This is a genomic window from Geobacillus sp. FJAT-46040, from assembly GCF_002335725.1.
Lineage (GTDB): Bacteria > Bacillota > Bacilli > Bacillales > Anoxybacillaceae > Geobacillus > Geobacillus thermoleovorans.
Window position 1 is genome coordinate 1,745,574 of the sequence record NZ_NISS01000001.1, and the last position, 230,686, is coordinate 1,976,259.

General features: G+C 54.3%; 233 protein-coding genes, 7 pseudogenes and 1 other annotated feature (2 of these 241 only partly in view). Of the genes and pseudogenes, 27 read left to right on the top strand and 213 right to left on the bottom strand.

Annotated features, from left to right (window positions below; all coding sequences use genetic code 11):
- The 81 genes and pseudogenes from rimP to CD000_RS09600 form a co-directional block, all read right to left on the bottom strand.
- Positions 1-436, bottom strand: partial view of a ribosome maturation factor RimP gene (gene rimP, locus CD000_RS09190; RefSeq protein ID WP_011230759.1) — the 5' portion only. The gene continues 38 nt to the left of window position 1, outside the view; 436 of the gene's 474 nt are visible here — the first part of the coding sequence; its start codon is at positions 434-436; the stop codon falls past the left edge of the window.
- 244 nt (positions 437-680) lie between these two features.
- The gene (locus CD000_RS09195) at positions 681-4,985 is read right to left on the bottom strand and encodes a PolC-type DNA polymerase III (protein WP_096226269.1); all 4,305 of its coding nucleotides are present in this window, start codon (positions 4,983-4,985) and stop codon (positions 681-683) included.
- 102 nt (positions 4,986-5,087) lie between these two features.
- On the bottom strand, positions 5,088-6,791 hold the full coding sequence (locus CD000_RS09200) for a proline--tRNA ligase (RefSeq protein ID WP_062898532.1): 1,704 nt from the start codon (positions 6,789-6,791) through the stop codon (positions 5,088-5,090).
- 23 nt (positions 6,792-6,814) lie between these two features.
- The gene (gene rseP / locus CD000_RS09205) at positions 6,815-8,080 is read right to left on the bottom strand and encodes an RIP metalloprotease RseP (protein ID WP_023634150.1); all 1,266 of its coding nucleotides are present in this window, start codon (positions 8,078-8,080) and stop codon (positions 6,815-6,817) included.
- 2 nt (positions 8,081-8,082) lie between these two features.
- Complete coding sequence (gene dxr, locus CD000_RS09210; protein WP_020278203.1) at positions 8,083-9,231, bottom strand: 1-deoxy-D-xylulose-5-phosphate reductoisomerase; 1,149 nt, start codon at positions 9,229-9,231, stop codon at positions 8,083-8,085.
- A 20-nt stretch (positions 9,232-9,251) separates the two neighbouring features.
- Positions 9,252-10,046: a phosphatidate cytidylyltransferase gene (locus tag CD000_RS09215; protein WP_014195473.1), complete on the bottom strand. Its 795-nt coding sequence runs from the start codon at positions 10,044-10,046 to the stop codon at positions 9,252-9,254.
- Complete coding sequence (locus CD000_RS09220) at positions 10,043-10,816, bottom strand: undecaprenyl pyrophosphate synthase (RefSeq protein WP_014195472.1); 774 nt, start codon at positions 10,814-10,816, stop codon at positions 10,043-10,045. The genes CD000_RS09215 and CD000_RS09220 overlap by 4 nt, the downstream gene beginning before the upstream one ends.
- A gap of 82 nt (positions 10,817-10,898) precedes the next feature.
- Entirely contained in the window at positions 10,899-11,456 is a 558-nt protein-coding gene (gene frr, locus CD000_RS09225; protein ID WP_011230752.1) for a ribosome recycling factor, read from the bottom strand.
- A 2-nt stretch (positions 11,457-11,458) separates the two neighbouring features.
- Complete coding sequence (gene pyrH / locus CD000_RS09230; RefSeq protein ID WP_011230751.1) at positions 11,459-12,181, bottom strand: UMP kinase; 723 nt, start codon at positions 12,179-12,181, stop codon at positions 11,459-11,461.
- A 68-nt stretch (positions 12,182-12,249) separates the two neighbouring features.
- Positions 12,250-13,134, bottom strand: coding sequence for a translation elongation factor Ts (gene tsf / locus CD000_RS09235; RefSeq protein ID WP_011230750.1), 885 nt, complete (start codon positions 13,132-13,134; stop codon positions 12,250-12,252).
- 157 nt (positions 13,135-13,291) lie between these two features.
- A complete protein-coding gene (rpsB, locus tag CD000_RS09240) occupies positions 13,292-13,999 on the bottom strand; it encodes a 30S ribosomal protein S2 (RefSeq protein ID WP_013145737.1) in 708 nt (235 codons plus the stop codon).
- 162 nt (positions 14,000-14,161) lie between these two features.
- On the bottom strand, positions 14,162-14,779 hold the full coding sequence (locus CD000_RS09245; protein ID WP_033008174.1) for a hypothetical protein: 618 nt from the start codon (positions 14,777-14,779) through the stop codon (positions 14,162-14,164).
- Positions 14,780-14,787: 8 nt separating this feature from the next.
- Complete coding sequence (locus CD000_RS09250) at positions 14,788-15,033, bottom strand: hypothetical protein (protein ID WP_011230747.1); 246 nt, start codon at positions 15,031-15,033, stop codon at positions 14,788-14,790.
- A gap of 16 nt (positions 15,034-15,049) precedes the next feature.
- Positions 15,050-15,805, bottom strand: a complete 756-nt coding sequence (locus CD000_RS09255) for a FliA/WhiG family RNA polymerase sigma factor (protein WP_096225508.1) — start codon at positions 15,803-15,805, stop codon at positions 15,050-15,052.
- Between the two features lie 38 nt (positions 15,806-15,843).
- The gene (locus CD000_RS09260) at positions 15,844-16,341 is read right to left on the bottom strand and encodes a chemotaxis protein CheD (protein ID WP_050368510.1); all 498 of its coding nucleotides are present in this window, start codon (positions 16,339-16,341) and stop codon (positions 15,844-15,846) included.
- Entirely contained in the window at positions 16,338-16,970 is a 633-nt protein-coding gene (locus tag CD000_RS09265) for a chemotaxis protein CheC (RefSeq protein ID WP_096225509.1), read from the bottom strand. Before CD000_RS09265 ends, CD000_RS09260 begins: the two co-directional genes overlap by 4 nt.
- 22 nt (positions 16,971-16,992) lie before the next feature.
- A complete protein-coding gene (locus CD000_RS09270; RefSeq protein WP_096226270.1) occupies positions 16,993-17,430 on the bottom strand; it encodes a chemotaxis protein CheW in 438 nt (145 codons plus the stop codon).
- 83 nt (positions 17,431-17,513) lie between these two features.
- Positions 17,514-19,514 carry a chemotaxis protein CheA gene (locus CD000_RS09275; RefSeq protein WP_096225510.1) on the bottom strand — a complete coding sequence of 667 codons (2,001 nt, stop codon included), beginning with the start codon at positions 19,512-19,514 and terminating at the stop codon, positions 17,514-17,516.
- Between the two features lie 12 nt (positions 19,515-19,526).
- Positions 19,527-20,576 carry a protein-glutamate methylesterase/protein-glutamine glutaminase gene (locus CD000_RS09280; RefSeq protein ID WP_096225511.1) on the bottom strand — a complete coding sequence of 350 codons (1,050 nt, stop codon included), beginning with the start codon at positions 20,574-20,576 and terminating at the stop codon, positions 19,527-19,529.
- A gap of 9 nt (positions 20,577-20,585) precedes the next feature.
- Positions 20,586-20,999: pseudogene (locus tag CD000_RS09285) on the bottom strand (P-loop NTPase family protein); the annotation flags it as partial.
- A gap of 21 nt (positions 21,000-21,020) precedes the next feature.
- A complete protein-coding gene (locus tag CD000_RS09290; protein WP_014195983.1) occupies positions 21,021-21,899 on the bottom strand; it encodes an IS982-like element ISGsp1 family transposase in 879 nt (292 codons plus the stop codon).
- Positions 21,900-21,996: 97 nt separating this feature from the next.
- Positions 21,997-22,464 (bottom strand): annotated as a pseudogene (locus CD000_RS09295) (P-loop NTPase); the annotation flags it as partial.
- Complete coding sequence (flhF, locus tag CD000_RS09300) at positions 22,458-23,627, bottom strand: flagellar biosynthesis GTPase FlhF (RefSeq protein WP_096225512.1); 1,170 nt, start codon at positions 23,625-23,627, stop codon at positions 22,458-22,460. The gene flhF and the pseudogene CD000_RS09295, both read right to left, overlap by 7 nt.
- A complete protein-coding gene (flhA, locus tag CD000_RS09305) occupies positions 23,624-25,669 on the bottom strand; it encodes a flagellar biosynthesis protein FlhA (protein ID WP_096225513.1) in 2,046 nt (681 codons plus the stop codon). The genes flhF and flhA overlap by 4 nt, the downstream gene beginning before the upstream one ends.
- 18 nt (positions 25,670-25,687) lie before the next feature.
- A complete protein-coding gene (gene flhB / locus CD000_RS09310) occupies positions 25,688-26,770 on the bottom strand; it encodes a flagellar biosynthesis protein FlhB (RefSeq protein WP_096225514.1) in 1,083 nt (360 codons plus the stop codon).
- Position 26,771: 1 nt separating this feature from the next.
- The gene (gene fliR / locus CD000_RS09315) at positions 26,772-27,545 is read right to left on the bottom strand and encodes a flagellar biosynthetic protein FliR (protein WP_096225515.1); all 774 of its coding nucleotides are present in this window, start codon (positions 27,543-27,545) and stop codon (positions 26,772-26,774) included.
- Between the two features lie 6 nt (positions 27,546-27,551).
- Complete coding sequence (fliQ, locus tag CD000_RS09320) at positions 27,552-27,821, bottom strand: flagellar biosynthesis protein FliQ (protein ID WP_096225516.1); 270 nt, start codon at positions 27,819-27,821, stop codon at positions 27,552-27,554.
- Positions 27,822-27,836: 15 nt separating this feature from the next.
- Positions 27,837-28,505, bottom strand: a complete 669-nt coding sequence (fliP, locus tag CD000_RS09325) for a flagellar type III secretion system pore protein FliP (protein ID WP_096225517.1) — start codon at positions 28,503-28,505, stop codon at positions 27,837-27,839.
- Positions 28,498-29,154 carry a flagella biosynthesis regulatory protein FliZ gene (gene fliZ, locus CD000_RS09330; RefSeq protein ID WP_096225518.1) on the bottom strand — a complete coding sequence of 219 codons (657 nt, stop codon included), beginning with the start codon at positions 29,152-29,154 and terminating at the stop codon, positions 28,498-28,500. Before fliZ ends, fliP begins: the two co-directional genes overlap by 8 nt.
- A 19-nt stretch (positions 29,155-29,173) precedes the next feature.
- Positions 29,174-29,533 (bottom strand): response regulator, encoded by a 360-nt coding sequence (locus CD000_RS09335; RefSeq protein WP_096225519.1) that lies wholly within the window; start codon positions 29,531-29,533, stop codon positions 29,174-29,176.
- A 25-nt stretch (positions 29,534-29,558) separates the two neighbouring features.
- A complete protein-coding gene (fliY, locus tag CD000_RS09340) occupies positions 29,559-30,740 on the bottom strand; it encodes a flagellar motor switch phosphatase FliY (protein WP_096225520.1) in 1,182 nt (393 codons plus the stop codon).
- Positions 30,730-31,734 (bottom strand): flagellar motor switch protein FliM, encoded by a 1,005-nt coding sequence (gene fliM, locus CD000_RS09345; protein WP_011230730.1) that lies wholly within the window; start codon positions 31,732-31,734, stop codon positions 30,730-30,732. The genes fliY and fliM overlap by 11 nt, the downstream gene beginning before the upstream one ends.
- Positions 31,735-31,762: 28 nt before the next feature.
- Positions 31,763-32,191, bottom strand: a complete 429-nt coding sequence (fliL, locus tag CD000_RS09350) for a flagellar basal body-associated protein FliL (protein WP_096225521.1) — start codon at positions 32,189-32,191, stop codon at positions 31,763-31,765.
- Positions 32,178-32,402, bottom strand: coding sequence for a flagellar FlbD family protein (locus tag CD000_RS09355; protein ID WP_011230728.1), 225 nt, complete (start codon positions 32,400-32,402; stop codon positions 32,178-32,180). The genes fliL and CD000_RS09355 overlap by 14 nt, the downstream gene beginning before the upstream one ends.
- A gap of 43 nt (positions 32,403-32,445) precedes the next feature.
- The gene (gene flgG, locus CD000_RS09360) at positions 32,446-33,237 is read right to left on the bottom strand and encodes a flagellar basal body rod protein FlgG (RefSeq protein WP_096225522.1); all 792 of its coding nucleotides are present in this window, start codon (positions 33,235-33,237) and stop codon (positions 32,446-32,448) included.
- 17 nt (positions 33,238-33,254) lie between these two features.
- Positions 33,255-33,683, bottom strand: a complete 429-nt coding sequence (gene flgD, locus CD000_RS09365) for a flagellar hook assembly protein FlgD (protein WP_096225523.1) — start codon at positions 33,681-33,683, stop codon at positions 33,255-33,257.
- Positions 33,684-33,700: 17 nt separating this feature from the next.
- Complete coding sequence (locus tag CD000_RS09370; protein WP_096225524.1) at positions 33,701-34,891, bottom strand: flagellar hook-length control protein FliK; 1,191 nt, start codon at positions 34,889-34,891, stop codon at positions 33,701-33,703.
- The gene (locus tag CD000_RS09375; protein WP_011230724.1) at positions 34,888-35,499 is read right to left on the bottom strand and encodes a MotE family protein; all 612 of its coding nucleotides are present in this window, start codon (positions 35,497-35,499) and stop codon (positions 34,888-34,890) included. The genes CD000_RS09370 and CD000_RS09375 overlap by 4 nt, the downstream gene beginning before the upstream one ends.
- The gene (gene fliJ, locus CD000_RS09380; protein ID WP_011230723.1) at positions 35,500-35,946 is read right to left on the bottom strand and encodes a flagellar export protein FliJ; all 447 of its coding nucleotides are present in this window, start codon (positions 35,944-35,946) and stop codon (positions 35,500-35,502) included. It lies immediately after the preceding gene.
- Between the two features lie 42 nt (positions 35,947-35,988).
- Entirely contained in the window at positions 35,989-37,299 is a 1,311-nt protein-coding gene (gene fliI / locus CD000_RS09385) for a flagellar protein export ATPase FliI (RefSeq protein WP_096225525.1), read from the bottom strand.
- The gene (gene fliH / locus CD000_RS09390; protein ID WP_020278189.1) at positions 37,277-38,056 is read right to left on the bottom strand and encodes a flagellar assembly protein FliH; all 780 of its coding nucleotides are present in this window, start codon (positions 38,054-38,056) and stop codon (positions 37,277-37,279) included. Before fliH ends, fliI begins: the two co-directional genes overlap by 23 nt.
- Complete coding sequence (gene fliG, locus CD000_RS09395; protein ID WP_096225526.1) at positions 38,040-39,059, bottom strand: flagellar motor switch protein FliG; 1,020 nt, start codon at positions 39,057-39,059, stop codon at positions 38,040-38,042. The genes fliH and fliG overlap by 17 nt, the downstream gene beginning before the upstream one ends.
- Before the next feature lie 12 nt (positions 39,060-39,071).
- Complete coding sequence (gene fliF / locus CD000_RS09400; RefSeq protein WP_096225527.1) at positions 39,072-40,658, bottom strand: flagellar basal-body MS-ring/collar protein FliF; 1,587 nt, start codon at positions 40,656-40,658, stop codon at positions 39,072-39,074.
- A gap of 90 nt (positions 40,659-40,748) precedes the next feature.
- Entirely contained in the window at positions 40,749-41,045 is a 297-nt protein-coding gene (gene fliE, locus CD000_RS09405; RefSeq protein WP_011230718.1) for a flagellar hook-basal body complex protein FliE, read from the bottom strand.
- Between the two features lie 19 nt (positions 41,046-41,064).
- Positions 41,065-41,517, bottom strand: a complete 453-nt coding sequence (flgC, locus tag CD000_RS09410) for a flagellar basal body rod protein FlgC (protein WP_011230717.1) — start codon at positions 41,515-41,517, stop codon at positions 41,065-41,067.
- A gap of 3 nt (positions 41,518-41,520) precedes the next feature.
- On the bottom strand, positions 41,521-41,910 hold the full coding sequence (gene flgB, locus CD000_RS09415) for a flagellar basal body rod protein FlgB (protein ID WP_096225528.1): 390 nt from the start codon (positions 41,908-41,910) through the stop codon (positions 41,521-41,523).
- Positions 41,906-42,181: pseudogene (locus CD000_RS09420) on the bottom strand (transposase); the annotation flags it as partial. The pseudogene CD000_RS09420 and the gene flgB, both read right to left, overlap by 5 nt.
- Before the next feature lie 300 nt (positions 42,182-42,481).
- The gene (codY, locus tag CD000_RS09425) at positions 42,482-43,261 is read right to left on the bottom strand and encodes a GTP-sensing pleiotropic transcriptional regulator CodY (protein ID WP_033008156.1); all 780 of its coding nucleotides are present in this window, start codon (positions 43,259-43,261) and stop codon (positions 42,482-42,484) included.
- A gap of 16 nt (positions 43,262-43,277) precedes the next feature.
- The gene (gene hslU / locus CD000_RS09430; protein ID WP_096226271.1) at positions 43,278-44,672 is read right to left on the bottom strand and encodes an ATP-dependent protease ATPase subunit HslU; all 1,395 of its coding nucleotides are present in this window, start codon (positions 44,670-44,672) and stop codon (positions 43,278-43,280) included.
- A gap of 17 nt (positions 44,673-44,689) precedes the next feature.
- Positions 44,690-45,232: an ATP-dependent protease subunit HslV gene (hslV, locus tag CD000_RS09435; RefSeq protein WP_011230713.1), complete on the bottom strand. Its 543-nt coding sequence runs from the start codon at positions 45,230-45,232 to the stop codon at positions 44,690-44,692.
- Between the two features lie 23 nt (positions 45,233-45,255).
- Positions 45,256-46,158, bottom strand: a complete 903-nt coding sequence (gene xerC, locus CD000_RS09440; protein ID WP_096225529.1) for a tyrosine recombinase XerC — start codon at positions 46,156-46,158, stop codon at positions 45,256-45,258.
- A gap of 95 nt (positions 46,159-46,253) precedes the next feature.
- On the bottom strand, positions 46,254-48,329 hold the full coding sequence (gene topA, locus CD000_RS09445; protein ID WP_011230711.1) for a type I DNA topoisomerase: 2,076 nt from the start codon (positions 48,327-48,329) through the stop codon (positions 46,254-46,256).
- 78 nt (positions 48,330-48,407) lie between these two features.
- Positions 48,408-49,289, bottom strand: a complete 882-nt coding sequence (gene dprA / locus CD000_RS09450) for a DNA-processing protein DprA (RefSeq protein WP_014195444.1) — start codon at positions 49,287-49,289, stop codon at positions 48,408-48,410.
- Positions 49,290-49,610: 321 nt separating this feature from the next.
- On the bottom strand, positions 49,611-50,513 hold the full coding sequence (sucD, locus tag CD000_RS09455) for a succinate--CoA ligase subunit alpha (protein ID WP_011230709.1): 903 nt from the start codon (positions 50,511-50,513) through the stop codon (positions 49,611-49,613).
- Positions 50,514-50,530: 17 nt separating this feature from the next.
- Positions 50,531-51,691, bottom strand: a complete 1,161-nt coding sequence (gene sucC / locus CD000_RS09460) for an ADP-forming succinate--CoA ligase subunit beta (RefSeq protein WP_011230708.1) — start codon at positions 51,689-51,691, stop codon at positions 50,531-50,533.
- A 99-nt stretch (positions 51,692-51,790) separates the two neighbouring features.
- On the bottom strand, positions 51,791-52,096 hold the full coding sequence (locus CD000_RS09465) for an EscU/YscU/HrcU family type III secretion system export apparatus switch protein (protein WP_096225530.1): 306 nt from the start codon (positions 52,094-52,096) through the stop codon (positions 51,791-51,793).
- Positions 52,093-53,646, bottom strand: a complete 1,554-nt coding sequence (locus tag CD000_RS09470; protein WP_096225531.1) for a cytosolic protein — start codon at positions 53,644-53,646, stop codon at positions 52,093-52,095. The genes CD000_RS09465 and CD000_RS09470 overlap by 4 nt, the downstream gene beginning before the upstream one ends.
- Before the next feature lie 48 nt (positions 53,647-53,694).
- On the bottom strand, positions 53,695-54,471 hold the full coding sequence (locus CD000_RS09475) for a ribonuclease HII (RefSeq protein ID WP_096225532.1): 777 nt from the start codon (positions 54,469-54,471) through the stop codon (positions 53,695-53,697).
- Between the two features lie 85 nt (positions 54,472-54,556).
- Positions 54,557-55,423: a ribosome biogenesis GTPase YlqF gene (gene ylqF / locus CD000_RS09480; RefSeq protein WP_013145770.1), complete on the bottom strand. Its 867-nt coding sequence runs from the start codon at positions 55,421-55,423 to the stop codon at positions 54,557-54,559.
- A 12-nt stretch (positions 55,424-55,435) separates the two neighbouring features.
- Positions 55,436-55,990, bottom strand: coding sequence for a signal peptidase I (gene lepB / locus CD000_RS09485; RefSeq protein ID WP_013145771.1), 555 nt, complete (start codon positions 55,988-55,990; stop codon positions 55,436-55,438).
- 119 nt (positions 55,991-56,109) lie between these two features.
- Positions 56,110-56,466 carry a 50S ribosomal protein L19 gene (gene rplS, locus CD000_RS09490; protein ID WP_013145772.1) on the bottom strand — a complete coding sequence of 119 codons (357 nt, stop codon included), beginning with the start codon at positions 56,464-56,466 and terminating at the stop codon, positions 56,110-56,112.
- 135 nt (positions 56,467-56,601) lie between these two features.
- Complete coding sequence (gene trmD / locus CD000_RS09495; protein WP_011230701.1) at positions 56,602-57,336, bottom strand: tRNA (guanosine(37)-N1)-methyltransferase TrmD; 735 nt, start codon at positions 57,334-57,336, stop codon at positions 56,602-56,604.
- Entirely contained in the window at positions 57,336-57,854 is a 519-nt protein-coding gene (rimM, locus tag CD000_RS09500; protein ID WP_015374399.1) for a ribosome maturation factor RimM, read from the bottom strand. The genes trmD and rimM overlap by 1 nt, the downstream gene beginning before the upstream one ends.
- A gap of 15 nt (positions 57,855-57,869) precedes the next feature.
- Positions 57,870-58,256, bottom strand: a complete 387-nt coding sequence (locus tag CD000_RS09505; RefSeq protein ID WP_011230699.1) for a YlqD family protein — start codon at positions 58,254-58,256, stop codon at positions 57,870-57,872.
- Positions 58,257-58,344: 88 nt separating this feature from the next.
- Positions 58,345-58,581 (bottom strand): KH domain-containing protein, encoded by a 237-nt coding sequence (locus CD000_RS09510; protein ID WP_011230698.1) that lies wholly within the window; start codon positions 58,579-58,581, stop codon positions 58,345-58,347.
- An 11-nt stretch (positions 58,582-58,592) separates the two neighbouring features.
- Positions 58,593-58,865 (bottom strand): 30S ribosomal protein S16, encoded by a 273-nt coding sequence (gene rpsP / locus CD000_RS09515; protein WP_011230697.1) that lies wholly within the window; start codon positions 58,863-58,865, stop codon positions 58,593-58,595.
- 94 nt (positions 58,866-58,959) lie between these two features.
- A complete protein-coding gene (gene ffh, locus CD000_RS09520; protein WP_011230696.1) occupies positions 58,960-60,300 on the bottom strand; it encodes a signal recognition particle protein in 1,341 nt (446 codons plus the stop codon).
- 17 nt (positions 60,301-60,317) lie between these two features.
- Positions 60,318-60,650 carry a putative DNA-binding protein gene (locus CD000_RS09525; RefSeq protein WP_013523384.1) on the bottom strand — a complete coding sequence of 111 codons (333 nt, stop codon included), beginning with the start codon at positions 60,648-60,650 and terminating at the stop codon, positions 60,318-60,320.
- 172 nt (positions 60,651-60,822) lie between these two features.
- Entirely contained in the window at positions 60,823-61,809 is a 987-nt protein-coding gene (gene ftsY / locus CD000_RS09530; protein ID WP_013523383.1) for a signal recognition particle-docking protein FtsY, read from the bottom strand.
- Positions 61,810-61,828: 19 nt separating this feature from the next.
- On the bottom strand, positions 61,829-65,392 hold the full coding sequence (gene smc / locus CD000_RS09535) for a chromosome segregation protein SMC (RefSeq protein ID WP_096225533.1): 3,564 nt from the start codon (positions 65,390-65,392) through the stop codon (positions 61,829-61,831).
- Between the two features lie 228 nt (positions 65,393-65,620).
- Entirely contained in the window at positions 65,621-66,361 is a 741-nt protein-coding gene (gene rnc, locus CD000_RS09545; RefSeq protein ID WP_011230692.1) for a ribonuclease III, read from the bottom strand.
- Between the two features lie 179 nt (positions 66,362-66,540).
- Positions 66,541-66,774 (bottom strand): acyl carrier protein, encoded by a 234-nt coding sequence (locus CD000_RS09550; RefSeq protein WP_011230691.1) that lies wholly within the window; start codon positions 66,772-66,774, stop codon positions 66,541-66,543.
- A gap of 61 nt (positions 66,775-66,835) precedes the next feature.
- Positions 66,836-67,579, bottom strand: a complete 744-nt coding sequence (gene fabG / locus CD000_RS09555) for a 3-oxoacyl-[acyl-carrier-protein] reductase (RefSeq protein WP_011230690.1) — start codon at positions 67,577-67,579, stop codon at positions 66,836-66,838.
- Positions 67,580-67,583: 4 nt separating this feature from the next.
- Positions 67,584-68,525, bottom strand: coding sequence for an ACP S-malonyltransferase (fabD, locus tag CD000_RS09560; protein ID WP_011230689.1), 942 nt, complete (start codon positions 68,523-68,525; stop codon positions 67,584-67,586).
- Positions 68,526-68,546: 21 nt separating this feature from the next.
- Complete coding sequence (plsX, locus tag CD000_RS09565; RefSeq protein ID WP_096225534.1) at positions 68,547-69,530, bottom strand: phosphate acyltransferase PlsX; 984 nt, start codon at positions 69,528-69,530, stop codon at positions 68,547-68,549.
- A 381-nt stretch (positions 69,531-69,911) separates the two neighbouring features.
- Positions 69,912-70,514 carry a transcription factor FapR gene (gene fapR, locus CD000_RS09575; protein WP_096225535.1) on the bottom strand — a complete coding sequence of 201 codons (603 nt, stop codon included), beginning with the start codon at positions 70,512-70,514 and terminating at the stop codon, positions 69,912-69,914.
- 299 nt (positions 70,515-70,813) lie between these two features.
- Complete coding sequence (gene recG / locus CD000_RS09580) at positions 70,814-72,862, bottom strand: ATP-dependent DNA helicase RecG (RefSeq protein WP_096225536.1); 2,049 nt, start codon at positions 72,860-72,862, stop codon at positions 70,814-70,816.
- Positions 72,859-73,743: an L-serine ammonia-lyase, iron-sulfur-dependent, subunit alpha gene (sdaAA, locus tag CD000_RS09585; RefSeq protein WP_011230685.1), complete on the bottom strand. Its 885-nt coding sequence runs from the start codon at positions 73,741-73,743 to the stop codon at positions 72,859-72,861. The genes recG and sdaAA overlap by 4 nt, the downstream gene beginning before the upstream one ends.
- A gap of 73 nt (positions 73,744-73,816) precedes the next feature.
- Entirely contained in the window at positions 73,817-74,479 is a 663-nt protein-coding gene (gene sdaAB / locus CD000_RS09590; protein WP_096225537.1) for an L-serine ammonia-lyase, iron-sulfur-dependent subunit beta, read from the bottom strand.
- 73 nt (positions 74,480-74,552) lie between these two features.
- Positions 74,553-76,223: a DAK2 domain-containing protein gene (locus CD000_RS09595; RefSeq protein ID WP_096225538.1), complete on the bottom strand. Its 1,671-nt coding sequence runs from the start codon at positions 76,221-76,223 to the stop codon at positions 74,553-74,555.
- Positions 76,224-76,240: 17 nt separating this feature from the next.
- The gene (locus CD000_RS09600; protein WP_011230682.1) at positions 76,241-76,603 is read right to left on the bottom strand and encodes an Asp23/Gls24 family envelope stress response protein; all 363 of its coding nucleotides are present in this window, start codon (positions 76,601-76,603) and stop codon (positions 76,241-76,243) included.
- Positions 76,604-76,831: 228 nt separating this feature from the next.
- On the opposite strand from CD000_RS09600, the gene rpmB reads away from it, so the two are divergent.
- Positions 76,832-77,017 carry a 50S ribosomal protein L28 gene (rpmB, locus tag CD000_RS09605; protein ID WP_011230681.1) on the top strand — a complete coding sequence of 62 codons (186 nt, stop codon included), beginning with the start codon at positions 76,832-76,834 and terminating at the stop codon, positions 77,015-77,017.
- An 88-nt stretch (positions 77,018-77,105) separates the two neighbouring features.
- Here the strand turns inward: rpmB and spoVM are convergent, their stop codons facing one another.
- The 17 genes from spoVM to CD000_RS09690 form a co-directional block, all read right to left on the bottom strand.
- Positions 77,106-77,186: a stage V sporulation protein SpoVM gene (gene spoVM, locus CD000_RS09610; protein WP_011230680.1), complete on the bottom strand. Its 81-nt coding sequence runs from the start codon at positions 77,184-77,186 to the stop codon at positions 77,106-77,108.
- An 81-nt stretch (positions 77,187-77,267) separates the two neighbouring features.
- Complete coding sequence (locus CD000_RS09615; protein WP_096225539.1) at positions 77,268-77,918, bottom strand: thiamine diphosphokinase; 651 nt, start codon at positions 77,916-77,918, stop codon at positions 77,268-77,270.
- Between the two features lie 109 nt (positions 77,919-78,027).
- A complete protein-coding gene (gene rpe, locus CD000_RS09620; RefSeq protein WP_068895298.1) occupies positions 78,028-78,684 on the bottom strand; it encodes a ribulose-phosphate 3-epimerase in 657 nt (218 codons plus the stop codon).
- 2 nt (positions 78,685-78,686) lie between these two features.
- On the bottom strand, positions 78,687-79,568 hold the full coding sequence (gene rsgA, locus CD000_RS09625; RefSeq protein WP_014195416.1) for a ribosome small subunit-dependent GTPase A: 882 nt from the start codon (positions 79,566-79,568) through the stop codon (positions 78,687-78,689).
- Positions 79,569-79,572: 4 nt separating this feature from the next.
- Positions 79,573-81,543, bottom strand: a complete 1,971-nt coding sequence (pknB, locus tag CD000_RS09630) for a Stk1 family PASTA domain-containing Ser/Thr kinase (protein WP_096226272.1) — start codon at positions 81,541-81,543, stop codon at positions 79,573-79,575.
- A gap of 5 nt (positions 81,544-81,548) precedes the next feature.
- On the bottom strand, positions 81,549-82,298 hold the full coding sequence (locus CD000_RS09635) for a Stp1/IreP family PP2C-type Ser/Thr phosphatase (RefSeq protein WP_011230675.1): 750 nt from the start codon (positions 82,296-82,298) through the stop codon (positions 81,549-81,551).
- Between the two features lie 5 nt (positions 82,299-82,303).
- Positions 82,304-83,401 carry a dual-specificity RNA methyltransferase RlmN gene (rlmN, locus tag CD000_RS09640; protein WP_020278167.1) on the bottom strand — a complete coding sequence of 366 codons (1,098 nt, stop codon included), beginning with the start codon at positions 83,399-83,401 and terminating at the stop codon, positions 82,304-82,306.
- 4 nt (positions 83,402-83,405) lie between these two features.
- Positions 83,406-84,740 carry a 16S rRNA (cytosine(967)-C(5))-methyltransferase RsmB gene (gene rsmB / locus CD000_RS09645; RefSeq protein ID WP_011230673.1) on the bottom strand — a complete coding sequence of 445 codons (1,335 nt, stop codon included), beginning with the start codon at positions 84,738-84,740 and terminating at the stop codon, positions 83,406-83,408.
- Positions 84,727-85,686, bottom strand: a complete 960-nt coding sequence (gene fmt, locus CD000_RS09650) for a methionyl-tRNA formyltransferase (protein WP_014195414.1) — start codon at positions 85,684-85,686, stop codon at positions 84,727-84,729. The genes rsmB and fmt overlap by 14 nt, the downstream gene beginning before the upstream one ends.
- 6 nt (positions 85,687-85,692) lie before the next feature.
- Positions 85,693-86,166 (bottom strand): peptide deformylase, encoded by a 474-nt coding sequence (gene def, locus CD000_RS09655; RefSeq protein WP_096225540.1) that lies wholly within the window; start codon positions 86,164-86,166, stop codon positions 85,693-85,695.
- 16 nt (positions 86,167-86,182) lie between these two features.
- Positions 86,183-88,588 (bottom strand): primosomal protein N', encoded by a 2,406-nt coding sequence (gene priA, locus CD000_RS09660; RefSeq protein WP_096225541.1) that lies wholly within the window; start codon positions 88,586-88,588, stop codon positions 86,183-86,185.
- On the bottom strand, positions 88,585-89,790 hold the full coding sequence (gene coaBC, locus CD000_RS09665; RefSeq protein ID WP_096225542.1) for a bifunctional phosphopantothenoylcysteine decarboxylase/phosphopantothenate--cysteine ligase CoaBC: 1,206 nt from the start codon (positions 89,788-89,790) through the stop codon (positions 88,585-88,587). Before coaBC ends, priA begins: the two co-directional genes overlap by 4 nt.
- A 49-nt stretch (positions 89,791-89,839) precedes the next feature.
- Positions 89,840-90,040, bottom strand: coding sequence for a DNA-directed RNA polymerase subunit omega (rpoZ, locus tag CD000_RS09670; RefSeq protein WP_011230668.1), 201 nt, complete (start codon positions 90,038-90,040; stop codon positions 89,840-89,842).
- 2 nt (positions 90,041-90,042) lie between these two features.
- Complete coding sequence (gene gmk / locus CD000_RS09675; RefSeq protein ID WP_011230667.1) at positions 90,043-90,660, bottom strand: guanylate kinase; 618 nt, start codon at positions 90,658-90,660, stop codon at positions 90,043-90,045.
- Between the two features lie 11 nt (positions 90,661-90,671).
- Positions 90,672-90,935 carry an extracellular matrix/biofilm regulator RemA gene (gene remA, locus CD000_RS09680; protein WP_096225543.1) on the bottom strand — a complete coding sequence of 88 codons (264 nt, stop codon included), beginning with the start codon at positions 90,933-90,935 and terminating at the stop codon, positions 90,672-90,674.
- A gap of 56 nt (positions 90,936-90,991) precedes the next feature.
- Positions 90,992-91,867: a YicC/YloC family endoribonuclease gene (locus CD000_RS09685; RefSeq protein WP_020278162.1), complete on the bottom strand. Its 876-nt coding sequence runs from the start codon at positions 91,865-91,867 to the stop codon at positions 90,992-90,994.
- An 88-nt stretch (positions 91,868-91,955) separates the two neighbouring features.
- Positions 91,956-94,628: a cation-translocating P-type ATPase gene (locus CD000_RS09690; protein ID WP_096225544.1), complete on the bottom strand. Its 2,673-nt coding sequence runs from the start codon at positions 94,626-94,628 to the stop codon at positions 91,956-91,958.
- Between the two features lie 315 nt (positions 94,629-94,943).
- Here CD000_RS09690 and CD000_RS09695 point away from each other — a divergent pair, with 315 nt between their 5' ends.
- Complete coding sequence (locus CD000_RS09695; protein ID WP_096225545.1) at positions 94,944-96,683, top strand: Rqc2 family fibronectin-binding protein; 1,740 nt, start codon at positions 94,944-94,946, stop codon at positions 96,681-96,683.
- Between the two features lie 205 nt (positions 96,684-96,888).
- Here CD000_RS09695 and CD000_RS09700 read toward each other — a convergent pair whose 3' ends face one another.
- From CD000_RS09700 to CD000_RS09715, 4 genes and pseudogenes are all read right to left on the bottom strand, one after another.
- Positions 96,889-97,452, bottom strand: coding sequence for a Uma2 family endonuclease (locus CD000_RS09700; protein ID WP_096225546.1), 564 nt, complete (start codon positions 97,450-97,452; stop codon positions 96,889-96,891).
- A gap of 65 nt (positions 97,453-97,517) precedes the next feature.
- Complete coding sequence (locus tag CD000_RS09705; protein WP_033012322.1) at positions 97,518-97,886, bottom strand: type II toxin-antitoxin system VapC family toxin; 369 nt, start codon at positions 97,884-97,886, stop codon at positions 97,518-97,520.
- Positions 97,873-98,115: a hypothetical protein gene (locus CD000_RS09710; RefSeq protein WP_011230660.1), complete on the bottom strand. Its 243-nt coding sequence runs from the start codon at positions 98,113-98,115 to the stop codon at positions 97,873-97,875. The genes CD000_RS09705 and CD000_RS09710 overlap by 14 nt, the downstream gene beginning before the upstream one ends.
- 445 nt (positions 98,116-98,560) lie before the next feature.
- A pseudogene (locus CD000_RS09715) lies at positions 98,561-98,800 on the bottom strand (RHS repeat domain-containing protein); the annotation flags it as partial.
- 230 nt (positions 98,801-99,030) lie between these two features.
- On the opposite strand from CD000_RS09715, the pseudogene CD000_RS09720 reads away from it, so the two are divergent.
- A pseudogene (locus tag CD000_RS09720) lies at positions 99,031-99,350 on the top strand (IS1634 family transposase); the annotation flags it as partial.
- Positions 99,351-99,534: 184 nt separating this feature from the next.
- Here the strand turns inward: CD000_RS09720 and pyrE are convergent.
- The 45 genes from pyrE to CD000_RS09950 form a co-directional block, all read right to left on the bottom strand.
- The gene (gene pyrE / locus CD000_RS09725; protein ID WP_033016098.1) at positions 99,535-100,158 is read right to left on the bottom strand and encodes an orotate phosphoribosyltransferase; all 624 of its coding nucleotides are present in this window, start codon (positions 100,156-100,158) and stop codon (positions 99,535-99,537) included.
- 385 nt (positions 100,159-100,543) lie between these two features.
- Positions 100,544-101,278, bottom strand: a complete 735-nt coding sequence (gene pyrF / locus CD000_RS09735) for an orotidine-5'-phosphate decarboxylase (RefSeq protein ID WP_096225547.1) — start codon at positions 101,276-101,278, stop codon at positions 100,544-100,546.
- Entirely contained in the window at positions 101,250-102,191 is a 942-nt protein-coding gene (locus CD000_RS09740; RefSeq protein ID WP_033016100.1) for a dihydroorotate dehydrogenase, read from the bottom strand. The genes pyrF and CD000_RS09740 overlap by 29 nt, the downstream gene beginning before the upstream one ends.
- Complete coding sequence (locus tag CD000_RS09745) at positions 102,188-102,961, bottom strand: dihydroorotate dehydrogenase electron transfer subunit (RefSeq protein WP_096225548.1); 774 nt, start codon at positions 102,959-102,961, stop codon at positions 102,188-102,190. The genes CD000_RS09740 and CD000_RS09745 overlap by 4 nt, the downstream gene beginning before the upstream one ends.
- Entirely contained in the window at positions 102,958-106,155 is a 3,198-nt protein-coding gene (carB, locus tag CD000_RS09750; RefSeq protein ID WP_096225549.1) for a carbamoyl-phosphate synthase large subunit, read from the bottom strand. Before carB ends, CD000_RS09745 begins: the two co-directional genes overlap by 4 nt.
- Positions 106,148-107,242: a carbamoyl phosphate synthase small subunit gene (locus CD000_RS09755; RefSeq protein ID WP_096225550.1), complete on the bottom strand. Its 1,095-nt coding sequence runs from the start codon at positions 107,240-107,242 to the stop codon at positions 106,148-106,150. Before CD000_RS09755 ends, carB begins: the two co-directional genes overlap by 8 nt.
- A gap of 1 nt (position 107,243) precedes the next feature.
- Positions 107,244-108,530 carry a dihydroorotase gene (locus tag CD000_RS09760; protein ID WP_020278155.1) on the bottom strand — a complete coding sequence of 429 codons (1,287 nt, stop codon included), beginning with the start codon at positions 108,528-108,530 and terminating at the stop codon, positions 107,244-107,246.
- Complete coding sequence (locus CD000_RS09765; protein ID WP_096225551.1) at positions 108,493-109,419, bottom strand: aspartate carbamoyltransferase catalytic subunit; 927 nt, start codon at positions 109,417-109,419, stop codon at positions 108,493-108,495. Before CD000_RS09765 ends, CD000_RS09760 begins: the two co-directional genes overlap by 38 nt.
- A 187-nt stretch (positions 109,420-109,606) precedes the next feature.
- Positions 109,607-110,887, bottom strand: coding sequence for a solute carrier family 23 protein (locus CD000_RS09770; protein ID WP_096225552.1), 1,281 nt, complete (start codon positions 110,885-110,887; stop codon positions 109,607-109,609).
- A gap of 158 nt (positions 110,888-111,045) precedes the next feature.
- Complete coding sequence (pyrR, locus tag CD000_RS09775; protein ID WP_011230647.1) at positions 111,046-111,585, bottom strand: bifunctional pyr operon transcriptional regulator/uracil phosphoribosyltransferase PyrR; 540 nt, start codon at positions 111,583-111,585, stop codon at positions 111,046-111,048.
- Between the two features lie 184 nt (positions 111,586-111,769).
- Positions 111,770-112,684, bottom strand: coding sequence for an RluA family pseudouridine synthase (locus CD000_RS09780; RefSeq protein ID WP_096225553.1), 915 nt, complete (start codon positions 112,682-112,684; stop codon positions 111,770-111,772).
- Positions 112,685-113,176: a signal peptidase II gene (gene lspA / locus CD000_RS09785; protein WP_096225554.1), complete on the bottom strand. Its 492-nt coding sequence runs from the start codon at positions 113,174-113,176 to the stop codon at positions 112,685-112,687.
- Positions 113,177-113,259: 83 nt separating this feature from the next.
- Positions 113,260-116,034: an isoleucine--tRNA ligase gene (ileS, locus tag CD000_RS09790; protein WP_096225555.1), complete on the bottom strand. Its 2,775-nt coding sequence runs from the start codon at positions 116,032-116,034 to the stop codon at positions 113,260-113,262.
- A gap of 51 nt (positions 116,035-116,085) precedes the next feature.
- Positions 116,086-116,306, bottom strand: a binding site (T-box leader).
- Positions 116,307-116,403: 97 nt separating this feature from the next.
- Entirely contained in the window at positions 116,404-116,916 is a 513-nt protein-coding gene (locus tag CD000_RS09795; protein ID WP_011230635.1) for a DivIVA domain-containing protein, read from the bottom strand.
- Positions 116,917-116,994: 78 nt separating this feature from the next.
- Complete coding sequence (locus CD000_RS09800) at positions 116,995-117,768, bottom strand: YlmH family RNA-binding protein (RefSeq protein WP_021321516.1); 774 nt, start codon at positions 117,766-117,768, stop codon at positions 116,995-116,997.
- 122 nt (positions 117,769-117,890) lie between these two features.
- Complete coding sequence (locus tag CD000_RS09805) at positions 117,891-118,163, bottom strand: YggT family protein (protein ID WP_011230633.1); 273 nt, start codon at positions 118,161-118,163, stop codon at positions 117,891-117,893.
- A 3-nt stretch (positions 118,164-118,166) separates the two neighbouring features.
- On the bottom strand, positions 118,167-118,595 hold the full coding sequence (locus tag CD000_RS09810; protein WP_011230632.1) for a cell division protein SepF: 429 nt from the start codon (positions 118,593-118,595) through the stop codon (positions 118,167-118,169).
- 13 nt (positions 118,596-118,608) lie between these two features.
- Positions 118,609-119,283, bottom strand: a complete 675-nt coding sequence (locus CD000_RS09815) for a YggS family pyridoxal phosphate-dependent enzyme (RefSeq protein ID WP_096225556.1) — start codon at positions 119,281-119,283, stop codon at positions 118,609-118,611.
- Positions 119,280-120,104, bottom strand: a complete 825-nt coding sequence (gene pgeF / locus CD000_RS09820) for a peptidoglycan editing factor PgeF (protein ID WP_062898514.1) — start codon at positions 120,102-120,104, stop codon at positions 119,280-119,282. Before pgeF ends, CD000_RS09815 begins: the two co-directional genes overlap by 4 nt.
- Before the next feature lie 247 nt (positions 120,105-120,351).
- On the bottom strand, positions 120,352-120,594 hold the full coding sequence (locus CD000_RS09825) for a YlmC/YmxH family sporulation protein (RefSeq protein ID WP_096225557.1): 243 nt from the start codon (positions 120,592-120,594) through the stop codon (positions 120,352-120,354).
- A gap of 97 nt (positions 120,595-120,691) precedes the next feature.
- On the bottom strand, positions 120,692-121,471 hold the full coding sequence (gene sigG, locus CD000_RS09830) for an RNA polymerase sporulation sigma factor SigG (RefSeq protein ID WP_011230628.1): 780 nt from the start codon (positions 121,469-121,471) through the stop codon (positions 120,692-120,694).
- Positions 121,472-121,590: 119 nt separating this feature from the next.
- Complete coding sequence (gene sigE, locus CD000_RS09835; RefSeq protein ID WP_011230627.1) at positions 121,591-122,310, bottom strand: RNA polymerase sporulation sigma factor SigE; 720 nt, start codon at positions 122,308-122,310, stop codon at positions 121,591-121,593.
- Positions 122,311-122,362: 52 nt separating this feature from the next.
- The gene (gene spoIIGA / locus CD000_RS09840) at positions 122,363-123,277 is read right to left on the bottom strand and encodes a sigma-E processing peptidase SpoIIGA (RefSeq protein WP_096225558.1); all 915 of its coding nucleotides are present in this window, start codon (positions 123,275-123,277) and stop codon (positions 122,363-122,365) included.
- 377 nt (positions 123,278-123,654) lie between these two features.
- On the bottom strand, positions 123,655-124,788 hold the full coding sequence (ftsZ, locus tag CD000_RS09845) for a cell division protein FtsZ (RefSeq protein ID WP_011230625.1): 1,134 nt from the start codon (positions 124,786-124,788) through the stop codon (positions 123,655-123,657).
- Between the two features lie 27 nt (positions 124,789-124,815).
- Positions 124,816-126,084, bottom strand: a complete 1,269-nt coding sequence (gene ftsA / locus CD000_RS09850; protein WP_096226273.1) for a cell division protein FtsA — start codon at positions 126,082-126,084, stop codon at positions 124,816-124,818.
- A 195-nt stretch (positions 126,085-126,279) separates the two neighbouring features.
- On the bottom strand, positions 126,280-126,642 hold the full coding sequence (locus CD000_RS09855; protein ID WP_011230623.1) for a small basic family protein: 363 nt from the start codon (positions 126,640-126,642) through the stop codon (positions 126,280-126,282).
- A gap of 1 nt (position 126,643) precedes the next feature.
- Positions 126,644-127,360, bottom strand: coding sequence for a DUF881 domain-containing protein (locus CD000_RS09860; protein WP_096225559.1), 717 nt, complete (start codon positions 127,358-127,360; stop codon positions 126,644-126,646).
- Between the two features lie 28 nt (positions 127,361-127,388).
- Positions 127,389-128,093: a DUF881 domain-containing protein gene (locus tag CD000_RS09865; RefSeq protein ID WP_096225560.1), complete on the bottom strand. Its 705-nt coding sequence runs from the start codon at positions 128,091-128,093 to the stop codon at positions 127,389-127,391.
- Positions 128,074-128,859 (bottom strand): cell division protein DivIB, encoded by a 786-nt coding sequence (gene divIB / locus CD000_RS09870; protein ID WP_198962501.1) that lies wholly within the window; start codon positions 128,857-128,859, stop codon positions 128,074-128,076. The genes CD000_RS09865 and divIB overlap by 20 nt, the downstream gene beginning before the upstream one ends.
- Before the next feature lie 212 nt (positions 128,860-129,071).
- Positions 129,072-130,172: a stage V sporulation protein E gene (gene spoVE / locus CD000_RS09875; RefSeq protein ID WP_011230619.1), complete on the bottom strand. Its 1,101-nt coding sequence runs from the start codon at positions 130,170-130,172 to the stop codon at positions 129,072-129,074.
- Between the two features lie 53 nt (positions 130,173-130,225).
- The gene (gene murD / locus CD000_RS09880; RefSeq protein ID WP_096225562.1) at positions 130,226-131,581 is read right to left on the bottom strand and encodes a UDP-N-acetylmuramoyl-L-alanine--D-glutamate ligase; all 1,356 of its coding nucleotides are present in this window, start codon (positions 131,579-131,581) and stop codon (positions 130,226-130,228) included.
- Positions 131,582-132,556 (bottom strand): phospho-N-acetylmuramoyl-pentapeptide-transferase, encoded by a 975-nt coding sequence (gene mraY / locus CD000_RS09885; protein ID WP_096225563.1) that lies wholly within the window; start codon positions 132,554-132,556, stop codon positions 131,582-131,584.
- Positions 132,541-132,996: a hypothetical protein gene (locus CD000_RS09890; protein ID WP_096225564.1), complete on the bottom strand. Its 456-nt coding sequence runs from the start codon at positions 132,994-132,996 to the stop codon at positions 132,541-132,543. Before CD000_RS09890 ends, mraY begins: the two co-directional genes overlap by 16 nt.
- Entirely contained in the window at positions 132,993-134,462 is a 1,470-nt protein-coding gene (locus CD000_RS09895) for a UDP-N-acetylmuramoyl-L-alanyl-D-glutamate--2,6-diaminopimelate ligase (protein WP_096225565.1), read from the bottom strand. The genes CD000_RS09890 and CD000_RS09895 overlap by 4 nt, the downstream gene beginning before the upstream one ends.
- Positions 134,463-134,585: 123 nt before the next feature.
- Entirely contained in the window at positions 134,586-136,520 is a 1,935-nt protein-coding gene (locus CD000_RS09900) for a stage V sporulation protein D (protein ID WP_015374355.1), read from the bottom strand.
- A gap of 71 nt (positions 136,521-136,591) precedes the next feature.
- Entirely contained in the window at positions 136,592-138,802 is a 2,211-nt protein-coding gene (locus CD000_RS09905) for a penicillin-binding protein (protein ID WP_096225566.1), read from the bottom strand.
- A gap of 6 nt (positions 138,803-138,808) precedes the next feature.
- Positions 138,809-139,165: a cell division protein FtsL gene (gene ftsL, locus CD000_RS09910; RefSeq protein WP_096226274.1), complete on the bottom strand. Its 357-nt coding sequence runs from the start codon at positions 139,163-139,165 to the stop codon at positions 138,809-138,811.
- A gap of 95 nt (positions 139,166-139,260) precedes the next feature.
- Positions 139,261-140,193: a 16S rRNA (cytosine(1402)-N(4))-methyltransferase RsmH gene (gene rsmH / locus CD000_RS09915; RefSeq protein ID WP_011230611.1), complete on the bottom strand. Its 933-nt coding sequence runs from the start codon at positions 140,191-140,193 to the stop codon at positions 139,261-139,263.
- Positions 140,194-140,623: 430 nt separating this feature from the next.
- Positions 140,624-142,252, bottom strand: a complete 1,629-nt coding sequence (bshC, locus tag CD000_RS09920; RefSeq protein WP_096225567.1) for a bacillithiol biosynthesis cysteine-adding enzyme BshC — start codon at positions 142,250-142,252, stop codon at positions 140,624-140,626.
- Between the two features lie 82 nt (positions 142,253-142,334).
- The gene (locus tag CD000_RS09925) at positions 142,335-142,721 is read right to left on the bottom strand and encodes a DUF3397 domain-containing protein (protein WP_011230609.1); all 387 of its coding nucleotides are present in this window, start codon (positions 142,719-142,721) and stop codon (positions 142,335-142,337) included.
- Positions 142,714-143,634 carry a 2-dehydropantoate 2-reductase gene (locus CD000_RS09930; RefSeq protein WP_096225568.1) on the bottom strand — a complete coding sequence of 307 codons (921 nt, stop codon included), beginning with the start codon at positions 143,632-143,634 and terminating at the stop codon, positions 142,714-142,716. Before CD000_RS09930 ends, CD000_RS09925 begins: the two co-directional genes overlap by 8 nt.
- A gap of 69 nt (positions 143,635-143,703) precedes the next feature.
- Entirely contained in the window at positions 143,704-144,282 is a 579-nt protein-coding gene (locus tag CD000_RS09935) for an RsfA family transcriptional regulator (RefSeq protein WP_096225569.1), read from the bottom strand.
- A gap of 69 nt (positions 144,283-144,351) precedes the next feature.
- Positions 144,352-145,107 (bottom strand): enoyl-CoA hydratase/isomerase family protein, encoded by a 756-nt coding sequence (locus CD000_RS09940; RefSeq protein ID WP_011230606.1) that lies wholly within the window; start codon positions 145,105-145,107, stop codon positions 144,352-144,354.
- Positions 145,108-145,273: 166 nt separating this feature from the next.
- The gene (gene rpmF / locus CD000_RS09945; RefSeq protein ID WP_011230605.1) at positions 145,274-145,447 is read right to left on the bottom strand and encodes a 50S ribosomal protein L32; all 174 of its coding nucleotides are present in this window, start codon (positions 145,445-145,447) and stop codon (positions 145,274-145,276) included.
- A gap of 145 nt (positions 145,448-145,592) precedes the next feature.
- Positions 145,593-146,132: a YceD family protein gene (locus CD000_RS09950; RefSeq protein WP_013523329.1), complete on the bottom strand. Its 540-nt coding sequence runs from the start codon at positions 146,130-146,132 to the stop codon at positions 145,593-145,595.
- A 309-nt stretch (positions 146,133-146,441) separates the two neighbouring features.
- Here CD000_RS09950 and CD000_RS09955 point away from each other — a divergent pair, with 309 nt between their 5' ends.
- Complete coding sequence (locus CD000_RS09955) at positions 146,442-147,662, top strand: nucleotidyltransferase (protein ID WP_014195366.1); 1,221 nt, start codon at positions 146,442-146,444, stop codon at positions 147,660-147,662.
- Here CD000_RS09955 and CD000_RS09960 read toward each other — a convergent pair.
- Positions 147,635-148,654, bottom strand: coding sequence for a SepM family pheromone-processing serine protease (locus tag CD000_RS09960; RefSeq protein WP_011230602.1), 1,020 nt, complete (start codon positions 148,652-148,654; stop codon positions 147,635-147,637). The genes CD000_RS09955 and CD000_RS09960 overlap by 28 nt on opposite strands.
- Positions 148,651-149,439, bottom strand: a complete 789-nt coding sequence (locus CD000_RS09965) for a patatin-like phospholipase family protein (protein ID WP_011230601.1) — start codon at positions 149,437-149,439, stop codon at positions 148,651-148,653. Before CD000_RS09965 ends, CD000_RS09960 begins: the two co-directional genes overlap by 4 nt.
- Positions 149,440-149,571: 132 nt before the next feature.
- Between CD000_RS09965 and ylbJ the strand changes: the two genes are divergently transcribed.
- On the top strand, positions 149,572-150,807 hold the full coding sequence (gene ylbJ, locus CD000_RS09970) for a sporulation integral membrane protein YlbJ (RefSeq protein WP_096225570.1): 1,236 nt from the start codon (positions 149,572-149,574) through the stop codon (positions 150,805-150,807).
- Between the two features lie 139 nt (positions 150,808-150,946).
- Here the strand turns inward: ylbJ and coaD are convergent, their stop codons facing one another.
- Together coaD and rsmD are read right to left on the bottom strand one after the other, a co-directional pair.
- Positions 150,947-151,441 (bottom strand): pantetheine-phosphate adenylyltransferase, encoded by a 495-nt coding sequence (coaD, locus tag CD000_RS09975; protein ID WP_011230599.1) that lies wholly within the window; start codon positions 151,439-151,441, stop codon positions 150,947-150,949.
- A complete protein-coding gene (gene rsmD / locus CD000_RS09980; protein ID WP_011230598.1) occupies positions 151,407-152,003 on the bottom strand; it encodes a 16S rRNA (guanine(966)-N(2))-methyltransferase RsmD in 597 nt (198 codons plus the stop codon). Before rsmD ends, coaD begins: the two co-directional genes overlap by 35 nt.
- Positions 152,004-152,398: 395 nt before the next feature.
- Between rsmD and CD000_RS09985 the strand changes: the two genes are divergently transcribed.
- Positions 152,399-152,788 carry a DUF7147 family protein gene (locus CD000_RS09985; RefSeq protein WP_011230597.1) on the top strand — a complete coding sequence of 130 codons (390 nt, stop codon included), beginning with the start codon at positions 152,399-152,401 and terminating at the stop codon, positions 152,786-152,788.
- A gap of 59 nt (positions 152,789-152,847) precedes the next feature.
- Here the strand turns inward: CD000_RS09985 and CD000_RS09990 are convergent, their stop codons facing one another.
- The 7 genes from CD000_RS09990 to CD000_RS10020 all read right to left on the bottom strand — a co-directional run bounded on the left by CD000_RS09990 (position 152,848) and on the right by CD000_RS10020 (position 156,397).
- Entirely contained in the window at positions 152,848-153,117 is a 270-nt protein-coding gene (locus CD000_RS09990) for a YlbG family protein (protein WP_011230596.1), read from the bottom strand.
- A 16-nt stretch (positions 153,118-153,133) separates the two neighbouring features.
- The gene (locus tag CD000_RS09995; protein WP_011230595.1) at positions 153,134-153,580 is read right to left on the bottom strand and encodes a YlbF/YmcA family competence regulator; all 447 of its coding nucleotides are present in this window, start codon (positions 153,578-153,580) and stop codon (positions 153,134-153,136) included.
- Between the two features lie 141 nt (positions 153,581-153,721).
- Positions 153,722-154,090 carry a hypothetical protein gene (locus tag CD000_RS10000; protein ID WP_096225571.1) on the bottom strand — a complete coding sequence of 123 codons (369 nt, stop codon included), beginning with the start codon at positions 154,088-154,090 and terminating at the stop codon, positions 153,722-153,724.
- Positions 154,091-154,130: 40 nt separating this feature from the next.
- Positions 154,131-154,364 carry a YlbE-like family protein gene (locus CD000_RS10005; protein WP_011230593.1) on the bottom strand — a complete coding sequence of 78 codons (234 nt, stop codon included), beginning with the start codon at positions 154,362-154,364 and terminating at the stop codon, positions 154,131-154,133.
- Positions 154,365-154,376: 12 nt separating this feature from the next.
- On the bottom strand, positions 154,377-154,760 hold the full coding sequence (locus CD000_RS10010; RefSeq protein ID WP_014195361.1) for a YlbD family protein: 384 nt from the start codon (positions 154,758-154,760) through the stop codon (positions 154,377-154,379).
- Between the two features lie 80 nt (positions 154,761-154,840).
- On the bottom strand, positions 154,841-155,848 hold the full coding sequence (locus CD000_RS10015) for a CAP domain-containing protein (RefSeq protein WP_096225572.1): 1,008 nt from the start codon (positions 155,846-155,848) through the stop codon (positions 154,841-154,843).
- 123 nt (positions 155,849-155,971) lie between these two features.
- On the bottom strand, positions 155,972-156,397 hold the full coding sequence (locus CD000_RS10020) for a CBS domain-containing protein (protein ID WP_014195359.1): 426 nt from the start codon (positions 156,395-156,397) through the stop codon (positions 155,972-155,974).
- A 174-nt stretch (positions 156,398-156,571) separates the two neighbouring features.
- Here CD000_RS10020 and CD000_RS10025 point away from each other — a divergent pair, with 174 nt between their 5' ends.
- Entirely contained in the window at positions 156,572-156,931 is a 360-nt protein-coding gene (locus tag CD000_RS10025; protein WP_011230589.1) for a YugN family protein, read from the top strand.
- A gap of 26 nt (positions 156,932-156,957) precedes the next feature.
- Here the strand turns inward: CD000_RS10025 and CD000_RS10030 are convergent, their stop codons facing one another.
- The 8 genes from CD000_RS10030 to cyoE all read right to left on the bottom strand — a co-directional run bounded on the left by CD000_RS10030 (position 156,958) and on the right by cyoE (position 163,779).
- Positions 156,958-157,263, bottom strand: coding sequence for an Asp23/Gls24 family envelope stress response protein (locus tag CD000_RS10030; protein ID WP_011230588.1), 306 nt, complete (start codon positions 157,261-157,263; stop codon positions 156,958-156,960).
- A 92-nt stretch (positions 157,264-157,355) separates the two neighbouring features.
- Positions 157,356-157,811: a DUF420 domain-containing protein gene (locus CD000_RS10035; protein WP_096225573.1), complete on the bottom strand. Its 456-nt coding sequence runs from the start codon at positions 157,809-157,811 to the stop codon at positions 157,356-157,358.
- A 50-nt stretch (positions 157,812-157,861) separates the two neighbouring features.
- Positions 157,862-158,764: a cytochrome c oxidase assembly factor CtaG gene (gene ctaG / locus CD000_RS10040; RefSeq protein WP_063330102.1), complete on the bottom strand. Its 903-nt coding sequence runs from the start codon at positions 158,762-158,764 to the stop codon at positions 157,862-157,864.
- A 109-nt stretch (positions 158,765-158,873) separates the two neighbouring features.
- On the bottom strand, positions 158,874-159,206 hold the full coding sequence (gene ctaF / locus CD000_RS10045; protein WP_096225574.1) for a cytochrome c oxidase subunit IVB: 333 nt from the start codon (positions 159,204-159,206) through the stop codon (positions 158,874-158,876).
- A 4-nt stretch (positions 159,207-159,210) separates the two neighbouring features.
- Positions 159,211-159,831 (bottom strand): cytochrome c oxidase subunit III, encoded by a 621-nt coding sequence (gene ctaE, locus CD000_RS10050; RefSeq protein ID WP_096225575.1) that lies wholly within the window; start codon positions 159,829-159,831, stop codon positions 159,211-159,213.
- Positions 159,831-161,702: a cytochrome c oxidase subunit I gene (gene ctaD, locus CD000_RS10055; RefSeq protein WP_096225576.1), complete on the bottom strand. Its 1,872-nt coding sequence runs from the start codon at positions 161,700-161,702 to the stop codon at positions 159,831-159,833. The genes ctaE and ctaD overlap by 1 nt, the downstream gene beginning before the upstream one ends.
- Positions 161,703-161,724: 22 nt before the next feature.
- The gene (gene coxB, locus CD000_RS10060; protein WP_096225577.1) at positions 161,725-162,795 is read right to left on the bottom strand and encodes a cytochrome c oxidase subunit II; all 1,071 of its coding nucleotides are present in this window, start codon (positions 162,793-162,795) and stop codon (positions 161,725-161,727) included.
- Between the two features lie 75 nt (positions 162,796-162,870).
- Complete coding sequence (gene cyoE / locus CD000_RS10065) at positions 162,871-163,779, bottom strand: heme o synthase (protein WP_096225578.1); 909 nt, start codon at positions 163,777-163,779, stop codon at positions 162,871-162,873.
- A gap of 396 nt (positions 163,780-164,175) precedes the next feature.
- On the opposite strand from cyoE, the gene CD000_RS10070 reads away from it, so the two are divergent.
- On the top strand, positions 164,176-165,129 hold the full coding sequence (locus CD000_RS10070) for a COX15/CtaA family protein (RefSeq protein ID WP_096225579.1): 954 nt from the start codon (positions 164,176-164,178) through the stop codon (positions 165,127-165,129).
- Between the two features lie 165 nt (positions 165,130-165,294).
- Here CD000_RS10070 and pyc read toward each other — a convergent pair whose 3' ends face one another.
- From pyc to CD000_RS10085, 3 genes are all read right to left on the bottom strand, one after another.
- Positions 165,295-168,738 carry a pyruvate carboxylase gene (gene pyc, locus CD000_RS10075; RefSeq protein WP_096225580.1) on the bottom strand — a complete coding sequence of 1,148 codons (3,444 nt, stop codon included), beginning with the start codon at positions 168,736-168,738 and terminating at the stop codon, positions 165,295-165,297.
- Positions 168,739-168,797: 59 nt separating this feature from the next.
- A complete protein-coding gene (gene ftsW / locus CD000_RS10080; RefSeq protein ID WP_011230578.1) occupies positions 168,798-170,009 on the bottom strand; it encodes a putative lipid II flippase FtsW in 1,212 nt (403 codons plus the stop codon).
- Between the two features lie 125 nt (positions 170,010-170,134).
- Positions 170,135-170,422, bottom strand: a complete 288-nt coding sequence (locus CD000_RS10085; protein ID WP_011230577.1) for an Fpa/YlaN family protein — start codon at positions 170,420-170,422, stop codon at positions 170,135-170,137.
- Positions 170,423-170,584: 162 nt separating this feature from the next.
- Between CD000_RS10085 and CD000_RS10090 the strand changes: the two genes are divergently transcribed.
- Positions 170,585-171,091 (top strand): molybdopterin-binding protein, encoded by a 507-nt coding sequence (locus CD000_RS10090; protein ID WP_011230576.1) that lies wholly within the window; start codon positions 170,585-170,587, stop codon positions 171,089-171,091.
- A gap of 185 nt (positions 171,092-171,276) precedes the next feature.
- Here CD000_RS10090 and CD000_RS10095 read toward each other — a convergent pair whose 3' ends face one another.
- The gene (locus tag CD000_RS10095) at positions 171,277-172,608 is read right to left on the bottom strand and encodes a PhoH family protein (protein ID WP_011230575.1); all 1,332 of its coding nucleotides are present in this window, start codon (positions 172,606-172,608) and stop codon (positions 171,277-171,279) included.
- 133 nt (positions 172,609-172,741) lie between these two features.
- Here CD000_RS10095 and CD000_RS10100 point away from each other — a divergent pair, with 133 nt between their 5' ends.
- The gene (locus tag CD000_RS10100) at positions 172,742-173,341 is read left to right on the top strand and encodes a YhcN/YlaJ family sporulation lipoprotein (RefSeq protein ID WP_096225581.1); all 600 of its coding nucleotides are present in this window, start codon (positions 172,742-172,744) and stop codon (positions 173,339-173,341) included.
- 161 nt (positions 173,342-173,502) lie between these two features.
- The gene (locus tag CD000_RS10105) at positions 173,503-173,703 is read left to right on the top strand and encodes a YlaI family protein (RefSeq protein ID WP_021321494.1); all 201 of its coding nucleotides are present in this window, start codon (positions 173,503-173,505) and stop codon (positions 173,701-173,703) included.
- 58 nt (positions 173,704-173,761) lie between these two features.
- On the opposite strand, the gene CD000_RS10110 is transcribed toward CD000_RS10105, so the two are convergent.
- The 3 genes from CD000_RS10110 to typA form a co-directional block, all read right to left on the bottom strand.
- Positions 173,762-174,043, bottom strand: a complete 282-nt coding sequence (locus tag CD000_RS10110) for a hypothetical protein (protein ID WP_011230572.1) — start codon at positions 174,041-174,043, stop codon at positions 173,762-173,764.
- A complete protein-coding gene (locus CD000_RS10115; RefSeq protein WP_011230571.1) occupies positions 174,040-174,348 on the bottom strand; it encodes a YlaH-like family protein in 309 nt (102 codons plus the stop codon). The genes CD000_RS10110 and CD000_RS10115 overlap by 4 nt, the downstream gene beginning before the upstream one ends.
- 90 nt (positions 174,349-174,438) lie before the next feature.
- A complete protein-coding gene (gene typA, locus CD000_RS10120; protein ID WP_096225582.1) occupies positions 174,439-176,283 on the bottom strand; it encodes a translational GTPase TypA in 1,845 nt (614 codons plus the stop codon).
- 118 nt (positions 176,284-176,401) lie between these two features.
- Between typA and CD000_RS18450 the strand changes: the two genes are divergently transcribed.
- Positions 176,402-176,572 carry a DUF5325 family protein gene (locus CD000_RS18450; RefSeq protein WP_158225548.1) on the top strand — a complete coding sequence of 57 codons (171 nt, stop codon included), beginning with the start codon at positions 176,402-176,404 and terminating at the stop codon, positions 176,570-176,572.
- A gap of 50 nt (positions 176,573-176,622) precedes the next feature.
- Here CD000_RS18450 and CD000_RS10125 read toward each other — a convergent pair whose 3' ends face one another.
- The 3 genes from CD000_RS10125 to CD000_RS10135 all read right to left on the bottom strand — a co-directional run bounded on the left by CD000_RS10125 (position 176,623) and on the right by CD000_RS10135 (position 178,930).
- A complete protein-coding gene (locus tag CD000_RS10125; RefSeq protein ID WP_011230568.1) occupies positions 176,623-177,417 on the bottom strand; it encodes an inositol monophosphatase family protein in 795 nt (264 codons plus the stop codon).
- Between the two features lie 105 nt (positions 177,418-177,522).
- Entirely contained in the window at positions 177,523-177,711 is a 189-nt protein-coding gene (locus CD000_RS10130; protein WP_011230567.1) for a hypothetical protein, read from the bottom strand.
- A 259-nt stretch (positions 177,712-177,970) separates the two neighbouring features.
- Positions 177,971-178,930: an NAD(P)H-dependent flavin oxidoreductase gene (locus CD000_RS10135; protein WP_096225583.1), complete on the bottom strand. Its 960-nt coding sequence runs from the start codon at positions 178,928-178,930 to the stop codon at positions 177,971-177,973.
- A gap of 157 nt (positions 178,931-179,087) precedes the next feature.
- Here CD000_RS10135 and CD000_RS10140 point away from each other — a divergent pair, with 157 nt between their 5' ends.
- Positions 179,088-180,560: an aminotransferase class I/II-fold pyridoxal phosphate-dependent enzyme gene (locus CD000_RS10140; protein ID WP_096225584.1), complete on the top strand. Its 1,473-nt coding sequence runs from the start codon at positions 179,088-179,090 to the stop codon at positions 180,558-180,560.
- 114 nt (positions 180,561-180,674) lie between these two features.
- On the opposite strand, the gene CD000_RS10145 is transcribed toward CD000_RS10140, so the two are convergent.
- Positions 180,675-180,800 carry a GapA-binding peptide SR1P gene (locus CD000_RS10145; RefSeq protein WP_011230564.1) on the bottom strand — a complete coding sequence of 42 codons (126 nt, stop codon included), beginning with the start codon at positions 180,798-180,800 and terminating at the stop codon, positions 180,675-180,677.
- Between the two features lie 197 nt (positions 180,801-180,997).
- Here CD000_RS10145 and CD000_RS10150 point away from each other — a divergent pair, with 197 nt between their 5' ends.
- A complete protein-coding gene (locus CD000_RS10150; RefSeq protein ID WP_013145895.1) occupies positions 180,998-181,378 on the top strand; it encodes a DUF1885 family protein in 381 nt (126 codons plus the stop codon).
- 25 nt (positions 181,379-181,403) lie between these two features.
- Here the strand turns inward: CD000_RS10150 and CD000_RS10155 are convergent, their stop codons facing one another.
- From CD000_RS10155 to pdhA, 5 genes are all read right to left on the bottom strand, one after another.
- Positions 181,404-181,646 (bottom strand): hypothetical protein, encoded by a 243-nt coding sequence (locus CD000_RS10155; protein ID WP_011230562.1) that lies wholly within the window; start codon positions 181,644-181,646, stop codon positions 181,404-181,406.
- Positions 181,647-181,908: 262 nt separating this feature from the next.
- On the bottom strand, positions 181,909-183,321 hold the full coding sequence (lpdA, locus tag CD000_RS10160; RefSeq protein ID WP_096225585.1) for a dihydrolipoyl dehydrogenase: 1,413 nt from the start codon (positions 183,319-183,321) through the stop codon (positions 181,909-181,911).
- A gap of 4 nt (positions 183,322-183,325) precedes the next feature.
- On the bottom strand, positions 183,326-184,630 hold the full coding sequence (locus CD000_RS10165) for a dihydrolipoamide acetyltransferase family protein (protein WP_096225586.1): 1,305 nt from the start codon (positions 184,628-184,630) through the stop codon (positions 183,326-183,328).
- A 72-nt stretch (positions 184,631-184,702) separates the two neighbouring features.
- Entirely contained in the window at positions 184,703-185,680 is a 978-nt protein-coding gene (pdhB, locus tag CD000_RS10170; RefSeq protein WP_011230559.1) for a pyruvate dehydrogenase complex E1 component subunit beta, read from the bottom strand.
- 3 nt (positions 185,681-185,683) lie between these two features.
- Positions 185,684-186,793 carry a pyruvate dehydrogenase (acetyl-transferring) E1 component subunit alpha gene (gene pdhA, locus CD000_RS10175; RefSeq protein WP_014195342.1) on the bottom strand — a complete coding sequence of 370 codons (1,110 nt, stop codon included), beginning with the start codon at positions 186,791-186,793 and terminating at the stop codon, positions 185,684-185,686.
- Positions 186,794-187,320: 527 nt separating this feature from the next.
- Between pdhA and def (CD000_RS10180) the strand changes: the two genes are divergently transcribed.
- The gene (gene def, locus CD000_RS10180; protein ID WP_014195340.1) at positions 187,321-187,875 is read left to right on the top strand and encodes a peptide deformylase; all 555 of its coding nucleotides are present in this window, start codon (positions 187,321-187,323) and stop codon (positions 187,873-187,875) included.
- Positions 187,876-187,927: 52 nt separating this feature from the next.
- On the opposite strand, the gene CD000_RS10185 is transcribed toward def (CD000_RS10180), so the two are convergent.
- Positions 187,928-188,710, bottom strand: coding sequence for a Cof-type HAD-IIB family hydrolase (locus tag CD000_RS10185; protein ID WP_020278630.1), 783 nt, complete (start codon positions 188,708-188,710; stop codon positions 187,928-187,930).
- A 176-nt stretch (positions 188,711-188,886) separates the two neighbouring features.
- Between CD000_RS10185 and CD000_RS19425 the strand changes: the two genes are divergently transcribed.
- The 3 genes from CD000_RS19425 (at position 188,887) to rnjA (ending at position 191,047) form a co-directional block, all read left to right on the top strand.
- Positions 188,887-189,021 (top strand): hypothetical protein, encoded by a 135-nt coding sequence (locus tag CD000_RS19425; RefSeq protein ID WP_014195339.1) that lies wholly within the window; start codon positions 188,887-188,889, stop codon positions 189,019-189,021.
- A 146-nt stretch (positions 189,022-189,167) separates the two neighbouring features.
- On the top strand, positions 189,168-189,383 hold the full coding sequence (locus tag CD000_RS10190) for a DNA-dependent RNA polymerase subunit epsilon (RefSeq protein WP_011230554.1): 216 nt from the start codon (positions 189,168-189,170) through the stop codon (positions 189,381-189,383).
- A complete protein-coding gene (rnjA, locus tag CD000_RS10195; RefSeq protein WP_096225587.1) occupies positions 189,380-191,047 on the top strand; it encodes a ribonuclease J1 in 1,668 nt (555 codons plus the stop codon). Before CD000_RS10190 ends, rnjA begins: the two co-directional genes overlap by 4 nt.
- A 71-nt stretch (positions 191,048-191,118) precedes the next feature.
- On the opposite strand, the gene CD000_RS10200 is transcribed toward rnjA, so the two are convergent.
- From CD000_RS10200 to fadH, 9 genes are all read right to left on the bottom strand, one after another.
- Positions 191,119-191,781 carry a potassium channel family protein gene (locus CD000_RS10200; protein WP_096225588.1) on the bottom strand — a complete coding sequence of 221 codons (663 nt, stop codon included), beginning with the start codon at positions 191,779-191,781 and terminating at the stop codon, positions 191,119-191,121.
- Between the two features lie 168 nt (positions 191,782-191,949).
- Positions 191,950-192,192: a YkuS family protein gene (locus tag CD000_RS10205; RefSeq protein ID WP_011230551.1), complete on the bottom strand. Its 243-nt coding sequence runs from the start codon at positions 192,190-192,192 to the stop codon at positions 191,950-191,952.
- 55 nt (positions 192,193-192,247) lie between these two features.
- A complete protein-coding gene (locus tag CD000_RS10210; protein ID WP_011230550.1) occupies positions 192,248-193,381 on the bottom strand; it encodes an N-acetyldiaminopimelate deacetylase in 1,134 nt (377 codons plus the stop codon).
- Positions 193,382-193,440: 59 nt separating this feature from the next.
- Complete coding sequence (gene dapD / locus CD000_RS10215; RefSeq protein WP_011230549.1) at positions 193,441-194,151, bottom strand: 2,3,4,5-tetrahydropyridine-2,6-dicarboxylate N-acetyltransferase; 711 nt, start codon at positions 194,149-194,151, stop codon at positions 193,441-193,443.
- A 196-nt stretch (positions 194,152-194,347) separates the two neighbouring features.
- Positions 194,348-194,821 (bottom strand): cyclic-di-AMP-binding protein CbpB, encoded by a 474-nt coding sequence (gene cbpB / locus CD000_RS10220; protein ID WP_011230548.1) that lies wholly within the window; start codon positions 194,819-194,821, stop codon positions 194,348-194,350.
- A 102-nt stretch (positions 194,822-194,923) separates the two neighbouring features.
- A complete protein-coding gene (gene abbA / locus CD000_RS10225) occupies positions 194,924-195,127 on the bottom strand; it encodes an antirepressor AbbA (protein ID WP_013145903.1) in 204 nt (67 codons plus the stop codon).
- Between the two features lie 125 nt (positions 195,128-195,252).
- Positions 195,253-195,486 carry a hypothetical protein gene (locus CD000_RS10230; RefSeq protein ID WP_011230546.1) on the bottom strand — a complete coding sequence of 78 codons (234 nt, stop codon included), beginning with the start codon at positions 195,484-195,486 and terminating at the stop codon, positions 195,253-195,255.
- A gap of 48 nt (positions 195,487-195,534) precedes the next feature.
- Positions 195,535-196,752, bottom strand: coding sequence for an EAL domain-containing protein (locus CD000_RS10235; RefSeq protein ID WP_044743258.1), 1,218 nt, complete (start codon positions 196,750-196,752; stop codon positions 195,535-195,537).
- Between the two features lie 216 nt (positions 196,753-196,968).
- Positions 196,969-197,736 carry a 2,4-dienoyl-CoA reductase gene (gene fadH, locus CD000_RS10240; protein WP_011230544.1) on the bottom strand — a complete coding sequence of 256 codons (768 nt, stop codon included), beginning with the start codon at positions 197,734-197,736 and terminating at the stop codon, positions 196,969-196,971.
- Positions 197,737-197,879: 143 nt separating this feature from the next.
- Between fadH and CD000_RS10245 the strand changes: the two genes are divergently transcribed.
- Positions 197,880-198,749, top strand: coding sequence for a metallophosphoesterase (locus CD000_RS10245; RefSeq protein WP_020278634.1), 870 nt, complete (start codon positions 197,880-197,882; stop codon positions 198,747-198,749).
- Positions 198,750-198,817: 68 nt separating this feature from the next.
- Positions 198,818-199,252 carry a YkyB family protein gene (locus tag CD000_RS10250; RefSeq protein WP_014195334.1) on the top strand — a complete coding sequence of 145 codons (435 nt, stop codon included), beginning with the start codon at positions 198,818-198,820 and terminating at the stop codon, positions 199,250-199,252.
- Between the two features lie 151 nt (positions 199,253-199,403).
- On the opposite strand, the gene CD000_RS10255 is transcribed toward CD000_RS10250, so the two are convergent.
- The 5 genes and pseudogenes from CD000_RS10255 to CD000_RS10275 form a co-directional block, all read right to left on the bottom strand.
- The gene (locus tag CD000_RS10255) at positions 199,404-200,810 is read right to left on the bottom strand and encodes a glycosyltransferase family 2 protein (RefSeq protein ID WP_096225589.1); all 1,407 of its coding nucleotides are present in this window, start codon (positions 200,808-200,810) and stop codon (positions 199,404-199,406) included.
- Positions 200,810-201,835 (bottom strand): HEAT repeat domain-containing protein, encoded by a 1,026-nt coding sequence (locus CD000_RS10260; RefSeq protein WP_014195332.1) that lies wholly within the window; start codon positions 201,833-201,835, stop codon positions 200,810-200,812. Before CD000_RS10260 ends, CD000_RS10255 begins: the two co-directional genes overlap by 1 nt.
- A complete protein-coding gene (locus CD000_RS10265; RefSeq protein WP_096225590.1) occupies positions 201,832-203,463 on the bottom strand; it encodes a diguanylate cyclase in 1,632 nt (543 codons plus the stop codon). The genes CD000_RS10260 and CD000_RS10265 overlap by 4 nt, the downstream gene beginning before the upstream one ends.
- Positions 203,464-204,165: 702 nt before the next feature.
- Complete coding sequence (locus CD000_RS10270) at positions 204,166-205,560, bottom strand: IS4 family transposase (protein WP_233130424.1); 1,395 nt, start codon at positions 205,558-205,560, stop codon at positions 204,166-204,168.
- Positions 205,561-205,879: 319 nt separating this feature from the next.
- Positions 205,880-206,290, bottom strand: a pseudogene (locus CD000_RS10275) (zinc ribbon domain-containing protein); the annotation flags it as partial.
- Between the two features lie 275 nt (positions 206,291-206,565).
- Between CD000_RS10275 and CD000_RS18800 the strand changes: the two are divergent.
- The gene (locus CD000_RS18800; protein ID WP_198962502.1) at positions 206,566-207,096 is read left to right on the top strand and encodes a helix-turn-helix domain-containing protein; all 531 of its coding nucleotides are present in this window, start codon (positions 206,566-206,568) and stop codon (positions 207,094-207,096) included.
- Entirely contained in the window at positions 207,093-207,632 is a 540-nt protein-coding gene (locus CD000_RS18805) for an IS630 family transposase (RefSeq protein WP_233130425.1), read from the top strand. Before CD000_RS18800 ends, CD000_RS18805 begins: the two co-directional genes overlap by 4 nt.
- Before the next feature lie 135 nt (positions 207,633-207,767).
- Here CD000_RS18805 and CD000_RS10285 read toward each other — a convergent pair whose 3' ends face one another.
- Together CD000_RS10285 and corA are read right to left on the bottom strand one after the other, a co-directional pair.
- Positions 207,768-208,418 carry a glycoside hydrolase domain-containing protein gene (locus CD000_RS10285; RefSeq protein WP_096225592.1) on the bottom strand — a complete coding sequence of 217 codons (651 nt, stop codon included), beginning with the start codon at positions 208,416-208,418 and terminating at the stop codon, positions 207,768-207,770.
- Between the two features lie 71 nt (positions 208,419-208,489).
- Positions 208,490-209,485: a magnesium/cobalt transporter CorA gene (gene corA / locus CD000_RS10290; RefSeq protein WP_096225593.1), complete on the bottom strand. Its 996-nt coding sequence runs from the start codon at positions 209,483-209,485 to the stop codon at positions 208,490-208,492.
- A gap of 189 nt (positions 209,486-209,674) precedes the next feature.
- On the opposite strand from corA, the gene CD000_RS10295 reads away from it, so the two are divergent.
- The gene (locus tag CD000_RS10295) at positions 209,675-209,902 is read left to right on the top strand and encodes an IDEAL domain-containing protein (RefSeq protein ID WP_011230536.1); all 228 of its coding nucleotides are present in this window, start codon (positions 209,675-209,677) and stop codon (positions 209,900-209,902) included.
- A 153-nt stretch (positions 209,903-210,055) separates the two neighbouring features.
- On the top strand, positions 210,056-211,213 hold the full coding sequence (locus CD000_RS10300; RefSeq protein WP_031212926.1) for an aminotransferase A: 1,158 nt from the start codon (positions 210,056-210,058) through the stop codon (positions 211,211-211,213).
- A 300-nt stretch (positions 211,214-211,513) separates the two neighbouring features.
- Here CD000_RS10300 and CD000_RS10305 read toward each other — a convergent pair whose 3' ends face one another.
- The 13 genes and pseudogenes from CD000_RS10305 to CD000_RS10370 all read right to left on the bottom strand — a co-directional run bounded on the left by CD000_RS10305 (position 211,514) and on the right by CD000_RS10370 (position 227,789).
- A complete protein-coding gene (locus CD000_RS10305) occupies positions 211,514-212,488 on the bottom strand; it encodes a quinone oxidoreductase family protein (protein ID WP_014195329.1) in 975 nt (324 codons plus the stop codon).
- Positions 212,485-213,267, bottom strand: a complete 783-nt coding sequence (locus CD000_RS10310; RefSeq protein WP_096225594.1) for a 2-phosphosulfolactate phosphatase — start codon at positions 213,265-213,267, stop codon at positions 212,485-212,487. Before CD000_RS10310 ends, CD000_RS10305 begins: the two co-directional genes overlap by 4 nt.
- A 9-nt stretch (positions 213,268-213,276) precedes the next feature.
- A complete protein-coding gene (locus tag CD000_RS10315; protein WP_096225595.1) occupies positions 213,277-214,335 on the bottom strand; it encodes a phosphotransferase family protein in 1,059 nt (352 codons plus the stop codon).
- A gap of 98 nt (positions 214,336-214,433) precedes the next feature.
- On the bottom strand, positions 214,434-215,018 hold the full coding sequence (locus CD000_RS10320) for a TetR/AcrR family transcriptional regulator (RefSeq protein WP_096225596.1): 585 nt from the start codon (positions 215,016-215,018) through the stop codon (positions 214,434-214,436).
- Positions 215,019-215,110: 92 nt separating this feature from the next.
- Entirely contained in the window at positions 215,111-216,730 is a 1,620-nt protein-coding gene (locus CD000_RS10325; protein WP_096225597.1) for a long-chain-fatty-acid--CoA ligase, read from the bottom strand.
- 21 nt (positions 216,731-216,751) lie between these two features.
- The gene (locus CD000_RS10330) at positions 216,752-217,534 is read right to left on the bottom strand and encodes an SDR family oxidoreductase (RefSeq protein ID WP_096225598.1); all 783 of its coding nucleotides are present in this window, start codon (positions 217,532-217,534) and stop codon (positions 216,752-216,754) included.
- An 18-nt stretch (positions 217,535-217,552) separates the two neighbouring features.
- On the bottom strand, positions 217,553-218,764 hold the full coding sequence (locus tag CD000_RS10335; protein ID WP_033025004.1) for an acyl-CoA dehydrogenase: 1,212 nt from the start codon (positions 218,762-218,764) through the stop codon (positions 217,553-217,555).
- A gap of 175 nt (positions 218,765-218,939) precedes the next feature.
- Positions 218,940-219,812, bottom strand: a pseudogene (locus CD000_RS10340) (NAD(P)-dependent oxidoreductase); the annotation flags it as partial.
- Positions 219,813-219,832: 20 nt separating this feature from the next.
- Positions 219,833-220,618: an SDR family oxidoreductase gene (locus CD000_RS10345; protein WP_033025003.1), complete on the bottom strand. Its 786-nt coding sequence runs from the start codon at positions 220,616-220,618 to the stop codon at positions 219,833-219,835.
- Positions 220,619-220,720: 102 nt separating this feature from the next.
- A complete protein-coding gene (locus CD000_RS10350) occupies positions 220,721-220,939 on the bottom strand; it encodes a hypothetical protein (protein ID WP_033008438.1) in 219 nt (72 codons plus the stop codon).
- A 119-nt stretch (positions 220,940-221,058) separates the two neighbouring features.
- Positions 221,059-222,327 carry a 2-oxoglutarate dehydrogenase complex dihydrolipoyllysine-residue succinyltransferase gene (odhB, locus tag CD000_RS10355; RefSeq protein ID WP_096226275.1) on the bottom strand — a complete coding sequence of 423 codons (1,269 nt, stop codon included), beginning with the start codon at positions 222,325-222,327 and terminating at the stop codon, positions 221,059-221,061.
- Between the two features lie 31 nt (positions 222,328-222,358).
- Positions 222,359-225,211, bottom strand: a complete 2,853-nt coding sequence (locus CD000_RS10360) for a 2-oxoglutarate dehydrogenase E1 component (RefSeq protein ID WP_096225599.1) — start codon at positions 225,209-225,211, stop codon at positions 222,359-222,361.
- Positions 225,212-225,812: 601 nt separating this feature from the next.
- Positions 225,813-227,789, bottom strand: coding sequence for a methyl-accepting chemotaxis protein (locus tag CD000_RS10370; RefSeq protein ID WP_096225600.1), 1,977 nt, complete (start codon positions 227,787-227,789; stop codon positions 225,813-225,815).
- Positions 227,790-227,940: 151 nt separating this feature from the next.
- Between CD000_RS10370 and CD000_RS10375 the strand changes: the two genes are divergently transcribed.
- The 3 genes from CD000_RS10375 (at position 227,941) to yyaC (ending at position 229,528) form a co-directional block, all read left to right on the top strand.
- Complete coding sequence (locus CD000_RS10375) at positions 227,941-228,138, top strand: YbxH family protein (protein ID WP_096225601.1); 198 nt, start codon at positions 227,941-227,943, stop codon at positions 228,136-228,138.
- 77 nt (positions 228,139-228,215) lie between these two features.
- Positions 228,216-228,896, top strand: a complete 681-nt coding sequence (locus tag CD000_RS10380) for a GNAT family N-acetyltransferase (RefSeq protein ID WP_096225602.1) — start codon at positions 228,216-228,218, stop codon at positions 228,894-228,896.
- 80 nt (positions 228,897-228,976) lie between these two features.
- On the top strand, positions 228,977-229,528 hold the full coding sequence (gene yyaC, locus CD000_RS10385; RefSeq protein WP_020754921.1) for a spore protease YyaC: 552 nt from the start codon (positions 228,977-228,979) through the stop codon (positions 229,526-229,528).
- A 48-nt stretch (positions 229,529-229,576) separates the two neighbouring features.
- Here the strand turns inward: yyaC and ptsP are convergent, their stop codons facing one another.
- Positions 229,577-230,686: the 3' portion of a phosphoenolpyruvate--protein phosphotransferase gene (gene ptsP / locus CD000_RS10390; protein WP_096225603.1), read on the bottom strand. It continues 612 nt past the right edge of the window; 1,110 of the gene's 1,722 nt are visible here — the last part of the coding sequence; its start codon lies beyond the right edge, outside the window; the stop codon is at positions 229,577-229,579.

The window sequence follows — 230,686 nt, forward strand, 5'->3', positions numbered from 1 at the left end:
TTTCATACGGAATGGCGACCGTTTTTTGCCGTCCGCGGTCTTTGACCAACAGCGTCACGGTCGTTCCGTCAAAAGCGGTTAGTTCGCCTTCAAACTGCTTTTCTCCTTCAATGGGCTCATACGTTTTGATATATACATTTTTCCCAATGGCCTTGGCAAAATCTTTTGCCTTTTTCAGCGGCCGCTCTGCTCCGGGCGATGATACTTCCAAAAAATAGTTATGCGGAATCGGATCGACTTCATCCAGCTTTTCGCTCAATTTTTCGCTGACAGCACCGCATTGTTCAATATCGACGCCATCGTCAGAGTCAATGAAGACGCGCAAAAACCAATTTTTCCCTTCCTTCACATATTCAATATCGACGAGTTCAAGCCCCATTTCGTCCAAAATCGGTGTGACGAGTTGTTCGACCGTTTCTGTCACCTTTTTGCTCATTGTGTTCCTCCTTACCGAGCAAACGTGCATGCGTGGCATAATGAGAAAATCCCCTGCACAAGGCAGGGAATGAACGAGAGACGGGTGCCCATTCAAGACGAAAGAGTGGGTTTCCCCACTCTCTGCTTGCCATTATCTTTGCCAATTCCACTAAAACTATAACACATTGGGAAATATATTGCAACGGGAAACTGCCGCTCGGGCGAAAGAGCGCTGTCCGCTTCCTTCAGCGGCGGCGTTTCCACTAAAACAGCGACAGCTGGTTATGGTCTGGAAGCGAGTCAAGGCAGCCGCGGCTTTCTAGATACTCGAGCAGCGTTTTCGACAATTTGCCGCGCTGTTGCAAATCCTCCTTCGACAAAAACTCACCTTCCTCGCGAGCGCGCACGATCGCCTGCGCCACGTTCGTCCCAAGCCCCGGAATGGCGTTGAACGGCGGAATGAGAGAATTGCCGTCAATGACGAATTCCGTCGCCTGCGAGCGGTACAAATCGATATTTTTAAAGGAAAAGCCGCGCTCGCACATCTCTAAGGCCACCTCAAGAACCGTGAGCAAGCTTTTTTCTTTCGCCGTCGCCTGAATGCCTTTGGCGTTGATTTCCTCAATCCGCTTGCGAATGGCGGCTGATCCTTTGATCATGGCGTCAAGGTCAAAGTCCTCCGCCCGCACCGTAAAGTACGACGCGTAATACAAAAGCGGATGGTGCACCTTAAAGTAGGCGATGCGCACCGCCATTAACACGTAGGCGGCGGCGTGCGCTTTCGGGAACATGTACTTGATTTTTTTGCATGAATCGATGTACCACTCCGGCACGTCATGTTTGCGCATTTCTGCTTCAAACTCCGGCGTTAAGCCTTTTCCTTTGCGCACGGATTCCATGATTTTAAAAGCGAGCGACGGCTCGAGCCCGCGGTAAATCAAATAGACCATAATGTCGTCGCGGCAGCCGATGACTTCCGATAACGTACACGTGCCGTTTTGAATGAGCTCTTGCGCGTTGCCGAGCCACACATCGGTGCCGTGCGACAAGCCGGAAATTTGCACGAGTTCGGAAAACGTTTTTGGCCTTGTCTCTTCCAACATTTGTCGAACGAAGCGCGTGCCAAACTCCGGAATGCCGATCGTGCCGACATTGCACATGATTTGCTCCGGCGTAACGCCAAGCGGCTCGGTGCTGCTGAAAATGCCCATCACATCCGGGTCGTCGGTCGGGATCGTTTTCGGATCGATGCCGCTTAAATCTTGCAGCATGCGAATGACCGTCGGATCGTCGTGCCCGAGAATATCGAGCTTCAACAAATTGTCGTGGATCGAATGGAAGTCGAAATGGGTCGTCCGCCATTCAGAGGACGTGTCATCGGCCGGATATTGAATCGGCGTAAAATCGTAAATTTCCATATAATCAGGGACGACGATGATGCCGCCCGGATGCTGTCCGGTCGTCCGCTTCACCCCGGTGCAGCCAGCCGCGAGCCGGTCGATTTCCGCGCCGCGCAGCTCTAAGTTATGGTCGCTCGCATACGCTTTGACAAATCCGTACGCCGTTTTGTCAGCGACCGTGCCAATCGTCCCGGCGCGGTAGACGTTGTCTTCGCCAAACAGCACTTTCGTATAGTTGTGGGCGCGCGGCTGGTATTCGCCGGAAAAGTTCAAGTCGATATCCGGCACTTTGTCGCCTTTAAAGCCGAGAAACGTCTCAAACGGGATGTCGTGCCCGTCTTTCTTGTATTTCGTTCCACATCGCGGGCAGTTTTGATCCGGCAAATCAAACCCTGAGCCGACTGAACCGTCGTTAAAGAACTCCGAATGCTTGCAGTTTGGGCAAACGTAATGCGGCGGCAGCGGATTGACCTCGGTGATTTCCGTCATCGTCGCGACAAACGACGAGCCGACCGATCCGCGCGACCCGACAAGGTAGCCGTCATCGAGCGATTTTTTCACAAGCTTGTGCGAGATCAAATAAATGACGGCAAAGCCATGGCCGATGATGCTTTTTAGCTCCTTCTCAAGCCGCTCTTCAACAAGTTTCGGCAACGGGTCGCCGTAAATTTCCTTCGCCCGCCGGTAGCTCATTTCCCTGATTTCCTCGTCCGCCCCTTCGATGCGCGGCGTATACAGCTCATCTTTGATCGGCTTGACATCGCCGATTAACGAAGCGATTTTTTGCGTGTTGTCAACGACGATTTCCTTCGCTTTTTCCGGCCCTAAAAACGAGAAGCAGTCAAGCATTTCATTCGTCGTACGGAAATATACATCCGGCAGTTCATGGCGGTTGAGCGGATCCGCCCCGCCTTGCGAATGGATTAAGATTTTCCGGTAAATTTTATCTTCTGGGTTCAAGTAATGGACGTTGCCAGTGGCGACAACCGGGATGTCAAGCTTCTCACCAAGGGCGACGATGCTGCGGATGATGTTTTTGATCATCTCTTCGTCTTTCACATAATCCATCTCGATGAGCGGCTTGTACACGTCCGGCGGATGCACTTCAAGAAAATCGTAAAAACGGGCGATGTCTTCGACTTCTTCCGGCGCCTTTTGGATCAAGTTGTCAAACAGCTCTCCTTTGTCGCAGCCCGAGCCGACAAGCAGGCCGTCGCGGTGCTTGACGAGCACGGAGCGCGGGATGCGCGGCACACGGTGAAAATATTGAATGTGCGACAATGACACAAGCTTGAACAAATTTTTCAATCCAGTCTCGTTTTGCGCCAACAGCGTCACATGGAACGGGCGCGCAAGCCGATAGGACGCTTCGCTGTGCGTGCGGCTGTTTAATTCGTCATGAAACAGTATGCCGCGCTCTTCCGCTTCCTTCAACAGCCGCATAAGCAAATGCCCGGTCGCCTCCGCGTCGTAGATGGCGCGGTGATGCTGCGTCAATTCAATGTCAAATTTTTTGCACAATGTATTGAGCCGATGGTTTTTCAAATCCGGGTATAAAAAACGGGCCAGCTCGAGCGTATCGATGACTGGATTCGCGATTTTGCCGCGCCCCATGCGAGCGAAGCCCGCGTTTAAAAAACCGATGTCAAAGCTGGCGTTGTGGGCAACAAGCGTCGCATCGCCGGCCCAGTCAACAAAACGGGCTAGCACCTCGTCCGGCTTCGGGGCGTCTTTCACCATCTCATCGGTGATCCCAGTCAGCTCCATCGTTGTCACTGACAACGGATGTCCAGGGTTGGCAAACGACATGAACCGGTCGATGATCTCGCCGTCTTTCACTTTCACCGCCGTCAGCTCAATGATCGTATTGTACACAGCCGACAGGCCCGTCGTCTCGACGTCAAAGACGACGTACGTTTCCTCCGAAAGACGGCGGTGCGTTTCATTGTAGGCGATCGGCACGCCATCGTCGACGATGTTCGCCTCAAGGCCGTAAATGACCTTCATGCCGTGTTTTTTCGCCGCGCTGTAGGCCTCCGGAAACGACTGAACAACGGCATGGTCGGTGACGGCGATCGCCGGATGCCCCCATTTTTTCGCTTGCTCAATGAGTTTTGTCACCGAGGTGACCGCGTCCATTTGGCTCATCGGGGTATGCAAATGGAGCTCGACCCTCTTTTCCCCTTCAGGCGCCGTATCTTGCCGTTCGTTTGCGGCGATTTCGTTCAAATCGTTGGCGATGATGACCAAATCACGGACGAACGTATCGTTTTGCACGCTGCCGCGCACTTTCACCCACATGCCTTTTTTGACGCCGCTCATGAGCTCGGCGTCCTCTTTGTCGCGCGAGAACATTTTGACTAAAATCGAGTTCGTGTAATCTGTGATTTTCATGGTCAACAGCGTGCGGCCGCTTTTTAATTCGCTCACTTCGGCGTCAAATACATAGCCTTGCACAACGACGCGCCGCTCTTCTTCGACGATCGTTTCAAGCCGCCGCACCGGCTCCTCGTCGCGGATCGGATAGCCGATGACAAGCGGACCGGACGGCGGCGCAGACGCGGCCTTTTCTTCTTCCCTCGCTAAATCGGTCAGTACAGCAAGCGCTCGCTCTTCGTCCTCTTGCTGTTTTTGCGCCAAAAACTGTTCCATTTCTTGCTTGGACGGCTCGACGCTGACGTCAAGCTGAAGGGGGGGGAACCCAAACGAAGCGTACACATCAGCGATTTTTTTGGCGAACCGCCGTTTGATCGCCAGCGCTTCCGCTTCATGGCGGGCAACGACAAGCAGCTTGTTTCCTTTCAGCTCGGGCGTCTGCCGGCTGAGCCAATCGACAAGCGGCGACATGCCTTCTTGCAGCTCGGCAAGGCAAAGCGGCCAATACGCCTGCACATCCGCCTCAGTTACGCGCGGCGCTTCGACCTCCATCGTATGGCGGACGGCGGCGATATGGCGGAACGCCGTCTGCAGTCGATCGGCAAACGTTTTGTATACATGAACCGGCAGCACGTTGTCGAACTGAAAATAAAAATGCCAGCTTTTCTCCTCTTTATCGATCACGACTTTGCGAATGGCTGCCTCACGAAAATGCGGCATCCATTCGTCCGACGTCATCTTCAACTGCTCAAGCAGGATGAGAAACCGCTCTTTTTGCTCTTTTGTCACCATGACGTCCGTTTGTTCCCCTCTCAACATCATTCTCTTTCTATATCATACCATAACAAAAGCGCCGGCGAAAAAGACAGAATTCTTTTTCGCCAGCGCCGGCACTCATGATTGAAGGAGACGGCGCGCAGTGTCGACAAGCTCGCTGACCGGCACATCGAACGTCTCGCCTGTTTTCCGCACTTTTACTTCCACAACGCCTTCGCCCGCTCGCTTGCCGACGGTGACGCGGAGCGGAATGCCGATCAAATCGCTGTCGGCAAACTTCACTCCGGCCCGTTCGGGGCGGTCGTCATACAACACTTCAAACCCAGCCTGTCCGAGCTTTTCATACCACTCTTCCGCCAACGCGCGCTGTTCATCGCTTTTTGCGTTCGCTGTAAGCAAATGGATGTGAAACGGTGCGACCGAAGCCGGCCACACAAGCCCGTGTTCGTCAGCAAACTGTTCGGCGATTGCGGCCACCAATCTTGATACGCCGATGCCGTAGCAACCCATGATCATCGTCTGCGTTTGGCCGTTTTCATCCAAATAGACGGCGTTCATCGCTTCGCTGTATTTTGTCCCCAGCTTAAACACATGCCCGACTTCAATGCCGCGGGCAAAGCGGATCGTCCCTTTGCCATCTGGAGACGGGTCGCCTTCTTTTACGAAGCGCAAATCGGCGTATTGACTGACGGCAAAATCGCGGCCCGGGTTGACTCCGATGTAATGGTATCCTTCCTCGTTCGCGCCGCAAACGCCGTTGACGATGGCGGCGACAGCATGGTCCGCGATCACAGTGACGTCTTCGCTGACGCCGATCGGGCCGAGCGAACCGATTGGAGCGTTCATCACCCGCTCCGTTTCTTCCGGCGTCGCCAATTCGACGACCGTCGCGTCGAGCACGTTTTTCACCTTCACCTCGTTCGCTTCATGATCGCCGCGGACGAGAACGAGCACATAGCGGCCGTCCACATTGAACAAAAGCGATTTGATGCAGCGCTCCGGCGATATTTGTAAGTGCGAAGCGACTTCAGCGATCGTTTTTTGCCCCGGCGTCGCCACTTTTTTCAATTCGGCTGGCGGCTCATCGCTTTTTTCGTACGTCGCCACGACTGGCGCCATCTCGATGTTGGCGGCATAGTCAGACGCATCGGAGTAGGCGATCGTATCTTCGCCGATGTCCGAGAGCACCATAAACTCATGCGTATCTTTGCCGCCAATCGCCCCCGAGTCGGCGATGACGGCGCGGAAGTTCAATCCGCAGCGGCGGAAAATGTTCGCATACGCCTCATACATGTTGTTGTACGTTTCATCCAAGCTTTCTTTCGACGTATGGAACGAGTAGGCGTCTTTCATCATGAACTCGCGGCCGCGCAACAGCCCAAAACGCGGACGCTTTTCATCGCGGAATTTCGTTTGAATTTGATACAAGACAAGCGGCAGCCGCTTGTACGTTTTCACCTCGTCGCGGACGATCGCCGTGATCATTTCCTCATGCGTCGGCCCGAGGGCGAAATCGCGCTCGTGCCGGTCTTTTAAGCGCATCAGCTCCGGCCCGTACGAGTACCAGCGGCCGGACTGCTGCCAAAGCTCAGCTGGCTGCAAGGCCGGCATGAGAAGCTCCATCGCCCCGATACGATTCATCTCCTCACGGATGATCGCTTCCACTTTTTGCAAAACACGCTGCCCGAGCGGCAAAAACGTATAGACGCCGCTTGCGCTTTGACGAATGAAGCCGGCCCGGAGCAGGAGCTGATGGCTTTTCACTTCCGCATCCGCCGGCACTTCACGCAACGTCGGAATAAACGCTTGACTTTGTCTCATCCATTAGCCACCTCGTTTTCTCTCTATAGGAAAAATTTTTGAATGTCATTCCATGTCACCACAAGCATAAGCAACATAAGCAAGGCAAAGCCGATAAAATGGACCATTCCTTCTTTTTGCCGGTCGACCGGCTTGCCGCGCACCGCTTCAATGGCGAAAAAGAGGAGCCGCCCGCCGTCTAGCGCCGGCAATGGCAACAAGTTGACAATCCCCAGGTTGATGCTTAAAATCGCGCCCCATTTCATCAAGTAGTAGATCCCAGACTCAGCCACTTTGCCGGTCGATACGGCGATGCCGACCGGTCCGGACAGCATGTCAAGCTGAAACTGGCCGGTGATCAATTGGCCGAGCCCCGTTACAATTTCCCGCGTCCAGTAATACGTCTCAACCAGCCCTTGCTTGATCGAGCCCAACACCGATTTTTCCATCGGCTGATAGACGCCGATCAAGCCGATCGTCTCCCCTTGCACCGTTTTCGCCTCCGGAGTGACCGTCACACTCCGTTTTTTCCCATTCCGCTCAATTTGAAACTGAAGCGGTTCTCCCGGATGGGCGCGAATCGTGTTGACGATTTCCGTCCATGTTTCCATCCGTTCGCCGTTAATGGCGATCACTTCATCCCCTTGCTTCAAGCCGGCGGCGCGCGCCGCTCCCTCCGGCGTCAGCTCGCCGATCACCGGCTTGTCGACCGGATAGCCTTGCAAAAGACCGATGATGATAAAGACAACGAGCGACAAGAGAAAGTTGGCGAGCGGTCCGGCCAAAATCGTCATCGTTCGCTGCCCGAGCGTTTTTGCCGCAAATTGGCGATGGTACGGAGCAATTTGAATCTCTTGGCGGTCGACGACGAAAAACGCCGGCTCCTTGACCGTAAACCGCTCGAACCGCTCGCCGTCCGTATAGCCGGTCACATACATGCCATGCTCTAAATCGGCCTCTTCAACTTCCACTACGCGGATATTCGGATAATCGTCCTTATGGTTGAGGACGATTTTTTCCACTTGGCCGCTCTCATCAAGCAAAAGACCGACGACTTGCCCACGCTTCAATTCAATCGTCTCCGGGTCTTCACCGGCCATGCGGACGAAGCCGCCAAGCGGGAGCAGGCGGATCGTGTACACCGTTTCGTTTTTCTTGAACGAAAACACTTTCGGTCCGAAGCCGATGGCAAATTCGCGGCACAAAATGCCGGCCCGTTTTGCTAGCAGCAAGTGGCCGAGCTCGTGAAAAAAGACGAGGGCACCAAAGACGACGATAAATGAAATGATCGATTCCAACGTTTCAACCACCTTTATGTTAGTAGTGAGCGGACGTAGGCGCGCGCGTCCGCATCGATTTCACGAATGTCCTCAAGCTGCGGATCGCTCACTGGCCGATGGCGCTCGAGCGCGCGTTCAATCCACTCCTCGATGGCCAAAAATGGAATGCGCCCGGCTAAAAACGCCGCCACCGCCTCCTCATTGGCCGCATTCAACACCGTCGGCAGCGAGCCGCCGCGCTTGCCAGCCTCATAGGCGAGACGCAAACAGCGATAGCGGTCGAAATCAACCGGGGCGAAATGGAGCGCCCCAAGCGAGATTAAATCAAGCGGCTTGGCGGATGGGAGCGGCAACCGCTTTGGATACGCAAGCGCATATTGGATCGGAACGCGCATATCCGGCGTTCCAAGCTGCGCCAATACACTTGTGTCACGGAACTGAACGAGCGAATGGATGATGCTTTCTCGATGCAAAACAACCTCAATCCGCTCATACGGCAGCCCGAACAGCCAATGAGCCTCAATGACCTCAAATCCTTTATTCATCATGGTCGCTGAATCAATCGTAATTTTTGCCCCCATCGACCAGTTCGGATGGCGAAGCGCCTCCTCAACCGTCACATGAGCGAGCTCTCGGCGCGTCTTGTCGCGGAAGCTGCCGCCGGATGCGGTCAGAATGAGTTTGTCGACTTGCTCCATCCTTTCCCCTTGCAGACATTGAAAAATGGCGGAATGTTCACTGTCAACTGGCAACAGCGGCACGCCGCGCCGCTTGGCTGCAGCCATGACGAGATGTCCGGCGACAACGAGCGTCTCTTTGTTGGCGAGGGCGATCGCTTTTCCCGCTTCAATCGCCTTCAGCGTCGGCACAAGGCCGACGCTGCCGACGACAGCGGTGACGACAACATCGGCTTGTGGGCAAACGGCTGCTTCAATCAATCCTTCCTCTCCGTACACGATCGTCGTCCGCCCGCGGTACTCGCGATAAAGAACTTCATACGCATCACGGTCAGCGACGGCGACAAGACTTGGGGAAAATTCAGCGATCAGCCGCCTCGCCGCCTCGATATTTTTCCCGACCGATGCGGCGGCCAAGCGGAATTCGTCCGGATGGGCGCGGATGACATCGAGCGTCTGTGTGCCGATCGATCCGCTCGCCCCTAATATACTAATATATTTCAATCGTTTCACTCCTCACCCGCTTATCGTGCGATTTCAAGCAATATGTACAATATCGGCAGCACGAACAGCAAGCTGTCAAACCGATCTAAAATGCCGCCATGTCCCGGCAAAATCGCCCCGGAATCTTTGACGCCGTAATGGCGCTTAAATGCCGATTCGATCAAATCGCCGAGCTGACCGAACGCCGACAGCAGCAACGCGACGCCAAGCGCGGCCGCCAAACTGCCAAACGGCGCCGCCGCCCACTCGTAAATCGCGGCGACAACAGCCGCTGAAGCGATGCCGCCGATGGCGCCTTCCACCGTTTTTTTTGGGCTGATCTCCGGCCATAGCTTGCGCCGGCCAAACGCGCGGCCAAAGAAATACGCCCCAATGTCAGTCGCCCAAATGACAAACAAGGCATAAACGAAGTACACGAACCCAACCAAACGAACAGCGCCGAAACAGAAAAACCCTACGCCGACATAGACGACCGCCAAAACGACAAACGCCGCCTCATCGAACGAGAGCGCATTTTTCGTCACGACTGTGCCGACAAGCAGCAAAAAAGCCAAAGCGGCGAGCACGCCAAATTTGGCGGTCCCAGACGCCAACCACTCGCCGCCGTAACGGGCGGGAACGAGCAACAGCCAAAGGGCGATCAATCCAGCCGCCCCGACAAACGACAACGGGTGCATCCCTTTCATCCGCAACAATTCAAACAGCCCAATCGTGGCCAATATATATGTTACTATTATAAACGGAAATCCGCCAAAAATAACAATCGGCAAAAAGAGCGCCGCCGCTATGACTCCGGTGATGATTCGCTGCTTCATCGCGCTGACACTCCTCCAAATCGGCGGTCGCGCCGCTGGTAAGCGGCAATCGCCTCTAAGAAATGTTGTTCCGTAAAATCCGGCCATAAGACATCCGTAAACCAAAGTTCCGTATACGCCAACTGCCAAAGCATGAAATTGCTCAAGCGAATCTCCCCGCTCGTACGGATGAGCAAGTCAGGGTCAGCGAGCCCGCTCGTCATCAAGTACGAGGAAATGAGCGGCTCGGTGATGTCTTCCGGCGCGAGCATCCCGCGTTCAACGTCTTTGGCGATCTGCTTTACGGCGGCAGTGATTTCCGCCCGGCTTCCATAATTAAGGGCAAAGTTTAACACAAGGCCGGTGTTGCCGCTTGTTTCCTTCACGGCTTTCTCGACCGCCCGGCGCGTATGATCAGGCAGCGCCTCCGCATGACCGATCACTTGGACTTTGACATTTTCGGCGACGAGCTCGGGAAGAAACGTCGTCAAAAACTGTTCCGGCAGCTTCATCAAATAATCGACTTCACTTTTCGGACGTTTCCAGTTTTCTGTCGAAAACGCGTAAAGCGACAAAATCTGAATCCCCAGCTCATTCGCAAAACGAGTGATTTTGCGCACAACTTGCATGCCTTCGTAATGGCCGGCCGCCCTTGGCAGCGCCCGCTTTTTCGCCCATCTCCCGTTTCCGTCCATAATGATGGCGACGTGGTTCGGCATCGGATGCCTGAGCACCTCTTCTTTCGTCACCGGGACGTCTTTCTCTTTTGTTTTTCGCATTTTATTGAACATACGAGTCCTCCGGGATCGTGTTTTGCCTTTCCATTATAGCAAAAAAACCCTCCATCAACATAGAGGGTTTGCATGGTTTTGCCTATACTTCCATCACTTCTTTTTCTTTTTCTTTTGTGATGGCGTCAATTTTGGCGATGTGGTCATCGGTCAGCTTTTGCACTTCGTCCGTGTAGCTGCGGAGCTCATCTTCCGTAATCTCGCCGTTTTTCTCGAGTTTTTTCAATTCATCGTTCGCATCGCGGCGGATGTTGCGCACCGCGACTTTCGCGTCTTCTGAATACTTTTTGACAAGCTTCGCGAGCTCGCGGCGCCGTTCCTCAGTGAGCGGCGGAATGACAAGACGAATGACCGATCCATCATTCGATGGCGTCAGCCCTAAATCCGATGCTAAAATCGCTTTTTCCATTTCTTTAATGGCCGATTTGTCGTACGGCTGAATGACAAGCAGCCGCGCTTCCGGCACGCTGATGGAGGCCAGTTGGTTGATTGGCGTCGGCACGCCGTAATAGTCAACGGTTACTTTCTCAAGCAGCCCTGCGTTCGCCCGTCCGGCGCGAATGCTTGCCAGCTCGCGGGTGAACGCTTGCACCGCTTTATCCATCTTTTCTTTCGCCTGTTGGATCACTTGCTTTGCCATCGTTATTTCCCCCTTACGATCGTTCCGATGTTTTCACCTAACACAGCGCGTTTAATATTGCCTTCTTCCATAATCGAGAAGACGATGAGCGGAATGTTGTTGTCCATGCAAAGCGAGGAAGCAGTCGAATCCATGACGCCGAGCCCTTGCTTGATGACGTCCAAGTACGACAGCTCATCGTATTTGACCGCATTGGCGTCGACGTTCGGGTCGGCGCTGTAAACGCCATCGACGTTGTTTTTCGCCATTAAAATGACGTCCGCCTCGATTTCCGCCGCCCTGAGCGCCGCGGTCGTATCGGTCGAAAAGTACGGGTTGCCTGTGCCGGCGGCGAAAATGACAACTCGTTTTTTCTCAAGATGGCGAATCGCCCGGCGGCGAATGTACGGTTCGGCCACTTGCCGCATTTCAATCGATGTTTGCACCCGCGTTTCCACACCGAGCTGCTCAAGGCTGTCCTGCAAGGCGAGGGCATTCATCACCGTCGCCAACATGCCCATGTAATCAGCCGTCGCCCGGTCCATGCCCATTTCGCTTCCCGTTTTTCCACGCCAAATGTTGCCGCCGCCGACGACGATGGCGACCTCGACGCCCAGTTCAACAACTTCTTTCACTTGTTTGGCGATCGACTGAATGACCGCCGGTTGAATGCCAAACCCTTGCTTTCCGGCGAGCGCTTCCCCGCTCAACTTTAACACGACGCGTTTGTATTTTGGCTGTTCCATGTCCAACCTCCATGATGCGAATCACTTTGAAAAACAGGGAACACGCGCGTGTTCCCTGTTGCGGTCCGTCATTGTTTTCTGACTTGGCTCATGACTTCTTCTGCAAAATTGTCTTGGCGTTTTTCGAGCCCTTCGCCGACTTCGTAACGGATGAACTGCTTGACTGTTGCTCCGTTCGATTCGACGTATTGGCGCACCGTCACATCCGGGTTTTTCACGAACGCTTGCTCGAGCAGGCAGACGTCTTCGTAAAACTTGTTCAGCCGGCCTTCGACCATTTTTTCAACGATTTTCTCCGGCTTGCCTTCGTTTAAGGCTTGCTGCTTCAACACTTCACGCTCATGCGCAATCTCTTCCTGCGGCACGTCGTCGCGCGAGACGTATTTCGGATGAAGTGCGGCAATGTGCATGGCCACATCTTTGGCGACGTCTTCGCTCGCATTGCCGGCTAATAACGTTAATACGCCGATGCGCCCGCCCATGTGCAAGTACGCACCGAACGTTTCGCCGTCCGCTTTATTGACGACGGCAAAGCGGCGAAGCGTAATTTTTTCACCAATTTTAGCGATCGCTTCGTTGATGTAGTCTTGGACGGTCGAGCCGTTGTCCATCGTTTGACCGAGCGCTTCATCAAGCGAAGCCGGCTTTTGTTTCAGCAAGTGGGCGGCCAGCTCTTTGACAAGCGTTTGGAATGCTTCGTTTTTCGCAACGAAGTCCGTTTCCGAGTTCACTTCCAAAATGACGGCGGTATTGCCTTCCACCGCAATGTACGCCATCCCTTCGGCCGCGATGCGGTCCGCTTTTTTCGCCGCTTTGGCAATTCCTTTTTCGCGCAGCCAGTCGATCGCTTTCTCCATGTCACCGTTTGTTTCGGTGAGCGCCTTTTTGCAGTCCATCATGCCTGCGCCTGTTTTTTCGCGCAGTTCTTTCACCATTTGTGCTGTAATCGCCATAAAAAAATCCTCCTTCTCATTGTCCCGTATATGTATCGGTGCCGGCAGCGGCTTCCCGTTTTGCCCTTATTCGTTAGTATAGCCAAAAGTTGCTCATTTCTGTCTCAAAAAAAGGTGATAAAAGGCTTTCCCCTCTTATCACCTTTCTTGTGCATCGTTACTCTGCTGCGACGGCCGCTTCTTCGCCTTGTTTCGCCTCAAGCACGGCGTCGGCGATTTTCGAAGTCAACAGCTTAACAGCGCGGATGGCGTCGTCGTTGGCCGGAATGACATAGTCAATTTCATCCGGATCGCAGTTCGTGTCGACGATGCCGATGATCGGGATGTTCAGCTTGCGCGCTTCCGCCACCGCGATCCGCTCTTTGCGCGGGTCAATGACAAACAACGCATCCGGCAGCTCTTTCATGTCTTTGATGCCGCCCAAAAACTTCTCAAGACGCTCTTTTTCTTTTTTCAAGCGAATGACTTCTTTTTTCGGCAGAACGTCAAATATCCCATCTTCTTCCATTTTTTCAATTTCACGCAGCCGTTTGATCCGCTTTTGGATCGTAGCGAAGTTCGTCAGCGTGCCGCCGAGCCAGCGTTGGTTGACATAAAACATGCCGCAGCGTTCCGCTTCTTCCTTCACCGACTCTTGCGCTTGTTTTTTCGTGCCGACGAACAAAATTTTGCCGCCATTCGCCGCCAATTCGCGGACGAAGTTGTATGCTTCCTCGACTTTTTTCACCGTTTTTTGCAAGTCGATGATATAGATGCCGTTGCGCTCCGTGAAAATGTATTTTTTCATCTTCGGATTCCAACGGCGCGTCTGATGTCCAAAGTGGACGCCAGCTTCAAGCAGTTGTTTCATCGAAATAACCGACATGTATGCTCCTCCTGTTTCCTTAGTGGTTTTTGGTCCTCCGCCTGCCTCATCTTTCAGCAAGACTGGCGTTGCCAGCACCGTTGCTGAAATCATCAGGCGTGTGTATTCACACCATGAAAAAATATATCACAACTGCAAGCAGCAAATCAAGCTGTTATTCGCCTATTGATTCGTTTTTTGCGCAAATTTGAGCCATAGCTCGACTTCTGTTTTCCCTTTGCCAAGCTGTTTGGCAATTTCCTCGACCGTCGCCCCTTCCGCATATAGGCGGCGAGCAAGCTCACTCGCGTCCGCTGGTCGGGTGAGTGAAAGTTCGAGCACATCCTTGACCGTTCCGATGTCTGGGAAATAGCCCGGAGCGGCGCTTGGGCGGCTTGTTTCTGTGCGTTTTTCGGTTTCTCCCCGCTCCGCCGGCTCGTTTTCCTCCTTTTTTGCTTCCGCTGTTCGCTTTTCGAACCCCCCTCCGATTTCACCGCCTCCTGCCCCCAGCATGGACGCCGTCTCTTTCCCGTTTGCGCCCCGTTGCACACTGGGCGCATCGTTCGTTTCCGGTGCAGAAACGAATGGAGCCGCTCCGCTGCCAAGCAACGAGTCAAGTTCAGCCAAAAAGCGCTTGTTTTCTTCCTTCCAAGCAGCGAGATAAGCGGTCATGGCTTCCTCGAGCTCCTCGGCCCGCCTCTCCGCCTCGCCAAGCCGCGACAGGCGAAGGAAAAGTACAATGATCAACCAAAACGACAAGGCGTGCAGCAGCAAACTGATCGTTAGCCAAAATGCCATCATGATGTTCACTATCCTTGAATGTCGATCGTTTTTCCTTTATAAGGGTGTCCTCCAAAACGGGACGCCTCCTGCTCAAGACGGGCGCTCGTTCGTTTATCCGTCACCCGACGGCGCGCACGCTCCGCCCGCTTTTGGCCGGCAGTTGCCATTTGCGCCTGCACTGCATAGGAGTGTTGTTGCGTCGAGGCTTGAAGCCTTTCCGCGTCGGGCGCTTTCGGCATGACGCTTTGCAACGCTGGAAGCTGGATGTCCATCGCGTTTTCTCTCCCCTCATGGCTCTTTTTCAAAAAAGCGGCGCAGTTTCCAAAGCGCTTTCGCATGAATTTGCGAAATTCTTGATGTCGACAAATGCAAAAGGCTCCCGATTTCTGTAAACGTCAGCTCCTCTTTATAAAACAAACTGATGACGAGCTGCTCTTTTTCATTCAGCTGTCCGATGGCTTCAGCCAGCTTTTCGATCATTTCCTGCTTAACGATTTGCTCCTCGGGAAGCGGAGCGCGGTCGTCGCGAACCGCCAACAGTCCTTCATCTTCGTCGACGGTCGTCTGCCCGAGCAGCAGCCAATGGGAAAAAAACGTTTCACTCGCCGCCGCCTGCACTTCCTCTTCCGTCATCCCGAGCTCAGCGGCGATCTCTTTCGCCGTCACCGATCGCATGTGCCGCTGTTCAAGCCGCTCGATCGCTTCCTCAATTTTTTTTGCCTTATCGCGCATGCTGCGCGGCAGCCAGTCTTCTTTGCGCAAACCGTCTAAGATGGCGCCGCGGATGCGGAACGAGGCGTACGTGTCGAACTTCAAATCACGCGATGGGTCAAATTTCTCCAACGCATCGTATAAGCCGACGAGTCCAAGGCTGACGAGCTCATCCTTCGGCACGGAGCTCGGCAGCGTCGCCGAAAGCCGCTGCACGTGGTAGAAAACAAGCGGCATATAGCGCTGCACCAGCTCCTCGGCCGCGTGACGGTCGCGGCCATTGATCCATTCATCCCAGTATTTCCGTTCTTCTCCTTTTAGCGCGCTTCCCATTATTCTCCCCCTTGCCTTGCGGAAACGGCGCATCCCGGTCATATTTCCTTTATTTCTTGAGCGGCGGTGCGGATGGAGAGCACGCCCGTCTGCGGATTAAATTCGATCGTGCGGCCGCTATGGCCCCCGACATCTTCGGCGACGACCGGAATGTGAAGCCGCTCGAGCTGCTTTTTCACTTCCTCCACATTGCGCGCGCCAATGCGCATCATATCGCCGCCAACTGTCGAAAACGAAAACATTTGCGCCCCGCCGGCCAGCTTCGCTTTCAGCATCCCTTTCCGCCCGCCAGCGGCAATGACAAGCTGAACGAGCGCCTCGACCGCCGTATCAGCGTATTTGGCCGCATTGATGACTCCGCCGCGCGCCATCGAGGAATGCGGAAGCATGACATGCGCCATGCCGGCAACCGCCTTGCCTACATCGTAAATGACGACACCGACGCACGACCCAAGCCCGCACGTGCGGATGACATTCGGCGCTATGACGACCTCCATTTCCGCAATGCCGATTTTGACAGCCTGCGCTGTGCTCATAGACCATCCACACCTAACGCTCGAAAGATGGTGGAAAACGACTCGGGGTCAGGTAGAAGAAAGAAATGGCCGTTGATGCTTTCGTCCGAGCGCCGTTCATCGTAAATGGCTGTGTCAATCAAAATGGCGTAATCGCCAACACGCGACAGCTCAAGCAATCCGAACGACAGCACAGCTCCAATCATGTCGATAGCCAATGCCGGCACGGACGGGTGCAAGTTGAGCCGCGTAAAGTCAGCCAATGCCGACAAATACGAGCCGGCTAAAATATTGCCGAGCTCCTGAAGCGCCGAGCAGCCAAGCTCATGGGCTTCTCCTTGAAACGAAAACGAGCCATCGCCAATCATCCGACGGACAAACCGCTCAGCCTGTTCCGGCGGCAACACGAAAAACATGTTTCCCGGCGCTTCTCCTTCGATGCGCAAATAGACGCACGCCACTACTTGTTCCGGTCCACCGATTGATTCCATCATTTCGGCAAACGTCGCAATTTGAACGCGCGGCACCGCCATTTCAATTTTTTTGTTTAGCAACGTCGACAAAGCCGTCGCCGCGTTGCCGGCGCCAATGTTGCCGATTTCGCGCAAAATGTCAATATGCATCCCCGTCAAGTTGCGAATATCGTCCAATGTCAACGCTCCTCTCCACGGATTATCGGTCGAGCACTTTCGCCAAATCGAGCAAAATGAGGAGCCGATTCTCCACTTTCGCCACGCCGTCGATGTAACTTGCCTCAACGGAGCCAATTGCCTTTGGCGGCGGTTCGATGCTTTCCGCCGGCAGATCAAGGACATCATTCGCGGCATCGACGATGAGCCCAACTTCCATATCCTCAAGAGCAACGATAATGATCCGCGTCTGTTCCCCATATGGTTCGGGGGCAAACCCGAACCGCTCGCGCAAACCGATGATCGGCGTCACAACACCGCGCAAGTTGATGACCCCTTTTACATAATGGGCCGTCCCCGGCACGCGCGTGATCGGCTGCATTTTCTCGATGGAACGGACATGCTGCACCGGCAGAGCATATTCTTCTTCTTTCAGGCGAAACGCAATCACTTTCCAGTCTGCTTGCACGCTGGCCGTCATCCAATCCTCCCCCTTTTTTTCGACATGCCACTGAAAACGGCAGATCAACGCCATAGGCGCCCCCGCACCGACACGGCCATCTCCTACTTCACGAGCGCGTTGCAGTCGATAATCAGCGCCACTCGGCCGTCTCCCAAAATCGTCGCCCCCGAGATGGCGAAAACCGAAGATAAATAGTTTCCTAGCGATTTCAACACGACTTCTTGCTGCCCGATAAACGAGTCGACCGCCAGCGCCGCCAGTTTTTCCCCTTTCCGGACGATCACGACCGCCACCGCATCTCCGTCATCGGCCGCTCCAGGAACAGCGAAGACGTCTTTCAGGCGGACGAGCGGCACGATTTTGCCGCGAAAATCGATGACCGGCTGGTTGTGGGCGGAAAAAATCTCTTCCCTTTTCACCAGCGCCGTCTCAATGATCGATGACAGCGGAATCGCGTACGTTTCCTCGGCGATTTGAACGAGCAACACAGAAATGATCGACAATGTGAGCGGCAGCTGAATCGAAAAGAGCGACCCTTTTCCAGGCTGCGAATCGACCGAAACGGTGCCGCCGAGCGACTCAATCGTGCTTTTGACGACATCCAAACCGACGCCGCGGCCGGAAATGTCAGAAACTTGCTCAGCGGTCGAAAAGCCGGGAGCGAAAATAAGCTCGTAAATTTGCTGATCGTTCAAATGCTCCGCCGCCTGCGGCGAGACAATGCCGCGGCTTTTCGCCTTTTGCAGCACCTTCTCCCGGGAAATGCCGGCGCCGTCATCCTCGATTTCAATAAAGACATGGTTGCCGCTATGGTACGCTCGCAATTGAACGGTCCCTTCTTCCGGCTTTCCGCGCGCCGCCCGGACGTCCGGCGCTTCGATGCCGTGGTCGAGCGCATTGCGGATCAAATGGACAAGCGGGTCGCCGATTTCATCGATCACCGTCCGGTCAAGCTCGGTATCCGCGCCGATGATGTCAAGGCGCACCTTTTTGCCGAGCTCGCGGGCGAGCTGGCGCACCATGCGCGGGAAGCGGTTGAACACCGTTTCGACCGGCACCATGCGCATATTTAAAATGATCGTCTGCAAATCGCTCGAGATGCGAGACATCCGCTCGACCGTTTCCGTCAATTCGGCATGGTTCAGCTCGCGGGAAATTTGCTCAAGCCGACCGCGGTCGACAACCAATTCTTCAAATAAGTTCATCAACCGATCGAGCCGTTCAATGTTGACGCGAATCGTTTTCGTCGCCTGTTTCGCTGTTTGTTTTTCCGGCGCCTCCGCTTCGGCCTGAACGGCCGCCGCCTGCTCCATAGCGGCCGGTTGTTGGGGCGCAGCCGCTTTCTCGCTTTCTGCCGACGGTTCATCGCTCGATAGCATAGACACCTTGACGTCATCAATTTCCGAAATGCCCATCAGCCGCTTTTGCAACTCATCGGCTGGCGCTTTGGATACAACCGTAACGAGAAACTCCCGGTCAAACTGTTCTTCCTCCAGCATCTCGACCGGCGGCGTTGCTTTCACAATTTCTCCGACTTCATTCAGCTGTTCAAACACCATATAGACGCGCGCTGCTTTCAACAAGCAATCATCGCGAAGCCGAACGCGGATTTCGTAGACGGAAAATCCCTGCTCCTTCGCCTGCTCGAGCACATGGTATTCAAATTCCCCATACGCATGTTCAAGGGGCGGTTCTTCTCTTGCTGCCTGCTTGTTCGGCATCTCCCCTTGCTCGATTCGTTTCAGCTGTTCGACTGTTCTCCTTACATCGCGCGTTCCGTCGCCGCCTGCAGCGATGGAACTGATCATCGCCTCCAAATGGTCGACGGCCTCAAAAATGACGTCAAGCAATTCCGGGGTAACGGAAAGCCGCCGATTGCGGATGCCATCGAGCACGTTTTCCATTTGGTGCGTCAAATTGGCCAAATCTTCAAACCCCATCGTGGCGGACATGCCTTTCAACGTATGGGCCGAACGGAAAATATCATTCACCACAGACATGTCCTCCGGAGTTTTTTCAAGTTCCAACAGCCGCTCGTTGATCGCCTGCAAATGCTCTTTGCTTTCATCAATAAATAAATCCAAATATTGGCTCATGTCCATGCCGTTTCCCCCTCACTCCCCGATCAATTGGACGATGGCAGCGGCGATGCTGTCAAGCGGAATGATGACATCAACGACGCCAGCCTCGATCGCCGCTCTTGGCATCCCAAAGACAACGGCTGTCTCGCGCGCTTCCGCGATCGCTTTTGTGTTCCCGCTTTCCTTCAGCTTTTTCAACCCCGCTGTTCCGTCGCTTCCCATCCCGGTCATGATCACCGCGATTTTCCGACAGAGGCGAATGGCAGCGAGCGACTCGAACAACACGTCAACAGCCGGACGATGGCCGGCGCGCGGCGGCGATTCGTCGAAACGGGCTTTAAGCGCGCCGCCTTCTTCGCGAACGATGAGATGGACGCCGCCTGGCGCGATATAGGCGGTGCCATTTTGCAGCACTTCCCCGTCTTCCGCCTCCTTGACCGTGATCGCGGCAAGCGCATCAAGCCGGTTGGCGAGCGATGTCGTAAATCCTTTGGGCATATGCTGGACAGCGACGACCGGAGCGGCTAGATCGGGCGGAAGCTGCGTCAGCACCGTCTCGAGCGCGCGCGGGCCGCCGGTGGAAGTGCCGATCGCGACGATGGCCTGTTGCGGCCGCGCCGCCGCTTTGAACGATGGGCGCCAAGACGGACGTTGGCGGCGCGGGGCAGTCAAGGCAGCCACGTTCGCTTCGCTCGCGTGCAGCACTTTGCCAATCAGCTCGTCTTTCACTTTGTACAAATCGAGCGAAATCGGTCCGGACGGCTTAGCGACAAAGTCGACCGCCCCGTACTGCATGGCGGCGATCGTGTTTTCCGCCCCTTCGGTCGTCGAGCTTGACACCATGACGACCGGCACGGGATGGTCCCGCATGATGCGCTGCAACGTTTCGAGTCCGTTCATGACCGGCATTTCCACATCAAGCGTCACGACATCCGGCCTTAGGGCGGCGATTTTCTCGAGCGCCTCCCGGCCGTTGCGAGCTGTTCCGATGACTTCGAGGTGCGGATGTTCGGACAAAAAATCACTGATCCATTTGCGCATAAACGCCGAGTCATCGACGACAAGCACCTTGATCGTCTTCATGTTCCGTCTCTACCTTTCTAGCAAAAGTTGACGCAGCTTCGCAAAAAAGCGGGGAGCCCGCTCCGGCTCTTTTTCTCCTCCCGCCGCATAGCGGCATGCCATTTGACGCACTGCCCGGCTCGCCTTCGCCGCTGGATCAAAGAGAACAAACGGCGTTTGCCGGACGACACAGCGCGCGACCATCCGGTCTTCAGGAACGACGCCAAGCAAGGCGATGTCTTTATGGAAAAACCGACTGGCGGCATGCTGCAGGCGCGAAAAGACGCCATATCCTTCCCGCTCGCTGCCGGCGCGGTTGACGATGACGGAAAACGGAGCCTCGCTGCCGGCGGTGTGCATATATTTCATCATGGCGTACGCATCCGTCATCGCGGTCGGCTCCGGCGTCGTGACAATAAACACATCGTCGACGGACTTTAAAAAACCCGTGGTGCTAGTTGAGCGTCAGCGCTCAACCAGCCCTAGTGTGACCAAGGAATAAGCCAACAAGATGCCATCGAGTGCCACTTCAAACCCGGCCATGGAATTCGCTCGAATGTCGGTGATCCGGTATTGGTCTACGAGAATCGAAAACACCGTCTCGATGACTTTGCGTTTTTTTTGGATCCATTCTTCCCATGCCTTGGATGGGCCGTGCTTTTGATTGTGTCGAGACGGTGTCCAGAACGCGACTTGGTGTTCTTCGTACAGCTTTTCTCGAAGAGCGTGGCTGATGTACCCTTTGTCCCCAAAGTTGTAGGGATGAGGGATTTGAGTCATCACCGTTTCAGCGGCTTTGACGTCGTGGCAGGACGCTTCCGTCACGACATAGCCCATGGCCAGCCCTTGATTGGTCACTTGAAGATGCAGCTTGAAACCGTAGTACCATTGCTTTTTGGAAGCACAATACCCCATATCCGCGATCCCTCGAAATCGCTTGACGCGCTGCATTCTCACGGGATGGCACAACGGAAGAGGCAAGCTGTCGACGACCGCATAAGCATGGTGTTGGCCACGTTTCGCCAGCTCATGACGGATCCATTTGATGGCGAAACCAAGCGCCCGGCAGCGGCGGTTGTATCGGGAGCGTTCAAGAAACGAGCCGTTTGTGAACAAATTTCCCGTGACAAAACGATGCCAGGCTCGTTCGGAAGAAAAGCCCAGCAGCTTCCCCAAAAGGTGAACCGCCATGACCACTTCGTCTTCTTGCTTGACCAAGTGACGGTTGCGGCGATGAAGATACATTTGAATCAACGACAGTTGGGCAGAAACAAAACAGAAAATAGCGGCATATTGTTTTTGAAGTTTGGCTGGATCTGTAGTAAAATGAAAGTGCTCTTGCATGGGGGATCTCTCCTTTCGAATGTTGGGTGACACTTTCATTCTACTGGAGATCCGCCAGCAAGGGCTATTTTTATGCTTGATCAAGTTTATCTAGCACCACGGGTTTTAAAAAATACAATCGTTCTTCTGAGGCACCCGCCCCCATATCGAAAATGAGATAATCATATCGCGACGCCACCGTCTGCAGCTCGGCCAACAAATAGTCGATAGCGGATCGATCGACACTCAACCATTGCGCGGCGCCCGTCCCCCCAGCAATATACGATAGATGCTCCGGTCCGCTTTTTACCAGCTCGGAAAGCGGCAACCGCGCGGAAAACCAATCCGAAAGCGTCAATGGCGACGACTGGCCGAGCAAAATGTCGATGTTGCCCATGCCGATGTCCATATCAAGCAGCAAGACGCGAAACCCGAGCTTCGAGAGCGACAGCGAAAAATTGAGCGAAAGGTTTGACTTGCCGACTCCGCCTTTCCCGCTCGTCACCGCGATGGTCCGCGGCCCCGCCGCCGGCTGGCGCCGGCGGCCCAGCTCATAGCGCAGCCGTTCTGCTTGATCGCTCACCATCGCTCCGCCCCAAACAGCAGATGAACGAGCCGGTCTGCGGACGCTTCCACCATGTCGTCCGGCACATTTTGCCCGTTCGTGAAATAGGCGGCGGCAAGCCGGCTGTCAAGCAACACATTGACGATCGTTCCAAACGAGTCCGTCTCATCGAGCTTCGTCACGATCAGCCGATCGATCGGCAGGCGGGAAAAGTGGTTGTAAATCGTTTTCATATCGTCATACTTTCCCGTGGCGGCGAATACAAGAAACGTTTCCGTTTCGCTGTCAAACTCGAGCGTTTGCTGCAGTTCATCCACGTATTGCGGGTTGCGGAAGTTGCGGCCAGCCGTATCGACGAACACGAGATCGCAACCGGCCAATTTCCGCTTCGCCGTCCGAAAATCGTCGGCATTGTAGCATACTTCCAACGGAGCGTGCAAAATGTCGGCATACGTCTTCAGTTGGTCGATGGCGGCGATCCGGTACGTGTCGGCCGTGATGAACCCGACTTTTTTCCCTTGCTCGAGGACGGCGCGCCCTGCCATTTTGGCGAGCGTCGTCGTTTTTCCAACCCCGGTCGGACCAAGCAAAATCATATACTTTTTTTGCTCCGCCGTTTTGACAAACGGAAGCGTCGACAATAGATCGCGCACCGCTTCTTTCGTCCAGGCGGAGACCGCAGCGGGCGACCGGCTGTCTTTGTCGGCATACCACCGTTCAAGCAGGCGATCCATCACTTGGCGGACGTACACATCCGCCATCCCTTGCCGAACGAGGCGCCGTTCCGCTTCCGCAAGCGGCGGAGGATACAAAAGCGAAGACGAGCGGGCGTTGAACTGACGGATGAGCGCCTTGACTTCCTCGATCTCACGGGCAAGCGAGCCGTCTTCCTCCCGCTCGGCCGCCGGCAAAGGGGCAAAGGACGCAGCACTCGGCTGACGCGTCAAAGACGCGGCGGCATCCGGCTGACGCGTCAAAGACGCGGCGGCATCCGGCTGACGCGGCGGCAGTGGATCCGGATCAACGCCGGCCAACACTTCGATCTTTTTTTTCGCAAACAGACCGAAAAATCCGCCGGTCTGCACGACTTTCGAGTGCAAAATGACGGCGTCGCGGCCAAGTTCGGCGCGAACCATTTTCATCGCTTCGTTCATGGACGGGGCGACAAATTTTTTCACTTTCATTCGATTTCCACCATCCCCACGCTTTGAACTTCGACATCCGCTTCAAGCTCGTTGTACGACAGCACCGGAACAGTCGGAAAATGGCGCTCGGTCAGCTGGCGGACGTACATGCGCACCGCCGGGGAGCAGAGCAAAATCGGCGTCTGGCCGGCGAACGGATAGCGTTCAAGCGCCGCGGCGACCGCTTCCACAAACGCCTGCGCCCGCGCCGGCTCGAGCGCCAAATAGCGGCCATGCTCTGTTTGCTGTACGGCGTCGGCGATCGTTTTTTCCGCTCTGCCCGACAGCGTAATGACGCGCAGCGGCTCGCCCGGCACGGCGTACTGCGAAGTGATTTGCCGCGCCAACGCTTGGCGGACGTATTCCGTCAACAAATCGGTGTCGCTGGTCAGGCGGGCAAAATCGGCAAGCGCCTCAAAAATGAGCGGCAAGTTGCGGATCGACACTTTCTCTTTCAATAGCTTGGCGAGCACTTTTTGCACGTCGCCGACAGACAACGGATTCGGCGTCACATCGTCGACAAGCACCGGATACGATTCTTTTAAATGATCGATCAGCTGTTTTGTTTCCTGGCGCCCCAGCAGTTCGTGGGCATGGGCTTTCAGCACCTCCGTTAAGTGTGTCGAGACGACCGATGGCGGGTCGACGACCGTATAGCCAAGCATTTCCGCCCGGTCTTTTACGGTCTCGGAAATCCATTTCGCTGGCAGACCAAACGCCGGCTCGATGGTGTCAATGCCATCAATCGAATCGTCGTCAACCCCGGGGCTCATCGCCAAATAATGGTCAAGCAGCAACTCGCCGCGCGCCACTTCCTCGCCTTTCACTTTGATCCGGTATTCATTCGGCTGCAACTGGATGTTGTCGCGAATGCGCACAACCGGGATGACAATGCCAAGCTCGAGCGCGAGCTGCCGACGGATCATGACGATCCGGTCAAGCAAATCCCCGCCTTGATTGGCATCAGCGAGCGGAATGAGCGCATAGCCGAACTCAAATTCAATAGGATCGATATGCAACAGTTGGATGACGCTTTCCGGGCTTTTCAATTCGTCGGCGGCCGCCGCCTCCTCTTCCGGAGCGGCCAATGCCGCTTCTTCTTGCTTTTGCCGCTCGATAAATCGGTAGCCGCCAAGCGCCAGCAACCCGGCAATCGGCATCGTCAACAAGTCGTTGATCGGCGTAAACAAGCCGAGCAGGAAAATCGTTCCTGCCGTGACGTACAACATTTTCGGAAACGCGAACAGCTGGCGCATAATATCGCCGCTCAAGTTGCTGTCCGACGCCGCCCGGGTGACGATGATGCCGGTCGCCGTGGAAATCAACAGCGCCGGAATTTGGCTGACGATTCCGTCGCCGACCGTCAAAAGCGTGTAGCGCTTCGCCGCCTCCGCCATCTCCATCCCTTGTTCAACGACGCCGATCACCATGCCAAACAACATGTTGATGACGACGATAATGATGCCGGCGATGGCGTCGCCTTTCACGAACTTGCTCGCCCCGTCCATTGCTCCGTAAAAGTCGGCTTCTTGCGCCACTTTTTCCCGCCGCTTTCGGGCTTCTTGCTCCGAAATCATGCCGGCATTTAAATCGGCGTCAATGCTCATCTGTTTGCCGGGCATCGCATCGAGCGTAAAGCGGGCCGCCACTTCAGAGACGCGCTCCGCCCCTTTGGTGATGACAACAAACTGGATGATGACCAAAATCAAAAACACAACAAACCCAACGACGACATCGCCGCCAACGACGAACGTTCCGAACGTTTCAACGACGCCGCCCGCCTCCCCTTTGCTTAAAATCGAGCGGGTGGTTGACACATTCAGCCCGAGCCGAAACAGCGTCAGCACTAAAAGCAATGACGGAAAAATGGAAAACTCAAGCGGCTCTTTCGTGTTCATCGCCGTCAGCAATACAAGCAAGGCAAGGGAAATATTGATGATGATCAATACGCTCAACAGCCATGTCGGCAGCGGGATGACGAGCATGGCGACGATGAGCACAACCATAATTAACACGGATAAATCTTTGAGCTGCGCTTGCATGGTTTTCTCCCCTTGCTGTTACCCTTTTCGTTTGAGCCGGTAGACGTACGCCAAAATTTCCGCCACTGCCTTAAAAAACGTCTCTGGAATCATGTCGCCGACGTCCGTCTGCCGGTAAAGCGCCTGCGCCAACGGACGATTTTCAACCGTCACGACGCCGTTCGCCTTGGCAATTTCCTTTATTTTCAACGCCACATAGTCAGCCCCTTTCGCCACGACAACCGGCGCCTCCATTTTTCCATCTTCATACTTCAGCGCTACCGCATAATGGGTGGGATTGGTGATGACAACATCGGCATTCGGCACCTCCTGCATCATCCGCCTCATCGCCATCTCCCGCTGTCTTTGCTTAATGCGCGATTTAATGAGCGGGTCGCCTTCCGTCTTTTTGAATTCATCTTTAATGTCTTGCTTCGACATGCGAATGTTTTTCTCAAATTCAAACCGCTGGTACAAATAATCAAACAACGCTAAAAATAAGAGCGCCGCCGCGGCATACAGCCCCATTTTCACCGTCAAACCGCCAATGACCGCGAGCATGGCACCCGGCGGTTTGGAGGCAAGCGCCATGAGTTCGTTTCGTCCGGAAAGCAGCAGCGCAAAGACAATTGCGCCGATGATGCCGGCTTTGAGCACTGATTTCAACAATTCGACAATGGCGCGCAGCGAAAAAAGCCGCTTCATTCCTTGCACCGGATTGAGCCGGTTCCAGTCCATTTTCAGCGGTTCAACAGTAAAAAGAGCGCCGATTTGCAAAAAGTTGGCCAGCCCGGCCGCCAGCACGGCAGCGGCAAAAAACGGAGCCAAAAGGAGCGCCGCATGGCGGAGCCAGTCAAGAAACAGCAGGTGAAGCGAATCGATCGTCAACGGAACGGACGCATAATCGGACAGCGCGCGGGCGAACAGGCGCAGCAAGCCATCGCGTTCGTACTCCCCCGCCAAAGACAAGGTGAGAAACGTTGCAAGCAAGACGGCGGCGGCAACTGCGTCACCGCTTTTCGCCACCTGCCCTTTTTCCCGTACTTCTTGCCGTTTGCGCGGCGTCGCCTTTTCCGTTTTTTCTCCCGCAAAAAATTGCAAATCAAGTCGCCAGCGGCCCATCTTACGCGCCTCCCAACAACCGCATAAACTCGCGCAGCGACGCAAACATGAGCTGAAACAGTTCACGGGCGGAAAGCAAAATTCCGCCGATCGCTGCAAACAGGAGCAAAAACGCCGCCGCCGTCTTCAGGGAAAAGCCGACCGCGAAAATGTTCATTTGCGGCACCGCGCGGGCGATGATGCCAAGCGCCACGTCGACTAAAAAGAGCGATCCGACAAGCGGGGCGGCCATTTGCACAGCGGCGGCAAACATGGCAGCGAACACCCGCACGACGTACTCCACCGCCGGCCCATCGGCAATGTGCGGCAAGCGGTCAAGCGGCAGCCAATGATAGCTGTAAAACATGCCGTCAAGCAGCAAATGGTGCCCGTCAAGCATAAGCAAAAGCAAAAGCGCCAGCAAATGAAGATACTCGCCAAGCAGCGAGCTTTGCGCTCCAGTTTGCGGGTCGATGACGTTGGCGATGGCAAACCCGATTTGAAAATCGATCAAGCCGCCGGCGACTTGCACCGCCGCCATGAGGATCGCTGCCAGCAGCCCAAGCGCCAGTCCGACGAGCGCTTCTTTTACGACAAGCAATACATACACGCCGTCAAGCGCCAACACCGGTTTGGGCATCGCCCAAAACAACAGCCAGCTGAACAAAAACGCCAATCCGGCTTTATACGAAGCCGGCACGGTCCGGTAGGAAAACAACGGCATCGCCGCGAAAAACGAAGCAGCGCGGACAAAGACGAGCAAAAACGCCGGAAAATAAGTCCATACTTGTTCCATCGCCGATCAGCCTATAAACGAAGCAAGATTGTTGAAAATATCGTGCGCGTACGACACCATTTTCGAGAGCATCCACGGCCCAAAGAACACAAGTCCAAGCAAGACGGCGACGATTTTCGGCACAAACGCAAGCGTCTGCTCTTGAATTTGCGTCGCCGCCTGAAAAATGCTGACGACAAGCCCGACGACAAGGGTCAACAACAAGAGCGGCCCGCAGACGACAAGCACGATATACACGCCTTGTTCAGCAAGGCGGATGATGAAATCGGCACTCATAAACGCCACCTATCTTTATTGAAAACTTTGCAACAATGATTTGACGACCAAATGCCAGCCATCAACAAGGACAAACAATAAAATTTTAAACGGCAGCGAAATCATCACAGGCGGCAGCATCATCATCCCCATCGACATTAAGACGCTGGCGACGATCATGTCGATGACTAAAAACGGAATAAAAATCATAAAGCCCATTTGAAACGCCGTTTTCAACTCACTGATGGCAAACGCCGGCACGAGCGCGGTCATCGGGATGTCGTTGATCGTTTTCGGCTGTTTGGCGCCGCTGTATGATAAAAACAGCGCCAAATCTTCCTGCCTTGTGTATTGGCTCATAAACTGCTTCAGCGGAACAGCCGCCCGTTCATACGCCTCCTCCAAATCAATTTTGTCGGCAAACAGCGGCTGCAATGCCTGGTCGTTGATTTCTTTCCAGGTTGGCGCCATAATGAAAAATGTTAAAAACAGCGCGAGCCCGACGAGCACTTGGTTCGGCGGCATCTGCTGCGTGCCGAGCGCCGTGCGCACAAACGACAAAACGATGACGATGCGCGTAAAACATGTCATCATAATGAGAATGCCGGGAGCGATCGACAAAACGGTGAGCAGCAGAAGAAGCTTCACCGCTGTCGACACGTGATCGGGAGCCATCGAATCAAACATATGGACAAATTCACTCATCGCCCGCCGTCCCTTTCTTCTTCAACCGATTGAGCCACTCGTTTCGCTTTTCGGCCATTTGCTTCATCTCCTCAGCCAACAGCGCCGAAAACGATGACAGCGAACCGCTTTTCCGCTTTGATTTCGCCGTCCACTCACCGCGAAGGAGGGAGCCAAGCCGGCCGAACTCCGCCATCCGTTCCAACCGTTCGCGATGCTGCGCTAACAGCTCATGGATTTCATCTTCGTCTTCAATTTCCTTAAGCAGCTGAATCGAATCGCCGACGCCGATGACGAGCAGCCGGCGGCCGACTTTAATCAGCTGCACAGAGCGGTTCGCCCCGACGCTTGTTCCCCCAAGGTGCTCAATGGCGCCTTTTTGGCTGGAAACGAACAACTGACGGCGGGAAAGCCATTGAAACAGCGCATAAAGAAGGAAGAGAACAAAGGCGGTCGCGCCGATGAGCCGAAGCACATCGAAAGCGGAAACCGCATCAGCGGCTTGATTCGCTGTCTGTTTTGTCTGTTGCCCGGAAGGAGCTGACTTCCCGCATGAATCGGGATGTTGCAGGCAGTCGGCGACCGTCGGGCTTTGGGCGGCCAATGCCGGCACCGGCCCCAAAGCGATGGCTGCTGCCAGCAAAACGGCCGCCCAGCGCCAAATTGCCATAGTTTCCACCTCTGATCGCTCACCCGATCGTTTTGTTGATCGCTTCGATGACGCGGTCCGCTTGGAACGGCTTGACCACAAAATCTTTCGCCCCGGCTTGAATGGCATCAATCACCATTGCCTGCTGCCCCATCGCGGAGCACATAATGACTTTGGCGTTGCTGTCGATTTTTTTAATTTCCTTGAGCGCCGTAATCCCATCCATCTCCGGCATCGTAATATCCATTGTCACTACATCGGGCTGCGTTTCCTTGTATTTCTCGATCGCCTCCCGCCCATCGGCCGCTTCGGCGACGACTTCATGTCCGTTTTTTGTCAAAATGTCTTTAATCATCATGCGCATAAATGCCGCATCATCAACGACAAGCACTCTTGCCATGTCCCCTTACCTCCCAAACGCTTGTTTATTTTAGCCGTGTTAGCCGATCGCTTTGGCTGATGATGTCCGTGATGCGGACGCCGAAATTTTCATCGATGACGACAACCTCTCCTTTCGCGATCAGCTTGTTGTTGACAAACACGTCGACCGGTTCGCCGGCCAGCTTATCGAGCTCAATGATCGATCCAGTCGACAGCTGCAAAATTTCCTGCACCGATCGCTTCGTCCGTCCGAGTTCAACCGTCACCTGCAGCGGCACATCAAACAGCAGCTCCAAATTGCGCGCCTCCGTTGCCGCAAGCGGCGGGGCATCGAACTCGACGAAATCGGCGGTTTGAATATGCCGAGCGGTTGCACCATCCCTATCCTTGTCCGCGCGCCCAGCCGACGGTTCATCCGTCGAGCGGCTCGCCGCTTCTGAAACGGCCGCACCGCCGTTCGCCTGAGCGTAAGTCGGAACAGGCTGCGGCTCGCTAAACGGCCGCGCGTCCGCCGACGACTTGAGGTTAACTTCCGCAGCCCCCGGCTCCTCAAGCGGCGAGCCGAGCAATTGGGCAGCCAATTCTTTCGCGAAATCGACCGGCAGCAGCTGCATAATGCTTGAGTCGATCAACTCGCCGATTTTCAGCCGAAATGACACTTTAATGAGAAAATCTTCGTCCGGCAAATATTCCATCCCTTTTCCTTCCGCCAAATCAAGCAGGTGGAGCGTCGGCGGGGAAATATCAACCCGCTTGCCAAAGACGGTCGACATCGACGTCGCCGCTGAGCCCATCATTTGGTTCATCGCTTCTTGAACAGCGCTCAGCTGAATCTCTCCGAGCGGACCATCGGCCGCCGTTCCGTCGCCGCCAAGCATTAAATCAGCGATAATCGCCGCGTCTTTCTGTTTAATGACCAACAAATTTGTCCCGAGCAGCCCTTCCGTATAGTTGACTTGGATGGCGACATATGGCTGCGGAAATTCATCAGCGACGCTTGTGCGCTCGATCATGGACACGCTTGGCGTCGTAATTTCCACCTTTTGGTTCAATAACATCGACAGTGCAGTGGCCGAACTGCCGAATGAAATATTGCCAATTTCCCCAAGGGCATCTTGCTCGAGCGGGGTGAAAATATCGTGGAGCGCCGGAACGTGATCGCTATTGTCCATTCCGCGCAGTAAAGCATCGATTTCATCTTGCGACAACATCCCATCATTCATCATGGTCGTCTTCGTCCCCCTCGATCATCGCTAAAATTTGCACCGCCAGCTTTTTGTTCCGCTTCCCCGGCTGGCCGATAAACTTTGGAATATGGCCGATTTTGACCACGAGCGGCTCATGAATCGACTGCTCGAGCTGAATGACGTCGCCGGCCTCGAGTTGAAGAAATTCATTGACCGTGATGACCGCCGTTCCCAGTTCAGCGATAATCGGCAATTTTGCCGCGCGGATGCGCTGTTCGATCCGTTTCGCTTCCTCGGGGGAACGCTCCTTTTTTTGCGCCTGCATCCAGTAATGCACCGACAGCCGCGGCATAATCGGCTCCAAGACGACATGCGGAATGCACACATTCATCATGCCGCGCGCTTCGCCGATTTGCGTGTTGAGCGAAATGACGACGACGGTGTCGTTCGGCGCAATCATGCGCAAAAACTGCGGATTGACTTCAAAATCGACAAAGAGCGGGTCGACTTCCGCCACCGATTCCCAAGCGTCGCGCCAATGGACAAATGCCTTGTCAAACAAATTGGACATGATGCGTGTTTCAATCTCAGTCAAATGCTCCACTTTATCCATGCCGACGCCGCGCCCGCCCATCACCCGGTCAAGCATGGCGTAAGCGATGTTCGGGTTGACTTCCAAAAGGACATGCCCGCCAAGCGGCGGCACCTCAAAGACATTGATGATCGTCATTTTTGGGATGGAGCGGACAAATTCTTCGTATGGAATTTGGTCGGCCGATGCGACCGAAATTTGCACATATGTGCGCAACTGGGCGGAAAAAAACGTTGTCAGCAGACGGGCGAAATTCTCATGAATGCGCGTCAGGCTGCGGATTTGATCTTTGGAAAACCGGAGCGCCCGCCGGAAATCATACGTTTTGACGCGTCGGCCTTCCTCCTCTTTTTTCAGCTCCTCCGCGCTCATCTCCCCTGCAGAAAGCGCAGCGAGCAACGCGTCAATTTCGCTTTGCGACAATACTTCCCCGGCCGTCATTTCATCTTCCCCCCTTCCAATGACAGGGCTACTGGAGGATAAAAGAGGTAATGTAGACGTTCTCCACTCTCCCTTCTTGCATCAATCCGTTGATCTCGCGCTTCAGCCGCTCTTTCAGCGCCGTCAGCCCTTCTTTTCCTTTAAAGTCGGCCGCTTTCATCTGCGAAAGTTGCTCGATGATCACGTCTTTCATCTGAAAATCGCGTTTCTCCGCCTCTTCTTTTCCTTGATCGCTGTCTGTTTCAATTTTAAATGAGATTTTAATATAACGCCCGTCCGCTAAATTGGTGGTCATTTCCGGAATGTCGATCGATCGTTCCGCTAGTTCATCGGCGCTTGGCGCCCCTTGTTTTTCCGCATTCCCCATCTTCATCACCGCGACAAGCGCCGCCGTTCCGGCCAAGGCGATGACCGCCAGCACAATGATCATCGTTTTGATTGCTTTATTCCCTTTCACTGTCCAATCCTCCTGCTTTCGGTAAGCGAAACACACCAAGCTGCCGGTAAAATTCGCTCGCTCGTGCAGCCACTTGCTCGACCGTTTCGCGCACGACGAATTTTTTTCCGTTCGTCAGCGTCACGGTCGTATCAGGAAACGCTTCAATTTGTTCGATGTACAACGCATTGAGCACAAACCGTTTCCCGTTGAGCTTCGTTAACGAAATCATCGGCCAGCAGGCGCAAGACGCCGCTCACGCCCTACCTCCTATTCTATTTTTTCAAGTTGACAAGCTCTTGCAAAATTTCATCCGATGTCGTAATGATGCGCGTATTCGCCTGGAAGCCGCGCTGGGCGACGATCATCTCCGTGAATTCCTCGGCAAGGTCGACGTTGGACATCTCAAGCGCGCCGGAGACGATGGTTCCTGTTCCGTTCGCTCCCGGCGCCCCTGTCGTTGGCGCGCCGGAGTTGGTCGTTTCGCGGAACAAGTTGTTGCCGGCTTTTTCTAATCCGTCATTGTTTGCAAATTTGGCCAGCTGAATTGTGCCGATCGTACGTAAAGTCCCAGAAGCATCCACAATGGTCACTTTGCCGTCCGCCCCGATGCTCAAGCTTTTCGCATATGTCGGAATTTGAAGGCGGCTATTTCCAACACCGAGCAAATATTGGCCATCGGCATTGACAATATAGCCTTGCGAATCGAGATAAAAATTCCCGGCTCTCGTATACATGCTGCCGGAAGCGTCGCCGACGACGAAAAACCCGTCGCCGGAAATGGCCAAATCAAGCACACGGCCGGTCGTTTGCAAGCTGCCTTGCGTATGGACGGTGTCGATCGCCGCCAGCTGCGAACCGAGCCCGACCTGCTTTGGATTCGTCCCGCCGCGGCCGGCATTGGGTCCGCTTGCTCCAGAAATCGTCTGGCTCATCAAATCTTTGAAAATCGTTCGTCCTTTTTTAAACCCGTACGTATTGACATTGGCAATGTTGTTGCCGATGACATCCAACTTCGTTTGAAAGTTGCGCATGGCGCCGATTCCGGAATACATGGAACGAAGCATCGGTTCCCTCTCCCCTTTTATCCTTTTTGTTCGACTTTCACGACCGCATCCGCGGCAATCGTTGTCCCGTTATCAAGCCCAAGAGTCACTTGGCCGTCTTTTTGCATGACCGATTGAACGACGGCGCTCATCATCGTCTCGCCGTCTTGCCAGTGCACCGTTTTGCCGATCCATTCGCTGTAGCGCAAAAGCGCATCGCGGCTTGACGCTTGCATCCATTGCTGCATCAAATTGGCGATGCTCATCATTTGCTCAAGCGAGGAGAAGCTCGCCATTTGCGCGATAAAGTCTTTATCTTTCATCGGATTGAGCGGGTCTTGGTTTTCTAGCTGAGCGAGCAAAATTTTGAGAAAGTCGTCTTTTCCTAAAATTTGATTGCCCGTTTTCCGTTCCGGCTGAACCGCGTTTGCCAGCCATAAGCTTCCATCAATCGCATTCGTTGTCATCCTCGTTCTTTTCCCCCTTATGCGTCAGCTTCGATCCCGTCTAGCGCAAACGGGAAGGAAGATGATGGCTCCCGCTTTTGTTTTTGCCGCGATTCGCCCTGCTGCTGTCCTCCTTGGCGGTTCCCGGAATACGGCGGCATAGCGGAGCGGTCATAATCCGACCAAACGGTCCATTTTTCGACCGTGATGGAACTCGCATCAAGCTGCTGAGCAAGCTGCGGCAAATGAGCGTAGAGCAACTCTTTCACCGCGTCGTTCGCCACGAGCAGCTTGGCGGCGAGCTTTCCACCTTCCTCTGTCATTTTCACCGTCACCGTCCCGAGATGTTCCGGATGCAGACGGATGACAAGCTGCATGACACCGTTTGGCAACTTCATCCACCGCGCCGACCTTAGCGCGTGGGCGACTTGATCAGCGACGCTTCCGCCAGCTGACGCCGGCATCTCGCCGATCAGCCCGACAGATGAAGAGGAGGGTGATAAAAGCGCAGGGGGAGTGGTGAATGAAGGAGCGGCCTCGCCGCCATGCCCCTTGTCCCCCCTTTTTGGCAGCGAAATGTCTTTTTCGCCAGCCGGACGGACGGAAGAAGCTCCGTTAGGCAGCGCGACAACCGGCCTGTTGCCCCCCTGCTCATGGAATGGACGCTGGTCGCCGTCGCTCAGGAGCGGTGGAAACATCCCTGTTTTTCCGCTGGAAGGCGAAAAAGATTCAGCATCGATATGACCACTTTTCCGTCCGTCGGTTATGAACGCACGTTCAAATCCCGCTTCATCAGCCGCCGGCTGAGCGGCAATCGTTTCTTCACCATTCATCGCACCGACAAACGGAAATGCCCAATGATCACTCGTTTTCCCTTCCGCCTGCTGATCCGCCGCCAAAAGCGGCGCGCCTGCAGCTGCCGAAATTGGAGCAACAGCCCAAGCAGCCACGATGGAAGGGGCAAGCCACAATGATTCGATTTGCGCCGGCTTCTTTTCCGCTGAAGATGGTTGTCCGGCTGCGCCCGTTTCCATTCCGCCATTTTGCCAATCTGGCTCTTTGTTTTTGTTCGACTCCTCTTGAAACAAGCTAGTCTCTGCCCCAGCGGGCCATAACTCTTGTTGCTTGTGCGCAAGCAACGCCGCAAACACGTTTGCGTTTTCCGCCTCTTTTTTCACCGCCATAGCGCCTGCCGATAGCGGCGCGTTTGCTGTGATCGTTACTTTCATTCGGCCGCCTCCTTCCCCATCGCCCTTTTGCTTAACGATGCCAACAGTTTTGCCGCCTGCCCAGCCGGCATTTGTTCCAAAATGGCTGCCGCTTTGTCGCCGTCAATCTGGCTCAGTACACGGAGCGCTTCGCTCTCAGGCAGTTCCGCTAAAATAGCCGCCGCCTGTTTTTCCGACATGGCGTCATACATGCCGGCGACATCTTCTTCCGTCAAGGCCGGCTCGTCAACAGGCTCAGCCTGAGCGTCCGTTTTCCCGCTTGGCGCAGACAGCTGGGCGATTTCCTTTTCCTTTGCCGCCAATTCGTTTTTCAACTGCTTGATTTGCTTTTGTTGGTCGGCGATCGTTCGTTTTTGCTGGTTGATTGTCTGCTGCTGAGCTTCAATCGTTTTTTGCAAAGCTTTCTCCCTTTTGCTCCAGTTGATCCACTCGGAGACAAACGGCGCCTTTATTGTCCACTGCTTTGCCGCCTTGGCCACATCAACGCCGGCAATGTTTAAAATCAACAACAGAAAGGAGGCAGCAAACGCACTCGGAATGACAATGACAAACAACAGCCATTGCCACCAACTCGCCTGCATTTCCTGTTCAACTTTGCTCTCCGCCATCTATACCTCCCCTTGCCTTGCAAAACGTTGAACCGCCATTTCATCGAGCAGGCGGCGTTCCGCTTCCCTCTCAAGCTGCTCGGCCCACCGCTTAATGCGCTCACGCATTTTTTCGTATTTTTTCACTTCGATATTCAATTCCATCAAACGCTGCTGCCGGCGCTGCATCTGCTCGCGCGCCTGCATGACGACGAGCTGATAATGGTCGATCATCCGCTCTAAATTCGCCATATATTGCAGCCTAAGGCGAATGTCTCCAACGGACAGGCCGGCTTGAAGCTGTTCATCCCGAGCCGCCGCGCATTCTTCTTTTTCCTTGAGCAGGCGGTAAAGCGTTTCGGCTGCCTGCTCAAACCGGCGGACCGCCTCCTCGTATTCGCCAAGCGCCTTTTCTTTTTCTTTTTCTTTCATCGCCAGCACTTTTTGCAGCCGAAACGTCGGCGTCACATTTGTTCACCCTTTCATCGTCTGAAAATGGCGCGCGATTTCTCACCGAACCGACAACAAGCGCAACAGGGCATCAATGCTTTCGGCGCGCGTCGTTTTTTCATCGATGTTTTGGCGGCAAAACGCCATCATTTGCGGATAAAATTCGATCGCCTCATCAATTTCTTGGGACGACCCCCGTTTGTACGCCCCGATTTGAATCAAATCCTCCGAATCGATATAAGTGGACAGAAGGCGGCGGAACCGGTTTGCCGCTTCGCGGTGCTCTGCGCTGATCATGTGGGGCATGACGCGGCTGACGCTTTTGAGCACGTTAATCGCCGGGTAATGCCCTTTGTTCGCCAGCTGGCGTTCCAACACAAAATGGCCATCCAAAATGCCGCGCACCGCATCAGCGATCGGCTCATTCATGTCATCGCCGTCAACAAGCACCGTATAAAACGCGGTGATCGTGCCGGAAGCGTTCGTTCCAGCCCGTTCAAGCAGCTTTGGCAGGAGGGCGAAGACCGATGGCGTATAGCCTTTCGTCGTCGGCGGCTCACCGACGGCAAGGCCAATCTCCCGTTGCGCCATAGCGACGCGGGTGACCGAGTCCATCATGAGCATAACATCCGCCCCTTGGTCGCGGAAATATTCGGCGATCGCCGTTGCCGTATAGGCGCCTTTGACGCGCATCAGCGCCGGCTGGTCGGACGTGGCGACGACAACGACCGAGCGGGCCAAGCCGTCCGGGCCAAGGTCGCGCTCTAAAAACTCGCGCACTTCGCGGCCACGCTCGCCGATTAAGGCGATGACGTTCACATCAGCCGACGTATGGCGGGCGATCATTCCCATAAGCGTGCTTTTGCCGACGCCCGAGCCGGCAAAAATGCCGACGCGTTGCCCCTTGCCGACGGCAAGCAGGCTGTCGATGACGCGGATGCCAACTTCAAGCGGTTCGACAATCGGCGGCCGAACGAGCGGATTGGGCGGATCGCGTTCGACCGACACCGGCTTCAGCCCGGGCGGCAACGGGCTCCCGTCAAGCGGTTGGCCGAGCGGATCAAGAACCATGCCAATGAGCGCATCGCCGACGTGCACTTCAAGCGGCCGGCCGGTCGCTTCGACAAGGCAGCCGGGAGCGATATGGGTCGTGGCGGAAAACGGCATAAGCAAGACGTGCTGTTCATGAAAGCCGACGACTTCGGCGGGAATTTTCCGGCATCCGCTCTGTTCATGGATGTAACAAAGATCGCCAATCGAGCTTTTCGGTCCTTTCGATTCCATCATCAAGCCGATGACGCGCGACACTTTGCCAAACCGTTTATACAAGTCGATAGCGTCTATTTCATCAAGAAGCGCCTGCCAGTTCAGAAAACGCTCCCTCCTTCAATCGCCGGTAGAGCGCCTCGCGCAGCCGCTCAAGCTGTACATCGACGCTCGCCTCGATGCGCCCAAACGGCGTCTCCACGACACATCCATATTCAGGAAGCGCATCGTCCGGGTAGATGAATAGATCAACGCGATGCGGAAACAGAGATTTCAACAGCTCCTTTTGCTCTGCCACTATTTCGTAGCCGTGCGGATGCACATAAACGGCCACTTCCGTTTGCCGGCGCACTTCCTGCAACGCTTGGTGCACGAGCGGCAAAAAAGCGTTTCGATCGCCCTCAAGCGCGGCGCCGATAATGCGTTCGGCCGCTTTTAACGCCACCTCCAGCATCGCCTCAGCCGTCGATTCGATGCGAGCGTAAAATTCGGTGTTCGCTCGCTCCGCCAAGCGGCGGGCTTGCTCGATCAACGCGCGGTGCTCGCTCAAAGCCTCCTCGCGCCCAGCCGCATAGCCGTCTTCATACCCGCGGGCGCGCGCTTCCTGCATGAGACGCTCTTTCTCCCGCTGCCATTCCTCTTTTTCGCGGGCCAACTGCTCGCGCACCGATTCGTAATATTGCTCTGCCTGGCGGCGAAGCTTGGCTGCTTCTTCCTTGGCGGCGGCGACCGCTTCCATCTCCCTCTGCCGATCGTCGACGGACGATGGAAGATCGGAAACATGGCGCTGCACGACGATCGTCTTTTTCCCAGCGCGCGCCGCCAATTTCGGCGCTTTAATGACGTTAGACAATAATATCATCTCCTCCCCCGCGCGCGATGACGATTTCTCCGGCCTCTTCGAGACGACGGATCACGGCGACGATGCGCGATTGCGCCTCCTCGACATCACGCAGCCGAATCGGCCCCATATATTCCATTTCTTCTTTGAACGTCTCGGCCATTCTTGTCGACATGTTGCGGAAAATAATGTTTTTCACTTCGTCGCTCGCTACTTTCAGCGCCAACATGAGATCGTTGTTGTCCACCTCGCGGATGACGCGCTGAATGGCGCGGTGATCGAGCGTCACGATATCTTCAAAGACAAACATCCGTCTTTTAATTTCCTCAGCCAGTTCCGGGTCTTGAATTTCCAAGGCATCCAAAATCGTCCGCTCCGTGCTCCGGTCGACTTGGTTCAGCACTTCCACGACCGCCTCAATTCCGCCGGCTTGCGTGTAATCTTGCACGACGGTCGCGGACAGCCGCCGCTCCAAAATTTGCTCGACTTCGTTGATAATCTCCGGCGATGTGCTGTCCATCAGCGCGATGCGCCGGGCGACATCCGCCTGCATTTCCTGCGGCAGCGCCGATAAAATTTGCCCTGCCTGTGCCGGCTCCAAATACGAAAGAATCAGAGCGATCGTTTGCGGATGTTCATTTTGAATGAAGTTTAACAGCTGCATCGGGTCGGCTTTGCGGGCGAAATCAAACGGCCGCACCATCAGCGTTGATGTCAGGCGGTTGATGATCTGCATCGCCTTATCCGGGCCGAGCGCTTTTTCAAGCACTTCTTTCGCATAGGCGATGCCGCCTTGGGCAATGTAATCTTGCGCCAAGGCGAGCTGTCGAAACTCTTCAAGCACTTCCTCTTTTTGTTCGGCCGTCACTTGACGGACGTTGGAAATTTCTAGCGTCAGCTTCTCAATCTCTTCCTCGGATAAATGTTTATAGACAGAGGCCGACACATCCGGGCCGAGGGAAATAAGCAAGATGGCTGCTTTTTGCCTGCCCGACAGCCCGCCTTTTCGTTCGCGCTTTGCCATACGCCGTTCCCCCTACTCTTCCGATAGCCACGTTTTTAATAATTTTGCAAACTCATCCGGCTTTTCTTTCGCCAGCCGCTCAAGCTGTCGACGGCGCAACGCTGCCTCCGTCTCCGGCGGCTCCGGCAAATCCGGCTCCGTCGAAAGCGGCGGAGTGAACAAGTGTTCTTCTTCCTCTTCCTCGTCTTCACGGCGGCGGCGCAGCCAGAGGAACAACAGCAAGGCAACGAGCAACAGCGCTCCTGCACCGGCCGCATACCACCACCACGCCGGCCGGTCCGGCGTTGATTCGGTGAATGTCGGCTTGCCGTTGAATTTTTGCACCGAAACGACGATGCGGTTGTTGATGTCTTGATCAGTGAGCGTTTGCGCCTCGCTTTTGTCAATTGACGTCCGAACGATCGTTCCTAGCAGTTTTTGAATATCATTGACCGTCTCGGGCGGCAGCGAGTTCGGATCATTAGGGTCAGGCGGCTCGACCATCACTTGGATGCCTAGGTCGCGGATTTTATATGGACTTTCGACGATTTGCTTTTTGATTTTGTTTACCTCATTGTTGATCGTCTCTTCGGTTCGTTCATAGTTGCCGTTTGTTGCGCCGTTTGCGTTTTGGTAGCCCGGCACTTCGTTCGCGCCCGTTCCAGCGGCGCCTCCGGGCGGCACACCGCTCCCGGAGTACGTCTCTTTAATGCGCTGAACGCTGACGGCAATACCTTGCTTCGTTTTCTCGTCCACTGGAGAAACCAAATTTTCTTCTCGTTTCTCCTGCGTAAAGTCGACATCCGCCGTCACGGAAACGACGACTTTATCCTGCCCCATCATCGTGCCGAGCAGTTGCTGCACTTGGCGTTGAATGTCGCGCTCGATCTGCTTTTTGATTTGCTGCTGCGAGGCGAATGTCGTTCCTGTCGAATTTTCGCCGTCGTTTTTTAAATCGTAATACTCAAAAAACTGATTCATAATGACGATATTATCTGTAGAGAGATTCGGAACACTTTTGGCGACGAGATGATAGAGCGCTTTGATTTGCTCGTCGCTGAATTGATAGCCCGGCTTCGTCTTCAGCACGATCGAAGCCGAGGCTTCCCCTTTCTCATCGGAAACGAATACGCTCGGCTGCGGAAGGTTGATCATGACTTTGGCGTCCTCGACGCCGTCGATCGTCTTGATCAAGTTGGCGAGCTCCGTTTGCATCGCCTTCAGCTTCACCATATTGAACTCGTTATCCGTCATGCCAAAGCTCGCGTTTTGGCTGAAAAATGAATAGTCAATGACTCCACTGTTCGGGATGCCTTCAGCAGCGAGCTCGACTTTCAGCGCGTCCACTTGCTCTTTCGGCACTTTAATCGTCGTCCCGCCGTCCGCCACTTCGGCCGGAACGCCGCGCTGGTCAAGCGTTGCTTTAATTTGCCCCGCTTCTTGCGGCGACAAATTGCTGTAGAGGGGCACCATTTCCGTCCTTGTGGCGAAAAAGACGCCGACGCCAACGGCCAAAAGCACGGCCGCTGCCGCAGTGAGCACGAGCCATTTCTGTTTTTTTGTCCGTTCCTGCCAAAACGCGCGAGTGCGGCTCCACCACTCTTTCCATTTCCTTCTCATACAATTCCCCCGATGATCCAATACCTGCCGCCATAGCGCAACAATGGCGGCGGCTTCCGTATGTATCGTATGTATTGCGATTCATTGCTGCTACAATGGCATGCGCATCATTTCTTGATACGCCTCGATCGCTTTGTTGCGGATCTCCAGCGTCAGCTGCAACGTGATGCTCGCTTTTTGCGCGGCGATCATCACATCATGCAACTGAACGTTCTCCCCGCGAACGAGCTTTTCCGTCAGCGCATCGGCTTGAATTTGCGCTTCGTTCACGCGGTTGAGCGCCTCTTTGAAAAATGCGGCGAATTGCTTTTGCGCCTCAGCCGGCTTCGCTGGGGGCGAAACGGCGGAAGACATCGTCAGCCCAATGCGGCTTGCTCCATCAATCATCGTTTATCCCCCTCGCATGCTATTTCCCGATCTCGAGCGCCTTCATGAGCATTCCTTTTGAAGCATTCAACACCGTAACGTTCGCCTCATACGAACGCGTCGCCCCGATCAAGTCCACCATTTCTTTCAGCGGGTCGACGTTTGGCAGACGCACATAGCCGTCGGCGCCCGCATCCGGGTGATTCGGGTCGTAGACGAGTTTAAACGGCGCCGGATCATCGACAATTTCGCGCACCCGCACTCCGCCGTCCACCGCGTCGGCACGGCCGAGCGCAGCCTGCAAATAGCCCGAAAACGACCCGCTGCGCGGTTCGATGATGACCATTTTGCGGCGGTACGGCTCCCATTCGCCGTTGACAAGGCGGGCGCGCGTCGTATCGACGTTAGCGATGTTGGAGGCAATCACGTCCATGCGCAACCGTTGGGCGGTCAACGCCGAAGCCGAAATGTTTAGACTTTGAAACAAAGACACCCGTTATTTCCCTCCTTTAATCACTGTTTTCAACGTTGTAAATTTGCCGTTGAGCCGCTCGATTAAGGCATTGTAATAAATTTGGTTTTCTGCTAGTTTTGACATTTCTTGATCGATATCGACACTGTTTCCATTATGATTGTAACTGATGCTGGCATTGGTCGTCACGACAATTTTTCCATTCTGTTCGTTTCGAAACGGAAAATGGCGCGGATCCGTCCGTTTGGCCTCAAGGGCAAGCGCCCGGTCAAGCTCCGCCTGAAAGCGCACATCTTTCGCCTTATAGCCCGGCGTATCGGCGTTGGCGATGTTGTCGGCGATCGCCTGTTGGCGAAGCGCAGCGTAGCGAAGCCCTTGTTCAAGCCAACCGATCGTCGCTGAAAAGAGCGCCAATGGAATCCCCTCCTTTGCCCAAATATTTGCGACAACGTTCTAACGCATCGGTAAACAGCTGAATGACATGGAAATAGTCGACGACATGTGTCGCCTCTGGGCAAACCCGTTGAATCGCTTTTTTCATCGCTGGAGCCAAGTCACTCACGACATACTGAACGGAACGAGACACATGAGCCAATGCACGCCCAATGGCTTCCTCGTTCTTTCCTGCTTCCATGGCATACACTTCTCCCGTTTCGGCATCCATGATCGCCACTCCATAGTCGTATAAACTGAGAGTACATGCGAATTTTCCTCCATGGTTTGGTTTGGTCACCTTTACCATACAGGAAAATTCGCATTTTTTGTACCCTCTATGCACACCTACCTTAAATGATCAAGTACAACTTGTGGTGAAGGGCCCTAATTTTCCTAATTTTCATTTTACGGGAAAGAAAACCTAATGTATAGACGGAACTTGGTACCATTTTTCGACGATGCCATGACAGAAAAACGATGCCAAGGATGTTTGTCAAAACAAAAAACCCGCCGGGCCAGAATACCCAGCGGGCTTAGGCGGCTGCGCCGTTCAGCTTGATTTCAATTTTTCAAGTTCGCTTAAAAACTTGTCGTTCAATACTTTAATGTACGTTCCTTTCATGCCGAGCGAGCGCGATTCGATCACGCCGGCGCTTTCTAGTTTGCGCAGAGCATTGACAATGACCGAGCGGGTGATGCCGACGCGGTCGGCGATTTTGCTCGCGACAAGCAGTCCTTCCGTTCCGTCAAGCTCCTCAAAAATGTGTTCGATCGCCTCAAGCTCGCTGTAAGAAAGGGAGCTGATCGCCATTTGCACGACCGCCTTGCTGCGCGCTTCCTCTTCAATTTCTTCCGCCTTTTCACGCAGAATTTCCATGCCGACGACCGTCGCACCGTATTCAGCCAAAATGAGATCGTCATTGTCAAACTCGCGGTCAAGGCGCGATAAAATGAGCGTGCCGAGCCGCTCGCCTCCGCCGTTGATCGGAACAATCGTCGTCAAGCCGGTTTTGAACAAGTCACGATTTTCCACTGGAAACGCCGTATATTCGCTATTAATATCAATATTAGGAGACGTTTCCGTAATGTTGAACAAGTTTTTCGTGTATTCTTCCGGAAACTGGCGCTCCTCCAGCATCCGCTTCATCCGTTCGTTTTCAATCGATTGTTTAATGGCGAAGCCAAGCAGTTTGCCGCGGCGGCTGACGACGAACACGTTCGCTTCAATGACATCGCAAAGCGTTTCCGCCATCTCTTTGAAATTGACCGGCCGCCCGGCCGCCTTCTGCAGCATGGCGTTGATTTTCCGCGTTTTCTCTAGCAAGTTCATTGATTTCATCTCCTCCTCATAAAATAAACTCGCTTAAATCTTTGTTTTTGACGATGCTGCCGAGTTTTTGCTCGACATATTGCGGTGTGATGACGACCTTGTCGATTCCGATGTCCGGCGCCTCAAACAGCAAGTCTTCCAGCAGTTTTTCCAAAATCGTGTACAACCGGCGCGCACCGATGTTGTCGGTCGTCTGGTTTACTTCAAACGCCACCTCGGCAATCTTACGAATAGCATCGTCAGAAAATTCAAGACTTATACCTTCTGTTGCCAAAAGAGCTTGATATTGTTTAATGAGCGCGTTATTCGGCTCGACTAATATTCTTACGAAATCGTCGACCGAAAGTTTCGCAAGTTCGACGCGGATCGGGAAACGGCCTTGCAGCTCAGGGATCAAATCCGACGGTTTCGCCATATGGAACGCGCCGGCGGCGATGAATAAAATATGGTCTGTTTTCACCGGTCCGTACTTCGTCATGACGGTCGACCCTTCGACAATTGGCAAAATGTCGCGCTGCACCCCTTCGCGCGAGACGTCGGCCGAGCCGGACACCGCTCCGCTGCGGGCGATTTTGTCGATTTCATCGATAAAAATGATGCCGGACTGTTCAGCCAGGCGGACGGCCTCTTGCGTCACTTCATCCATGTCGATCAGCTTTTGCGCTTCCTCGTTGATGAGCACTTTGCGCGCTTCACTCACTTTGAGACGCCGCTTTTTGCGCCGCTTCGGCATGAGGCTGCTCAAGGCGTCCTGCATGTTCATCCCCATCTGCTCAATGCCTGCCCCTTGCAAAAAGTCAAACCATAACGGCGTCTGTTCCTCGATTTCAATCGTCACCATCTCGTTCTCCAACTGCCCGTTTGCCAACTGCCAAGCAACTTGGCGCCGCTTTTGTTCCACCTGTTCATCCTCATGGCTGTAGCTGTTGTCCGCTTGGGCTCCTTGGCCGCCAAACAGCAGCTCAAGCGGATTTTTGATTGTCTGCTTTGGCTTGCCCGGAACAAGCAGTTCAACAAGCCGCTTGTTCGCCTGCTGTTCAGCCCTGTCTTTCACTTCGTTCATTTTTCGTTCTTTCACGATCCGAACTGACGTTTCCACCAAATCGCGCACCATCGATTCGACGTCGCGCCCGACATAACCGACTTCGGTGAATTTCGTCGCTTCGACTTTGATGAACGGGGCGCCGACGAGTTTGGCGAGCCGGCGGGCGATCTCGGTCTTCCCGACCCCGGTCGGGCCGATCATTAAAATGTTTTTCGGCATCACTTCATCGCGCAATTTTTCATCGAGCAAACTGCGGCGGTACCGGTTGCGAAGCGCGATCGCCACCGCCTTTTTTGCCTCTTTTTGCCCGACGATGAACTGATCGAGCTTTTCGACAATCTGCCGTGGAGTCAACGTTTCCGCCATCATCGGCCTCCTCCTTTTTACAGCTCTTCGACAATAATATGGCCGTTCGTATAAACGCAAATGTCAGCAGCGATCTCGAGCGCCGCCTTGGCAATCTCTTTCGCGGTCATCGAGCCGCCGGCGTACTTCTTCAACGCACGCCCAGCAGCCAACGCATACTGACCGCCCGAGCCGATGGCAAGCATGCCATCATCCGGCTCAATCACTTCGCCCGTGCCGGAGACAAGCAACAAATGCTGTTTGTCCATAACAATGAGCATCGCCTCGAGGCGGCGCAACACTTTATCGCTCCGCCACTCTTTCGCCAGCTCAACCGCCGCGCGCGGCAAGTTGCCATTCCATTGTTCGAGCTTGCCTTCAAACATTTCAAACAGCGTAAACGCGTCAGCGACGGAGCCGGCAAAACCGGCGAGCACGTTTCCTTGGAACAGCCGCCGCACTTTTTTCGCTGTATGCTTCATGACGACCGCATTGCCGAACGTCACTTGGCCGTCTCCAGCCATGGCGGATGCGCCGTTATGGCGGATGGCAAAAATTGTCGTCGCATGAAAGGCTCCCATCATTTCCCCTCCTTGCCTGCGGGTTACGCCCGCGGATGCGCCTGCAAATAAATATGCCGCAGCCGGTCTTTCGTTACATGTGTATACACTTGCGTCGATGACAAATGCGCATGACCGAGCAGTTCCTGCACTGAACGGAGATCGGCCCCTTCGTTGAGCAAATGAGTCGCAAACGTATGCCGAAGCACGTGCGGGCTGATGTTTTGCGTCAGCGCAGCGGCTTCGACAATCCGATCCAAAATATGGCGCACTCCCCGAGGCGTGAGCGGATTGCCTCGGGCGTTGACAAATAAATAGCGGTGGTCCGCCGGCAGCTTTCTTGTCAGTTCGCGTCGGCCCCTATGGATATACCGTTCAAGCGCTTCGCGGGCCGGACGGCCGAACGGAGCGTAGCGCTGCTTGTTTCCTTTGCCGTGAATGAGCACGGTTTCCGCAACAAAATCGACATCAGACAGCTGTATGTGACAACATTCACTAACCCGAGCGCCAGTCGCGTACAACAACTCAAGCAGCGCCGCATTGCGCTGGCCTAGGGCCGTATTTTCATCATTGACAAGAAACAATGCTTCTAATTCTTTTGGGTATAAAAAATTAGGAATTTTTTGCTCTTTTTTCGGCAGTGTCGCGAGCGCAAACGGGTTTTCGGCCGCCCGCCCTTCGCGCAACAAAAACTTGTAAAAGCTGCGCAGACTCGAAATTTTGCGGGCGACCGAACGGCTGGCCAACTGTTGCTCGTATAGTTTCGTCAAATATAAACGAACGTCGCTGTAGGACACTTCATTGAGTGCGCCGATTCCTTCCTCATCCATAAACCGGAAAAACTGCTCAATGTCACGCCGGTAACACACAATAGTATATTGTGAATAATTTTTCTCGATTTGTAAATATTCCATGAATAATTGTAACACAAGTTTCGAATTCTCCATCGCCTCACCCCGCAACGGCTACTACATCGTACCATATTCATCCGCATGAATGCAACTGTTTTTTTATAAAATTCTGAATTGTATCCGATGCCTATTCAAGCTTCTAGCCGCTCTTCATAGTCGCACGCCGTGCATTGCACTTGCACACCTTTTTTCAGCACTTTCTCCACAAGCAGCCCCGCGCATTTCGGACACGGGCGGGCGAGCGGTTTATCCCACGAGACGAAGTCGCAATCCGGGAAACGGTCGCAGCCGTAAAACACCCGCTTTCTTTTCGTGCTGCGCTCGACGATGTTGCCCTCGCGGCATTTCGGGCACTTGACGCCGATTTCTTTGACAATCGGCTTCGTATGGCGGCATTCCGGAAAATTCGAGCAGGCGATAAACTTGCCGAAACGGCCCATTTTGTACACCATCGGACTGCCGCACACCTCGCAGTCAATGCCGGCCGGCTCATCCTTAATCTCAACTGCGCGCATTTCTTTTTCCGCCACTTTCAACCGTTTTTCAAATTCGCGGTAAAACTCGTCGACGACTTTGATCCATTCCACTTTCCCTTCTTCAATTTCGTCCAATTCTTTTTCCATTTTCGCCGTAAACTCGACATCGATAATTTCCGGGAAAAATTCGAGCATCAGCTCTACAACGATTTCGCCGAGCTCGGTCGGGACAAACCGCTTGTTCTCAAGGACGACATAGTTGCGTTTTTGGATCGTATCAAGCGTCGGGGCATACGTCGACGGGCGGCCGATGCCGAGTTCCTCCAACGTTTTGACGAGGCGGGCTTCCGTGTAGCGCGGCGGCGGCTGAGTAAAGTGCTGCTTCGATTCGATCGTTTCGCTCTCAACCGTTTCCTCTTCTTCCAAATCCGGGAGGATACGGTCCTGCTCTTCCGTTTGATCGTCCGTTCCTTCAATATACACTTTCATAAACCCTGGAAATTTCACCTTCGAGCCGCTGGCGCGGAACACGACACCGTTGTTTTCCAACTCGACGCTCATGGTGTCAAGCACGGCGGCCGCCATTTGACTGGCGATGAACCGTTCCCAAATGAGTTTATACAACCGAAACTGGTCGCGCGTCAAATACGGTTTCACTTTGTCCGGATCGCGAAATGCCGATGTCGGGCGAATCGCTTCGTGGGCGTCTTGGGCGTTCGTGCTTTTCTTCTCTTTCCGCTTTTCCTGGTTGACATACATAGCGCCGAACGTCGCCTCGATATATGCCGCCGCCTCTTGCTGCGCCGTCTCGGCGACGCGCGTTGAATCGGTGCGCATATACGTGATCAAACCGACCGTCCCTTCGCTGCCAAGATCGATTCCTTCGTACAGCTGCTGGGCGATCATCATCGTCTTTTTCGTCCGGAAATTCAGTTTGCGCGCCGCTTCCTGCTGAAGCGACGACGTCGTAAACGGCGGCACGGGGCTGCGCTTGCGCTCTCGTTTTGTCACCGTTTTCACCGCAAATGCCGTTCCGTTTAAGCGGTCCAGCACGGCTTTCACATCCGCCTCCGTCTTTAAATCGCGCTTTTGTCCGTCAATACTGTAAAACGAGGCGGCAAACGTCTCTCCTTCTTTTTGAAACGTCGCTTGAATCGTCCAATATTCTTCCGGCTGAAACTCGCGAATTTCTCGTTCCCGATCGATGATGAGGCGCAGCGCCACCGATTGGACGCGGCCGGCGCTTAATCCTTTTTTCACCTTTTTCCATAAGAGCGGGCTGATGTTATAGCCGACGAGGCGGTCGAGCACGCGCCGCGCCTGCTGGGCGTCAACAAGATTCATATTGATCGCGCGCGGCTGCTGAAACGATTGCTGAATAGCATCCTTCGTGATCTCATGAAAGACAACGCGGCAATCAGAGTGAATGTCCAGATCGAGCATGTGGGCCAAATGCCAGGCGATCGCCTCTCCTTCGCGATCGGGGTCGGCGGCAAGAAACACTTTTTTCGCTTTTTTCGCCGCCGTTTTCAACTCTTTGATCACCTGGCCTTTGCCGCGGATCGTAATGTATTTCGGCTCGTAGCCGTGGTCTATATCAACGCCCATTTGGCTTTTTGGCAAATCGCGGACGTGGCCCATCGACGCTTTGACTGTATATTTTTTTCCCAAGTATCGTTCGATCGTCTTCGCTTTCGTTGGCGATTCGACGATAACTAAGTAGTCTGACATCCATCTTCCACCCCTAGGAGGTAAATTGAAATCTTCATTATTATTAATGATTATTGCCGCATTTGTCAAACATGTGCATTACACGTACGGGAATTCATCCAAAATGTCCGCCGCTTCTTGCACTAGTTTTGCCCCGTGCTGAATGAGCGTATTCGGCCCGGCGGATTCCGCCAAACCGATCGGGCCGGGGACGGCGAACACTTCCCGCCCTTGCTCAAGCGCATACGCGGCGGTAATGAGCGAACCGCTTTTTCGCTTCGCCTGCACGACAAGCGTGCCGAGCGACAGCCCGCTGATGATGCGATTGCGTGCGGGAAACTGCCATGCCTGTGGGCGCGTTGCCGGCGGATGCTCAGCGATGACCAACTGTTCGTTCATCAGCCGGGTGGCGAACGGTCGATGTTCTTTCGGATAAATGTGGTCCAGCCCACCGGCGATGACGGCGATCGTCGACCCGCCATGCTGGACGGCGAGTTGGTGGGCGCACACGTCAATCCCAAACGCGAGCCCGCTGACGATCGTAAAGCCGGCGGCAACAAGCGGCGGCACCAATTTGTTCAACGCTTCGATTCCTTCCTTCGTCGGCCGCCTCGTGCCAACGATGCTGATCAGTTTCCGCTCCTGAAGCAAAGCGGAGTCCCCCTTTGCATACAGCACCCACGGCGGGGCGTATATATATTTAAGCAGCGGTGGATAGTCGGAATCAAATACAGTGATCACACGAATGCACCGGCCCTTATATGTTTTTATCACACGTTGCACATCGATGGAATGCAAATCATGAAAAAAAGCGGTCCATTGAGCGTCGGAAAGCGGAACGAGCGGGCGGAGATCATGAGGAGGCAGAGAAAATGGAGCGGTGAGCGTCGGATCAGCCTTAAGCAAGGAATGAATCGTCTTCCATCCCGCCCCGCGGCAATGATGGAGATGGATAAGTCGGTCGCGGACCGTATCGTACATACTGCTCCCCTTTCTTTTTTCACCTTCAACATGGATCTATAGGTGCAACGAAAACGTTTAACATATCCTTGACGGAAAAGCCGCCTGTCTATTTTTTCGACTGTCGGAGGCAAGCCGCAGGCTTCCTCGTCACGCCTTGGCGTGACGGAAGATCGAACAGCCACCCGCTTCACAGACCCATACATGGGTCTTTAAGCAGCGTTGTTCGGTCGCCCGACAGTCGATCCAATTGCTCTGTAAAAGCGGCAAATGGTAAAGCTTCAAATTGCATCTATAGCATGATATGCAACACCCCGCACGAGGACGTGCGGGGCCAAACCATTAGTGCGTTTTGCATTTTTCGTACAAGCCGCGTTCTTTCAGCACAGAAATGAGCGTTTCGCCGATGACGGCCGGCGTTTCCGCCACTTTAATGCCGCATTCGGTCATTTTTTTGATTTTCTCTGCGGCCGTGCCTTTGCCGCCGGAAATGATCGCGCCGGCATGGCCCATCCGTTTGCCCGGAGGCGCCGTTTGCCCGCCGATAAAGCCGACGACCGGTTTCGTCATGTTCGCTTTCACCCATTCGGCCGCTTCTTCTTCCGCCGTGCCGCCGATTTCGCCGATCATAATGACCGCGTACGTTTCTTCGTCTTCATTAAACGCCTTCAACACATCGATGAAGTTTGTGCCGTTGACCGGGTCGCCGCCGATGCCGACCGCCGTCGACTGGCCGATGCCGGCTTGCGTCAGTTGGTGAACGGCTTCGTACGTCAGCGTGCCGGAACGGGAAACAATGCCGACATGTCCTTTTTTATGGATATAGCCCGGCATAATGCCGATTTTGCACTCTTCCGGCGTAATGACGCCCGGGCAGTTCGGGCCGATGAGGCGCGTCTTTTTGCCCTCCATGTACCGTTTCACTTTCACCATATCAAGCACCGGAATACCTTCGGTGATGCAAACGACAAGGTCGAGTCCCGCGTCGACCGCTTCCATGATGGCATCCGCAGCGAAGGCCGGCGGAACGTAAATGACCGAGGCGTTCGCTCCCGTTCTTTCGACCGCTTCCGAAACAGTGTCAAACACCGGCACGCCTTCGACTTCCGTGCCGCCTTTGCCCGGCGTGACGCCGCCGACGATGTTCGTCCCGTACTCGATCATCTGCTTTGTATGGAACAGCCCTTGCGAACCGGTAATCCCTTGCACGATCACTTTCGTGTCTTTATTGACAAAAACGCTCACGTGTCTCCCTCGCTTTCTTAACGTACTAGCTCGACGATTTTTTGTGCTCCGTCCGCCATCGATTCGGCCGCAATAATGTTTAAGCCTGACTCTTGCAAAATCTTTTTCCCAAGCTCAACGTTCGTTCCTTCAAGCCGGACGACAAGCGGAAGCGTCAAACCGACTTGCTTCGTCGCCGCGACGATGCCGCTCGCGATGACATCGCATTTCATAATGCCGCCGAAAATGTTGACGAAAATGCCTTTGACGTTTGGGTCGGACAAAATGATTTTGAACGCTTCCCTTACTTTTTCCTCGCTGGCGCCGCCGCCGACATCGAGGAAGTTGGCCGGCTCGCCTCCGTAATATTTGATGATGTCCATTGTCGCCATCGCCAAGCCGGCGCCGTTGACCATGCAGCCGATGTTGCCGTCAAGAGCGATGTAGTTCAAGTCGTATTTCGACGCTTCGACTTCTTTCGGGTCTTCTTCATCCAAGTCGCGGTATTCAAGGATGTCCGGATGGCGGTATAAGGCGTTTGAATCGAAATTCAGCTTCGCATCAAGCGCCATCACTTTGCCGTCGCCGGTGACGACAAGCGGGTTGATTTCGGCGATCGAGCAGTCTTTATCGACAAACACTTGGTACAAGCCCATCATAAATTTGACCGCTTGGTTGACGAGATGCTTCGGAATGTTGATGTTGAAAGCCAATCGGCGCGCTTGGAACGCTTGGAGCCCGACGGCTGGATCGATGTATTCTTTAAAAATTTTCTCCGGCGTTTTCGCCGCCACTTCTTCGATTTCCGTTCCGCCTTCTTCCGACCCCATTAACACGACGCGCGAGGTGGCGCGGTCGACGACAAGGCCGATGTAGTATTCTTTTTGGATGTCGCACCCTTCTTCAATCAACAGCCGTTTCACTTCTTTTCCTTCCGGGCCGGTTTGATGGGTGACGAGCACTTTGCCGAGCAATTCGCTGGCGTATGTACGGACTTCCTCGAGGCTTTTTGCCACTTTCACCCCGCCCGCTTTGCCGCGCCCGCCGGCATGAATTTGCGCTTTGACGACACACACCGGCGCGCCGAGCTCTTTCGCCGCTTCGACCGCTTCATCCACCGTGAACGCGACGCGGCCGTTCGGCACGCTCACACCATAGCTTCGCAAAATTTCTTTTGCTTGGTATTCATGAATGTTCATGCGCCAACCTCCTATGTATGAAACTGAAAAAGTCTTAGCGCTTTCATTTTATACCTAACATTTCCCGCTTGTCCACCGTTTCGCCGCAAAATTGAGAAATTAGGAGATTGGAAAATCATTCCTTTTCCCCTCCGTTTCCTGTTTCGCCGCCTGATCCAGCTGATAAAGGAACGCAAACAACTCCGCCACAACCGCATACAGCGCTTCCGGAATCGTGTTATCGATTTCCACTTTGCTGAGAAGTTCAACGAGCGACGGGTCCTTTCGAATCGGCACGCCATGCTGTCGGGCGGCAGCGATGATCGCTTCCGCCGCCGTTCCCGCTCCCTTCGCTTTCACGACAGGCGCTTCGTGAACCGCCGCGTCATAGGACAGGGCGACCGCTTTTTTCCGCTCCTCGCTCATACGCGCCAATCCACCTCGCTGCTGCAGCCGGCAAACGGCAGCACGGAAGGGGCCGGGGGACTAGCTTCGGCCGCTTTCACATCAATGCCCGACAGCAGATAACCGTGCGCCTGAAGACGCTCTTTCACCAGCGGGGCAAAGCGATGAGCGAGCTCCGGCAGCCTCGGATCATCGTGAAAAAGGGAAATGTGGACGATCCGCCGCTGCACACGCATATCGATCAAAATCCCGCCCAGTTGTTCGAGCGTGACGCTGCAAACGATGCGGCTATAATCGGGATCAAGCGCCCCTCCATCCTTCCGCCGCCCTTGCCAATAAACCGAAAAATCGTGGTTGCGCCCGCCCAGCGGCAAAGGAAAAGAAATCCAAATGTGCCCGACAGGCCCATCGCTTCCGGCGATGACGGCCATTCCGTCAAGGCGGTCAAGAAACGCTTCCGCCGCGGCTTCTGCCTCTTTGCTTCCCGCTCCGCCGAGCAGATGAAGAAGCAGCCGTCTCAACGAAGGAGCCATCGGCGGCGCGCCTCTTGTTTTCAACGCTTCGGCGAGCATCGCCTCATCCTCAAGCCCGAGGCGGCCAGCGATCCGCCTCAACCAATGAAACAGCGACAGCGCCGGGTCGCCGGCCGTGCGGACAGACGTCCACAGCTTCGCTTCCGCCTCTGACAGCGCACCGCTTTTGCAGGCGGCATCGACAGCGGCAAAGCGCGCGAAAAACGCTTCCTCGTCCGTCAGGCCGAGCAGCTTCCCGACTTCAGCAAACTGCCGCTGCTGCATGGCGTTCTGAATGGCGGCCATCCGCCCTGCCGGCAGCGGAACAAGCCCGAGGCGGAAAAGAAGCGCATGAGCCGGCCCCTCCGCTCCTTCTTCCGCTGTCAACAACAGGCGCACCGCTGCCTCATAGGCGAACAGCGGCGGCGAAAGAAGACGGTCGGCCGCCTGCTTGAACACCGGCGCCATCGGGCCTGAAGAACGTTCAGTGAACACCGCTTTTAGCCTTTCAAGCTGCACTGCGAGCGGCTCTCCGGTCCGCGCCGCCCACAGTGCGCGAAATACGGCGGGAGACGGCGGGAGGCGGCGGTGGAACAAATAAGCAAGCACCTCCTCCGCGTCGGCCGGCCGGCCGGTTTTCCGCACCGCTGCGGCCAGTTCCGCCGCTTCTTCTTTCGTTACGGCCGCGCCTGCCTTCAGCGCTTGGCGAAGCACCGGGAGCGCGGCCTCGGGCAGCTTCCACGCCTGCTGCCATCGGCGGACGACATCTTCACGGGAAACCGCCTGCTCCGGTTCGGAAAGCGCGACCGCTTTCCAGTAAACGTTGCTGCCGCTTTCCTTGATTTCAAACAAGTACGTGCGCCCGGCGGCAAGCGGCGCCTCGAGGCGGGCGCGCACGAGGCGGCCGCCGGTGCGGACAAGCGCTGTCCGCTCCCCCGTCTCCGCCTCTTCCACCCGCTCGATTCGGCCGACAACCGCCTGCCCCGGCCGAAACTGTCCGCTTGACGCCGCATCACGGACGGCGGCCACAGGAACGGTTCGTTCCATCCGCTCCACCATTTTGCTTTCCCCCTTTCGTCTCGGCCCGCATCCCAGCCGTGGGGCCGGCTAATTTTCAACGCCCGCCGCTTCCTTTACCGGCGCGAACGAGCGGCGGTGCTCCGGCGTTATGCCATAACGGCGGAGCGCCTCGAGATGCTCCGGCGTCCCGTAGCCCATATGGCGGGCAAACCCGTACTGCGGATAGCGGCGGTCGAGCTCTTTCATCAGCCGGTCGCGCGTCACTTTGGCCATAATGGAAGCCGCGGCGATCGAAGCGCTGTTGGCATCGCCTTTCATCAGACGCCGCTGCGGCAGCGCGCACGGCACCGCCATCGCATCAACGAGCAAGTAGTCAGGCGGCGGCGACAGCGCGCTGACCGCCTTTGCCATCGCCTGTTTCGTCGCCTCGTAAATATTCCGCTCATCAATTTCCGCCGCACTGACAATGCCGATGCCGACCGCAACCGCACACGCCTCAATTTGCGCAAACAACGCCTCGCGCTTGGCTGCTGTCAGCCGTTTCGAATCGTCAAGCCCTGGCAAGTAGGCGTCAGGCGGCAAAATGACCGCCGCCGCGACGACCGGGCCAGCAAGCGGCCCGCGCCCGGCCTCGTCAATGCCGGCGATTCGTTCGATGCCGGCGGCGTACAGTTCACGCTCATAGCGCATCAACTCCTCCCAACGCCGCCGCATCGCTTTTTCCCGCTCTTTTTGTTTCACAAAACGGGCAAGCAGCGCCTGCACGCTTTTCCGTTCATCGCGCCGCAGCATCTCCCAGCGCGGGTCGTCCGCGCCAAGCTTCGGAAGCAGCGCTTCAATGTCTTTCACCGTATACCGCTTCATGCTCCTCTCCCTCTTCTACTTATTACTATCGGCTCTGTTTGGCCGACCGTAAAGCACCGCCGGCAAAAAACGCCCGCCGGACGCGCTACGTCCGTGAAGCGGGCGTTTCAAAGCTTAAGCGGCCTAATTTTTCCGTGCGGATGTCATACAAAACGATGTCAGCCACTTTATCGTAGTCAACAGCGCCGCCTGACGTCAAGCAGCCGCGCCGCCTTCCGATGGCGTCAAACAAGGCGACGATGTCATCAGGAATGTCATCAAGGCCGTAGCGCTCCGCAAGCCGGTTGGGATAGTGAGTCGACAAAAAGCGGAGCGCATAGACGGCGACATCCTGCAAGTTTAAAATTTCGTCCTTAATGGCGCCGGTCACCGCCAACTTGTAGCCCACGTCCTCATCCTCAAATTTCGGCCATAGGATGCCTGGGGTATCAAGCAGCTCCATTTCTTTGCCCACTTTGATCCATTGCTGCGCTTTTGTCACCCCCGGCTTGTCGCCGGTTTTCGCGATATGGCGGCCGGCGAGCCGGTTGATCAGCGTCGACTTGCCGACGTTCGGGATGCCGACGATGAGCGCCCGAACCGGGCGCGGGTTTTTAATCCCTTTCGCCCGCATTTTCTCGAATTTGTCTTTCACCATCTCTTTCGCTGCCGCCGCGATTTGCCGGACTCCTGTTCCGCTTTGAGCATCGATGGGCAAAGCCAGCCGCCCTTGATCGTGGAAATAGCGGATCCACTGTTCGGTCACCGCCTCATCGGCCATATCAGCCTTATTGAGCAAAATGAGGCGCGGCTTTTGTCCGAGAATCTCGTCGATCATCGGGTTGCGCGAGGACATCGGCACACGGGCGTCAAGCAGCTCAAACGCTACGTCGATCAACTTTAATTTTTCTTGCACTTCCCGCTTGGCCTTCGCCATATGGCCGGGGAACCATTGAATCACTGTCATTGGCATCACCTGCCTCGTTTATTTCACAATCCGGGCGTCAGAAAGCGGCCAATACACAAGATTCGCCTTGCCAACGACTTTGGACATCGGAATGAAGCCGATATGGCGGCTGTCTTTGCTGAAACGGCGATTGTCGCCCATGACAAACAAATGCCCCGGCGGCACCGTGCTTCGCCCGGTCAGTTCCTCCAAAGTGAACGATTCCGTCAGTGGACCGCCGTCGGACAACTGCTTTTTATACTCGTCCAAATACGGCTCTTCATACGGCTTGCCATTGATATAGAGCGTATCATTTTTGTATTCAATTCGGTCGCCCGGCAGGCCGATGACTCGCTTAATATAGTCTCTCCCTTCTTCAGCGTGAAAAACAATGATATCGAAACGGTGCGGCATGCCGATTTTATACGCCAGTTTATTGACGATCATCCGCTCATGGTTATGTAATGTCGGCATCATCGAATAACCGTCGACGATGATCGGAGCGAAAATAAAGTAGCGGATGCCCCCGGCGAGCAAGACGGCAACGACGATCGCTTTCATCCATTCACGCCATTCGCTTTTTTTCTGTTCCATTGTCCACCCACCTAAATCAAAGTTTGCAGTCGTGGATCACTACCGTAATCATCATTGGCGGTAGTGAAAAAAGGAGCTTGAAAGCAAGCTCCTTTTCCGCTGTGATCCACCGTTGTCCATTATTGCGCTGCGTTCGTATTTTCCTTGATGCGCGCCGCTTTGCCGCGAAGTTCGCGCAAGTAGTACAATTTCGCGCGGCGGACTTTCCCGCGGCGGATGACTTCCAGCTTGGCGATTTTCGGCGTATGCACCGGGAATGTGCGCTCAACGCCGACGCCATAGGACACTTTGCGGACCGTGAACGTTTCGCTGATGCCCGCTCCGCGCCGTTTAATGACGACACCTTCAAACACTTGGATGCGTTCGCGGTTGCCTTCGACGACTTTCACATGAACGCGCACCGTGTCGCCCGGGCGGAAATCCGGCAAATCCGTCCGCAGTTGTTCTTTCGTAATCTCTTGGATTAAATGATGCATCATGATCCACTCCTTCCACAGATGTTCATGCCAATGATCTCTTCATTGCAGCGGAACATCGTTTTCCATCCTCAAGCCAATCGCTTAAGGTCACACAAAAGACATGATAGCATAAACTGTTGACTCAGGCAATAGCTATTCGCGCTCCTTTTCCCACTCTTTCAGCCATTGCTTTTGCTTGTCTGTAAGCGGATATTCATCGAGCAAGTCCGGACGGCGCAAAAACGTGCGCCGGAGCGATTCCTTCTCGCGCCACTCGGCGATGAGCTGATGGTTGCCAGAAAGCAGAATATCCGGCACTTTCATGCCGCGGAAATCGGCCGGTCTTGTGTATTGCGGATACTCAAGCAGCCCGGAGCTGAACGAGTCATCGACCGGCGACGCCTCATTGCCGAGCACCCCGGGGAGAAGACGGACGACGCTGTCGACAATGACCATGGCGCCGAGTTCCCCGCCTGTTAAAATATAGTCGCCGATCGAAATTTCATCGGTTGCTAAATATTGGCGGATGCGTTCGTCATACCCTTCGTAATGGCCGCAAATGAGCACCAAATGCGTTTCTTTCGCCAGCTCTTCCGCCTTTTTTTGCGTGTAGCGCTCGCCTTGCGGGCAAAGCAAAATGATGCGGGCGCCAGGCGATCCAGCCGTCACGTGTTCCACCGCGTCAAAAATCGGCTGCGGCTTGAGCACCATGCCGGCGCCGCCGCCATACGGATAATCGTCGACCGTTTTATGCTTGTTGTCGGCAAACTCGCGAAAATCAATAAGGCGGATGTCGACGGCCCCTTTTTCTTGCGCCTTCTTTAAAATCGACTCGCTCAACACCCCGGAAAACATGCCGGGAAACAACGTTAAAATATCGATCCGCATCACTCGAGCAGCCCTTCCATCGGCCGGATGATGATCGTTTTCCGATCCGGATCGACGTGCAAAACGACCTCGTCAATGTACGGAATGAGCGCTTCCGATCCGTCTTCGCGCCGGACGACCCAGACGTCGTTCGCCCCTGGAGTCAAAATTTCCTTTACCGCGCCGATGGTCTCCCCGCCTTCTGTCACGACAGTGCAGCCGATGATCTCATGGAAATAATATTCCCCTTCCGCGAGTTCGCCGAGCTGGCTTTCCGGCACCTTCAGCATCGCTCCCTTAAACCGTTCCACATCGTTGATGCTGTCATAGCCTTCAAACGACAACAAGTCAAACGATTTATGGACGCGGTGGCTTTTCACCGTGACTTCAATCGGTTCCGTGTCCCGTTCGCGGAAAATGTACAGCTTGTTTCCTTTTTTATACCGTTCTTCAGGAAAGTCGGTGCGCGAAATGACGCGCACTTCGCCGCGAATGCCGTGCGTATTGACAATTTTTCCGACATTAAACCATCGTTCCATCGCTTTCATCCCTTCTTAGCGAATCTCTTTGACGACGCCGTCTTCAATGATGATGGCGCGCGTTTTTGTCACCTCTTCCCAACGGTCGCCGACGTTCACCTCAACGAGCGCCTCGACTTCCCGCTCTTTCAATTCGCTCCCTAACGGTAGCATATGTAATTGTTCGAGCTGAAACTCAAGCAGTTTCATTTTCTCCATCCGCTCGTCGATCTCTTTGGCAAAATATTGTTTCACTAAAGCGGGCGGATAGTTTCCGCTTTTCTCCATTCGTTTCTGTTCAAAACGAAGCTGGTCGCACTCGCGCTCGAGCTGCTGCTTGCGCGCCAAAAACGCGGCGGCAAGCTCTTGTTTGCTCCGTTCGGTGACGATTTGCCGCACCTCAACCGTTTGAATGAGCTTCATCCTCTTCCCCCTTTTGACACGGAATGAACGGCACCCGGGTCATTTTTGCGCCCTTTGGCATCATATCAAAAAAGGGAGAGGAACATCCTCACCCTTTGTCTTTCACTTGCACAACAACCCGCTTTGGCGATCCGGCCGCGGCGGCGGCAACGACCGTGCGAATCGCCTGGATCGTCCGCCCTTGTTTGCCGATCACTTTGCCAGTGTCGTCTTCATGCACGGACAGCTCATAGATGACGGCCGTCTCTTCTTCGCGGCGCTCAACCGCCACCGCCTCCGGATGATCGACAAGCGCCTTGACGATCGTTTCAATGAGCGGCTTCATGTGCATCTCGCTTATTTGCCGTATTTCAAGTTATGGAACTTCTCTAAAATGCCTTGCTTCGACAGCAAGCTGCGCACCGTATCCGATGGTTTGGCGCCGTTTTGCAGCCATTTGAGCGCCAATTCCTCATCAATTTTCACTTGCGCCGGCTCAGCGACCGGATCGTACGTGCCGATCGTTTCGATAAAACGACCGTCGCGCGGCGAGCGCGAATCAGCTACCACGATGCGATAGAATGGTTTTTTCTTTGTTCCCATGCGTTTTAAACGAATTTTTACTGCCATAGTCAGTACGCACCTCCGTATAGAGTTCACACAAGATAGTATATTAACAATTCTTTTTCCGTTTGTAAAGGTTTTTCGCTTAACAGATCTTCATTTACATAAATGGAAAACGGAATCCTTTCTTTTTCCCTTTTGGCATATTCGTCATCATTTTCATCATTTTTTTCATCTCGTCAAATTGCTTCAAAAGCCGGTTTACTTCCTGCACCGTCGTGCCGCTTCCTTTGGCGATCCGCTTTTTGCGGCTAGCGTTGATGATTTCCGGATGCGTTTTCTCTTCTTTCGTCATCGAGCGGATGATCGCCTCAACGCGGGCGATTTGCTTTTCATCGACTTGGATGTTGGCGAGCCCTTTGATTTTGTTGGCGCCCGGCAGCATTTTAATCAGTTCGTCAAGCGGTCCGAGCTTGCGCACTTGGCCGAGCTGCTCCAAAAAGTCGTCAAGCGTGAAGGTGGCCGTGCGCATTTTTTGTTCGAGCTCCTTCGCCTTCTCTTCGTCGACGGCCGCCTGCGCTTTTTCGATGAGCGTCAGGACATCGCCCATGCCTAAAATGCGCGACGCCATTCGCTCCGGATGGAACGGCTCCAAAGCGTCAAGTTTTTCGCCCATCCCAGCAAACTTGATCGGCGCTCCGGTGACGGCGCGAATCGACAGCGCCGCCCCGCCGCGCGTGTCGCCGTCCAGCTTCGTCAAAATCACCCCGGTGATGCCGAGCTGCTCATGGAAGCTTTGTGCGACATTGACGGCATCTTGCCCGGTCATGGCGTCAACGACGAGGAAAATTTCATCCGGCTTGACCGCTTCTTTCATTTGCTTCAGTTCATCCATGAGCGCTTCATCAATGTGGAGGCGGCCGGCTGTGTCGATGAGCACGTAATCATAATGCTCTTCTTTCGCCCGCTCGAGCGCCTGTTTCGCGATTTCAACCGGATTGGCGTGCTCGCCTAACGAAAAGACAGGCATGTCGAGCTGCTTGCCAAGCGTCTCAAGCTGTTTGATCGCCGCCGGGCGGTAAACGTCGGCAGCCACCAGAAGCGGCTTCCGGTTATGCCGTTTGCGCAGCAAGTTGGCCAGCTTCCCGGTGGTCGTCGTTTTCCCGGCCCCTTGCAACCCGACCATCATCACAACGGTCGGCGGTTTCTTCGCGACAGCGATTTGGCTTTGCTCACCGCCCATTAACGCCGTCAGCTCTTCCTTGACGATTTTGATCACTTGCTGGCCCGGCGTTAAGCTTTTCATCACTTCCTGCCCGACAGCCCGCTCGCTCACCTGTCTGATGAAATCTTTGACGACTTTAAAGTTGACGTCAGCTTCCAAAAGCGCAAGGCGCACTTCGCGCATCATCTCTTTGACATCCGCTTCGGTGACTTTCCCTTTGCCGCGGATGCGGTTCATCACCTGCTGCAAACGTTCAGACAGTCCTTCAAACGCCATGGCGGCCACCCCCTTTTTTAATCAAGTTCGTCAAGCTCGCGGACTAGCGCCGCCAATTCGGCGTCAGCACCGTAGTGCCGGCTGATGTAGTCTTTCAGCCGCTCGATGATCTGCCGCCGCCGTTCATATTTTCGCAGCAGCCCGAGCTTCTCTTCATACTGCTCCAGCATCGCTTCTGTACGCCGGATGTTATCGTACACCGCCTGGCGGCTCACCTCATATTGTTCGGCAATTTCCCCGAGGGAGTAGTCGTCCAAGTAGTAAAGCGCCATATAGTTGCGCTGTTTCGGCGTCAACAGCGCTTGGTAAAAATCGTATAAATAGTTCATGCGCATCGTTTTTTCCAGCACCGGACTCTCCCTCCCTCATTGTTAAGTAAAATACCTTTACAAAAATGTAGTGTACCGTCTTTTCGGCAAGGTGTCAAGGGATGGAACGGACAAAGGGCTTATCGGTTACACTCCCGTGGACGTAACAACAAAGGGCGCTCCATTGTTTTGGGAGCACCCTCTGTTGGCTTGTTTATGATTCCAGCAAATCAGCAAACAATCCGTAGACGTACTGTTCTGGATCGAACACTTGCAAATCGTCCATCTTCTCGCCGAGGCCGACGAGTTTCACCGGGATGGCCATCTCGTTGCGAATGGCAAGCACGATGCCGCCTTTCGCCGTGCCGTCAAGCTTCGTCAACACGATGCCGGTCACATCGGTCGCTTCTTTAAACAGCTTGGCTTGGCTCATCGCGTTTTGCCCGGTCGTCGCATCCAACACAAGCAGTACTTCATGCGGAGCGCCCGGAATTTCGCGGCTGATGACGCGTTTCACTTTTTCGAGCTCTTTCATTAAATTCACTTTGTTTTGCAGCCGCCCGGCCGTGTCGCATAACAATACGTCAACGCCGCGCGCTTTCGCCGCTTGAATCGCATCATACATGACCGCCGCTGGATCGGAGCCGGCCGCCTGCTTAATGACGTCGACCCCAACGCGCTCGCCCCACGCTTCGAGCTGCTCGATCGCCCCGGCGCGGAACGTGTCGCCAGCTGCCAACAAGACGGATTTCCCTTCCGATTTCAGCTTATGGGCGAGCTTGCCGATCGTTGTCGTTTTGCCGACGCCGTTGACACCGACGAACAAAATGACCGTCAGCCCGCCTTCTTGTATATTCAAAGCGGAAAGTTCTTTGTCATCGGCGCCGGCGCGGTAAATGTCAACGAGCTTTTCGGCGATGACGTCGCGCATTTGCGCCGGGTCTTGAATGTTGCGGCGCTTCACTTCCATTTTCAGCTCATCGACAAGTTCCATGACGGTCGTGACGCCCACATCCGCGGCGATCAAAATTTCCTCAAGCTCTTCAAAAAACTCTTCATCCACTTTCCGATAACGGGCGATGAGGTCGTTCACTTTCCCGGCGAGCGAATTTCGCGTTTTTGACAGCCCTTCTTTAAACTTTTCGGTTACGGCATCCGCTTGCTTTGTCCATTTTTCTTTCCATTTTTGAAAAAAACCCATCCAAAGCGCCTCCTTTCCATTATGACCGCACGAGCTCCTTCGAATCTTCCAAACGGACAGAAACAAGCTTTGAGACGCCCGATTCTTGCATCGTGACGCCGTACAGCACGTCCGCTTCTTCCATCGTCCCTTTTCGATGGGTGATGACGATAAACTGCGTGTCGCGGCTGAACCGTTTTAAATATTGGGCATACCGCTGCACGTTCGCTTCATCAAGCGCCGCTTCGACTTCATCAAGGACGCAAAACGGCACCGGGCGCACCTTTAAAATCGAAAACAAGAGGGCGATCGCCGTCAGCGCCCGTTCGCCGCCGGAAAGCAAGCTTAAATGTTGCAGCTTTTTCCCCGGAGGCTGAGCGACGATGTCGATCCCAGTCTCAAGCAAGTCGTTCGGATCGGTCAGCCGCAAATCGGCGCGCCCGCCGCCGAACAGCTCGCCAAATACCTCGCCAAAATGGGCGCGGATTTGTTCAAACGTCGCGAAAAATCGTTTTTTCATTTCATCGTCCATTTCATCAATGACTTGGTGTAGCGTCGCCTTCGCCTCTTCCAAATCGGTTTTTTGCTCGCTTAAAAAGCGGTGCCGTTCGGAAACTCGTTCGTATTCATCGATCGCCCCCAAGTTGACGGTGCCGAGCTCCTCCATGGCGCGCTTGATCAGCTTCACCCGCTTGCGCGCCTCATCGGCGCCGATCTCAAGCGGGTACGCGGAGCGAGCCGCTTCAAACGACAGCCCATACTCTTCGCGCAGACGGACAAGCAAATTCTCAAGCTCCACATCAAGCCGGTTCAACTTTACTTCTTCGTCTTTCACGACATCGGCGAGCTGTTTATGCTGCCGCTTCGTCTCTTTCCATTCCTGTTCCAAATGTTCAAGACGGCGTTGGAAATCGAGCCGCTGTTCGCGACGGCTCGCGATCAGCTCCAATGTCTTTTGCTTGTCCTCAAGCTTTTGCTTTCGCAGCTGCTCAATCTCTTCCTCGTTCCATTCCGGCGCCTTTATTTCCGCATCCAAAGCGGCTCGTTCGCGCTCTGCTTCTTTGAGCCCACGGATCGTTTCGGCAAGCTCCGCTTCCCATTCTTCCACTTTCCGGCGTGCATGTTTCACGCGCTCTTTCGTTTCCGCCAAGGCGATTTTTTGCTCCGTGATCGCTGCCTGGAGCGCCTCTTTCGTCGTTTGCTCCGTCTGTTTTTGCGCCTGCAGCCGGCTGATGTCGTCATCGATCGCCTGCAGTTTCTCGGCAAGCTGCTCAAGCTGCCTGTCAATGGCGCCGAGGCGGCGGTTGAGCTCTGCCATTTCGCGCTCGTCGTTCGCCTTTTCTTCATCATACAGTGCGAGCCGCTCGTCGATCCGTTTTTTCTGCCATTCGAGCTCGCGTTGCTCGTCCTTTTGTCTTTGCAGGGCCTCCCGAAGCGCCGCAACCTCTTCTTGCAGCGCGTCCGCCTGCGCTTCCTGCTCCGCCAGCTCGTGTCGTTTTGCGGCAACAGCCCGCTCAAGCCGAGCGATCGTTTCATCCATTTCCTGCAGTTTGGCCAAAAGCGTCTCAAGCTCGCGGTTTCGACTTAGCAACGACGCGGTCTTTTTCGCCGCCCCGCCGCCGGTCATCGCCCCGCCAGGGCTGACGACATCACCGTCCAATGTCACGAGGCGATAGCGATAGTGAAGAAGCTTGGCCAGCTCATTCGCGCCTTTTAAATCGGCTGTCACGATGACATGGCCGAGCAAATGGGCGATCGCCGCCCTATAGGCGCGGTCGTATTCGACGAGCTCGCTTGCGATGCCGACAAACGCCGGATGGCGGTCAATCGCCGCCCGCTCCCGTTCTGAAAGCGCGCGCGCTTGGATGACGTCAAGCGGCAAAAACGTCGCGCGCCCGTAGCCGTTCGTTTTCAAATAGTGAATCGCTTGCCGCGCCGCCTGTTCGCTGTCAACGACGATATGCTGCATCGCCCCGCCGAGCGCCGTTTCAATCGCCGTCTCATAGCGGTCCGGCACGCGAATGAGCTCAACAATGGCGCCATGAATGCCGGGCAGAAGGTCGCGCGCCTTTAATACTTCTTTTACTCCTTGGACAAAACCGGAATAATCATGTTGCATCTCTTCCAACCATTGCTGGCGCGCTTTGGTTTGCTGCCGGTATTGGCGCGCCTGATGCAGCAACGCTTCATGCTGCTCGAGCTCCGTTTTTTGCGCTGCGAGCGCCGCGGCGAGAGCGGCTTGTCTGTTATGCGCTTCCGTCAGCGCCTGTTCGAGGCGGGTCTGCTCGGCCCATAAAGCCGCCCGCTTCTGCTCGAGCTGTTCACGTTCGGCGAGATGGCGGCGGTTCGCTTCATCGAGCGCCGTCCGTTTGGCATGCAGCTTGCCAAGCGCCTGCTCCACATGTGCGCGTTCGTTTTTCAACGCCGCCTGTTCATGAACAAGGTCGATGTAATCACCTTTTCGCCGCTCGATTTCTTCTTCAATGTCGGCTTCATGCGCCGAAAACAAAGCCTGTTTTTCTTTCAGCTCCCGCTCGAGCGCTGCGGCGCCCGCCTCAAGCCGGGCGAGTTCCTCCCGCTCGGCATGCAGCTGCTCCGTCAAGCGGCGCCGTTTCGCAGCCAGTGCAGCCGTTATGTCGTCCAGCTGCGCTTTTCGCCTCGCGGCATGCTTTTTTCTCTCTTTCAATACTTCTTTCCGCCCTTCGAGCTTCTCAAGCTCTTCGCTGGCTAAAAGAAGCACTTGCTGCAAACCGTCGATCGATTCGTCAATGGCGGTCATTTGATCGCGGAGCTGTTCGATTTGGGCTTCCATTTTCTGCAACGCCGCCGCCAGCGCCACTTCGTCCCGCTGGTGCCCATCAAGCGCTTCCTTCAACTCATTCCATTGCCCGCGCAGCTGCTCGATGTCGTGAACCATCAGCGCCACTTCAAATCGCTCGAGCTCTTCGCGTTTTTCCAAAAACTCTTTGGCGAGCGACGCCTGCATGCGGAGCGGCTCAAGCTGCTGTTCGAGCTCGTGCAAAATATCGTTGACGCGGTGCAAGTTGTCTTGCGTCTCCGCTAGCTTCGCCTCCGCCTTTTTTTTCCGCAGCTTGTACTTCAACACGCCGGCCGCTTCTTCAAAAATCGTGCGCCGCTCTTCCGGTTTGCTGCTTAAAATCTCTTCGACCCGGCCTTGGCCGATGATGGAAAACGCCTCCTTGCCGAGCCCGGAATCGAGAAACAAATCGACGATGTCTTTCAAACGGCACGGCTGGCGGTTGATGAAAAACTCGCTCTCCCCCGAGCGATAAACGCGCCGGGTCACGCTCACTTCCTGGTACTCAAGCGGCAAAAAGCCGTCTTCATTGTCGAGTGTGATCGTCACTTCAGCCACATTGAGCGGCTTGCGCGATTCGCTGCCGGCGAAGATGACGTCTTCCATTTTCGCCCCGCGCAACGATCTTGCTGATTGCTCACCGAGCACCCAACGGATCGCATCGGTAATGTTGCTTTTGCCGCTCCCGTTCGGACCGACGACCGCCGTCACACCAGGGACAAACTCGATCGATACACGGTCGGCGAACGATTTAAAGCCGATCACATCCAATCGTTTCAGGAACATGGTATGACGCCTCACCATCTTTCCACTGTGATCCACCACAAACACCCCGGAGCCCTTTTTGGAAACCGAGACGTTCGATCTTTTCATCCTACCATATGAGCTATCGAAAAAAACGCCTTTCTTCCCCCGCTCAAGGCGCGCATGTTCATCGAAACACCCATGAGCAGCGTTTGCTCTCCATCCCTTCGCACGTTCACAGAAAAAAGACTGACGTAACAGCGCCAGCCTTCACTGCTGATCGGCAGCCCGCAACGTTTCGAGCGCCATTTGCGCCGCATGTTGTTCGGCTTCCTTTTTCGAGCGGCCGACGCCGATGCCAAGCTCTTGGCCGTTTAACGCTACGCGGGCGACAAACTCCTTGTTGTGGGCCGGACCTTTTTCCTCCAAAATGGCGTATTCAAGCGTTCCGCTGCCGTCCCGCTGCACCAATTCCTGCAGCTGGCTTTTAAAATCCATCACATGAGAAAAAGCACCTTCATCAATTTTCGGAAACATCGTTTTCTCCAAAAAGCGGATGACCGCGTCCATTCCTTGATCCAAATACAAAGCGCCGATGAACGCCTCAAAGACGTCTGCCAAGAGCGCCGGACGCGTCCGCCCGCCGGTCAGCTCCTCGCCTTTGCCGAGCAAGACGAGCTCGCCGAACGACAGGGCGTTGGCAAATTTCACAAGCGACGGCTCGCAGACGATGGCCGCCCTCAGCTTCGTCAATTGCCCCTCGCTCATATGCGGGAACTTTTGAAATAAATATTGAGAAACGGTCAGCTCCAGCACGGCATCGCCTAAAAACTCAAGCCGTTCATTGTCTTCGTGAAGCCGCCGCCGATGCTCATTCACATACGATGAATGGGTGAACGCTTGAATCAACAGCTTTTCGTTTCGAAAGGTGATGCCGATTTTGTTTTGCAGCTCTTGAAACTTCGCCCGCCTCTTTTCATGGATGCGCTCTTTATCTTTTTGTTTTGACATAAAAATGCCCTCCGACTTCGTTCCAGAACAAAATGGCCGTGTCTTCTTCTATTATATCCGTTCTCCGGTCCGCTACGCGAGCGGGAATCGTGCGCTTTTTTCCGCAAGGCCCGCCGAGCATCCCTGAAAAAGCAGAGAAAGCCCCGTTCGAAGCAACGGGACTTTGCAAAAAAGCAGCATTACAGACGACTTTTTATGTAGTTCACAGCGTCTCCGACTGTGACGATTTTTTCCGCCTCTTCATCGGAAATTTCCATGTTGAATTCATCTTCAAGTTCCATGACGAGTTCGACGATGTCGAGCGAGTCAGCGCCCAAGTCGTCCTTAAACGACGCTTCGAGCGTCACTTGCGATTCGTCAACCCCCAGCCGGTCAACGATGATTTTCGTTACACGTTCCAATACATCGGCCATTGCGTTCACCTCCCTTCATGATTATAGTCGATTGGCAGAAAAAATACTAGCGCTGTTTTTCTTACGGCATCACCATGCCGCCGTCAACATGAAGCGTCTGTCCAGTCATGTAGCTCGCGGCGTCGGAAGCGAGGAAAGCGACGACGCGGGCGACATCATCCGGCTCGCCAAAGCGGGCGAGCGGAATTTGCTTTAACATTTCCGCCTTCAGCTCCGGGCTGAGCGCTTCGGTCATATCGGTCGTAATGAATCCTGGTGCGACGGCGTTAACGGTGATGTTGCGGCTGGCGAATTCGCGCGCCGCCGTCTTCGTCAGCCCGATGACGCCGGCCTTGGCGGCGACATAGTTCGCCTGCCCCGGATTGCCGATCACGCCGACGACCGAAGCAATGTTGACGATCCGCCCATAGCGCTGCTTCATCATCGGGCGCGTTGCCGCCTTCGTACAAAGAAATACTCCTTTTAAGTTCGTGTTAATCACGGCATCCCATTCTTCTTCTTTCATCCGCATCAATAAATTGTCGCGTGTAATGCCGGCGTTGTTGACCAAAATATCGAGGCGGCCAAAATGGTCAATCGTCGTTTTCACCATGCGCTCAACATCCTCAGCGCGGGCGACGTCCGCCTGCACGGCGATCGCTTCGCGGCCGAGCGAGCGGATGGCCTCGACAACTTCATTCGCTTTCGCCTCGCTGCCGGCGTAATTGACGGCAACGTTCGCCCCTTGGCGGGCAAGCTCCAGAGCGACCGCCCGGCCAATGCCGCGCGACGCCCCGGTCACAAGAGCAATTTTTCCTTCGAGCATCGCTTTATTCCCCTTTCAGCGCCGCAACGGTCGCTTCGAAGGAAGCAAGATCGTTCACCGCATAAACGCGGGCGTTGCGGTCGATTTTTTTCACAAGGCCGGACAACACTTTTCCCGGACCGATTTCGACAAACGTGTCGACACCAAGCGAAAGAAGCGTGCGCACCGACTGCTCCCAACGCACCGGCGAGTACAGTTGTTCAATGAGAAGGCGGGCGATGTCCTCTTTTTTCGTCACCGGCTCAGCAGTCACATTGGCGACGACCGGAATGACGGCGTCACGAATCACCAAACTGTCAAGAACCGCTTTCAGTTTTTCTGCCGCCGGCTTCATGAGAGCGGAGTGGAACGGACCGCTCACCTCAAGCGGAATGACGCGTTTGGCGCCGCGTTCTTTCAAAAGCTGAGCCGCTTTTTCCACTCCGGCTTTCGAGCCGGAGATGACAATTTGCCCCGGGCAGTTGAAGTTGGCCGGCTCGACCGGATCGCCTTGGGCGGCGATTTCATTTGTCACTGCTTCAAGCGCATCAGCGTCCATCCCAAGCACCGCCGCCATCGTCCCTTCACCGGCCGGCACCGCTTCATCCATCAGCTCACCGCGGCGACGCACCGCGTAGACGGCATCGGCAAACGACATGGCGCCGGCGGCGACAAGCGCCGTATATTCGCCTAAGCTGTGGCCGGCAACATAGTCCGCTTTCAGCCCAGCGCCGTCGACAAGCTGGAGCAAGGCGATGCTGGCGGTCAAGAGCGCCGGCTGGGCGTTATATGTCAACGTCAGCTCTTCTTGCGGTCCGTTGAACATGAGCTTGGAAAGCGCGAATCCAAGCCGCTCGTCAGCCTCCGCGATGACGGCACGGGCGCGGTCGTCATGCTCGGCAGCGTCTTTCGCCATGCCGACCGTCTGCGATCCTTGGCCAGGAAATAAAAAGGCGATTTTCCCCATTTTTGATTCCTCCTTTACCGATTATGCCCGTTCCAGCTCCGCTCTGATCGTGCCGATGACATCATGAACCACCATCTCTCGCGCCTGGCGGATGGCGTGGAAGATGGCGTTCGCATCGGACGACCCGTGCGCTTTAATGACCGGAGCATTTAAGCCAAACAGCGCCGCGCCGCCATACTCCGAGTAGTCCATCATTTTTTTCAGCCCGGCGAGCTTTGGCTTGAGGACGGCGGCGGCCAGCTTCGCCGCGACGCCGCTTGTCAGCGTCTGCTTGAGCAAGGAAAAGAGCGCCATCGCCGTCCCTTCAATCGTTTTTAACGCAACATTGCCGGCAAAGCCGTCGGCGACAACAACATCAGCCACTCCTTGCAGCAGATCGCGCGCTTCGACATTGCCGATGAAATGAAGGTTCGTTTCCTTGAGCAAGGCAAACGCCCGTTTCGTTGTTTCGTTTCCTTTTTGGTCTTCCGTTCCGACGTTCAGCAAGCCGATGCGCGGTTTTTCGACGCCGCGCACGTTCTTTGCGTACACATGTCCCATCAAAGCGTATTGCTGCAAATGTTCCGGCTTTGCATCGACGTTGGCGCCGACATCCAGAAAGACAAAGCCGCGCCCATCCAACGTCGGCAGCGTCGGGGCGAGCGCCGGGCGGTCGATGCCGGCTGCCCGCCCGACGACAAACAGTCCGGCTGCCATGAGCGCCCCGGTATTGCCGGCGGAAATGCAGGCAGCGGCGCGCCCTTCTTTCACTTCTTCCGCCATGCGCACCATCGACGAGTTCTTTTTGCGCCGCACTGCCCGCACCGGCTCATCATCTGCTTCGATCACTTCGTCGGTGTGGATGATCGAAATGCGCTCTTCACCCGTCACATGCGGGCGAATTTTCTCTTCATCGCCAATCAGCGTAATCTCGATGTCAGGGAAATGGGCGGCGGCCATAAGCGCCCCGCGCACGATTTCGCCCGGGGCATGGTCTCCACCCATGGCATCAACCGCGATATTCATCCTATTTCGCGCAGGAGACTCCCACTTCAACGACCAAAGGGAGTAAGTGGGAGAGGAATGCGCGTTCCCCCCTTTCTTTTGTGTATGATATAATAAAGGCGTGGAGAAAACCGTTCAATAAAGGCACTCCAATCACGGCTACTCGATGTATGGCCTTGGTTACAGGAAACGTTGTAACCGTAAAACATCGAGCGTAGGTCCGTCTGTTGTGTGTGGAAGCCAAGTACTGCCAACAGACACACCGAGAGAATCGGTAACGATGCAGGCATGACCTGCGTCGTTGGGTAGTCGTCAACCTGCCCCCTGATGCAACCCCAAGTCAAGGAAGGAGGACGAAGTCCGTTTGCACTTCTGGGGAGTTGCAAGCCCCCACTTCAAGCGTTAGCTAAGTGGGGGTAGTTGACTGCTGTCCCCATCCTTTTTCTCTATGTTTGAACGATACATTTCAAACGTACCAGAAAAGACGAGCTCCTGGCCGACGTAGCTGTTCACCTCGACGATTGTGCGCCCGTGCGCCGTTTTTCCGGTCACTTTCGCTTTGGCTACGACCCGCTCCCCTTCTTTCACTTGGCGCACAAAACGAATGGTCGCTTTCGCTGTCAGCGCCAGTTCATCATGGATGACAGCGACGGCAAGCGAGTTGGCCTGAGCGAACAAATGATGGCCGCGGGCGATGCGGGTGCGCCGAAAGACGTGCTCCTCTTTCACATCGAAAATCGAAATGGCGCTCGCATCCGGCTCGATGTCAATAATGTCGCCGATCACTTCTTCAAGCGGCAACGCCCGCACTTTATCAGCGAACGACTGGCGGGCGACATTCTTGATGCGCTCACGCAGTTCGGGAATCGACAGCTCAAGCCGATCAAGGCGGATCGTCTGCACGCTGACCGAAAATTTTTCGGCGAGCTCTTCATCGGTGATAAACGGGTTTTCCCGGATCGTCTCCTGCAACAACCGTTGCCGTTCGCGTTTGCTTTTTCTCATCGATTCGTGACACCGTCCGATTTTATGACTAGGTACTAAAAGTAATATATAATATCACAAAACGAAATGCAAGCACAAAAAATGAACAGCGCCACATGCTGTCGGCCGTTGTGGATCCGACGCCCCCCTCGCCAAACGGCTTTCTGCTCCATCCTCGAGGCCCACAAACGAAATAGTGGGACAGGCATCTCCTGCCTCCTCCGTCCGAACAATAAAAATATAGGCTTTCACTGGCCAAAAAATCAATTACCATAAAAAACAGCGGAGCGCGAATGCGCCGGCGCCTCCTCCCCTGTCTATTAATCTAGCTTTTCCCCATCGAGTATGCCGGACGCTTCCAGCTCGGCGCGCAGCCCGGCGTACACCTCATCGCGCCAAAACGCGGCCGAGGAAACGAGCTTGGCGGCATCGCGGCGGGCGACTTCCAAAATGCGGTAATCATGCACTGGATCGCCGTAGCGGAATTCCGGGAGCCCGCTTTGTTTTGTACCGAAAAAATCGCCCGGACCGCGCAGCTCCAAATCTTTTTCGGCCAACACAAACCCATCGGCCGTTTCCGTCATGATGCGCATTCGTTCTTTGCCGACTTCCGATTTCGGGTCGGCGATCAAAATGCAGTACGACTGGGCGTCGCCGCGCCCGACCCGCCCGCGCAGCTGATGGAGCTGGGCGAGGCCAAACCGTTCGGCGTCGTAAATGACCATCACCGTCGCATTCGGTACATTCACGCCGACTTCAACGACCGTCGTCGAGACGAGCACATGGATGCGGTTTTCGCTGAACGCCCTCATGACGCGTTCTTTTTCGTCGGCCGACAGCCGGCCGTGCATCAAGCCGATCTCATATTTCCCGCGATAATAATGGACAAGCTGGCTATGGACATCGATGGCGTTTTGCACATCCAATTTGTCCGACTCCTCAATGAGCGGACAGATGACATACGCCTGATGACCACGGCGCAATTCCTTTTCGATAAAATCGAGCACGCGGGAGAACTGATGATGCTTCACCCAATACGTCTCGACTTTTTTTCGTCCGGCCGGCATTTCATCGAGCACCGATACGTCCATGTCGCCGAACGCCGTAATGGCGAGTGTGCGCGGAATCGGCGTCGCCGTCATCATCAATACATCCGGTGCATGCCCTTTCTCACGCAAAACGCGGCGCTGTTCGACGCCAAACCGGTGCTGCTCGTCCGTAATAACGAGGCCGAGCCGGCGAAACTGCACTCCTTCTTGAATCAAGGCGTGCGTGCCTACGACGATATCAATTGTTCCTTCTTCCAGTTCGGCAAGCACCGCTTTGCGCTGCTTTCCCTTCACTGAGCTTGTCAAGAGCGCGATCGTCACATCCGTATCGGCAAACAGCTCGGCGAGCGAGCGGGCGTGCTGTTCAGCCAGAATTTCCGTCGGCACCATCAGCGCTCCTTGAAATCCGGACAAAGCGGCGGCGTAAAGAGCGACAGCGGCAACGACCGTCTTGCCAGAACCGACGTCGCCTTGCAAAAGCCGGTTCATTTGCCGCGGCGAACGCATGTCCGCCAAAATTTCGCCGATGACACGGCGCTGGGCGTTCGTCAAGACAAACGGCAATCCGGAAAGAAAGGACGAAAGCCGCTCTTCAGAAAACGAATGAACGACGCCGCGCTGCTCATCGCGCATCAATCGACGGAGCGCCTGCATTTTCAGCTGGTACAACAAAAACTCCTCATAGATGAGCCGGCGCCGCGCCTGATGCAATTCTTCGCGCGTGCGCGGAAAATGAAGGGCGCGGAGCGCTTCTTGTTTGTCGACAAGGCGATAAGCGCGGCGCAAAGCGGGCGGCAACGGGTCGGGAATGTGCTCGCCAAACTGTTCGAACGCCGCTTTCATCAACCGGCGCATCGTTTTCACCGTCAGTGGGCTGCGCACGGAGTAAACCGGCTCGATGCCGGTGGTCTCCGGAGCCGGTCCGAACCGAAGCTCGTAGGCGTTGATCGTTTGCCGATGCCGGTCCCATTTGCCGATCACCGTCACCGTCTCGTTCAGGGCGATTTTTTCCTTCAAATAGGGACGGTTGAAACAAACGACGGTGATCAAGTAGCGATCGGCCAGCATGCGGAAGGAAAGGCGCGATTTTTTCTTTCCGTAATACGTCAACAGCGGGGCGCTGTATACTTTTCCTTCCACTGTCACTTTTTCTTCATGGCGGACGGCGGCCAAATCTTTTTGTTCGTAATCATCATAGCGGTACGGGGCGTACGCAAGCAGCTCACCGACCGTCGCGATGCCGATGTCGGCAAGCGCCGCCGCCGTCTCTTCCCCGATGCCTTTGACCGCCGTCACCGGCTGCTGCATCGCTTCGTTCACTTCGATGCCGCAGAAGCGCCGAAAATGCGGGCCGCAATGGCGCGGCCAGTCGGCGTCGCGGCCAACCCCCCTTGCGCCGTTTCTTTGAGCGCCACCGGCATGGCTGCACCGATGCGATACATCGCTTCAATCACTTCATCGCACGGGATGCGGCTTTTAATGCCGGCTAGCGCCATATCCGCAGCGATCATGGCGTTCGCCGCCCCCATCGCGTTCCGCTTGACGCACGGCACTTCGACCAGGCCAGCAACCGGGTCGCATACTAATCCCAACATATTTTTTAAGGCGATGGCCATCGCTTCGGCCGCTTGAGCAGGCGTCCCACCGGCCAGCTCAACCAGCGCCGCGGCGGCCATGCCGGCCGCCGACCCAACTTCGGCTTGACAGCCGCCGGCGGCGCCGGAAATCGAGGCGTTGTTGGCGACAATGTAGCCAAACGCCCCGGCTGTAAACAAAAACTCAATCATTTCCATTCTTGTCGGCCGCAGCTTCTCTTTCACGGCAAACAGCGTCCCCGGGACGACGCCGGCCGCCCCAGCCGTCGGCGTGGCGCAAATGACGCCCATCGCCGCGTTCACTTCGTTGGTCGCCATGGCTTTGCTGACGGCGTCTAAAATCGTCTCTCCGGACAAAAAACGGCCGCCCTCAATATAACGCTGCATCCGCACCGCATCTCCGCCCGTCAATCCGGAGCGGGACACAACCCCTTCGAGTCCCCTCTCGACGGCGCGCTCCATGACGGCTAGATGGTGATCCATTTGCGCGATCACCTCTTCCCGGCTTCGCCCGCTCACTTCCACTTCCTGACGAATCATCACTTCAGCGATTTTGATGCTGTCCTTTTCGGCCAACGCCACAAGTTCAGCCACATTGCGAAACATTTGATTCCCACCTGTCCTCTCTCCATCATGGCTTATCTTCTTTGATGCACATCAACATGAAACCGATTTCTTTTCAATCCGCAAGCTTCGCCACTTGAATGATGTTCGGCAGCTGCTCCAATTCTTGAATCAGATCATCGGTCAACGGCTGGTCAACTTCGATCGCCATGAGCGCCTCTTTCCCTTTCTCCTTGCGCGACACTTCCATATGGCCGATGTTGATTTTCTGTTTCGCCAACACCGAAGCCACCGCCCCAATCGTCCCATACCGGTCATTATGCATAATGAGCAGCGCCGGATGGTGGCCAGACAGCTTCAAGGCAAACCCATTCAATTCGACGATTTCGATTTTGCCGCCGCCGACCGAAATGCCGACGAGCTCAAGCTCGCCTTCATCATCGCCAATCCGCAGGCGCGCCGTATTCGGATGATGCGGAATCGCCTCCTCGGCGGAAAACGACACATCTACACCTTCCGCTCGGGCGATCTCAAGCGCATTCGGAAGACGTTCATCGAACGTGTCAAACCCAAGCAGCCCGGCGACAATGGCAACGTCGGTGCCATGCCCCCGATACGTTTCGGCAAATGAGCCGTAAAACGAAATGCGCGCCCACGTCGGCTTTCGGCCAAACAACTTGCGCGCAACCAAACCGATGCGCACCGCCCCGGCCGTATGTGAACTTGACGGCCCGACCATCACCGGGCCAATGATATCAAAGACGCTTTTGTATTTCATCTCCGCTATTCCTCCACAAAACAGAAAAATAAGAAAAATAGAAGGGAATGCTCCCTTCTATTATTCTAACATATTATTCGACGGAAATGATAAATGGATACAGCGGCTGCTTTCCGTTATGCACTTCCACTTCGACCCCGTCATGTTTTGTTTCCAAATAGGCAACGACTGTTTCCACATCGATCTCCGTTGCGTCTTCGCCGTACAAAATGGTCACGATTTCGCTTTCTTCATCAATGAGCGCATCAAGCAGCCGCTTCGTTACGGCGAGTTTGTCTTTGTCAGCGGCAATAATGCGGTCATCCCATAACCCCATGTAATCGCCCTTTTGAATCTCGATGCCGTCAATCGTCGTATCGCGCACGGAAAATGTCACTTGCCCCGTTTTCACTCGCGACAGCGCCGCCGTCATCGCCCGCTCATTTTGCTCGGCCGATTGCGCCGGATTGAACGCCAAGAGCGCCGCCAGACCTTGCGGAACCGTTTTCGACGGGATGACGATCACCCGCTGTTCGGAAAGCTCCGCCGCTTGTTTTGCCGCCATCACAATGTTTTTGTTGTTTGGCAGCACAAACACCGTTTCCGCGCTGGCGAGGCGGATGGCGTCAGCGATTTCTTCCGTGCTCGGGTTCATCGTTTGCCCACCTTCAATGATGGCGTGTGCACCGATGCTCCGAAACAGTTCAGCCACGCCAGCGCCCATGGCGACGGCGACGATGCCGTACGGCTTTGCTTCCTCTTTGGCAACGCCAGGAAGCGTTTTTGCCTCCTTGCCGACGATGTTGGCATGTTGTTCGCGCATGTTTTCAATTTTAATATTGATCAAGCTGCCGTAGCGTTGACCGTATGTCAGCACCTCACCCGGCGTTTCCGAATGGATGTGCACCTTAACAAGCTCTTCATCCGCGACAACGAGCAAGGAGTCGCCGAACTGGCTTAACTCGCGGCGGAACGTTTCTTCGGAAAACGGGTGCTCGGCCAGCTTTTCCGGCTCAAAACGGACCATAAATTCCGTACAGTAGCCAAACTCGATCTCATCGGCATGAATATGGCTTTGCGCGCTTTGATGGTGCACCATTTTCACTAGATCGTCCATCCGCGCCTCAGCGCGTGCGGCGCTCACGATTTCTCCTTTCAAAGCAGCAAGAAACCCTTCATAGATGTATACGAGCCCTTGACCGCCGCTGTCGACGACACCGACTTCCTTTAAGATCGGGAGCAATTCGGGTGTGCGCTGCAACGCCGCTTTCGCCTCGGCGAGCGCCGCTTCCATCACGGCGATCACGTCGCGTTCTTTTTTTGCCACCTCCACCGCCTTGCGCGCCGCTTCTTTGGCAACGGTGAGGATCGTCCCCTCAACCGGCTTCATCACCGCCTTATAGGCTGTGTCCACCCCCGCCTGCAAAGCGGCGGCGAATTCGAAGCTGTTCACCGCTTGTTTGCCTTCGACTGCCTTGGCAAATCCGCGGAACAGCTGCGACAAAATGACGCCGGAATTGCCGCGCGCCCCCATCAACAGCCCTTTTGCCAGCGCCGCGGCGACGTTGCCGATATGGTCGGAGGCATTCGCCTTCACTTCTTTCGCCCCGGACGTCATCGACAAGTTCATGTTTGTTCCTGTATCGCCATCCGGAACCGGAAAGACGTTCAGCGCATCGACCGTCTTGGCGTTGTTCGCCAAATGTGCGGCCCCTTGCTGCACCATATCGGCAAATCGTCTTCCGTCAAGCGTCCTCATTGTCACCGGCTAACTCCTCCTTACTACGGGTTTGACACCCGGACCCCTTGAACGTAAATATTGATCGACTGAACCGCCAGCCCGAGCGTCTGATCGAGCGTGTACTTCACTTTCGACTGCACGTTATGAGCGACTTCGGAAATTTTCGTTCCGTAGCTGACGATGATGTACATATCGATATGTACCTCGCCGTTTTCTTCGCGGACAATAACCCCTTTGGAAAAATTCTCCCGGCGCAAAATTTCCGACAGCCCATCGCGAATTTGGTTTTTCGACGCCATTCCGACAATGCCGTAGCAATCGACGGCAGCTCCCCCCGCGATCATCGCAATGACTTCATTGGCGACTTCGATGCGCCCGTATTTCGTTTGCCATTCGATCGACATGCTCGTTCCCCCTTTGCGTATCTCGCACAGCTACCCCTATTGTACTATAACGCTTTCTGTTTTCAAAGCGCTTCCCGTCCGCCCACTAGTATTATTTAGCCGAAAACTGAAATATATGTCAAGGACAATTTCTTGAAAGAAAACCGCACGTCTATTGCAATCCCTACAGTTGTATGGTAAATTATAATAGTGTTTTTAGAGGGATGTGAAAGCAAGGAGGGAAAAACGATGGCGAAGTGCTTCATTACCGGCAAGAAGAAATCGTTCGGCAATTCGCGTTCGCATGCCATGAACGCCAGCCGCCGCACATGGAAAGCCAACTTGCAGAAAGTGCGCATTTTAGTTGACGGCAAACCGAAACGCGTTTGGGTTTCGGCGCGCGCGCTGAAATCTGGAAAAGTGAAACGCGTCTAACGTCCTAACGAAAAGAAGCCGCCCAAAAGGTTGCAACCCTCCTTTTGTTCGGCGGCAACAAAAAAGCACCAAAAATGGTGCTTTTTTCTTATCCTTTTTTAAATGCGTTCAACACCGCCCGCACGATTCCGCCTAAAAATCTCGGCAGCTTGATCGTATAAAACTTCATCCCGATTCCCTCCTCACACCGATCATAACGAGCTTCCCGCCATTTCCTTATCCATTATATTCCGTCATAAGCCAAGCGCGACTACGGGCAGCCGGCAAAATCGCTGCTCCTTATCATCATTAATATGCCTTCTGAAAACGAAAAAGTACCGGAAGATTGGATAAGTTCGTTACTAATACATAATGTCGAACCGCGGGAAATATGACAGTTTGTTAGCGGATATTTAAATCCGGTAAGCGTAAGCTCCGCCACCGTTTCGGAAATCGGGATGTATGACACATAGCGGTATCGATCGTCGCGCGCAACCGTATGCACGCCGGGCAGATGGACGGTGAGCACGTTTTGCCGGTCGATGAGTTCAATGGGCCGCCCGGCGTACTTTAACAGCAGCTCAACGTTGCCAAACAAATGGTCAAGCCGCCCGCCGGTCGCCCCAAACAGACGGATGGCCCCATCTGTCTGCCTAACCGCCCAGTCAAGAGCGATCTCCATATCCGTTTTATCTTTTTCCGCCGGCCAAATGTCAAGCTCCGGCAGCATCTCCCTTAGCCGCTTGACCTCCCCTGCCGGCAGCGAATCAAAATCGCCAAACGCCCGCACCGGACGGAGTCCGAAATCCAGCAGCGCTTTCGTACCGCGGTCGACGCCGACCCACTGCACATCGTCCCCATCATACGAGCGCAAATCGGGAAGAAGGTGGCGCGGACCGCCGCCGACAATATGGATCAACACATGCGTTTCCCCCTTTCAGCAAGGGCCGAGGCGGCCATCTTCCGTCCTTTTCTTTGCTCTCATCACCCTGCGGCTCGATAAGATGGCAAAAGCGGCGCTGCCTTTTTGGCTAGTTGGCGCACGCTTCGCGAAGCGTGCGAATGGCGGCGGCTCGATCCCGTTCATTGTAGATGGCCGAGCCGGCGACAAGCACGTTCGCCCCGGCTTCCACGCAAAGCGGCGCCGTTTCCGCATTGATGCCGCCGTCGACCTCAATATCGACCTCTTTATTTTGTTCGCTGGCCATCCGGGCGACCTCACGGATTTTTGGCACGACCGCCGGAATGAACGCCTGTCCGCCAAACCCTGGATTGACCGTCATCAACAAGACGAGATCGACATCACCGATCACATGGCGGATCATCTCGACCGGTGTATGCGGATTGAGCACCACCCCGGCTTTGACGCCTTGTTCTTTGATAAAATGAATCGTCCGATGCAAATGCACGCACGCCTCAACATGGACGGAAATCACATCCGCGCCCGCTTTCGCAAACGCCGGAATGTATCGGTCCGGGTCGGCGATCATCAAATGGACGTCAAGCGGCAGCTTCGTCACCGGTCGAATGGCGGCCACGACCGGCGGACCGAACGTCAAATTCGGCACGAAATGCCCGTCCATGATATCGACGTGAATCCAATCCGCCCCGCCTTCCTCGACCGAACGAATCTCCTCAGCCAGGCGGGCGAAATCGGCTGATAAAATCGATGGCGCAATTCGAATCATGTTCAATACCTCGGCTTTCGTTCTTTCATTTCGGCAACAAAACTAACGTAGTGGTCATAGCGGTACGACGGAATCTCCCCGGCCTCGACCGCCTCACGCACAGCGCATTTCGGCTCGGCGATATGAAGGCAGCCGCGGAACTTGCACCCTTCCCCGTACGTTCGGAATTCAGGAAAATAATGCGGCAATTCGTCAAGCTCGATCTGGTCGAACTCAAGTGCACTAAACCCTGGGGTGTCGGCGACAAGCCCACCGGCGACCTCAAGCAGTTCGACATGGCGGGTCGTATGCTTGCCGCGCCCTAAATGGGTGGAAATGTCGCCCGTTTTCAACCGCAAATCCGGACGGAGCGCGTTTAATAGGGACGATTTGCCGACGCCGGACTGCCCGGCGACGACTGAGACGCGGCCGCGAAGGCGCAACGCCAGTTCATCGAGGCCGCCCTTGGTCACTGCTGACGTTTCAATCACGTCGTAGCCGATGCGCCGGTAATCATGCACGTAGCGGGCAATCTCTTCTTTTGATTCGCCATCCAACAAATCGATTTTGCTGATGACAATGATCGGCGTGATGCGTTTCGATTCAACCAAGACAAGAAAGCGGTCGAGCAGCTTGGCGCTGAAGTCCGGGCTTACAGCCGAAAAGACTAAAATCGCCTGTTCGACGTTGGCAATCGGCGGCCGCACAAGCTCATTTTGCCGCTCGCCAATCTCCAAAATATAGCCTTCCGTTTCGCTCGTCGCCTGAAAAACGACGCGGTCGCCGACGAGCGGCGTCACTTTTTTCTTGCGGAACACACCGCGCCCGCGGCATTGGAACACGCGGCCTTCGGACAGGACGTAATAAAATCCGCTTAACGCCTTAATGATTTGCCCTTCCGCCATAGCCTCACCCCTTTTTTCCGTTATTTTCTGGGTACGGGATCGATCCTTCCTCTTTGACGACATTGTTGACAATGACGCGGTAATAAGCGGTCTCCCCATATGGAATTTCAAACTCGACCATCTCGGTCGCTGGCGCCGTCAGCCGGTATGTTTTGTATGGCGTTGACATATTGTGGGTGGCATCTTGGATGTAAAGCTGGGCTTCAACCATTTGCCCCGGCATCGCCGGTTCATATGGGATCATAATCTCTTTCACTACCGTTTTGGACGGCTTCGGCTCCGGCCCGCGGGAAATGACGACTGTGATGGTTTCCCCTTTTTTTACCCGCTCGTTCGCCGCTGGAGTTTGCGAAATGACAAGCCCTTCTGGCACCTCGTCCGAATACTCGTACTTCACGTCAATGCGCAGCCCTTGATCCGCGCCGTAGTCGCGCACGCTTTTTTCCGTATAGCCAGTCAAATCTTTAACGGTGACCTTCTCCGGCCCGAGGCTGACGGTGAACATCACTTCCGTTTCATCAGGCACGACTTCATCACCGGCGTACGGGTATTGATCCAAAATCGTCCCTTCCGGCTTGTCGCTGTAGCGGCCGCTGCGTGTGATGCGGGTAAATCCTTCGGCGCGCAGCTCCTCCTCCGCCGCAGCAATATCATCGCCAATGAAGCTTGGAAATTCGATTTTCTTTTTTCCAATGCTTTTATAAATAATGACGCCGGCACCTTTCTTCACCGTCATGCCGGCTTCTGGATCGGTGCGCACGACTTTTCCTTCTTCGATTTGATCATCTTCTACATCGATCGTATCTTTGATTTCCAAACCGAGCGACGACAGCTGTTCAACAGCGTCATCATAGTTTTTGTTGACCACGTTCGGCATCGTCACTTCTTTTGGAAAAATGAGGTCCGGAATCCATGTGACCGCGCTGATGCCGGCAGCTCCAATGAACAGCAAGGCAGCCACAAGCCAGGCAATCCATACCCGTTTCCGCTTCGGTTTCGGTTCGCCCGTCGTATGAACCGGTTCGCTCGTTTTTTCCTCGTACACAAGCGTCTCTTGCTCCAACGCCGCGCTTTCCGCATGTTTGATCATCGGAATGGCTTTCGTCGCTTCCTCATCGTCATCGGGTACGGTAAATTTCGGCTCATTGCGCCGCCTTGGATCCAGCGCTGTCCGAATGTCCTCGTTCATTTCGCGCGCGGATTGGTAGCGGTAAAACGGGTCTTTCACCGTCGCTTTTAAAATAATGTTTTCCACACTTTGCGGGATGTCCGGATTCCACGCCTTCGGCGACGGCGTTTCCGCCTGCAAGTGCTTCAACACGATCGAAACGGCTGATTCGCCGGAAAACGGCAGCCGACCGGTGACGAGTTCAAACATGACAATGCCGAGTGAATAAATGTCCGATTTTTCAGTAGCGATGCCCCCGCGCGCCTGCTCCGGCGACAAATAATGAACCGAACCGAGCACAGAGTTGGTCTGCGTGATCGTCGTGCCGCTCATCGCCACAGCGATGCCGAAGTCGGTCACTTTCACATTGCCGTGCTCATCAAGCAAAATGTTTTGCGGTTTAATGTCGCGATGGATGATGCCGTTCTCATGGGCATGGGCGATCGCTGATGTCAGCTGGTCCATGATGCCAAGCGCCCGTTCGACCGGAAGCGGAGCGTGCTGCTGGATGTATTGCTTCAGCGTCGCGCCGCGCACATATTCCATGACGATGTAATAGACGCCTTCCTCTTCGCCGACGTCATAAATGGAGACGATATGTTCATGGTTTAAGCTCGTCGCCGCTTGCGCCTCGCGGCGGAACCGTTTGATGAACTGATCATCATTGGCAAAATCAAGGCGGAGCACTTTGACAGCAACATCGCGTTCCAAAATCATATCGCGGGCCAAATACACGTTGGCCATGCCGCCGCCGCCGATGAGGCTGATGATTTTATAGCGGTCATTCAATCGCTTTCCAATGAGCACGCCGATCACCCACCTTCACGTTCCGCTGAAACATCGATGACCGCCAGCGAAATGTTGTCTTCTCCGCCCCGCCCGTTGGCGAGCTGGATAAGCGCCTCCGCCTTCTCTTCCAGCGTGCCGGCACCCGTCAAAATATGTATCATGTCCGCTTCCGGCACTTTATTGGACAACCCGTCCGAACATAACAACAACATGTCGCCCTCGTCGAGCGCCACTGTTTTCACGTCGATTTTCACCGCCGGTTCCGTGCCAAGCGCCCGCAGCAGCACGTTTTTGCGCGGATGATGCTCAGCCGCTTCTTTCGAAAGTTGCCCGCTTTTGACGAGCTCATTGACCAACGAATGGTCGTCGGTCAGCTGCTGAATTCCGCTTTTGTTGAGCACGTAGCAGCGGCTGTCGCCGATATGGGCAACCGTCGCAAACGAATTAGCGCAAACGGCGGCGACGACCGTCGTCCCCATTCCTTGACATTCCGGGTGGGAACAGGCATGGCGAAACAGTTGTTCGTTCGCCGCCGCAATTTGCGTCTTGAGCCATTGCTCCGCCTCAGCCGGCGAAGCAAGGCTACTCTCTTTCTCCCATCGCTCCTGCAAATACGCCACCGCCATGGAACTGGCCACATCACCGGCGCGATGGCCGCCCATCCCGTCAGCGACGACCGCTAAATATTGGCCGCTTTGATTGACAAATACGCCGCCGCTGTCTTCGTTATGTTCGCGAATTTGGCCGATGTCAGTTCGGAAAACGGCTCGCATCCGATTCACCTCGTCTCCTCTTTTCGCTCCTTCGCGCGAAGCTGTCCGCAGGCGGCATCGATGTCGTGTCCATGTTCGCGGCGAATGGTGACATTGATTCCATGTTTTTTCAACGCCCGTTCAAAGGCGAAAATTTGGCTGCGCGGCGTGCGCACATAGTTGCGCTCCGGCACGTAGTTAACCGGAATCAAATTCACATGGCATTTCAGCCCTTTAATCAGCTCGGCCAACTGCTCGGCGTGCTCAAGCTGGTCGTTCACCCCGCCGAACAATCCGTATTCAAACGTCACGCGCCGGCCGGTTTTTTCAATGTAATACCGAACCGCCTCCATCAACTTGGGCAGCGGGTACGCTTTATTGATCGGCATGAGTTTCGTCCGCAGCTCATTCGTCGGTGCATGCAACGAAATGGCGAAGTTGACTTGCATTCCTTCATCGGCAAATTGGTAAATTTTTGGGATGATGCCGCTGGTGGAAACGGTGATATGGCGGGCGCCAATGTTCAACCCTTTTGGGTGATTGACGATGCGCAAAAACTTGATGAGCGCATCGTAGTTGTCGAACGGCTCGCCGATGCCCATGACGACGATGCTGCTGACGCGTTCATTCGTGTCATCGAGCGCCTTTTGCACTTGCACGACTTGGGCGACGATCTCGCCCGCCTCTAAATGACGCTTCAGTCCGCCGAGCGTCGAAGCGCAAAACGTGCAGCCGATGCGGCAGCCGACTTGCGTCGTGACGCACACCGAATTGCCGTAGTTATGACGCATGAGCACCGTCTCGATCGAATAGCCGTCATGGAGCTCAAACAAAAATTTGATCGTTCCGTCTTTAGACGTTTGTTTGACCACGGTTTTCAACGTCGTGATCGAAAACGATGACGCTAGCTGTTCGCGCAGCCGCTTCGGCAAATTCGTCATGTCGGCAAAATCGGTGACACGGTTTTGATACAGCCACTCGTAAATTTGCGTGGCCCGAAACGGCTTTTCGCCTTGAGCGACAAGCCATTCCTTCAATTCGTCTAGCGTGAGCGAATAAATCGATGGCAACGGAGGCTGCGTTTCGCCGACAGAGCGGCGGGCAGCCGGACGAACCATTTCCATGCTTTTACACCTTCTTTCGCAGTCGGGCGATAAAAAACCCGTCAGAGTCAAAATGATGCGGCAAAAGCTGCAACATGCCGCCTTTCACATGCGGCCGCACCGGTTCCGGCATCCGTTCGGCAAGGCTGGCGTCGAGGAAAAAGTCCGGATGATCCGCTAAAAAGCGGGCGATGGCTTCTTCATTTTCCTCGCGCTCCACCGTGCATGTGCTGTAGACAAGCGTACCGCCTTTTTTCAAAAGCGGGGCGGCCGCCCGCAAAATGGCTTGCTGAATCTCGACAAGCGCGGCGATGGCGTCTTTCCCTTTCGTATATTTGATCTCCGGTTTGCGGCGAATGACGCCGAATCCAGTGCACGGCGCATCGACCAAAACGCGGTCAAACGATTCCGGGGCAAACCGCTCGCCGAGCCGGCGGCTGTCAAGGGCGAGCGTCGCAACGTTGTCAAGCCCGAGCCGCTTGGCCTGCTGTTCGATCATCATTACCTTACGTTCGTGGATATCAACAGCAACGACCTCGCCGCGCCCGTCCATCCGCTCGGCGATATGGGTCGTTTTCCCGCCCGGCGCCGCGCAGCAGTCAAGCACCCGCTCGCCGGGGGCTGGGTCGAGCGCTCGAGCGACAAGCATTGAGCTTTCATCTTGAATCGTCAGCCAACCGGCGCGAAACGTCTCCGTATGAGCCAAATTCCCTTTTTCCGCCCGGATGGCCTCCGGAGCGACATGGCCAGGGATTGCCTGCATCCCTTCAGCGCGCAGCCGCTCAAGCGCTTCTTCGACAGTCGCACGCAGCCGGTTGACGCGGGCCGTTGATTGCGGCGGGCGCAAATTCGTCTCGCACATGCGCGCCGCTTCTTCATAACCATATTGCTGGATCCAGCGCCGAACGAGCCACTCGGGATGGCTGGTGGCAAGGGCGAGCCGCTTGCCCGCGTCATCAACCGCCTCGATCGACGGCAGCCCCTCGCGGCCGATGGCCCGCAATACGCCGTTGACAAGTGAAGCAATGCCGCGATGGCCGCGCCGTTTGGCGATTTCAACCGCTTCAAAGACGGCGGCGCGGTCGGGAACACGATCCAAATACACCATTTGATACAGCGTCAACCGAAGAAGCACGCGCACCCACGGCTCAAGCCGGCGCGCCTTGCGCAAAAACGGCGCCAAATAATAATCGAGCGTGTCGCGCCGTTGCACCGTGCCGTAGACAATCTCGGTCAACAGCGCCGCATCGCGCCCGTCAAGGCGTCCTTTTTGAATGGCTTCGTTTAATTGCAAATGACTGTACGCTCCTTTTTGTTCAATGGCTAACAGCGTATCTAAAGCAAGTTCACGTACGTTCATGATCCTCTCCTAGCTTCATGCCGACCGCCAGCCGGCTGCCGGCGCCGCGCAAAAATTCGCCCGCCGCCATCCGTTTTTTTCCGGCCGGCTGCAATTCGGTGATGCGAATGGCTGTCTCATTGCCGGTGGCCACGACAATGCCGTTTTCCTCGAGCGCCAAAATCGTGCCCGGCGGCGCCGAACGGGGCGCCGGCACTTTTTCACCCCACCAAACCTTCCAAATGTGCCCATCCTGCGTTGTATACGTGACCGGCCACGGATGGAAGGCGCGAATATGGTTGTAAATGGCTTCGCCGGGCTGCGTCCAATCGATCCGCTCCTGCTCGCGGCGAATGTTCGGCGCATACGTCGCTTTCTCCTCATCTTGCGGAACGGGCGCAATGTTTCCTTCCAATAAAAGTGGAAGCGTTTCTGATAGTAGTTTAGCCCCGGCGGCGCTCAATTTATCATGGAGCGTGCCGACCGTATCCGTTTCGGCAATCGGCACTTCGACTTGCGCTAACATGTCGCCGGCGTCCAACCGCTCCACCATATACATGATCGTGACGCCCGTTTTCGTTTTCCCTTGCCAAATGGCGTAATGGATCGGCGCCCCGCCGCGCAGCTCGGGCAGAAGCGAGGCATGGACGTTGATGCAGCCGTATTTTGGTGCATCAAGCAGCGCTTTCGGCAAAATTTGCCCGAACGCAGCCGTGACAATCAAATCGGGCGCAAACGCCAGCACTTGTTCGTATTGCTCCGGCTCGCGAATTTTTGTCGGCTGCAGCACCGGGATGCCGCGGCGCTCCGCTTCCACTTTCACCGGGGGCGGAACGGGCTCGCGCTTCCGCCCTTTTGGCTTATCCGGCTGGGTGACGACCGCTGCAACATGATAACCGTCATCAAGCAGCTGGCGCAAAATCGGCACGGCAAAGTCAGGTGTTCCCATAAACACAATGTTCGTCATTGGCATCTATCCTTCCAATTCTTCAAGATCGCAATATCGAATCACTTTCGACGTAAACAGCACGCCGTGCAAATGGTCGATTTCATGCTGCAGGGCGCGCGCCAAAAAACCGGTCGCGGAAAGCGTAAACGGGCGGCCGCGCCGGTTTTGCGCCCGCACTTTCACAAATTTCGCGCGCGGCACTTCGCCAAACAAACCAGGAAAGCTCAAACAGCCTTCAACATCCACTTGTTCGCCGCGCGCCTCGATCACGACCGGGTTGATGAGCTCAATGCGTCCGTGCTCATCTCCGACATCAACGACCGCAACCTGTTCCGCGACGCCGATTTGCGGGGCAGCTAGGCCCACCCCGTCAGCGGCAAGCATCGTTTCATACATATCGTCAAGCAGCCGCCCGAGCCGATGGTCAAATATCGTCACCGGCGCGCACGGCTGTTCCAAAATTGGATTTGGATGCATCACAATCGACAAAACGGCCAATGTCATTCCTCCATCTTCACATCATCATATACGGATTCGTGTCGACCGTAATCGTCACTCCGCCATGGGCGGCATCGGCTTGGTAGCGGTCGATGACCGCCTTGAGCGCCGCGGTCAAATTCGGCTCCCGTTTGTATTTTATCATGCATTGGTAGCGATATCTATCGTGAAGACGGGCGATTGGCGAGGCAACCGGGCCGAGAACGACCGCTTCGTGCGACAGATGCTTGCGCAAATAGGCGGCGATCTTTTCCGCCGCTTTGGCCGCAGCCGGCGCCTCTTCGTGGGCGGCGGTAATGAGCGTCAAATAATAGTACGGCGGATAGCCGTGCGCTTTGCGCAGCGCCATCTCCCGCTGGTAAAAGGCGCGGTAGTCGTGGCGGGCGGCCAGTTCAATGCTGTAGTGGTCAGGCGTATACGTCTGAATGATGACTTCGCCGGGCAGCTCGTGCCGCCCGGCGCGCCCGCTCACTTGCGTCAACAGCTGGAACGTTTTTTCCGCGGCGCGGAAATCGGGCAAATGAAGCATCGTGTCGGCCGCCAGCACACCAACAAGCGTGACGTTCGGAAAATCAAGTCCTTTGGCGATCATTTGCGTGCCGAGCAAAATATCGGCTTCCTTGGCGGCAAAACGGGAAAGCAGCTCTTCATGCGCCCCTTTGCGGCCGGTCGTGTCGACATCCATGCGGATGACGCGCGCTTTCGGCAGCAACCTCGCCAGTTCTTCTTCCACTTTTTGCGTGCCGGTCCCGAAAAAGCGGATGTGTTCGCTTCCGCACGATGGACAGCGAGGGACAAGCGGCTCTTCATGCCCGCAATAATGGCATTTCATCCGCTCGCCGGCGCGATGGTACGTCAACGAAATGTCGCAGTGCGGACAGCGGATGACATAGCCGCAGCTGCGGCACATGACAAACGTCGAATAACCGCGTCGATTCAACAGCAACACTGCCTGCTCGCCGCGCTCAAGCCGGCGGCGCAATTCGTCAAGCAACCGGCGTGAAAACATCGAACGGTTGCCGCTTCGCAGCTCCTCGCGCATATCGACGACATGAACGTCCGGCAGGCCGCGGTCGCTGATGCGCTCCGGCAGCTCGAGCAGCTCGTACACCCCTTTGGCGGCGCGGGCGAACGTCTCAAGCGAGGGGGTGGCGCTGCCAAGCACGACCGGGCAGCTGTGGCGGCGAGCGCGGTAAATGGCGACATCGCGCGCATGATAGCGCGGCATTTCTTCTTGCTTGTAGCTCGTCTCATGCTCCTCATCGATGATGATCATCCCTAAGTTTTCAAATGGGGCAAACACCGCCGAACGCGCACCGACGACAAGCTGCACTTCTTTCCGGTGAATTTTCCGCCATTCGTCATATTTTTCGCCGACCGACAGCCCGCTGTGAAGCACCGCTACTTTCGAGCCGAACCGGCTTTTGAAGCGCTCGACCATTTGCGGCGTCAGCGAAATTTCCGGCACGAGAACGATCGCTTCCTTTCCTTGGCGCAACGCTTCATCAATCGCCTGCATATACACTTCCGTCTTCCCGCTGCCGGTGACGCCATACAGCAAAAACGTGCGATGCTCCCCAGCGCGCACCGAAGCGGCGATCTTCGCCAACGCCGCCTCTTGCGCCTGGGTGAGCGCCGGCGGCTCGCTCGGCTGAAACGTGCGATGCTCGTACGGGTCGCGGTACACCTCGACATCGTTCAGCACCACAAATCCTTTGTCGACGAGCGCTTTCAGCGGCGCTGAGGAGACGCCAAGCACCGCTTGCAGTTCGGCAACCGACGCCGCCTTCCCTTTTTCAAGCAAAAATGAAAGCACCTCTTTTTGTCTTGCCGGCAGCGACCCGAGCTCCTGTTTCGCCTGTTCCGATGGAATGGCAAGAGCGGCGTGCTTCACCGTTTTCTTGCCCGCTTTTTCTTTCACCTTGTAGACCGCCTCGAGCACGCCCTGCTGCACCGCTTTTTGCGCCGCCCGCCATAAACCGGCCGCCTCAACCTCTTTCCAAGCGGCTTCCGTCCGCCCGGCAAACAGCGGCTTTACCTCATCTGGCAACCTCTCTCTCTTCTCTTCATCTGTCAAACGGAGCGTTTTTTCATATTTCGCCCGCATCGCTGCCGGCAGCATCGCCTGGTACGCCGAAATGGCAAAACAAAGCGTCGTTTCCGTTAAATAGCGGCCAAGATCAAGCAGCTCTTCGTTTAACACCGGCACGACATCAAGCACATGCTCAATCGGTTTCAGTTGTTTGATGTCGGAATGGTCTTTCACATCAACGACAAACCCTTGCAAACGCCGCGCCCCAAACGGCACCGTCACCCGCATGCCCGGCTGGATGATGCCTTGCCAGCGTTCCGGAATCAAATAATCAAACGGGCGGTCCGTCTGCCGGGACGGGACATCGACAATCACGGATGCTACTTTCATCGAATCGCCTCGATATACGCGTGAATTTCTTTTAAAATTTCCTCGGCCGCCTCGCGTTTCGTCATGAGCGGCAGCGGCCGAACGACGCCGTCGCGGCGGAAGATGGTGACGATGTTCGTATCGCCGGCAAACCCTGCCCCTTCTTCGGTGACATTGTTGGCGACGACCATATCAAGCCGCTTTTCTTCAAGCTTTTTTAACGCATACTGTTCAAGGTTGTCCGTCTCAGCGGCAAATCCAACTAAAATCTGTCCCGTTTTCCGCTCACCAAGCGCTTTCAAGATGTCCACCGTCCGCTCCATCTCCACCACATAATCACCCGGTTGCTTTTTGATTTTGGACGCCGCCACATATTTCGGCCGATAATCGGCGACCGCCGCCGCCTTGATCACGATGTCCGTTTCCGCAAACCGAGCCATCACCGCTTCATACATCTCTTCCGCCGATTCAACCGCCACCGTCTCGACGCCATCGGGCGAAGAAAGCGCCGTCGGTCCGGAGATAAGCGTCACCGAAGCGCCGAAGCGGGCCGCCGCTTCGGCGATGGCGTAGCCCATTTTGCCGCTCGAATAGTTGGAGAAATAGCGGACTGGATCAAGCCTCTCCCGCGTCGGCCCAGCGGTGACAAGCACACGCTTCCCGCGAAACAGCGGCGGATCACCGGCAAAAAAGCGCTCGATATGGGCGATGATGTTCTCCGGCTCCTCCAGCCGCCCTTTGCCGATGTAGCCGCACGCCAAATAGCCTTCCGACGGCTCGATGAACCGGTAGCCGAATTGGCAGAGCCGCTCAATGTTCGCCTGGACGGCCGGATGCTCGTACATATGGACGTTCATCGCCGGAGCAATCCAGACGGGCGCTTTCGTCGCCAAAATCGTCGTCGTCACCATATTGTCGGCGATGCCGGCGGCCAGCTTCGCCATCGTATTGGCCGTCGCCGGTGCGACCAAAACGAGATCAGCCCAGTCCGCCAAATCGATATGGGCGATGACGGCCGGGTTGTTTTCGGCAAACGTATCGACATACACTTCCTGGCGCGACAAAGCTTGAAACGTGAGCGGTGTAATGAACTGGCACGCCCCTTCTGTCATGATCACTTTTACTTCAGCGCCGCGCTGGACGAGCTGGCTGGTGAGCGCCGCCGCCTTGTACGCCGCCACCCCCCCGGTCACACAAAGCAAAATATGTTTTCCCTTGATCATGTTGGCCACCCCCCGACATTGAAAAAAATAACAACCTAAAGCTAGGTTGTTATTTTTCCTCCTCCACTAATTCGACCTTGTCACCAGCGATTTCCTCGAGCGCCTGGCCGACAAATTTTTTCGACACCGGCTTTTTCACCATCAACTCCGCACCGTCCTGCAGCTCGCGCGCCCGTTTGGCCACCACCGTGACGAGCTTGTATTTCGAATCGACTTTTTGCATCAGCAAATCGATGGAAGGATACAGCATCGTCATTCCACCCCCAACATCCGTTTATATCGCTCGGCGACGCGTTCGCGCCGGCAATGTTCGGCGATGACGATCGCCTTGATCCGCTCGCAGGCGAGCTCCACTTCATCATTTTCCACGACATAGTCGTACTCGTCCATCATTTCAAGCTCCTCTTTCGCCGCCCGCAGCCGATTTTCAATCAGCTCTTTCGACTCGGTGCCGCGTCCCATGATCCGCTTTTCAAGCTCCGTGAGGCTTGGCGGAGCAAGGAAAATGAAGAGCGCCTCTGGAAACGCCCGCCGTACTTTCATCGCTCCCTGCACTTCGATCTCTAAAAACACATCTTTCCCTTCGGCAAGCGTCTTCTCCACGTAGTCGATCGGCGTGCCATAGTAGTTGCCGACGTATTCCGCCCACTCGAGCAGCTTGTTTTCCCGAATCATTTGTTCAAACTGCTCGCGCGTGCGGAAGAAGTAGTCGACGCCTTCCACTTCGCCTTCGCGCGGCTTGCGCGTCGTGACCGACACCGAATAATGAAGATTGATGTCCGGCTGCGAAAACAGCGCCTTGCGCACCGTTCCTTTGCCAACGCCAGACGGACCCGACATGACGATCAACAACCCACGTTCGTTCTTCAACGCCCAAAACCCTACCCTTCCTCGGAGAAATCGTCGCTTCCATATAAGCGGTTCGCCACCGTTTCCGGCTGCACGGACGACAAAAAGACGTGATCGCTGTCCATAATGATGACGGCGCGCGTCCTCCGCCCGTGCGTCGCGTCAACAAGCTTGCCGCTTTCGCGCGCATCTTGAATGATTCGTTTGATCGGCGCCGAATCAGGGCTGACAATCGTAATGATGCGGGCGGCTGACACCATGTTTCCGTACCCGATATTGATAAATTTCATCATCATGACACGCCCACCTGCCATATCCGATATTGTTGCCGCCAATAAGTCGTTTTAAACAGTTATTCCACGTTTTGCACTTGCTCGCGCATTTTCTCAAGCACGCTTTTCATCTCAACGACTTGCGCGGCAATCAGGCTGTCGTTTGCCTTGGCGCCGATCGTGTTGACTTCCCGGTTCAACTCTTGCACCAAAAAGTCCAGCTTCCTCCCGATCGGTTCGTCCATTTCTAAGGCGTCTGCCATTTGCGCCAAATGGCTGCGGATGCGTTTCAATTCCTCATGAATGTCCGCCTTTTCGGCAAACACCGCCACTTCTGTGAGCAGGCGCGCCTCATCGACCGGAGCGGGCGCCCATTCGCGCAGGCGGCGCGCAAGCCGCTCGCGGTATTGTTCAATAACAAGCGGCGCCCGCTGTTCAATGGCTTCCACCCCGGCTTCGACTTCATGAAGACGGGCGCGCAAATCCGCGGCAAGCGCCTCCCCTTCGCGCCGGCGCATGGCAACAAGTGCCTTTGCCGCTTCATCGACAGCGGTCAAAAGCAACGGCTCGACCTCCTCGTTCGCTCCTTCCTCTTCCACCACTTCGACCGCCCCATCAAGCCGAAGCAGCTCGGCCGCCGTCACGCTGCCGTCAACGGCAAATCGCTTTGCAGCCTCCTGCAACCCGGCCCAATATTGGCCGAGCAAATCCCAATCAATATGTACGTTCCGCTTTACAAGTCCTTCGCCGGCGATCGTGACGAACACTTCCACTTTTCCGCGCCGCACGTACGGCAAAATTGCTTTCTTTATTTTATCCTCAAACACGAGCCATTGTCTAGGGAGGCGAATGGAAATTTCGCAAAACCGGTGGTTGACCGATTTCATTTCCACCGCCACCATCAAACGATCCGTTTTTTTTGTGCTTGCGCCGAAGCCGGTCATGCTGTAAACCATATCATCACATCCGTCGTTGCCTTGATGAAAAAGAAAAGGTCATAGAGCGTTCCTCTATCACCCTTTTTATTATAACATATCCATCCTTTTATTTTCTCGTAAAAAGCGAGCCAGCAAACAAAAATGTCGGCAAGGCGGACAAGCCAATGATGAGCAGCCAATCGACCGCTGCGAGCGGCTTCGTATGGAACACTGCGGCAAGCGGTGGGTAATAGATGACGACAATGAGCAAAAGCAGCGACACGATCACCGCTGCAACGAGATACATGTTGCCGAACGGACTGCGGTCAAAAACCGAACGATCGCAGCGGCAGTCGAACACATGGATCAATTGGGCCAACACAAGCGTCGCAAACGCCGCCGTCTGGGCGTAAACGAGATCCGCGCCGCTCCGTTCATAGGCGGTCAGAAACGCAGCCAGCGTAACAACGCCGATCAAAAAGCCGCGGCTTACGATTTTCCAGCCGAGCCCGCGGGCGAACACCCCTTCATCGGGACGGCGCGGCGGCCGCTTCATCACGTTTTCTTCTGGTTGGTCGAGCCCAAGCGCCATGGCTGGCAAACCATCGGTCACGAGATTCACCCATAAAATTTGAATCGGCACGAGCGGCAGCGGCAAGGCAAGCAGCATCGCAAACAACATGACGAGAATTTCCCCGACGTTCGAGGCGAGCAAGTAGCGGATAAACTTGCGAATGTTTTCGTAAATGTTGCGCCCCTCTTCGATCGCGGCCTCAATCGTCGCAAAGTTGTCATCAAGCAGCACGAGCGACGCCGCCTCTTTCGCCACCTCTGTCCCCGACCGGCCCATGGCGACGCCAATATCGGCTGCTTTCAGAGCGGGCGCATCGTTCACCCCGTCGCCGGTCATGGCGACAATATGACCGCGGCGCTTGAGGGCGTTGACAATTTTTAACTTATGCTCCGGAGCGACGCGGGCAAACACGTAAATCTCATCAACTACGCGTTCGAGCACATCGACCGACAGCTTCGACAACGCCGCACCATCCATCACTTTTCCGCCAGGCGGCAGCACGCCAAGCTGTTTGGCGATGGCGGTGGCTGTCAACACATGATCGCCGGTGATCATCACCGTTTTCATGCCTGCCTCTTTGCATCGCGCCACTGCTTGCTTCACCTCAGGGCGCGGCGGATCGATCATGCCGGCGACGCCGAGAAACCGAAGCTTTGTCTCCGCATCCTTCTCCGACTCGATCCGTTCCGTTTCCGCAAGCAGCCGATACGCGACGGCGATCGTGCGCAAGGCGGAAGACGCCATCTGGCGAATCGCCTTCTCAATCGTCTCTTTCCACGCCGGGGTCAGCGCCTGCTCGCGGCCGTTCCATTCAAGGCGGTCCGCCCGCTCAAGCAGCACATCGGGCGCCCCTTTCGTCACGACAAACCGACGGCCGTTTCGGTCGCGAATGATGACCGTCATCATTTTCCGCTCGGAATCAAACGGAAACTCCTGTTCGATCGTGTACTCACGCAAAAGCATTCCTTTCGCCAATCCAGCTTTGGCCGCCGCGACCAGCAGCGCTCCTTCCGTCGGATCGCCGTCGACGTAACGCCGGCCGTTTTCCTCTTTCAACTCCGAACTATTGCAAAGCACCCCCATTGTCAACAGGCGAGCGAGCTGGGGAACGCGGTTCGGATCAACCGTCCGGCCGCGTTCAGAAAACTCGCCATCCGTTTCAAGACCAACGCCGCTTACCGCAAATGTCCGCCCGCCTGCCCATACTTGCGTGACGGTCATCATGTTTTCCGTCATCGTCCCCGTTTTGTCGGAACAAATGACCGAAGCGCAGCCGAGCGTTTCCACCGCCGGAAGCTTGCGGACGATGGCGTTTCGTTTGATCATCCGCTGCACGCCAAGCGCCAAGACGACCGTCACAATGGCCGGCAACCCCTCCGGAATGGCGGCGACCGCGAGCGACACACCAGCCAAAAACATTTCATACAGGTCGTGCCCTTGAATGACACCTACGGCCACGACCGCTGCCGTCAGCGCCAATGCGACGACGAGCAAAATTTTCCCAAGCTGCTCGAGCCGGCGCTGGAGCGGGGTTGCCCCCGCATCCGCCTCTTCGAGCATCGTTGCGATTTGTCCCATCGCTGTTTTCATCCCAGTGGCGATGACAATCCCGACCCCATTCCCTCTTGTCACGAGCGTCCCCATAAACGCCATATTGTGCAAATCGCCCAACGACGCCTGTTCTGTATGAAGCGGGGCGGCGGATTTGGCCACCGGCACTGATTCGCCCGTCAGCGCCGACTCCTCGATTTCCAGGCCGGCCGCCTCAATCAAGCGGATGTCGGCCCCGACCCGGTCGCCGCTTGCAAGTCTCACCACATCGCCGACAACAAGCTCGCGCGTGGGGACTTTCACCCACTCCCCGCCGCGCAACACAACCGCTTGCGGAGCGGACAACCGTTTTAAGGCGGCAAGCGACTTTTCCGCCCGCCGCTCCTGGATAAACCCCAGGATGGCGTTCATGATCACGATGACGACAATCGCCACCGCATCCACATACTCGCCTAAAAACGCGGAAATCACCGTCGCCAAAAGCAACACAAGCACCATAAAATCTTGAAACTGGCGAAAAAAGACAACGATGGCCGACTCCTTCTTCCCTTCCGCCAGCTCGTTGTACCCGAACTGCTGCAGCCGTTTTTCCGCCTCCGCCGCAGTAAGCCCGGTCTTGACATTCGTCTTCGTCTCGTGCGCGACATCGCTTGCCGCGAGCGTATGCCATTGCATCTGTCTCCCTCCGTCCTTCCATTTTTTTCGCACGCCGTTCCCGCTTCTCTATGCTTATTCATACATGTCCCAAAAAATGATAGTCCCCGCCATGATGTTTAGCGACACAAACATAAGGAGTCGTGGGGCCCTTTGCCACGCCATCTCCCCCATAAGGGAAAAAATCGTGTCAAAAAAGCGGGCCTCCCCATTTTATGCAACATGTTCGTCGGGCATCTTCGTCCGTCTTCAGGTAATATTCAAAGAAATGTTCAAAACGGCGGGTCGTATGGTAAGATCGAAATAGCAAACAAACGAAATAGAAAGGTGTTTTCCATGTCCTTTGACGGAGTGTTTACGTACGCCATTGTCGGTGAACTCGAAGAGGCGCTTGCGGGCGGGCGGATTACGAAAATCCACCAGCCGTCGGCGTATGAGATCGTGCTGCTTGTGCGCGCCCGGGGCCATAACCATAAAGTGATGCTGTCGGCGCATCCGACGTACGCGCGCGTCCATTTGACAAACGAAACGTACAACAACCCATCCGAGCCGCCGATGTTTTGCATGCGGCTGCGCAAACAGTTGGAAGGAAGCGTCATCGAAGCGGTCCGCCAAGTCGATTTTGACCGCATCATCGTCATGGACACAAAAGGCCGCGACGAACTCGGCGACGTGCAGACAAAGCGGCTCATCATTGAAGTGATGGGCCGCCATAGCAACATCATCCTCGTTGATGCATCGACCGACACGATCATCGACAGCTTGAAACATTTGCCGCCGTCGGTCAACCGCTACCGGACGGTGCTTCCCGGGCATCCGTACGTCGCCCCACCGACGCACGGCAAGCTGAACCCGCTTGAGGCGACGGAAGAAATGGTGCTGAAAAAAATCGACTTTCACGCCGGCAAGCTCGCCCATCAGCTTGTTTCCGCCTTCAGCGGCATTTCGCCGCTATTTGCCAATGAGGCGGTGTTCCGCGCTGGACTCGCCAACCGGACGACGCTGCCAAAAAGCTTTCTTTCGCTCATCGATGACGTGCGCGGCCGCCGCTTTGCCCCGATGATGTACACGAACGGGGAAAAAGAATGGTTTTACGTTTTGCCGCTTAAGCACTTAAAAATCGAAGGCCAACCGTTTGCGAGTGCAAGCGAGCTATTGGACCGCTTTTATTTCGGCAAGGCCGAGCGCGACCGCGTCAAGCAGCAAGCTCATGACATCGAGCGTCTCATGGCGAACGAAAAGGCGAAAAACGAGAAAAAGCTCCTAAAGCTCGAACAGACGCTCGAAGAAGCAAAGAAAGCCGACGTTTATCGACTGTACGGCGAACTGCTCACCGCCCATTTGTACGCCATAAAGCGCGGCATGACGGAAATCGAGGTCGCAAACTACTACGACGAAAACGGAGGCACCATCACCATTCCGCTCGACCCGCAAAAATCGCCGTCCGAGAACGCGCAACAGTACTTTCAAAAATACCAAAAAGCGAAAAACTCGTTCGCCGTCGTTCAAGAACAAATCGAGCGGACGAAAGAAGACATCGCCTATTGCGACACGATTTTAAGCCAGCTTGAAACCGCCTCGCCGAAAGATGTCGAGGAAATCCGCGACGAGCTCATTGAACAAGGCTATTTGCGCCCGCGCGCGGCGAAAGGAGCAAAAAAGCGCAAACCAACCGCACCCGAGCTTGACCGCTACGTCGCAAGCGACGGCACGGAAATACTCGTTGGCAAAAACAACAAACAAAACGATTATCTCACAACAAAGCTGGCCCATAAGGACGATGTTTGGCTGCATGTGAAAAACATTCCCGGCTCGCACGTCGTCATCCGGAACAAGCAGCCGTCTGACGAGACGCTCTTGGAAGCGGCGAATCTTGCCGCCTACTTCAGCAAAGCCCGCCATTCCGGCTCCGTGCCTGTCGACTACACGCGCATCCGCTATGTAAAAAAACCGAGCGGCGCCAAGCCGGGATTTGTCATTTACGAAAACGAGCAAACGCTCTACGTCACACCGGATGAAGAACTCGTCCGCACCATGAAACAGAGGCAAAAAGAACAAGCGGCGAAACCATCGTAAACGCGCCCCAATGGCCGCCCAACACGGCATCGGGCGATTTGCGCGAACTCCCGCAAACCGAAACGGTCTAGTGCCGCATAAAAGACAGCGGGCTGTCCGTAAGACCAGCTGCATTGGCCTTACGGACAGCCCGCTTTGCAAACTTGTCGAGTCAACCACAAGCCGCCATCACGAATGCAACTCCATGCACGTCTCGCCATCCGTCTCAACGAAACACATCCTCAAGAGCCACTTCAAGCCCGGGAAAGCATGCCGACTGCACCACACCCGTTCCCGCTTTCACATCCGCCTGCTCATACAGTCCTTCCTCGTTCAGCGTATAGACGGTAATCGCCTCTTTCATCGGATTGACGACCCAATACTCTTTCACACCGTACGCCATATACAAATTGAATTTGGTCACTAAATCGTGCGCCTGGTTGGAAGGGCTCAAGATCTCAACGATAAGAGTAGGCACGCCGACATACTTCGTCTCCGTAAACCCTTTTGAATCGCAAATAACGCTTAAATCCGGAATGACGACTTTGCGATCGGGAAACTTGTCGCTAGCCAGTTCGATATCGGTCGGCGCCGCAAACACGTTGCACGGCTTCCCACGAAAATAAAGGCCCAATTCGGTATGAAGGTTGCTCGAAACAAGCTGATGCTTGATGCTTGGCGACGGAGCCATATACACAGCGCCATCAATATATTCAAGCCACTCATCGCTTTGTTCCCGCAACGCCCAATATTGCTCGTACGACACATTGGAAAACCGAGGCAAGGACATCGGCATCTTCTCCTTTGTCGCTTACATATTCCCCAAAAGAAGAACGCAACAGCCGTAATGGCCGGCTATTCCTCAAGCATCTTATCCAACTTCTTATCAAAAGTATACACTTGATATCCCTTCACTTTGTTATAGGCGTATAAAAGGGTATCGACAAAGTCCAAGCGCCTTTTGCCAAACAGAGCAAGCGCCTCCTCTACGACCTCGATATCATCCACCTCGATATTATCGTATTTGAGCAATTCTAAAAGAATATCGCTGATCTCGTCATTTTTTACGTTGTACACTTTTTCAAGAACATAAACAACTTCAACGATTACTTCTCTTAGCAACAATACTTTGTTATCTTCAATAATCGTTGCGGCTTTGCCCGACAACTCATCATGGTCATTAAGCAGATATCTTAAAATAATATTCGCATCAATGATTTTCATATTGATCCACCACAGCTTTAGACCAAGCATCGCTTTCTCGGGCTTGCAAAGTCTCATTTTTATATTTGGACAGAGCCCCTCTTAGATTCCTTTTTTTTGGCTGTTCCAAATCTTCTTTATCCGCATAAGGAAGAATAATGACTTCCACTTTTCTATTTTTTAATGATTGAGGCAAATCGATGATCTTTTCTAAGTCATTGCTGTTTTTGATTACTCTTACAAAATCCATAACGTTTTCACTCCTTTCAAGGAAGATGGATCCTTTTAAACATATTATACCCGTTCATTGTACATCATGAGATGAAAATTCACTTTACGATCTATATAGACTCCCATGACAAAAAGATTTCGTCACCATCGAAGGGATGAAAACGCCGCTATGTCGAACTCTGAAACCTTGCACATTTTGAAGTTCGGGTATTTTCAGGATAGAAAAACTTTTTTAACGTCAGATATCCCTTCTTCTCCTAATAATAGAAATGTTTTCAGTAACATAGCTTACCCCCTTTGTTTATGTTATCACGGTCTGACATGAAGATACATATTACCCCCAGCTTTTCTCACTGCATAAGCTCTTCCTATCTCCCACTTTAGAGCTTTCTCTCTTCCATAAATGGTTCCTGAAACCATCGTACGTATACGCGATCGTCGTTCCATCCGACCATTGCTCTTTAAGAAGCAGTAAATGTTTGAGACTGGCCGTCGCTGGTTCGAATGACTTTTGAAGTCATATTGCCATTTACGTCATAATCGTAGTTGACGGAAGTACCGTTCGCTAACAACAGCTGTTTTAAGCGATCCGATAAATCGTACGTGTACTCTTTTTGGTTTCCTTTCTTTACCTCCACTGTTTTGTTCTTCACAACCTTAAACAGTAGAGGGGATTTTAGGAACTGGCAAGCCTTTTTTGCCATGAAGCTCTGCCATTTTGCACTAAACACACCCAGACGTTTCTGTTTCAAGCTCGGATGTGTTGGCATCAAAAGAAGACATTCAAATCATTGAACGGAAAGCGCTCGATCTTCTCCAATCGTATTGGCACCAGTTGCTTTTGCGTTCGCATAATGGCGGAAATCAACCTTTTCTCTCTCCTTTCCCTGTTACGAAAACATGCCAAGAAAGGGCAAAGGAAAAGGGAAGAAACTTTACGGATGGGATTTACGTCAAAAAACCGGAACGGGTGCGGTATTGGGCTATTTGTTTCTGTTGGCCTTGGCCATTTACCACGTCTTCCAGCGCCGGGTGCGTCAGTTCATCACACCAGAACACCCATTAAAGGGCGCCGGAGGCCGCAAGCTGACCCGACCGACGGGGCAGGCGATTTTTCAGCTGTTTCAATATGTGAACGTCGTCCTGTTCCAGCTGCCAGACGGGCGCATCCAACGCGCACTGGATCGCTCCCTCAACCCGGATCAGCGAAGGATTCTGCAGGGATTGGGCATGGATGAGAGCATCTACGTCTAACATGATACAGAACGACTAGCGATGGTAAAAAAAGGATTTCCATCGCTCGTCGTGTTGGTCGGAAAGTTATTCTAAAAAACGAAATAAAAAATTCTTTCTTTCAGCCCTGCTAGGGTGCGAAATGTGAGGTGAAATTTCATCAAAAAGGGGCTTTTGCGTCAGCCCCTTTTCGCTTGCGTTGATTTTATTTCCCCCACTCCTCCGGATTCTCCCGCCATTTTCGCAATGTCGCCAGATCGTGTTCGCTGACGGCGCCAAGGCGAACGGCCGTTTCGATGAGGGTGTTGTAGTCCGTAAGCGTGTAGGCAGGCAAATTCTCTTCGGCAAACGCCTGTTTCGCTTTTTCGAGCCCGTATGTGAAAATGGCGGCGACGCCCAGCACCTCGCAGCCCGCCTCTTTCAAGGCGCGGACGGCCGCAAGCGAGCTGCCGCCCGTCGAGATCAAGTCTTCGATAACGACCACGCGCTGGCCCGGTTCGGCTTGGCCTTCAATTTGTTTTCCTTTGCCGTGCGCTTTCGCCTGGCTGCGGACGTAGCACATCGGCAGCTCAAGCCGCTCGCTCACCCAGGCGGCGTGCGGGATGCCGGCGGTTGCGGTGCCGGCGATGAGGTCCGCTTTAGGGAAATGGGTGCGGATGAGTTCGGCGAGGCCGTCGGCGATCGTGCGGCGCACGTCGGGGTAAGCGAGCGTCAGGCGGTTGTCGCAATAAATCGGCGATTTCAAGCCCGAAGACCATGTAAACGGCTCGTTCGGCTGCAGGGCGACGGCCCCGATTTGAAGCAGTTTGGCGGCGATGTCGTGTTTCATCCTATTTCGCGCAGGAGACTCCCACTTCAACGACCAAAGGGAGTAAGTGGGAGAGGAATGCGCGTTCCCCCCTTTCTTTTGTGTATGATCGAATAAAGGCGTGGAGAAAACCGTTCAATAAAGGCACTCCAATCACGGCTACTCGATGTATGGAGTTGGTTACAGAAAACGTTGTAACCGTAAAACATCGAGCGTAGGTCCGTCTGTTGTGTGTGGAAGCCAAGTACTGCCAACAGACACACCGAGAGAATCGGTAACGATGCAGGCATGACCTGCGTCGTTGGGTAGTCGTCAACCTGCCCCCTGATGCAACCCCAAGTCAAGGAAGAAGGACGAAGTCCGTTTGCACTTCTGGGGAGTTGCAAGCCCCCACTTCAAGCGTTAGCTAAGTGGGGGTAGTTGACTCTCTCTCTCCTCCGTTCCATTCGTGTTGCAGGCGGGCATACGCCCCGAGCGGATCGGCGGCGCGGGTGAGGCTGCGGCCGATGACGATGTAGTCAGAACCAAGCGCACGCGCTTTCCTTGGGGTGACGACGCGCACTTGGTCGTGCGCTGCCTCATCGGCAAAGCGGATGCCCGGGGTGACGGCGAGGAACGAGGCGCCGCACCGTTCTTTGATGAGCGGCGCTTCGTTCGCCGAGCAGACGACGCCGTCAAGGCCGCTTTCGTTCGCCAAGGCGGCGTAATGGGCGACTGTTTCCGCAAGCGGGCGGGAAATCCACAGCTCCTCATGAAGCATTCGCTCGTCCGTGCTTGTCAGCTGGGTGACGGCGATGCAGCGCGGTCGGGCGGCGCCGCTTGGCGTGCCGGCGTCAAGCCCCTCGATCGCCGCTTCCATCATGCGCCGGCCGCCGGCGGCGTGGACGTTCACCAAATCGGCGCCGACACGGGCGAGCCCTTTCATCGCCTGTTTCACCGTATTTGGGATGTCATGCAGTTTTAAGTCTAAAAAGACGGCATGTCCTTGTTCTTTGAGAAACGCGACGATGGCTGGACCTTCCTGATAGTACAGCTCCATGCCGACTTTGACGAACAGCGGCGTTCCGGCAAACGGCCGCAAAAACCGCTCCACCTCTTGTTTTGATGGGAAATCAAGCGCGACAATGAACGGCGTGTGCACCGGTCTTCCAGCTCCTTCCTATGCATTCGGAAATGTGGCCGATCCCGAGGTCGTCCAACAGCGCCGGCAGGTCGTTGATGATCGTCGGGCAGACGAACGGATCGACGAAGTTGGCTGTGCCGACCGCAACCGCGCTCGCGCCGGCGTAGAAAAACTCGAGCACGTCTTCCGCCGTTTGCACGCCGCCCATGCCGATGATCGGAATCGACACCGCTTGGCTCACTTCATAAATCATGCGAATGGCGATTGGCTTGACCGCCGGGCCAGATAAGCCGCCGGTGCCGTTGGCCAAAACGGGCCGGCCTGTTTTCACGTCGATGCGCATGCCAACGAGCGTGTTGATCATCGTCAAGCCATCAGCGCCCGCTTGTTCAATGGCTTTCGCCATCGCGACGATGTCGGTGACGTTCGGAGACAGCTTCACGTAAACCGGCACGGCGGACACTTCTTTGACAAGCCGCGTCAGTTCCGCGGCCACGTCCGGCACGGTGCCGAACGCAATCCCGCCTTTTTTCACGTTTGGGCAGGAAATGTTGAGCTCTAACGCATGGACATTGGGCGCTTTGGAAATCGCTTCGGCTACCTCGACGTACTCTTCCACCGTCGAGCCAGCGATGTTGGCGATGATCGGTACGTCAAACTGTTCAAGCCACGGCAGTTCTTCTTCGAGCACTTTGTCAAGGCCGGGGTTTTGCAGGCCGATGGCGTTTAACATCCCGCCCGGCGTTTCTGCCACCCTTGGTGTCGGGTTGCCAAAGCGCGGCTCTTTTGTCGTCGCCTTGATCATAATGGCGCCTAACACGCTTAAATCGTAAAACCGGGCGTACTCGCGGCCAAATCCAAAACAGCCGGACGCCGGCATGATCGGGTTTTTGAGCGAAAGACCCGGCAGTTCGACCGCAAGCCGGTTCATAGCACCACCTCCCCGGCCCGAAACACCGGGCCGTCGCTGCATACTTTTTTATACGCCGTCTCGCTCCCTGGCACATGGCAGACGCAGGCGAAACACGCCCCGACGCCGCAGCCCATCCGCTCCTCGAGCGACACGTACACCGGCCGGTTCGGAAACCGTTCCGCAAGCGCCCGAAGCATCGGCTTCGGACCGCAGGCGTACAAGACGTCAAACTCGAGCGAGCGCGCTTCGATCACATCGGTGACGCGCCCGGCCGTTCCGTGTGAGCCGTCATCGGTCGCGACATGCGTCTCGCCGAACGCGGCAAATTCCTCTTCGTAAAAGACCGCCGCTTTCGTTTGAAACCCGAGCACGCTCACCACTCCAACACCGCGCTTTGTGAGCTGTTTCGCCAGTTCATAGAGCGGCGGGACGCCGATGCCGCCGCCGACTAGCAGCGCCCGGCTGCCCGCCGGCGCTGCCTCGAGCGGAAAGCCGTTGCCGAGCGGGCCGAGCACATCGACCGTGTCGCCCGGCTGTTTTTGCGCCAACAGCGCCGTGCCTTTCCCTTCCTGGCGGTAAATGATCGTGCATTGCCCCTGCTTGTGGTCGATATGGCAAAGGCTGAGCGGGCGGCGCAGGAGCGGATCGGCGGATGCGGCCACTTTCACATGAACGAACTGGCCCGGTTGGCGCATCTCTTGCACGAGGCGGCCTGAAAGCGTCAATTCATACGTCCGCTCGGCGATCAACCGCTGGCTTGCGACCGTCATTCGTTCGCGGCCGATCATGACCGCACCAGCCCTTCCGTCATCGCCGTCGTTGAAAACGTCATCGATTCGAGCACTTGCAGCATCGCCCGGGCCGTATCGAGCGACGTCAAGCACGGGATGCCGTTTTCGACCGCTTCGCGGCGGATGCGGAAGCCGTCGCTTTCCGGCTGCTTCCCTTTCGTCAGCGTGTTGATGACGACTTGCGCCTTCCCTTGGCGGATGACATCTAAAATGTTCGGCGACGCCGAGTGGATTTTATTGACGACCGTCACCGGAATGCCGGCCGCTTTCAACGTTTCCGCCGTGCCGTTCGTCGCCAACAGCTGGTAGCCGATGTCGGCAAAGCGGCGCGCCAGCTCGACCGCTTCTTCTTTGTCTTTGTCGGCCACCGTCAACAGCACCGCCCCATGCGGCTGGATCTGGATGCCCGAGGCGACAAGCCCCTTATAAAGCGCTTTTTCAAACGTCACGTCTTTGCCGATCACTTCGCCGGTCGATTTCATTTCCGGGCCGAGCGAAATGTCGACGTTGCGCAATTTCGCAAACGAGAACACCGGCACTTTCACGTACACGCCAGGGCGCACCGGGCAGTCGCCCGTCTCATAGCCCATCTCGGCGAGCTTCGTCCCTAAAATGGCTTTCGTGGCGAGATTCGCCATCGGCACGCCGGTGATTTTGCTTAAAAACGGCACCGTGCGGCTTGAGCGCGGGTTCACTTCCAAGACGTAGACATCGCTTCCCGAGACGACAAACTGAATGTTCAACAGCCCGACAATATGCAGCCCGCGCGCCAGTCGGATCGTGTAATCCGCGATCTTGTCGATCACTTCCGCGCTTAATGTCTGGGGCGGGTAGACGGCAATCGAATCGCCGGAATGGACGCCGGCCCGCTCGATATGTTCCATGATCCCAGGGATGACGACCGTCTCGCCGTCGGCGATGGCATCGACTTCGACTTCCTTGCCAGTGATGTAGCGGTCGACAAGCACTGGGTGCTGTGGATTGACGCGCACGGCGTGTTCCATGTAATGAAGCAGCTCGCCGCGATTGTACACGATTTCCATCGCCCGGCCGCCGAGCACGTAGGACGGGCGGACGAGCACCGGATAGCCGATCTCCTCCGCGATGGCGACCGCTTCTTCGACCGAAACGGCCGTTTTGCCGGCCGGCTTCGGAATGCCAAGCTCTGAGAGCGCCTGTTCAAATTTGTCGCGGTCTTCGGCGCGGTCCAAATCTTCAAGCGTCGTCCCAAGCAGGCGGACGCCGCGCGCCTCGAGTTCCGCCGCCAAGTTGATGGCCGTTTGCCCGCCGAATTGGACGATGACGCCGATCGGCTGCTCGAGGTCGATGACATGCATCACGTCTTCGGCCGTCAGCGGCTCGAAATACAGTTTGTCCGACGTGCTGAAGTCGGTCGAGACCGTTTCCGGGTTGTTGTTGATGATGATCGCCTCATAGCCGGCCTGCTTAATGGCCCAGACGCAATGGACGGTCGCATAGTCAAATTCGATCCCTTGGCCGATGCGGATCGGGCCGGAGCCAAGCACGATGACGCTCGGTTTTTCCGTCACGATCGATTCGTTTTCTTCCTCATACGTGCTGTAGTAGTACGGCGTTTCCGACGTGAATTCGGCTGCGCACGTATCGACCATTTTGTACACCGGCATGATGCCTCGTTGGCGGCGCAGCGCGTAAATGTCGCGCTCCGTTTTGTTCCATAACGCCGCTATCGCCGCATCGGAGAAGCCGAGCCCCTTCGCTTTTTTTAACACGTCAAGGTCGCCCGGGTGGTTTTTCAAGACCGTTTCCATCTCAATAATGTTTTGAATCTTATGCAGGAAAAAGCGGTCGATTTGGCTCCATTCATGCAGCGTCTCCACCGCCACCCCGCGGCGGAGCGCCTCGGCGATGTAAAAGAGCCGCTCGTCGCCCGCCTTGCGGATCCGTTTTTCGATCACGTCGTCGGCGGCCGTTTTCGCCTCGTTCAATTCCAGATGATGCACCCCGATCTCGAGCGAACGAACCGCTTTTAACAGCGATTCTTCAAACGTCCGGCCGATCGCCATCACTTCGCCGGTCGCTTTCATTTGCGTGCCAAGGCGGCGGTTCGCCGATTCAAATTTGTCAAACGGAAAGCGCGGAATTTTCGTGACGACATAATCGAGCGCCGGCTCGAAGCAGGCGTACGTTTTCCCGGTGACCGGGTTGATCATTTCGTCAAGCGTCAGCCCGACGGCGATTTTCGCCGCCAATTTCGCGATCGGATACCCCGTCGCTTTTGACGCCAGCGCCGACGAGCGGCTGACGCGCGGGTTCACTTCAATGACGTAATAGCGGAAGCTGTCCGGGTCGAGCGCGAGCTGGACGTTGCAGCCGCCTTCGATGCCAAGCGCGCGGATGATCTTAAGCGACGCGTTGCGGAGCAGCTGGTACTCGCGGTCGCTTAACGTCTGGCTCGGGGCGACGACGATCGAGTCACCCGTATGAATGCCGACCGGGTCGATGTTTTCCATGTTGCAGACGACGATCGCGTTGTCGTTGGCGTCGCGCATCACTTCGTATTCAATCTCCTTGTAGCCGGCGATGCTCCGCTCGAGCAAGCATTGATGCACCGGGCTCATCTTCAAGCCAGTTGACACAATCTCGACAAGCTCTTCTTCGTTCGTGCAAATGCCGCCGCCCGTGCCGCCGAGCGTGAACGCGGGGCGGACGATGACCGGATAGCCGATTTGTTCGACAAACGCATACGCCTCTTCCAGGCTGTGAATAATCGCGCTTTCCGGCACCGGCTCGCCAAGCTCGTTCATGAGGGCGCGGAACTGTTCGCGGTCTTCCGCCTTTTCGATCGCCTCGAGCTTCGTGCCGAGAATTTCGACGCCGCACTCTTCAAGCACGCCGGCCTTGGCGAGCTCAACCGCCAAGTTGAGGCCCGTTTGGCCGCCAAGCGTCGGCAAAATCGCGTCCGGCCGCTCTTTGCGGATGATGCGGGCGACAAAATCGAGCGTCAGCGGCTCCATATAGACTTTATCGGCGATTTCCGTATCGGTCATGATCGTCGCCGGGTTTGAGTTCACCAGAATGACTTTGTATCCTTCTTCTTTTAGGGCTAAGCACGCTTGCGTCCCTGCGTAGTCGAACTCGGCCGCTTGGCCGATGACGATCGGCCCCGAGCCGATGACTAAAATCGTTTCAATGTCGCGGCGCTTAGGCATGGATGACTTCTCCTTTCTTGTTGAACTGGCGGATGAGCGCCAAAAACTCGTCAAACAGCGGATTGGCATCTTCTGGCCCCGGCGACGCTTCCGGATGATACTGCACCGTAAACGCCGGGAAATCGAGATGGCGCAGCCCTTCGACTGTGCCGTCATTTAAGGCGATATGCGTCACCTCAAGCCGGGTGCCAGAAAGCGACTCGTGCGTGACGGTATAGCCATGGTTTTGCGCCGTGATGGCGACTTTGCCGGTGCGCAAGTCTTTGACCGGATGGTTCGAGCCGCGATGGCCGAATTTCATTTTCTCCGTATTCCCGCCGCACGCCAACGCGAACAGCTGATGGCCGAGGCAGATGCCAAAGAGCGGCACTTTGCCGAGAATCCCGCGGATCATCTCGATCGCTTCCGGCACGTCTTTCGGGTCGCCCGGTCCATTGGAAAGCATGACCCCATCCGGATGCCAGCCGAGCACCTCTTCAGCGGTGGCGTTGTACGGCAAGACGATCACATCGCAATTTCGCTTGTTCAGTTCGCGCAAAATGCCGTGTTTCATCCCGAAATCAATCAAGACGATGCGCTCACCGCGCCCCGGGCTCGGGTAGGCGCTTTTCGTTGAGACGCGCCGCACTTGGTCGCGCGGCCACTCCATCGCCCGCAGCTTGGCTGCTGCTTCCACCGGATCGACATCTAGCCCACAGATCATCCCTTTTAACGTTCCGTATTGGCGGATAAGGCGCGTCAGTTTGCGCGTGTCGATGCCGGAAAGGCCAGGGATGCCTTTTTCTTTCAAATACTCGTCCAACGTCAGTTCTCCGCGCCAGTTGGACGGCATGAGGCACGCTTCTTTGACGATGAACCCGTGCACATGCGGGCGGATCGCTTCAAAGTCGTCGCGGTTAATGCCGTAGTTGCCGATCAATGGATACGTCATCGTCACAATTTGCCCGCAATACGACGGGTCGGTCAAAATTTCTTGATACCCGGTCATGCCGGTGTTAAAGACGACTTCCCCGGTCGTCTCTTTCAAGCTGCCAAACGCTTCGCCGACAAAAAACGAGCCGTCTTCCAAGATCAGTTGCCGTTTCATGTTACTCTCTCCCTTTCTCCCATACGAGTGTACCGCCGACAAACGTCATCACCGGCCAGCCTTGGCACACCCAGCCGGCAAACGGCGTATTTTTCCCTTTGGACGCAAACGTCTCGGGATCAATCGCTTCTTCTGTTTCCAAATCAATGACCGCAATATCCGCCGGCGCCCCGACGGCAAGCCGCCCGGCCTTGAGGCCGAAACATTGCGCCGGCTTGATCGTCAGCCAATCGACAAGCTGCTTTAATGTAAACACGCCTGTTTTGACGAAATGGGTATATAAGAGCGGAAACGCCGTTTCGAGCCCAACGATGCCAAACGGCGCCGCCTCGATGCCTTTCGCTTTTTCCGCAGCCGTATGCGGCGCGTGGTCCGTGGCGATAAAATCGATCGTGCCGTCGAGCAGCCCTTCCATGAGCGCTTCACGGTCCGCGCGGCTGCGCAGCGGCGGGTTCATTTTGTAGTTCGCATCAAGCCCTGGAATATCCTCATCGCACAAGAGCAGATGGTGCGGCGTCACTTCGGCGGTGACGCGGATGCCGGCCCGCTTCGCGTCGCGGACGACGCGCACCGATTCTTTCGTGCTGATATGGCAGACGTGATAATGGCATCCGGCTGCCTCGGCAAGCAAGACGTCGCGGGCGATGTGCACCGCCTCGCAGACGGATGGAATGCCGCGAAGTCCATAGCGCCGGGCGAACTCGCCGTCATGCACCGCTCCGCCGTTTGTCAGCGTGTCGTCCTCGCAATGGGCAACGATCGCCATATCGAGCGCCGCCGCCTGTTTCATCGCTTCAAACATCATCCCGGCCGACTGGACGCCGACGCCGTCATCGGTAAAGGCGAACGCCCCTGCTTCTTTTAGCGCCGCAAAATCGGTCAGCTCCTCCCCTTTTTGCCCAATCGTGATCGCCGCGTACGGAAGCACGTTGACGCGCGCCGTTTCGCGGATGCGGGCTTGCAGCCATTCCATCTGCTCTTTCCGATCCGGCGCTGGGTTCGTGTTCGGCATGGCAGCAACCGTCGTAAATCCGCCTTTCGCCGCGGCGAGCGTGCCCGTTTCAATCGTTTCTTTCGCTTCGCCGCCCGGTTCGCGCAAATGAACGTGCAAGTCGATCAGGCCAGGAACGATGAGACGGCCGCCAACGTCGATAACGTCCTCCTCATTCGCTTCCAGCGGCTGTTCATAGAGGATCGCTGCAATGGTTCCGTGTTCGATTTTGATATGTGTCCGCATCAATTCCCCATCTTTATTGAACGACATGCCATTTTTCAGCCATACGCCCATGCTCCATTCTCCCTTCCATTGCCCGTTTTAAGACAGCCATCCGGACGTAGACGCCGTTTTCCATTTGTTTAAAAATGCGCGATGCCTTCGCTTCGACAAGTTCGCTTGCGATTTCGACCCCGCGGTTGACCGGCGCCGGGTGCAAGATGATGGCGCCCGATTTCATCCGCAGCGCCCGCTCAAGCGTCAGCCCGTACCGCGCATGGTACTCTTCTTTTGTCAGCCCCATCGTTTCCGCATGGCGTTCATGTTGGATGCGCAAAAGCATCACGACATCGGCGCGGGCGATGGCCTCATCGATGTCGACGTACGTCCCGTACGGATTCGTTTCATCTTTCCACTCCGCCGGTCCGGAAAACAGGACGTTTGCCCCCAGCCTTGTCAACACTTCCGCATTGGAGCGGGCGACGCGGCTATGACGGATGTCGCCGATGATCGCCACCGTCAAGCCAGTGAAGGCGCCAAACTCTTGGCGGATCGTCAATAAATCCAAGAGCGACTGGGTCGGATGGTGCCCGCAGCCGTCGCCGGCGTTGATGATCGGAATGCCGACCGCATGGCGGAGCGCTTCGAAATACGCATCTTCGTGATGGCGGATGACAACCGCATCGACGCCGATCGCCTCAAGCGTCCGTACGGTATCGTACAGCGTCTCCCCTTTTTGCACGCTCGAGCGTTCCGGGTCAAATGGAATGACATGAAGCCCAAGCTTCCGTTCCGCCATCTCGAAGCTGCATTTCGTGCGCGTGCTCGGTTCGAAAAACAAGTTGGCGACGTACATCGGCGCCGCCGGGCGCCAGATGCGCCCGCTGCGGAACGCTTCCGCTTCATCGAGCAAACGGTGGATTTCATCAAGCGGCAGTTCACTTAATGCGAAAAGATGGGTCATCGGTCTCGCTCCTTTTCGTTTTTTCGCGAAAAAAAACACCTTGCCGGCCAGGCAAGGTGTGACGATCGGCGCATGGCAGAGCCGAAGAAGGTGCACTCCGGCCCTGGATGCGCCTGTTTTCACACCTTTTTAAGCCTCGCGGGACTTAATTAAAAGGTGCTTTCTCCTATTAGGCGACATGGTCGCTCTAGTTTTCTTCAAATAGGTTTTCCGCGGCTTGCGGACGCCCCGGCAAAATCAAGTTGAGGAGGACGCCGACAATGGCCGAGAGCGCCATCCCGGTAATTTGGAAGCTGTCGCTGATTTTCAGCACCGCTCCGCCGATGCCGATGACCAAGATGACCGAGGCGATGACCAAGTTGCGCGTCGCGCCGAAGTCGATGCGGCTGTCAACGAGCATCCGCAGTCCGGACGAGGCGATGATGCCAAACAGCAAGATCGACACACCGCCCATGACCGGCGTCGGAATCGAGCTGATCAGCGCCGTGATTTTGCCGACGAAGCCGAAAGCGATCGCGATGACCGCCGCGCCGGCCAGCACGTAGACACTGTAGACGCGGGTGATCGCCAGCACACCGATGTTTTCCCCGTACGTCGTTTTCGGCGGACCGCCAAGCAAGGCGGAGATCATCGTCGCCGTTCCGTCCCCTAAAATCGAGCGGTGCAGCCCCGGTTTTTGAATGAGGTCGCGGCCGACGACTTTGCTTAAGACGAGCTGGTGGCCGATATGCTCGGACAAGGTGACGATCGCCACCGGCACCATGAGCATGACGATCTCGGCAGTGATGCGCACCGGATAATCGGCAAACGGGATCAAGAAATCCGGCCATTCGAACCATTTCGCCGCCGCCACTTTCGACAAATCGACGAGCCCGACCGCCAACGCGTAGAGATAGCCGACGACAATGCCGACAAGCACCGGAATCAAGCTCAACATGCCGCGCGCGAGCACGGAGCAGACGATCGTGGCCGCGAGCGTCACGAGCGCCACCGAGAAATGGAGCAAGCTGTATTTGCCGTCCGGGCCGTTCATCGCCATCCCGACCGCCGTCCCGGCCAAGCCGAGGCCGATGACGATGATGACCGGGCCGACCACAACCGGCGGCAACAGTTTCATCACCCAGCGGTAGCCGGCTTTTTTAATGATGAGGGCGACAACCCCGTACACCAATCCGGCGAGGAAGCTGCCGATCATGGCCGCTCCCGGGCCGCCAGCCGTTTTCGCCGCGATGATCGGCGCAATGTAGGCGAACGACGAGCCAAGATACGCCGGCACTTGCCATTTCGTAATGAGCAAAAACGCCAATGTTCCAAGCCCGCTTGTCAGCAAGGCGATCGACGGATCTAAGCCGACTAAGTACGGCACTAAAATCGTCGCCCCAAACATGGCGAATAAATGCTGAAGGCTTAAGGTGATCCATTGCCCAACAGTCGGGCGGTCTTGAATGTCCAACACCGGTTTGTTCATCTTTCGTCACTCCTTTGATCAAATGAGCGAGGCTTGCTTTCTAGTGTGCACAAAAAAATCCCTCTTTGCCCGCGAAGACGCAAAGAGGGTGCAGAAACAGCCGAAACGATTCCGCCCCTTTTGCAGCCTCACGGGACTGCTCTTAAAAGGGTGCTTCGCTATTTTTCATGAATGGAGACTTGATCGATGCCGTCCACTTCCGAAAGCTCCACGACGATCAGTTCCGAACGAGAGGTCGGCACGTTTTTGCCGACGAAATCAGCGCGGATCGGGAGTTCCCTGTGGCCGCGGTCAACAAGCACGGCGAGCTGGATGCGCGCCGGGCGGCCCAAATCCATGACCGCATCCATCGCCGCCCGCACCGTCCGGCCGGTGAAGAGCACGTCATCAACTAAAATGACATTCCGCTCGGTCACCGGAAACGGCACATTCGTTCCTTTCACAAGCGGTTCATGATCATCCGTTTTTACCGTCAAATCGTCGCGATACAGCGTAATATCGAGTTCACCAACGGGAACGGACGCCCCTTCAATTTGCTCGATCCGCTCCGCCAAGCGGCGCGCCAAGTAAATGCCGCGCGTTTTAATTCCGACAAGCACGCAGCCGTCAATGCCTTTGTTTCGTTCGATGATTTCGTGGGCGATGCGCGTCAAAGCGCGGCGAATCGCCTGTTCGTCCATCACGACCGCCTTTTGCATCCAAGCCACCTCCGTTGGCACAAAAAACCCCCCGCCTGTGAAGCGGGGGATGGCGCGCTTATCACCAAACAAGATGGGCATACATCGCCCTTCTTTGTCATTCCGACCCCTTTTCAGCCTCACAGGACTGAACTTAAAGGTTCCTGTTCACTTGTTTTCATTGTAAAGCGGCTGCGTCCGTTTGTCAATCGTTTTTTCGCAGCCATTCGAGCAATTCGGCAAACTCTGGAGGCAACGGTGCTTCAAACTCCAAATACTCGCCGCTTCTCGGATGACGGAAGCCAAGCACCCCGGCGTGCAGCGCCTGGCCGTCGATGGCGAGCGTTTTTTTCGGCCCGTATTGCGGGTCGCCAGCGAGCGGGTAGCCGATGTATTTCATATGGACGCGAATTTGGTGCGTCCGCCCCGTTTCCAGCTGGCACTCCACATACGTATAATGGCGAAACCGCTCGAGCACGCGGAAATGGGTGACCGCTTCCTTCCCGTTTTCTTCGGTGACCGCCATTTTCTTTCGATCGCGCTTGTCGCGGCCGATCGGCGCGTCGATCGTCCCGTAATCGTGTGGAATGACGCCGTGGACGATCGCCTTGTAGCGGCGCGTCACCGTTTTGTTCACGAGCTGCTCGACGAGCGAGCGGTGGGCGGCGTCGTTTTTCGCCACCATCAACAGTCCTGATGTGTCTTTGTCAATGCGATGGACGATGCCGGGGCGAAGCACGCCGTTGATCCCGGACAAGTCGCGGCAATGGGCGAGAAGCGCATTCACAAGCGTGCCGCGCATATGCCCGGGCGCCGGGTGGACGACCATGCCGCGCGGTTTGTTGACGACAAGGACATCCTCGTCCTCGTAATAAATGTCGAGCGGAATCGGCTCCGGTTCCACATGAAGCGGCTCCGGCTCCGGCGGTGAGACGGCGACCGCGTCGCCCGCCTCGCATTTGTAGTTCGCCTTGACCGTCTCGCCATTGACGGTCACAAGCCCGTTTTTGATCCATTGCTGCACTTGCGAACGCGACCATTCGTCATTTAGCGCCGCGATCACTTTATCGATCCGCTCGCCGTCATATTCGTCTTCGATGTGAAACGTGATCGTGTCCATCTACTCATTCCCTTTCTCTGGTGTCGCGAAAAAAAACATATGGACAAACAGCAAGATGACGCCGACGGTCAGCGCCGAGTCGGCGATATTGAACACCGGAAAGCTGTACGTGCCGATGTACGTATGAATAAAGTCGACCACTTCTTTCCGGAATACGCGGTCGATAAAATTGCCGATCGCCCCGCCGAGCATCAGCCCAAGCCCCACGCCGGCCAGGCGCTCGGAAGGCTTCAGGCGGCGGATGTAAATCACGATCGCCGCCACGACAATAACCGTAACCAAATAAAAGAGCCAAAACTGCCCTTCCAGCATGCCCCACGCCGCGCCGCGATTGCGGTGCGACGTAATATAGAGTACATTGTCAATGACCGGGATGCTTTCCCCAAGCCGCATATAGCGGACGACAAGCCATTTCGTCCATTGATCGAGGATGATGACCGCCGCCGCAATCCAATAGTATGCCACCGTGCCAAGTCCCCCTGTCCTTCTCATTCATCCTTTTTGCATTGTAGCATAATTCGCCATGGCAAACAAATGAAGCGACAAGGCTACCTTGGGGCAGCCTGCCGCTTTTGTTATGCCGAATAATGTTCGTTCACAATGTGCGCGCAGCGCGGACAAAGCGTTGGATGCGACGGATCGGCGCCGACTTCTTTCGTCACCGTCCAGCACCGCTCGCACGTCTCGCCTTCCGCCGGGCGGACGAGGACGGCTACGTGGTCGAGCCGCTCGGCTTCGGCCGGTGCGGCGTCATACGGCTCATCGGCAACGGAAAACGCGGAAACGATGAGAAGCTGGCGCAAGTCGGCATCAAGCGACGCCAACAGCTTCCGCGCCTCGTCTTTCGGGTAGACCGTGACGCTCGCGGTCAGCGATTTGCCGATCACTTTTTCGTTGCGCGCATTCTCGAGCGCTTTTAACATGTCATCTCGTACATCCATAAACGCATCCCATTTCGCGAGCAGCGCTTCTTCGCCGTCGATCGCGATCGGCTCTGGCATATCGGTGAGCTGGATGCTTTCGACGTTTTCTCTTCGATTCGGGATATGCTCCCACACCTCATCGGCGGTATGCGGCAAAATCGGCGCGATGAGCTTCGCCAACGCGACGACCGTTTCATAGAGCACCGTCTGCACGGCGCGGCGGGCGCGCGAGTCGGCCGCTTCGATGTACAAAATGTCTTTCGCCATATCCAAGTAAAACGCGCTCAGCTCGACGGTGCAGAAATGGTTCATCTCATGGTAAACCGCGGCGAAATCGTAGCTGTCATAGGCCTTTTTCACTTTGGCGATCAGCTTGTTCAACTTCGCCAGCATATAGCGGTCGACTTCGCCAAGCTCCCCAATCGGCACGGCGTTTTGGTTCGGATCGAAATCGAACAAGTTGCCGAGCATAAACCGGAACGTGTTGCGGATTTTCCGGTACACTTCCGACACTTGTTTTAAAATATGGTCGGAGATGCGCACGTCCGCTTGGTAGTCAACCGAAGCGACCCAAAGGCGCAAAATGTCGGCGCCAAACTGTTCCATCACCTTCGCCGGCACGACGACGTTGCCGAGCGACTTGCTCATTTTCCGCCCTTCGCCGTCCAAGACAAAGCCGTGGCTCAACACGCCTTTATACGGCGCTTTGCCGGTGACGGCAACGGCGGTGGACAGCGATGAGTTGAACCAGCCGCGGTATTGGTCGGAGCCTTCCAAGTACAAATCAGCCGGACGCACGAGATCGTCGCGTTCGACCAACACGGCTTGGTGCGACGAACCGGAGTCAAACCAGACATCCATAATGTCCGTTTCTTTCGTAAAGATGCCGTTCGGGCTCGACGGATGGGTGAATCCTTCCGGCAGCAAGTCTTTCGCCTCGCGTTCAAACCAGACGTTCGACCCGTATTGGCGGAACAAGTTCGACACATGCTCAATCGTCTCATCGGTGATGATCGGTTCACCGTTTTCGCCGTAAAAGACCGGAATCGGCACCCCCCAGGCGCGTTGGCGGGAAATGCACCAGTCGCCGCGGTCGCGCACCATGTTGTGGATGCGGATTTCCCCCCACTCCGGAATCCATTTCGTTTCCTTAATCGCTTGAAGCAGCTCGTTGCGGATTTTATCGATCGATGCAAACCATTGCGTTGTCGCCCGGAAAATCGTCGGCTGCTTTGTCCGCCAGTCGTGCGGATACGAGTGGGTGATAAACCCAAGCTTCAATAAAGCGCCGACTTCCTCAAGCTTCTGTGTAATCGCCTTGTTGGCGTCTTCGTAAAACATTCCGGCAAATCCCGGCGCTTCCTCGGTCATGTAGCCGCGTTCATCAACCGGACAAAGGACCGGAAGCCCATATTTTTGCCCAACGAGAAAGTCGTCTTCCCCGTGGCCCGGCGCCGTATGGACGCAGCCCGTACCGGCGTCGGTCGTGACGTGTTCGCCGCACACAACAAGCGAGTCGCGCTCATAAAACGGATGTCTCGCCACGACGTATTCAAGCTCTTTTCCTTTGACCGTTTTGACGACCGACCATGCGTCCCAACCGATTTCTTTCGCCACCGATTCCGCCAAGGCGGCAGCGACGACATACCGTTTTCCGCTGACATCGACAACATAGTAATCCAAATCCGGATGAACCGCGATCGCTAAGTTCGCCGGAATCGTCCACGGCGTCGTCGTCCAAATGACGATTCGCTCATCGCCCTCAAGCACGCCTTTGCCGTTTTTCACCGGGAAGGCGACATAAATCGACGGCGAGCGCTTGTCTTTATATTCGATTTCCGCTTCGGCGAGCGCCGATTCGCTTGACGGCGACCAATAGACCGGCTTCAACCCTTTGTAGATGAGCCCTTTTTTCGCCATTTCGCCAAACACTTTAATTTGCTGGGCTTCGTACTCCGGTTTGAGCGTAATGTACGGGTTGTCCCAGTCGCCGCGCACACCGAGCCGCTTGAATTGCCGGCGCTGGTTGTCGATTTGTTCATACGCATATTGCTCGCACCGCTTGCGGAACTCGGCGACGCTCATCGATTTGCGGTCAACTCCTTGCTTGGCAAGGGCCGTTTCGATCGGCAAGCCGTGCGTATCCCAGCCCGGCACGTATGGGGCGCAATAGCCGCTCATGGATTTGTAGCGGACGATGATATCTTTTAAAATTTTGTTCAGCGCATGACCCATATGAATGTCGCCGTTGGCATACGGCGGGCCGTCATGCAGAACAAACAGCGGCCGTCCTTTCGTCCGCTCCTGCACTTTCCGGTAAATGTCCATCTCTTCCCATTTTTTTTGCATTTCCGGCTCCCGCTTCGGCAAGTTACCGCGCATCGGGAAGTCGGTTTGCGGCATAAGCAGCGTCTCTTTGTAGTCCATCTTCGCTCCTCCTTCAAGCATCAAATCAAAATAAAAAACCGTTCTCCCCCGGCAAGGGACGAGAACGGTCTCGCGGTACCACCCTTCTTGGCCATGCAAACGACGCACAGCCCACTTTTCATTCGTAACGGGAATGACGCGCCATGGCCTACTGGATGTTCGGCATGGAACTCCAGGGTGATGTTCACTCTTGCGCCGATGCCGGGCTTCCACCATCCCCGGCTCGCTGCGACCGGCCGTTCAAGAGCTACTGTCCCTTTCATCGTCGATGACTATTTCACTATTCATCCGGAAAAAAGCCAACCGCCTCCCACGGCGGCTGATGCGGCGATTTTTGCCAATTATTATAACCGAAACGTCTTCGGTTCGTCAAGGCTGTGACAGCGGTTCTCTCGCCCCTTCTTCCAAATCCGGCGCCTCATACTCCATCAACTCGTCCCAATCGCGGCTGTTGATCATATCGAGCTGGGCCTCGACAAGCATGCGGAAACGGGCGCGGAACACTTTCGACTGCCGCTTCAGCTCCTCGATCTCGAGGGCGATTTTCCGCGATTTCGCTAATGCATCGCTGATGATGCGCTCGGCGTTTTTTTCCGCCTCTTTAATGATCAGCTTCGCCTCTTTTTGCGCATTCCGCTTCACTTCTTCCGCTGCTTCCTGTGCAACAAGAATCGACTTATTGAGCGTCTCTTCAATGTTCGCAAAGTAGTTCAGCTTTTCCGTCAGTTCGGCCACTTTTTCTTCCAGCTGTTTTTTTTCACGGATGAGCATTTCATAGTCTTTAATGACTTGATCGAGAAACTCGTTCACTTCGTCTTCATCGTACCCACGAAACCCGCGGCTGAATTCCTTGTTGTGAATATCCAATGGCGTCAACGGCACAACGGCCACCTCCGTCTCCATCATTCCTTTTCTTCACTTTCATTCGACATGGTTTGCCGATTTCCTGCCGTCATTTGCTTATTTTTGTCGGCCAATCTGAACGAGCCAGCGCTCTTTTTTCGTCGGCCCTTCCACCGAAAACAGCTTGCAGCGGCCAAAACCGCGCGCCGACAGGACATCGCCCGGTCCGCAGAGGAAATCCGGCTTGTCCACCACCTTCCAGTTGACTTTGACAAGCCCGCTTTCAACAAGCGCACGCGCTTTCTCGCGCGCAAGGCGAAACGCCTGAGCGAGCACAGCATCGAGCCTTAGAGAAGACACCGTGACCGTTCCTTCCTCCCACGTTTCGGCAAGCGGCATGGCTGCCGACAACGGAAGCGGCTCAAGCGCAACCGGAGCTTTGCCGATCGTTTCGACATGCAAGCGGACGTAGTCGGCGACTTCAGCAGCAACAAAAAACTGAATTTCCCCATCCCGAATGAGAATATCGCCAAACTTGCCGCGCCGCAAGCCAAGCGACATCAGCGCCCCCAACACATCGCGATGTTCAAGGGAAACGAATTTCGCCGGATAGCGGACGGCAAACAGTACAATGCCATAATCCTCTTCCTCAGGATCGATATACGGCGGAGCGAGAAACACCCGCTTCCGCTCGACAAACGGGGCGCCGCCGAAAAAGAACGCGCGCACATCTTCCGCACCGCCGGCGATGCTTTGCACGATTTGCTGCTCGCGCGGATCGAGAAAATCGGTCAGCTTCGGAGCGTACTGACGGCTCACCATCTCCTTCCACTCGAGCACTTGATCAATGAACGGATGTTCCTCTTTGCGAAAATGCTGATACAGCTCCACTCGACGTCACCTTGCTTTCATGGAAGAAAGGAACCCACAACGGATTCCTCTCTGCGAGTTTCGCCCTTCCGCCTTTTTGCCTGCCGAGCGGAGAGCGGCGGCGCCGTGCGCGCAAAACGAAGTTAAAACTGCGACTGAAGAATGTCGAACAGGGCGTGAAGCCCTCTCGTCGCGAATTCAAGAACGATAAACGCGACGATTGGGGAGACGTCAATGATGCCAAGCGGCGGAATGACCCGCCGAAACGGCTCCAAATACGGCTCGCAAATAGCGGCCAACATCTGTCCGAACCGCGTTTCGCGCGCATTGGGAAACCATGACATTAAAATATAAATGATCAGCGCATACGAGTACACTTGAATCACTGTCGTCAAAAACGTGAGTACATAATCCAACAGCTACCACCTCTTCATCGGTCTGTCATCCTCGCCGTCGAGCGAAATCGAGCCGCTGACGTCGACGTTTTCCGGGGTGCATAAAAAAATTTTTGTGCCGACTTGCTGAATGTCGCCGCCAATGGCGTACACCGTGCCGCTTAAAAAGTCGACGATCCGCTTCGCCTGCTCATGCTGGATGCGCTGCAAGTTGACGATGACCGCGCGCCGGCTTTTCAAATGGTCGGCGATCTCCTGCGCCTCCGCATACACCCTCGGCTCAGCAAGCACGACTTTCGCCGATTTTTGCACGCTTTGCAGGCTGACGACGTTCGCCTTGCCTGCCGTCTTCGGCAGCGCCTCTTCTTCCGGCTGTGGCGCCTCATATTCTTCTTCATAGTCTTCGTAGTCTTCTTCTAAAAAATAATCACGGAATTTTTTCATCAATCCCATCCGGTTTCACCTCCTACAATGATCCAACAAGCGCGCTGCCTATGCGCACAAACGTCGCTCCTTCCTCGATGGCGATCGTGTAATCGTTTGACATGCCCATTGACAGTTCGGTGCATGGGGCATGGGCCATTCCCAACGCCTGAACGTGTTCCTTCAGCATCCGCAATTGGCGAAAGCAAGCGCGCAATACCGCTTCGTCGTCCGTGTGCGGCGCCATCGTCATCAATCCGACGACTTCGATGCGCGAAAAGGCGCGAAGTTGTTCAATAAACGGAATCGTTTCTTCGGGGGCGAGCCCGTGTTTGGTCACTTCCCCCGACACGTTCACTTGCACAAAACATTTTACTGGCCGCACCGCCCGTTTTTCAATTTCTTTCGCGAGCGACAAGCGGTCGAGTGAATGAATGTAATCGACTTTATCAATAATGTCTTTGACTTTGCGCGACTGAAGCGTCCCAATGAAATGCCACGTCGCTTGATTTCCGATCCGTGCATGCTTTTCAATCAATTGGTCGGAGCGGTTTTCGCCGAGGTCGGCAATGCCGGCGTCAAGCACCTCCATCGCCCGCTCGGCATCGACATATTTAGTGACCGCCACGATGCGCACGCCGGCCGGATCGCGGCCGACGCGAGCGCAGGCCGCCTCGATTTCTCGGCGAATGGCCGCCAAGTTGTCGCGCACCGTCATGCCGTCTCCTCCCTTCGGCCGATAAACGCCAACATCCTTCCAGTCGTTCCGCGGTCGCGGCGGTGGGAAAAAAACAACGCTTCCTCACAGCTTGTACAGCGTTCTGACACATAAATATGGCTGTTCGGAACGCCAGCCGCGATCAACTGAAGCCGATTGGCTTCCTTTAAGTCGAGCGCATATTGCCCTGGGCTTGTTTCCCGCCATGGCAACGGGCTTTCCGGAGGAATCGTCGGGCGCAGACTGTCCACGACACGGTCGTCAACCGTATAACAGCACGGACCGATGGCAGGTCCGATGGCAACATAGATGTCGCTCGGCGCGATGTGTTCGCGCGTTTGCCAAAGCCGCACCATGTGACCAGCGATGCCGCCCGCCGTTCCCCGCCACCCGGCATGAGCAAGGCCGACTAACCCAGCAGATGGCGCCACAAAATAAATGGGCACACAATCGGCAAAACAAAGCGCGAGCAATACCTCCGCTTCGTCTGTATACAACCCGTCGACCCCTGGAACCGCCGTGGCGAAATCTTGCGCTCCGTTCCCCCGTTCGTTTTTCGTCACCTTCCGAATGTCGGCGCCATGCACTTGTTCACAACATACCCATCGCTCAAGCGGGAATGAGAGCCATTGCGCCAAACGCCCGCGGTTGGCGACAACAACCGTGCGATCGTCGCCGACGTGCAGCCCCATATTCAGCGAAGCGAACGGCCCTTTGCTCTCCCCGCCATGTTTCGTCGTCAATCCAGCGACGGCTCCAGCAAACGGAGGCGCACCGCAGCGGAGCCAGCCGCGGGCTTCTTGTTGAAAAATGTCCGGCATTCGCGTCAACCTCACGCTGTTTTTTGTAGTTTTTTATCACTTTTTTTCCTATTTTATCATAGTTTGTTTATCCATGATAACCTTTATTTATGATTTTGTCGAAACATTGCCGCAGAAATTGTCCAACCCTTATTGCCGCCCGAAAACCGCGCTGGCGGCATAGCCGATCTGCCCACGAAAAGCGGAAAGGTCTGCAACATCGTCCTGCCGCGTTGCAAGCGACGGGGCCAATCGTTGCACCAGCCGTTTAATCGGAATCATGAAGGCGGACTAAAATAACATCGGCTCCGATTTTGACGATGTTCTGCCATGGAATGACGACCGCCTCTTCGCGGCCGAACAGCCCGAGCATCTTTCCGGCGCCTAAAATAATGAGTGAGCGGATTTTTCCAGTATTTAAATCAATATCAATGTCCCCAATATTGCCAAGCTTCTTCCCATTGGCTACATTGACGACATCTTTCGTCTGAAATTCGGAAATTCTCATCACGGTTTTTCTCCCCGCCTTTCCTCTCTCCCTCTTTTTCATCTATATGAAGCCAAATGTGCAGTTATGTGCCAAAGAAAAAGGCTGCACCTGCAGCCTGTTACACTTGGATGTTTTTATTCATTTGCCGGATCGCCGCTTTTTCGAGCCTCGACACTTGCGCTTGGGAAATGCCGATTTCCTCGGCCACTTCCATTTGCGTCTTTCCTTGGAAAAAGCGTTTGCGGATGATCATTTTTTCCCGCTCATTCAACCGCCGAAGCCCTTCCTTCAAGGCGATTTCTTCGATCCATTGGCTGTCGCGGTTGCGCTCATCGCTCAGCTGGTCCATCACATAAATCGGGTCGCCGCCGTCGTTGTAAATCGGCTCAAACAACGAAACAGGATCTTGAATGGCATCGAGGGCAAAAACCACTTCCTCATGGGCGACGCCGAGTTCTTTGGCAATTTCCTCGGTTGACGGTTCTTTCGCCGTCTCGCTCATGAGCCGCTCTCGCACTTGCAACGCTTTGTAGGCGATGTCGCGCAGCGAGCGCGAAACGCGGATCGGGTTGTTGTCGCGCAAATAGCGGCGGATTTCGCCGATGATCATCGGCACGGCGTAAGTGGAAAACTTCACGTTTTGATTGAGGTCAAAATTATCAATCGATTTCATAAGTCCGATGCAGCCGACTTGAAACAAATCATCGACAAATTCGCCTCGGTTGTTGAAGCGCTGAATGACGCTCAACACGAGGCGCAAGTTGCCGTTTACTAATTTTTCTCTTGCCTCCAAATCCCCCTCATGCATCCGTCGAAACAGTTCACGCATTTCCTCATTTTTGAGGACGGGAAGCTTCGAAGTGTCTACGCCGCAAATCTCGACTTTGTTCCTCGTCAAGTTGTTCCCTCCCATCAGGAGATGCTAAGTCGTCAGTTTTCAGTATCTCCTTGGAAGGGAAAAATATGCACAGCCTGTCCGACGCGGAAAAAGCGGCGGAATTTCGCTCCCGCCGCCCGCTACATCATTTTATTGAATTCTTTGCGCAACCGTTTAATGATCCGCTTCTCGAGCCGCGATATGTACGATTGCGAAATACCGAGCAAATCAGCGACGTCTTTTTGCGTCTTTTCTTCGCCGCCGGAGAGGCCAAAACGCAATTCCATAATTTGCTTCTCGCGGTCGCTCAGCTGGCGCAAGGCGTTTAAGAGCAAGCGCCGGTCGACATCCGCTTCCAAATCTTTCGTAATCACGTCGTCATCCGTTCCCAACACGTCGGAAAGCAACAGCTCGTTGCCATCCCAGTCGATATTGAGCGGTTCATCAAACGACACTTCCGCCCGCACTTTGTTGTTGCGGCGCAAATACATTAAAATTTCGTTTTCAATGCAGCGCGACGCGTATGTCGCCAGCTTGATCTTCTTCTCTGGGTTGAACGTGTTGACCGCCTTAATGAGGCCGATCGTTCCAATGCTGATCAAATCTTCAATGTGAATGCCGGTGTTTTCAAACTTGCGCGCAATGTAGACGACAAGACGCAAATTGCGTTCGATCAAAAGCGATCTTGCCGTGTCATCACCGGCGGCGAGCCTGGCAATCAGCTGCTCCTCTTCTTCTTTTGTCAGCGGCGGCGGGAGGGCTTCGCTGCCTCCGATATAATAAATTTCATCCGCCTTCAGGCCAAGCTTGGCCAAAAGCTTATACAGCCAGTTCATGAAGCGAAGTTTCCATTTTCTCATGAAAATCCCCCTTCTAAACGGATCAAAAGTGAGTATGATATACTAACAAAACCTACGAAGCGGTCAGCTTTCTTCCCGCCTGCACCATTTTCGGATGGACGATGCAGTCGTACTCCCCATCCGTCGACAGCGGATCAGCGCTTAGCGCCACAAGCCCTTGCGCTACTTCCAACCATTCGTTTTCGTACCGCAGCATAATGCGGTCTGGCTTAACCGCCGCCATCATTTGTGGACCGCTGCCAACCGCACGGTACGGAATGAGACGGAGGCGATGGACCCACCGCTCCGGCGGGGAAGCCAGCATCATGGGAGAGCTGAGACAACCCAGTAGCTCCTCAGGAAGCACGGCCTTTGCTTTTTCCTGTTCGACTACCATCACCGGCGTTTTTGTCAACGGATCGACGAGCTGGTTGCCGCTGTCAATCAAGCCGCGCAGCATAAGCGGCCGCCCGTCCCATACGATCTTGACCTCAATGATATATTCAAACCGCAGTTTTTTTTCGCGAATCGCCTCCACCCTTCGGCGAGAAAAAAGCCATAAAACCGGAAACCCGATGACAACAAACAGCCAACTGACTGGATCGCCCGCTCCGGGATGACGCATGAGAAGCATTCCTTGGCGGACGGACAGTTGGTACGCGAAAACATAATGAACCGCCAGCATGCCGCCGCCGACGGCGAACGTGGCAAAGTAAAACGCCAGCATATTCTCAAGCAAATAGCGCGGGCGCTTAAACCCGAAGGCGGCCCACACGATCAACACGGAAACAGCTACTTTTACCAACGGGTGCTGGGCGATGGCGGACAACGGGGTGAACAGCAGCACCACAAGCAGCGACCCGATCAACGCCCCAGCCAACAGACGCCACCAGACGATCGGCCGCTTGAGCATGAGCGCCGTCAGCCAAAGAAGCAACGCGTCAAAACAGACGTTCAACAGCCAAATCACATCGAGATAGACGACCAACCGTCAAGCCCCTCCCCCGCCCATATCGGCTTTGTCTGAAACAAGTATATAGCACCTTGCGAGGGAAAGTCTGTCAATCGATGGCGGTGAAAAAGGAGATGTTTTGTCAAAACAGGGGGAACCACGGCGGATCAAATCGGCCGGCACGAAAGCCTAGCCCGCCTTCTCTTTTTCGCCCTTTCGTTGCGAGAGAGCGGGCGGCCAACGCGAGAAGTTTTTGGTCCTAATCGGAAAAGCGAGGCTGTCTCAAAAGATCGTCTTTCTTTAAGAGAGATACAATATATTGTTTCACCAAAGTGCTTCGTGCACGTTCGTGCATGCATCTTGTGATGAAGAAAGGGTGTCCCGTTGCTTTTGGGACACCCTCGTTTCGCCATCTAGCGGCGGCGGTTGCGGTTGCGCAAGAAAGCGGGAATGTCAAGCGGATCTTCTGCTTGCCCCGAGCGGAGCGCCGCATAGTCTTGTATTGGCTCTTCGCGCTTTTCCCGCTTTGGCGCCGGCGCCGCTTTCGGCACAGTGCCGATGCCAATGCGCGGCGGCCGCGGCTGCGAAGCGACGTTTTCGTTGAATCCGGTCGCAATGACCGTCACGATGATCTCGTCCTTTAAGTTCTCATTAATAACGGAGCCGAAGATCATGTTCACTTCTTGGTCGGCCGCCGAAGCAACGATGTCGGCAGCCTCCTGCACTTCGTACAAACTTAAGTTCATGCCGCCGGTGATGTTCATGAGCACCCCTTGCGCGCCGTCGATCGACGTCTCCAACAGCGGGCTGGAAATGGCTTTTTTTGCTGCCTCAGCAGCTCGGTTTTCGCCGCTGGCGATGCCAATCCCCATCAATGCCGAACCTTTATTCGACATGATCGTCTTCACATCAGCGAAGTCAAGGTTGATCAACCCCGGCACGGCGATCAAATCGGAAATGCCTTGCACCCCTTGGCGCAGCACATTGTCCGCTTCGCGGAACGCCTCAAGCATCGGCGTATTTTTGTCGACAATCTCAAGCAACCGGTCGTTCGGAATGACGATGAGCGTATCGACCGCCTCTTTCATGGCGGCGATGCCGCTTGCGGCCTGCGTCGCCCGCTTGCGCCCCTCAAACGTAAACGGGCGTGTAACAACGCCGACCGTAAGCGCCCCTAACTCGCGCGCAATTTGGGCGATGACCGGGGCAGCGCCAGTTCCCGTGCCGCCGCCCATGCCAGCGGTGACAAACACCATATCGGCGCCGCGAAGCGCTTCTTCAATTTGCTCTTTGCTCTCCTCAGCTGCTTTTTTTCCAACTTCTGGGTTTGCCCCCGCGCCCAAGCCGCGTGTCAGCTTCGCCCCGATTTGCAGCTTGATCGGCGCCTTCGACAAGTTGAGCGCCTGTGCATCCGTATTGACCGCAATAAACTCTACACCTTGCACCCCATGCTCAATCATCCGATTGACGGCGTTGTTGCCGCCGCCCCCGACTCCAATCACCTTGATCGTTGCCAACTGATCGACTGTTGTCTCAAACTCCAACATGGCCAAATCCTCCTAAAATTTCAATCTCTATTCAAAGAAAGAACCAAAAAATCTCTTGACCTTCTTCCCAAAATGGTCTTCTTTCTTTTTCGGTTTCGACTGCTGTTTTGGCGAGGAGCGCTCGACCGGCTCCACCGCAGCGGCAACCGGGACCGTTTTCCCTTGCAGCTGCGCCTGCCGGTAGGCGAACTTGAGCAAGCCAACGCCGATCGTATACTGCGGGTCGCGCACACCGATATAATCCGGCATGGCAATGCGGACGCTCGTCCCTAAAACGACGTGGGCCAGCTCAAGCAACCCTGGCATATTGGCGACGCCGCCGGTCAGCACATAGCCGCCGGGGAGATCGCGAAACCCGAGACGACGCACTTCCTGCTGAACCATTTGCAAAATTTCTTCCAGTCTCGCCTCAATAATATCGGCGATCTCCAGCTGGCTGAACTGCTGTTGTTGATCGGTGCCCATGATCGGCACGCTGAACACTTCTTCCTCCGAAGCGTAGTCGTAAAATGCATGTCCGTGCTTCAGTTTGATTTTTTCGGCATCGTCCGTTGTCGTCCACAATCCGATGGCCAAGTCTTTCGTAATGTGCTCCCCGCCGACCGGCAGCGAAGAGACAGCTTGCAACGTCCCTTGCTCAAAGACAGCGACCGTTGTCGAGCCGCCTCCCAGGTCAACGAGCGCCGCCCCCAAATGCCGTTCGTCATCGGACAGCACGAGCGAACCGGCCGCCAGCGGCTGAAGACAAATATCGCTGATTTCCAAGCCTGCCCGCTCCACACAGCGAAGAAGATTATGTAATACCGTCTTCGCACCAGTCACCATAGTGCCTTCCATTTCCAAGCGGACGCCGAGCATGCCGCGCGGATCATGAATGCCGTCCAACCCGTCGACGATAAACTGGCGCGGAACGACGCCGATGATTTCCCGATCGGGAGGAATAGAGACGACTTGCGCGGCATCGATGACGCGGGCGACATCTTCATCGCTGATTTCCCGGTTTTCGCTCGCGACGGCGACAATGCCGTGGCAGTCATGGAGCTGGATATGGCTGCCGGCCACCCCGACGATCACACGGCGGATCGATAAACCGACCATCCGCTCCGCTTGCTCGACGGCCCGTCTGATCGACTGCACCGTTTTATCTATATCAACAATCGCCCCTTTTTTGAGCCCTTCCGCTTTGACATTGCCCACCCCGATAATATTGATGGAGCTGCCTAGCATTTCCCCGATGATGACTTTCACGCTCGATGTTCCGACATCCAGGCTAACGACGATCTCATTGCTGCTCATTTTTTGGCATCTGCCTACTAAAAACGCGCCGGTGCCGGCCGGCGTTTCAGTAAGCAGCGACACCTCCTTTTTCGGCTGAAATTTCCCATCTCTTTGTCTATTGGTCTATGTCTAGTTTGCGAGTTTCGCAACAACACTATATTTTGTTTTACCCTATATAATTCAACACGCGAAAACACTTTCCCTGTCTTTTGCCTAACTTTTTTCGCGATTGTACCGCCGCTTGGCCCACTCAGCAAGCCAAAGGCGGCGGATGATGGCAATGTTTTGAAACAAGCGGACGCCGAAGGCGAACACAGCCGCTAAATACAAGTCTACACCAAGATGCACCCCAAGAAAAGTTAAAGTTGCGGCCAGAACAATGTTGAAAAAAAAACCGGTTATAAATACGGTTTCGTCGTACGTCCGCTGCAGGTGGGCGCGCCATCCTCCGATTAATGTATCAAAGGCGGCCAAAATGGCAATCGACAAATAATTGGAATATTCATCGGGAACTTCCCAGCCGGCGAAAACGCCGATGGCAAACCCAAGAAGCAATCCGAGAAGCGGAAGCCACATGCTATTTCTCCTCCTTGCCGCCGTTCGCTGTCTCCATGTATTTCACATCAGGGCGGCTAGCCGCGGGCGGAATGACAACGAGCGGCTGGGGCTTGGATATTGACAGCTCCAAGTTTTCCACGGCGAAATCATCGCGGATCGGCGAAACGGCGAGCCCGCTGTACAGCTTGTCCGCATCATCGGCGATTGCTCTCACTTCGACTGGCAGCCTCACTGAGCGGCTCCCGACTTTCGTTGCGCCATTGACATCGCGAATGGCCGTCCGGTTCGTCAGTCGCTCACCGTCGATGGCGATTTCTTTCGCCCCGTATTTGTTCAACTCATTCACTAACCGTTGCAATAGCTCGGGCGATACGGCGGCAACGGCCGGACCAACGTAGCTGGCCGCCGAAAGCGGCGCGATCGTCAACACGAGACCGCTTCCTCTCACTTCTGTCAGCCCGGCTTCTTCCCTCAGCTTCGCGACTGTCGCTTCAAGCTCTGTCGCGCCGCCCGCCTCGTGTTCCCGCCGGTAGCGGCGCAATGTTTCCTCGTAACTCTCTAGCTCCTCAAGCAGCCGTTGTTCAAGCTTCTGCTCTTTTGTCAAATCGGCGCGCAACTCCCAAATGTCGCGCGTGTCGCGTCCTTCCGGATGCAGCGTCGTCCGAAGCCCGACGGCCAGCATCACACCGAATATGGCAGCTACGCCGGCAAAATAGAATCGATTTTTCCGTTCCAATGCGCTTCACCGCCCCTTTCCGCCCGTTTTACGGCTCGGGCGCAAACACCGGATCCAACACGATCGCTCCTTGCTTTTCCACTTTTACGTCGATAAGGTCTTCGACAAGTTCGTCGACGATGCCGCCGGGAAGCTCTAGAGCGGACATGAGCACGTCCGGATTGCCAATGGCCGAAATGACAAACGGAGCGGCATGCTGCGTTCCATCGACCTCAATGACTGGGCCGTTGCAGACGATGTATGAACGGTGGGAAATGCGCTGCCCATTAATAGCGACCGCTTCGGCGCCGGAAATGAGCAACTCGTGAACAACTTTCCATACGTGCTGTTCATGAACGATATAATTGGTAGCGCTCGCTTCAGAGGGGATATAAGAGGAATCGGAAAGGGTGACTGCTACACCTTTCCCTTTCACCCTCGCTTTTCCGACATGCATGCGCAGCTGTTCCGCTTCTTTTGCCAATCCGGCCTCGTTCTCCTGCTCCTCGGCCAGCTTCTTCTCCCACGCAGCCAGCTCCTCCTGCTTTTTGACAAGCTGCTGCTTGAGCGACCGGTTTTCTTTTTGCAAAGCAAGAAGCGCCGAGCGATATTCGTACTCTTTTTTCCACTCGCTGTCGCTCCATTCGCGGCGGGATGCTTCGTTTTTCGCATGTTGGTACGAGAACCCGAGCATGGCGCCGAAGATCAAGCAGATCAACGTCAGCAGGAGGCGGCTACGGGCTTGTCGTTTCATCGCCATCCTCCTTTTTCGGGGGGGAGTAAGGAACAAAATAGCTGCCGACTTCCAAATGAATGACTCCTTTGACGTTTCGGTCAAGCGCGGCGGCAATCGCAGGATAATGCGACAGCTTGTCCGCAAATTGCCGGATTGTCGCGCTTACTTCATAACCGTCATTCATGTAGACGATGACGCGGTCTTCATATTCCCTCGTCGGCTTGTAGTGAATTTCCGACATGGCGCCCAGCACGGCCGCAGGCAGTTCGGCGAGCTGCCCCGTCATTTCAGCAATGGCGTCGCCGTCTTTCCAGCCGACAAGCACCGGCGCATCGCTTGGCGCCGTCTTCGTCCCTTCTTGCTTTAACAGCCGCCCGTTTTCAAGCAATGGAAAAAACGTTTGCCGGTCATACACATAAGCGATTCGCCGCCATTCGCGGACGTGGATGGCGATCGTGTTCGGCAGCTGTTTTTCCACTGTGGCCTCCTTAATTTCTGGATGGCGAGTGAGCTTTTTTTCCACGTTTTGTTCATTCACTTTCCAAAAGCTTGTCCGCTTCGTAATGCCGCTTAAGCTGATGATGCGCTCCGCTGTGAGATGACGGTTGCCGCTCACTTCCACATGCCCGACAGCGCCAAGCGGCGACTGGAAGTAAAGGACGCACAAAATAAATAGAAAAAAGAAAGATAAGTACGCAATGAGCCGGCGGTTCGCTCTCTGGCGGCGCCGCTCCTTCAGTTTCGGCACGCGGTCCTCCAAGACGACGACTTTTCCCTTTTCCATCGCATTCCCCGCTTTCTTCTTCAAAGCCCGCGCTGAAACGACCGGTATAAAAACAAACGGCATCCGCTGCCGTTTCTTTGTTTTTGCACTTATTTTCATTATATCACAAATGAATGCAAGAGAGAGCCTGTTTTTATCGCATTTGCCGGCACCGTTCGACGATGGGCTGCGTTCGAGAGACGCCAAAAAAACGGCGGACATCCGCCGCTTGCCTAATACCGGGCATGCCTGCTGATATTAAGCAGCACGCCGATGGCCATCAACATCAACGTCAGCGACGATCCGCCGTAGCTTAAAAACGGGAGCGTGATGCCGGTAACGGGCATCAGTCCCGTCACAACGCCGATATTGATCATCACTTGAATCGCGATCATCGAAATAATGCCAAGCGCCAAAAAACTTCCGTACAAGTCAGGGGCGCCAAGGGCAATGCGCACACCGCGCCAAAGAAGAAGAGCAAAGAGCAGGAGAACGAGTGAACCACCGATAAAGCCGAGCTCTTCAGCTAAAATGGCGAAAATAAAGTCGGTTTGCGGCTCCGGCAAGTAAAAAAACTTTTGTCTGCTCTGCCCGAGCCCAAGGCCGAACAAGCCGCCAGGCCCAATGGCGTACAGCGACTGGATGATTTGAAATCCGCTTCCAAGTGGATCTTCCCATGGGTTTAAAAACGATGTAATCCGCTTGATTCGATATGGAGCCGACAGGATGAGGGCGGCAAGCCCAGCGAGCCCCAAAACGCCAAGCCCGGCAAAATGGCTGAGACGGGCGCCGGCGACGAAAATCATCGTCACGCACGTACCAACCATAACGGTGCCCGTTCCTAAGTCCGGCTGCAGCATAATCATGCCGAACGCGGCAAACACAAGCAAAAGCGCCGGCAACAGTCCTTGTTTAAATGACGTAATTTTTTTTTGGTTTTCCGATAAATATTTGGCCAAAAAAGCGATCATAGCCAGCTTCATAAACTCGGACGGCTGGATCGAAAACGCCCCGACGCCGATCCAGCTGCGCGACCCGTTGCGAACCATGCCGATGCCGGGAATGAGCACAAGAACGAGCAGCACAAAACAGACGCCAAGCAGCACTTTCGACCAGTCGCGCCACACCCAATAATCGATGTTCATGACAAAAAACATAGCGATAATGCCGACGCCCGCAAACAATAGCTGGCGCTTGGCGAAGAAAAACGAATCGTTGAATTTGTATTCCGCCCAAATGGCGCTCGCGCTGTACACCATAATAAGTCCGATGGCCAAGAGCGAAAACGTCAAAAGAATGAGCAAAAAATCCGGCGCAGACTTTTTCCGCGGCAATGCCCAACACCTCTATTTTTGTAAACTAGAGGGGAAGGGCTGTCCCTTTCCCTCTATTTCAACTTATGCACGGCATTGATAAAAATGTCTCCTCTCTCCTCGAAAGTTTTGTATTGATCCCAGCTGGCGCATGCTGGAGAGAGCAAAATGACGTCGCCCGGCTCGGAAAGCTCGAAAGCAACCGGGACGGCTTTTTCCACATTATCGACATATCGGATCGTTTCTATTCCCGTTTTTTGGGCGATGCGGCCGATTTTATCCGCCGTCTGGCCGAACAGTACGACCGCCTTCACCTGTTGCAAATACGGGAGAAGATCATCAAACTCATTGCCGCGGTCAAGCCCGCCAGCGAGCAAAATGACCGGCTCGCCGGCAAACGCTGAAAGCGCCTTTTGCGTCGCTAAGATGTTCGTCGCTTTCGAGTCGTTGTAAAACCGCCGGCCGTCAATTTCCGCCACATACTGAAGCCGATGTTTCACGCCGGAAAACGTCGCCAGCACCTGGCGGATCGCCTCATCACTGGCGCCGGCCAGCTTGGCGGCCGCCACCGCCGCTAAAATGTTTTCCAAATTGTGCTGTCCAGGAAGAACGATGTCAGCGATTCTGATAACTGGATCACCGTTCCAATAGATGGCGCCATCTTGAACGTACGCCCCTTCGCCAAGAAGCTTCGTCGCCGAAAACAGCACTTTTTGCGATCGAACCGAGGAGGCAATGTTCATCACGAGCGGATCGTCGGCATTGACGACGGCATAATCGCGCTCCGTTTGATTGCGGAAAATGTTCGCCTTTGCCGCCGCATACGCCTCTTTCGTTCCGTGGTAGTCCAAGTGGGCGTCGAAAATATTGAGCAAAACCGCAATGGCTGGGCGAAACTTGTCAATGCCGGCAAGTTGGAACGAAGACAGTTCCGTGACAAGCCATTGCCCCGGCTTCGCTTCCCTCGCCACCTCGCAGGCGACAAGGCCGATGTTGCCGGCAAGCAGCGGATCTTGGCCGTCCGCTTTTAACATTTCGTAAATGAGCGTCGTCGTCGTCGTTTTTCCGTTGGACCCGGTGATGCCGATAAACGGCCCTTCGGAAATGTGATAAGCAAGCTCCACTTCGGTCACAACCGGAAGCCCCTTCTCAAGCGCCTTTTTCACCATCGGGTTCGTGTACGGAATGCCCGGGTTTTTCACGACAAGGTCAAACGGCTCATCAAGCAGTTCAAGCGGATGACCGCCGCAAACGACGCGAATGCCCAGCGGTTCAAGCTGCTTGGCCTCCATGTTTTCCGAAAGCGGCTTTTGATCATTGACGACGACCTTAGCGCCTAACTCCGCAAGAAGCCGAGCTGCCGCCGCTCCGCTTTTCGCCAATCCAATGACAAGCACACGACGATGTTGATAAAAACGAGTCGGTTTCAATTACATCCACACCTCGATATAAATTCCTAGCATCGCAAATAAAAGGCCGACGGCCCAAAACGTCACAACGATCCGCCATTCTGACCAGCCGACAAGCTCATAATGATGATGAAGCGGACTCATGCGGAACACGCGCCGTCCCGTCGTTTTGAACGAAGCCACTTGAATGATGACCGACAGCGTCTCGATGACAAACACACCGCCGATGATGACAAGCAACAGCTCAAGCTTCGTCAGGACAGCGACAGCGGCGATCGCCCCGCCAAGTGCGAGCGAGCCGGTGTCGCCCATAAACACTTTCGCCGGGTGGGCGTTAAACACTAAAAAGCCAAGCACGGCGCCAACAACAGCGACGCAAAATACAGCGACATCGTACTGGCCTTGATTCCAAGCCAAGACGGCATAAGCGCCAAAGGCGATCGCCGCCGTTCCGGCAAGCAGCCCGTCAAGCCCGTCGGTCAAGTTGACAGCGTTCGAACCGCCGACAAGCATGAACAACAAGAGCACGCCGTACGCCCATCCGAGGTCGACCGACCAATCGGCGCCGGGAATATGTAACACCGTCGAAAAGCCGCTTTGGCGGTAGACGGCAAAAAAGATGGCTGCGATAAGGAGCTGGCCGATAAATTTTTGCCGGCTCGTCAAGCCAAGATTTCGCTTCATCACGACTTTGATCATATCGTCGAGGAAGCCGAGCACCCCATAGCCGACGGTGACCAACAACAGCAAATACGTCCTCGTCGACAAGCCGGCGATTTTTGGTGTGATCCATAAGGTCGTTGCCACAATCGCCAACAAAATCATGATGCCGCCCATCGTCGGGGTGCCCGATTTTTTTTGATGCGACTTCGGCCCTTCCTCGCGGATGCTTTGTCCGAATTTCAACCGCCGCAAAAACGGGATGAACAGCGGCGACAAAACGACAGTGATGAGAAAGGAAACCGCCATGGCAATCACGATCACTTGTTCTGGCATGCATCGTCACATCCTTTAAACGGCCGAGCGTCCAGCCATCGCTTCTCCAATTCCGCCAGTCGGCGGCGCACAGCCTCGCCAGCAAGGGGGCTGTCTTCAGGAAGAGCGAAGAAAAACTGCACACCCTCTGCACGGTCTTGCTCCAAGTATCGCTCGAACAATGCCGCTGCCGCCTCGAGCGGCGACGGAACGAAAAAGATCGGAAATTGATTTGGAATGTAGCGCGGCAACGGCTCTCCCAGACGCCAAAATGAAGCGATCGCTCCGTGTTCAATCGCCGTTTTCAATGTTTCCGCCCCGTTTTCGAGCGGAACGAACAACCCTTTTTTCACTTGTTTGGCTGGGTTGACGAACACGGCGTGAAAGCGGATCGTTTCATCAACAATGCCGCGCGCCTCCACCGCCATCGATTGCACCGTCCTGTATGCGATCATGGTCATCCTCTCTCCTTCACTGCCGCTCGGGCAACAGCGCGATCGTCAAACTCAATCACATCGTTGCCAATGATTTGATACGTTTCATGCCCTTTGCCGGCAATCAACACAACATCGCCTTCCTGCGCCTGGCCAATGGCGTAGCGGATCGCCTCTTCACGGTCAGGAATCGTCACATGCTTTCCGATCTCAGCGCTTACTCCCGCTTCCATGTCGCGCAAAATTTGCTTCGGGTCTTCCGAACGCGGATTGTCGGAGGTAAAAATAGCGACATCCGCATACCGCACCGCCACCTGCGCCATGAGCGGCCGTTTCGACGGGTCGCGGTCGCCGCCGCAGCCGATGACGACATACACGTTTCGCTTCGCCAATTGACGCACCGTTTTTAAGGCATTTTCTAAACTGTCCGGCGTGTGGGCGTAATCGACGATGATCGTAAAGTTTTGCCCTTCATCAACCGTTTCAAACCGCCCCGGCACCGGCTCGACATCCGCAAGCGCCGCGGCGATCGTTTCAAGCGAAAAGCCAGAGGCAAGGCAGGCAGCGGCAGCGGCGAGAATGTTATAGACATTGAACGAGCCGACAAGTTTCGTTTCGACCGCCGCCGATCCGTGCGGCGTGCAAAGCCGAAACGCCATGCCGCCTGCGGTCATGCGGATCTGTTCCGCCATCACATCGCTTTTTTCCCTCATCCCGTATGTGACGATCGGCGCGGCCGTCATATGTTTATAATACTGCGAAACCGGATCGTCATGATTGAGAACGGCAAATTTCGGCCGCCGTTCGTCGTAGCGGTTGCCGAGCTGGGCAAACAAAAGCCCTTTGGCGTTCCGATATTCTTCCATTGTCCCGTGATAATCCAAATGGTCTTGCGTTAAGTTCGTAAAGACGGCCACATCGTAATCGCAGCCATGCACCCGCCCTTGGTGCAGCGCGTGCGACGACACTTCCATGGCGACAAACTCCACTCCTTCATCGACCATCTGTTTAAACGTGCGCTGCAAAATGAGCGACTCCGGCGTCGTATTGGCCGCCGGATAGGAGCGGTCGCCGACCTTGATGTGAACCGTGCCAATGAGCCCTGTTTTCTTGCCGGCTTTTCTCGCGATTTGTTCGATGATCGACGTTGTCGTCGTCTTGCCGTTTGTGCCTGTCACTCCGATTAAATGAAGGCGGTGGGTCGGCCGCCCGTAAAACGCGTCCGCTAAAATCGCCATCGCCCGCCGGCTGTCCGACACAAGAACGACGGGAACATCAACGGAAAGCGGCCGCTCGGCCACGATCGCCGCCGCTCCGCGCGCCACCGCTTCCTCGGCAAAGTCGTGTCCGTCTACTGTAAACCCTTTAAGGCAAAAAAAGAGAGAACCGGGGGCAACGCGGCGCGAGTCCATTTCGAGCGCCACGATATCGGGATTGCCTCCATGGTGCACCCAAAAACCGGGCAAGTGTGACAGCAGCGTCAGCAGTTTCATATTTCGTTCATCCCTTTCGCTTCGAAATCGTCCGCTCCGTTAGGCAGACAGCGGAAAAAGGGGCACAACCAACCCGATGTGTCATCGCATCGGTCGCCCCTTGCACGTTCGTCTTACCGTGTCTTACCGTTCTTCCGCCGCTTCGCGTTTCGCCAAATAAATGCGGACCGTTGAGCCTTCTTTCACTTTCGCCCCTGGCTTCGGGGATTGTTCCACAACGACATCTCCCTCGCCACTAACATCTAATTTTAAGTCAAAAAGCTGCTCTTGCAAATCATTTTTTGTCATTCCGATCAAGTTTGGCACTTCAATGACTTTCGGCTCGTTCCAGTCGCGCTCCTTCTCGAGCTGGTCTTTGCGGGGCTTCACGCCCAACGTGCGCAAACTATCTTCCATAATTTTTCCTACAATCGGGGCAGCGACCGTGCCGCCGAACTGAACCGTTCCTTTCGGGTTGTCGACGGCGACGTACACGACAAGCTTCGGGTCATCTGCCGGAGCGAAGCCGATGAACGAAACGATATGGTTGTTTTGCAAATAGCGGCCGCCTTGCGCCTTTTGCGCCGTTCCCGTTTTGCCGCCGACGCGGTACCCTTCGACATACGCCTTTTTCCCTGTTCCTTGAGCGACGACGCTCTCAAGTGCGTAGCGGACTTGTTTCGATGTTTCCTCGGAAATGACGCGCCGTTTCGCTTTTGGCGTGTTGCGGCGGACGATCTCTCCTGTTTCCGGGTCGACCCACTGCTTGGCAATGTACGGAGTGTACAAAATACCGCCATTGATTGCCGCCGACACGGCAGCGACTTGCTGGATCGGCGTCACCGACACCCCTTGGCCAAACGCCGTCGTTGCCAGTTCCACCGGCCCGACCCGTTTCAAATCAAACAAAATGCCTGTTCCTTCGCCTTGCAAGTCGATGCCCGTTTTCTCACCAAAACCGAATTGCTTAATGTAACGAAACAACGTCTCCTTTCCAAGCCGCTCGCCAAGCTCGACAAACCCCGGGTTGCACGAGTTTTGCACGACTTCCAAAAACGTCTGATCTCCGTGGCCGCCTTTTTTCCAGCAGCGAAGCGTAGCGCCGGCTACTTTGGCGTAGCCCGGGTCAAAGAAATGGTCTTTCAGCAAATTCACCTTATGTTCCTCAAGCGCTGCGGCCAGCGTAATGATTTTAAACGTCGATCCCGGTTCGTACGTGCTCCAAATCGGCAAGTTGCGGTTGTAAATTTCCGGAGGAACGCTCCGGTAATCCGCTGGATTGAACGTCGGCCGGCTCGCCATCGCCAAAATTTCACCGGTGTTCGGGTCCATGGCGATCGCGATGATGCCGTCCGGATTGTATTTCGCCTCCGCGATGTCAAGTTCGCGCTCAATGATCGTCTGAATGCGCGAATCGATCGTCAACACCAAATTCAAGCCGTCAGTCGGCGGCGTATAGTCATCAGCGATATCGGGCATGCGCCGACCTTTCGCATCGGAATAAAACTGCACGGAGCCGCGCTCGCCCCTCAGTTCCTTGTCATAATACAGCTCCAACCCGGTGAGCCCTTGGTTGTCAATGCCGGTGAAGCCGAGCACGTGCGACAAATAGCTGCCAAACGGATAGTAGCGCTTCGTATCTTCCGCGATATACACCCCATCCAAGTCGAGGGAGCGCACATTCGCCGCTTTTTCATCGGAAATTTTCCGCCCTTCTTTCAGGCGGACGATCGACGTTTTTTGCGTGATTTGTTTATAGATGGATTCGATCGAACCGCCCAGCACCCCGGCCAACTTTTTCGCCGCCTCTGCCGGGTTTTTGACTTGCCGCGGAATGACATACACCGTCGGCGCGCTCATGTTCGTCGCCAGCGGGACGCCGTTGCGGTCCAAAATTTCGCCTCGCTTCGGCTCAAACGGAATGTTCCGGCCCCATAGCCCTTTCGCCCGTTCCGCTAATAGATCGCCGAGCCAAAATTGGACGTAGCCGAGACGGAGATCGATAATGGCAAAGATCAAAATCCCGATCAAAAACACGATCGTCAACCGCTTGCGCACGGTAACGTACGATACGCGCATATGGCGGAACCTCCTTCATGGTGGGCTCGTTCCACTATATGCTTGTACGCCCCGTTATAGAACGGCAAAAATCATTCATGCGGCTCGGCTTCTTTCCGTAAAGCCGCCTCTTTCTCCTTCTCCGCCGCCTCTTTCTCCCATTGGCTCGGCGGAGCCAATTCAACAATTAAATAATCGCCTTTGCGCACCTCCGATCCCGGACGAATGTTTTGGCTGACGACATAGCCGGTCCCTTTCGTGCTCGGCCGCAAGCCGAGTATATGAGCCACTTTCATAGCGTCGCGCAGCGAGAAGCCGCGCAAATCCGGCATCGTTGCCGCCCCGTCCGTTTTCAACACGACCCGTTCGCCCAAAAGAACGTGATCGCCGCCTTGCGGAAGCTGCTGCTCAACATATTTGCCGCGGCCGATCACGACCGGCACATATCCCTTTTCCTTCAGCTGCTCTGCTGCCGAAGCCGCCGGCTGGCCGATCCATGAATCAAGCGCCTGCGGTTGGGCAGTCTTTGCTTTCATTCGTTTTTCCCCGTTCGGTTCAATATGCAAATATTGCAAACTGCTTTTCATCACCGTCGTAAAAATTTGCGACACCGGCGCCGCTCCGGTTTCGGTCACATCGAGGTGCGGCTGTTGGACCGCGACATACATGAGAAGCTTCGGATCATCCGTCGGCGCCATGCCTAAAAACGAAAAAATGTAGTTTTCCCGTCCGGTCAAATAGCCCCCGGAAGCCGACGGAATTTGCGCCGTCCCCGTTTTGCCGGCGACGCGGTAGCCGTTGATTTGGTACGGACGGCCGGTGCCGTGCTCGGACGTGACGACCGTCTCTAAAATGGCGCGCACTTTGCGCGCGGTTTCCGCCGTAATCGGCTCGCCGACCACGGTCGGCCCATGATCGAGCACGACTTTGCCGCTGTCTGGGTCGACGACTTTCTCGATGACATACGGCTTCATCATTTTCCCATCGTTGGCGATCGCCGTCGCCGCTTGGATTTGCTGGATTGGCGTCACCGATGTCCCTTGGCCGAATCCGGTCGTAATTCGTTCAATCGGGTAGCGATAGCGGATTTGTCCGACCGCTTCGTTCGGCAAATCGATGCCCGTTTTCCGGTCAAAATGGAAACGGTGCAAATATTGCAAAAACCGATCTTCACCAAGCTTTTCTTTCACTAAAATCGAAAAGGCGACGTTTGAAGAGCGCTGCACCCCTTCATTAAACGTGATCGTCCCCCAGCCGACATCGTTATGGTCGCGGATCGTGTTCGGCCCCACTTTGTAGGAACCGGAGCGATACGTTTCGTTGCCGTTATACACTCCTTCGTTGATGGCCGCCGCGAGCGTGAACACTTTCATCGTCGATCCCGGCTCATACGGATAGGAAATGGCGTCATTTAAAAAGTTCGTAATATCACGCTTGTTTGGGTCAAAGCTCGGACGCGTCGCCATCGCCAAAATTTTCCCTGTTTTTGGATCAGCGACGATGGCGATCATTTTTTTCGGCTTGTATTGCTTCTCGACGCTGTTCATCGCATCTTCCAAAAACGATTGAATCTTTCCGTCAATCGTCAAATAGACGTTTGCCCCATTGTCCGGCTTGACAATGCGCTCTTTCCCCCCGGGGAGGCGGAAGCCGTTTATGTCGCCGGCAAACGACACATAGCCGTCTTCTTCACGCAAATACCGGTCAAGCTCTTTTTCCACTCCCATTTTGCCGACCGTTTCGTTGGCTGCATTTTTTTGCGCATAGCCGATGACGTGCGACGCAAACATGCCGTTCGGATAAAACCGGCTCGTGTCGCGGATGAAAGCGATGCCTGGCAAATGGAGCGCTTCGATTTTTCGCTTCAGCTCAAAACTGATGTTGCGGCCGTAGGCCCCAAACTCGACTTGCTTCGCTTTTTTGGTCAAAATGCGTTCCATCGCCTCGACGTCCATGCCAAGCAACGGGGCGAGTTGTTCCGCTGTTTTTTTCGGATCGACCACATGTTGCGGATGATCTGGATCGGTTGTCATCTTCGGATCCAAAACGGCCACAACCGTATACGACGGTACATCTTCAGCCAAAATGGCGCCGTTGCGGTCGAAAATCGTTCCGCGCTTCGCCTTGATCGTCCGCGTTTGTTGATGCTGCCGCTCCGCGATCACAGCCAGCGTTTGGCCGTCCGCTTTGCCGGTCCATTCAAGCTGCACAAAGCGGGCGAACAACAGAGAAAAGAGAAAGCCGAACAGGCAAAACAGGATGAACGCTCCCTGATGGGTGTTGCGATGCTTTCTTGCCTCCATCGCCGATCATTCCTGCACAACTTTCACATGGTTTTCGTTGAGCGACAAACCGAGCTCTTTTGCCTTTTGCAAAATGCGCTCGTACGCGCTCAGCCGTTGCACCTCGACATATAGGTCATTGTTCTCCTTTTTCTGCTCGTCAATCGACGCCTCGAGCTTTTGCACCCTTTTGTTCAATTCGTAAATGCGCACTTGGTTCGAGACGATATGAACCGCCGCATAGAAGACAAACAAGAAAAACAACACAAATAGCATCTTTTCAGCCAGCGACAGGCGAAAGCGCTGCTTCCGCCGCGTCTTCGGGCTTGGCGGTGCCGCCGGATGTCGTTGTTCACGCGCGACTTTGACTGCTGCATCGTTCACATTTTTCCCCTCCTGTTTCTCCATGCATTCGTTTTTCGCCGCAATGGGCGGCGCCCGCATTGAAATTGGTTGTGTTTCCCCGCTATTTTCGTCATCTACAGCTTTTCGGCAATGCGGAGTTTGGCCGAACGGGCGCGGTGGTTTCGTTCGAGCTCTTCCTCGGAAGGAACGATCGGTTTTTTTGTAATGATTTTCAGCACGGGGCGGTAGTCGTCGGGGAGAACCGGAAGCCCCGGAGGCAATGGCGGACTTTCGCTCGCCTTTTTAAACGTTTCTTTGCAAATGCGATCTTCAAGCGAATGAAACGTAATGACGCTCACCCGTCCACCGGGTGCAAGCAGTTCGATCGCCTGCTCGAGCGCCTCGCGAAACGCCTCAAGTTCGTCGTTGACCGCGATGCGGAGCGCCTGAAAAATGCGTTTGGCCGGGTGTCCGCCGCTGCGGCGAGCCGGGGCGGGAATCGCCGCCTTGATCACATCAACGAGCTCCCCCGTCGTTTTAATCGGCCTCGTGCGGCGCACTTCCTCGATTTTGCGCGCCACTTGCTTCGAAAACCTCTCTTCGCCGTAACGGAAAAAGATGCGGACGAGCTCCTCGTATGGCCAGCAGTTGACAATCTCCGCCGCCGTCAGCCGCTGCTTGCGGTTCATCCGCATATCAAGCGGCGCATCGTGCTGATAACTGAAGCCGCGCTCGGGTTCGTCAAGCTGCGGTGAAGAAACACCCAAATCAAACAAGACGCCGTCGACGGACTTGACGCCAAGCGCCGAAAGCTCCTCTTGCAAAAACCGGAAGTTCCGGTGCACAAACTGCACTTGCCGGCCGTAGCGGGCGAGCCGTTCGCGCGCATGCATGATGGCGGCTTCGTCTTGGTCAAAGGCAAACAGCTTCCCATGTTCCGACAAACGGGAGAGCAAATATTCGCTATGGCCGCCGCTGCCCAGCGTACAATCGACGTAAATGCCGTCAGGGCGGATGTTCAGCCCATCGACTGCCTCTTTCAGCAACACTGTTGTATGTTGAAACACATGTCCACCACCTTCGTTGCGTAAAGCCACACTCACATCGGCCAGTGGCCGCCTCCTTATTATATCGCAAAGATGGACAAAATTTTAGCTTTTTTTGTAAAAAAACGTCCTTTTTTGTTTCTTTTTGGCTCTTCACCAAAAGTTGTACTTGATTTTTTCTGAACATACCCTATTTACGCTTGTGAGGGAAAATCAACAAATCAGTGATTTTTGCACATCTTTGTGCAGGAAACCGTATTGCTTGTCAAATACATGTTGTGGTGAAGAGCCTTCTTTTTGTCGGACTGGCCAATCACAGCCATCCTGGCGGCTTCACCCCTTTACTTTTATTTCCATTTAATGAATGTTGTTTTTTTACAATTCATTTCACAAAAAAGAAAATCCTGCTCAAAGCAGGATGTTTCTTTTCGACTTTTTCTTTGAAAAAGCCTCACATATATACAATTTTATGCATTCCATTGCCAGGACTGCGAATGGCCAAAAGTTTTTCTACAAAATCAAATCCGTAGCGGTTGATGTAATAAAACACGTTCCAAACCCGCTCCTGGAGCGCGCCGTTCGGCCGAAGCGACGTCTCGATGCGCCAAAATTTCCGCCACTCCGTCTCATGTTTGCGCAACAGCGCCCGCTCGAGCACGTGCTGAAGAAACTCGATTTGCGCCTGAAGGATGGCGGCATTTTTCGCCACCAATCCCTCCAATCCGCGGTCAATCGCCACCCCAAGCTCACGAAGCGGCCGGTGCGCCGCGTCAATGTCCGCCTTCGCTTTGGCAAACGCCGAAGCAAGCGGCGCTTGAGCGGTCGCCTCCCGCCACTCCCGCTTTGCTTCATCGAGCCGCCCAGTCAATACATCAGCCACCTCAAGGCCGATATCGGACAGGTCGGTTTGCAGCGAACGGCTGACAATCGTCGCCTGCAGACGCGGCACGACTGGAGGCATTTCTAGGTCGAAAAGCGGGAACGCCTCTTTCAATTCCGCCCAATAAGCGATCTCCCCCGGTCCGGCAACGAAAGCGAGCGTCGGCAGCAAATGCTCTTGCATGAGCGGACGGGTGACGACATTGTTGCTTAAACGGGCCGGATTCGTTTCGGCAAGCTCAAGCAGCTCTTCTCTTGTCCAAACGAGAGTTCCCGCTTTATTGTGAAACAGGCCGCGTTCCTCATCATACTGCAAAAGCGAACGTTCACGGCCGTCGTAATAAAACAAGTTGGCCGCGTCACGATCGATTTCAATCAGCGGCGCATATCCGAGCGTGCGCAACGCCTCTTGCTGAGCGAGCACCGCGGCCGTCACATCGCGATGGCGTTCAATGAGCGCAGCGAAAAAGCGGCGCTCAAGCGGCCGCACCGCCGCATCGCCAGCGTTCAAAACAACTAAACCGTGATCAGCGAACAACCGGAGCACAATGGCGGCAAAAAAGTCGACAAACGTGCGCGCCTCATCAAGACACGATGACAAAAAGAAGAGCAGCTCATTCGTCACGTCCGTTTCCCCATATGTTTTGACGACGCGCTCGATCCACTCTTTCGCAGCCATCCGGTCCAGCAGCACATCGGCGGCCATCCGTTTTTCGTTCGTTTTGTGTGGGTACGCTGCTTTTTTTACTTCTCCTTCCTCAACGACATAGACATGATCGATTTCCGCGATGTCATGATCTTCGCCGGCGATCCAAAACAGCGGCACGACCGGCACGCCCAATTTTCGTTCCTGCTCTTTGGCAAGCTGGATGATGGTGATGATCTTATAAATCGTATACAGCGGCCCAGTCAACAGCCCGGCTTGCTGCCCGCCGACAATGACGACGCTTCGCTCATTGCGCAGTTTCTCAATGTTTGCCATCGTAGCCACACTCGCCGAGAAGCGCCGGTGATAAGCACGCAAATAGTCGGCAAGCCCTTCTCGGTCATAGGTTCTTCCTTGCAAATAGGCCAACCGCCGACAAAACGCTTCATCGTCCGCCTGGGCATAAGCGAAGCCGCTCTCTGCTGGAAACGCGCCGGTTATGTAATCAGCCGCCAATTTCGTCGCTGCTGGCAACGGAATTTCGCGAACTTCCATGGCTAAAAACTCCCTTTCTTATGTATTCTTTCATGAGTATAGCACGTTTATTGCCAAGAGAAAAAAGGCTTGCTCGGCCACACTAAAGGCTCATCGCAACGCGAATGGCCATTCCGTATACAAGCAGCCCGGCGTAAAGGGAGGCAAAAATGAGAAAACTCGCCCGCCAAAAGACGCGGAACACCGTCCGCAACCGAAAGTCCGCCTTTTTCCGCCAATAGCCAAGCGCGATCGCCGCGTGCAGACCAAACAAAAAGAGAAGAAGAGGAACGAAGTACGATTTCCCAAACAGCACTGTCAGCAAAAAATAGACAGCGGCGATGAAAAAAACAGTCGCAGCGTTGACCGCGGCGTAAAACGCAGCCCGCCTCCGCCTGCCGACCAAGCGTGCTCCGAAGTAGACGAGCAAAAACAGCAGAAGCGGCGCGGTCACAAACGTCGCCAGCGTTGAAGCGAGCCAATCACCCATCCGTCTCTCTCCCTTCCTTCCCTTTCACCGCGCAAAAGACAAAGCGGACGACCGGCAGCATAGCGCCGCGCGCCTCCCCTTGTTTCAACACATAGCCCAAAATGGCGTCAATCTCCGTCCGGCGCCCGTTCGCCAAGTCCATATACATCGACGAATAGTTGTCCGCTGTTTTTTGGCATATGCGGACGACGCGCTCCCACGCCCGATTGGCGTCTTCAAGCGGCAGCACGTTCCGCACCTCATCAAACAGCTGCCTCATCATATCGCGGTACGGAGCCGTTTCTAGCAGCGCCCCGTTTTTCACTTGCAATAGAGCGGTGAGCGGATTGATGACGGCGTTGACGACAAGCTTGTCCACAAGAATGCGCTCCCAATCATCGGCCCATTCGATCGGAAAGCCGCGCTCCCCTTCCCGAAGCTCCCGGGCGTCGCCAAGTGAACCGTAGCGGGAAGCAAGTGTCAGCTTTCCGGCGCCCGTATGCGCCACCGTCCGGTCATCTAGCTTCATTGCGCCATGCTCCACGACGCCGACGAGGACATTTTTGTCGGCAAACATCGTCAACTGCTCGAGATGTCCCATGCCGTTTTGCAAAAAAACGAGCGTGCGAACGCGGCGAAACGCGTCGATTTGCGCACAGACGGAAGCGAGATCGTACTGTTTGACGGTCACAAACACGAGCGGCTCGTCCAGCTCCGCTCCAGCAAACGGCCGCGCGCGCACCGCCACGACCGATGTCTCGCCATCTTTTTTTAGCGCCACACCATGCTCGGCAAGCTGCCTTGCTTGGGACGGACGCCTCGTATAGACCGTCACCCCATGGCGCCGCCCAAGATAAGCGGCGAGCAGCAATCCGACTGCTCCGCCGCCGACAATCCCAATGTTCAATCCTTCTCCCCCGCTTTCTTGCAACATGGCGTTAGCCTTATTTTAGCAGAGATCTTCTTCTTCCGTTAAGAAAAAAAGCCGGCGAAAAGCCAGCCTTTACCCTTCGTCGACGCCTTCAGCCACTGCATTCGGCGCCGGTTTCCCGCTGTCTGTCACTATTTTGCGCGCCCGCTCCATAATGGAAAGCAGCGTTTTATACTCCTCCTGGATCGCAGCTAGTTGTTTTTGCAGCGATTCTTTTTCCATTTGCAACTTCGTTACCATTTGCTGCAGCTGCTCCATATCGTTTTTGAGCGCCCGGTTTTCATCGGCCGTCCGTCGAGCGTCGCGCGCCTTTTGCTCCTCAGCTTGCAAAAAGGCCAGCACTTCCGCCCATGACAAATGGCTTTTGACTACCGCTTCCACCTTCTCCTGCCCCTCGCTTTCCTTTGTTGATGGGGTTTCTTTTTTTCGCATCTTCCGTTCTTGCTTGGCTTGCTCGATCTCCTCCTTGTACTGCTTGCGAACGCACGAATTCCAGCGAAATCCGCACGCTGCCGCCGTCCGCGACAAGCGCCGCCCGACTTCGGCAAACGCCTCCAGCTGGGTGCCGCCTTCGCGAATATACTGAAGCACAACATTCGCCAACAACTCATCCTCTTCTTTCGTCCATGCATCTTGACGTACTCCCGTCATCCCCTTCCCCCCTTATCGCCGCTTTGTCATTATATGTATGCGGCTAGTAGAAACGGTAGAAGGAAAAAATTACTTCTTACACAAAAAAGGACGCAATGCCTGTTCATGTTCAGCCGACCCCCACAGCTCGGCGCAACGGGCGATCTCGGCGAAAAACCGCTCTCGAAACCAAGCTGTTCGCCATTTTTCGCCGGCTGCGGCCTTATATGCCTGCAAGACGGAAAGCGACCGCTCCGCATAAGGCGCCAGCCGTTCACGCCATTGTTCGCGCCAATGTTCGGCTGGCAGGATGGCGTCAACCCAACCGCACGCTTCCATCGCCTCCGCCGTCATCGGCTCGGCGCGCAGCAATAAGTCAAGCGCCCGCCCGTACGGAAGTTTGGCAAACAGCATCGACGCTCCTCCCCAGCCGGTTGTAATGCCAAGTCGGCCTTGCACAAATCCGATCCGGCTTCCTTCTTTGGCAAAGCGAAAATCGCAAGCGGTCGCCAGCTCGCAGCCGCCCCCCATCGCTGTTCCGTTGACAAGGGCGGCCGTCGGCTTCGGAAACGTCAGCAGCCTGTACAGCAGCTCTCCCATGCGCATGAGCATCTGTCTTGCCTCCGTGCCGCGCAAATGCCCAAACTCGCTCAAATCGCCGCCGGAGCAAAACGCCTCGCTGCCGGCGCCGGTAATGGCGAACACTTTCACCTGTGGATCAGCCGCCGCCTGTTCCATCGCCTCCTCAAGCGCCCCCATCACGGCAAAATTGATCGCATTCCGTTTCTCTGGACGGCAAATCGTAAACAGTGCAATGCCGTCATGATGCTCCAACATTGCTTCCATCAGCACGTCTCTCCTTTCTTCATCACATCAATGAATTGGGCGCGTTCTCTTCAATTTCCTGCCTCACGACGAAAAAAACTGCCGCCTAGACGAACAGCGTTGATTTTTTGCAGACAATCAAAAAGGCTGTCCTCTTTTCGGACAGCCTGTCGTTCGATGTCGGCCATTATTTGTTGACGACATCTCTTCCTTTGTATGTTCCGCATGCTTTGCAGACGCGGTGCGCCAATTTCCATTCGCCGCAGTTCGGGCATTGCACCATGCCTGGCACTTGCAGTTTAAAGTGTGTGCGGCGCAGCCGTTTTCTCGTTTTCGATGTTCTTCTAAAAGGTACTGCCATCATTCCCACCTCCTTGTCGGGCGCATTTTGGCATATCCATGCCGGCGGATCAGTCAACCTCGAGGCCGCCATCCGCCGGCACACAAGGCGGCTGCCGGACGGTGCGCAATATTCGGCGCCATCGGCCGGCAACGCCGACTCACGATCATTCCTCTCGTTTTTCCTCGAAAAACTTGGCCAGCCCTGCAAGGCGAGGATCTACTTTCTTTTCCCGCTCTTGCATCGCTTTCTCCCATTCTTCTTCCGACAGAACGTCCCATCCTTCCCCATGTTGCGGCGCTCCGCCGGCAACCGGTCCTTCGGCGATAAGCTGCAACGGGATTTCAAGCAAAATCAACTCGCGGATGATGGGATTCAAATCAATCGTGTCCCCCGCCACCATATGGGTGTCCTCATCGGTCTCCACGATGCCGCTGCCATCCGCAAAAAACGTCTCTGTCGTCTGAATGGAAAACGGATACGCCACATCGACAAGCGTCCGCGAACAAGGCAACACCATCGTTCCAGACAACGTCAAATGAAACGTGAATTTCGTCGATCCGACATCCGCTTTTCCTTGGACGTGCACCGGCGAAATATCGCGGATCAACGTGTCAATTTGTTTTAAATCGGACACATCGACCGTCTCATCAATCGCCATTTCCTTATGTTGAAAACGGCGAAGCTGTTGGACCGTCCATTTCATATCATCACCTCAAGGCAACGAATAAAATTATACGTTTCGTTTCTAGTTTTGTCAATGTTTTTTCTTTACAACCACTCATTCCTTGGGAAAAGAACGGCATACTCCCATCATTTCCAAATGCCATTTTGAACATGCACGGTCGGCGCGCGGACATCGGAAAACGGTCGACCCCTTCGTTTCTTTTGCTGTCCTCACCGCATGTTGCCGTTGATCTTCGCCGCTTTCTATTCCATACTAAGTTCAGATAGAATAGACAGCCATTTCGTTGCGGCCAAGCCGCGCGAATCGCCATGAAAGGAGCGAAAAAAGGTGAAAGCCGTCGGCGTGATCGTGGAATACAACCCGTTTCACAACGGTCATTTCCACCATTTGAACGAAACGAGACAAAAGACAGATGCGGACTGTTTGATCGCCGTCATGAGCGGAAACTTCTTGCAGCGCGGTGAGCCGGCCATCGTCTCCAAATGGGCGCGGGCAAAAATGGCGCTCGCCGCCGGCGTAGATGTGGTCATCGAGCTGCCGTACGCCTTCGCTGTGCAAGCGGCTGAACAGTTCGCACATGGGGCGGTGCAGCTGCTTGCGGCGATCGGCTGCCAAGAGCTTTGCTTTGGCAGCGAATCGGGGGAAATTTCCGCTTTTTTATCCGCGGCCAAAACATGGCTTGAACAGAAGGAAACGTTCGATTCCCTCATCCGCACCGGGCTGGCGCGCGGACAAAGCTTTCCGAAAGCCGCCGCTGAAGCGTGGCAAAAGTTCGGCGCCGCTCCGCTTGATTTGTCCAAGCCAAACAACGTGCTTGGTTTTGCGTATGTGAAAGCCATTTGGCAAAACAAGCTGGCGATGATGCCACGCACGATTCCGCGGCTGGCCGCCGGCTATCATGACGAATCATTTTCCCACCCGTCGATTGCGAGCGCCACCAGCCTGCGGAAAACATTGCGACAAACCGGTCGTCTCGAGTCGATCGCGGCGTACGTTCCGCCCGCTGCGCTCGAACAACTCCGCCAATACCGGGAGACATACGGGCGCTTTCACGATTGGGAAGTGTATTTTCCGCTCCTAAAATATCGGCTGTTGACCGCCACAGAGGCCGACTTGCGCCGCATCGCCGGCGTGGAGGAAGGGATCGAACACCGGCTGAAGCAACACATCGCCCACGCCGAAACGTTTGCCGCCTTCATTGCCGCCGTCAAAACGAAGCGATACACCTGGACAAGGCTGCAACGCCTATGTGCGCATGTGTTGACGAATTTCACAAAGGAGGAGCAAGCCAAAGCGGCCAACCCGACCTATATCCGGCTGCTCGGCATGAGTGAAGCCGGCCGCCGCTACTTAAAGCAGGTGAAAAAAAGCGCTGCGCTCCCGCTCGTCGCCAGAGCATCCAAACTCAACGGCGACTCTCTTTATGAGCAAGAAAAAAGAGCGGCAGCTGTGTACGCCGCCGCTTTTCCGGAGCCGCTCTACAGCGCCGCGCTGAAAGAAGAATACGCCACGGCGCCGATTTACGTTTCCGGCATCGAACGCAAATAACGAACTGCCTCGTCGAACGTATCGACCGGGACGATTTTCATATGCGTCCCGATTTTTTTCGCCGTCCGCACCGCCTCGCGATAGTTCGACGTCGGCGCACCATGTTCGTTCGGGGCGAAAAACACCTCGGCTCCTTCGCGGTCAGCAGCCACGACTTTTTGCGAAACACCGCCGATCGGCCCGACGTTTCCGTCAAGATCAATCGTTCCGGTGCCAGCGATTTTATGACCTTTTGTAATATCTTCATCGACAAGTTGGTTGTAAATTTCAAGTGAAAACATGAGCCCAGCCGACGGTCCGCCGATTTGTTCCGACTCCACGTCAACCGGCGGGTCGGTGCGGACGTCATAATCGGTCATGAGTGTCACCCCAAGGCCGACTTGGTTCGGGTGCTGTCGAAACGGCTTCAGCTCGAGCTCTGTTTCCTGCCGCTTCCGGCCGCGAATGAATGCGACGCGGACGCGATCACCCGCTTGTTTTCCGCGAATGTAGTTGACCATCTGCTCCGATGTGCCGAGCGGCTTTCCGTCGATCGCGACGATGCGATCGCCGGTCTCTAGACGGCCGGCGGCCGGCATATCAGGGAGGACGCTCATGACATAAACGCCATGAGGTTCATACGACACCGGCTTTCCGGCGTGGCGATAAGCGACGACGATCGCCGCTTCCTTCGACTGTTCCATGAGCTCAAGCTGGCGCATCGTATATTCCTTGTCGCTCTCCCCTTCCTGCTTGATTTCCTCGACCGGATGAAGCTCATAAAAAGGGCGGATATGGGCAAACAAATACGCTATCACATTCGCCCGCCCCATCCGCACCGTCGTAAGCATAAACGTTCCCTTATCGCGGTCGCCGTTTTCCACATGAACGAGCGGCTTTAAACTTTGCGCGCTTCCCGGCATCGTCACATAATACGGCAGCTTCATAAAAATAAGCAGAAAGGTGAGGGCGGCGCCAAAGAAAAACAGGGCAATATACGTCCGTTTTTTCATTCGTGTGATGGCTCCTTCCACTGTTCGATCGCTTGACGGATCGCTCCCACTTGCTTCCGCGCCTCCTCTTCCCCGCGAGCGATGATTTCCTCAATATCCTTGAACGCCCGCGAGCTATACTGTTCGACTCGCGGCCGGATCATAACGTCTGAGGCGAGCTGACGGTGAGCTACCAGTTCCGCTTGCAAAATATCGAGACTCTGCCAAATGACATCGGCGATCGACGCAATTTCCGCCTTTGTATTGAGCGGAGAGACATCGACGGCGATGACAATATCCGCTCCCATCGCTCGGACGACCGACACTGGCACCCGGTCAACGACGCCGCCGTCGACAAGCAGTCTGCCATTCACCTCCGCCGGCACAAAAATGCCAGGAATCGAGATGCTCGCCCGCACCGCCTGGGCTGCTTCCCCTTGCCGAAACACGACTTTCTCCCCTGTCTGCAAATCAGCGGCGACAACAGCCACAGGCGGGGACATCTCCTCGATTCGTTTCCCTTTCGTCAACAAGCGAATAAACTGCGTGATGCGCTCGCCAGCGATCAGTCCCATTTTCGGCACCGTCCAGTCAAGAAAATCGTTGCGTCGAAACGATTGAGCCAACCGATAGAGACGATGGAGGCCATGGCCGCTTGCGTAAAGGACGGCGACGAGCGCGCCGATGCTGCTGCCGGCCAAATAGGAAATCGGAATATGCTCCTCCTCGAGCACTTTCAATACCCCAAGATGGGCGAACCCGCGCGCTCCTCCCGACCCGAGCGCCAATCCGACTTTTGGCGGCACGCCTCCTCCCCCCTTTGTCGCAGCGCTATCCGCTTTCATCTTATGGTCTAAAACGCCCCCCTATGCTCGTATATTAGGTTATATGAGGTTGTACTACAAGAAGCCGCACGGCAAAAAAAAGGGGGAGGAAAAGTGAAACAAAATTGGGGGGCGAAATGGAAAACCGTATTGCTCGCTTCCGCCGCCACCTTGTTTGCGTTTTCGCTCATTTGCTATCCAAAACAGTCGCTTGAAGCGTCCATTCGCGGTTTAAATATGTGGTGGGAGGTCGTCTTTCCATCGCTTTTGCCGTTTTTTATCGTCTCGGAGCTGCTCATCAGCTTCGGCGTCGTCAGCTTCCTTGGCGTCTTGCTCGAGCCGCTCATGCGCCCGTTGTTTCGCGTCCCGGGCGTCGGCGGATTCGCCTGGGCCATGGGAATGGCGTCCGGCTACCCGTCTGGAGCCAAGCTGACCGCCCGCCTGTACCAGGAAAAACAGCTGACGACGATTGAAGCCGAACGGCTCTCGTCGTTCACCAATTCATCCAACCCACTTTTTATTTTTGGAGCTGTATCAGCGGGATTTTTCAACAACCCGCAACTCGGCCTTGTGCTGGCCGTTTCCCACTATTTAGGAAACATTAGCGTTGGGCTGATCATGCGCTTTCACGGCATCCGAAAAGAACGGAGGCAATCGAAGCGGCAGCCATGCTCATTTTCGCTCCCGTATGCGCTGCGCACACTGCACCGCACGCGACTGAAAAACGAACAGCCGCTTGGCAAACTTCTTGGCGACGCCGTGCGCTCTTCTGTCCAAACACTGTTAATGATCGGCGGTTTTATTATTCTCTTTTCGGTTATGAATAAACTTCTGTATATGATGCATTTGACCGAACAGCTTGCCCCATTGCTGCGCCATCTGCTCCGCCTTGCCCAGCTGCCGGAGCAGCTTGACATCCCAGTGTTTTCCGGCTTGTTTGAAATTACACTCGGCAGCCAAATGATCAGTCAGACCGATGAGGCGATGCTGATGGAAAAAGCAGTGGCAACAAGCTTCGTCCTCGCTTTTGGCGGTTTTTCCGTCCAAGCGCAAGTCGCCAGCATTCTCGCCGAAGCGAACATCCGCTTTCAGCCGTTTTTCATCGCGCGCTTGCTGCACGGAGTGTTTGCCGCTTCCTTTACATACTTGCTTTGGAAACCGTTGTACATCAAAACAGCCGGCGGGATGCCGACCCACATCCCAGCGTTTCTTCACGCCGCAAAAGACAGCGCTTGGAATGAAGGCTGGCGGTTGCTGCAGCAATACGGGCCGCTCCTGACACTGTTGTTCCTTTGCCTTTATATATGGCTCGTCATCAAGGAGGTCAGTAAATCGCGCGGGCGCTCATAAGACGCTTGAGCGCCCAGCTTTTTGGCAGCAAAAAGCCATCGGGGCGGTTCGCGTCGTCTCAGCCGTGAGCCGCCCTTGACGGCAAAACCGGGCCGGCGCCGACTGCAATGTTCGCTTAAGCGGCTTTCATAAGGAAGCGTCAATCAGCGGCCGTGGACGCAAATTTCCGCTTCAGCGCCTGCTCAACAACCGGGGGCACGAGCTCGGAAATATCGCCGTTGTATTTCGCCACTTCTTTGACGATGCTCGAGCTTAAAAACGCATACTGGCTGTTCGTCATCATAAAAAACGTTTCAATGTTTTCATCAAGAACGCGGTTCATCGACGTAATTTGCATTTCGTATTCGAAATCGGACACAGCGCGCAAGCCGCGCAAAATGGCATTCGCTTTTTTGCTGCGGGCGTAATCAACAAGCAGGCCGTGAAACGCTTCGACATGGACGTTCGGAAGCGTCCGCGTCACCTCACGAAGCAGCTCGATCCGCTCCTCGACAGTAAACAGCGGCTTTTTCGACGAGTTGTTCAACACCGCCACATACACTTGATCAAACACTTTCGCCCCTCTTTTAATAATATCCAAATGCCCGTACGTCACAGGGTCAAAGCTCCCGGGGCAAACCGCAATGCTCGCCATCGCTTCCATCCCCTTCCCATCTATAAATCGTCACACCGGTGATACCGTATGTTTCCCGCTTCCATCGTGTCAGGCCGCCGACCTCCTCCGGCAGCTCCGCCTCCGCCGAGTGTTCAGCGACGACGACGCCGTGCGGTTCCAGCAACTGACGCCCGGCGATCGACGACAGCAACGTCGGCCACTGTTTCTCTTTGTACGGCGGATCAAGGAAAATAACCGCAAAGCGGAGGCCGCGCTTCGCTACCGCCTTCAGCGCCCGCTCGGCGTCGTTGCAGTAAATTTCCGCCCGCTTCTCAAGCCCGCAGGCCGCCACGTTTTTTCGGACCGTCTGCACCGCTTTCCTGTCTTGATCGACGAAAATGACGCGCTCGATTCCTCGGCTGAGCGCCTCGATGCCCAAGCCGCCGCTGCCAGCAAACAAATCAAGACCGTTGCCGCCTGAGAAATATGGCCCGATCATATTAAATATCGCTTCTTTGACTTTATCGGTCGTCGGCCGCGTCGACATCCCTGGAACCGCTTGCAGACGCCGTCCTTTGCATGTCCCGGAAATGACTCTCATCGCCTTCACCCAATTCACCGTTTCAAGGTGGCCTTGTCATCCATTTGATTCGTTGTTTTCATGGTAATCTTACCATAAAGTTGATGATCGTCAAACTACGGAATTTTTTCGCCATTCATGTATAGAAATCGGCAAACGGTCCATAATGAGTAATGGCAACACGCTTGACGCGTTGTTGCCAGTGACGGAGAAGACTTACGTTTCCCCATAAGTTCTTCCTCCGGTTTCTCCTCTCCCTTTTCTTTATTCTTTCCGATCCTTGTTCCGCCCTGCGCGGAGGCAAGGAACTGGAAAGGGCCTTGCGGGTTCATTTCCGCAAGGTTTTTTTTGATTGCAATTCGCGAGGATGGCCGGTAAAGTTAAGGGTGGACGATGCTTGCAAGGGGGAACGATTCATGATCCAACGATTTATCGAACTTGGCGAAGGATATTCCGATATATATGAGCTGATTGCATTGGCGAAGGCCAACCGCCATCGTTTGTCCGGATTCTTTGTCTTTCATACGGTGAAAAAAGGCCAGGCGGTCGTCTCCTTGGCCGTTGTCCTTCATCCGACGGATCCCGGCGATTTCCAACCACTTTACATTTGCCGTGAAGGCATTCCCGATCCGTCCGTCAAGCCAAACAAACGGTACGAACTATTTATGGAAACCGCAAAGGAACTGGGCATGGACGTCATTCACCTTGATGTTAAGCCATCGACGATGTTCGCTGAACCCGATTTATATTACCAACATTTGATCGGCATTATGCGGATGAATCGCTTCATCCCGCCGCTGCAGTAAACAAAGAAACAGCGGGTCGAAAAGCCGGTGCCGGCTTTTTTTCGACCCGCTGTTTTCCTTCATCCAAGCGGATACGGGGAGTCTTTTTCCTTCTCCCCTTTCGATTCAAATTCCAGTTTTAAAAATGGGCGGTACGACGGCTCAACCCGCTTGACGAACGGAAGCGAGGCGAGCTTTTTCATTACATGGTCGACTTGCTCCATATCACAATACAGAACAGCATACTTCAGCCGTTTGGAAATGTAATGAATGTTGCCGAACTTGCGCAACTGTTTCCCATATTTCAGCGAATGAAGCCAAACGATAATCCCTTGCCGTTTTGGAAACATAGTCCCTTCCCCTTTTTTATGTGCGGCAGCCGCAGCTTCCGCCCGCCCCGCAGCCACCGGAACAGCCCGCCGACAAAAAGTACGGATTTCCGGTCGGCACTTTCACATGTTCGGACACCGCTTTGCCGATCAGCACGCTGATCTCATCAAGCAACTCTTGCATCGCCTTCTCCGCCTCCTTAAAGGCGGCGACCGTCTCATGCAAATCGAGCTCCCGCTTCGCTTCGCGCACTTCTTTCATCACGTCGCGGTAATCAGGATGGTATTTTCCGAAGCGCTGCACTTCTTCGTAGCGCTCCTTCAGCTTGACAAAGCGAGCGATCAGCTGCTGGGCGCGGCGGTCTTGCTTCAGCCGCCAAAAGGCGCGGCGGTATTCGTCCGCCACGTCCGACTCGACAATCATTTTGGCCAACGCTTCTGCTTTATCTAAAATCTCGATGCGCTCGAGAGTCGCAATCTTCACCAAATGGCACCTCCATTATCCATCATACCATGAACGAAAAGAAAATGAAAAGGAAAGAGATAGCAAAGAAGCAAACAAAAAAAGGCGATCCAGACTGTGCCGAATCGCCTCTGTTCGCCTTTTAAACGATCGTCGTCATCTCTATCGGATGGCGACGTCAAATTCGTGCGTCATGCCGGTTGCTTTCCCATCATTGTAGACGAGCTCAAGACGGATGGTATGTTTCCCGCTCGGCAAACCGCGCACGATAAAGGCGGCCGTGTATACTTCCGTCAATTTTTGCCCGTTGACATAGACATTAATGTGTCCGCCGCCGCTCCCTTTGCGGAACGGAAAGTGGACGGCAACACATTCAATGAATACGTCGCTTCCTTTCACTTCATGCTTCACCTGAAGCGGACCGCCCACTGCTTCGGCGTGAGCGGAGGACGACGGCGCCGGCTCAAAGAAGGCATACGCCGCAAGCAATATGACAGCCGCAAACCATGCAAACCACTTTGGCAAAGACATCACTCCCTTTCGAAACTAGTCTTTGCCATTGGCCGCCCGATTAGTCGCGCATGGCTTTAAACATTTGCCACATAAGCGACGCCATTTGCAACGATTGGGAGATTCTTTCCACTTTGTCAGGGATCGTCAGCTCATAGTGGCGCAAGGCGGCCAATTGAAACGTCGACAGTTCATGCGGACGGCGGGCAAGGAGCCGGTACCAGCGCGGCTGTTCGCGCAAAAACGCGCGCAACATCGGTGTTCCTTGCACATATTGCCATACATCTTTCCTCATCGCCACCACCCTTTAATCTTTGCGGAACGAAAACGGATGCGCTTCTTTGTTTCTTTGTTCTTGACCGGCCCCTTGAAATTCGGAAAGAATGCTTTGGATCGCCGCGATCGCCTGCTGGACGTTCGCCAAATGTTTTTGCACATCGGCTGCATCGATCTGTCCAAGCATAGACGCGAGCTTATCGAGCCATTTGTTCGTTCCTTTTTCCTCCTCTTTTGCCGCACCGTTTGTTTCCCGATACGGCTCCCATATGTCATCGTCTTCCCCGAACAAATACCAATCCTCATACACTTGTTTCCACGTCTTTTTGCCACTGCGCACCTCTTGGATGATTTTTGGATGTTTTTTCACAAACTGTTTAAACTGTTCAACGGAAGGATGCAGAGGCTTGACCATGGCGGTTCTCATCCCTTTCGTCCACTCATGCCTATCTGCCATATCATATCGCATCCAACAAAGAGAGGTGCGCCCAATTTTTAGAGCGGCGTAAAGAAGTTTTGCGTATAGTAATCGGCGTAGACGCCAACGCCCAAGCGGGTGAACTCTTCGTTCAACATAATTTTCCGATGGTTTTGGCTGTTCAGCCATCCGATGGTCGCCTCAACGCCATCGACTTGATGGGCGGCGATATTTTCCCCGGCAAGCTGGAACGGAATGTGAAGCGCGCCAAGCCGCTTCGATAAATCGCCATACTGCGGCGACTCGTGGGAGAAAAACCGGTGATCATGCATATCTCGGCTATGTTTTTCCGCAGCGGCAGCGGCCTTGTCATCCCACATGAGAGAGGAAAGCCCATGGCGACGGCGGATCAAATTCGTCCAGTCAAAAATTTGCTTCGCGTTGGCCGCATCAACAGCCTGTCGCTTTTCTTCCGACAGCGGCGCGGCCGCCGGCAGGCTGCCGCGGTAAACGAGCTCGTACGGCCGCAACTTGACGAACGTTTCTGCATCCATCAGGCGGATCGCCGCCACCTCGTCGGTAAAGCGGTCAACATACAGCTGAGCGTAGACGCTGCCAACTTTGACAACCGGCCTTGATGAGTAATCTTGTTCAGACAGCTCAAACCAGTATGTCCCGCTGCCTAGCTTAATCTCAATGTTCGATAGCACCGGCATCGTTTGAAAAATCGTCTGCAACCGCTGGCCGACCGCAAACGGTTCAACGTTCACCTTCTCTCCGCCGACAAGGGCGGTGACGACGCGACCGCACAAGATGCCAATCTGCACGTACGACTCGGGTCGACGGCTGTACACCCACCAGTCATATCCGTAAGCTGACGGGTCGATTCGGTCTGGGGCGCCAAACAGTTTTTTCGCCTCTTGCGCCGATTGCCCGATCAACGCAACGATGCCGGCCGTCGCCTTCGGCTCTTTCAACATGTATCGATTCGTCTCTGGCTGCTTCGGGGGGCTCGGGGGCGGCGGACTCGGCACAAAATAATACAATCCAATCAAGAAAAACAAAAAAAGGAAAAACCATTTCACACGGCAACTCCCGCTTTCTGCGCAATCTCCTTATTGCCATTATAGCCGTTTTTTAGAGGCAAAAAAAAGAGGACACCCAAAAAGAGCGCTCCTCCTCGAAAGAAGCCGTGTCCGTTGCATTTGTCAATGGATGGCGCCTTGTTCGGAAATCTCGCTTAACGCACGACCCGCGCGTTCATCAGAATAGCGGTTCGTCGCCAAATCGCCGAGCGAGATGATGCCGACCAAACGCCCGTTTTCTACGACTGGGAGGCGGCGAATTTGGTGACGTGCCATCATATCTGCTGCCTTTTGCACCGAATCGTCCGGAGAAAGCGTGACGAGATCGCGGCTCATCACTTCCGTCACCGCAGTCGAACCAGGACGTTTTTCAGCCATGCCGCGCACGACAATATCGCGGTCGGTAATCATTCCGACAAGGCGGCCGTCATCGACAATCGGAATCGCCCCGACGTTGAAATCGCGCATTTTTACCGCCGCTTCGTAGAGATTGTCAAGGGGGGTGCAATATTGCACATCCGTTGACATGACGTCCCGTACCGTTTGCATTCTTCGTCTCTCCTTTCTACCCGTATTGTGCGCCGGATCACACAAAAAATGCGAGCGAAACGGAAACAACGGCAAACAATTCGTTGAAAAGCAAACCGTTTTCGTACTATTATAAATGAGGGGATGATTTCCTGTTTGGCGCTTTTACATACTGTGTTGTTAGGAGGAAGAAGGATGAAGTTTGAAAATACCGGACTGGAAAATCAGACGGTCGAACTATCCCGCCTTGATGACATTATGGAGCGCCTCGGCTTTGTACGCGCGGCGCAATGGGATTATGAACGGGTCACATACGACCGGAAATACGTCGTGAAAGAAGGCACCTACTATTTGCGCGTTCAAGGATACGCCATTGAGGGAAACGTCGATTCGCGCTATGCACTCATTAAGCTGCTCACGCCGATTTTAGGGAAACATTACTATCCACACGGCGTCGAATACGGCGATGATGAGCATTTTCCGTCCTCTCTTGTCAGCCAATGCCAAAACGTGTTGGCGCAGGTCAAAAGCGAGCTTGAAAAAATCAAAGAATAATCAAAAAACGCATGAGAGCGCGGTTCTCATGCGTTTTTTTCCGGCATGACAAGCCGTTTGACAACAATGTCGACCGCCTCAGCGACATATGGCGTCATCGCGGCGATCTCCTCGGCAATATGCTGTTGCAGCTGGCGGCAAACTTCCATCACCGGCGCCCCATATCGAATGGACATCTTTACCGTGACGCGGCACCGCCCGCCTTGAGCAACGGTGATGAACACCTCACAATCGTCAAGGGCGACCTCCGTCTGGCCGCGCACACACATCATGACAATTGTCAATAGCGTCGCCTCTACGGCGCTCCGTTTCCGATAGCGAAACGTGTTCACCGCCTTCCCCCTGCTGCACAAAATCACGTCTATATAGGCGTGTTGTATTCTATGCTATGCAACCGCCGCTGCCCTTGCTCCTTGCCCGCCGGTTAAAAACCGAGCACCGCCTTGATGAGCGACGTCGTTTGGCCCCCTGGATAGAGGACATAAAGCAGCCAATAGACGGCGACCCCGGTTGAGGCGCTGCCAAACCAAATGATGCTGGCGATCGGCCCAAGCCGACGATGGCGGGCCCTCTTGTCTTTCAATCCCGTCCAAATCGTGACAAGGCCAAATACGGCGCCAACTGTCGCCAGCACAATATGGAAAATAAGAAACAGCGTATAGTACACTTTGACGTTCTCCGGTCCGCCAAAACTTGTGTTGCCGATAAACAACGTCCGCGACATATAAATGACAAAAAACAAAAGCGCAAAAGCGGCAGCGGTCAACATCACCTTTTTATGCGCTTCGATCCGCCTGCGGCTGATCAAGTACCAGCCGTAGGCCACAAGCAAAGCACTGATCACAATGCAGATCGTGCTGATCGTCGGTAAAATCGCCATAGCTTCTCTCCCTTTCCTTCGTCTCTTTACGACTTACGATGGATAGTGCCTTACAGTTTCGTCGGCCGCGGCGCCATATCCATGCTCGGTTCTTTTTCCCGTTCTTTCCGATACCACTCTCTAAAAATAAAGAACAACGTCACCCCGTATATAATTTCTTGAATAATTTTCATCAATACCCCGCCGAGCTGCTGATCATGAAGCGGAGACATCGACAAAAACATTTGCGGTCCGGTCAAGTCAAGCGAAGCTAATATTCCTGACGGGACGCAAAGCGCCAACCCAGTCATCCATGCTTCCGGATCCGTGTACGTCTCATACAGCGGAGTGCCGGCGAAAATAATGAGCGCACAGGCCGGTGTGAGCAGCATGCCGTCGGCAAAAATATAGCCCATTTTTTTTAACCCGGATAATGTCGTCCATCCGGAAAGTTTATTCACAAGCGGCCACCACATGAAGAAGGCTGCAATGAAAATGGCTGTTGTGACAGACGCATGCAAAAACATGTTCGTTTTCACGATGTCAAAAACCATTGGGACGTGGTACAAAGAAAATAACCCATTAAACAAAAGCAAAGACACAATCGGCTTTGTCAACAGCTGAAACGAACGGCGCACCACCGCAATCCGGAACATCCGCTCATAAAACTGCTCCGGAATCCCTAAAATAAAACATTGCGGCACCGTTAAGTAAAGCAGCGCCATTTGCACCATGTGAGCGGTGAACGTCAAATGGCCCATCAAATCAAGCGGAGAGCCTTTGCATACGTAAAGAAGCACTATTCCTGTCAAAAAGTACGCTTTTTGTTTCCTCGAAACGGGGGCATCAAGGCCAAACCGCTGCCGCCACGGTCCGGTGACTCCGAGATACAACAAGGCAACAGCCGCCAACGCCAACAGAAAAAACGGACTCCAAAGCGCAACTGGACCAAACATTTGCAGCGATTGAAACATAGAAATTCCCTCCTGCCTTGTCCTTTCCCCATTATACTACATGCCGCCGCATGAGCGCTATTAAAAAAAGGGGAAACCGGTGCTGCAACACCGATCCCCCCCCCTTTGCTTACCACCAAATGACCGTCGTAAACGCCCACACAAGCAGAAGCATGACAAACACGCCTCCATAAATAAACATAGCCGGAAACTCATGACCTTTATGGCTCATATGCATGAAATAATAAAGCTGGAACGCCACTTGCACAGCGGCAAGCAACAAAATAAATGGAACGACAAACCAATGGGAAAACTCCTCGTAGCCGACCGCGGCGAAAGCGATGAGCGTTAACAAAATCATCAGCACGAAGGCGATGAGTTGATGACGCATCTCTTCCGCATTTTTCCGGCGGCGGTATGCCAAATCGACGCGTTCATTTCCGGAGTTCGTTTGGTTCGCCATACGTTCACCCCACCATTCCCATTAAATATACGACGGTAAAAATGAACACCCAGACGACGTCGATAAAGTGCCAATAAAGGCTCGCGACGTAAAACTTCGGGGCATTATACAAGTTTAACCCGCGCTTGGCATTGCGAATCATCAATGTTAAAATCCAAAGCAACCCAAACGCAACGTGGGCGCCGTGCGTGCCGACGAGCGTGTAAAAGGCGGACGCGAAGGCGCTCGTCGTAAACTTAAGGCCTTCATGAACATACTCATAAAACTCATAAATTTCCAAGGCCAAAAACCCAGCGCCAAGCAGCACCGTAATGCCGAACCAAAGTTGCATTTTTTGAAAATCAAAGTTTTTCATATGATAAATGGCGTAAACGCTCGTTAAACTGCTCGTTAACAGGAGCATTGTCATCATAAACACGAGCGGCATTTGGAACAGCTCTTCGGCGGAAGGACCGCCGTTTGTTTTGTCTTTGAGCGCCAAATAGGTGGCGAAGAGAGAGGCGAACATAACCGTCTCTCCGCCTAAAAACAGCCAAAAACCGAGAAACTTATTTTTCCCCTCAAGGGTGGCGCGTTCCGGCGCCGCCGGAAACGTCTCGGCCGTCAGTTTTTCCTCCACGTGCATCAGGCGTTCGCCCCCTTCTTCTCAAGTTCAAGCACTTCTTCTTTATGGATATGGAAGCCATGGTCATCGATCACCGAGCGCAAGAACATCGCACCGAGCGTAATGAGCAAGCCGAGAACGCCGACCGGCAAGCCCCATCCGGCGTCATTATGGTACGTAAAGCCGAATGCTGCAACAAACAGTCCAAACGAAATGACAAACGGCAAGAACGACGAATTGGGCATATGAATGTCACCAAGCGGTTCAGCCGGCGTCAATTCTTTTTTGCCTTCCATTTTTTCGATCCAGAAAGCATCAAGCCCGCGGACGAGCGGCGTTTGAGCGAAGTTGTACACCGGCGGCGGCGAAGCGATGGCCCATTCGAGCGTGCGGCCGTCCCCCCACGCATCGCCCGGCACTTTTTCGCCTTTTACCGTCGTAATCACAATGTTAATAAGTAAAATAACCGTCGCGGCTGCCATAAAGAACGCCCCGACCGTACTGATGAAGTTGCCGGTCTCCAATCCTTGCCCCGGCAAGAATGTGAACACACGGCGCGGCATTCCCATTAGACCAAGAAAATGTTGGATAAAGAACGTCAAATGGAAGCCGATAAAGAACAGCCAGAACGTCATTTTGCCAAGCGTCTCATTCAGCATGCGGCCAAACATTTTCGGCCACCAATAATGGGTTCCGGCCAGCAAGGCGAACACAACCCCGCCGACAATGACGTAATGGAAGTGCGCAACAACAAAATAGCTGTCATGATATTGGTAGTCAGCGGCAGCCGCTGCGAGCATGACGCCCGTGACCCCGCCCATGACGAATGACGGAATAAACGCCACCGCATAATGCATTGGCGTCGTAAATTTGATGCTTCCGCCCCACATCGTAAACAGCCAGTTAAAAATTTTCACCCCGGTCGGCACCGCAATCGCCATCGTTGCGACAGCAAAGATGGCGTTCGCAATCGGTCCCAACCCGACGGTGAACATATGGTGCGCCCACACCATGAACCCTAAGAATGCGATCAATACCGTCGCAAACACCATCGACGAATAGCCGAACAGACGCTTTCGCGAGAACGTCGCGAAAATCTCAGAGAAAATGCCGAACGCCGGCAATACAAGAATGTATACTTCCGGATGGCCGAACACCCAGAACAAGTGCTCCCAAATGATCGTATTGCCACCGGCGGCTGGATTGAAAAAGTTGCCGCCAAACAACCGGTCCATCATCATGAAAATCAAAGCAACCGTCAGCGGCGGGAATGCAAACAAGATAAGCGCCGACGCTACAAACGTCGTCCATGTGAACATCGGCATGCGCATAAATGTCATGCCCGGAGCGCGCATGTTGATGATCGTCACCAGAAAGTTAATGGCACCCATGATCGTTCCGAAGCCGGAAATTTGCAGCCCGAGCGTATAAAAGTCGATGCCATGATGCGCTTTTGAGTCAAGCGACAGCGACGCATACGACGTCCAACCAGCGTCCGGTGCGCCGCCTAAAAACCACGAACTGTTTAAAAACAGGCCGCCGAAGAAAAAGAGCCAAAATCCGAGCGCGTTCAAGAACGGGAACGCAACGTCGCGCGCGCCGATCTGCAACGGCACGACTGCGTTCATAAAGGCGAAAAGAAGCGGCATCGCAGCTAGGAAAATCATTGTTGTTCCGTGCATTGTCAGCACTTCGTTGTACAAACCACCGACAAGAAAATCATTGTTCGGCTTCGCGAGCTGAATCCGGATGAACAGCGCCTCAAGACCGCCAAGCAGGAAGAAAAATCCTCCGGCGATTAGATACAGATGGGCGATTTTTTTATGATCGACTGTTGTCAAGTAATCCCATAAAACGGCGCCGACACCCTTTTTGCGAGTGATCGTACTCACAGTGAAACCTCCCTTTTATGCCTTATTCCACTTTTAAGCTCATTAAATATTTCGTCAATGCATCAAGCTGCTCTTCTGTCAGTTCGCCATATGTACCTGTCATTTTGTTTCCAGGCTTTATGCTTTCGGGATCACGCAGCCATCTTTTTAAGTTTTCTTCATTGTGTTCTAAAATGCCGGCAATCCGTTCACGATCGCCAAAGTTCGCCAAATTCGGCGCTGTGCGTGCCTGTTCCGGACGCTTGTCCACCGGCGACACGGCATGGCAGCCAATACAGCTTTTATTGAAAATGGCTTCCCCTTGTTTGGCGACCGGATCTGTCACAACCGGTTTTTTCGCATTTTGCATTTTTTCGACCCAAGCATCAAACTCCGTGCGCGGCAACGGACGCACTTTGAAGTCCATCAACGCATGGGACGGCCCGCAAAGCTCCGCACATTTGCCGTAAAAGACGCCGCCCGCTTTGTCTGTCGCTTCTTGGTCAAAGACAAGCCAGAACTGGTTTTTGTTGTCCGTATTTGTGTCCATTTTGCCGCCGACCGCCGGAATCCAGAACGAGTGTTTGACGTCTGACGCAATCAAGTTAAAATAGACTTTTTCGTTCGTCGGCACGACTAAGTCTTGGCTCGTAATAATGCCGTAATCCGGGTATTCAAATTCCCACCAGTACAAGTTGGCGCGCACGTTGACCACAACCGTATCTTTATCGCGGTTTTTGTCATTCATCGGCTTGACATCCGCCAGCTTAAACGTCGCCGATACCGTCGGCACCGCCAAAATCAGCAAGAGGATGATTGGAATGACAGTCCAAATAATTTCTAGTTTATGGCTTCCTTCCACTTGCTTCGGAATTTTGTTTTCTTCCCCCTTGCGCCGCCGGAAGCGGATGACAACATAGACGAAAATGATCGCTACAACGACAATGACGAGCACCATGATCGACGTGCTCAGCAACATGAGCGAGTACTGCATGTCCGCTACTTCGCCGGCAGGCTGGAGCGTCGACAAAAACGGCTTGCCGCAGCCGGCGAGCAACAGCGCCATCATTCCAAACAAGGAAAGTAAGCGCCAGTTACGCAGCCCTTTGTTCATAGCCTAATCAAACCCCTCTTTCTTTGATGGATAAATGTATATAAATTCTTTCGCGGAGAAAGAATTTTAACCTGTTCACCAAAGCGTGGCGATGACCATCGCCACGAACAGAATCGTCAAATAATTGAGCGAGTAGACGAACATCCATTTCGCCCACTTTAAGTCATCTTTCATTTTCAAGCCCCACAGCCCCAAAAACAGCCAGCCGACGTTCAAGAGCGTCGCGACTGCTAAAAACGGCACGCCAAGCGGGAACAAATAAAACGGCAGCGGCAGCAAACAGGCCACCCAGACGATAATTTGCCGCTTTGTCATGGCAAAACCGTGGACGACCGGCAACATCGGGATGCCGGCAGCCCGGTACTCCTCGCACCTCTTCATCGCCAACGCCAAAAAGTGAGGCGGCTGCCATAAAAACATGATTAAAAATAAGACGAGCGGAACGATATGGAAATCCGAGTCGACCGCCGTCCAACCGATCACCGGGGGAACAGCACCAGAAATGCTGCCGACGACAGTGTTGAGCGTATAACGGCGCTTCGTCCAAAGCGTATAGAAAAAGACGTACGTCACCATGCCAATGAGCCCGACCACCGCTGCCGTAACCGTTGTCATGAGCAAGCTCATCGTGCCGACGGCGACCAGGGCAACTCCGAGCCAAAGCACGCGCCGCGGCTCCATCGTTCCAGTTACCGTCGGCCGCACTTTCGTCCGCTCCATATATTGATCGATGTCGCGGTCAATGTAGTTGTTAATGGCGCATGAACCTGCGATGACGAACGCGGCGCCAAACAGCGTAAAAAACACAAGATGCAAATTCTCCAAAAAGTGCTCTCCAGTAAAATAAAACGCCAGCCACATTCCGGCAAACGTCGTGATCAAGTTCGAATTAACAATCCCGATTTTGACAACTGCCGACAATTCTCTCCAAATCGCCTTTGCGCTTGCCTGCGAACGATGGCGAGCATCGGCCGCGGCCCCCATGCACCGCTTTCAAATCGGCCATTTCTCCTGTTCCTCCTCATTGCGCCGCCCAGCAGGCGCCGTGATGTTGCCTGAAATTCTTTCCAACGCCAAATAGCAAAAACGGGCTGTTTCCTCTTTAATATTAAATCACATTTTTTCCTCATCATGTGAACTTTTTTTGAATAATTTGTGTCAAATTTTTGAATGCGCGCACCCAAAACGGCTCATTCGCTTGTCCCATTAATATTTCTAGCAAACTTAATCGACTTATTCAATATGCAAACGTCATTTTGTGTTTCCGGCCGCCATCGTGTAAAATAGATTTGGCTTGGCGACACGGTTGGCTGCAATAAAATCCATCACTTTACTAATATGGACAAAATCACAATTTCTCAATACAAGAAGGTGAAGATTTTGCAACGTTCACTGAAATGGTTTGCCTCGGCAACCACGTTGGTAATGTTGTTTGTTTTAATTGGCGGAGCGCTTGTGACCAAAACCGGCTCCGGCATGGGGTGCGGCCGATCATGGCCGCTGTGCAACGGCCAATGGGTGCCGGATCACATTACGCCTGAGCTCATCATCGAGCTGAGCCATCGACTCGTTTCCGGCCTTGCCGGCATCATGGTGCTCATCCTTTCCATCTGGGCGTGGAGAGCCATTGGCCATGTGCAGGAGACAAAGTTTTTAGCGGTCATATCGTTTGTCTTTCTCGTCTTGCAAGGGCTGATCGGCGCCGCCGCGGTCGTGTGGGGGCAGTCCGATTTCGTTCTCGCCTTGCATTTCGGCATTTCGCTCATTTCGTTTGCCGCTGTGCTGGTATTGACGCTATTGATTTTTGAAATCGACAAAACGTTTTCCACCGCTTCGCTTTCGCTTGACGGCAAAATGCGGTTTCATATTTACGGCATCACCATATACTCATACATCGTCGTCTACACCGGGGCGCTCGTGCGCCATACGAACGCCAGCCTCGCTTGTCCGAGCTGGCCGCTTTGCGCGAAAACGCGCCTCCTCCCGGTTCAGTTTCATGAATGGGTGCAGATGGGCCATCGATTGGCCGCTGCTGTCATCATCATTTGGATCGCCGCCGCCGCGATACATGCCGTCCGCCATTACCGCAGGCAGCCGGTCATCTACTACGGATGGCTCATCGCCCTTTTGCTCGTGCTCGCGCAAATGATGACTGGAGCGCTTGTCGTTTTTACGCAGCTGAATTTATACATTGCCTTGGCGCATGCCTTTTTCATTTCCTGCCTGTTCGGTGTGCTCAGCTATTTATTGCTTTTGGCGCTCCGCACCCGCCGCGCGCCGGTAAAAGCCGCCGACCATTCAGCTGGGGAAGCGGCGCCGGCGACGTTGAAATGACGTTCGTCGGTCAGCAAACCAAAAGGGGCTGACCCAAAAGGTTGTCTGTCTTCAAGATAGGCACAACCTATCGTGCAGCAGAAGCAGTCAGCACGTATATAGAGCAACGAAAGAGGGTATCCCGCTCCTTTTGGGACACCCTCTTTTTGCGCGCGATGGACAGTTTCATTTGGACAGCTCAATTAGCAAATCCCCCGCTTGAATGGCATCGCCGCTTTTGACGTAAATGTCTTTGACAATGCCGGCAAACGGCGCCTGCACCGTCGTTTCCATCTTCATCGCTTCCGTAACCATCAAATGGTCGCCTTTGTCAACTTTTTCCCCTTTCTCCACGAGCACTTTCACAACCGTGCCCGGCATCGTGGCGGCAATGTGGTTCGGATTCGTCCGATCGGCCTTGATGCGCTCAGCGACAGCGGCTTTGATGCTTTCATCGCGGATGATGACTTCGCGCGGCTGGCCGTTCAGCTCGAAGTAAACGACGCGTGTGCCGTCCGCCTGAGGCTGGCCGATGGAGACGAGTTTGACGATGAGCGTTTTCCCGCGCTCAATCTCCACTTCAATTTCCTCGCCGAGGCGCATGCCGTACAGGAACGTCGGTGTATCGAGCACTGAAATATCGCCGTATTTTTCGACCGTTTCGGCATATTCCAAAAACACTTTCGGATAAAGCGCATAGGCAATGGCGTCAAAGTCGGTCACTTCGCGGCCGAGCTTGTCATACAGCTCCCGCTTGATTTGCTCGAAATCAACCGGCTCAAGCAACTCGCCCGGACGAACGGTGATCGGTTCGCGCCCTTTCAAAATAATGCGCTGCAACTCTTTCGGGAACCCGCCATGCGGCTGGCCTAAATAGCCTTCGAAAAACTCCACGACCGAGTCTGGGAAATTGAGCGTTTCGCCGCGTTCAAAAATGTCTTGCTCCGTCAAATTGTTTTGCACCATGTAAAGCGCCATGTCGCCGACAACTTTCGATGATGGCGTCACTTTGACGATGTCGCCGAACAAGTCGTTGACGCGGCGATACATTTCTTTCACTTCATCCCACCGATCGCCGAGGCCGACCGCTTTTGCCTGCTGCTGCAGGTTGCTGTACTGGCCGCCTGGCATCTCATGCATGTATACTTCCGTATGCGGCGCGTTCATGCCGCTTTCAAACTCCTGATAAAATTTGCGCACGTCTTCCCAATAGCGGGCCAACTGCTCAAGGCCGTAAATATCAACCTCCGGCGCCCGCTCCGTTCCTTCAAGGGCATAGTAGAGCGTATTGGCGCTCGGCTGCGACGTCAAGCCGGCCATCGAGCTGACGGCGACATCGACGATATCGACGCCGGCTTCGATCGCTTTGGCGTACGTGTAAATGCCGTTGCCGCTCGTATCGTGCGTATGCAAATGGATCGGAATGTCGACCGTTTCCTTGAGCGCGGAAATGAGCACGTACGCCGCCTGCGGCTTCAACAGGCCGGCCATATCCTTAATGCCTAAAATGTGCGCACCGGCTTGCTCGAGCTCTTTCGCCAAGGCTTTGTAATAATCCAAATTGTACTTCGGCCGGTTCGGGTCCAAAATATCGCCTGTATAGCAAATAGCCGCCTCGGCGATTTTGCCGCTTTGCCGGACGGCATCGATCGCCACCGTCATCCCTTTCACCCAGTTTAGGCTGTCGAAAATGCGGAACACATCAATGCCGGCTTGCGCCGATTTTTCAACGAACTCGCGGATGACGTTGTCGGGATAGTTTTTATACCCCACGGCGTTGGCCGAGCGAAGAAGCATCTGGAACAGCACGTTCGGGATGCGCTCGCGCAGCTTGAGCAGCCGGTCCCACGGATCTTCTTTCAAAAAGCGGTACGCCACATCAAACGTCGCCCCGCCCCACATCTCAAGCGAGAATAAGTTGGGCAGCAAACGCGCCGTCGGCTCAGCGATCCGCAACAAGTCGATCGTGCGGACGCGGGTCGCCAACAACGACTGATGAGCGTCACGGAACGTCGTATCGGTCAAGAGCACGCGCGGCTGCTCTTGGATCCAGCGAACAAGCCCTTCAGGTCCGCGTTCATCCAAAATTTGCTTCGTTCCCGCTGGGATCGGTTCCGTTTGGCTCACCTTCGGCACGCGCGGTTTGTCAAACACCGGCTTTTTCTTTTTGCCGATGCCAGGGAAGCCGTTGACCATCACGGTGCCGATGTACGTAAGCATTTTCGTCCCGCGGTCTTTTCGGCGCGGGAATACAAACAATTCCGGCGTCGTATCGATAAATGACGTATCGTATTCCCCCGACAAAAATTTCGGATGCTGCACGACGTTTTCCAAAAACGGAATGTTCGTTTTAATGCCGCGGATGCGGAATTCGCGCAAGTTGCGCAACATTTTTCTTGCCGCCTGCTCAAACGTCAACGCCCATGTCGACACTTTCACGAGCAGCGAATCGTAATACGGCGTAATGACCGCCCCTTGGAAGCCATTGCCGGCGTCCAAGCGCACGCCAAAACCGCCGCCGGAACGGTACGCCATAATTTTTCCCGTATCCGGCATAAAGTTGTTGAGCGGGTCTTCCGTCGTCACCCGCGACTGAATGGCGTAGCCGTTGATGCGGATGTCCTCCTGCTTGGGAATGCCGACTTCCGGGCTGTGGAGCGAAAATCCGTCGGCGATTAAAATTTGCGACTGGACGATGTCAATCCCGGTGATCATTTCGGTGATCGTATGCTCAACTTGAATGCGCGGATTGACTTCGATGAAATAAAACTCATCTCCGGAGACGAGAAACTCAACCGTGCCAGCGTTGACGTAGCCGACGCTTCTCATGAGCCGGACCGCCGCCTCGCAAATGCGCTCGCGCAGCTCGTCCGACAACGAGACGCTCGGCGCGACTTCCACGACTTTTTGATGGCGGCGCTGCACCGAGCAGTCGCGTTCATAAAGGTGAACGATGTTTCCTTCGTGGTCGCCCAAAATTTGCACTTCAATATGCTTCGGCTTTTCAATCAGCTTTTCGACATAAACGTCATCGCTGCCAAACGCCGCTTTCGCTTCCGACTTAGCCCGCTCAAACGCTTCCTTCACTTCCGACTTTGAGCGGACGATGCGCATGCCCCGGCCGCCGCCGCCAAGCGCCGCTTTAATGATGATCGGGTATCCGTGCGTCTCGGCAAAGCGGACGACATCCTCAAGGCCGCCGACCGGTCCGTCGCTGCCCGGGATGACCGGAATGCCCGCCTTCATGGCCGCATGCCGCGCTTTCACTTTATCGCCGAACATATCCAAATGTTCTTCATTCGGGCCGATGAAAATAATCCCCTCTTCGCGGCACCGTCTGGCAAATTGAATGTTTTCCGACAAAAACCCATATCCCGGGTGGATGGCATCAACATCGTGGGCTTTGGCGATCTCAATGATGCCTTCGATGTCCAAGTACGCTTCGATCGGTTTTTTCCCTTCCCCGACTAAATACGCCTCATCCGCTTTGTAGCGGTGGTACGATCCGGCGTCTTCCTTCGAATAAATCGCCACGGTGCGGATATCAAGCTCCGTGCAGGCGCGGAAAACGCGAATGGCGATCTCTCCGCGGTTGGCTACCAACACTTTGCGAATTCGTCTTGTCCTCATTCTGTCCCTCCTCCTTTAAATAAAAGTATAAAAGTTTTGCCGATTTGTAAATACACTTTCTAAAAAGTCAGACCTCTTTTCTGTTTGCTGACCATCGTTTTTTCCGCTTTTTTATACCGTTGTTCGTACTTTGCAAACATAGAAATGTTCACAAGCAGACCGAGCGAAGCCATGGTCAGGACAAGCGACGTTCCCCCATAGCTGACGAGCGGCAGCGGCACCCCTGTAATCGGAATAAGGCCAACGACCCCACCAACGTTAATGAACGTTTGAAAGCCGATCATGACGGAGATGCCGATCGCAAGCAGGCTCCCAAACGCATCGTGGGAGCGGCGGGCAATCCAAAGCCCGCGCAGCACGATAAACGCCAATAACCCAAGCGTGAACGCTACACCAAATAAGCCGAGCTCTTCGGCGATGACCGCCATAATAAAATCGGTGTGCGACTCTGGCAGGTAGCCGTATTTTTGAATGCCTTTGCCAAGCCCCACTCCTTTCAGCCCGCCAAGCCCGATCGCCAAATACGAATTCACGAGCTGGTAGCCATCGCCGTTTGCGTATTGAAATGGATCCAAAAAGCTGTAAAGACGCGATACCCGTTCAGGAGAAAAAATTTTTTTGCCGGCAACCGGGAGCCAAAACGGTGACAGCACCGTCCCGATCAATGTAAAAAAAAGCAGCTGCTTTAGAAGCAACACGAGGCGCAAACCGGACGAAACAATGATGCACATCGCGATGGCAAACACGATCGCCGCCGTTCCGAAGTCAGGCTGTATGGCAATCAGGAAACAAATCACCAATGTATAATAAATGGGGAACAAATTGCTTTTCGCCGGCTCGGCCAGCCGCTTCCGCTTGTTGGCAAACGCTGCGGCCAAGTATAAAATCAGACCGAGCTTCGCGAGCTCCGCCGGTTGGATCGAAAGCGCCCCGACGCGAAACCAGCTTGTTGCGTTGTTGGCCGTATGGCCGAGAAAAGCGACGGCGATCAGCATCAATGGAGAAGCAAAAAAGACGAGTTTCACCCATCGCTCCGCCCGCCACACTTTATACGGAATCGCCATCATGATGGCGAACGCGATGAATCCGGCAATCAGCCACAGTTTTTGCCGCTCGTAAAAATAGTCGCTTGGCACTTCAAAGCGGATGACAGCGGTGACCATGCTTGAGCTGTACACCATAATCAATCCGAACAACGACAGCATGATGACCGCGGTGATCAGCGGATAATCATAGCACTTCAATACTTTTTTCCATAATTGTCGTTCCATCGTTCCTCTTCCCTGTGAACATGTATGTACTTAAAATCATTCGCAGCGGCGCGCTGTTTTCCTGCCGAAAAACAGAAAAACTCAAACGACGGGAAACCAATCGTTTGAGTTGTTTTATATATCCTTTATCGCACGCGCTTTTTGGCCACGGCCTCGTGCAACGTGGAAAGTTCGCGCTCAAGCCGGTCAAGGAGCGCCTTTCCGTCTTTCGCCTCCACAAGCCCGAGGCGCACCGCAAAATCAATTTCCCGTGACAACCCGAACATTTGCGTGTCAAGCACTTCTTCATACACCGGACATTGCGGCATCGTCAAATGGTCCATTTGCACGCGGATGAGTTGGATGATTTTCTCTGCATCCGCTTGTAAAAGCGCGTACGCCTTCTCCCGATAGCTCATCGATTCGTCCGTCACATCGATCCCTCCGTTCTCTCCCCTATCCTTCTTTACATCTTAACGTGAAACAAGCCATTTTGCAAGTTGAAACCGTTGACAGCAGCCGGGCCTGGAACATGACAAGCTCTTTCATTATTATTATACTAAAAACGGTGGGAACATGCAGAGGAGAGGTGTTTCATGAACGATATTATTGTGCTGACAGGAAAGGTGAAGTTTACGATCACGCTTGACCCCGGCGTCTGGATTTTCGACGACCGGAAAGTGGACATGGATGCGTATTTTTCGGAGCCGGCTCCACAGCCGACGGAAGCGGAGCAAGAGGACGAGGAAATCAAAAAGCTGTCGGCATTTTGGGACCGGGAAATTCAAGAGGGCGCGGTTTTTCCGCCGACGTTGAAAACGGAGCGGCGCTTTTTGAAGGAGAAAATCATCACCGGCTCGTTCGGCATGCCGTTCGCCCCATTTTTGCGAAACGCTGAGCCGCATGAAGACGCGTCTGAACTTGTCATTGAGACGGAACATGGAGAAACCGTGATCCCTCTGGAAAAGGCGTACGACCTGATTTTCGCTTTTTCCCAAAACGGAAAACCGTTGCGCGACGACGGTCCGGTGCACATTTATTTTGGCGACGGCTCCAACCGCGAGGCGCCGATTACTCATGTGCGTCGGCTCGTCGTCCGATGACCGGGCGCCCCATGAAGGGGCGGCCCGGTGTTTGAGCTTTTGACGCCTTCAACCGCCTTAAGCGCTTTGACCCCAGATGTTTTCCACAGCGCCCCAGGCGGCGGGCGCCTTTCGAAACGTTCGCGTCGTCGGGCCGCGCGCCTGGCACCCGTTCTTTAACGGCGGATGCTCTGAGGAACGCCTAGCTACAGCAAATCAGCGGCAAGCTGTGCGAGCGCCGAACGCTCCCCTTTGACGAGCCGGATATGGCCGGCGATTTTTTGGTCTTTAAACTTTTCGACGACGTACGTCAACCCGTTGTTATATTCATCCAAATACGGATGGTCGATCTGTTCCGGATCGCCCATTAAAATGATTTTACTTTTCTCCCCAACGCGTGTCAAAATCGTCTTCACTTCATGCTTCGTTAAATTTTGCGCCTCATCAATGATGATAAACTGCTCCGGCAGGCTCCGGCCGCGGATGTACGTGAGCGCCTCCACTTCAATCGAGCTCATGCCGGCTAAAATCGCATCGAGCTCCCCCGGTTTTTTCGTGTTGAACAAGTATTCCAAGTTGTCAAAAATCGGCTGCATCCACGGGCGCAGCTTTTCTTCCTTTTCCCCCGGCAGAAAGCCGAGATCTTTCCCCATCGGCACAATCGGCCGAGCGACGAGCAATTTTTTGTATGTGCGCAAATCTTCCGTTTGCATCAACCCCGCGGCAAGGGCAAGCAACGTCTTGCCCGTTCCGGCTTTGCCGATTAGCGTCACAAGCGGAATGTCGTCGCGCATGAGAAGCTCAAACGCCATCGTCTGCTGCACGTTGCGCGGGCGAATGCCCCATATATGTTCGTGATGGAAGATGAGCTTTTTCACTTTTTTGCCGTTTTGGTCGACAATGCCAATCGCTGACGCCGAGCTGCCAAACGCGTCTTTCATAATGATGAACTGGTTCGGATAAAACGGGTGGTCGGCGATATCAGCGAGCACGAGCTCCCCTTTGTCGTAAAACCGCTGCAGGTGGTCCTTTCCTATGTACAGCTCCAAAAATCCGCTGTAAATATGGTCGACATCAACGACGCGGTCGCTTAAAAAGTCTTCTGCCTGCAGCCCGATGGCATCCGCTTTGACGCGCACGAGCGCATCCTTGCTCACCAAAATGACAGAGCGTCCATCTTCCTTCGCCTGCTCTTCAAGCGATAAATTTTTCGCCACCGCCAGAATGCGGTTGTCATTTGTTTTTTCGACAAAAATTTCTTGCAGTTGATGAAACGAACGATGGTTCAACTCAATGCGAAGCGCCCCTCCGTTTTCAAGCGGAATTTTTTCATGCAGCTTGCCGTTTTCGCGCAGACGGTCGATGAGCTTTGACACTTGGCGGGCATTTCTACCAATTTCATCCATATACCGCTTTTTCGAATCCACTTCCTCAAGCACGACCGCTGGAATGACGACCTCATTATCCTCAAACGCGAAAATCGAATACGGATCTTGCAACAGCACGTTCGTATCGAGCACGTAAATTTTTTTTCCCAAATTCCGCTTCCCCCCATGTGAGTTTTTCACGTTTTTCCGTTGGATGGGAATGGCTGTAATACAACATATGAAAACATGTATAAAGATAGAAGGACATTTGCAAACTAAAGAAAAAAAGTCGAGGTGGCCCATTATGAAGAGAAACTGCTGGATCGCCGTTTTCTTCCTTCCCCTTTTGATTTTCAGCGGCTGCACGTTTGGAAACGATCATGAAGCGAACGAGTCCAATCGTTCACTCGTGCGTGTCAAAAATACGGTCGATGAACGCGTCGAGAACAAATCCGGGCAAGAGATCGCCCGCCGGCTTGCAGAAATCGCCGACCGTGTTCCAAACGTTCACAATGCCGCCGCGATCGTCGTCGGCAAATATGCCATCGTCGGCATTGACGTCGGCGCCAATATGGATGCCTCGCGCGTCGGCACCATCAAATATTCCGTCGCCGAAGCATTGCAAAAAGATCCGTACGGCGCGAACGCTATTATTGTCGCTGACCCAGATCTTTACACCCGCGTGCGCAACATCGGCCGGCAAATCGATGAGGGGAGGCCGGTGCAAGCGTTCATGAACGAAATCGCCGACATCGTCGGACGAGTGATGCCGGAAGTGCCGAGCGACTTGTTTGAAACGACGCCGAAGCCGACCGAAGAAAATGACGGACAGCTGAACGAACGGGAGGAGCGGCAACTGAACGAACAGCAAAACAAGCAATCGAATGAACATTTAAATCGATAAACGGTTTCTGTGTGGGTTATAATGGAACAGAAAGCGCGGCTCATTTCCGAGGAAAGCGGGAGTGAAATGCATTTGAATCAACAAACGATCGCGGGAAATGTGGTATAATGGGAACGAAAGAACACTCTACCATTTCGCGTTTGGATGTATTGAGGTGAACAATGAGAGTCAAATGCGTGCTTTGCGACCAAATCGATACGATCGACGATGAATCGCCGCTCGCCAAGCGGCTGCGCAACCGCCCGATCCACACGTACATGTGCCGCGAATGCCACGACCGCATCGCCGAAAAAACGAAACAGCGGCTGGCAACAGGAAAGTTCCGCTTCTATCGCGGCCGCCGCGCAGGCGATGATTGGTGATCCCGCAAAAAAAACGGTGCGGAAGAGCGATCGCTTTTCCGCGCCTTTTTGGTTGTCATCATCCATACTTTTCCGGTTCGGCTTCGATCTGCCGCCACATCGCCTCAGCCAGCTCAAGCGGGAAACACGCCGCCTTTGTTTCCCCGCCGCGCACATATTCGACGATGTATTGCCCATTCGTTTCATCTTTGACGGCGTCTACGGCCGTCACACCAAAGTCGTTTTCCAAGATGGCGCGGAAAAACGAGGCCGTATCGCGCGCCGCCGCATCGTGCGGACGGGCTTTGGCGACGATGTGGATCGTCAGCCAGTTATAAAGGGCGTCCTGCACGGATTTCATGACTTTTCTCCCTCTTTCGCCTGCTTCAGGCGCACTTTATAAATGATTAATACGAGGGCGGCGACGGCCAATCCTTCTGCCACCGGCAAAAAGACGGCAAAAAAGGTCAAAACCGTGCAGCCAAGCGCCAGCAAGACGTAAATGATGACGTTTTTCAACAGCGGCAGGCGGCGGGCAAAACCGAGTCGATACACAAGCGCGGCAAGCAACAACACTGTCACATACAATAGCCACATACCTCGCTCGGGATGATCGTGCACCTTATAAAGCGAGGCGAAAAACGTGAGCCGTTCGAGCACATTCACATCATTCCCCTCCCGTTCATCCTAATAGCGCCCTTCTCCAAGGCGTTTTCGATTGTTCGCAAACTAAAGACGCGCGCATGGCGCTTCCGGCTATTTCGCCTGCTCAACCGCTTTCTTTTTCTTCTCCGCCTTTTCACGCTCGCTTTTATTCAAGATTTTTTTGCGCAACCGGATCGAGGCTGGCGTCACTTCACAATATTCATCATCATTCAAATACTCGAGCGCTTCTTCAAGCGTCAACAGACGCGGCTTTTTCATCGTCGCCGTCTGTTCTTTCGTCGATGAACGCATGTTGGTGACATGTTTTTCGCGGCAAATGTTGACGACCAGGTCGTTTTCGCGGTTATGCTCGCCGACGATCATCCCTTCGTACACTTCAGTGCCCGGCTCAACAAAAATGACGCCGCGATCCTCAAGTTGCATGATGCTGTAAGCCGTCGCCTTTCCGGTTTCCATCGAGACGAGCACCCCTTGGCGGCGGCCGCCGATGGCGCCAGGCTGCACGGGGGCATAATGGTCAAACGAATGGTTTAAAATTCCATATCCGCGCGTCAACGACATAAATTCACTCCGATAGCCGATCAAGCCACGCGACGGCACAAGGAAGACGAGACGCACCTGCCCGTTGTCGCCGTGCACCATATCGACGAGCTCGCCCTTGCGGCTGCCGAGCGACTCCATGATCGCTCCCGTATATTCCTCCGGGATGTCAATGACGACCCGCTCGATCGGCTCGCACGTGACACCGTCAATCTCTTTTAGAATGACTTCCGGCTTCGATACTTGCAGTTCGTATCCTTCGCGGCGCATGCTTTCAATCAAAATCGCCAAATGAAGCTCCCCGCGGCCGGAGACAATCCACGCATCCGGCGACTCGGTCGGCTCAACGCGCAGACTGACATCCGTCTCCAGCTGGGTGCGAAGCCGCTCCTCCAGCTTTCTCGCCGTCACGTATTTGCCTTCGCGCCCCGCAAACGGGCTGTTGTTGACGAGAAACGTCATTTTCAACGTCGGCTCATCGATGCGAAGCGGCGGCAGCGGCTCTTGATGATCGGGCGGGCAAACCGTTTCACCGACATTGATGTCCTCCATCCCGGCGACCGCGACGATGTCGCCAGCGTGCGCTTCTTCAATCTCAATCCGCTTCAACCCAATAAAACCAAACAGCTTCGTGACACGAAACATCTTGACGGCACCGTCGCGCTTTAAGAGAGCGACTTGCTGGCCTGTTTTCATCGTGCCGCGGAAAATGCGGCCGATGCCGATGCGTCCGACATATTCATTATAGTCGAGCAGCGCCACTTGAAACTGCAACGGTTCGCTGCGGTTGTCCGCCGGCGCCGGAATATGCTCGATGATCGTCTCAAACAAGGCGGTCATGTCACCGTCCTGGCGATCCGGATCGAGGCTTGCCGTCCCGCGCAGCGCTGATGTGTACACGACTGGAAACTCGAGCTGCTCCTCAGAAGCACCAAGTTCGATAAACAGGTCGAGCACCTCATCAACGACTTCCGCCGGCCGAGCAAATTCGCGGTCGATTTTGTTGACGACGACGATCGGCACAAGCTGCTGCTCAAGCGCCTTTTTCAGCACAAACCGCGTCTGCGGCATGCAGCCTTCATACGCATCGACGACAAGCAAGACGCCGTCGACAAGGCGCATGATCCGCTCCACTTCCCCTCCGAAATCAGCGTGTCCCGGCGTATCCAAAATGTTGATGCGCGTTCCTTTATACAAGACAGCAGTGTTTTTTGCCAAAATCGTAATGCCGCGCTCCCGCTCCAAATCGTTGCGGTCAAGCGCCCGCTCCGCGACTTGTTCGTTTTCGCGGAACGTCCCTGACTGCCGAAGCAGCTGGTCAACGAGCGTCGTTTTCCCATGGTCGACGTGAGCGATGATCGCGATATTGCGAAGATCGATTCGTTTGTTCGTCAATGTCGGTCACTCCTGTTCGGCAAACTGCTTGTCTATTATATCACAACCGATAGAAAATCGGCATGTTTTCCTGTACACTAGAAAAAGACGCCCACTTTGCCAGAAAGGAGTCAACCCAATGAAACGGATCGAGCCTGTACCTCTGTTGCTCGCCATTTTTGCCGTCGCCGCCATCATGGCGATCGGCGTCTTCATCGCCGAGCAAAGTTTGATCGGCATCGCCGCTTCCACGCTCATCTTTATCGCCGCCATGGGCGCCGGGTTCGCCCATAAAAAACGGACGCGTTGAAAAACGGGACAAGCTGGATGCTTGTCCCGTTTTCGCGATTTCGCGCCCCATCAATCGTGAAGATAGCGCCGCAAAATTTCTTCGTGCACCCCAGGTTTCGCAGCAAGCACCGAATTGCGGCCAAGCAGATCCAGCGGCTTCCCGTCAAGGGTCGTCACCATTCCGCCCGCTTCTTCAATCAAAATCATCCCGCCGGCGAAATCCCACGGCGACAGGCGCGGCGAAATGTAGGCGTCCAAACGGCCGGCGGCAACATACGCGAGCTCAAGCGCCGCTGAACCATACGAGCGCGTGCCGCGCGCCTCTTTCGCCAGCCTCATGAGCGGGCGATGGTCGAGGCGCTTGTTTTCCATGAGCCATGTCCCGTTGATGGCAATGATCGACTCCGTCACTGGCGCGGGCTGCAGGAGGCCAAGCGGCTCCCCGTTCAAAAACACCCCTCGCCCTTTTTGCGCCGCATACAGTTCGTCAAACACGACGTCATACACGTAGCCGAGCTGTCCGATGCCATCTTCAAAAATGCCGATCGATACAGCAAAATGGCGCCGCTGATGAACGAAATTCATCGTGCCGTCGATCGGGTCAATCACCCAAACAACGCCGTCCAAGGCATCGATCCGGTCGCCAAATCCTTCTTCCCCCAACAGGCGGTGGCTAGGGAACTGGCGGCGGATGTGCTCGGCGAAAAATTGCTCAATGGCGCGGTCAACGTTCGTCACTAAGTCGTTCGGGTTCTCTTTCGCTTCCACCGTCAGCTGTTTTGCAAACGAGGCGCGGATGCGCTTTCCTGCTTCGTCGATCCATTGCCGGGCGTATCGGTCGATTTCTTCCCATTTTTCTGCCATATTGATTCCTCCTGCCTTCGGTTATGTATAGATCGCAACCGGAACGGGGGCGGACACCGCTCAAGAAAAAAACGAACCGGAAAGATGGTTCGCCTTGAATCAGAATCATACTTGAAGGCGCATCAGTTCTTGGCGCAGCTTTTCAAGCCGCCGTTTGCACTCTTTTTTCTTTTCTTCATCGTTTTCCATCATGGCCTCGTACAGCGTCGCTAATTCGTAATCGAGTTCGAGCCGCAACACCGCCATGCGTTTGTCTCCATCTGGTCGCTTCAGCGAATTGGCGGTTTTTTTCATATTCGTCCGCACCCCTTTCCCTATCATCCGCTAAACTTCCGGCGCCCGTCACGAATGTGCTGCTTCATTTTGTTTTATATTATATTATGTGGAAAAAGGGGTGTATGCAACTAATTTGTGCGTTTACCTACCGCGCTTCCGTTGTGGCTCGAATTATACCACAGCGATAATCCCAGGGGAACTATGACCATCAATGATTTCTTGTGTTGACCAGTCGCAGGAAAATGGATAGGAATAAGCCATTGTTCCACCTCTACCGTTAGTTTGCCCAACGGCGCCGAATTTGTTCCGCCTCTTCAATCATGCGGGCAAACAACTCAGCGACGGACGGAACGTCGTGAATGAGCCCGATCGCCTGCCCGGCCCAAGCGAATCCTTCGTCCACCTTTCCTTCGTAAATGAAGCGCCGGTTCGCTTCTCCGCTAATATATTCTTTTAAATCATCATACGTACCGCCTTGGCGCTCGATTTCCAATATTTTTTCCGCCCAGGCGTTGGCCAGCACCCGCCCTGGCGCCCCGAGCGACCGTTTAATGATGACCGTATCGTTTTCGGTGGCGTTGAGAATCATTTCTTTATATGCGGGATGAGCATGAACGCATTCTTTCGTGGCGATAAACCGCGTTCCCATCTCAATCCCTTCCGCTCCAAGCGCCAATGCCGCCATCAACCCGCGTCCATCGGCGATGCCGCCCGAGGCGATGACCGGAATCGATACGGAGTCAACGACTTTCGGAATAAGGACGAACGTGCCAGTATCGTATTTGCCGAGATGCCCGCCCCCTTCCTGACCGACGACCATCACCGCATCAGCACCGAGCTCCTCTGCTTTCACTGCCTGGCGGACGGCGGCAGCGAGCACGAGCTTTTTCACGTTCGTTCCTTTCAATTGTTCAAAAAACGGCGCTGGATTGCCGCCGGTGACCGAAACGACCGGCACCCCCTCATCAAGCGCTGCTTCAAGCATATGAGCAAACGGGCGGCCGTGCTGGCCAATGGCGAAATTGACGCCGAACGGCCGATCGGTTTTTTCCTTCACCTTGCGGATTTCCTCGCGCAGTTGCTCCGGTCCATCGAGCGACATCGCCGTAATTTGTCCGAGCCCACCGGCGTTCGAGACCGCTGCGGCCAAATCAGCGTACGCCAAGTAAGCGAGTCCCCCTTGAATGATCGGATATGTAATGCCGAGCAGCTCTGTCACCCTCGTTCTCCATTTCATTTCGATAACGCCCCCTTTTTGTTTTGTCTTTCTTTTACTTCTCTCTTGAACCGCTGTTTTCCTTTTTCAGCGTCCATTCATTTCTTCTTTGCAAACGGAAAAATCCATGCTATAATGCACTTGTTTTATCCTCGAGATAAAGAGGTGTGAAAAACCATTGTCGCAACTCGAGACACCATTGTTTACCGGTTTGTTGGAGCATATGAAAAAAAATCCGGTTCAATTTCACATTCCCGGCCATAAAAAAGGGGCCGGCATGGATCCGGAGTTTCGCGCTTTCATCGGAGACAACGCCTTGGCGATTGATTTAATCAACATCAGTCCGCTCGATGACTTGCACCATCCAAAAGGGATGATCAAACGGGCGCAGGAGCTTGCTGCCGAAGCGTTCGGCGCCGATTATACGTTTTTTTCCGTGCAAGGAACGAGCGGCGCCATCATGACGATGGTCATGTCGGTCGCCGGGCCGGGCGATAAAATCATCGTGCCGCGCAACGTCCATAAATCGGTCATGTCGGCCATTGTCTTTTCTGGAGCGACGCCGATTTTCATTCATCCCGAAATCGACAAAGAGCTTGGCATTTCCCATGGCATTACGCCGCAAGCAGTGGAAAAAGCGCTCCGCCAGCACCCGGACGCCAAAGGGGTGCTCGTCATCAACCCGACGTACTTTGGCATTGCCGGCGATTTGAAAAAAATCGTCGATATCGCCCACTCGCACAACGTTCCGGTGCTTGTCGACGAAGCGCACGGCGTGCACATTCATTTTCATGAGGACTTGCCGCTCTCAGCGATGCAAGCGGGCGCCGATATGGCGGCGACAAGCGTCCATAAGCTTGGCGGATCGCTGACGCAAAGCTCGATTTTGAATGTGCGCGAAGGACTCGTCTCCGCGAAACACGTGCAGGCGATTTTAAGCATGCTGACGACGACTTCAACGTCGTACTTGTTGCTCGCTTCGCTTGATGTCGCCCGCAAACAGTTGGCGACGAAAGGGCGTGAACTCATCGACAAAGCCATTCGACTCGCCGACTGGACGCGCCGGCAAATCAACGAGATTCCATATTTGTACTGCGTCGGCGAAGAGATTTTAGGCACGGAAGCAACGTACGACTACGATCCGACAAAGCTCATCATTTCGGTTAAAGAGCTCGGGCTGACCGGCCATGACGTCGAACGGTGGCTGCGCGAAACGTACAACATTGAAGTCGAGCTTTCCGATTTATACAACATTTTGTGCATCATCACCCCGGGCGATACCGAACGGGAGGCGAGCCTGCTCGTTGAAGCGCTCCGCCGCTTGTCGAAGCAGTTCAGCCATCAGGCAGAGAAAGGGATCAAGCCGAAAGTGCTCCTTCCGGACATCCCGGCGCTCGCCTTGACGCCGCGCGATGCGTTTTACGCCGAAACGGAAGTCGTGCCGTTTCACGAATCGGCCGGCCGAATCATCGCCGAATTTGTGATGGTGTATCCGCCTGGCATTCCAATTTTTATTCCAGGCGAAATCATCACGGAAGAAAACTTGAAGTATATTGAGACGAACTTGGCTGCCGGCCTCCCTGTCCAAGGGCCGGAAGACGACACGCTGCAGACGTTGCGTGTCATTAAGGAATATAAACCGATCCGCTGACCGCACAAGCCGGTTTGCCTGGTTTGTGCTTGTTTGCCAAAAATAAACGGCGCGCATGTGACTTGTCGACATGCGCGCCTCTATCCGTTCCTTTCCCCCATCGGTTTGACCGTTTTATTCTTTTTCTCCGCCCTCATTGTCATGCTCGCAGCAATCACATTTCCCATAAAGCGTCGTCACTTTTTCATCTTCGAAATATGCAATCGTCGCATCACACGTTTGACATACGATCGTGCCCATCCCCAAAACCCCTTTGTGATGATAAATTCGCTTGTTGATTTCATAATAATATATCACATTTCAATTGTCAATCCTAATTTGTATATCACATTTAATAAAAAAGAACTTTTTTGAAAACGCCCTTTTTCCATTTATTGTCCGCCAACATATGGTACAATAAGGATAAAGACGCAATGGAAATGGTGGGAGGGGAAGGAATGATGAACACCGATCTAAAGCTGCCTGCGGGGAAAACGATGACCATCGAGGACGTCAAACAGCTGCTCGAGCGCTACCAGATGGCGCTCAAAAAGACAGGGGAACAGCTTGGTTGGGCGTACGAACAGGCCGCCTTCCCGTATACGGTCCGCATACACGAATCCGTTCTCTACTTGCAAGGCGACGGCCGTTTGTACAAAGGGATGGCGATTTCCGTGCGAACAGCTGGAGAAGAGACATTCATTGACATCGCACTGCCGCCGGGGGCGACGCATGGGGATAAAGGGAAGGCCAATGAATTCAGCAAATGGCTGGCGAAAACGCTCGGCGGTGAACTGCACTTGTTCAGCGGCCGGACAATGGTGTTTGGCAGCGCGTAAACAGCGGGCATTCGACCGCTGTTTTTTATTGAACGGCCTGCCAAATGACATGCTGACCGGCAAAGTACACCGCCGCCGTCCCAATCGTCGTCAGCGCCGCCTTGCGCGTCGCCAAGCCGAGCTGGCGGGCCAGCAAAAACGCGATGTACATAAAGATGCACAGCATCAGCCCGCGGAAAAACAGGCGGTCTCTTCCTGACAGCCACTCGATCAATGAGAAACTGCTCCAAATCATCATCTGCATCAAAAATGCAACGTAAGCTTTCATTTCAACTCCATCTCCCGCTTGTTCTTTACCATAACGATATGAAGCGAGAGCGGAAAATAGTATGGGAAATTGGACAAGAAATGGACCAGGCCGCTCCTTTGGACAAAAGACTGTCGACCGGGCGCAGCAACAGGCGAACATACAGCTGTCGCCGCAGATTCATTTCTTTTCTGCCAATCATCTTGCTTCTGGATGATGTTCCCTGCTTATTGCACCGCAGGAAAAAGGTGCCCCGCTGTGTTTGGGGCACCTTCGTTTTCCGTTACTTCGCAATGATATGAATCGGCGTGCCAAGCGCCACTTCCGCCGCTTCCATGGCGATTTCGCCAAGCGTCGGGTGGGCATGAATCGTCAACGCGATATCTTCCGCCGTCATGCCGGCTTCAATGGCCAGCCCAAGCTCGGCGATCATATCCGAGGCGTTCGGGCCGATGATTTGCGCTCCAATCACAACGCCGTCTTCTTTGCGGACGACAAGCTTCAGGAAACCGTCCGTATCGTTGAGTGACAGAGCGCGGCCGTTGGCGGCAAACGGGAATTTCGCCGTAATGACGTCGATGCCTTCCTCTTTCGCCTGTTGTTCAAAGTAGCCGACCGAGGCGCATTCCGGATCGGAGAAGACCACAGCCGGAAGGGCGATGTAATCCACTACCGACGGATGGCCGGCGATGGCTTCCGCCGCCACTTTCCCTTCATACGACGCTTTATGAGCAAGCGCCGGGCCTGGAACGATGTCGCCGATGGCGAAAATGTTCGGCACGCTTGTCCGGCATTGTTGGTCCACTTCAATCAAGCCGCGGTTCGTCATTTTGATGCCGATTTGTTCAAGACCAAGTTCATCTGTATTCGGTCGGCGGCCGACCGTCACCAACACATAGTCGGCGTCGATCGTTTTCGTTTCGCCGTTCGCCTCATACGTGACCGTCACGCCGTCTGCACGCTCTTCGGCTCCTTTTGCGAGCGCATTCGTCACAACTTCGACCCCTTTGTTCTTCAGACGGCGCTTAATGATGGACACCATTTGCTTTTCAAAGCCGGATAAAATCTCACCGGCCCCTTCAAGAATCGTCACTTTCGCACCAAAATTGGCGTAAGCCGTACCGAGTTCGATGCCGATGTAGCCGCCGCCGATGACAACGAGCGATTTCGGGATTTCCCCGAGGTTGAGCGCACCGGTCGAGTCGAGAATGCGGCCGGAAAACTTGAAGTTCGGGAGCTCGATCGGACGCGAACCGGTGGCCAGAATCGCGTTTTTAAACGTATACGTCTGCGCGCTATCGCCGTTGACCACGCGCACCGTATTGGCGTCGACGAAGTACGCTTCCCCCTTGACGATGTCGACTTTGTTGCCTTTGAGAAGTCCTTCGACGCCGCCCGTCAATTTTTTGACGATGCTCGCTTTCCATTCTTGCACTTTCGAGAAATCAACCGTGACGTTTTCCGCCTTGATGCCCATCTCTTCGGAATGCTTCGCCTGCTCGTAGCGATGGCTTGCCGAGATCAGCGCCTTTGACGGGATGCAACCGACGTTTAAGCAGACGCCGCCCAAATTTCCTTTTTCCACAATCGTCACTTTTTGGCCGAGCTGTGCGGCGCGGATGGCGGCGACATAGCCGCCAGGACCGGCGCCAACGACGAGCGTTTCTGTTTCAATTGCAAAATCGCCAACTACCATCGTTTTACGCCTCCATTAATAATAATTCTGGATCGCTTAACAGCTGCTTGATATGGTTGAGCGCTTTTTGCGCCGTCGCTCCGTCGATCATCCGATGGTCAAAGCTGAGCGAGAGCGCCAGCATCGGAGCAGCGACAATTTCACCGTCGCGGACGATCGGTTTTTCGGCAATGCGGCCGATGCCAAGAATCGCCACTTCCGGATGGTTGATGACCGGCGTAAACCATTGCCCGCCGGCTGAGCCGATGTTCGTGATCGTGCACGATGCGCCTTTCATTTCGTTTGGCATCAGTTTGCCTTCGCGCGCTTTTTCAGCGAGTTCGTTGATTTCCTTCGCCAGCGCGAAAATCGGCTTCCGGTCGGCATGTTTAATGACCGGCACGAGCAACCCTCGATCCGTATCAGCGGCAATGCCGATGTTGTAGTAATGCTTATGAATAATTTCCTCCGTCGCATCGTCGATCGACGTATTCAGCACCGGATATTCACGCAGCGCGGAAACAAGCGCTTTGACGACATACGGCAAGAACGTCAGCTTGATGCCTTTTTCCGCGGCAATGGCCTTGAATTTTTTTCGGTGAGCAACAAGCTTCGTCACATCGGCTTCGTCCATCAGCGTCACGTGCGGGGCCGTATGTTTCGAATGCACCATGGCCTTGGCAATCGCCCGACGGATGCCGCTCATTTTCTCGCGCGTTTCCGGGAATTCGCCTTCCGGCACAACCGGTTTCGCCGCTGGCGCTTGCGGCGCTGCCTTCTCTTCCGCCGCTTGCGGCGTCGGCTCAGCCGCGGCTTTCGCGCCGCCGGCGAGGAAGGCATCAATATCTTCTTTCAAAATGCGGCCGTTTTTCCCCGTGCCTTGGACGAGGCGGATATCGACGCCTTTTTCACGCGCATATTTGCGCACAGACGGCATCGCGATGACGCGGCGGTTCGGGTCGGCTTCCGCTTCGGCCGCCGGTGCGCTCGGAGCAGCGGTCTCAACCATTTCCTTTTTCGACACCGTTTCCGCTTTTTCCTCTTTTTTCACTTCTTCGTGTTCTTGTCCTTTAAACGTCATGTTTTCATAGCCCGGCGCATCGAGCGTAATGAGCGTTTGCCCGACCGTCGCCACCGTTCCTTCCGGGACGAGAATCTCAAGCACTTTCCCCTTGACAGGAGATGGGATCTCGACGACCGCTTTGTCGTTTTGCACTTCGCACAACACGTCGTCTTCGTTCACTTCATCGCCCGGCTTGACGAACCATTTGACGATCTCGCCTTCGTGAATGCCTTCGCCAATGTCCGGCAGCTTAAATTCAAATGCCACTGTAGGTCGACCTCCTATCATTTGCCGAAAATGAGCGGGGGAAGGCGCTTTGCTCCCCCGGACTTGTCCACATTAGAAGTTGATCACTTTTTTCGCCGTCTCGATCACGTCTTTAAAGTTCGGCAGCCACACCGATTCTGCTTGAGCGAACGGATAGACGGTATCCGGCGCGGCGACGCGCAATACAGGCGCCTCAAGGCTTAAAATCGCGCGCTCGTTAATTTCAGCAACGACGTTGGCGGCGATGCCGGCTTGCCGTTGCGCTTCTTGAACGACGATGGCGCGGCCCGTTTTTTCGACCGAACCAATGATCGTCTCAATATCGAGCGGCTGCACGGTGCGCAAGTCGACGACTTCGGCAGAAATGCCTTCTTTCTCTAATTCTGCCGCCGCCTTTAACGATTCATGCACCATGGCCCCGTACGCGATAATCGTAATGTCTTTCCCTTCACGCTTAATGTCTGCTTTGCCGATCGGAATTGTGTACTCTCCTTCGGGCACCTCTTGTCGGAACGAACGGTACAGTTTCAAATGCTCAAGGAAAATAACCGGGTCGTTGTCGCGGATCGCCGAGATGAGCAATCCTTTCGCATCATACGGCGTCGACGGGATGACGACTTTCAAGCCCGGCTGTTGGGCGACGAGTCCTTCTAAGCTGTCTGAGTGCAATTCTGGCGTATGGACGCCGCCGCCAAACGGTGAACGAATCGTAATCGGAACATGGTAGCGGCCGCCAGTGCGGTAGCGGATGCGCGCCATTTGTCCGCAAATCGCATCCATCGCCTCATAGACGAACCCGAAAAACTGAATTTCCGGCACTGGGCGAAACCCTTGCAAGGCCAAGCCGATCGCCAAACCGCCGATCCCCGATTCGGCCAGCGGCGTATCAAACACACGTTCTTCGCCAAACTCAGCTTGCAGCCCTTCAGTCACCCGGAATACGCCGCCGTTGACCCCAACGTCTTCGCCAAACACCAGCACGTTCGGATCGTTTCTCATCTCGATGCGCAGCGCATCGGTGATCGCTTGAACCATTGTCATTTGCGCCATGGCTTACTTCGACTCCTTCTCTTTATAAATTTCATACTGCTCTTTTAAGTTCGCCGGCAGCTCTTCGAACATGATGCTGATTAAGTCGGTCACTTTTTGTTTCGGCGTTTCGTCCGCTTTTTTGATCGCTTCCTTGATGTCCTCTTTCGCCTGCTCGATGACGCGGTTTTCTTCCTCTTCGCTCCATAAACCTTTCGCTTCTAAAAACTTGCGGAAGCGGACAAGCGGGTCTTTTTTCGCCCATTCGTTTTCGAGTTCTTTCGAACGATAGCGCGTCGGATCGTCGCCGGACATCGTGTGCGGACCGTAGCGGAAGCAAAGCGTTTCGATGAGCGTCGGCCCTTCGCCGTTAATGGCGCGTTCGCGGGCTGCTTTCACCGCGGCGTAGACCGCAAGCGGATCCATGCCGTCGACTTGAATGCCCGGAATGCCGGCAGCGACCGCTTTTTGCGCCAATGTTTTGGCGATCGTTTGCTTCTCCACTGGCGTCGAGATGGCAAAGCGGTTGTTTTGCACAACAAAGATGGCCGGTGCCTTAAACGCCCCCGCGAAGTTGATCCCTTCATAAAAGTCGCCTTGCGATGTGCCCCCATCGCCGGTATATGTAATGGCCACCGCCTTTTTGCCCCGCATTTTCAAGCCGAGCGCCACGCCGGCCGCTTGAATGTATTGGGCGCCGATGATGATTTGCGGCGGCAAGACGTTGACGCCTTCAGGAATTTGGTTGCCATGAAAGTGGCCGCGCGAGAACAAAAACGCTTGATAAAGCGGAAGCCCGTGCCAAATGATTTGCGGAACGTCGCGATATCCCGGCAAAATGAAATCTTCTTTCTCAAGCGCAAAATGGCTGGCGATTTGGCTCGCTTCTTGCCCGGCGGTCGGCGCGTAAAACCCGAGTCGGCCTTGGCGGTTCAACGAAATGGAGCGCTGGTCGAGTATGCGCGTATACACCATGCGGCGCATCAGCTCTTTCAGCTGCTCATCGCTTAACTCCGGCATCGCCTCTTCGTTGACGATTTCGCCTTCTTCATTCAAAATTTGAAACGTCGGGAACTGCTCGGCTACTTTCTCGAGCTGCTCCGCAAATCGAAACTGGGAGGTTTTCACACCCATGTTATTCACCTCTGCCTTTCATTAGAAATTTTAGAAATGAGAATACATTCGCCCATATACTATTAATGTACCCAAAATGAAAGAGAAATAAAAAACGGCCGCCATCCGGCGCCAACACAAGCAACAAAGGCGCCGAAATCTGTTTCACTATTTTTCAAGACTGAATTAGTACAATATGCATTTGCAAGTTTTAGTTTACACGTTCTTGGATCAACCGTCAACGACTTTGATTTCTCATGTTTTTTCGCTTTATTTTTTGGGTGAAATTGGAATTGGCAATATTCCGCCCACAAACTGTTATATTACATTCCTCACCATCTGTATGAGTTCTGTATTATATTTTCACAAAATATAAAACACACAGTGGCTTGACAAGATAATGAAAACGTTTTCTCGAATTTGTCTTATTGTTTTCCTTATACTCGAATAATATATTCGTGCGGTTGCGTTTTTATTTACGATCCATGCTCATTTTGTTAGACTAAACGATAGACAGCGATGCCAAACGTAGGGAGTGAACGAAGCGAATGATCACGATGAAGGACATCATCAAAGAGGGGCACCCGACATTGCGGAAAATCGCCGAACCCGTTCCGTTGCCGCCTTCAGAGGAAGATAAGCGCATTTTGCAAAGCTTGCTTGACTACGTGAAAATGAGCCAAGACCCGGAGCTGGCAGCTAAATACGGCCTGCGGCCCGGCATTGGCCTTGCCGCCCCGCAAATCAACGTCTCAAAGCGGATGATCGCCGTCCATATCACCGATGAAAACGGGACGCTGTACAGCTACGCCTTGTTCAATCCGAAAATCGTCAGCCATTCCGTCCAGCAATGTTACTTGACGACCGGGGAAGGCTGCCTGTCGGTCGACCGCGACGTGCCAGGGTATGTGCCGCGCTATGCCCGCATCACGGTCACTGGGACGACGATCGACGGCGAAGAAGTCACACTGCGCTTGAAAGGGCTGCCGGCCATCGTCTTCCAACATGAAATCGATCATTTAAACGGCATTATGTTCTATGACCGCATCAACCCCGATGACCCGTTTCAAGTGCCGGACGGGGCGATTCCAATCGGGCGCTAAAAAGCCCGCTGTCAATGGCGAGCGGCCTCGCCGAAAAGGCCAAGGCCGCTTTTTATCGGATGAGCTGCAGCTGTTTCAATCCGTACCAAATGCCTTCCTTATCGACCGGTTTCGTAACGAAGTCGGCGACCCTTTTCACTTCCTCATGGGCGTTGCCCATCGCCACCCCGGTTCCGACGAACGAGAGCATTTCAATGTCATTCAATCCGTCGCCGAACGCGTACACATCCTTCTTATCGATCCCGAGCTTTTCGATCATCATGCGGATGCCTTCCGCCTTCGAGCCCCCTGCCGGCAGCACATCCGTCGAGACGTCATGCCAACGGACGAAGCGAAATTCGGGATAGTTGCGCACATACGGTTCTTCTTCCTCGGCGCGGCAAAACAGAAGCGCTTGATAAATGTCTTTGTTCTCATAATAAAGAGGATCGACAGGCGGGTGGGCGAATTTTAGACTCGCCATGCTGACGTGGATGTGCGGATGGTCGCCGATGCTCGCTCTCATTTTCTCCGCATCCATAAAGACGAGCGGATGGCCGTTTTTGTGGGCTTCCTCTGTCAGCGCCCTGACTTTCTCGCGCCGGAGCGGCTGCTTGTATAACACGTTCCCTTCAAAAACGACGTACTGACCGTTGAAGCTGACGAACGAATCGATGCCAAGCTGTTTGCGCACATGCTCAAACATAAACGGAGCGCGTCCGGTGGCGATGGCGACATAAACGCCCGACTGCTTCAGGCGGCGAACCGCTTCGATCGTTGACAGCGGCAGCTGCTTTTGCTCATCAAGAAGCGTGCCGTCGATGTCGAAAAAGACGATTTTTCTGCCCACGTTCACTTCCCCTTGTTAAAAAATTGTTCATTGTCTACCGTACTGAAAAACGCCCGGAATGTCAACCAAGAGGCACGATCTGTTCCATTTTTACCCATGAAAAACAAACCTCCGCCTACATATCATATATAATAGAACATTTACTTTCGCCGCAAAATGAGTACAATAAAAGGTAAGGAGTGATGAAACATGTTGAAAAAGCTGAAAAAAAAGCTGCTTCAACAGTGGAAAGACCTGCTCCGGAAAAAATTGATCGCCTGACCGTTACAACAACAGCCCTTCCATTCGAAGGGCTTCTTTCCCACTTTGGCGAATAAAGCGGGCAACATTCGTCAAAGATGATGCATATCGTCGGCACATCTCACGCCTGTTTTTTGCTTTTGGCAACAAAATACATGAAAAGAAAGTTACATTCTTATATAATAGATAGAGCAACCATTGTACGATAAGGAGAGATTTCACGATGATTTTCAAAGTGTTTTACCAAGAAAACGCAGACGAGGCGCCCGTGAGAGAAAAAACGAAAACACTCTACATCGAAGCAGAATCAGAGCGGGATGTACGCCGAAAACTCGAAGGCCGTCCGATCAATATTGAGTATATTCAGCCGTTAGAGGGAGCGCATCTAGAATACGAAAAGAAAAGCCCGAACTTTCAAGTATTGGAGATTTCATCATGAAGCTGTTGACAGATCAGCAAGTTGGCGTTTTTGCCCTCGGCGGACTGGGTGAAATTGGAAAAAATACATACGGCGTACAATTCCAAGACGAAATCATTGTCATTGACGCAGGCATTAAGTTTCCGGAAGATGAGCTGCTCGGGATCGACTATGTCATTCCAGACTACTCCTATTTAGTGAAGCACGCGGACAAAGTGAAAGGACTGTTCATCACCCACGGGCACGAAGACCATATCGGCGGCATTCCGTATTTGCTCCGGCAGGTGAACATCCCGATTTACGGCGGCAAATTAGCGCTTGGGCTGATTCGCAATAAGCTTGAGGAACATGGATTGTTGCGCCAAGCGAAACTCATTGAGATTCGCGAAGACGATGTCATCCGCTTTCAAAAAACGGCCGTCACCTTTTTCCGGACGACACACAGCATTCCGGACAGCTACGGTATTGTTGTGAAAACGCCAGTCGGGCAAATCGTTCACACTGGGGATTTTAAATTCGACTTTACGCCGGTCGGCGAGCCGGCCAATTTGACAAAAATGGCCGAAATTGGGAAAGAAGGAGTTCTTTGCCTGCTGTCGGACAGCACGAACAGCGAGATCCCGCATTTTACGATGTCGGAGCGGCGCGTCGGTGAAAGCATTCACGACATTTTCCGCAAGGTGGAAGGACGCATCATTTTCGCCACATTTGCATCAAACATCCACCGTCTCCAACAGGTGACGGAAGCAGCCGTCGCCAACAACCGAAAAATCGCTGTCTTCGGTCGAAGCATGGAAGCGGCGATTGAGATCGGACAAGACCTCGGCTATATCAAATGTCCGAAAGGCACGTTCGTCGACGCGAACGAAATCAACCGCCTGCCGGCCAACCGGGTGACGATTTTATGCACCGGCAGCCAAGGGGAGCCGATGGCCGCCTTGTCGCGCATCGCCAACGGCACGCACCGGCAAATTCAAATCATCCCAGGCGACACGGTCGTCTTTTCCTCATCGCCGATTCCGGGCAACACGGTGAGCGTCAACCGGACAATCAACATGCTGTACCGCGCCGGCGCAGAAGTCATCCATGGCCCGCTCAACGACATCCATACGTCCGGCCACGGTGGGCAGGAAGAACAAAAATTGATGATCCGGCTGATGAAGCCGAAATATTTCATGCCGATCCACGGCGAATACCGCATGCAAAAAATGCACGCCAAGCTCGCCATCGACTGCGGCGTGCCGGAGGAAAACTGCTTTATTATGGACAACGGCGAAGTGCTTGGCATCAGCGACAAAGAAGCGCGCATCGTCGGCAAGATCCCGTCCAGCTCCGTCTACATCGACGGCAGCGGTGTCGGCGACATCGGCAACATCGTCTTGCGCGACCGCCGCATTTTGTCTGAGGAAGGGCTCGTGATTGTCGTCGTCAGCATCAACATGAAAGAGTTCAAAATCGCCGCCGGCCCGGACATTATTTCTCGCGGCTTCGTCTATATGCGTGAGTCCGGTGACTTAATCAGCGAAGCGCAAGTGTTGATCTCCAAGCATCTCGAAAAAGTGCTGGAACGGAAAACGAACCAATGGTCGGAGATCAAAAACGAAATTACGGAAACGCTCGCTCCGTTCTTGTACGAGCGGACGAAACGGCGGCCAATGATTTTGCCGATCATCATGGAAATCTAAAGAAAAAAGGGCGTCCTTGTAAAAGGATGCCCTTTTTCCGTCATCATCATGCACAGGCCGCCTGCCAGCCGTCAACCGACCACTTTTTCCTCAAACCGGTCAATGTCGCTGTCAGCGCCGATGACGACCAACACGTCGCCTTTGCGGATGATTTCCGAGGCGAGCGGGGAGACGATGACGCTTGTTCCACGCTTGATGGCGACGATGTTGATGCCATAGCGGGCGCGGATGTCAAGCTCCAAAAGCGAATGGCCGTCAAGCCGCTCGCTTGCCACGATTTCGACAATGCTGTATTTGTCCGACAGCTCCAGATAATCTAGGACGTTGTTGGAAATCAAGTTGTGGGCGATCCGCTCGCCCATGTCCCGTTCTGGATGCACGATTTGGTCAGCGCCGATTTTTTTCAGCACTTTCTCATGGTAATCGTTCGTTGCCTTGACCGTAATATGGTTGACGCCGAGCTCTTTTAAAATCAGGGTCGTCAAAATGCTCGCCTGGATGTTGTCGCCGATCGCGACAATGACATGGTCGAAGTCGCGGATGCCTAAACTTTTCAGCACGTTTTCATCGGTCGTGTCGCCGACGACGGCGTACGAAGCGATCGACGCAAATTCGTTTACCCGGTCTTCATCAATATCGATGGCCAATACTTCCATCCCTTGTTCGCTCAGCGTCCGGCAGATGCTGCCGCCAAAGCGCCCGAGGCCGATGACGGCAAACTGTTTCTTTTTCATTGACACTCCTCCATCGTTGATCAAGCATTGTTTCTCCCCTTATTTTAGCAAAAAAGAAAAAGGAACGAAAACGTTCTTCGTTCCTTTTCCACCATTCCTTTACGCTATGCGATTTTGCCATTTCGCCCAAAAGCGGGCTGCCAGCGCACACAGCCCGAACGTTCGTCATCAGCGAAGTTTTTCTTCGACTTTTTGGCAAATCTCTTCTGCGGTGAGCCCGCTCGCTTCAATGACCGGACCGGACGTCACGATGTTGTGAATGCCGGCGATATTGGCGTCCAGGCCGGTAATGACGCAGCAGTCGCAGCCTCTTGCGTCTTGCTCCCCTCGGAGCGGCACAACGTCATATCCTCGCTCTTTCAACGCTTCCTGTACGTCCGTCAACGATGGCTCAACACCAATTTTCGCCATCACAATCCACCTCCTCACACTCATTAATGTGTGTTGCTAGAGGCGGAACTATACTTCATTCTGCGTTTCCTTTCCATGAAAAATAGTCGATTAAAAACGCGATGGCGCGGTCGATCGCTTCCTCGTTCGGAGCCAGTTTTGCATGGTGCAGCCCATATGGTGAGGCGACGCCAAGCCAAAACATAAAACCCGGGATGTCCGCCAGCATATAGCCGAAATCTTCGCCAGTCATCGCTTCTTTGCAACGGATCACATTCACGCCGCCGTGCGCCTTGGCAAACTTCATAAATTCCGCTGTCAGATCCGGATCATTATACACTTCATGGTACATGGCACCGTAATCGATGGATGCTTCACATTCGTACGCGACTTCAATGCCATGCACGATCGCTTCAATCCGCCGCTTCACCTTCTGCATCGCTGCAGTCGACAGCGTCCGAATCGTTCCTTCGAGCCGGGCGTGCTCCGCAATGACGTTCTGCACCGTCCCGCCGGCAATTTTTCCGATCGTAATGACCGCGCTGTCGAGCGGATCGACGTTGCGGGCGACGATCGACTGCAGCTGCGTCACCAATGCGCAGGCGGCGACGACCATGTCATTCGCTAAATGCGGAAACGCCGCGTGGCCACCTTTCCCCTTCAGATCGATAAACAGCTCCGACGTATTGGCAAACAGCAACCCTTCTTTCGTTGCAATCGTGCCGACGGGATATTCCGGCGCAATATGCAAGGCGACGATGATATCCGGCTTCCATTCCCGCATGATGTCGCTTTCTAACATCGGCTTTGCTCCGCCCGGTCCTTCCTCGGCCGGCTGGAATACAAACAGCAAATCGTCTTTCAGTGGATGATGAGCAAAATGAGTGAGCACACCAAGAGCGATGCTCATATGCACATCGTGGCCGCACGCGTGCATGCGCCCTTCATGTTTCGACCGATACGGCAAGCCGGTCTCCTCGCGAATCGGCAGCCCGTCCATATCGGCGCGGTAGCCGATCGTTTTGCGCGGCGATGTTCCGTTGACTTTGACGAAAATCCCCGTTTTCCACGTCCGGACTTGAAGCCGCTCTTGCGGCAGGGACTGGATATAGCGAAGCAAATATTGCTGCGTCTTAAACTCCTGAAACCCAAGCTCCGGAATTTGATGCAAGTCGCGGCGAATGGCGACAAATGGGCTGATTGCAGACATCGTCTCTCCTCCATGGGCAAAAAAGCTGTCCTCGTGTGAAGGGACAGCTTTTATGATGATTATAATTGGCGAAGCTCCTGCTTAATCTCCGTTTTCGCCCGCGTTTGCTCGTCGATCTGCTTAATGACGCGCGCCGGCACACCGGCCACGACCGTATACGGCGGCACGTCTTCGACAACAACGGCGCCGGCAGCCACAACCGCTCCTTTGCCGACCGTGACGCCTTCCAAAATAACGGCATTCGCCCCGACGAGCACATCGTCTTCAATGACGACCGGCTTGGCTGATGGCGGCTCGATCACGCCTGCCAACACCGCGCCGGCGCCGATATGGCAGTTTTTCCCGACCGTCGCCCGGCCGCCGAGCACCGCATTCATGTCGATCATCGTTCCTTCGCCGACGACGGCGCCGATATTGATGACCGCTCCCATCATAATGACGGCGTTGTCGCCGATTTCGACATGGTCGCGGATGATGGCGCCCGGCTCAATGCGCGCCTTGATGCCTTTCAAATCCAGGAGCGGAATGGCCGAGTTGCGGCGGTCGTTCTCGACGACATAGTCCTCGATTTTGTCTTGATTCGCTTCGATTGCCGCTTGAATGTCTTGCCATTCGCCAAACACGACGCCGACGTTGCCCGTGATAAATGTTTTGGCGCTTGAGCCGAAATCGATGCCTTCGAGATCCCCTTTTATGTATACTTTGACTGGTGTCGATTTTTTGCTGTTTTGAATAAAGGAAATGATTTCATTGGCGTCCATCATCTTCATGGGCGATATCCTCCTTTACACCTGTATTCTTTTTTACTTTAGCAAAACAGAGATCATTGTGACAAGCACAAATTCATCGAGCAAAATGCTGTAAATATCTTCTCGAAGGCTTGCACTTGCGGAAGTTGCCACGCAGCTTCCGAACTGATCAGCCAAAGCCAGCTGCTCTTGTTATTGCACACGATTATCTTTCTGCTCATTGTTCAGCCTCTTTTCGGCCTAGCTTCCGGCCGCCATTAGGCCTGTGCAGCTGTTTATTCAGTTGCTTCAGTACTTCCCGTCGAGTGAAAATGCCTGCAAAATATCCGTCGTCATTTTCCACACACACGAACGGATGATTGACAATAAGCCCCACTGCCTTCATCAGGCTGTCGTCAAGCCGCAGGCGCGGAATGTTTCGGTTCATCACTTCTTCGACCTTCATCGTCTCGAGACGTTCAAATTCGATGCGCTCCAATCCTAAAATTGCATCCATCATCATCGTCATGCTGATGAGCCCATGCAGTTTATACGATGTATCGAGAACTGGAATCGCTGAATAGCCGGTTTTCGTCAGGACGAGCAGCGCATGATCCAAATAATTTCCCGGCTGCACATGCGCCACTTTATCCGCCGGAATCAGAAATGGCTTGACAGTCATTTGCATGAATTCATTGTGTTCCCATGTCATGCCGATGTTCCGCCTTTCTTCTGCATCTTCTCCTCTCCACATTGTTATCATACCATAAAAAAGACTATCGCTTCCTGCGATAGCGATAGTGCACAACAATTTTTATCCTTCCTCTTCCTCTGTCAACAGTCGGTCGTATAAACGCAACAGCTGCCGGTACCGGTGTTCATCGACCTCCTTGTCTCCGTTTTCGATATCCGCCAGCTCGGAGCGGATGAGCTCGAGTGCATATTGCTGGCTGAACAAAACGTCAAGCAATAACGCCGCTTCCTCGCCCGACAGCCTTGTCGGCAGCCGCTTCGTCATCTCCATTCCCCCTTTGCCTCTTCCGCTTCCATATATATTCGCCGGCAAAGGAAAAAAGTCGTGGAAAAAAGCGTCATTTGCGGACAGGCAAAAAGGCCACCCATATGAATGGAATGGCCTTTTTTTCAATAATAGCGCAACGCCAAATAACCAATGGCAAAAATGGCGAGCAAGACAGCGAGTACGTAAGCGAGGAACACCGGGTTGCGCAAGTAGGCATGCTCCTCGACCGTTTTCGGAATCGGCCCGTCAAGCTCCCCTTGCCAACGCTGTTGGCGTCCGAGGCGAACCGTATAGACGAACCCAATGACCGCGATCAATACAGAGAGGGCGGATAACACAAAAGTTAACTGTGCCATAAGTTTCACCTCATGTTTACTTTGCCGCAATGAGGCGATTTTATGCAGTCAATAATGGGCGTCATGCTCAAACAAATAGCTGTACGACAAGTCAATAAACAAGTAATGGCGCTCATCGATCGGATACGAATACGTCCGGATCGTTTCCCCTGTTTCAATATCCGTGTATAAATCGGACAAAATCCCTCTTCGGCGCGAGCGCATGCGAATAATGTTTTCCAAAAAATACGGGCGCCAGCTCCAGTTTTTCATATAATATTGCGGCTGAAGCTCCCACCGGCCGCCGCGCTTGAACATATTGCCCGACTGCTGGAAGCCGTCCTCATCACAAACATAAATGCGGAAGCAAACATCGTCGAGCTCGCCGGCCAACAGGGAAATGAGCTCGTTAAAATCGGCGGCTTTTTTGTATTTGCCAAGCAGCGCGCTGATCCGCTGCTGAAACTGCTCAGCAATTTGATACAGCGTTTCAAGCTTTTTCTTTTCCTGCTGGATGAAGCGATGGCACTCTTGGCGGAGCAAGTCTTTCAACAGATCACGCGGCACGACTTCCGGCGCCGGCTTAGCCAAATAGTATCCTTGGTAGTAGCGGCCGCCATGCCGCCAAGCGTACTGAAGCTGAAATGATGTTTCAATATCCTCATACAGAAGCGTCGCTCCGATTTTGCGCGCCAACAACGAAATGGAATGAACGATTTCTTGATAAGCTTGGTGGACCGACGTTTTTCGCAATTCATGCAAGTCGATTTTTAAAATGTCAGGCGACAAAACGCCGATTCGCTCAAGATGAATGCTATGTTCGGCGATGTTGTCGACCGCCACTTTAACGCCGTATGTACGAAGATACGTCAATAAATGGCTGAGCTGATCGACGTCTCCCTTGAAATGCTGCTCGTTGATTTCCAAAACGATGCGGCTTGGGGCCAACCCTTTCGCTTCATAGGAGAGAAGCAGCTGCAAAAACGACTCGCCGCGGTCAAGCATCAGCAAGTTGGCGTCGCGGTTTAAAAAAATGAGCAGCGTTTGATCATCAAGCGACAGAAAATAGTCGAGCGCTTTTTTCGTGATCACATCATCCACTTCGATGCGAAATTCTTCTGGAATGGTTTCATCGTGAAAAAACGGCCCAAGGCTGACCGGCCCTGTTTCCGTTTGAAACCGACCGAGCACTTCATAGCCGACGACCCCATGCTCATCGGCGCTGAAAATCGGTTGATAGTGCGGAATCACTTGCGGCAAGTTGGCCATCACGTCTAATGCATCCATCGTGTTCACCTCATCCCCATCGACCATCTTTGCCTTTATTATAGCATAATTGCCCAATCGTTCCTGACTCGTAAAAAAAGCGGCTCCCCTGACAGCAGGGAATCCGCTTGTGACAAAGGCCGTTGCGTGCAATGAGCCGGTTGCCCGCGATAAATGAAGAAATACCGCCTGCAATCCCTTTTGGGTGAGGACCATCTTGCTTTATGGCAAATTTGATTAAAACGGCCGCCGGTTCAGCCATTGGCCGCCGTCGACTGTGATGCAAGCGCCGTTAATGTAAGCGGCTTCATCCGAAAGCAAAAACGAAGCGACCGCCGCGATTTCTTCCGGCGTCCCGAGCCGCCCGAGCGGCACGCTTTCCAACGTCATCCGCTCCGCTTCCTCTGATTCCCAAAGCCGCTCCGCCCCGCCGGTCCGCTCAATCGGTCCGGGAGCGATCGCATTGACGCGGAAGCCGTACTTTTTCCCCCATTCCACAGCAAGCGTGCGCGTCATTGCCAGCACTCCAGCCTTGGCGCTCGCTGAATGAATGACCCCGGCGCCGGCATGCCAGGCATATGTCGCAACGATGTTGATAATGTTCCCTTTCAAGCCGCGCTGAATCCAGTAGTTGCCGACTTCCCGGCTGCAGTAAAACGTGCCGTTTAACACAATGTTAATGACGCTGTTCCAGCCGTTGATCGACAACTTTTCCGCCGGGCAAATGAAATTGCCAGCCGCGTTGTTGATGAGGGCATCGATGCGGCCGAATTCCGCATCAGTCCGCTCCACCATGTGCGCCACTTGTTCCGGGTTGCGCACATCCATCGGGATCGTAAGCACTTTTCCTCCATCCGGCGCGGCGATTTCCCGCTTGGCCTCTTCGAGCGCCTCGGCCCGCCTTCCCGTAATGACGACGTTGGCCCCATCAGAAACAAACCGCTTCGCCATATATTTCCCCATTCCGCTCGACCCGCCGGTCACAATGATCACTTTTCCGTTCATCCATTTCTCCTCCTATGACTGATTACTCATTCATTTTTATCATATCATAAAATAGTGGAATATTCGAACATCTTAGTCCTCCTATTGTCCTTTTCCCTCTCTTTTCGTTATAATAAAGTTGCTTGTGAAAGGACGGCGAAACGATGCACCATATCGAAACAACCAAACTAAGCCGACGCGCCTTTTTGAAAAAGCTGGCGCGCACAAGTTTCAGCGCAGCGCTGGCGATGGCAGCCGCCTCTGGATACGCCCGCTGGATTGAGCCAGCCGAGCTGACCGTGACGCACCATGCGCTGTCGCATCCGCTGATCCCAAAGTCGTTTGCCGGCGTCAAGCTGCTGCAGTTCAGTGATCTCCATCTCGGCCATTATTACGGCTTGAAACGCTTTTACCGCATTATCGGCCGCATCAACGAACTCGGGCCCGATCTCGTCGTATTCACAGGTGATCTGCTCCATGAGGCGAACCGGTATCCGCACGTCAACGCGGTCGCTGAGGCGTTGGCTGGCGTCCGTGCTCCTCTTGGAAAATTTTGCATTTACGGAAACCATGATCACGGCGGCTACGGGACAGATATTTACCGTCGATTGATGGAACGAGCCGGGTTCCGCGTTCTCGTCAATGAGCATGCACTCGTCCGGCGCGGCCATGACGCGATCGCTATCGCCGGCAGCGACGATATGATGCTCGGACGCCCGGACTGGTCGAAAATGACGAACGGCATTCCTCGGGCGACATATACGATCGCCCTCGTTCATGAGCCGGACGGTGCCATTGAGGCTCGCCGCTTCCCTATTCACGTTCAACTCTCCGGCCATAGCCACGGCGGGCAAATTCAGTTGCCGTTTATCGGACCGCTCATCACGCCGCCGTTGTCTGAGCGGTATTATGAAGGGTTTTACCACGTCGGCGGACTCTTGTTGTACGTCAACCGCGGCCTTGGCACAACAAGGGTGCCGCTTCGCTTCTTCGCTCCGCCGGAGTTGACCGTTTTTTCGCTTACCCCCGGATAGAAGTAGGACAAACCGGGCAACAACACCGCTTCCTATGTTATAATAGAAGGAAAAAAGGAGACATGCCGATGAAACCGGTGCAATTGACGGTCGACAATATTGCCAAAGCGATTTTTACCGTCAACCGCCATGCCAAAACAGCATTGAACCCTTCGTTTCTTTATCTTCTGAAGAAAAAAGCGATCGAGAAGCTGCTTGAGGAGGGCAAGGCGAAAAAAGTGGGCCTCCATTTTTCCCGCAATCCGAGATACAGCCAACAGCAATCCGACGTGCTTGTCGCCGTCGGCGACTACTACTTCCACATCCCACCGACAAAACAAGATTTCGCCGCCCTTCCGCACCTTGGCTCTCTCAACGATTCATACCGCAACCCTCCAGCTCGGATGCCGCTGTCAGAGGCAAAAGCCATTCTCATCGCCTACACCGGACTGAAGGAAAAGCCGGAACAAAAGCCGAAACGGCTGACAAGACCCGTATTTAAACGGCTCGGCGACCGCTATTAAGCGGACGCCGAGCCGTGACCTGGCTTTTCTCTTTGAATTCATCATGTTTTCGTGAATATTCCTCTTTGGGTTCGATCACGATCACTTGGGGAGACATGCACTGATTCGTCAAGCCGAGGCGCACCCTTTTCGCTCTATTCTCTACCTATGTTTACACCGACACTCCTTTTCGCTTTATGCTCCCCCATTGCTTTTTCCGGCGAACAGCGTCGATCACCCCTTCGCACCGCCACCAAGCGGTAAGCGGACGGTACCAAAATGTCTCAGTCAACGCGAAGAAAAACAGCTTCACCAAATCAGAGATGCTCGGGAACTTCCGCTCAGTCCACTCTTCAAGCAAGACGGCTGCTGCTGATAACAGCGAACCGTACAAAACCGAAACCGTCAGCAAAAGAAGAGCGAATTCGACGTACAAGTTTCCGAGAAATAAGGAGAAAACAACGACAATATAGCCCATCAATTCAACGATCGGACCAAGAAGCTCAATGAACCAAAAATACGGCAGCGAAAGAAGGCCGATTGAGCCATATTTTGGATTGAATAGCATCGATCGATGCATCCATAAGCTTTCCAAAAGCCCGCGATGCCAGCGCCGCCGCTGCCTCCGCAAATCCCCATACGTTTCCGGTGCTTCTGTCCAGCAGACCGGGGCGGGGATATAGATGATTTTTTTCTCCTCGTTTTTTTCACGCGCCAGTCGATGCAGGCGCACAACGAGTTCCATATCCTCGCCGGCCGTATCCGCATACCCGCCTGCCTCGATTACCCACTGTTTGGAAAAAACGCCAAACGCACCAGAAACAATCAGCAGCAAGTTATGGCGGCTTAAGCCGAGGCGGCCGAGCAAAAACGCTCGCAAATATTCAATTATCTGCATAATGACAAGCGGCCGCCGCGACAAACCGACCTTGACGATTTCACCGCGTTCAATCCGACAGCCGTTGGCGATCCGGACCGTCCCTCCAGAAGCAATGACCTCTCCGTCGGATTCAAGCATCGGTTTCATCACCTTCAAAAACGCGCGCCGCTCAAGAACAGAATCGCCGTCGATGGAGCAAATGTATGGATAGCGGGCGGCGTTGATCCCCGCGTTTAACGCATCCGCCTTCCCGCCGTTTTCTTTATCAAGGACGAATAAGTGCGGATAGGCCGGCGATCGGTAGATGGCTTTGATTTCTTTTGCCGCCAGCTGGCGGCGAATCACGCGATACACGGGCCGAAGCCCGAAATGCTCAATCAGCTGCTCAAGCGTCCGATCCGTCGAACCGTCATTGATGACGATCACCTCATATTGCGGATATTCAATGCTGAGCAGCGAGCGAACCGAACCAACGATGCCGGCTTCCTCATTATAAGCTGGAACAAGAATCGATATCGGTTTTGCGTAGCTGGCATCGAGCAATTCTTCATACGGCTCCCAATCGTCAAGACGACGAGTGCGGCGCAAGTGAATGAAAGCTACCACAAGCAAAAACGTATAAAAGGCGAGAACGACAGCCATATAAATGAGCACGACATGCCCGATAGCCGATAGAAACGCTTGCCCCCCTTCCACCATCACCCCTCCTCTCCAATCCATTGCTTCGCCATGTCACGGGCATAACGGTCCTCCGCTGTGCACGCCGCTTTATGCAGCATCGCCCGGCCGCCCGGCAGGCGCACGATGGAGGCAGCCGCTTCCGAACGAACGGCGAATGAACGGTCGGCCAGCCGCTCATAGAGCAAGGGAAGCAACCGTTCTTCGCGGCATTTTCCGGCGAGACGGACTGCCATCAGCCTCTCTTGCCAATGCGGCGAGCGCAAGTGGCGATCCAGCTTTGTCGCTTCAATCGACACGCCAATTTCTGCCATCGCCTTAAGCGCGCGAACACGAAGCTCCAACTCATCTGATGTCAACAGCTCCAGCAAAAACGATCGCTCCCCTCGTCGGCGGATGCCGATCATATCGATGAACGCGCATTTCCCTGCCCGCGGCAGCTCATCAAATCGCTGTTCCACCTGTCGAAGAAGCCGCTCGCTCATATGGCCAAAAATGACCCGATAGGAAAACTCCGTTAACTTATATTTCGGTTCGAGCACATATGCAATCACTGGGCTGTAATCAAATTGGGCGAAAATGGCCAATAGTTTCGCCGCCTCACCTTTCGTCACCCGGTTGGAGCGATACAGCCGCTCCATCTCCGGCAGCATCGCCTTCACCTGCAAATCCTCGATCAAAAACAGCGCGTTCATCCGCTCGCTCCAATGACGGCTTGACAGCCTTCGATGCAGCCATCCTTGGAAATGCATCTCCGCCAATGTTCGAATTCGCTCCTGCACTTGCTCTCCGTTCAAGAGTGAAGCAAAATGGTCAAGAAGCTCCATCATCGCTTCACGCTCAAGAGGGGAAGCCGGCAAAAGCATCTGTTCCTCCTCGCCGAGCAGATACCGAAGCAACCAAAGCCGATGCCGTTCCTTATAAACTCGCAGCCGGGCTTGGCGCCGGTTTTCCCGCCATTTGCGCACCACGAGATAGAGGAACAAAACGATCAACACCGCAAACAAAGCGATTGCTGCCGTGAAGACGACCAACAGCGCCATCACTCATCCAGCTCCTTCAGCAGCCGGCGCAGCCGCGCCTCAAGTTCAAACCATTTGAACGGCTTTGTCACATATTCGTCCGCTCCTCGGTTCAGCACATGGGCAATATCCCGCTCATCTTGGCGCGACATCAGCAGCATCACCTTGTATGGCTTTCGCTCTTGACGGAGGCGGTTCAGCACCTCAAGGCCGTCCATTTTTGGCATCACCCGATCCAAAATGACGACAGATTGCCGCCCGCTTTGATAAAACGGAGATTCGAGAAACGAAAGGCCGTCGCCAAACTCGTAAATGTCTGCTTTCCTCCCCTGCTCATTGACGAGCTTGCGGACAAGATCAGCAATCATCATCCGCACGAGTTCATCGTCGTCTACGATGGCAATCGCCCATCGCCGCCGATCCGTTGATGATTGGCTTGGGGCCTCATCCGAAGAACCGCTTTTCTCACGCGCCGCCTCTTCGATCCGATTGCCGCCGCCTCGTTTCGCCGCATACAGCGCCTTGTCGGCCAGACGCAGCCAATAGTCAAGCGGCCGATCCGGTTCATCGCACTCAACCAGGCCGGCGGAAAACGTACATGATAGAAGTGCGCCATCCGCCTCGATTTTTTCGGCGGCGAACTGGCGTTGCAGCCGCTCAAGCACTGCCCGAGCCTCGCTTTTGGACGTTTTGGCCAGCCAAACGACAAACTCTTCGCCCCCAAAGCGAACGACGGTATCCACTCCACGTGTATGTTGGCGCAAAAAGGCAGCCAGCTTTTGCAATACCGCATCGCCTGCAAGGTGGCCGAAACGGTCATTGACTTGTTTGAAATGGTCCAAATCAAGCAACGCCAAACAGCTTGGCGCTCCGTAACGCTCGAGGTCGCTCCGAAGGCGGGCGTATACCCGCGGCAAATACTTCCGGTTGTACACACCTGTCAATTCGTCAATGAGCACAAGGTCATCGATTTTTCGTTTTTTTTCAATGAGCCGGCGAACGCGAACGAACAGCTCATCTGCCGCTGGGGTGGTGATGACATCATCCGCGCCAAGCTCATAACCTTTCAACCGCCCCTCTTTGCCCTCGTCTCTCCTCACAATGACAACAGGAAGATAGGGGCGCTGTCCGGCGCGCTCAAGCAAAACCGTCAAGTCCGGATTCTCCCACTCTCCCTCCTTCACGCTGACGATGATGCAATCCGGGCTGAGACGAAACATCGACGCGGCCGCCTGCTCAAGGGAGGGAATCGTCGTGAAACGCCATGGCACGGTTTGCAGGGCGCCGCGGAGATAAGCAAAAAATAGCGGATCATTTCCGCAGAGAAGAACGACGGCTTCCGGTCCTCCGCGTTGCGGGAGGGAAGTGATTGGAGAAGAATCGGTTTCTTCGGCTTCATAGCAGCGGCAAAGGAGCGGAACCATCTCCGCCAGCGCCTCCTCCGCCGTCCATTGCCGTTCCTTTTGCCTGTTCGTGCGCTGAAGAATCCGTTCCGCTTCGGCAGCGATATCATTGCGGCCGATCACCTCCGCCGCCCGGCCGATGGCACCGAAAAACCGGGTCAACTCCGCGCTGCTGAGCGGCGGTGAAGCCTCCCATTGTTCATACTGTTCTTTTATCCGGTCTAGTAACGAGACGACATAGGAATCCAACTTCCCTCTCCTTTCCTCATGGTAAACATTTCCTAATTGTGATAAAAAAAAGCCCCGAGCTGCTTCCGTTTTCACGTCCCCCCTTTTTTTCCCTATTATCAATATAGTCGACACGGTCTACATAGGTGCAATTTGAATGAAAAATCCGCGCATCAGAAAAACGTTTGAATTTCCGACACGGTCTACATATATAAGTTGAAACTTTGTTTTACATCCAGTAGAACGCCCGCTGCATTCTATCAAAATGACTTGTTATGAAGGAAAACAGAATCGAACAATCGGAAAATCTTTATTGCAACTTATATAGGTGCAATTTGAATCTTTAACATTTGTAGTTTTTACAGAGCGATTGGATCGACTGTCGGGCGAGCGAACAATGCCGCTTCCGGAACCATGTATGGGGCTGCGAAGCGGGTGATTGTTCGGTCACCGCCAGTCGAAAAGTGGATAAGCGACTTTTCCGTCAATGATATGTTAAACTTTTTCGTTGCATGTATATAAAACATTCTGGTCTTCCTTCTTCACTTACCCGGGGCAGAAGAGGGGACCTCTCACCATACCCGTCAAGTTTAGCGGTATAAAATTTTTAAGACGATACTCGTGTTCATCCCCGCAGTGAATGATGGGGATCACATCCATTATTGGGCATACCAAATACCCCTCCAGAAGAGGGGTATTTGGTATTTATATCCATATCTAATTCTACCATATCTCTAATTTCGTTAAGATATCTGATGCCGTTTCTTCCCCTTTCCTTCGACCTTTCTTGGCATGTTTTCGTAACAGGGAAAGGAGAGAGAAAAGGTTGATTTCCGCCATATGCGAACGCAAAAGCAACTGGTGCCAATACGATTGGAGAAGATCGAGCGCTTTCCGTTCACTGATTTCAATGTCTTCCTTTTGATGCCAATACATCCGAGCTTGAAACAGAAACGTCTGGGTGACCAAAATGGCAATCAACGTCCCGTATAAATGGCATTCGAAACGTTCTTTTTTCATCTCCTTGACTTTCTCCAAATCAAATACGGATTTCCAGGCTTTAAACAACAATTCAATTTGCCAGCGCAGGGAATAGAGCTCATAAACCTGTTGACCATCAAACGACTCTTGTGGTAAATTCGTCAGTAAGATGTGGTATTTCTTTTGTTCGAGGGTTTGGCGTGCCAGCGCCTTCCCTTTTCTTTTTTCCTTTTTCCGCACATACGCCATCCGTTTTTGCCATTCTTCCGCCGTCAGACGGCGGAAAACCAACCGTGGAACATACAAGCGTTCATGTCCGATGTATACATGTTCCATTTCCACTGATTCCCCTTCCTCTAATTGATTCCCAAGGGATTCCCAATCCCATTCCTTCCACTGGCCATTCTCCTTGATATACACTTTCATATCGGAACAGAGCCGAGTAATATAATACGCTCCGCGGGCGTCGATCTCGGCCAGTGCGGCAACGGAGAAAAAGCCCAAATCCCGAATACATAGGTCATTCGGTAAAATCGTATGCTGGGCATGATAGGCAAAACGAGCGTCCGAGTCATTGGCCGATTGAACGCATAGCTGAAGGCAGGCGCCGGATAACAAGTCATATTCAAACTGAATTTTCACCCCCGACGAAACGGAACCTCGATAGTCTTCCCCATAGTCAGCGGGAACCAAAAAGCTGGTTGAGTCCAAAATCCGCAGGCGGGTAAAACAAGTTCGATAGGTCTCCATGGCTGACAAAAGCAATGGACGTTGATGCAGGAGGAGAAGGAAAAACACTTCTCGCAAAAATGCCACGGCCCGATCGGTAAAACGCTGATTCAAGCCTTCGCTTGAAAGGGAACAGCCATGCCAGAGCGTCAAGGCCGCACACAACCGCTGAAGCGACTGTTTGGCCAGTGAGCCATCTCCCCATGCACAGAGAGTCAGAAAGGCTTCCGCCGTTAACGAACGCTGCCGCCGGATAAAGCCTGTTTTCCGTGCGAGACGGGTTAATTCTTCGGGAGAAAAGAGTTGACGAATGGTTTGAATCCATGCTTTCATTTGTTTTTCCATGAAAAAAATCCTTTCTAACGTGGAGTGTTCGTTAGAAAGGATACCATGTTTTTGACGATGCACAAAGACCAAAATTCTTAACTTGATGGGTATGGGACCTCTCACACTCCCCTGCGCTCAAGCGCATTCGGTTGCCGTTCGTCTCGGCTTTCTCCTTATCTAGAAGGCTGGTGAAAAACAACGCCTGCCCCTAGCTGACATCAGATCACTTGAAATGAGAAGCCGATGCCGCAAAGCTTCTCAATTTGAAAAACAAGGTGGGGAAGCGACCTGCTCCTTCAATCACCGATCTTCTATGCAACGGTATCAAGAGCGTGAACTACCCCCACTTAATTTTCTAGCGAAAATTTGAAGTGGGGGCTTCCAAAGAAGTTTGACTGCTTCAAGCAATCCTTATTCTTTGAGGCGTGTCCACTTCGCCGCTAGAGCATAAGACACTCAGGTCTACAGCTTTACTTTTCTTTAAGATGTTTAATGCGCCATTGACATCAGCATTAATTAGTTTGCCAGACTTTGTTCGATACAAGCCGCGCTTAATACGTTTGCCGCTGAACTTATATTCTTTTGGATTGTCGGCATTATATTCAGGAATCTCATCGCCGTCAAAAAAGCTGGCTTGAGACGTATAGGATTCTTCCTGTTTCAAGAATTCAATGCCGTAAAATTCACAAAGATATTCTAGTTTTTCTTTTATGTTACCGAGAGGAATATTGACAAAGTTTTGATTTGTCTTTTTTCCTAGATTAATATTGCGTTGCCATGTTTCCGCATAGCCAATGACAAGTTTGCCAATTTACAATCCGACGTTGTACATGTTCTTGGCAATATGGCACAGTTCTCGAAGAGTCAAGTATTCTTCTTTGGTCAAACCATTTAGCTGTTGTTTGATACAAAAATACATTTTTTCACCTCCCATCTAACTATATTATACTATATTTTACTGAATCTATCCTATTTTCAGCAAAATATATATACATGCTCATTGAAAAGTTAACCTTCGCATAAGCGGTGCCCACTCTGGTTATACTGCTCCTAATGAAAAACATGGAAAAAGGAGCGGAATTCTGCATGAAACGCCTCAAAATCACCGACAACCATGGATGGACGCCCCGGAAACTCCGCAAGCAGGAACGGAAGATCAAAAACGCTCATCTCCGCCAACGTGTGATGGCCGTCCGCCTGGTCATGGAAGGCTATTTGGGCAAAGAGGCGGCTTCCATGGTCAACGTGTGCCGACAAACCGTTTCCCATTATGTGTCGCTGTTCAACGAAGGCGGCCTTGAACTCCTGCTTCATCGGGATTTCTCCCCCGGGCGGGAGCCGTTTCTCACGGAAGAACAGCAAGAAAAGATCAAACAGCTTGTATTGACCACCACTCCCGCGGAACTGGGCTGGGACGTCGCTTCGGCGTGGAACACCAAACTCCTGCAATCCTATGTCGCAAAGCAATTCGGTGTTTCCATTTCCCGCGAAGTGTTGCGAAAACTCCTGCACCGCAAAGGGCTGTCGTGGACACGACCGACGTACACACTGGCGAAAGGAAATCCGGATGAGCAAAAGCAATTTGAAAAACAAATGGATCTGATAAAAAAAACTTGATCACCAAGGAGACAGAAGATGCTGTTCTTCTGTACATCGATGAAACCCATATCCGCTCTTACCATGTCTTGCGGTCCACATGGTCGGAAGTCGGCCGCCAAAAACAAGTGCCGACGTTTGGCCATCATGCCCACGTATCGCTGTTTGGCGCGGTCAACGTCCATGATGGTGAAACGGTGCTTCATCAAACAACTGCCGCCAATGCTGCGACGTTCTTGGATTTCTTGAGAATGCTCAAAGAGCGCTATCCAGACCGTCTCATGGTCTTGGTGTTGGATAACGCCCGCATTCACCATGCCAAGATGGTCAAGGAGTTTTTGCGGGAAGAAGGGCAGTGTTTTCACTTTATTTACCTTCCTCCCTATTCGCCACAGCTGAACCCGATTGAACGCTTATGGAAATGGTTGAAAGATATGGTGATTGCCAATGTCTTTCACAAGGATCGCAACGATATCATTCAAGCCATTACTCGGTTTGTCCAATACATCCACGAACGTCCGGAGGAAGTGCTGCAACGCTTAGGGTGTGCAGGATGAGAAGTTAACTCTTTATGTTGCATGTATATAGTTAAGGCGATTCATCTCCCACTTACTCCGCTTCGCTTCGTTGAAGTGGGAGTCTTCTCGCCTAATTAAGATAAAAAGGCCGTTGCCTTGTTGCAACGGCGCTGTTTAATATAAAAAGTCAAGCAAGCGGCGGTCCGCCAAATTCGTATCCACCGGACAAACTTCCGCGTCACGCCCGTACTGCCACACCCAGACATTCGCGCTGCAAGGCGGGGCGGCCGGCTGGTAACGCGGCGCTTTTTGTTCTTTCGTCGTTCCCGGCCTTGGAGCCGCGCTCCAAATGACGGCCTGCACCGCCACTTGGTTGTTCCTCCCCACCGCCTCGCAATAAGCGGCGGCGAAATCTCCCTTCGTTGGATCGGCGTACAGTCCCGGGCGATACCCGGTCGGATAAAGCGTTTCCACCCAAGCAGCGATCCAAGCCGCGTCGACGGCAAAAAAGTCTTCAATGTTGGCAAACAGCAATTTATTTTTCGGAATGCCGAGCCGCCGCGCATGAAACACCGCATTGCGCGCCGCCACCTGACCGTTCGCATAGCCGACCGCTTCGCGGAAGGCGTTATAAATCGGCAGCACCTTCACGCCATAGCTGCGGATGCGGGTGATCTCGTCCCGCGTCAACCCTTCCGACACATTAGGCACTTCCACCAAATAGCGGCCCCAAAATTTCGGATAACCGAGCTCTGTCCGTACGCATTGAAACAATTGGTCCGTTACGACTTGCGCCGAATCAACGCCCCAAACACCTCTTACCATCCTTCCCCCTCCTTCGCGGTCACATTGCCACAGTTATGTATATGAGAGGGACAGCTTGTTTTATACGGCTGCTAGCGGCGCTCCCGCTCCTCCTTCGCCCAGTCGCCTTTCAACAACTGAAACCAGCCGTTGCGCTTAAACCAGACGAACATCGTCATGCCGATCACCGCCATGGCAGCCAATACAACAAAGTATCCGTACTTCCAGTGCAATTCAGGCATATAATCAAAGTTCATCCCATAAATGCCGGCAATAAAGGAGAGCGGCATGAAAATGGTCGTAATGGCTGTAAATGTCATCATAATATTGTTCATTCGATTCGAGTTGAGCGATAAATAGCTGTCGCGGATATCCGCGGTAATTTCTCGGTTTGTCTCAATCATTTCCGACAGCTTCAGCAAATGATCATAAATGTCATGAAAGTACAGCTGCTGTTCTTTCATGCGCTGCAGCCGGTCGGAATGGATGATGCGGTACAACAAGTCGCGCATCGGCACGATCGTTCGGCGCAGCTTCGATAAATCGCCGCGGATGTCAAACACTTTTTCAATAATGTCGTGAATCGGTTCATTGTTCGTATTCTCCTCTAAATCGTTCAGCACGTCTTCAATATGGTAAAGCGGTGGAAAATAATCATCCACAAGCTTGTCGATCAGCCGGTACATGACGTGAAACGGCCCCTGCTGAACATCTTCTTCATGCTTCAATCGCTCCCACACCTCATCGACCGCGTGAATGGCCGACTTATGAAACGAAACGATGAAATTTTGCCCGACAAACAAATCGACTTCCTCAGCCTCCAGCGTCATCCCGGCAATGGCATGAAGCACAACAAACAAGTAGCGGTCATAAAAATCGAGCTTCGGCCGCTGCACATATTCGAGACAGTCTTCAATCGCCAGTGGGTGAAAACGGAAAAAGGAGGCGAGCAGCGCCGATTCCTCATCCGTCGGCTCATGAAAGTCAACCCAATACCATGAGACGTCCGGGCTGTTGACAAGCGTTAAGTCAACATCATACAAAATCTCAAATTCTTTTGTCACGACACACGTGCGAATCATCGCCATCACCTTTGCCTTGTTCTCCTCTTATCATAACCGAAAAACTGTTAAGTCCCAACAAAAAACGGGTATAAAAATCATGTAGAGAAAAAATTGACAAAAAATATTTATCTAAATTTTCTTTACATTAGCATCAAAAACGACGATAATATAAGAAAGGGAACTGTTTCGTTCCCATATGGGAGGGACTGAATCATGTACGAAAAACAATACCCGAATGAAGGCGCCGTTTTGTTCAACCAGCCGGAAGAAAAAAGCAGCTACGGGCCGATGGCCGAACAAGTGCTGAAAGAAGCGATCTTCCAGTTTCAAAGAAAAAAACTGATGGAGCAAATTGATGAAGCGCTCGCGGCCGGCAACAAGCCGCTGTTTTTCAAGCTTTCCGCCCAATATAACGACCTGTTGAAAAAATACGGCGCGTAAAAGGAGCGAACGAAGTTGGAAAGTGAATCGTCGATGACCAAGTGAGCCCCATTTCCGTTTGTGGGAACAATCCGGACGGAAAGGGGCTCATTTTTGTTTTTTCGTTTTCCTCGCCAATGGTACAATAGAAACAAAAAAGAAAGGTGGACAACCGTGAAACACCTCATTCAACCACGTGTTCAAGCCATTCAGTTATCAGGCATCCGCCAATTTTTCAACCTTGTCGCCGACCGACCGGGACTTGTTTCCTTGACGATCGGCCAGCCTGATTTCCCAACGCCCGATCATGTCAAAGCAGCCGCTCAGGAGGCGATCGCCGCCGATTTCACGACGTATACAGCGAACGCCGGCCTGCTGGAACTGCGCCAGGCGGCTTGCCAATTCGTCGCTGACAAGTACGGCCTTCGCTACACGCCGGATGAAGTCATCGCCACCGTCGGCGCCAGCCAGGCGCTTGATATTACGTTTCGCACCATTTTAGAAGAAGGGACAGAAGTGCTTCTTCCCGCACCAGTCTATCCCGGCTATGAACCACTCATTCGCCTGTGCGGGGCGAAACCGGTGTACATCGACACAAGGCCAAACGGTTTCCGTCTGTCGGCTGAGCTCATTGCGCCTTATTTGACGGAAAAGACGCGCTGCCTCGTTCTTCCATACCCATCAAATCCAACCGGGACGGCGCTGTCAGCCGAAGAGCTTGAGAACATCGCTTCCCTTTTGAAAGGACGGCCGATTTGGATCGTTTCCGATGAAATTTACAGCGAGCTCGTCTATCGCGGCCGCCATCACTCGATCGCCGAGTGGCTGCCGGAGCAGACGATCGTCATCAACGGTTTAAGCAAATCGCACTCCATGACCGGTTGGCGCATCGGGTTTGTCTTCGCTCCAGCGTTCGCCGTTGAACAAATGGTGAAAGTGCACCAATACAGCGTCTCGTGCACGTCATCGATCAGCCAAAAAGCGGCGGTGGAGGCGCTGACCGCCGGCAAACACGACGCCGAGGCGATGCGCGCCGCTTACGCCGAACGGCTTGAGTATGCCTATCATCGTCTCACCGCCATGGGGTTGCCGGTTGAGAAGCCGGATGGAGCCTTTTACTTGTTTCCGTCAATCGCCGCCTTTGGCATGTCTTCGTTTGATTTTGCCCTCGATGTCGTCGAAAACGCCGGCGTCGCCCTCGTTCCCGGCAGCGCCTTTTCCGAATACGGTGAAGGCCATGTCCGCCTGTCGTACGCTTATTCGCTCGATGTGCTCAAAGAAGGGCTCGACCGGCTCGAGCGGTATATCCAAACGAAGCGCCGCAGACCGTAACGGTTTTCAAAAATCGTATCGGTTTAGGCCGCCATGCCCCCATAAGAAAAAGGCTGCTTTTCTTTCGACTTTTGTTCACCATTGGCTTTAGGGGAATATACAAGAAAAGGGTGTCCCAAAAGGATCGGGACACCCTCTTTCGTCTCTATATATACGCACCGACCGATTCTTCCGCACTATATTTTGTGTCTACGAATTTTCCTTGTTTTCACTCTCATTTCCGCAATCGATTCTTCCGCACTATATTTTGTGTCTACCCTGAAGGCAGACAGCCTTTTGGGTCAGCCCCCTCTTCTTTACTTATGGCACAAGCAATAGCTTGCCATGCGTTTTCCGCCCCTGCAGCAGCCGATGCACTTCAGAAGCCTGCTCAAGCGGGTAGACGCCGCCGATCATCAGCTTCAGGCTTCCTTCCTGCACCCACGCGAGCAATTCCCGCAAACTTTGTTCGTACAACGCCCGCTTTTTCATGATTTGCGGCAAGAAAAAGCCGATCACTGACCAGTTTTTCGCCATCAGCCGGACTGGATTGAGACGCGTCATTTCCCCGCTCGCCGCCCCATATACGACCAGGCGGCCGAACGGAGCAAGGCAATCGAGCGTCTGATGAAAGACATCGCCGCCCGCCATTTCCAAAGCGACATCGACGCCGCGCCCACCGGTCGCCTCCATCACGTCCGCAGCCCAGCTGTCTTTTGTATAATCAATGGTGACATCAGCGCCAAGCTGTTTGGCGAGCGCTCGTTTTTCCTCCGTGCTTGCCGTGGCGATGACCATTTTGGCGCCGAACCGTTTCGCCAATTGGACGGCAATCGTCCCAACGCCGCCGGCTGCGGCATGAACGAGCACCGTCTCCCCTTCTTCCAAGCGGCCCATCGTTTTGAGAATATGGTAGGCGCTTAGCCCTTGCACCGGCAAGGCCGCCGCCTGCCGGGCATCCATTCCATCCGGAAGCGGCACGACCGCCCGTTCATCGACGGCGACAAACTCAGCGTAGCCGCCGGATTCGATCAACGCGACGACGCGTTGCCCCGGGAGGACCGTTTGCACCTCCGGACCAACTTCACGGACAACGCCGGCCACTTCCGTCCCAGGGATGAACGGAAGCGGCGTCGGCACAACATAGCGGCCTTCCCGTCGGGCTGTATCCGCATAGTTGACGCCGATCGCTTCAGCTTCAATCACGACTTGCCGCCCCGTGGGTTTCGGACGTTCGCCTTCGCAAACACGCAAGACATCCGGTCCACCGTATTCAACGAATTGGACAAATTTCATGGCGATATCCCCTCTTTCGTTACTTTTGTCGACGCCATATTGCGCAGTTCCAGGCCGAACGGCCCCAGCTCAAGTTTTGGAACGGCAGAAAGCGACCCGTGCCGGTTGATGTAGTCGATTTCTTTTTCCAAGCCGTACGCCGTCATCCAACGGCCGACGCGCGAGGCAGACAACACTTCTTTCGCCTTTCCTTCATCTGAATATTGCCGGTAAAAGAACCATGCGGCCGTCGCGCTGTCGGACAGCTCCGCCGCGTTGATCCCTTGCTCGATCAAGCAGTGCACAAAGTAGCCGGCGCCATAAAAGTCTTCTAGGCAAAAACGGCCCGACGAGCCGGAACAAATCACAATGATCGTCTCTTCTTGATGTAAACGGCAAATATGCTCGCTGACCGCCGGGCTGTTCAGCAAGCTCGCCGCGTACACCGCACGGGCTGGCTGAGCTCTGCGAATCGCCACCGTGCCATTGGTCGTCGATAGCACGACTGTTTTCCCTGGACAAACCGTTTGCAAAAACAGCGGCGCCGGCGGATGAAAACCGGCGATCGTCCGCCCTTCGTATTCGCCGACGAGCTCATAGCTGCCCTCTGGCAAGCGAAGCGCGATCTCCTTGGCCTCCTCGGCATCGCGCACCGGGATCACCGAACGAGCGCCGGCAGCGAGAACTGCTGTAACCGACGAGGTGGCAAGCAAAACATCGAACACGACAGCCACCTTTCGATCAGCAAGCGCCATCTCATCAATGTCTTCTTTGCGCAGCACGACATGCACTTTTGTCATCACGCCGCCTCACCGTCCTGTCGCCAGCTGCCATGCATGCTCAATGAGCGCTTCGACAAACTGGCCAAAATGGCGAAACCGCTCATCGTTCGTCTGTCCGCGGCGGTAGCGGTAATAAATTTGCTGGCAGATCACGGCCAATTTAAAGTAGGCAAACGTCAAATACACGTGCATATTCGAAACGTCCCGACCGCTTTTTTCGGCATAGGCGGCGATAAATTGTTCGCGCGTGTAAAAACCAGGCCGAACGGTGACCGGCGCACGGCCAAACCCGTGTTTGACAAGCGGCGGATCATCCTCCTCAATCCAATAACTCATGGCCACCGCCAAATCGGCAAGCGGATCCCCGACCGTCGACATCTCCCAATCAAACAGCCCAACCATTTTGGTGGTGTCGTCTTTGGCAAACAAAGCGTTATTCAGCTTAAAATCGTAATGGATTACGGTTGCTTCGCGCTGCGGTGGAATATGAGAAGCGAGCCACTTCATCAGCGCCTCGGCTTCCGGAATATCATCCGTCTTGGCCCGCTCATAGCGCTGGATCCATCCGTGCACTTGCCGTTCCATAAACCCATCCGGCTTTACCATCTGAACGAGGCGTGTGTTCGTATAATCAATTTGATGGATACGGACAAGCGTCTCGACCATCGTCTCGGAAATGCCGCGGCAAACCTCCTCCGTCGGAATGATGCCATCGGGAAAATCACTGTCAATCACGACGCCATGCCGCCGCTCCATGACGAAAAACGGACTGCCGATCACCGATTCGTCTTCACAAAAATAGAATGGTTTCGGGGCGAGCGGGAACAGCGGATGGATTTCAGAAAGCCACGTGCTCTCCCGCTTCATATCATGCGCTTTCGGCGGCACCGGGCCAAACGGCGGCCGGCGCAGCACCGCCTCCCACTCCCCACAGCGGAGCAAATACGTCAAATTCGACCGGCCGGCGGAAAATTGCTGGATCTCGAGCTCCCCATCCGGCATGTCCGGCAGCACCGTGCGCAAAAACTTGGCCAGCTTCCCTGCCGGCAGTTCTTCCCCCTTGCGCACTGGAATAATCGCTGTCATCTCCCTTTCCCCCCTTGGTCAACAATTCAAGCGCGCCATGCCGCCGCACGAACAGCATCCATCGACACACCTCGGATCAAACTTGTTTGTCTCTCTTTTCACTCGGCTTTCGAGACAGACGGCGCGCTCATGCCATCAAGCAGGATCTCCACCATCTGCTTCGCCACCTCGGCATCGGTCAGCTCTCCGTCCGGACGAAACCATTGGTAGCTCCAATTGGCCGCCCCAAGAACGGTAAGCGTGGCGATCGATGGTGACAAATCGCAGCGCAGTTCACCGCTTTTCATTCCTTCCTCAATCAACGACTGCAGCCGATAGCGGAACAAATCGCGCTTTTCTTTTACTTTTTGTAAATGCTCCTCACTCAAATGCTTCATTTCACGAAAAAAAATGCGAGCTTCCCTTCCTTGCCGCTCGACATTATGAATGAGCATGAGGATAATGTCATACAGCTTCTCCCGCAACGGGCGCCGTTTATCGCTTATAATGCGCTCCTCTTCGTCAAGCAGCCCTTCAATGTAGCGAAGATGAATATCCATCAACAGTTCTTCTTTGCTTGTAAAATAGTAATAAAACGTCCCTTTTGTCACCCCGAGGGCGTCAACGATGTCTTGGATCGATGTTTCGCTGAACCCATTTTGTTCAAACAGCTCAATGCTGGCAGCCATAATTTTCTCCTTCATGTTTTTACACCTCTTGCCTAAAATGTAGTCGCTGCCAGCTATTGTACCATAAAACGGCCAAGCCTGCTTCGGACTTGGCCGAAAGCCCTCTGTTATTGCGGGCGGGACGCCTCTTCACGCAAGGCGCGGCGCAAAATTTTCCCGACGTTCGTCTTCGGCAGTTCGGCACGGAACTCGACAATGCGCGGCACTTTGTACGCCGCTAAGTTTTTTCGGCAATGGGCGATGATCTCTTCCTCGCTTGCTTGCATCCCCTCTTTCAGGACGATAATCGCCTTCACCGTTTCGCCGCGGTACGGATCAGGCACACCAACTGCCGCCGCCTCTTTCACCGCTGGATGTTCGTACAGCACTTCTTCGATTTCACGCGGATAAATGTTATAGCCGCCGGCGATGATCAGATCTTTTTTCCGGTCGACAATCGTCACATACCCTTCCTCGTCAATCGAAGCCAAATCGCCAGTGTACAGCCATCCGTCGCGCAGCGCCGCCGCCGTTTCTTCCGGCATGTTCCAATAGCCTTTCATCACTTGCGGTCCACGGATAATCAGCTCGCCGACTTCGCCTGGCGGCAGCTCTTGCGTGCCAGTCGCCACATCGACGACTTTGTACTCGGTCAGCGGCATGCCGATGCCGACCGTGCCTGGCTTGCGCGCCGCAAACGGCGGATTGCAATGCGTCACTGGCGAGGCTTCGGACAAGCCGTATCCTTCAAGGATAACCGCTCCCGTTTTCGCTTCGAAATCGCGCATCAATTCAAGCGGCATCGGCGCGCTGCCGCTGTTGCACGTTTTAATGCTACTGATGCCGTATTGCTCGACTCCAGGAGTATTTGTAATAGCGACATACATCGTCGGCACGCCTGGAAACACGGTCGGTTGCTTGTCGCGAATCGTCTCCAACACTTCTTTCAGCTCAAAGCGCGGCAGCAAAATGTTTTCCGCTCCTTGGTAAATGGCCAAGTTCATTCCCGACGTCATCGCGAACACGTGGAACAACGGGATGACAGTTAAATATCGCTCTTTCCCGAACTCAAATGTCCCTTTGAAAAATTCGGCGCATTGCAAGACGTTGGCGAAAATGTTGCGGTGGGTGAGCATCGCCCCTTTTGAGCGCCCTGTCGTCCCGCCAGTATATTGCAACACAGCGACGTCATGCGCCGGCTCGATCGGCACCGGGCGCACAGCTCCGCTTCCTGCAGCAAGAAATTCGTCAAACGTGACATCTCCTTCAGCCAGCGAAACGGATGGCGGCGCTCCGAAGCTGACGGTGACCGCCCGCTTGACTGCCGTCTCCCCTCTTACCGCAACAAGGCGCGGATAAAGCGGCTCGTAAATGATGATCGTCTCAGCTCCGGAATCGTTCAGCACATACGCCAGCTCGCGCTCAACAAGCATCGGGTTCACTTGTGTGACGATCGCGCCCGCCTGCAAAATGCCGTAGTAAGCGATGACATACTGCGGGCAGTTCGGCAGCATAATCGCGACGCGGTCGCCTTTTTGCACTCCAAGCGCCTGCAGCCTCGAGGTGAAACGGTTGACTGCTGCAGCGAGCTCGGCATAGGTGATCGTTTGGTCATAAAACGTCAGCGCCGGCTGGGAGCCGAATTCCGCCGCCCGTTCATGCAGTACATCGCATACCGTTTTGTCGGGAATATCCATATAGAACGAAATGTGTTCCGGATAAAGAGACAACGCCCGTTTTTCGCTCATTTGCGTTTCCCCCTTTTTTAATTAAATGCCGGTCGCATGGCTGCCGCCGTCAACGACGAGGAGCGCGCCCGTGACAAAGGCGGACGCCGGGGAAGCGAGAAACAAGACGGCCCCTTTCAAGTCATCTTCGCCGCCAAAGCGGCCGAGCGGCGTATGCTCGAGCACTTTTTTCCCAACGCGTTCAAGAACGACTTTTGACATTTTCGTCGGGAAAAAGCCCGGAGCCACCGCGTTGACGCGAATGCCGTGCTTCCCCCATTTGGCTGCTAGATCCCTCGTAAACGTAATAACCGCCCCTTTGCTCGTGTTGTAGCCGATCGTATTTAAAATGTCCGGGTGCGTGCCGCCAAGGCCAGCGACGGAAGCGATATTGATGATGGAACCGCCTGTTTGTTTGGCGATCATCACCTTGCCGACCGCCTGGCTCATGAGAAACGTGCCGGTAACGTTGACGTTGATCACCTTTTGCCATGCCTCAAGCGGCATTTCCTCGACCAGCGCTCCCCACGTCGCTCCGCTGTTGTTGACTAAAATGTCGATGCCGCCAAACTCTTTGACGGTCGTTTCGACGACATGTTTGACCTCCTCCGGATTCGTCACATCGCACCGCAGCGCCAGCGAACGGACGCCGAGCTGTTCAAGCTTTTCTTTCACTTGCTCGCACGCTTCCACTTTCCGCGAACAAACGACGACGTTCGCCCCGGCTTCGGCAAGACCGACGGCAATTTGCTCGCCGAGCCCGCGCCCACCGCCAGTGACAATGGCGGTTTTCCCCTCGATTTTAAATAAGTCCAACACATGCATACGACCACTTCCTCTCCCTTATTGTTGATATTGCCGCAATTCAAGCTTGGCAACTTGCTCTTTATGCACTTCGTCCGGCCCATCGGCCAGACGGAGCGTGCGCGAGTTCGCCCACATGGCGGCAAGCGGAAAATCGTTGCTCACCCCAGCGGCGCCAAACGCCTGAATGGCACGGTCGATGACCTTCAAAGCGACATTGGGCGCCACCACTTTAATCATCGCAATTTCTTTGCGCGCCGCTTTGTTGCCGACCGTATCCATCATGTACGCCGCCTTTAGCGTCAGCAAGCGCGACTGCTCGATCTCAATGCGCGACTGGGCGATCCACTCGCGGATGACGCCGTGTTCAGCGAGCGGCTTGCCGAACGCCACCCGCGACTGTACGCGCCGGCACATGAGTTCAAGCGCTCGCTCCGCCGCTCCGATGAGGCGCATGCAATGGTGGATCCGTCCCGGGCCAAGCCGGCCTTGAGCGATGGCGAACCCTTTTCCTTCGCCCCAAATGATGTTTTCTTTCGGCACGCGCACATGGTCATACGTAATTTCGGCATGCCCGTGCGGCGCATGGTCAAAGCCGAACACCGGCAGCATCCGTTCGATTTTCACGCCCGGCGTATCAAGCGGAACGATGATCATCGACTGTTGCTCATGTTTTGGCGCATCGGGGTTCGTTTTTCCCATCACGATGGCGACTTTGCAGCGCGGGTCGCCGGCGCCAGACGACCACCATTTCCGTCCGGTGATGACATACTCATCGCCGTCGCGAACGATCGAAGCGCGAATGTTCGTCGCATCGCTCGACGCGACATCCGGCTCCGTCATCGAAAAGCACGAGCGGATTTCTCCGTTCAAGAGCGGGATGAGCCACTTTTTCTTTTGCTCCTCTGTGCCATAGCGGACGAGCACTTCCATATTGCCCGTATCGGGCGCATTGCAGTTGAACACTTCCGGGGCGATGAGCGAGCGGCCCATTATTTCGCAAAGCGGCGCGTACTCCACATTCGTTAATCCCGCGCCGTATTCGCTGTCTGGCAAAAATAAATTCCAAAGCCCTTCTTTTTTCGCCTTTTCCTTCAATTCTTCGATGATCGGCGGCACGCCCGACCATCTCGACTCTTGTGCGTTCAGCTGCTCCTCATACACCCTCTCGTTCGGATAAATGTAATCCTCCATGAAAGCGCTTAATTTTTTGATCAACTCTTTCACTTTTGGTGAATAAGAAAAGTCCATATGCTCCCCTCCCTTTTATACTAACCGGTTGGTATGTTGTTTCTACTTTTACTATACCTCTACAAGAGGAAATATTCAATATTTTTTGATAAATACATCCGAATTTGCGCTTCCCATCTCCCCTGCTTCGCTGAGAAGACAGAGAAAGATAAAAAAGGGCGAACAACCGCCCCGATTACGCCTTAACATACCGCTTGTATAGCGCTTGCGTGCCGCTGTTTTCCTCACCGGCTTGCGCCAACTCTTCGTACAGTTGCTTGGCGAGCGCCAGGCCTGGCAGCGGCAAGTTCATCCGCTCGGCTTCCTCAAGCGCAATTTTCATATCTTTAATGAAATGCTTGACGTAAAACCCAGGAGCAAAATCTCCTGACAACATGCGCGGCGCCAAGTTGCTCAGCGACCAGCTGCCGGCTGCCCCTTTGGCGATGCTTTCAAGCACTTTGAATGGATCAAGACCAGCCCGCTTCGCATACGCCATTGCCTCGCACACCCCAATCATGTTCGTCGCGATGGCAATTTGGTTGCACATTTTCGTATGCTGGCCGGCTCCAGCTCCTCCTTGCCGCACGATGTTCGTGCCAAGCCGCTCGAGAATCGGCTTGCACGCCAAAAAGACGTCCTCATCACCGCCGACCATAATCGTCAACGTTCCTTCGCGCGCGCCGATGTCGCCGCCGGACACCGGGGCGTCCAAAGCATGGATGCCCTTTTGCTTGGCCGCCTCGTAAATCGATTGCGCGAGCGTCGGCGTTGACGTCGTCATATCGATGACATATGTTCCCGGCCGCGCATTCTCCAAAATGCCGCCCTCGCCGAAATACACTTGCTCGACATCGCGCGGATCGCCAACCATCGTCATGACGACATCCGCCTCCCGCGCCAAATCAGCAACCGTTTCCTTCCAAACCGCTCCTTCTTGAAGCAAGTCTTCCGCCTTTTCTTTTGTGCGTGTATAAGCTAGAAGTGGATAGCCCGCCTTCAGCAAGTGGCGCGCCATGCTTTTCCCCATGACGCCAAGGCCGATGAATCCGATCGTTTTCATCCGGTCTTCCCTCCTGTCGGCTTGCCTTAAATCGCCTTCACCATGCCGCCATCGACAATGAGCGCTTGACCAGTAACGTACGAATTCGCTTCGGACAGCAAGAAGACGACGACATTGGCAAACTCTTCAGGGGTTCCGTAGCGGCCGAGCGGAATGGCGCTTTTCATGCGCGCTTCCATTTCTTCTTTCGTAATGCCGAGTTTCTCGGCATTCACTTTGTCCAAAAAGGCGACGCGCTCCGTCGCGATCCGACCAGGAGCCACCGTATTGATTAAAATGCCATCCGAAGCCAGCTCAACAGCAAGCGTTTTCGTCAGCCCAACGATGCCAGTGCGGAACGTGTTGGATAAAATAAGTCCCGGAATCGGCTCTTTAATCGATGATGAGGCGATGTTGACAATTTTTCCTCCCTTTTTCTTTAAGTAAGGGAGCGCTTCGCGAATGAGGCGAATATAGCTCAACAAATTGAGCTCAAACGCATATTGCCAGTCTTCGTCGCTCACCGTTTCAAACGTTCCCGCCGGAGGGCCGCCGGCGTTGTTGACGAGCAAATCGATCGTCCCAAACGTCTCGACCGTTTTGGCGACAAGCTGGCGAATGTCGTCGGCGTTGGTGACATCTGTGCGCGTATAAGCGACGCGTCCCTTATGTAAACTGTTCAATTCTTCCGCCACTTCGTGCAACTTTTCTTCGTTTCGGCTCGTGATCATCACGTTTGCTCCTTCAAGCACAAGCGCCCGGGCGATCGCCTTGCCAAGCCCTTGGCTCGAGGCAGCGACAAGCGCCGTTTTTCCCGCCAATCCAAGTTCCATCGTCATCCCTCCAACAAAAGAATGGGTGTTACGTAACCATATTCGCGCTCATTCGTCATTTTCCTTCTTTCGATCAGCGAAAAAAGTGATCCGCTGGGCGGATCACCTCTCTTCGAAAAGCGACTGAAACCGTTTCATCTCTTCCTCGACGTCAAGGCGATCAACGTGAAACGGATTCGGATTGGCAGCCTTCATCGGATCAGCATCAGTCCGCACCCCAATCGCCTCGGCGCCGTCGGCGGTCGGATCGTTGATGACGCTTTCACGCGCGCCGTCGCGGTAAAACATGTGCGGGTGATCGTTTCGTCCACGCTCTGGCATCAAATTCCCCCCTTTTTTCCGGTAGTGTTCCGTAAGACATGGAAAATCATTCACCGATCAGGGAAAGGCGGGGAAAAAGAAAGAGCCTGCGCATCGCAGGCTCCCCTTTTCCTTCCTAATCAGCTTTCAAGCAGCAAATCTTCCGGATTTTCGATCAAATCTTTCACCGTTTTTAAGAACCCTACGGCCTCTTTGCCATCGATGATGCGGTGGTCGTATGACAAGGCGACGTACATCATGGGACGGTTTTCGATCCGCTCTTCATCGACGGCGACCGGACGCAGTTTGATCGAATGCATCCCTAAAATGCCGACTTGCGGCCCGTTGAGAAGCGGGGTCGACAACAGTGAACCGAACACGCCGCCGTTCGTGATCGTAAACGTACCGCCTTGCAAATCGGCAAGCGACAACTTATTGTTGCGCGCTTTCGCCGCCAATTCGGCAATGTCGCGCTCAATTTCAGCGAAGTTTTTCCGGTCGCAGTCGCGCACAACCGGAACGACAAGCCCTTCGTCCGTCGACACGGCGACGCCGATATCATAATATTTTTTCAACAAAATTTCGTCGCCTTGAATTTCCGCATTGACGTACGGATATTTTTTCAGCGCGGCGACAGCCGCTTTGACGAAAAATGACATAAAGCCGAGGCGGACGTCATGCTCTTCGAAAAATTTATCTTTTTTCCGCTTGCGCAGATCGATGACCGCCGACATGTCAATTTCGTTGAACGTCGTCAACATCGCGGTCGTTTGTGTCACTTCAAGCAGCCGTTTGGCGATCGTTTGCCGACGGCGCGACATTTTTTCGCGGATGACCGGCTTGCCGGCCTCAGCGGCTGGAACGGCGGCCGGCGTCGACGTCGGCGCGGCTTGCGGAGCCGGCTGCGGGGCGGCGGCCGGTTGTGCGGCAAACGAGGCGACGTCTTGTTTGCGCACGCGCCCAAGCGGATCAACGGTCGGCACTTGCGTCAAATCAATTCCTTTTTCGCGCGCCATCTTTCGAGCGGCCGGCGAGGCGATCGGTCGTTGGCCCGGAGCTTGGGCGGCCGCGACTGGCTGCGGCGCTGGCTGCTCAGCACGGTCGACCGGCACAGCCGGTTTTGGTTCCTCGGCCAGCTGCGGCGCCTTCTCTGGTGCAGGCGGTGCCGACGCCGCTCCTTCTCCGATAATGGCGATCGCTTGGCCAACCGCAACCGTATCGCCTTCATTGGCCAGCAGCTGCTGCAAAACACCCGACTCTTCCGCCATAATTTCCACGTTCACTTTATCCGTTTCAAGCTCGCAAATCGATTCTCCTTTTTCCACGTAGTCGCCCGGTTTTTTCAGCCATTGGGCGATCGTTCCCTCCGTGATGGATTCTGCTAACTCTGGGACTTTGATCTCAGCCACGTTGATGCCCTCCTCAAATGTTCCGTAGTCATCATTCATGCTTCGTCAATGCACAGCGGATGATGCGCTCCTGCTCTTTTCGGTGGACGACCGGATCGCCTTCCGCCGGGCTGGCCCGCCGGCGCCGCCCGATATAGCTGACATCGACACCGTCTGGGGCAACGGCACGCAGGTGCGGCTCCATATACGTCCATGCCCCCATGTTTTTCGGTTCTTCTTGCACCCAGACGAGTTCTTTAACGTTCGGATAGCGGGCGATGATGTCTTTCACCGCTTCTTCCGGGAACGGATACAGCTCTTCAATGCGCACGATATGCAGCCAGTCAAGACCTTCCATTTTGCCGATTTGTTCCGCCAAATCGATCATCAATTTTCCGGTGCCAAACACGATGCGTTCCACTTTGCCAGCGTCAGCGCCCAATCCCGGCTGTTCGAGCACCGGCGAGAACGCGCCGTCAACGAACGCTTCCGCATCCGACGCCGCCAGCGGATGGCGGAGCAAGCTTTTTGGCGTCATAATGATGAGCGGACGCACTTCTTCTCTTGTCAACAGCGCCGCCTGCCGCCGCAAAATATGGAAATATTGCGCGGCCGTCGATAAGTTGGCAACCGTCCAGTTGTTTTCCGCCGCCAGCTGCAAAAAGCGCTCGACGCGGCCGCTTGAATGTTCAGGGCCTTGCCCTTCGTAGCCGTGCGGCAAGAGCATGACAAGCCCGGATTTTTGCCCCCATTTCGCCCGGCCGGATGAAATGAATTGATCAAACATCACTTGCGCCATGTTGGCGAAGTCGCCAAATTGCGCTTCCCAAAGCACGAGCGTCTCCGGCGCGTAAACGTTGTAGCCGTATTCATAGCCGAGCACGGCGGCTTCCGTCAGCGGGCTGTTGTACACGACAAACGACGCTTTGGCGCCGCTGATGTGGTGAAGCGGCACATACTCTTCTCCGGTTTTCACGTCATGGAGCACCAAATGGCGCTGCGCAAACGTGCCGCGCTGCGAATCTTGCCCGGTCAAGCGGATCGGCACGCCGTCTTGCAAAATCGTGGCAAACGCTAAAATTTCCGCGTGCGCCCAATCGACTTTGCCGTTTTGCGCAAACACGCCGCTTCGCCGTTTTAAAATGCGCTCAAGCTTGTTAAAGACGTTGAATCCATCCGGAAACTGCAGCAATTCTTCGTTCACCCGATGGAGCACGTCTTTCGCCACGCCCGTTTTCACTTCCGGCAGCCGATCGACGACCGGTTTGGGCGGATCCATGATGAAATCAAGCTCGTCTTCGTTTTTCGGCACCCGCTCGTAGGCGATTTTCAGCCGTTCCGCCACCTCTTGCTCCATTTCGTCGACTTCCCGCTCGGTGATGATCCCTTTTTCCATCAATTTTTGCGCATACAGCTTGCGCACGGTCGGATGTTGGTTGATGATCGCGTACATCGTCGGATTCGTCGCCATCGGTTCATCCATTTCATTATGACCGAAACGGCGGTAACCGATTAGGTCAATGACAAAGTCTTTTTTAAACCGCTGGCGGTAGGCAAACGCCAAGCATGCGGCCGCCAAACAAGCCTCCGGGTCGTCGGCATTGACGTGCACAATCGGCACCTCAAACCCTTTCGCCATATCGGAAGCATACGTCGTCGAGCGTGAATCGTAGCTTTCCGTCGTAAAGCCAATCATGTTGTTGGCGATGATATGGATCGTCCCGCCGGTCGTATAACCGCGCAGCTGGCTTAAGTTGAACGTCTCGGCGACAATGCCTTGCCCCGGGAAAGCGGCGTCGCCATGAATTAAAATGGCAAAAGAAGCATCTGTCTTTTGTTCCGGCACGCCCGGTTTCGTCCGATCCTCTTGCGCGGCGCGCGTGTAGCCAAGCACAACCGGGTTGACCACTTCAAGGTGGCTCGGGTTGTTAGCGAGCGTAATCCGCATCGTATGCGCGCTTTTATTGCGAAGGCGGCGCGCCGCCCCTAAGTGGTATTTGACATCGCCCGTCCACCCGTACGTGATCGCCACTGACCCTTCAGACGGAATGAAATTTTTGCTTTCCGCATGCTGAAACTCGGCAAAAATCATTTCGTACGGCTTGCCGAGCACATGGGCAAGCACATTCAGCCGGCCGCGGTGCGCCATGCCGATGTTGACAGCATCGATTTCATGTTCGATCGCCTGCCTGACAAGCTCATCCAAAAGCGGTACCATGGCGTCAAGCCCCTCAATCGAAAACCGCTTTTGCCCGACGTACGTCCGATGGATGAATTTTTCAAACCCTTCCACTTCCGTCAAGCGGCGCAACAAGGCGACCCGCTCTTTGTTGGCCAGGCTCGGATAGTACGCTCCGGACTCAATTTGCTGGATGAGCCAGTTCCTCTCTTCAAGATTATGTACTTGCGAGAATTCGAACGCGATTTTGTCCGTGTAAATTTTGCGCAAATGCAAGATGGCATCCCAGCCGTTTTTGACATGCGCCGGAGCGTGCGGGCAAAGAAACGCGACCGGAATGCGCTTTAAGTCCTCTTCGGTTAAGTCGTATTCGTCAAGCTCCAAGCGGCGCAGCTTTTTCTCCTTTTTGACAAGCGGATTCGTATCAGCAGCCAGATGGCCATAATGGCGAATGCTGTCCGCCAGCTTGACGGCAGCGACAAGCTTGCTGAAAATCGTCGGCGTCTCCGGCAGCCGGAACGTTTGATGCGTTTTGGCTGTTTCGTCATCCGCAGGAGAAACCGGTTCTTCCAAGACCGGCGCCCCCCACTGTTCGAACAATTGTTTCAGTTCCGGGTCGATGCTGTTAGGGTCATCGAGATACTGTTCGTACATTTCGATGACATAACCGAGGTTCGGCCCGTAAAACTGGCTCCACGGTTGAGCGTAGTTCGTCTGTTTTGCCATCGTGAAAAAACCTCCACCTTGTTTTCGCATCGTTCGGGCTGGGCAACAGCTATGCATGAAAGTCCTCATTTAGCTGCCAGTATCCCCAAACGTACAGCAAAATAACAGTATAAACGTTTTCACTGTTTATTTTAGCACTATCGCCCACTAAAATCGACGAAGAAGCTGAAAAAAATTTCACTTATTATCATTGTATGAATAGAAAAAAGATCGTGACTGCACGGCGGCGGGACATTCATGATTTTAAGTAAACGCCGACCGACATTCATCTCCCGCTTATTTTGGACTGCACCCTGTACAAAGCGAAAGTGAAAGTCTCCTATTCGAAAATGATTGAACGCCTCTTGCCTGCGCAAACGTTTAGCGGTGGGAGATTCTTTGGAACAACCGCTCCACGACAGGCTTGCCAGCCAAGCCATCCTCGTGTGTCCCACGGTTCCGTTGTCTTACGAAGACAGCAAGCGAAATCCTTCTTTTTTTGGGCGGCGTTAGGGAACATCCTTGATGCTTCATCCCCCACTTACGCACGCGGAAATGGGAGCCTTCTCGGCTGGAGATGATAAAAAAGGCGCCCCGTTGCCGCTAGGACGCCTTCCATTTTTTATGAAATCTTAAACTTCTCAACCAGTTGTTTCAACTGCCGGCTCATTTCGCTTAACGCCTCCGCCGATTCGGTCACCGTCGAAAGCGCCTGCAACTGATCATCAGCCGAAGCAGCCACTTCTTCCGCCGCTGCCGCTGCTTGTTGGGCGATGGCGGCGATGTTTTGCATCGCCCCGACGACATCGTCTTTGCTCGCGTTCATCCGCTTTGCTTCCTCCATAATCCCAGCGAGCGCTGTTGCCACTTGCTCCATCATGCCAGTGATTTTGACAAATGAATCGCCGGTCGTGTGCACCGCTTCCCGCTGTTCGTCGTACGCCTGCTTGGAGCGGCGGACCGCCTCCATCACCAGCCCGGCTTGCTGCTGGATGGCGGCGATCGTCGCGCGGATCATCTCCGTCGCTTTCGCGGATTGTTCGGCCAGCTTGCGCACCTCATCGGCGACAACGGCAAACCCTTTCCCATGCTCGCCAGCCCGCGCCGCCTCGATGCTGGCGTTTAACGCCAGCAAATTCGTCTGTCCGGAAATGGCCGTGATCGTTTGAATGACACCGTCAATTTCATCCATCTTTTTCACAAGGTCGCTAATGACATTTTCTACAGACTCGAGTTCATTTTTCGCTTCCTCCGATTTTTTCTGCAAAATGTTTAAATGCTCCAAGCCGTCGTAGCTCGCGGTTTTCGTTTCATCGGACAGCGACTCCATGCCAGCCGTCGCATTCGTGACCGCTTCGATTTGCTGCGACAGCGCCGTCGTCCGCTCATTGATCGTATCAAGGCTTCCTGCTTGATCGGTCGTTCCTTTGGCGATTTCGCCGATCGCTTTTGCCACTTGTTCGCTTGTGGCCATCGTTTCTTCGGAGACAGCGCTCAAATGGTCGGCCGAAACGGCCAATTCATTGACCGAGCGGTTCACCTCGCTGATCAGCATCCGCATATGGTCGATCATGTCATTGAAGTGGCGGGCGAGGCGGCCAATCTCATCTTTGGCAGTGATGCGCGCGTGCACCGTCAAGTCGCCGCCCGCCGCCTTTTCGACTTGCTCTTGCAACGCAGCAATCGGCCTTGTGATCGAACGCGCCAAGAAATAGACGGCAACAAGCGCTACAACGAGCGCAATGACGGTAATGACAAGCATGTTCTTCCCAATGGAACGGCTCATGGAGGCTAAGTCTGCTTCTTTATAGACAGCGCCGACTTTCCAGCCGAGCTCTGGAATCGTAGTGAAGTAAATCACCCGCCGTTCGCCGTCTTGCTCATATTCGTGCATTCCTTTTTCATGCTCGAGCATATAGCGGACCGTCGCGTTTTTCGCCATGTTTTTCCCCTTGTATTGTGGGTGGACGACCGCCGTCCCCTTCGCGTCAAACAGCACGGGGTATCCGTGATAGCCGACGTCGCTCGCATTGACGATTCTTGTCACCGCATCGAGCGTCATATCGATGCCGATGACCGCAACAATGCGGCCGTTTTCGCTCACCGCTTTGGCCAACGTCACAACGTGCTTGCCGGTAATCGCATCGACGTACGGTTCGGTCCACACCACTTCATCCGGCCGCTTCATCGCCGCTTTATACCACGGGCGGCTCGTCGGATCGTATCCGTCTGGGAGCTCTGTCATCGGCGTGATGTACATTTTCTTCTGCTCGGTGCCAATATAGATGAATTGCACATTCTCATGCAGGCGCAAAAACGTACGAAACTGCTTTTCCATCTGCGGCCACGCTTTTTCATCGCTCACCATCTGCAAGGCGGACGGCGATTCACTAAACTGCACTAAGCTGTTTTCCTTGCTCTGAAAGCTGTCGCGAATATCGCCGAGCAGTCCATCAAGCGCCGTCTGCGCTCGATGTTTCACATCAGCGTCAACAAGCCGTTGCGTTTGCCAAACAACGATGAGCTGCGTCGCCGCCAACGAGATGATCAATAATAAGGCCATCAAGACGATCAATTTGCTGCGCAATGTCCGGAACACTCTCTATTTCTCCCCTCTGTTTCCTCTTTTTTGTCGCACTAATTTTCATCATACAAAGGACGATCGGCCCCGTCTATAGGAGGACCTTCTTAATTCATACATAACGAATCGACGCACATGAGACAATAAACGAGAGGAAGGTGAATGACAATTGGGCGCCATCGAACACGAAGGATATCGATTTGAGATCGAATACAGCGTCTTGCTGCAAAAAGGGGCGCTGCACGTTTATCGCGACGGTGAATTGATTGAGGAAATTGAGTTTGCATTTTGCGGCGAAAAGCCCGATGAACAGCAAATTGAAGCGCTTGTGAGCGAGTATGTCGAGCAAAAAGCCCGCGGCCGCTAACAGCGGCCGTTTTCTTTTCTTGCCATTTTTTCGAGTTTTCCGTTATGATGAGGGTAAAAAAGCAAGGGGGGATCGGCATGTACGATAAACGTTTATACGTCTTTGACGGCAACACCCCGCGCGAAGCGGTCATCCGCAACTATACGAAAGACGACTTTGCTGATCTCATCCGCGTGCAGCAAGAAAGTTTTCCGCCCCCGTTTCCATCGGAGTTATGGTGGAACGAACAACAGCTTCATAACCATGTCACTTTGTTTCCCGAAGGAGCGCTTTGCGTCGAAGTCGGTGGGCGCATCGTCGGATCGATGACTGGCTTGATCGTTGACTTTGATCCAGCCCATACCGATCATACATGGGAAGAGATCACCGACGGCGGCTACATCCGCAACCACCGCCCGGATGGCAACACGCTTTATGTCGTCGACATTTGCGTCTCGCCGCCATACCGGAAGCTCGGCCTCGGCAAGTGGCTCATGCAGTCGATGTATGAAGTCGTCGTCCATCTCGGCCTCGACCGGCTGCTCGGCGGCGGGCGGATGCCTGGCTACCATCGTTACGCTAATGAATTATCACCCGAAACCTACATCGACAAAGTGGTTGCTGGCGAGCTGAACGATCCGGTCATTACGTTTTTGCTCCGTTGCGGGCGAACGCCGCTTGCGATTGTCCGTAATTATTTAGAAGACGAAGAATCGCTCAACCATGCCGTGTTAATGGAATGGCGCAATCCGTTCAAGCAAAAACAAGGACACAATTGACAGAAACGAAAAAAAGGAATCACCAGCATCGGCCGCGAACTAAGAAAAGGAGAACGACCGACGGAAAGGAATCGCGGCCGATGAAATCGATTTTGTATAGTGATCCGCTTGCTCCTTTGCTTATTCGCAATGAATTGTTTTCCCTGCTGCCAGCGCACATTTCCCGTTTGACCGTCGTTTGCATCGGCAGCAACCGCATCAACGGCGACAGCTTAGGGCCGTTCGTCGGCACGCTGCTGGAAAACGCTTATCCGGATCATTTGACCGTCATCGGTACACTTAGGAAGCCTGTCGATGCAACGAACATTCATCGTGTTTCCGAGCGGCTGCAACACGAGCGCGGAGCGTATGTGGTGGCAATCGACAGCATTGTCGGGCCGCAGCCGTTTGTCCATACGATCGCCATCCGCCCTGGCGCCCTTTCCCCTGGCACGGCGCTCGGCAAATCGCTGCCACCGGTCGGAGACATCAGCGTCATGGGAGTCATGATGGAGGACACGGCCGATGTAAGCGCGCTTCCGTATACGAATTTGCACATTGTTTACCAAATGGCGAAAGTTATCGCTATCGGCCTTTCGCTTACGGTCCGGCAGCGGTATGGCTATGAATCGTCGACGCCGCTGTTGGCATAACGCAAAACGAAAAAAGCGCGGCGAACGTAAACGTCGCCACGCTTTCATTCAGGCAAGTGAAAATGTTCGTTTGACAAACGACACGACTTCCTCAGCCGTACCAAGCGACAGCACTGTCTCTTTCACGCGGACCGCATCCTCTTTTGACAGCCGCTTCAGCTGGGCGCGCGCCGGCAAAATCGAGGTGGCGCTCATGCTGAACTCATCAAGGCCAAGGGCAAGCAAAATCGGAATCGCGATCGGGTCGCCGGCCATTTCCCCGCACATCCCGACCCATTTTCCTTCGCGATGGGCGGCATCGATCACGTGGCTGATGAGCCGCAAAATAGCCGGGTTGTACGGCTGGTACAAATACGCAACCCGCTCATTCATCCGATCGGCCGCCATCGTATATTGGATCAGGTCGTTCGTTCCAATGCTGAAGAAATCGACTTCTTTCGCAAACTGGTCCGCCATGACGGCAGCTGCCGGGATTTCCACCATCATGCCGACTTCAATTCCATCCGCAACGGCAACCCCTTGGCGGAGGAGCGCTTCTTTTTCTTCGAGTAAAATCGCTTTCGCTTGGCGGAATTCATCGAGCGTCGCAATCATCGGGAACATGATTTTCAAATTGCCGTGCACGCTCGCCCGCAGCAAGGCGCGCAGCTGCGTGCGGAACATGTCTTGCATTTCCAGGCAAAGGCGAATGGCTCGAAACCCTAGAAACGGGTTCATCTCTTTTGGCAAGTGTAAATACGGGAGCTCTTTGTCGCCGCCAATGTCAAGCGTCCGGACGACGACCGGCTTGCCATTCATTTGTTCCAGCACCGTTTTGTAAGCCACAAACTGTTCGTCTTCCGTCGGCAGTTCCGAGCGTCCCATGTATAGAAATTCTGTGCGATACAATCCGATGCCTTCCGCTCCGTTCGCCAACGCTCCTTTCACATCGTCTGGCGTGCCGATGTTGGCAGCCAGCTCGACATGAATGCCGTCAGCCGTCACGGTCGCCTCGTGAACGAGTTTCGCCCATTCTGCCTTTTGCGCCTCGTAGCGGGCCCGCTTCTCTTCATAACGCGCAAGCAGCTCCGGGGACGGATTGACGACGACTTGACCGTCAAGTCCATCGACAATGACAATGTCGCCGTTTTTTACTTCCGCCGTAATCGCCTTCGTGCC

Bases quoted from the DNA above. Each gene is read 5' to 3' on its own strand.
- pyc (WP_096225580.1), bottom strand. From the start codon at position 168,738: ATGAGGACAAGACGAATTCGCAAAGTGTTGGTAGCCAACCGCGGAGAG.
- CD000_RS09375 (WP_011230724.1), bottom strand. From the start codon at position 35,499: ATGGCGGAGAGCAAAGTTGAACAGGAAATGCAGGCGAGTTGGTGGCAA.
- trmD (WP_011230701.1), bottom strand. From the start codon at position 57,336: ATGCGGATCGATATTTTAACGTTGTTTCCCGGCATGTTTTCCGGGGTG.
- fliM (WP_011230730.1), bottom strand. From the start codon at position 31,734: ATGACGGCCGGGGAAGTATTGTCGCAAAGCGAAATTGACGCGTTGCTC.
- CD000_RS10345 (WP_033025003.1), bottom strand. From the start codon at position 220,618: ATGGAACTTGGATTGGCGGGAAAAACGGCGCTTGTCGCTGCCTCGAGC.
- flhB (WP_096225514.1), bottom strand. From the start codon at position 26,770: ATGGGCCGCTGGCGACTTGATTTGCAATTTTTTGCGGGAGAAAAAACG.
- CD000_RS09275 (WP_096225510.1), bottom strand. From the start codon at position 19,514: ATGGACATGAGCCAATATTTGGATTTATTTATTGATGAAAGCAAAGAG.
- fliQ (WP_096225516.1), bottom strand. From the start codon at position 27,821: ATGAGTGCCGATTTCATCATCCGCCTTGCTGAACAAGGCGTGTATATC.
- CD000_RS09770 (WP_096225552.1), bottom strand. From the start codon at position 110,887: ATGAACAAACCGGTGTTGGACATTCAAGACCGCCCGACTGTTGGGCAA.
- CD000_RS10155 (WP_011230562.1), bottom strand. From the start codon at position 181,646: ATGAAAGCTTACGTTGCATTTTTGATGCAGATGATGATTTGGAGCAGT.
- CD000_RS10005 (WP_011230593.1), bottom strand. From the start codon at position 154,364: ATGAGGAAAGATGTATGGCAATATGTGCAAGGAACACCGATGTTGCGC.
- lspA (WP_096225554.1), bottom strand. From the start codon at position 113,176: ATGAGAAGGACAGGGGGACTTGGCACGGTGGCATACTATTGGATTGCG.
- CD000_RS09865 (WP_096225560.1), bottom strand. From the start codon at position 128,093: ATGAAACGACAAGCCCGTAGCCGCCTCCTGCTGACGTTGATCTGCTTG.
- CD000_RS10235 (WP_044743258.1), bottom strand. From the start codon at position 196,752: ATGGATGCATTAGACGTGATGGCCAACTTGCCGCAAGTGATTCCGCAC.
- lepB (WP_013145771.1), bottom strand. From the start codon at position 55,990: ATGGAACAGAAAAAAAGCGAATGGCGTGAATGGATGAAAGCGATCGTC.
- fliY (WP_096225520.1), bottom strand. From the start codon at position 30,740: ATGATGAATGATGGGATGTTGTCGCAAGATGAAATCGATGCTTTACTG.
- topA (WP_011230711.1), bottom strand. From the start codon at position 48,329: ATGTCAGACTACTTAGTTATCGTCGAATCGCCAACGAAAGCGAAGACG.
- dapD (WP_011230549.1), bottom strand. From the start codon at position 194,151: ATGAAGATGATGGACGCCAATGAAATCATTTCCTTTATTCAAAACAGC.
- CD000_RS09250 (WP_011230747.1), bottom strand. From the start codon at position 15,033: ATGGACATCCAGCTTCCAGCGTTGCAAAGCGTCATGCCGAAAGCGCCC.
- ftsZ (WP_011230625.1), bottom strand. From the start codon at position 124,788: ATGTTGGAGTTTGAGACAACAGTCGATCAGTTGGCAACGATCAAGGTG.
- pyrR (WP_011230647.1), bottom strand. From the start codon at position 111,585: ATGCAAAAGGCGGTCGTGATGGACGAACAGGCGATTCGCCGCGCTTTG.
- CD000_RS09600 (WP_011230682.1), bottom strand. From the start codon at position 76,603: ATGTCGATCGAATGGCAAACGAAATACGGGCGCATCGAAGTCGCCAAT.
- CD000_RS10010 (WP_014195361.1), bottom strand. From the start codon at position 154,760: ATGGTCAAGCCTCTGCATCCTTCCGTTGAACAGTTTAAACAGTTTGTG.
- rpmF (WP_011230605.1), bottom strand. From the start codon at position 145,447: ATGGCAGTACCTTTTAGAAGAACATCGAAAACGAGAAAACGGCTGCGC.
- CD000_RS10035 (WP_096225573.1), bottom strand. From the start codon at position 157,811: ATGGCGATTTTACCGACGATCAGCACGATCTGCATTGTGATCAGTGCT.
- abbA (WP_013145903.1), bottom strand. From the start codon at position 195,127: ATGACGAAGCGGCTGCCGACAAGGCTGTCGGGCGAGGAAGCGGCGTTA.
- CD000_RS10325 (WP_096225597.1), bottom strand. From the start codon at position 216,730: ATGAGCGAAAAACGGGCGTTGTCTCTTTATCCGGAACACATTTCGTTC.
- ctaG (WP_063330102.1), bottom strand. From the start codon at position 158,764: ATGTTTCAATCGCTGCAAATGTTTGGTCCAGTTGCGCTTTGGAGTCCG.
- frr (WP_011230752.1), bottom strand. From the start codon at position 11,456: ATGGCAAAGCAAGTGATCCAACAGGCGAAAGAAAAGATGGATAAAGCG.
- rpe (WP_068895298.1), bottom strand. From the start codon at position 78,684: ATGATTCGAATTGCGCCATCGATTTTATCAGCCGATTTCGCCCGCCTG.
- fadH (WP_011230544.1), bottom strand. From the start codon at position 197,736: ATGAACGGAAAAGTGATCATTGTGACCGGCGGGTCGAGCGGAATGGGG.
- ileS (WP_096225555.1), bottom strand. From the start codon at position 116,034: ATGGACTACAAAGAGACGCTGCTTATGCCGCAAACCGACTTCCCGATG.
- CD000_RS10105 (WP_021321494.1), top strand. From the start codon at position 173,503: ATGAGAGTCAAATGCGTGCTTTGCGACCAAATCGATACGATCGACGAT.
- coaD (WP_011230599.1), bottom strand. From the start codon at position 151,441: ATGGCGAGCATTGCGGTTTGCCCCGGGAGCTTTGACCCTGTGACGTAC.
- rimM (WP_015374399.1), bottom strand. From the start codon at position 57,854: ATGGAACGATGGTTTAATGTCGGAAAAATTGTCAATACGCACGGCATT.
- codY (WP_033008156.1), bottom strand. From the start codon at position 43,261: ATGAACTTGCTAGAGAAAACGCGGAAAATCAACGCCATGCTGCAGAAG.
- ylqF (WP_013145770.1), bottom strand. From the start codon at position 55,423: ATGCCAATGACAGTGATTCAATGGTTCCCCGGCCATATGGCGAAGGCC.
- CD000_RS09290 (WP_014195983.1), bottom strand. From the start codon at position 21,899: ATGCAAGAGCACTTTCATTTTACTACAGATCCAGCCAAACTTCAAAAA.
- CD000_RS09635 (WP_011230675.1), bottom strand. From the start codon at position 82,298: ATGCGAGCCGTTTTCCGAACTGACATCGGCCAAATTCGCGAACATAAC.
- CD000_RS10125 (WP_011230568.1), bottom strand. From the start codon at position 177,417: ATGGCAGAAAAATGGGAAGAAATCGACCGATACGCCCGGCAATGGATC.
- ctaF (WP_096225574.1), bottom strand. From the start codon at position 159,206: ATGGCGAACCAAACGAACTCCGGAAATGAACGCGTCGATTTGGCATAC.
- fabG (WP_011230690.1), bottom strand. From the start codon at position 67,579: ATGCTCGAAGGAAAAATTGCTCTTGTGACCGGGGCGTCGCGCGGCATT.
- hslV (WP_011230713.1), bottom strand. From the start codon at position 45,232: ATGGGAGCCTTTCATGCGACGACAATTTTTGCCATCCGCCATAACGGC.
- CD000_RS09470 (WP_096225531.1), bottom strand. From the start codon at position 53,646: ATGGTGGAGCGGATGGAACGAACCGTTCCTGTGGCCGCCGTCCGTGAT.
- ftsY (WP_013523383.1), bottom strand. From the start codon at position 61,809: ATGGGTTTTTTTCAAAAATGGAAAGAAAAATGGACAAAGCAAGCGGAT.
- CD000_RS09905 (WP_096225566.1), bottom strand. From the start codon at position 138,802: ATGGAGGCAAGAAAGCATCGCAACACCCATCAGGGAGCGTTCATCCTG.
- rpsP (WP_011230697.1), bottom strand. From the start codon at position 58,865: ATGGCAGTAAAAATTCGTTTAAAACGCATGGGAACAAAGAAAAAACCA.
- pyrE (WP_033016098.1), bottom strand. From the start codon at position 100,158: ATGAAACACGACATCGCCGCCAAACTGCTTCAAATCGGGGCCGTCGCC.
- CD000_RS09895 (WP_096225565.1), bottom strand. From the start codon at position 134,462: ATGAAACTGCTGACGCTGCTGTCACACTTGCCCGGTTTTTGGGTGCAC.
- CD000_RS10110 (WP_011230572.1), bottom strand. From the start codon at position 174,043: ATGAAATCCGTGCAGGACGCCCTTTATAACTGGCTGACGATCCACATC.
- CD000_RS10335 (WP_033025004.1), bottom strand. From the start codon at position 218,764: ATGGACTTTTCTTATTCACCAAAAGTGAAAGAGTTGATCAAAAAATTA.
- corA (WP_096225593.1), bottom strand. From the start codon at position 209,485: ATGGCGATGATTCGCACGTGTGTCGTGACAAAAGAATTTGAGATTTTG.
- CD000_RS10130 (WP_011230567.1), bottom strand. From the start codon at position 177,711: ATGAAAAAAACCGCCAATTCGCTGAAGCGACCAGATGGAGACAAACGC.
- CD000_RS09220 (WP_014195472.1), bottom strand. From the start codon at position 10,816: ATGTTCAATAAAATGCGAAAAACAAAAGAGAAAGACGTCCCGGTGACG.
- CD000_RS09780 (WP_096225553.1), bottom strand. From the start codon at position 112,684: ATGGACACGATCACGTTTCACATCGAAGACGAATATGACGGCGAGCGG.
- CD000_RS10025 (WP_011230589.1), top strand. From the start codon at position 156,572: ATGAAGTTTGAAAATACCGGACTGGAAAATCAGACGGTCGAACTATCC.
- CD000_RS10380 (WP_096225602.1), top strand. From the start codon at position 228,216: ATGTACGATAAACGTTTATACGTCTTTGACGGCAACACCCCGCGCGAA.
- CD000_RS18450 (WP_158225548.1), top strand. From the start codon at position 176,402: ATGAAACGGATCGAGCCTGTACCTCTGTTGCTCGCCATTTTTGCCGTC.
- CD000_RS09900 (WP_015374355.1), bottom strand. From the start codon at position 136,520: ATGCGCGTATCGTACGTTACCGTGCGCAAGCGGTTGACGATCGTGTTT.
- CD000_RS09755 (WP_096225550.1), bottom strand. From the start codon at position 107,242: ATGAAACGGCAACTGATCTTGGAAGACGGCTCGTTTTTTGTCGGCGAA.
- rpsB (WP_013145737.1), bottom strand. From the start codon at position 13,999: ATGTCGGTTATTTCGATGAAACAACTGCTTGAAGCTGGCGTCCACTTT.
- plsX (WP_096225534.1), bottom strand. From the start codon at position 69,530: ATGAATATCGCGGTTGATGCCATGGGTGGAGACCATGCCCCGGGCGAA.
- rsgA (WP_014195416.1), bottom strand. From the start codon at position 79,568: ATGGCGGAAGGGCAAATCATTAAGGCGTTAAGCGGATTTTATTACGTC.
- pdhA (WP_014195342.1), bottom strand. From the start codon at position 186,793: ATGGGTGTGAAAACCTCCCAGTTTCGATTTGCGGAGCAGCTCGAGAAA.
- CD000_RS10295 (WP_011230536.1), top strand. From the start codon at position 209,675: ATGTACGAAAAACAATACCCGAATGAAGGCGCCGTTTTGTTCAACCAG.
- CD000_RS10310 (WP_096225594.1), bottom strand. From the start codon at position 213,267: ATGACAAAAGTGCATGTCGTGCTGCGCAAAGAAGACATTGATGAGATG.
- CD000_RS09745 (WP_096225548.1), bottom strand. From the start codon at position 102,961: ATGATCGGCCGCGAACGAATGACGGTCGCAAGCCAGCGGTTGATCGCC.
- fmt (WP_014195414.1), bottom strand. From the start codon at position 85,686: ATGACGAACATTGTGTTTATGGGAACACCTGACTTTGCCGTGCCGATT.
- sdaAA (WP_011230685.1), bottom strand. From the start codon at position 73,743: ATGTTTCGCAATGTGGCTGAACTTGTGGCGTTGGCCGAAAAGGACAGC.
- CD000_RS09890 (WP_096225564.1), bottom strand. From the start codon at position 132,996: ATGACCATGATCGCATACAGGACGGTGCAATCGATGGCGGTGGAGGCG.
- xerC (WP_096225529.1), bottom strand. From the start codon at position 46,158: ATGGAGAATTCGAAACTTGTGTTACAATTATTCATGGAATATTTACAA.
- CD000_RS09690 (WP_096225544.1), bottom strand. From the start codon at position 94,628: ATGCAATGGCATACGCTCGCGGCAAGCGATGTCGCGCACGAGACGAAG.
- flhA (WP_096225513.1), bottom strand. From the start codon at position 25,669: ATGCAAGCGCAGCTCAAAGATTTATCCGTGTTAATTATGGTTGTGCTC.
- CD000_RS09930 (WP_096225568.1), bottom strand. From the start codon at position 143,634: ATGTTGCAAGAAAGCGGGGGAGAAGGATTGAACATTGGGATTGTCGGC.
- rpmB (WP_011230681.1), top strand. From the start codon at position 76,832: ATGGCGAAGTGCTTCATTACCGGCAAGAAGAAATCGTTCGGCAATTCG.
- CD000_RS10020 (WP_014195359.1), bottom strand. From the start codon at position 156,397: ATGCAAACGGTACGGGACGTCATGTCAACGGATGTGCAATATTGCACC.
- hslU (WP_096226271.1), bottom strand. From the start codon at position 44,672: ATGGCGGAAACGTTGACTCCACGGCAGATTGTCGAAAAGCTCGATCAG.
- cyoE (WP_096225578.1), bottom strand. From the start codon at position 163,779: ATGGGGGCCGCGGCCGATGCTCGCCATCGTTCGCAGGCAAGCGCAAAG.
- CD000_RS10200 (WP_096225588.1), bottom strand. From the start codon at position 191,781: ATGAAAAAGAAACAGTTTGCCGTCATCGGCCTCGGGCGCTTTGGCGGC.
- fliG (WP_096225526.1), bottom strand. From the start codon at position 39,059: ATGGCAAAGCGCGAACGAAAAGGCGGGCTGTCGGGCAGGCAAAAAGCA.
- CD000_RS10320 (WP_096225596.1), bottom strand. From the start codon at position 215,018: ATGAAGGAGAAAATTATGGCTGCCAGCATTGAGCTGTTTGAACAAAAT.
- CD000_RS09990 (WP_011230596.1), bottom strand. From the start codon at position 153,117: ATGTTTCCAAAACGGCAAGGGATTATCGTTTGGCTTCATTCGCTGAAA.
- rnc (WP_011230692.1), bottom strand. From the start codon at position 66,361: ATGTCAAAACAAAAAGATAAAGAGCGCATCCATGAAAAGAGGCGGGCG.
- pgeF (WP_062898514.1), bottom strand. From the start codon at position 120,104: ATGCCGGACATTTTTCAACAAGAAGCCCGCGGCTGGCTCCGCTGCGGT.
- tsf (WP_011230750.1), bottom strand. From the start codon at position 13,134: ATGGCGATTACAGCACAAATGGTGAAAGAACTGCGCGAAAAAACAGGC.
- spoVM (WP_011230680.1), bottom strand. From the start codon at position 77,186: ATGAAGTTTTATACGATCAAGCTGCCGAGATTTTTAGGCGGAATCGTG.
- divIB (WP_198962501.1), bottom strand. From the start codon at position 128,859: ATGGAAAAGGGAAAAGTCGTCGTCTTGGAGGACCGCGTGCCGAAACTG.
- CD000_RS19425 (WP_014195339.1), top strand. From the start codon at position 188,887: ATGAAACATGTTGAAAAAGCTGAAAAAAAAGCTGCTTCAACAGTGGAA.
- CD000_RS09740 (WP_033016100.1), bottom strand. From the start codon at position 102,191: ATGAACCGGCTTGCGGTCGAACTGCCGGGTCTTTCGCTCAAAAACCCG.
- CD000_RS09245 (WP_033008174.1), bottom strand. From the start codon at position 14,779: ATGATGGCATTTTGGCTAACGATCAGTTTGCTGCTGCACGCCTTGTCG.
- CD000_RS10350 (WP_033008438.1), bottom strand. From the start codon at position 220,939: ATGCCAGAGCGTGGACGAAACGATCACCCGCACATGTTTTACCGCGAC.
- CD000_RS09280 (WP_096225511.1), bottom strand. From the start codon at position 20,576: ATGAAGACGATCAAGGTGCTTGTCGTCGATGACTCGGCGTTTATGCGC.
- CD000_RS09355 (WP_011230728.1), bottom strand. From the start codon at position 32,402: ATGATTTCGTTAACGAAGCTCAACGGGAAACGGTTTGTGCTCAATGCG.
- ctaE (WP_096225575.1), bottom strand. From the start codon at position 159,831: ATGCACGTGGAGGAAAAACTGACGGCCGAGACGTTTCCGGCGGCGCCG.
- dprA (WP_014195444.1), bottom strand. From the start codon at position 49,289: ATGTACGATACGGTCCGCGACCGACTTATCCATCTCCATCATTGCCGC.
- fliF (WP_096225527.1), bottom strand. From the start codon at position 40,658: ATGAGAAGGAAATGGAAAGAGTGGTGGAGCCGCACTCGCGCGTTTTGG.
- rplS (WP_013145772.1), bottom strand. From the start codon at position 56,466: ATGCATCATTTAATCCAAGAGATTACGAAAGAACAACTGCGGACGGAT.
- CD000_RS09925 (WP_011230609.1), bottom strand. From the start codon at position 142,721: ATGGGTGATTGGCTCGCTTCAACGCTGGCGACGTTTGTGACCGCGCCG.
- CD000_RS09950 (WP_013523329.1), bottom strand. From the start codon at position 146,132: ATGAAATGGACGGTCCAACAGCTTCGCCGTTTTCAACATAAGGAAATG.
- carB (WP_096225549.1), bottom strand. From the start codon at position 106,155: ATGCCTAAGCGCCGCGACATTGAAACGATTTTAGTCATCGGCTCGGGG.
- CD000_RS09935 (WP_096225569.1), bottom strand. From the start codon at position 144,282: ATGACGGGAGTACGTCAAGATGCATGGACGAAAGAAGAGGATGAGTTG.
- CD000_RS10150 (WP_013145895.1), top strand. From the start codon at position 180,998: ATGATGAACACCGATCTAAAGCTGCCTGCGGGGAAAACGATGACCATC.
- CD000_RS10285 (WP_096225592.1), bottom strand. From the start codon at position 208,418: ATGGTAAGAGGTGTTTGGGGCGTTGATTCGGCGCAAGTCGTAACGGAC.
- CD000_RS09710 (WP_011230660.1), bottom strand. From the start codon at position 98,115: ATGGATTTTGTAAGAGTAATCAAAAACAGCAATGACTTAGAAAAGATC.
- CD000_RS09215 (WP_014195473.1), bottom strand. From the start codon at position 10,046: ATGAAGCAGCGAATCATCACCGGAGTCATAGCGGCGGCGCTCTTTTTG.
- ftsW (WP_011230578.1), bottom strand. From the start codon at position 170,009: ATGGAACGACAATTATGGAAAAAAGTATTGAAGTGCTATGATTATCCG.
- ftsA (WP_096226273.1), bottom strand. From the start codon at position 126,084: ATGAGCAGCAATGAGATCGTCGTTAGCCTGGATGTCGGAACATCGAGC.
- coxB (WP_096225577.1), bottom strand. From the start codon at position 162,795: ATGAACAAAGGGCTGCGTAACTGGCGCTTACTTTCCTTGTTTGGAATG.
- CD000_RS10315 (WP_096225595.1), bottom strand. From the start codon at position 214,335: ATGACAGCGATTATTCCAGTGCGCAAGGGGGAAGAACTGCCGGCAGGG.
- CD000_RS09550 (WP_011230691.1), bottom strand. From the start codon at position 66,774: ATGGCCGATGTATTGGAACGTGTAACGAAAATCATCGTTGACCGGCTG.
- fliP (WP_096225517.1), bottom strand. From the start codon at position 28,505: ATGAGTGAATTTGTCCATATGTTTGATTCGATGGCTCCCGATCACGTG.
- CD000_RS10330 (WP_096225598.1), bottom strand. From the start codon at position 217,534: ATGCATGTGTTGGACTTATTTAAAATCGAGGGGAAAACCGCCATTGTC.
- rsmD (WP_011230598.1), bottom strand. From the start codon at position 152,003: ATGAGAGTCATTTCCGGGACATGCAAAGGACGGCGTCTGCAAGCGGTT.
- yyaC (WP_020754921.1), top strand. From the start codon at position 228,977: ATGAAATCGATTTTGTATAGTGATCCGCTTGCTCCTTTGCTTATTCGC.
- CD000_RS18800 (WP_198962502.1), top strand. From the start codon at position 206,566: ATGAAACGCCTCAAAATCACCGACAACCATGGATGGACGCCCCGGAAA.
- CD000_RS10255 (WP_096225589.1), bottom strand. From the start codon at position 200,810: ATGGTGGAAGGGGGGCAAGCGTTTCTATCGGCTATCGGGCATGTCGTG.
- fliE (WP_011230718.1), bottom strand. From the start codon at position 41,045: ATGATTGATGGAGCAAGCCGCATTGGGCTGACGATGTCTTCCGCCGTT.
- pyrH (WP_011230751.1), bottom strand. From the start codon at position 12,181: ATGGAACAGCCAAAATACAAACGCGTCGTGTTAAAGTTGAGCGGGGAA.
- mraY (WP_096225563.1), bottom strand. From the start codon at position 132,556: ATGCCAGAACAAGTGATCGTGATTGCCATGGCGGTTTCCTTTCTCATC.
- CD000_RS09505 (WP_011230699.1), bottom strand. From the start codon at position 58,256: ATGAAGCTCATTCAAACGGTTGAGGTGCGGCAAATCGTCACCGAACGG.
- CD000_RS10245 (WP_020278634.1), top strand. From the start codon at position 197,880: ATGCACCATATCGAAACAACCAAACTAAGCCGACGCGCCTTTTTGAAA.
- smc (WP_096225533.1), bottom strand. From the start codon at position 65,392: ATGTTCCTGAAACGATTGGATGTGATCGGCTTTAAATCGTTCGCCGAC.
- fabD (WP_011230689.1), bottom strand. From the start codon at position 68,525: ATGGGGAAAATCGCCTTTTTATTTCCTGGCCAAGGATCGCAGACGGTC.
- sigE (WP_011230627.1), bottom strand. From the start codon at position 122,310: ATGAGAAAATGGAAACTTCGCTTCATGAACTGGCTGTATAAGCTTTTG.
- CD000_RS09255 (WP_096225508.1), bottom strand. From the start codon at position 15,805: ATGGGAAGCGCGCTAAAAGGAGAAGAACGGAAATACTGGGATGAATGG.
- sdaAB (WP_096225537.1), bottom strand. From the start codon at position 74,479: ATGAAATACAAAAGCGTCTTTGATATCATTGGCCCGGTGATGGTCGGG.
- CD000_RS09200 (WP_062898532.1), bottom strand. From the start codon at position 6,791: ATGAGACAAAGTCAAGCGTTTATTCCGACGTTGCGTGAAGTGCCGGCG.
- CD000_RS10190 (WP_011230554.1), top strand. From the start codon at position 189,168: ATGATTTTCAAAGTGTTTTACCAAGAAAACGCAGACGAGGCGCCCGTG.
- CD000_RS09815 (WP_096225556.1), bottom strand. From the start codon at position 119,283: ATGACGGTGCGCGACAACTTGGCGGCCATTCGCCGAGAAATCGAGGCG.
- CD000_RS09940 (WP_011230606.1), bottom strand. From the start codon at position 145,107: ATGGAAGCAATGTTGGAGCATCATGACGGCATTGCACTGTTTACGATT.
- CD000_RS10145 (WP_011230564.1), bottom strand. From the start codon at position 180,800: ATGGGCACGATCGTATGTCAAACGTGTGATGCGACGATTGCATATTTC.
- bshC (WP_096225567.1), bottom strand. From the start codon at position 142,252: ATGGAAGTTCGCGAAATTCCGTTGCCAGCAGCGACGAAATTGGCGGCT.
- lpdA (WP_096225585.1), bottom strand. From the start codon at position 183,321: ATGGTAGTTGGCGATTTTGCAATTGAAACAGAAACGCTCGTCGTTGGC.
- rnjA (WP_096225587.1), top strand. From the start codon at position 189,380: ATGAAGCTGTTGACAGATCAGCAAGTTGGCGTTTTTGCCCTCGGCGGA.
- CD000_RS09270 (WP_096226270.1), bottom strand. From the start codon at position 17,430: ATGACGGCCAGCGTGCAAGCAGACTGGAAAGTGATTGCGTTTCGCCTG.
- fliH (WP_020278189.1), bottom strand. From the start codon at position 38,056: ATGATATTATTGTCTAACGTCATTAAAGCGCCGAAATTGGCGGCGCGC.
- CD000_RS09960 (WP_011230602.1), bottom strand. From the start codon at position 148,654: ATGAAAAAACGGACGTATATTGCCCTGTTTTTCTTTGGCGCCGCCCTC.
- fapR (WP_096225535.1), bottom strand. From the start codon at position 70,514: ATGAGAAAAAGCAAACGCGAACGGCAACGGTTGTTGCAGGAGACGATC.
- CD000_RS09685 (WP_020278162.1), bottom strand. From the start codon at position 91,867: ATGGTTTACAGCATGACCGGCTTCGGCGCAAGCACAAAAAAAACGGAT.
- CD000_RS09695 (WP_096225545.1), top strand. From the start codon at position 94,944: ATGTCCTTTGACGGAGTGTTTACGTACGCCATTGTCGGTGAACTCGAA.
- flgD (WP_096225523.1), bottom strand. From the start codon at position 33,683: ATGACAACGAATGCGATTGATGGAAGCTTATGGCTGGCAAACGCGGTT.
- flhF (WP_096225512.1), bottom strand. From the start codon at position 23,627: ATGAAAGTGAAAAAATTTGTCGCCCCGTCCATGAACGAAGCGATGAAA.
- remA (WP_096225543.1), bottom strand. From the start codon at position 90,935: ATGATGATGAAATTTATCAATATCGGGTACGGAAACATGGTGTCAGCC.
- sucC (WP_011230708.1), bottom strand. From the start codon at position 51,691: ATGAACATTCATGAATACCAAGCAAAAGAAATTTTGCGAAGCTATGGT.
- CD000_RS09810 (WP_011230632.1), bottom strand. From the start codon at position 118,595: ATGGGATTGATGAAAAAATTCCGTGATTATTTTTTAGAAGAAGACTAC.
- CD000_RS09855 (WP_011230623.1), bottom strand. From the start codon at position 126,642: ATGTGGCTTCCGCTTCTCGGATTGCTTCTTGGGTTTGCCATCGGCGTT.
- CD000_RS09705 (WP_033012322.1), bottom strand. From the start codon at position 97,886: ATGAAAATCATTGATGCGAATATTATTTTAAGATATCTGCTTAATGAC.
- CD000_RS09985 (WP_011230597.1), top strand. From the start codon at position 152,399: ATGATCCAACGATTTATCGAACTTGGCGAAGGATATTCCGATATATAT.
- CD000_RS09335 (WP_096225519.1), bottom strand. From the start codon at position 29,533: ATGGCAAGAGTGCTTGTCGTTGATGATGCGGCATTTATGCGCATGATG.
- priA (WP_096225541.1), bottom strand. From the start codon at position 88,588: ATGAAAGTAGCATCCGTGATTGTCGATGTCCCGTCCCGGCAGACGGAC.
- CD000_RS09195 (WP_096226269.1), bottom strand. From the start codon at position 4,985: ATGGTGACAAAAGAGCAAAAAGAGCGGTTTCTCATCCTGCTTGAGCAG.
- fliZ (WP_096225518.1), bottom strand. From the start codon at position 29,154: ATGGCAATTTGGCGCTGGGCGGCCGTTTTGCTGGCAGCAGCCATCGCT.
- CD000_RS10210 (WP_011230550.1), bottom strand. From the start codon at position 193,381: ATGTCTGCAATCAGCCCATTTGTCGCCATTCGCCGCGACTTGCATCAA.
- CD000_RS09765 (WP_096225551.1), bottom strand. From the start codon at position 109,419: ATGACCCATCTTTTCGCATTAAGTGAACTGCCGCTTGATGAAATCCAC.
- rpoZ (WP_011230668.1), bottom strand. From the start codon at position 90,040: ATGCTGTATCCTTCCATCGATTTGCTGATGCAAAAAGTCGATTCGAAA.
- CD000_RS09260 (WP_050368510.1), bottom strand. From the start codon at position 16,341: ATGAGCACAGCGCAGGCTGTCAAAATCGGCATTGCGGAAATGGAGGTC.
- CD000_RS10230 (WP_011230546.1), bottom strand. From the start codon at position 195,486: ATGGCACAGTTAACTTTTGTGTTATCCGCCCTCTCTGTATTGATCGCG.
- CD000_RS10000 (WP_096225571.1), bottom strand. From the start codon at position 154,090: ATGTCTTTGCCAAAGTGGTTTGCATGGTTTGCGGCTGTCATATTGCTT.
- CD000_RS09370 (WP_096225524.1), bottom strand. From the start codon at position 34,891: ATGAAAGTAACGATCACAGCAAACGCGCCGCTATCGGCAGGCGCTATG.
- fliR (WP_096225515.1), bottom strand. From the start codon at position 27,545: ATGGAACAAGTATGGACTTATTTTCCGGCGTTTTTGCTCGTCTTTGTC.
- CD000_RS10250 (WP_014195334.1), top strand. From the start codon at position 198,818: ATGAAACCGGTGCAATTGACGGTCGACAATATTGCCAAAGCGATTTTT.
- CD000_RS09510 (WP_011230698.1), bottom strand. From the start codon at position 58,581: ATGAAGCCGCTCATTGAAACGATCGTCAAGGCGCTTGTCGATCATCCG.
- rlmN (WP_020278167.1), bottom strand. From the start codon at position 83,401: ATGGAAATGGTTCGTCCGGCTGCCCGCCGCTCTGTCGGCGAAACGCAG.
- CD000_RS09760 (WP_020278155.1), bottom strand. From the start codon at position 108,530: ATGGGCGTATGGCTGAAAAATGGCATGTCGTTCAATAAAGATGGGGAA.
- CD000_RS09700 (WP_096225546.1), bottom strand. From the start codon at position 97,452: ATGTCCTTGCCTCGGTTTTCCAATGTGTCGTACGAGCAATATTGGGCG.
- CD000_RS10100 (WP_096225581.1), top strand. From the start codon at position 172,742: ATGAAGAGAAACTGCTGGATCGCCGTTTTCTTCCTTCCCCTTTTGATT.
- pdhB (WP_011230559.1), bottom strand. From the start codon at position 185,680: ATGGCGCAAATGACAATGGTTCAAGCGATCACCGATGCGCTGCGCATC.
- CD000_RS09465 (WP_096225530.1), bottom strand. From the start codon at position 52,096: ATGAGCGAGGAGCGGAAAAAAGCGGTCGCCCTGTCCTATGACGCGGCG.
- CD000_RS09475 (WP_096225532.1), bottom strand. From the start codon at position 54,471: ATGAAGCGGTATACGGTGAAAGACATTGAAGCGCTGCTTCCGAAGCTT.
- CD000_RS10135 (WP_096225583.1), bottom strand. From the start codon at position 178,930: ATGAAATGGAGAACGAGGGTGACAGAGCTGCTCGGCATTACATATCCG.
- coaBC (WP_096225542.1), bottom strand. From the start codon at position 89,790: ATGATCAAGGGAAAACATATTTTGCTTTGTGTGACCGGGGGGGTGGCG.
- ffh (WP_011230696.1), bottom strand. From the start codon at position 60,300: ATGGCGTTTGAAGGACTGTCTGAACGTTTGCAGCAGGTGATGAACCGC.
- def (WP_014195340.1), top strand. From the start codon at position 187,321: ATGATCACGATGAAGGACATCATCAAAGAGGGGCACCCGACATTGCGG.
- CD000_RS10090 (WP_011230576.1), top strand. From the start codon at position 170,585: ATGAACGATATTATTGTGCTGACAGGAAAGGTGAAGTTTACGATCACG.
- flgG (WP_096225522.1), bottom strand. From the start codon at position 33,237: ATGCTTCGTTCCATGTATTCCGGAATCGGCGCCATGCGCAACTTTCAA.
- cbpB (WP_011230548.1), bottom strand. From the start codon at position 194,821: ATGACATGGGAACACAATGAATTCATGCAAATGACTGTCAAGCCATTT.
- CD000_RS10205 (WP_011230551.1), bottom strand. From the start codon at position 192,192: ATGGCGAAAATTGGTGTTGAGCCATCGTTGACGGACGTACAGGAAGCG.
- CD000_RS10360 (WP_096225599.1), bottom strand. From the start codon at position 225,211: ATGGCAAAACAGACGAACTACGCTCAACCGTGGAGCCAGTTTTACGGG.
- rsmB (WP_011230673.1), bottom strand. From the start codon at position 84,740: ATGAACGTACGTGAACTTGCTTTAGATACGCTGTTAGCCATTGAACAA.
- CD000_RS10305 (WP_014195329.1), bottom strand. From the start codon at position 212,488: ATGAAATTTGTCCAATTCGTTGAATACGGTGGACCGGATGTCTTGCGT.